Origin of the sequence: Spiribacter aquaticus, assembly GCF_007625215.1 — a bacterium.
Classification (GTDB): domain Bacteria; phylum Pseudomonadota; class Gammaproteobacteria; order Nitrococcales; family Nitrococcaceae; genus Spiribacter; species Spiribacter roseus.
Genome location: NZ_VMKP01000004.1, coordinates 1 through 212,568, shown reverse-complemented (window position 1 = coordinate 212,568; position 212,568 = coordinate 1). Strand labels below are relative to the sequence as shown.

209 protein-coding genes, 2 tRNA genes, 1 other RNA gene, 1 pseudogene and 1 riboswitch are annotated in these 212,568 nt (G+C 65.6%); of the genes and pseudogenes, 119 read left to right on the top strand and 94 right to left on the bottom strand.

The annotated features are described in order from the left end of the window. Positions 1-62: 62 nt before the first annotated feature. Entirely contained in the window at positions 63-1,277 is a 1,215-nt protein-coding gene (locus tag FPL11_RS09870; RefSeq protein ID WP_235013454.1) for an MFS transporter, read from the bottom strand. A 156-nt stretch (positions 1,278-1,433) separates the two neighbouring features. On the opposite strand from FPL11_RS09870, the gene FPL11_RS09865 reads away from it, so the two are divergent. Next, positions 1,434-2,318: an EamA family transporter gene (locus FPL11_RS09865; RefSeq protein ID WP_144348447.1), complete on the top strand. Its 885-nt coding sequence runs from the start codon at positions 1,434-1,436 to the stop codon at positions 2,316-2,318. Here FPL11_RS09865 and FPL11_RS09860 read toward each other — a convergent pair. The 4 genes from FPL11_RS09860 to FPL11_RS09845 all read right to left on the bottom strand — a co-directional run bounded on the left by FPL11_RS09860 (position 2,297) and on the right by FPL11_RS09845 (position 4,603). Further along, positions 2,297-3,007, bottom strand: coding sequence for a hypothetical protein (locus tag FPL11_RS09860; RefSeq protein ID WP_144348446.1), 711 nt, complete (start codon positions 3,005-3,007; stop codon positions 2,297-2,299). The genes FPL11_RS09865 and FPL11_RS09860 overlap by 22 nt on opposite strands. 65 nt (positions 3,008-3,072) lie before the next feature. After that, the gene (fsa, locus tag FPL11_RS09855) at positions 3,073-3,723 is read right to left on the bottom strand and encodes a fructose-6-phosphate aldolase (RefSeq protein ID WP_069134001.1); all 651 of its coding nucleotides are present in this window, start codon (positions 3,721-3,723) and stop codon (positions 3,073-3,075) included. Between the two features lie 3 nt (positions 3,724-3,726). After that, positions 3,727-4,083 carry a histidine triad nucleotide-binding protein gene (locus FPL11_RS09850; RefSeq protein ID WP_144348445.1) on the bottom strand — a complete coding sequence of 119 codons (357 nt, stop codon included), beginning with the start codon at positions 4,081-4,083 and terminating at the stop codon, positions 3,727-3,729. A 49-nt stretch (positions 4,084-4,132) separates the two neighbouring features. Further along, on the bottom strand, positions 4,133-4,603 hold the full coding sequence (locus FPL11_RS09845) for a hypothetical protein (RefSeq protein WP_144348444.1): 471 nt from the start codon (positions 4,601-4,603) through the stop codon (positions 4,133-4,135). Between the two features lie 107 nt (positions 4,604-4,710). Between FPL11_RS09845 and FPL11_RS09840 the strand changes: the two genes are divergently transcribed. The 10 genes from FPL11_RS09840 (at position 4,711) to FPL11_RS09795 (ending at position 14,347) form a co-directional block, all read left to right on the top strand. Further along, on the top strand, positions 4,711-5,373 hold the full coding sequence (locus tag FPL11_RS09840; protein WP_069134004.1) for a peroxiredoxin: 663 nt from the start codon (positions 4,711-4,713) through the stop codon (positions 5,371-5,373). 120 nt (positions 5,374-5,493) lie between these two features. After that, positions 5,494-5,826: a DUF1820 family protein gene (locus FPL11_RS09835; protein ID WP_069134005.1), complete on the top strand. Its 333-nt coding sequence runs from the start codon at positions 5,494-5,496 to the stop codon at positions 5,824-5,826. A 37-nt stretch (positions 5,827-5,863) separates the two neighbouring features. Then, a tRNA-Ser gene (locus tag FPL11_RS09830) sits at positions 5,864-5,954 on the top strand. 328 nt (positions 5,955-6,282) lie between these two features. Beyond that, the gene (gene katG / locus FPL11_RS09825) at positions 6,283-8,460 is read left to right on the top strand and encodes a catalase/peroxidase HPI (RefSeq protein ID WP_144348443.1); all 2,178 of its coding nucleotides are present in this window, start codon (positions 6,283-6,285) and stop codon (positions 8,458-8,460) included. A gap of 145 nt (positions 8,461-8,605) precedes the next feature. After that, positions 8,606-9,298, top strand: coding sequence for a YrhK family protein (locus FPL11_RS09820; protein ID WP_069134007.1), 693 nt, complete (start codon positions 8,606-8,608; stop codon positions 9,296-9,298). Beyond that, positions 9,295-9,492 (top strand): DUF1656 domain-containing protein, encoded by a 198-nt coding sequence (locus tag FPL11_RS09815; protein ID WP_069134008.1) that lies wholly within the window; start codon positions 9,295-9,297, stop codon positions 9,490-9,492. Before FPL11_RS09820 ends, FPL11_RS09815 begins: the two co-directional genes overlap by 4 nt. Before the next feature lie 30 nt (positions 9,493-9,522). Beyond that, entirely contained in the window at positions 9,523-10,644 is a 1,122-nt protein-coding gene (locus FPL11_RS09810; RefSeq protein WP_144348442.1) for an HlyD family efflux transporter periplasmic adaptor subunit, read from the top strand. Beyond that, a complete protein-coding gene (locus tag FPL11_RS09805; RefSeq protein ID WP_144348441.1) occupies positions 10,641-12,590 on the top strand; it encodes an FUSC family protein in 1,950 nt (649 codons plus the stop codon). Before FPL11_RS09810 ends, FPL11_RS09805 begins: the two co-directional genes overlap by 4 nt. A gap of 23 nt (positions 12,591-12,613) precedes the next feature. Then, a complete protein-coding gene (locus tag FPL11_RS09800) occupies positions 12,614-13,981 on the top strand; it encodes a TolC family protein (RefSeq protein ID WP_159300085.1) in 1,368 nt (455 codons plus the stop codon). Positions 13,982-13,999: 18 nt separating this feature from the next. After that, positions 14,000-14,347 (top strand): carboxymuconolactone decarboxylase family protein, encoded by a 348-nt coding sequence (locus FPL11_RS09795; protein WP_144348439.1) that lies wholly within the window; start codon positions 14,000-14,002, stop codon positions 14,345-14,347. A gap of 73 nt (positions 14,348-14,420) precedes the next feature. On the opposite strand, the gene FPL11_RS09790 is transcribed toward FPL11_RS09795, so the two are convergent. The 6 genes from FPL11_RS09790 to rsgA form a co-directional block, all read right to left on the bottom strand. Next, complete coding sequence (locus FPL11_RS09790) at positions 14,421-15,482, bottom strand: ATP-binding cassette domain-containing protein (RefSeq protein WP_144348438.1); 1,062 nt, start codon at positions 15,480-15,482, stop codon at positions 14,421-14,423. 18 nt (positions 15,483-15,500) lie between these two features. Further along, positions 15,501-16,520 carry an ABC transporter permease gene (locus FPL11_RS09785; protein WP_069134013.1) on the bottom strand — a complete coding sequence of 340 codons (1,020 nt, stop codon included), beginning with the start codon at positions 16,518-16,520 and terminating at the stop codon, positions 15,501-15,503. An 80-nt stretch (positions 16,521-16,600) separates the two neighbouring features. Next, positions 16,601-17,563 carry an ABC transporter substrate-binding protein gene (locus FPL11_RS09780; protein ID WP_144348437.1) on the bottom strand — a complete coding sequence of 321 codons (963 nt, stop codon included), beginning with the start codon at positions 17,561-17,563 and terminating at the stop codon, positions 16,601-16,603. Positions 17,564-17,797: 234 nt separating this feature from the next. Next, the gene (locus tag FPL11_RS09775; RefSeq protein WP_144348436.1) at positions 17,798-18,286 is read right to left on the bottom strand and encodes a hypothetical protein; all 489 of its coding nucleotides are present in this window, start codon (positions 18,284-18,286) and stop codon (positions 17,798-17,800) included. Then, positions 18,287-18,781: a hypothetical protein gene (locus FPL11_RS09770; RefSeq protein WP_069134015.1), complete on the bottom strand. Its 495-nt coding sequence runs from the start codon at positions 18,779-18,781 to the stop codon at positions 18,287-18,289. After that, positions 18,778-19,665 (bottom strand): ribosome small subunit-dependent GTPase A, encoded by an 888-nt coding sequence (rsgA, locus tag FPL11_RS09765; protein ID WP_144348435.1) that lies wholly within the window; start codon positions 19,663-19,665, stop codon positions 18,778-18,780. Before rsgA ends, FPL11_RS09770 begins: the two co-directional genes overlap by 4 nt. A gap of 73 nt (positions 19,666-19,738) precedes the next feature. Here rsgA and orn point away from each other — a divergent pair, with 73 nt between their 5' ends. Continuing rightward, a complete protein-coding gene (gene orn, locus FPL11_RS09760) occupies positions 19,739-20,299 on the top strand; it encodes an oligoribonuclease (RefSeq protein ID WP_144348434.1) in 561 nt (186 codons plus the stop codon). A gap of 12 nt (positions 20,300-20,311) precedes the next feature. Here the strand turns inward: orn and FPL11_RS09755 are convergent, their stop codons facing one another. Next, positions 20,312-21,136 (bottom strand): sulfurtransferase, encoded by an 825-nt coding sequence (locus tag FPL11_RS09755; RefSeq protein WP_235013453.1) that lies wholly within the window; start codon positions 21,134-21,136, stop codon positions 20,312-20,314. Between the two features lie 8 nt (positions 21,137-21,144). Then, on the bottom strand, positions 21,145-23,520 hold the full coding sequence (gene ppsA, locus FPL11_RS09750; protein WP_144348432.1) for a phosphoenolpyruvate synthase: 2,376 nt from the start codon (positions 23,518-23,520) through the stop codon (positions 21,145-21,147). Between the two features lie 77 nt (positions 23,521-23,597). On the opposite strand from ppsA, the gene ppsR reads away from it, so the two are divergent. The 3 genes from ppsR (at position 23,598) to FPL11_RS09735 (ending at position 25,390) form a co-directional block, all read left to right on the top strand. Further along, positions 23,598-24,419: a posphoenolpyruvate synthetase regulatory kinase/phosphorylase PpsR gene (gene ppsR, locus FPL11_RS09745; RefSeq protein WP_069134020.1), complete on the top strand. Its 822-nt coding sequence runs from the start codon at positions 23,598-23,600 to the stop codon at positions 24,417-24,419. Between the two features lie 63 nt (positions 24,420-24,482). Then, positions 24,483-24,956, top strand: coding sequence for a DUF1249 domain-containing protein (locus FPL11_RS09740; RefSeq protein ID WP_144348431.1), 474 nt, complete (start codon positions 24,483-24,485; stop codon positions 24,954-24,956). Positions 24,957-24,967: 11 nt separating this feature from the next. After that, on the top strand, positions 24,968-25,390 hold the full coding sequence (locus FPL11_RS09735) for an Rrf2 family transcriptional regulator (protein WP_144348430.1): 423 nt from the start codon (positions 24,968-24,970) through the stop codon (positions 25,388-25,390). On the opposite strand, the gene FPL11_RS09730 is transcribed toward FPL11_RS09735, so the two are convergent. From FPL11_RS09730 to FPL11_RS09710, 5 genes are all read right to left on the bottom strand, one after another. Further along, entirely contained in the window at positions 25,391-26,065 is a 675-nt protein-coding gene (locus FPL11_RS09730; protein ID WP_069134023.1) for a response regulator, read from the bottom strand. Between the two features lie 15 nt (positions 26,066-26,080). Continuing rightward, positions 26,081-26,884 (bottom strand): amino acid ABC transporter ATP-binding protein, encoded by an 804-nt coding sequence (locus tag FPL11_RS09725; protein WP_069134024.1) that lies wholly within the window; start codon positions 26,882-26,884, stop codon positions 26,081-26,083. A gap of 15 nt (positions 26,885-26,899) precedes the next feature. Then, positions 26,900-28,000 (bottom strand): amino acid ABC transporter permease, encoded by a 1,101-nt coding sequence (locus FPL11_RS09720; RefSeq protein ID WP_144348429.1) that lies wholly within the window; start codon positions 27,998-28,000, stop codon positions 26,900-26,902. 4 nt (positions 28,001-28,004) lie between these two features. Then, positions 28,005-29,192: an amino acid ABC transporter permease gene (locus FPL11_RS09715; RefSeq protein WP_144348428.1), complete on the bottom strand. Its 1,188-nt coding sequence runs from the start codon at positions 29,190-29,192 to the stop codon at positions 28,005-28,007. A gap of 90 nt (positions 29,193-29,282) precedes the next feature. Beyond that, positions 29,283-30,302, bottom strand: coding sequence for an amino acid ABC transporter substrate-binding protein (locus FPL11_RS09710; RefSeq protein WP_069134027.1), 1,020 nt, complete (start codon positions 30,300-30,302; stop codon positions 29,283-29,285). A 252-nt stretch (positions 30,303-30,554) separates the two neighbouring features. On the opposite strand from FPL11_RS09710, the gene FPL11_RS09705 reads away from it, so the two are divergent. Genes FPL11_RS09705 through FPL11_RS09695 form a run of 3 tightly spaced genes read left to right on the top strand, consistent with a single transcriptional unit; the run spans position 30,555 to position 33,603 of the window. Further along, entirely contained in the window at positions 30,555-31,697 is a 1,143-nt protein-coding gene (locus tag FPL11_RS09705) for an iron-containing alcohol dehydrogenase (protein ID WP_144348427.1), read from the top strand. Further along, positions 31,694-32,236: a TRAP transporter small permease subunit gene (locus FPL11_RS09700; RefSeq protein ID WP_235011820.1), complete on the top strand. Its 543-nt coding sequence runs from the start codon at positions 31,694-31,696 to the stop codon at positions 32,234-32,236. The genes FPL11_RS09705 and FPL11_RS09700 overlap by 4 nt, the downstream gene beginning before the upstream one ends. Next, positions 32,233-33,603 (top strand): TRAP transporter large permease, encoded by a 1,371-nt coding sequence (locus tag FPL11_RS09695; RefSeq protein WP_069134030.1) that lies wholly within the window; start codon positions 32,233-32,235, stop codon positions 33,601-33,603. The genes FPL11_RS09700 and FPL11_RS09695 overlap by 4 nt, the downstream gene beginning before the upstream one ends. Before the next feature lies 1 nt (position 33,604). On the opposite strand, the gene FPL11_RS09690 is transcribed toward FPL11_RS09695, so the two are convergent. Beyond that, a complete protein-coding gene (locus tag FPL11_RS09690) occupies positions 33,605-34,687 on the bottom strand; it encodes a TRAP transporter substrate-binding protein (RefSeq protein ID WP_144348426.1) in 1,083 nt (360 codons plus the stop codon). A 117-nt stretch (positions 34,688-34,804) separates the two neighbouring features. Here FPL11_RS09690 and FPL11_RS09685 point away from each other — a divergent pair, with 117 nt between their 5' ends. Both FPL11_RS09685 and FPL11_RS09680 read left to right on the top strand, forming a co-directional pair. Beyond that, complete coding sequence (locus FPL11_RS09685; RefSeq protein ID WP_144348425.1) at positions 34,805-35,365, top strand: biotin transporter BioY; 561 nt, start codon at positions 34,805-34,807, stop codon at positions 35,363-35,365. Positions 35,366-35,378: 13 nt separating this feature from the next. Further along, positions 35,379-36,335 (top strand): MBL fold metallo-hydrolase, encoded by a 957-nt coding sequence (locus FPL11_RS09680; RefSeq protein WP_144348424.1) that lies wholly within the window; start codon positions 35,379-35,381, stop codon positions 36,333-36,335. Here FPL11_RS09680 and FPL11_RS09675 read toward each other — a convergent pair. The 4 genes from FPL11_RS09675 to FPL11_RS09660 are packed head-to-tail and all read right to left on the bottom strand — an operon-like array spanning position 36,332 to position 40,167. After that, positions 36,332-37,117, bottom strand: a complete 786-nt coding sequence (locus FPL11_RS09675; protein ID WP_235013452.1) for a hypothetical protein — start codon at positions 37,115-37,117, stop codon at positions 36,332-36,334. The two genes, FPL11_RS09680 and FPL11_RS09675, sit on opposite strands and share 4 nt — an antisense overlap. Before the next feature lie 5 nt (positions 37,118-37,122). Continuing rightward, the gene (locus tag FPL11_RS09670) at positions 37,123-38,202 is read right to left on the bottom strand and encodes a flavin monoamine oxidase family protein (protein WP_144348422.1); all 1,080 of its coding nucleotides are present in this window, start codon (positions 38,200-38,202) and stop codon (positions 37,123-37,125) included. A 12-nt stretch (positions 38,203-38,214) separates the two neighbouring features. Then, on the bottom strand, positions 38,215-39,765 hold the full coding sequence (locus FPL11_RS09665; RefSeq protein WP_144348421.1) for a BCCT family transporter: 1,551 nt from the start codon (positions 39,763-39,765) through the stop codon (positions 38,215-38,217). A 15-nt stretch (positions 39,766-39,780) separates the two neighbouring features. Further along, positions 39,781-40,167 (bottom strand): DUF2237 family protein, encoded by a 387-nt coding sequence (locus FPL11_RS09660; protein WP_110882593.1) that lies wholly within the window; start codon positions 40,165-40,167, stop codon positions 39,781-39,783. 99 nt (positions 40,168-40,266) lie between these two features. On the opposite strand from FPL11_RS09660, the gene FPL11_RS09655 reads away from it, so the two are divergent. Beyond that, positions 40,267-40,629 (top strand): copper resistance CopC family protein, encoded by a 363-nt coding sequence (locus FPL11_RS09655; protein WP_144348420.1) that lies wholly within the window; start codon positions 40,267-40,269, stop codon positions 40,627-40,629. After that, positions 40,630-41,511 carry a copper resistance D family protein gene (locus FPL11_RS09650; protein WP_144348419.1) on the top strand — a complete coding sequence of 294 codons (882 nt, stop codon included), beginning with the start codon at positions 40,630-40,632 and terminating at the stop codon, positions 41,509-41,511. It abuts the gene before it with no gap. On the opposite strand, the gene FPL11_RS09645 is transcribed toward FPL11_RS09650, so the two are convergent. After that, on the bottom strand, positions 41,483-42,097 hold the full coding sequence (locus tag FPL11_RS09645) for a YqiA/YcfP family alpha/beta fold hydrolase (RefSeq protein WP_144348418.1): 615 nt from the start codon (positions 42,095-42,097) through the stop codon (positions 41,483-41,485). The two genes, FPL11_RS09650 and FPL11_RS09645, sit on opposite strands and share 29 nt — an antisense overlap. A gap of 29 nt (positions 42,098-42,126) precedes the next feature. After that, positions 42,127-42,217: riboswitch (glycine riboswitch) on the top strand. A gap of 154 nt (positions 42,218-42,371) precedes the next feature. Between FPL11_RS09645 and FPL11_RS09640 the strand changes: the two genes are divergently transcribed. After that, positions 42,372-43,628 carry a D-amino acid dehydrogenase gene (locus FPL11_RS09640; protein ID WP_144348417.1) on the top strand — a complete coding sequence of 419 codons (1,257 nt, stop codon included), beginning with the start codon at positions 42,372-42,374 and terminating at the stop codon, positions 43,626-43,628. Here FPL11_RS09640 and FPL11_RS09635 read toward each other — a convergent pair. Both FPL11_RS09635 and FPL11_RS09630 read right to left on the bottom strand, forming a co-directional pair. Further along, positions 43,600-44,313: a glycosyltransferase gene (locus FPL11_RS09635; RefSeq protein ID WP_144348416.1), complete on the bottom strand. Its 714-nt coding sequence runs from the start codon at positions 44,311-44,313 to the stop codon at positions 43,600-43,602. The genes FPL11_RS09640 and FPL11_RS09635 overlap by 29 nt on opposite strands. Further along, the gene (locus FPL11_RS09630) at positions 44,306-45,211 is read right to left on the bottom strand and encodes a LysR substrate-binding domain-containing protein (RefSeq protein WP_144348415.1); all 906 of its coding nucleotides are present in this window, start codon (positions 45,209-45,211) and stop codon (positions 44,306-44,308) included. Before FPL11_RS09630 ends, FPL11_RS09635 begins: the two co-directional genes overlap by 8 nt. A gap of 128 nt (positions 45,212-45,339) precedes the next feature. Here FPL11_RS09630 and FPL11_RS09625 point away from each other — a divergent pair, with 128 nt between their 5' ends. Genes FPL11_RS09625 through FPL11_RS09615 form a run of 3 tightly spaced genes read left to right on the top strand, consistent with a single transcriptional unit; the run spans position 45,340 to position 49,090 of the window. Then, positions 45,340-46,833, top strand: coding sequence for an aldehyde dehydrogenase family protein (locus FPL11_RS09625; RefSeq protein ID WP_144348414.1), 1,494 nt, complete (start codon positions 45,340-45,342; stop codon positions 46,831-46,833). After that, positions 46,830-47,981 carry an iron-containing alcohol dehydrogenase gene (locus FPL11_RS09620; protein WP_144348413.1) on the top strand — a complete coding sequence of 384 codons (1,152 nt, stop codon included), beginning with the start codon at positions 46,830-46,832 and terminating at the stop codon, positions 47,979-47,981. Before FPL11_RS09625 ends, FPL11_RS09620 begins: the two co-directional genes overlap by 4 nt. Continuing rightward, complete coding sequence (locus tag FPL11_RS09615; protein ID WP_144348412.1) at positions 47,978-49,090, top strand: mandelate racemase/muconate lactonizing enzyme family protein; 1,113 nt, start codon at positions 47,978-47,980, stop codon at positions 49,088-49,090. The genes FPL11_RS09620 and FPL11_RS09615 overlap by 4 nt, the downstream gene beginning before the upstream one ends. Here the strand turns inward: FPL11_RS09615 and FPL11_RS09610 are convergent. The 5 genes from FPL11_RS09610 to FPL11_RS09590 all read right to left on the bottom strand — a co-directional run bounded on the left by FPL11_RS09610 (position 49,087) and on the right by FPL11_RS09590 (position 59,224). Beyond that, positions 49,087-49,443 carry a thiol-disulfide oxidoreductase DCC family protein gene (locus FPL11_RS09610; protein WP_144348411.1) on the bottom strand — a complete coding sequence of 119 codons (357 nt, stop codon included), beginning with the start codon at positions 49,441-49,443 and terminating at the stop codon, positions 49,087-49,089. The genes FPL11_RS09615 and FPL11_RS09610 overlap by 4 nt on opposite strands. 4 nt (positions 49,444-49,447) lie before the next feature. Next, entirely contained in the window at positions 49,448-51,355 is a 1,908-nt protein-coding gene (gene recD / locus FPL11_RS09605; protein WP_159308481.1) for an exodeoxyribonuclease V subunit alpha, read from the bottom strand. Next, positions 51,348-55,058 carry an exodeoxyribonuclease V subunit beta gene (gene recB / locus FPL11_RS09600; RefSeq protein WP_159308480.1) on the bottom strand — a complete coding sequence of 1,237 codons (3,711 nt, stop codon included), beginning with the start codon at positions 55,056-55,058 and terminating at the stop codon, positions 51,348-51,350. The genes recD and recB overlap by 8 nt, the downstream gene beginning before the upstream one ends. Beyond that, a complete protein-coding gene (gene recC, locus FPL11_RS09595; protein ID WP_144348408.1) occupies positions 55,055-58,522 on the bottom strand; it encodes an exodeoxyribonuclease V subunit gamma in 3,468 nt (1,155 codons plus the stop codon). Before recC ends, recB begins: the two co-directional genes overlap by 4 nt. A 153-nt stretch (positions 58,523-58,675) precedes the next feature. Continuing rightward, complete coding sequence (locus FPL11_RS09590) at positions 58,676-59,224, bottom strand: porin family protein (protein ID WP_144348407.1); 549 nt, start codon at positions 59,222-59,224, stop codon at positions 58,676-58,678. Between the two features lie 116 nt (positions 59,225-59,340). Between FPL11_RS09590 and FPL11_RS09585 the strand changes: the two genes are divergently transcribed. After that, positions 59,341-59,919 (top strand): IMPACT family protein, encoded by a 579-nt coding sequence (locus tag FPL11_RS09585; RefSeq protein ID WP_246085269.1) that lies wholly within the window; start codon positions 59,341-59,343, stop codon positions 59,917-59,919. On the opposite strand, the gene FPL11_RS09580 is transcribed toward FPL11_RS09585, so the two are convergent. Beyond that, complete coding sequence (locus FPL11_RS09580; RefSeq protein ID WP_144348405.1) at positions 59,916-60,908, bottom strand: asparaginase; 993 nt, start codon at positions 60,906-60,908, stop codon at positions 59,916-59,918. The two genes, FPL11_RS09585 and FPL11_RS09580, sit on opposite strands and share 4 nt — an antisense overlap. Positions 60,909-61,087: 179 nt before the next feature. On the opposite strand from FPL11_RS09580, the gene FPL11_RS09575 reads away from it, so the two are divergent. From FPL11_RS09575 to FPL11_RS09510, 14 genes are all read left to right on the top strand, one after another. Continuing rightward, positions 61,088-61,393 (top strand): hypothetical protein, encoded by a 306-nt coding sequence (locus tag FPL11_RS09575; RefSeq protein ID WP_144348404.1) that lies wholly within the window; start codon positions 61,088-61,090, stop codon positions 61,391-61,393. Further along, a complete protein-coding gene (locus FPL11_RS09570) occupies positions 61,394-62,233 on the top strand; it encodes an urease accessory protein UreD (RefSeq protein ID WP_144348403.1) in 840 nt (279 codons plus the stop codon). A 9-nt stretch (positions 62,234-62,242) separates the two neighbouring features. Next, a complete protein-coding gene (locus tag FPL11_RS09565; protein WP_144348402.1) occupies positions 62,243-62,578 on the top strand; it encodes an urease subunit gamma in 336 nt (111 codons plus the stop codon). Further along, entirely contained in the window at positions 62,575-62,883 is a 309-nt protein-coding gene (locus FPL11_RS09560) for an urease subunit beta (protein ID WP_144348401.1), read from the top strand. The genes FPL11_RS09565 and FPL11_RS09560 overlap by 4 nt, the downstream gene beginning before the upstream one ends. Then, on the top strand, positions 62,880-64,583 hold the full coding sequence (gene ureC / locus FPL11_RS09555; RefSeq protein WP_144348400.1) for an urease subunit alpha: 1,704 nt from the start codon (positions 62,880-62,882) through the stop codon (positions 64,581-64,583). The genes FPL11_RS09560 and ureC overlap by 4 nt, the downstream gene beginning before the upstream one ends. A gap of 9 nt (positions 64,584-64,592) precedes the next feature. Continuing rightward, positions 64,593-65,045 (top strand): urease accessory protein UreE, encoded by a 453-nt coding sequence (gene ureE / locus FPL11_RS09550; protein WP_144348399.1) that lies wholly within the window; start codon positions 64,593-64,595, stop codon positions 65,043-65,045. Beyond that, a complete protein-coding gene (locus FPL11_RS09545; RefSeq protein ID WP_412549243.1) occupies positions 64,981-65,718 on the top strand; it encodes an urease accessory protein UreF in 738 nt (245 codons plus the stop codon). The genes ureE and FPL11_RS09545 overlap by 65 nt, the downstream gene beginning before the upstream one ends. A gap of 29 nt (positions 65,719-65,747) precedes the next feature. Next, positions 65,748-66,374, top strand: a complete 627-nt coding sequence (gene ureG, locus FPL11_RS09540; RefSeq protein WP_016353337.1) for an urease accessory protein UreG — start codon at positions 65,748-65,750, stop codon at positions 66,372-66,374. 163 nt (positions 66,375-66,537) lie between these two features. Beyond that, positions 66,538-67,854 carry an urea ABC transporter substrate-binding protein gene (gene urtA / locus FPL11_RS09535; RefSeq protein ID WP_186295119.1) on the top strand — a complete coding sequence of 439 codons (1,317 nt, stop codon included), beginning with the start codon at positions 66,538-66,540 and terminating at the stop codon, positions 67,852-67,854. A gap of 52 nt (positions 67,855-67,906) precedes the next feature. Beyond that, a complete protein-coding gene (gene urtB / locus FPL11_RS09530) occupies positions 67,907-69,523 on the top strand; it encodes an urea ABC transporter permease subunit UrtB (protein ID WP_144348397.1) in 1,617 nt (538 codons plus the stop codon). Between the two features lie 3 nt (positions 69,524-69,526). Then, a complete protein-coding gene (urtC, locus tag FPL11_RS09525; RefSeq protein ID WP_110882617.1) occupies positions 69,527-70,657 on the top strand; it encodes an urea ABC transporter permease subunit UrtC in 1,131 nt (376 codons plus the stop codon). Further along, the gene (gene urtD / locus FPL11_RS09520) at positions 70,654-71,490 is read left to right on the top strand and encodes an urea ABC transporter ATP-binding protein UrtD (RefSeq protein WP_110882618.1); all 837 of its coding nucleotides are present in this window, start codon (positions 70,654-70,656) and stop codon (positions 71,488-71,490) included. The genes urtC and urtD overlap by 4 nt, the downstream gene beginning before the upstream one ends. Before the next feature lie 3 nt (positions 71,491-71,493). Next, a complete protein-coding gene (gene urtE, locus FPL11_RS09515; RefSeq protein WP_144348396.1) occupies positions 71,494-72,183 on the top strand; it encodes an urea ABC transporter ATP-binding subunit UrtE in 690 nt (229 codons plus the stop codon). A 52-nt stretch (positions 72,184-72,235) separates the two neighbouring features. Next, the gene (locus FPL11_RS09510) at positions 72,236-73,234 is read left to right on the top strand and encodes a helix-turn-helix transcriptional regulator (protein WP_144348395.1); all 999 of its coding nucleotides are present in this window, start codon (positions 72,236-72,238) and stop codon (positions 73,232-73,234) included. Here FPL11_RS09510 and FPL11_RS09505 read toward each other — a convergent pair. The 5 genes from FPL11_RS09505 to FPL11_RS09485 are packed head-to-tail and all read right to left on the bottom strand — an operon-like array spanning position 73,215 to position 80,826. Continuing rightward, complete coding sequence (locus FPL11_RS09505) at positions 73,215-74,996, bottom strand: ATP-binding protein (protein WP_144348394.1); 1,782 nt, start codon at positions 74,994-74,996, stop codon at positions 73,215-73,217. The two genes, FPL11_RS09510 and FPL11_RS09505, sit on opposite strands and share 20 nt — an antisense overlap. A gap of 20 nt (positions 74,997-75,016) precedes the next feature. After that, positions 75,017-75,529, bottom strand: coding sequence for a putative pterin-binding protein (locus FPL11_RS09500; protein WP_144348393.1), 513 nt, complete (start codon positions 75,527-75,529; stop codon positions 75,017-75,019). Continuing rightward, complete coding sequence (locus FPL11_RS09495; protein WP_144348392.1) at positions 75,516-77,642, bottom strand: response regulator; 2,127 nt, start codon at positions 77,640-77,642, stop codon at positions 75,516-75,518. Before FPL11_RS09495 ends, FPL11_RS09500 begins: the two co-directional genes overlap by 14 nt. Then, the gene (locus FPL11_RS09490) at positions 77,639-78,763 is read right to left on the bottom strand and encodes an FIST signal transduction protein (RefSeq protein ID WP_144348391.1); all 1,125 of its coding nucleotides are present in this window, start codon (positions 78,761-78,763) and stop codon (positions 77,639-77,641) included. The genes FPL11_RS09495 and FPL11_RS09490 overlap by 4 nt, the downstream gene beginning before the upstream one ends. After that, complete coding sequence (locus FPL11_RS09485; RefSeq protein WP_144348390.1) at positions 78,763-80,826, bottom strand: putative bifunctional diguanylate cyclase/phosphodiesterase; 2,064 nt, start codon at positions 80,824-80,826, stop codon at positions 78,763-78,765. The genes FPL11_RS09490 and FPL11_RS09485 overlap by 1 nt, the downstream gene beginning before the upstream one ends. A 95-nt stretch (positions 80,827-80,921) precedes the next feature. Here FPL11_RS09485 and FPL11_RS09480 point away from each other — a divergent pair, with 95 nt between their 5' ends. Next, positions 80,922-81,260 (top strand): Hpt domain-containing protein, encoded by a 339-nt coding sequence (locus FPL11_RS09480; protein WP_110882626.1) that lies wholly within the window; start codon positions 80,922-80,924, stop codon positions 81,258-81,260. On the opposite strand, the gene FPL11_RS09475 is transcribed toward FPL11_RS09480, so the two are convergent. Beyond that, complete coding sequence (locus tag FPL11_RS09475; protein WP_144348389.1) at positions 81,235-82,113, bottom strand: YihY/virulence factor BrkB family protein; 879 nt, start codon at positions 82,111-82,113, stop codon at positions 81,235-81,237. The two genes, FPL11_RS09480 and FPL11_RS09475, sit on opposite strands and share 26 nt — an antisense overlap. A 44-nt stretch (positions 82,114-82,157) precedes the next feature. Between FPL11_RS09475 and FPL11_RS09470 the strand changes: the two genes are divergently transcribed. Together FPL11_RS09470 and FPL11_RS09465 are read left to right on the top strand one after the other, a co-directional pair. Beyond that, entirely contained in the window at positions 82,158-82,610 is a 453-nt protein-coding gene (locus FPL11_RS09470) for a DUF423 domain-containing protein (protein WP_144348388.1), read from the top strand. Between the two features lie 50 nt (positions 82,611-82,660). Further along, the gene (locus FPL11_RS09465; RefSeq protein ID WP_157809094.1) at positions 82,661-83,545 is read left to right on the top strand and encodes a hypothetical protein; all 885 of its coding nucleotides are present in this window, start codon (positions 82,661-82,663) and stop codon (positions 83,543-83,545) included. A 29-nt stretch (positions 83,546-83,574) separates the two neighbouring features. On the opposite strand, the gene FPL11_RS09460 is transcribed toward FPL11_RS09465, so the two are convergent. Both FPL11_RS09460 and ade read right to left on the bottom strand, forming a co-directional pair. Further along, the gene (locus FPL11_RS09460; RefSeq protein ID WP_110882635.1) at positions 83,575-84,045 is read right to left on the bottom strand and encodes a hypothetical protein; all 471 of its coding nucleotides are present in this window, start codon (positions 84,043-84,045) and stop codon (positions 83,575-83,577) included. 63 nt (positions 84,046-84,108) lie between these two features. Next, entirely contained in the window at positions 84,109-85,785 is a 1,677-nt protein-coding gene (gene ade, locus FPL11_RS09455) for an adenine deaminase (protein ID WP_144348386.1), read from the bottom strand. A gap of 110 nt (positions 85,786-85,895) precedes the next feature. On the opposite strand from ade, the gene fabI reads away from it, so the two are divergent. Both fabI and FPL11_RS09445 read left to right on the top strand, forming a co-directional pair. Then, positions 85,896-86,684, top strand: a complete 789-nt coding sequence (gene fabI, locus FPL11_RS09450; protein WP_144348385.1) for an enoyl-ACP reductase FabI — start codon at positions 85,896-85,898, stop codon at positions 86,682-86,684. Then, positions 86,671-88,098, top strand: coding sequence for a bifunctional enoyl-CoA hydratase/phosphate acetyltransferase (locus FPL11_RS09445; RefSeq protein WP_144348384.1), 1,428 nt, complete (start codon positions 86,671-86,673; stop codon positions 88,096-88,098). The genes fabI and FPL11_RS09445 overlap by 14 nt, the downstream gene beginning before the upstream one ends. Here FPL11_RS09445 and panD read toward each other — a convergent pair. Then, positions 88,095-88,454 carry an aspartate 1-decarboxylase gene (panD, locus tag FPL11_RS09440; protein ID WP_144348383.1) on the bottom strand — a complete coding sequence of 120 codons (360 nt, stop codon included), beginning with the start codon at positions 88,452-88,454 and terminating at the stop codon, positions 88,095-88,097. The two genes, FPL11_RS09445 and panD, sit on opposite strands and share 4 nt — an antisense overlap. A 93-nt stretch (positions 88,455-88,547) precedes the next feature. Here panD and FPL11_RS09435 point away from each other — a divergent pair, with 93 nt between their 5' ends. Continuing rightward, positions 88,548-90,293 carry an ABC transporter transmembrane domain-containing protein gene (locus tag FPL11_RS09435; protein ID WP_144348382.1) on the top strand — a complete coding sequence of 582 codons (1,746 nt, stop codon included), beginning with the start codon at positions 88,548-88,550 and terminating at the stop codon, positions 90,291-90,293. On the opposite strand, the gene FPL11_RS09430 is transcribed toward FPL11_RS09435, so the two are convergent. From FPL11_RS09430 to FPL11_RS09390, 10 genes and pseudogenes are all read right to left on the bottom strand, one after another. Further along, positions 90,278-91,414, bottom strand: a complete 1,137-nt coding sequence (locus FPL11_RS09430) for a lycopene cyclase family protein (RefSeq protein ID WP_144348381.1) — start codon at positions 91,412-91,414, stop codon at positions 90,278-90,280. The genes FPL11_RS09435 and FPL11_RS09430 overlap by 16 nt on opposite strands. Next, a complete protein-coding gene (locus tag FPL11_RS09425) occupies positions 91,411-92,244 on the bottom strand; it encodes a phytoene/squalene synthase family protein (protein WP_144348380.1) in 834 nt (277 codons plus the stop codon). The genes FPL11_RS09430 and FPL11_RS09425 overlap by 4 nt, the downstream gene beginning before the upstream one ends. Further along, positions 92,241-93,713, bottom strand: a complete 1,473-nt coding sequence (crtI, locus tag FPL11_RS09420) for a phytoene desaturase family protein (RefSeq protein ID WP_144348379.1) — start codon at positions 93,711-93,713, stop codon at positions 92,241-92,243. The genes FPL11_RS09425 and crtI overlap by 4 nt, the downstream gene beginning before the upstream one ends. 6 nt (positions 93,714-93,719) lie before the next feature. After that, complete coding sequence (locus tag FPL11_RS09415) at positions 93,720-94,697, bottom strand: polyprenyl synthetase family protein (RefSeq protein WP_144348378.1); 978 nt, start codon at positions 94,695-94,697, stop codon at positions 93,720-93,722. 100 nt (positions 94,698-94,797) lie between these two features. Continuing rightward, entirely contained in the window at positions 94,798-95,142 is a 345-nt protein-coding gene (locus tag FPL11_RS10250; protein ID WP_281283410.1) for a bacteriorhodopsin, read from the bottom strand. A 76-nt stretch (positions 95,143-95,218) separates the two neighbouring features. After that, positions 95,219-95,488, bottom strand: a pseudogene (locus tag FPL11_RS10295) (bacteriorhodopsin); the annotation flags it as partial. Between the two features lie 225 nt (positions 95,489-95,713). Then, complete coding sequence (locus FPL11_RS09405) at positions 95,714-96,445, bottom strand: energy transducer TonB family protein (RefSeq protein ID WP_144348377.1); 732 nt, start codon at positions 96,443-96,445, stop codon at positions 95,714-95,716. After that, positions 96,442-96,858, bottom strand: coding sequence for an ExbD/TolR family protein (locus FPL11_RS09400; RefSeq protein WP_144348376.1), 417 nt, complete (start codon positions 96,856-96,858; stop codon positions 96,442-96,444). Before FPL11_RS09400 ends, FPL11_RS09405 begins: the two co-directional genes overlap by 4 nt. Next, positions 96,855-97,268: an ExbD/TolR family protein gene (locus FPL11_RS09395; protein ID WP_144348375.1), complete on the bottom strand. Its 414-nt coding sequence runs from the start codon at positions 97,266-97,268 to the stop codon at positions 96,855-96,857. Before FPL11_RS09395 ends, FPL11_RS09400 begins: the two co-directional genes overlap by 4 nt. Beyond that, the gene (locus FPL11_RS09390; protein ID WP_144348374.1) at positions 97,268-97,918 is read right to left on the bottom strand and encodes a MotA/TolQ/ExbB proton channel family protein; all 651 of its coding nucleotides are present in this window, start codon (positions 97,916-97,918) and stop codon (positions 97,268-97,270) included. The genes FPL11_RS09395 and FPL11_RS09390 overlap by 1 nt, the downstream gene beginning before the upstream one ends. A gap of 76 nt (positions 97,919-97,994) precedes the next feature. Here FPL11_RS09390 and FPL11_RS09385 point away from each other — a divergent pair, with 76 nt between their 5' ends. Beyond that, the gene (locus FPL11_RS09385) at positions 97,995-99,887 is read left to right on the top strand and encodes an ATP-binding cassette domain-containing protein (RefSeq protein WP_144348373.1); all 1,893 of its coding nucleotides are present in this window, start codon (positions 97,995-97,997) and stop codon (positions 99,885-99,887) included. On the opposite strand, the gene FPL11_RS09380 is transcribed toward FPL11_RS09385, so the two are convergent. From FPL11_RS09380 to FPL11_RS09360, 5 genes are read right to left on the bottom strand one after another with little or no spacing between them, the layout of a single operon-like run. Further along, on the bottom strand, positions 99,884-100,540 hold the full coding sequence (locus FPL11_RS09380) for an ATP-binding cassette domain-containing protein (protein ID WP_144348372.1): 657 nt from the start codon (positions 100,538-100,540) through the stop codon (positions 99,884-99,886). The genes FPL11_RS09385 and FPL11_RS09380 overlap by 4 nt on opposite strands. Then, positions 100,524-102,221 (bottom strand): ABC transporter permease, encoded by a 1,698-nt coding sequence (locus tag FPL11_RS09375; RefSeq protein ID WP_144348371.1) that lies wholly within the window; start codon positions 102,219-102,221, stop codon positions 100,524-100,526. Before FPL11_RS09375 ends, FPL11_RS09380 begins: the two co-directional genes overlap by 17 nt. 6 nt (positions 102,222-102,227) lie before the next feature. Then, positions 102,228-103,460: an ABC transporter substrate-binding protein gene (locus FPL11_RS09370; protein WP_144348370.1), complete on the bottom strand. Its 1,233-nt coding sequence runs from the start codon at positions 103,458-103,460 to the stop codon at positions 102,228-102,230. Then, complete coding sequence (locus FPL11_RS09365; RefSeq protein ID WP_144348369.1) at positions 103,457-104,080, bottom strand: CDP-alcohol phosphatidyltransferase family protein; 624 nt, start codon at positions 104,078-104,080, stop codon at positions 103,457-103,459. The genes FPL11_RS09370 and FPL11_RS09365 overlap by 4 nt, the downstream gene beginning before the upstream one ends. A 3-nt stretch (positions 104,081-104,083) precedes the next feature. Further along, positions 104,084-104,947 (bottom strand): Brp/Blh family beta-carotene 15,15'-dioxygenase, encoded by an 864-nt coding sequence (locus tag FPL11_RS09360; protein ID WP_144348368.1) that lies wholly within the window; start codon positions 104,945-104,947, stop codon positions 104,084-104,086. A gap of 130 nt (positions 104,948-105,077) precedes the next feature. On the opposite strand from FPL11_RS09360, the gene FPL11_RS09355 reads away from it, so the two are divergent. Next, on the top strand, positions 105,078-106,085 hold the full coding sequence (locus FPL11_RS09355) for an Ldh family oxidoreductase (RefSeq protein WP_144348367.1): 1,008 nt from the start codon (positions 105,078-105,080) through the stop codon (positions 106,083-106,085). On the opposite strand, the gene FPL11_RS09350 is transcribed toward FPL11_RS09355, so the two are convergent. Further along, complete coding sequence (locus tag FPL11_RS09350; RefSeq protein WP_144348366.1) at positions 106,068-106,751, bottom strand: histidine phosphatase family protein; 684 nt, start codon at positions 106,749-106,751, stop codon at positions 106,068-106,070. The two genes, FPL11_RS09355 and FPL11_RS09350, sit on opposite strands and share 18 nt — an antisense overlap. Before the next feature lie 45 nt (positions 106,752-106,796). Here FPL11_RS09350 and FPL11_RS09345 point away from each other — a divergent pair, with 45 nt between their 5' ends. Continuing rightward, positions 106,797-107,546, top strand: coding sequence for an SDR family NAD(P)-dependent oxidoreductase (locus FPL11_RS09345; protein WP_159308479.1), 750 nt, complete (start codon positions 106,797-106,799; stop codon positions 107,544-107,546). A 16-nt stretch (positions 107,547-107,562) separates the two neighbouring features. Here the strand turns inward: FPL11_RS09345 and FPL11_RS09340 are convergent, their stop codons facing one another. Continuing rightward, on the bottom strand, positions 107,563-108,000 hold the full coding sequence (locus FPL11_RS09340) for a SufE family protein (protein ID WP_144348364.1): 438 nt from the start codon (positions 107,998-108,000) through the stop codon (positions 107,563-107,565). Positions 108,001-108,071: 71 nt separating this feature from the next. Beyond that, positions 108,072-108,782: an SDR family NAD(P)-dependent oxidoreductase gene (locus tag FPL11_RS09335; RefSeq protein ID WP_110882676.1), complete on the bottom strand. Its 711-nt coding sequence runs from the start codon at positions 108,780-108,782 to the stop codon at positions 108,072-108,074. 175 nt (positions 108,783-108,957) lie between these two features. Here FPL11_RS09335 and FPL11_RS09330 point away from each other — a divergent pair, with 175 nt between their 5' ends. Beyond that, positions 108,958-109,914: a sulfurtransferase gene (locus tag FPL11_RS09330; protein ID WP_144348363.1), complete on the top strand. Its 957-nt coding sequence runs from the start codon at positions 108,958-108,960 to the stop codon at positions 109,912-109,914. Between the two features lie 2 nt (positions 109,915-109,916). Further along, positions 109,917-111,146, top strand: a complete 1,230-nt coding sequence (locus tag FPL11_RS09325; protein ID WP_144348362.1) for a YeeE/YedE family protein — start codon at positions 109,917-109,919, stop codon at positions 111,144-111,146. Between the two features lie 239 nt (positions 111,147-111,385). Here the strand turns inward: FPL11_RS09325 and gloA are convergent, their stop codons facing one another. From gloA to FPL11_RS09305, 3 genes are read right to left on the bottom strand one after another with little or no spacing between them, the layout of a single operon-like run. Continuing rightward, positions 111,386-111,925 carry a lactoylglutathione lyase gene (gloA, locus tag FPL11_RS09315; RefSeq protein ID WP_144348360.1) on the bottom strand — a complete coding sequence of 180 codons (540 nt, stop codon included), beginning with the start codon at positions 111,923-111,925 and terminating at the stop codon, positions 111,386-111,388. 18 nt (positions 111,926-111,943) lie between these two features. Next, positions 111,944-113,530 (bottom strand): GMC family oxidoreductase, encoded by a 1,587-nt coding sequence (locus FPL11_RS09310; RefSeq protein WP_144348359.1) that lies wholly within the window; start codon positions 113,528-113,530, stop codon positions 111,944-111,946. Positions 113,531-113,542: 12 nt separating this feature from the next. Further along, the gene (locus FPL11_RS09305; RefSeq protein ID WP_198515268.1) at positions 113,543-114,094 is read right to left on the bottom strand and encodes a hypothetical protein; all 552 of its coding nucleotides are present in this window, start codon (positions 114,092-114,094) and stop codon (positions 113,543-113,545) included. Positions 114,095-114,275: 181 nt separating this feature from the next. Between FPL11_RS09305 and FPL11_RS09300 the strand changes: the two genes are divergently transcribed. Beyond that, a complete protein-coding gene (locus FPL11_RS09300; RefSeq protein ID WP_110882686.1) occupies positions 114,276-114,581 on the top strand; it encodes a ribbon-helix-helix domain-containing protein in 306 nt (101 codons plus the stop codon). On the opposite strand, the gene FPL11_RS09295 is transcribed toward FPL11_RS09300, so the two are convergent. The 4 genes from FPL11_RS09295 to FPL11_RS09280 are packed head-to-tail and all read right to left on the bottom strand — an operon-like array spanning position 114,582 to position 119,451. Then, positions 114,582-115,322: a sulfite exporter TauE/SafE family protein gene (locus tag FPL11_RS09295; RefSeq protein ID WP_186295118.1), complete on the bottom strand. Its 741-nt coding sequence runs from the start codon at positions 115,320-115,322 to the stop codon at positions 114,582-114,584. Positions 115,323-115,364: 42 nt separating this feature from the next. Continuing rightward, positions 115,365-115,688 carry a circadian clock KaiB family protein gene (locus tag FPL11_RS09290; RefSeq protein WP_144348356.1) on the bottom strand — a complete coding sequence of 108 codons (324 nt, stop codon included), beginning with the start codon at positions 115,686-115,688 and terminating at the stop codon, positions 115,365-115,367. Then, on the bottom strand, positions 115,678-117,360 hold the full coding sequence (locus tag FPL11_RS09285; RefSeq protein WP_235013451.1) for a DUF7125 family protein: 1,683 nt from the start codon (positions 117,358-117,360) through the stop codon (positions 115,678-115,680). Before FPL11_RS09285 ends, FPL11_RS09290 begins: the two co-directional genes overlap by 11 nt. A 3-nt stretch (positions 117,361-117,363) precedes the next feature. Further along, positions 117,364-119,451, bottom strand: a complete 2,088-nt coding sequence (locus FPL11_RS09280) for a putative bifunctional diguanylate cyclase/phosphodiesterase (RefSeq protein WP_235013450.1) — start codon at positions 119,449-119,451, stop codon at positions 117,364-117,366. Between the two features lie 257 nt (positions 119,452-119,708). On the opposite strand from FPL11_RS09280, the gene FPL11_RS09275 reads away from it, so the two are divergent. After that, positions 119,709-120,671 (top strand): glycine betaine ABC transporter substrate-binding protein, encoded by a 963-nt coding sequence (locus tag FPL11_RS09275; protein WP_144348354.1) that lies wholly within the window; start codon positions 119,709-119,711, stop codon positions 120,669-120,671. A 66-nt stretch (positions 120,672-120,737) separates the two neighbouring features. Here FPL11_RS09275 and FPL11_RS09270 read toward each other — a convergent pair whose 3' ends face one another. Continuing rightward, positions 120,738-121,799 carry an NAD(P)-dependent alcohol dehydrogenase gene (locus FPL11_RS09270; protein ID WP_144348353.1) on the bottom strand — a complete coding sequence of 354 codons (1,062 nt, stop codon included), beginning with the start codon at positions 121,797-121,799 and terminating at the stop codon, positions 120,738-120,740. A 66-nt stretch (positions 121,800-121,865) separates the two neighbouring features. Next, complete coding sequence (locus FPL11_RS09265) at positions 121,866-122,345, bottom strand: DUF411 domain-containing protein (RefSeq protein WP_144348352.1); 480 nt, start codon at positions 122,343-122,345, stop codon at positions 121,866-121,868. A 270-nt stretch (positions 122,346-122,615) separates the two neighbouring features. Between FPL11_RS09265 and FPL11_RS09260 the strand changes: the two genes are divergently transcribed. From FPL11_RS09260 to yihU, 4 genes are all read left to right on the top strand, one after another. Continuing rightward, a complete protein-coding gene (locus FPL11_RS09260; RefSeq protein ID WP_144348351.1) occupies positions 122,616-123,431 on the top strand; it encodes an ABC transporter permease in 816 nt (271 codons plus the stop codon). 10 nt (positions 123,432-123,441) lie between these two features. Next, the gene (locus FPL11_RS09255) at positions 123,442-124,266 is read left to right on the top strand and encodes an ABC transporter ATP-binding protein (RefSeq protein WP_144348350.1); all 825 of its coding nucleotides are present in this window, start codon (positions 123,442-123,444) and stop codon (positions 124,264-124,266) included. Positions 124,267-124,298: 32 nt separating this feature from the next. Next, positions 124,299-125,312, top strand: coding sequence for an ABC transporter substrate-binding protein (locus tag FPL11_RS09250; protein WP_144348349.1), 1,014 nt, complete (start codon positions 124,299-124,301; stop codon positions 125,310-125,312). Between the two features lie 68 nt (positions 125,313-125,380). Then, positions 125,381-126,271: a sulfolactaldehyde 3-reductase gene (gene yihU / locus FPL11_RS09245; protein WP_144348348.1), complete on the top strand. Its 891-nt coding sequence runs from the start codon at positions 125,381-125,383 to the stop codon at positions 126,269-126,271. Between the two features lie 37 nt (positions 126,272-126,308). Here the strand turns inward: yihU and FPL11_RS09240 are convergent, their stop codons facing one another. Beyond that, entirely contained in the window at positions 126,309-127,334 is a 1,026-nt protein-coding gene (locus FPL11_RS09240; RefSeq protein ID WP_144348347.1) for a LacI family DNA-binding transcriptional regulator, read from the bottom strand. Positions 127,335-127,423: 89 nt separating this feature from the next. Here FPL11_RS09240 and FPL11_RS09235 point away from each other — a divergent pair, with 89 nt between their 5' ends. The 5 genes from FPL11_RS09235 to FPL11_RS09215 all read left to right on the top strand — a co-directional run bounded on the left by FPL11_RS09235 (position 127,424) and on the right by FPL11_RS09215 (position 133,724). Beyond that, on the top strand, positions 127,424-128,872 hold the full coding sequence (locus FPL11_RS09235; protein ID WP_144348346.1) for an aldehyde dehydrogenase family protein: 1,449 nt from the start codon (positions 127,424-127,426) through the stop codon (positions 128,870-128,872). Next, positions 128,872-130,029 (top strand): mandelate racemase/muconate lactonizing enzyme family protein, encoded by a 1,158-nt coding sequence (locus FPL11_RS09230; RefSeq protein ID WP_198515266.1) that lies wholly within the window; start codon positions 128,872-128,874, stop codon positions 130,027-130,029. Before FPL11_RS09235 ends, FPL11_RS09230 begins: the two co-directional genes overlap by 1 nt. Then, positions 130,014-131,744, top strand: coding sequence for a SulP family inorganic anion transporter (locus FPL11_RS09225; protein WP_144348345.1), 1,731 nt, complete (start codon positions 130,014-130,016; stop codon positions 131,742-131,744). Before FPL11_RS09230 ends, FPL11_RS09225 begins: the two co-directional genes overlap by 16 nt. 98 nt (positions 131,745-131,842) lie before the next feature. Further along, on the top strand, positions 131,843-132,982 hold the full coding sequence (gene msrB / locus FPL11_RS10290) for a peptide-methionine (R)-S-oxide reductase MsrB (protein ID WP_144348344.1): 1,140 nt from the start codon (positions 131,843-131,845) through the stop codon (positions 132,980-132,982). A 10-nt stretch (positions 132,983-132,992) separates the two neighbouring features. Then, entirely contained in the window at positions 132,993-133,724 is a 732-nt protein-coding gene (locus tag FPL11_RS09215) for an SDR family NAD(P)-dependent oxidoreductase (protein ID WP_144348343.1), read from the top strand. A 32-nt stretch (positions 133,725-133,756) separates the two neighbouring features. Here FPL11_RS09215 and FPL11_RS09210 read toward each other — a convergent pair whose 3' ends face one another. After that, positions 133,757-133,966: a hypothetical protein gene (locus FPL11_RS09210; protein WP_198515265.1), complete on the bottom strand. Its 210-nt coding sequence runs from the start codon at positions 133,964-133,966 to the stop codon at positions 133,757-133,759. A 99-nt stretch (positions 133,967-134,065) separates the two neighbouring features. Between FPL11_RS09210 and FPL11_RS09205 the strand changes: the two genes are divergently transcribed. Next, positions 134,066-135,352 (top strand): glycerate kinase type-2 family protein, encoded by a 1,287-nt coding sequence (locus FPL11_RS09205; protein ID WP_144348342.1) that lies wholly within the window; start codon positions 134,066-134,068, stop codon positions 135,350-135,352. Here the strand turns inward: FPL11_RS09205 and FPL11_RS09200 are convergent. Then, positions 135,334-136,407, bottom strand: a complete 1,074-nt coding sequence (locus FPL11_RS09200) for a YeiH family protein (RefSeq protein ID WP_200833593.1) — start codon at positions 136,405-136,407, stop codon at positions 135,334-135,336. The two genes, FPL11_RS09205 and FPL11_RS09200, sit on opposite strands and share 19 nt — an antisense overlap. A 29-nt stretch (positions 136,408-136,436) precedes the next feature. Between FPL11_RS09200 and FPL11_RS09195 the strand changes: the two genes are divergently transcribed. Genes FPL11_RS09195 through FPL11_RS09180 form a run of 4 tightly spaced genes read left to right on the top strand, consistent with a single transcriptional unit; the run spans position 136,437 to position 138,950 of the window. Further along, the gene (locus tag FPL11_RS09195) at positions 136,437-137,069 is read left to right on the top strand and encodes a LysE family translocator (RefSeq protein ID WP_144348341.1); all 633 of its coding nucleotides are present in this window, start codon (positions 136,437-136,439) and stop codon (positions 137,067-137,069) included. 38 nt (positions 137,070-137,107) lie between these two features. After that, positions 137,108-137,572, top strand: coding sequence for a preQ(1) synthase (queF, locus tag FPL11_RS09190; RefSeq protein ID WP_144348340.1), 465 nt, complete (start codon positions 137,108-137,110; stop codon positions 137,570-137,572). A gap of 17 nt (positions 137,573-137,589) precedes the next feature. Next, positions 137,590-137,940: a YajD family HNH nuclease gene (locus FPL11_RS09185; protein WP_110882699.1), complete on the top strand. Its 351-nt coding sequence runs from the start codon at positions 137,590-137,592 to the stop codon at positions 137,938-137,940. Next, on the top strand, positions 137,937-138,950 hold the full coding sequence (locus FPL11_RS09180) for a 2-hydroxyacid dehydrogenase (RefSeq protein WP_200833592.1): 1,014 nt from the start codon (positions 137,937-137,939) through the stop codon (positions 138,948-138,950). Before FPL11_RS09185 ends, FPL11_RS09180 begins: the two co-directional genes overlap by 4 nt. A gap of 8 nt (positions 138,951-138,958) precedes the next feature. Here the strand turns inward: FPL11_RS09180 and cydB are convergent, their stop codons facing one another. From cydB to FPL11_RS10115, 4 genes are read right to left on the bottom strand one after another with little or no spacing between them, the layout of a single operon-like run. Continuing rightward, positions 138,959-139,966 (bottom strand): cytochrome d ubiquinol oxidase subunit II, encoded by a 1,008-nt coding sequence (cydB, locus tag FPL11_RS09175; protein WP_144348449.1) that lies wholly within the window; start codon positions 139,964-139,966, stop codon positions 138,959-138,961. Positions 139,967-139,983: 17 nt separating this feature from the next. Further along, positions 139,984-141,366, bottom strand: coding sequence for a cytochrome ubiquinol oxidase subunit I (locus FPL11_RS09170; RefSeq protein ID WP_144348339.1), 1,383 nt, complete (start codon positions 141,364-141,366; stop codon positions 139,984-139,986). 11 nt (positions 141,367-141,377) lie between these two features. After that, the gene (locus FPL11_RS09165; RefSeq protein WP_186295116.1) at positions 141,378-141,929 is read right to left on the bottom strand and encodes a disulfide bond formation protein B; all 552 of its coding nucleotides are present in this window, start codon (positions 141,927-141,929) and stop codon (positions 141,378-141,380) included. Positions 141,930-141,939: 10 nt separating this feature from the next. Continuing rightward, positions 141,940-142,095 carry a DUF5993 family protein gene (locus FPL11_RS10115; RefSeq protein WP_157809091.1) on the bottom strand — a complete coding sequence of 52 codons (156 nt, stop codon included), beginning with the start codon at positions 142,093-142,095 and terminating at the stop codon, positions 141,940-141,942. Between the two features lie 195 nt (positions 142,096-142,290). Here FPL11_RS10115 and FPL11_RS09160 point away from each other — a divergent pair, with 195 nt between their 5' ends. Continuing rightward, positions 142,291-143,610, top strand: a complete 1,320-nt coding sequence (locus tag FPL11_RS09160; RefSeq protein ID WP_144348337.1) for an acetamidase/formamidase family protein — start codon at positions 142,291-142,293, stop codon at positions 143,608-143,610. A 2-nt stretch (positions 143,611-143,612) separates the two neighbouring features. Continuing rightward, complete coding sequence (locus tag FPL11_RS09155) at positions 143,613-144,803, top strand: NAD(P)-binding protein (protein WP_144348336.1); 1,191 nt, start codon at positions 143,613-143,615, stop codon at positions 144,801-144,803. Here the strand turns inward: FPL11_RS09155 and FPL11_RS09150 are convergent. Continuing rightward, positions 144,800-146,293, bottom strand: a complete 1,494-nt coding sequence (locus FPL11_RS09150) for a SulP family inorganic anion transporter (RefSeq protein ID WP_144348335.1) — start codon at positions 146,291-146,293, stop codon at positions 144,800-144,802. The genes FPL11_RS09155 and FPL11_RS09150 overlap by 4 nt on opposite strands. Positions 146,294-146,454: 161 nt before the next feature. Here FPL11_RS09150 and FPL11_RS09145 point away from each other — a divergent pair, with 161 nt between their 5' ends. After that, the gene (locus tag FPL11_RS09145; protein WP_144348334.1) at positions 146,455-146,931 is read left to right on the top strand and encodes a universal stress protein; all 477 of its coding nucleotides are present in this window, start codon (positions 146,455-146,457) and stop codon (positions 146,929-146,931) included. A 16-nt stretch (positions 146,932-146,947) separates the two neighbouring features. Here FPL11_RS09145 and FPL11_RS09140 read toward each other — a convergent pair whose 3' ends face one another. Further along, positions 146,948-147,724 (bottom strand): SDR family NAD(P)-dependent oxidoreductase, encoded by a 777-nt coding sequence (locus FPL11_RS09140; protein ID WP_144348333.1) that lies wholly within the window; start codon positions 147,722-147,724, stop codon positions 146,948-146,950. A gap of 167 nt (positions 147,725-147,891) precedes the next feature. On the opposite strand from FPL11_RS09140, the gene FPL11_RS09135 reads away from it, so the two are divergent. Beyond that, on the top strand, positions 147,892-149,895 hold the full coding sequence (locus tag FPL11_RS09135) for a sensor domain-containing diguanylate cyclase (protein WP_159308478.1): 2,004 nt from the start codon (positions 147,892-147,894) through the stop codon (positions 149,893-149,895). 73 nt (positions 149,896-149,968) lie between these two features. Further along, positions 149,969-150,658 (top strand): type 1 glutamine amidotransferase domain-containing protein, encoded by a 690-nt coding sequence (locus FPL11_RS09130; protein ID WP_144348331.1) that lies wholly within the window; start codon positions 149,969-149,971, stop codon positions 150,656-150,658. Positions 150,659-150,985: 327 nt separating this feature from the next. Here FPL11_RS09130 and FPL11_RS09120 read toward each other — a convergent pair whose 3' ends face one another. The 4 genes from FPL11_RS09120 to smpB all read right to left on the bottom strand — a co-directional run bounded on the left by FPL11_RS09120 (position 150,986) and on the right by smpB (position 152,601). Further along, positions 150,986-151,327, bottom strand: coding sequence for a HepT-like ribonuclease domain-containing protein (locus tag FPL11_RS09120; RefSeq protein WP_144348329.1), 342 nt, complete (start codon positions 151,325-151,327; stop codon positions 150,986-150,988). Next, positions 151,320-151,610 carry a nucleotidyltransferase family protein gene (locus FPL11_RS09115; RefSeq protein WP_110882715.1) on the bottom strand — a complete coding sequence of 97 codons (291 nt, stop codon included), beginning with the start codon at positions 151,608-151,610 and terminating at the stop codon, positions 151,320-151,322. The genes FPL11_RS09120 and FPL11_RS09115 overlap by 8 nt, the downstream gene beginning before the upstream one ends. Positions 151,611-151,699: 89 nt before the next feature. Beyond that, positions 151,700-152,057, bottom strand: a transfer-messenger RNA (tmRNA) gene (gene ssrA, locus FPL11_RS09110). 55 nt (positions 152,058-152,112) lie between these two features. Continuing rightward, positions 152,113-152,601: an SsrA-binding protein SmpB gene (gene smpB / locus FPL11_RS09105; RefSeq protein WP_110882891.1), complete on the bottom strand. Its 489-nt coding sequence runs from the start codon at positions 152,599-152,601 to the stop codon at positions 152,113-152,115. A 117-nt stretch (positions 152,602-152,718) separates the two neighbouring features. Here smpB and FPL11_RS09100 point away from each other — a divergent pair, with 117 nt between their 5' ends. Together FPL11_RS09100 and FPL11_RS09095 are read left to right on the top strand one after the other, a co-directional pair. After that, a complete protein-coding gene (locus FPL11_RS09100; protein WP_144348328.1) occupies positions 152,719-153,153 on the top strand; it encodes a type II toxin-antitoxin system RatA family toxin in 435 nt (144 codons plus the stop codon). After that, positions 153,143-153,466 carry an RnfH family protein gene (locus tag FPL11_RS09095; RefSeq protein WP_144348327.1) on the top strand — a complete coding sequence of 108 codons (324 nt, stop codon included), beginning with the start codon at positions 153,143-153,145 and terminating at the stop codon, positions 153,464-153,466. The genes FPL11_RS09100 and FPL11_RS09095 overlap by 11 nt, the downstream gene beginning before the upstream one ends. Here FPL11_RS09095 and FPL11_RS09090 read toward each other — a convergent pair. After that, positions 153,463-153,801, bottom strand: coding sequence for an outer membrane protein assembly factor BamE (locus FPL11_RS09090; protein ID WP_159308477.1), 339 nt, complete (start codon positions 153,799-153,801; stop codon positions 153,463-153,465). The two genes, FPL11_RS09095 and FPL11_RS09090, sit on opposite strands and share 4 nt — an antisense overlap. Positions 153,802-153,881: 80 nt before the next feature. On the opposite strand from FPL11_RS09090, the gene fur reads away from it, so the two are divergent. Next, positions 153,882-154,367 (top strand): ferric iron uptake transcriptional regulator, encoded by a 486-nt coding sequence (gene fur / locus FPL11_RS09085; RefSeq protein ID WP_110882722.1) that lies wholly within the window; start codon positions 153,882-153,884, stop codon positions 154,365-154,367. Here fur and recN read toward each other — a convergent pair. Both recN and FPL11_RS09075 read right to left on the bottom strand, forming a co-directional pair. Further along, positions 154,355-156,025: a DNA repair protein RecN gene (recN, locus tag FPL11_RS09080; protein WP_144348326.1), complete on the bottom strand. Its 1,671-nt coding sequence runs from the start codon at positions 156,023-156,025 to the stop codon at positions 154,355-154,357. The genes fur and recN overlap by 13 nt on opposite strands. Then, positions 156,019-156,903, bottom strand: a complete 885-nt coding sequence (locus FPL11_RS09075; protein WP_144348325.1) for an NAD(+) kinase — start codon at positions 156,901-156,903, stop codon at positions 156,019-156,021. The genes recN and FPL11_RS09075 overlap by 7 nt, the downstream gene beginning before the upstream one ends. Before the next feature lie 121 nt (positions 156,904-157,024). Between FPL11_RS09075 and FPL11_RS09070 the strand changes: the two genes are divergently transcribed. From FPL11_RS09070 to FPL11_RS09045, 6 genes are all read left to right on the top strand, one after another. Further along, entirely contained in the window at positions 157,025-157,906 is an 882-nt protein-coding gene (locus FPL11_RS09070) for an HrcA family transcriptional regulator (protein ID WP_144348324.1), read from the top strand. Between the two features lie 44 nt (positions 157,907-157,950). After that, positions 157,951-158,535, top strand: a complete 585-nt coding sequence (gene grpE / locus FPL11_RS09065) for a nucleotide exchange factor GrpE (RefSeq protein WP_110882729.1) — start codon at positions 157,951-157,953, stop codon at positions 158,533-158,535. A gap of 67 nt (positions 158,536-158,602) precedes the next feature. Then, entirely contained in the window at positions 158,603-160,534 is a 1,932-nt protein-coding gene (dnaK, locus tag FPL11_RS09060; RefSeq protein WP_144348323.1) for a molecular chaperone DnaK, read from the top strand. Positions 160,535-160,673: 139 nt separating this feature from the next. Then, positions 160,674-161,813, top strand: a complete 1,140-nt coding sequence (dnaJ, locus tag FPL11_RS09055) for a molecular chaperone DnaJ (protein WP_110882733.1) — start codon at positions 160,674-160,676, stop codon at positions 161,811-161,813. 1 nt (position 161,814) lies between these two features. Continuing rightward, entirely contained in the window at positions 161,815-162,621 is an 807-nt protein-coding gene (gene dapB, locus FPL11_RS09050) for a 4-hydroxy-tetrahydrodipicolinate reductase (protein ID WP_144348322.1), read from the top strand. A gap of 26 nt (positions 162,622-162,647) precedes the next feature. Then, positions 162,648-163,643, top strand: a complete 996-nt coding sequence (locus tag FPL11_RS09045; protein ID WP_144348321.1) for an NAD(P)/FAD-dependent oxidoreductase — start codon at positions 162,648-162,650, stop codon at positions 163,641-163,643. Here FPL11_RS09045 and dapE read toward each other — a convergent pair. Genes dapE through map form a run of 5 tightly spaced genes read right to left on the bottom strand, consistent with a single transcriptional unit; the run spans position 163,603 to position 170,302 of the window. Next, positions 163,603-164,757 carry a succinyl-diaminopimelate desuccinylase gene (gene dapE, locus FPL11_RS09040; protein ID WP_144348320.1) on the bottom strand — a complete coding sequence of 385 codons (1,155 nt, stop codon included), beginning with the start codon at positions 164,755-164,757 and terminating at the stop codon, positions 163,603-163,605. The two genes, FPL11_RS09045 and dapE, sit on opposite strands and share 41 nt — an antisense overlap. A gap of 15 nt (positions 164,758-164,772) precedes the next feature. Continuing rightward, a complete protein-coding gene (dapD, locus tag FPL11_RS09035) occupies positions 164,773-165,591 on the bottom strand; it encodes a 2,3,4,5-tetrahydropyridine-2,6-dicarboxylate N-succinyltransferase (RefSeq protein WP_110882741.1) in 819 nt (272 codons plus the stop codon). Positions 165,592-165,608: 17 nt separating this feature from the next. After that, positions 165,609-166,835: a succinyldiaminopimelate transaminase gene (dapC, locus tag FPL11_RS09030; RefSeq protein ID WP_144348319.1), complete on the bottom strand. Its 1,227-nt coding sequence runs from the start codon at positions 166,833-166,835 to the stop codon at positions 165,609-165,611. Continuing rightward, a complete protein-coding gene (gene glnD / locus FPL11_RS09025; protein ID WP_144348318.1) occupies positions 166,825-169,542 on the bottom strand; it encodes a [protein-PII] uridylyltransferase in 2,718 nt (905 codons plus the stop codon). Before glnD ends, dapC begins: the two co-directional genes overlap by 11 nt. A 1-nt stretch (position 169,543) precedes the next feature. Then, positions 169,544-170,302: a type I methionyl aminopeptidase gene (gene map / locus FPL11_RS09020; RefSeq protein WP_110882747.1), complete on the bottom strand. Its 759-nt coding sequence runs from the start codon at positions 170,300-170,302 to the stop codon at positions 169,544-169,546. Between the two features lie 166 nt (positions 170,303-170,468). Between map and rpsB the strand changes: the two genes are divergently transcribed. From rpsB to truD, 25 genes are all read left to right on the top strand, one after another. Next, positions 170,469-171,266 (top strand): 30S ribosomal protein S2, encoded by a 798-nt coding sequence (gene rpsB, locus FPL11_RS09015; protein ID WP_144348317.1) that lies wholly within the window; start codon positions 170,469-170,471, stop codon positions 171,264-171,266. 26 nt (positions 171,267-171,292) lie between these two features. Then, positions 171,293-172,177, top strand: a complete 885-nt coding sequence (gene tsf, locus FPL11_RS09010; protein WP_144348316.1) for a translation elongation factor Ts — start codon at positions 171,293-171,295, stop codon at positions 172,175-172,177. An 11-nt stretch (positions 172,178-172,188) separates the two neighbouring features. Then, entirely contained in the window at positions 172,189-172,908 is a 720-nt protein-coding gene (gene pyrH / locus FPL11_RS09005) for a UMP kinase (RefSeq protein ID WP_110882752.1), read from the top strand. Positions 172,909-172,912: 4 nt separating this feature from the next. Beyond that, the gene (gene frr, locus FPL11_RS09000; protein ID WP_110882754.1) at positions 172,913-173,470 is read left to right on the top strand and encodes a ribosome recycling factor; all 558 of its coding nucleotides are present in this window, start codon (positions 172,913-172,915) and stop codon (positions 173,468-173,470) included. 13 nt (positions 173,471-173,483) lie between these two features. Continuing rightward, positions 173,484-174,245: a polyprenyl diphosphate synthase gene (gene uppS / locus FPL11_RS08995; protein WP_110882755.1), complete on the top strand. Its 762-nt coding sequence runs from the start codon at positions 173,484-173,486 to the stop codon at positions 174,243-174,245. Continuing rightward, complete coding sequence (locus FPL11_RS08990; RefSeq protein WP_159300480.1) at positions 174,238-175,059, top strand: phosphatidate cytidylyltransferase; 822 nt, start codon at positions 174,238-174,240, stop codon at positions 175,057-175,059. The genes uppS and FPL11_RS08990 overlap by 8 nt, the downstream gene beginning before the upstream one ends. Continuing rightward, positions 175,056-176,255 (top strand): 1-deoxy-D-xylulose-5-phosphate reductoisomerase, encoded by a 1,200-nt coding sequence (locus FPL11_RS08985; protein ID WP_235012776.1) that lies wholly within the window; start codon positions 175,056-175,058, stop codon positions 176,253-176,255. Before FPL11_RS08990 ends, FPL11_RS08985 begins: the two co-directional genes overlap by 4 nt. Next, positions 176,252-177,616, top strand: coding sequence for an RIP metalloprotease RseP (gene rseP, locus FPL11_RS08980; protein WP_144348313.1), 1,365 nt, complete (start codon positions 176,252-176,254; stop codon positions 177,614-177,616). The genes FPL11_RS08985 and rseP overlap by 4 nt, the downstream gene beginning before the upstream one ends. An 11-nt stretch (positions 177,617-177,627) precedes the next feature. Continuing rightward, positions 177,628-179,922, top strand: a complete 2,295-nt coding sequence (gene bamA, locus FPL11_RS08975; protein ID WP_144348312.1) for an outer membrane protein assembly factor BamA — start codon at positions 177,628-177,630, stop codon at positions 179,920-179,922. Further along, entirely contained in the window at positions 179,923-180,480 is a 558-nt protein-coding gene (locus tag FPL11_RS08970; RefSeq protein WP_110882763.1) for an OmpH/Skp family outer membrane protein, read from the top strand. 14 nt (positions 180,481-180,494) lie between these two features. Next, entirely contained in the window at positions 180,495-181,544 is a 1,050-nt protein-coding gene (gene lpxD, locus FPL11_RS08965) for a UDP-3-O-(3-hydroxymyristoyl)glucosamine N-acyltransferase (protein WP_235013446.1), read from the top strand. After that, positions 181,534-182,019, top strand: coding sequence for a 3-hydroxyacyl-ACP dehydratase FabZ (fabZ, locus tag FPL11_RS08960; RefSeq protein ID WP_235013356.1), 486 nt, complete (start codon positions 181,534-181,536; stop codon positions 182,017-182,019). Before lpxD ends, fabZ begins: the two co-directional genes overlap by 11 nt. Then, positions 182,016-182,792, top strand: a complete 777-nt coding sequence (gene lpxA, locus FPL11_RS08955; RefSeq protein WP_110882894.1) for an acyl-ACP--UDP-N-acetylglucosamine O-acyltransferase — start codon at positions 182,016-182,018, stop codon at positions 182,790-182,792. The genes fabZ and lpxA overlap by 4 nt, the downstream gene beginning before the upstream one ends. A gap of 13 nt (positions 182,793-182,805) precedes the next feature. Beyond that, the gene (gene lpxB, locus FPL11_RS08950; RefSeq protein WP_235013445.1) at positions 182,806-183,954 is read left to right on the top strand and encodes a lipid-A-disaccharide synthase; all 1,149 of its coding nucleotides are present in this window, start codon (positions 182,806-182,808) and stop codon (positions 183,952-183,954) included. Beyond that, positions 183,954-184,556 carry a ribonuclease HII gene (locus tag FPL11_RS08945; RefSeq protein ID WP_144348309.1) on the top strand — a complete coding sequence of 201 codons (603 nt, stop codon included), beginning with the start codon at positions 183,954-183,956 and terminating at the stop codon, positions 184,554-184,556. The genes lpxB and FPL11_RS08945 overlap by 1 nt, the downstream gene beginning before the upstream one ends. A gap of 35 nt (positions 184,557-184,591) precedes the next feature. Beyond that, positions 184,592-188,095 carry a DNA polymerase III subunit alpha gene (gene dnaE / locus FPL11_RS08940; protein ID WP_144348308.1) on the top strand — a complete coding sequence of 1,168 codons (3,504 nt, stop codon included), beginning with the start codon at positions 184,592-184,594 and terminating at the stop codon, positions 188,093-188,095. Positions 188,096-188,139: 44 nt separating this feature from the next. After that, a complete protein-coding gene (locus FPL11_RS08935) occupies positions 188,140-189,105 on the top strand; it encodes an acetyl-CoA carboxylase carboxyltransferase subunit alpha (RefSeq protein WP_144348307.1) in 966 nt (321 codons plus the stop codon). Between the two features lie 7 nt (positions 189,106-189,112). After that, entirely contained in the window at positions 189,113-190,441 is a 1,329-nt protein-coding gene (gene tilS / locus FPL11_RS08930) for a tRNA lysidine(34) synthetase TilS (RefSeq protein ID WP_144348306.1), read from the top strand. A gap of 61 nt (positions 190,442-190,502) precedes the next feature. Continuing rightward, positions 190,503-192,146: a CTP synthase gene (locus FPL11_RS08925; protein WP_144348305.1), complete on the top strand. Its 1,644-nt coding sequence runs from the start codon at positions 190,503-190,505 to the stop codon at positions 192,144-192,146. Continuing rightward, a complete protein-coding gene (gene kdsA / locus FPL11_RS08920; RefSeq protein ID WP_144348304.1) occupies positions 192,143-192,982 on the top strand; it encodes a 3-deoxy-8-phosphooctulonate synthase in 840 nt (279 codons plus the stop codon). The genes FPL11_RS08925 and kdsA overlap by 4 nt, the downstream gene beginning before the upstream one ends. Before the next feature lie 13 nt (positions 192,983-192,995). Then, positions 192,996-194,291: a phosphopyruvate hydratase gene (gene eno / locus FPL11_RS08915; RefSeq protein ID WP_144348303.1), complete on the top strand. Its 1,296-nt coding sequence runs from the start codon at positions 192,996-192,998 to the stop codon at positions 194,289-194,291. Positions 194,292-194,299: 8 nt separating this feature from the next. Further along, positions 194,300-194,581, top strand: a complete 282-nt coding sequence (locus FPL11_RS08910; protein WP_110882781.1) for a septum formation initiator family protein — start codon at positions 194,300-194,302, stop codon at positions 194,579-194,581. Then, entirely contained in the window at positions 194,574-195,275 is a 702-nt protein-coding gene (gene ispD, locus FPL11_RS08905) for a 2-C-methyl-D-erythritol 4-phosphate cytidylyltransferase (RefSeq protein ID WP_144348302.1), read from the top strand. The genes FPL11_RS08910 and ispD overlap by 8 nt, the downstream gene beginning before the upstream one ends. Next, a complete protein-coding gene (gene ispF, locus FPL11_RS08900) occupies positions 195,275-195,748 on the top strand; it encodes a 2-C-methyl-D-erythritol 2,4-cyclodiphosphate synthase (protein WP_281283411.1) in 474 nt (157 codons plus the stop codon). Before ispD ends, ispF begins: the two co-directional genes overlap by 1 nt. Beyond that, the gene (gene truD / locus FPL11_RS08895) at positions 195,745-196,797 is read left to right on the top strand and encodes a tRNA pseudouridine(13) synthase TruD (protein ID WP_159308476.1); all 1,053 of its coding nucleotides are present in this window, start codon (positions 195,745-195,747) and stop codon (positions 196,795-196,797) included. Before ispF ends, truD begins: the two co-directional genes overlap by 4 nt. Here the strand turns inward: truD and FPL11_RS08890 are convergent, their stop codons facing one another. Then, positions 196,798-197,334 carry a Smr/MutS family protein gene (locus tag FPL11_RS08890; protein ID WP_110882896.1) on the bottom strand — a complete coding sequence of 179 codons (537 nt, stop codon included), beginning with the start codon at positions 197,332-197,334 and terminating at the stop codon, positions 196,798-196,800. It lies immediately after the preceding gene. A gap of 70 nt (positions 197,335-197,404) precedes the next feature. Here FPL11_RS08890 and surE point away from each other — a divergent pair, with 70 nt between their 5' ends. The 4 genes from surE to FPL11_RS08870 are packed head-to-tail and all read left to right on the top strand — an operon-like array spanning position 197,405 to position 200,089. After that, positions 197,405-198,154, top strand: coding sequence for a 5'/3'-nucleotidase SurE (gene surE / locus FPL11_RS08885; RefSeq protein WP_144348299.1), 750 nt, complete (start codon positions 197,405-197,407; stop codon positions 198,152-198,154). Further along, complete coding sequence (locus tag FPL11_RS08880; protein ID WP_144348298.1) at positions 198,154-198,819, top strand: protein-L-isoaspartate(D-aspartate) O-methyltransferase; 666 nt, start codon at positions 198,154-198,156, stop codon at positions 198,817-198,819. The genes surE and FPL11_RS08880 overlap by 1 nt, the downstream gene beginning before the upstream one ends. After that, entirely contained in the window at positions 198,816-199,394 is a 579-nt protein-coding gene (locus FPL11_RS08875; protein ID WP_144348297.1) for a YqaA family protein, read from the top strand. Before FPL11_RS08880 ends, FPL11_RS08875 begins: the two co-directional genes overlap by 4 nt. Before the next feature lie 29 nt (positions 199,395-199,423). Then, positions 199,424-200,089: a peptidoglycan DD-metalloendopeptidase family protein gene (locus FPL11_RS08870; protein ID WP_144348296.1), complete on the top strand. Its 666-nt coding sequence runs from the start codon at positions 199,424-199,426 to the stop codon at positions 200,087-200,089. On the opposite strand, the gene FPL11_RS08865 is transcribed toward FPL11_RS08870, so the two are convergent. Continuing rightward, positions 200,077-200,457 carry an Mth938-like domain-containing protein gene (locus tag FPL11_RS08865; RefSeq protein ID WP_144348295.1) on the bottom strand — a complete coding sequence of 127 codons (381 nt, stop codon included), beginning with the start codon at positions 200,455-200,457 and terminating at the stop codon, positions 200,077-200,079. The two genes, FPL11_RS08870 and FPL11_RS08865, sit on opposite strands and share 13 nt — an antisense overlap. Before the next feature lie 147 nt (positions 200,458-200,604). Between FPL11_RS08865 and alaC the strand changes: the two genes are divergently transcribed. The 5 genes from alaC to recJ are packed head-to-tail and all read left to right on the top strand — an operon-like array spanning position 200,605 to position 207,023. Next, positions 200,605-201,795 carry an alanine transaminase gene (gene alaC / locus FPL11_RS08860; protein WP_110882795.1) on the top strand — a complete coding sequence of 397 codons (1,191 nt, stop codon included), beginning with the start codon at positions 200,605-200,607 and terminating at the stop codon, positions 201,793-201,795. A 19-nt stretch (positions 201,796-201,814) separates the two neighbouring features. Further along, a complete protein-coding gene (locus tag FPL11_RS08855; protein ID WP_144348294.1) occupies positions 201,815-203,125 on the top strand; it encodes a homoserine dehydrogenase in 1,311 nt (436 codons plus the stop codon). Then, the gene (gene thrC / locus FPL11_RS08850) at positions 203,125-204,261 is read left to right on the top strand and encodes a threonine synthase (RefSeq protein WP_144348448.1); all 1,137 of its coding nucleotides are present in this window, start codon (positions 203,125-203,127) and stop codon (positions 204,259-204,261) included. Before FPL11_RS08855 ends, thrC begins: the two co-directional genes overlap by 1 nt. Before the next feature lie 54 nt (positions 204,262-204,315). Next, on the top strand, positions 204,316-205,281 hold the full coding sequence (locus tag FPL11_RS08845) for a hypothetical protein (protein WP_144348293.1): 966 nt from the start codon (positions 204,316-204,318) through the stop codon (positions 205,279-205,281). Then, positions 205,278-207,023, top strand: coding sequence for a single-stranded-DNA-specific exonuclease RecJ (gene recJ / locus FPL11_RS08840; RefSeq protein ID WP_246085268.1), 1,746 nt, complete (start codon positions 205,278-205,280; stop codon positions 207,021-207,023). Before FPL11_RS08845 ends, recJ begins: the two co-directional genes overlap by 4 nt. A 6-nt stretch (positions 207,024-207,029) precedes the next feature. Here the strand turns inward: recJ and FPL11_RS08835 are convergent, their stop codons facing one another. Continuing rightward, positions 207,030-209,099, bottom strand: coding sequence for a carboxy terminal-processing peptidase (locus FPL11_RS08835; RefSeq protein WP_144348291.1), 2,070 nt, complete (start codon positions 209,097-209,099; stop codon positions 207,030-207,032). 107 nt (positions 209,100-209,206) lie between these two features. Here FPL11_RS08835 and FPL11_RS08830 point away from each other — a divergent pair, with 107 nt between their 5' ends. Continuing rightward, positions 209,207-210,058 (top strand): alpha/beta hydrolase, encoded by an 852-nt coding sequence (locus FPL11_RS08830; protein WP_144348290.1) that lies wholly within the window; start codon positions 209,207-209,209, stop codon positions 210,056-210,058. 4 nt (positions 210,059-210,062) lie between these two features. Here the strand turns inward: FPL11_RS08830 and FPL11_RS08825 are convergent, their stop codons facing one another. Next, entirely contained in the window at positions 210,063-210,545 is a 483-nt protein-coding gene (locus tag FPL11_RS08825; protein WP_144348289.1) for a DUF6231 family protein, read from the bottom strand. After that, positions 210,542-211,309, bottom strand: coding sequence for a ParA family protein (locus FPL11_RS08820; protein WP_144348288.1), 768 nt, complete (start codon positions 211,307-211,309; stop codon positions 210,542-210,544). The genes FPL11_RS08825 and FPL11_RS08820 overlap by 4 nt, the downstream gene beginning before the upstream one ends. Before the next feature lie 86 nt (positions 211,310-211,395). On the opposite strand from FPL11_RS08820, the gene FPL11_RS08815 reads away from it, so the two are divergent. Continuing rightward, positions 211,396-212,415: a quinone-dependent dihydroorotate dehydrogenase gene (locus FPL11_RS08815; RefSeq protein ID WP_412549242.1), complete on the top strand. Its 1,020-nt coding sequence runs from the start codon at positions 211,396-211,398 to the stop codon at positions 212,413-212,415. Positions 212,416-212,458: 43 nt separating this feature from the next. Next, positions 212,459-212,548, top strand: a tRNA-Ser gene (locus FPL11_RS08810). Positions 212,549-212,568 lie beyond the last annotated feature (20 nt).

Sequence of the window (212,568 nt, the reverse complement as noted above, 5' to 3'; positions counted from 1 at the left end):
AGCGCAGCGCGCGAGGGAACGAGGCCCGCAGGGCCGAGTTAATCCTCCCGGGCGCCTTCCGGTCAGGGTTCCTTCGCGGCCGCGGCGCGCACGCTGCGCGGGCTTAACTGCAGGGTCGCGGTCGCCAGCAGCGTCAGTGAGATGAAGGGGAGGACCGTCAGGTTGAGGCCTACCCAGCCAAGGTGATGCAGCAGCGCACCCGCCATCAATGAACCAGCGGCGACCAGCCCGAAGATCACCAGGTCGTTGATGCCCTGCACCTTGCCGCGTTCCTCAACCGTGTGGGTTTCGGTGACCAGGGTGCTGCCCCCGATAAACAGAAAATTCCAGCCAATGCCCAACGCCACCAATGCCGCCCAATACTGGGGGAGGGTCTGGCCGCTGAGGGCAATGGCAACACTCATCAGCATGATGACCCCACCCGCGAACAGGATATTGAGCACACCGAGGCGGGCGATGAGCGATCCGGTGACAAACGACGGGGCGAACATGCCGAGCACGTGCCATTGCATCACGAAAGCCGCATCGCCCATGGCAAAGCCGCTGTCGCGCATGGCGAGGGGCGTCGCGGTCATCACCAGAGTCATCACGGCATAGCCGATGGCAGCCGCCATCAGGGCCACCATGAATCGCGGCTGGCTGATGATCTGCGGCAGACGTCGCTGTGCGGCCGTATTGTCCGGCCGGCCCGACGCCGGCACATCGAGGAATACCATGAGTAGACTGACCACCAGCGCCAGGGCGGTCACGATCAGATAGGGACCCGACTCGGCGTGGGCTGTCCACAGGCTCTGGCCATAATTGGCGTTCCACGGCCCCAGAAAGGCGGCGGCGACCCCACCGGCCATTACCAGAGAGATGGCCCGGCTTCGGAAGCCCTCGCTGGCGCAATCGGCGGCCGCAAACCGGTAATACATGGCGAAGCCCTGATAGACGCCCAAAAGCAGATTGCCCACGTTGAACAGGACGAACGAGTCCTGGGCAATGCCGACAGCCGCCAGGGCGCCGCCGGCTGCACCGCCCGCGGTGGCGCCGAGGATGAACCCGGGGCGACGCCCCATCCGTTTCATGAGTAGGGACGCCGGGAAGGTGGCCAGCAGGGCACCGACCTGCATGAGAGCGACCGGCAGTGTCGCCAGCGCGGGGCTGGTCGTCAGCTGCTGACCCACCACGCCACTTAACGTCATCACAGTAATGGCCGCAATCAGGAATAACGCCTGGCTGACGGCAAGAATGGCGACATTGGTCTTCTCGTTCGCCGGCTTCGCTGTATCCAATTCCACTCCGCCCAAGGCCTGTCAGAAAAGTTGAACGCCACGCTCAGTAATCGTCGTGGCAGGGCTTATTGATGCTGGAACCCTCAATCGCCATATTGGTCGATTGATCGTCACCACAAATCATACCCTTTCAGTCGGTGACCGGGGACCATGCCGATGTTGCTTCCGATTGCGCTTGTCATGGCGGCCGCCTTTCAGTGGGGACTGGCAGGCGGGCTGGCGGGGCAGCTCATGACCTCGGGCTGGTCGCCGGAGCTGCTGACGTTCTGGCGGCTGCTTGTCGGGCTTCTGTGCATGCTGGCGTGGGTAGCGGTGATCCGGTTGCAGGGCTATTCCCTCAATCTCACCCGCCCGTTGGTCGCCTGGTCGGCGCTGGCCGGCCTCGGGGTCACCGGCAATCTGACCTTCTATTTCATCAGCATCAGTGAGGCCAGTGTCGCCGTGGCGGTGACCCTCATGTACAGCGCACCGGTCATGGTCTACTTCGTGTCGTTTGCGCGCGGTACGGAGCGCCCCACCACGCTCAAGCTGGGTGCGATTGCAGCGATCGTGGTGGGGGTGGTACTGCTGACCGGGCTATATCGGACAACCCCCGGTGCATTCAGTCTGTGGGGCGTGCTCGCGGGGCTGCTCTCGGGGATTTCGTATTCGGTGTTCATCTTTGCATTCAAATCGGCCGGCTCTCATGGCAGAACCCCGGTTTCGCTGACGGTCGCCTTCATGGCTGCCGTGCTCGCTCTGGCCTTTCTCGTTGACCCGGCTCAGGCGGTCAGTGTGCCGCTATCGCCCGACGCACCGTTGTTTTTGCTGTTCGGGTTGATCGGCGCGGGGCTGTCGTTTCTCTGCTATTTCATCGGCCTGCGCGGCGTGCTGCCCACGATGGCGGCCGTGGTGGCGATGATCGAACCGGTCACCGCAACGCTCTATGGAGTGATCGGTCTGGGCGAGGCGCTATCCCTTGCCGAGGTCCTGGGCATGATCATCATTCTGTCGTCGGTGACCGCGCTGACGGTCATGAGTCATCGCGAGTCCGTGCGCTGACCCCATGGGGCAGCGGCGGTCAGCAAGAAACCGAACAACCAGGCCAGCGCTGCGGCGGCGAGCCATCGCATGTCGTAGGGGGCGCCCAGCCGCAGCCCGGCAGCACCGGCGACCAGTAAGGCGGCCGGCGTGCCCAGCCACCGCGTCAGCACTCGATGATCGGTCAACAACAGGCTGAGGGCGGCGGGAAGGCTGGCGATCAAGCCAATCACCAGGCCCTGGTTGCGTCCGCCAGGATCATGCAGCGCCGAGCCCACGGCGTCGATGATGCCGGCAGCGGCGAGCCCGAGCAGGGACACCGCCAGAAGCGGGCGAACGAAGCGCGTGCCGGCTGGCGATGCCCGGCTCGGCGTCCGCATGATCACGACGAGCAACCAACCCATAAACACAAGGCGCAGGCCAATCGGCAGGACACCCGGGCCATCGGGAAGACGCAGCAGTTCAGCAATCACCCAGACCCAGAGAGTCTTTGTGACCGCCTGGGGCGCGATGCGAAGCCAGTAGACGCCGATAAGGCCGGGTAATGCGCCGTGAACCAGGGCGGCCAGATCGGCGTTCAGGTCAATGAATCCCGGCAGACACAGCGGCGTCATCCGGGTAAGCCAGGCGAGCACCGGAATGATGCCCGTGTACCCGAATACGATCACCCACCAGAGGCGCTGTTCATTGCTGAGGGATGTTGGCTGCATGGGAGCATCATCCCATGCGCCCACTCACGCCAGGTTGCCCGGCATCAAGTCAGGATGCGACGGACCTAGAGAGTCTGTCCTGTGGACTCCCAGTCGCTCAGGAACTGCTCTAGCCCCTTGTCCGTTAGGACGTGGTTGGCGAGCCCGCGAATGACACCGGGCGGGATCGTCGCCACATCGGCGCCCGCCAGCGCTGCGGTTTTGACGTGGTTGGCGTGCCGGATCGATGCGGCAAGGATCTTCGTGGGGAAGTCGTAGTTGTCATAGATGGCACGGATATCGCTGATCAGGGCCATTCCATCGATGTTGATGTCATCGAGTCGGCCAATGAACGGCGATACGTAAGTGGCGCCGGCCTTGGCCGCAAGCAGTGCCTGGTTGGCGGAAAAGCAGAGCGTCACATTGGTGGCGATGCCATCGCCGCTGAGTCGTCGACAGGCCTTGAGGCCATTCAGGGTCAGGGGTAGCTTGACGACAACATTGTCAGCGATTTCCGCCAGCGTCCTCGCCTCGCGGAGCATGCCCTCGTACTCGAGTGCGGCGACTTCGGCGGAGACCGGACCATCCACGATCTCGCAGATTTCGCCGACAACGGTCCGGAAATCGCGCCCCGACTTGGCGATCAGCGACGGATTGGTGGTAACCCCGTCAAGCAGGCCATAGCCATTGAGCTCGCGGATGTCGTCGGCCTGTGCGGTATCCACAAAAAACTGCATCGCTCAGTTCCCCGGCCAGGGCGGCCAGCCCATGCTGCGCCCACCCATTAGGTGGAGATGGATATGCCAGACGGTCTGCCCGGCATCACGGCCGCAGTTGAATATGCTGCGATACCCCGTGTCCGCGATTCCCAGCTCGTGGGCGAGCTTTTTGGCGGTCAGGTGCATGTGGCCGATCAGGAACGCGTCATCGGGCTGGATATCGACCATGCTCTCGATGTGCCTGCGTGGGATGATCAGCACATGCGTGGGCGCCTGAGGGTGAATGTCGTGAAAGGCCACCACCTGGTCATCCCGATGGATTACATCGGCATCCATCCGCCCGGCGACGATCTCACAGAAAATGCACGGTTTACTCATGGGGCGAGATTAAGGCCGACATCCCGCACGACGCAAGCGCTGCCCCATGTCAGTCGGCTTTGGCGTCCACCCGCGCCCGGAGTGCTTCGGCAAGGGTCCTCGCCTGGGTGTTGTCGGCGGCATCCACTGGCGTGAGTCCTTCGCGGGTCAGAAACGTGTCCGACCAGTGGTCACCGGCGGCCGCGAAGGTCGTGAAATCGCCCCACCACAGAATCTGGTAATGATCGGCCGTGATGCGGTTGTGGGCGAGGCGGCTGTCCTCCTCGAGGCCATACACATCGACCTGGGTGAGTATCGGCTCGAGTGCCGATTTGATCGCAATCAGCGCAGGCCCCCGCAGCGCCCAGCGCTGCGGCTCCATGCGTCGCAACCACTGAGAGATCTCGGGCATGTTGCGAAACCACTGCAGCACTACGGCCTCGCCGTTGCCGGTGGCACAGCCGACCTGGAACCGACGGGGGTCACGGCGTTGGGTGAGCAGGCTGACGTCGCTGAAGTTCTGTCCTTCCCATGCGTGCATTTATACGATCCGGTTATATAAAGATAAGAAATGATTCTTTTGGTTTGGGCCTGTCCCGTCCTACGGTGCCGGTATTGCTATCCAACACAAATCAATGGAGCGTTTTGATGGGACTGCGTATCGGAAGCCTCGCGCCGGATTTTACCGCCAAAACAACCGAAGGCGAGATCCGCTTTCATGACTGGATCGGTGACAACTGGGCGATTCTTTTCTCGCATCCGAAGGACTTCACGCCGGTCTGCACCACTGAGCTCGGCTACATGGCCCAGCTCAAGCCTGAGTTCGACAGGCGTGGCACCAAGGTGATCGGCCTGTCGGTGGATCCGGTCGAAAACCATGCTACCTGGGCGCAGGATATCGAGGAGACTCAGGGGACGGCGCCCAATTATCCGATGATCGGCGATACGGACCTGACCGTCGCCAAGCTCTACGACATGCTGCCGGAGGACGAGGGTGACAGCTGCGAGGGGCGCACGGCCATGGACAACGCCACCGTGCGTGCCGTCTACGTCGTGGGGCCGGACAAGCGCATCAAGGCGATGCTGGTTTACCCGATGACCACCGGGCGTGACTTCAACGAGATCCTGCGGTTGCTCGATTCCCTCCAGCTGAACGCCCGACACACGGTCGCGACGCCCGTGAACTGGCAGGACGGTGACGACATCATCATCCCGCCGGCGGTCAGTGACGAGCAGGCCCGGGATAAATTCCCCGAGGGCTGGGAAACGCTTAAGCCGTATCTGCGGGTGGCCAAGCAGCCGGCGGACTGAATCGGTTAAAGGCCGGGGCAGCAGGGGCTGGCCCGGTCCGCCCCTCCCGCCTCGAATGTGCCCGACGGCCTCGCGTGTTACGCTCATCGACTAATGTCAGCAATCACCGGCGGGACCCGCATGGCGTCTGCAGAGCATATCTATCGCGTGATCTTCCACAATCAGGGCAAGATATATGAAATCTATGCCCGTAATATTTCCGATGGCGGGCTGCTTGGGTTTGTGGAGATTGAGGAGCTCACCTTTGGCGAGCGCACCCAGGTGGTCGTGGATCCCGCCGAAGAGAAACTCAAGAGCGAGTTCGAAGGCGTCAAGCGCACCTATGTGCCCATGCACTCCATCGTCCGAGTCGACGAGGTCGAAAAGGAAGGCACCGCCAAGATCTCTGAGGCGGACGGCAATGTCACACCGTTCCCCAGCTCGGTCTACACCCCGGGGCACCGCACCGATTGATCGTGAGCCGGGTGTGAATTAACCTGCACGCTGTTCTGGAGAGGTGTCCGAGCGGTCGAAGGAGCGCGCCTGGAAAGCGCGTGTACGGTAACCCCGTACCGAGGGTTCGAATCCCTCCCTCTCCGCCAGACATAAAACAGGGGCCGCGGGCCCCTTTTTTATGTCTGGCAGTGCCGGGGGGGGCGGACCCTCGGTACAAGCAGATAGTGGGTTCGACCAATCGCGCAAGCGATTGGGACGCCGAGCGCCGCGAGGCGCCCGGAGGGTGAGGCCCGCAGGGCCGAATCAATCCCTCCCTCTCCGCCAGACCCACCTATTGATTGCAGCTAACAGAAAGCCTCGCTCGATTGCTCCCAGCTATTACCCCCATTGGCAGCAACAACTTCCATCCTCAGCTGTGTTTGTTATAACTGCAGCCTGAAGAGCAACCATTGGCACGAGCGGAGTATACGAGCTATGGCAGCAGCCGATATCGATAAAGCGGGCAAATGCCCGGTCATGCATGGCGGGGCGACCAGCCAGAGCAGCGACAATATGGAGTGGTGGCCCAACGCGCTGAATCTGGAAATCCTCCACCAGCACGACACCAAGACCAACCCGATGGGCGAGCATTTTGACTACCGCGAGGAAGTCAAGAAGCTCGACTACGAAGCGCTGTGGAATGACATGCGGGCGTTCATGAAGGACAGCCAGTCCTGGTGGCCGGCCGACTGGGGCCATTATGGCGGCCTCATGATCCGTATGGCCTGGCATGCTGCTGGCTCCTATCGCACATCCGACGGCCGGGGCGGTGGGGGCACCGGCAACCAGCGCTTCGCGCCGCTGAACTCCTGGCCGGATAACACCAACCTGGACAAGGCACGCCGCCTCCTGTGGCCGCTCAAGCAGAAGTACGGCAATCAGGTGAGCTGGGCGGACCTGATCATCCTTGCCGGCACGGTGGCGTATGAGTCCATGGGCCTCAAGGTGTTCGGCTTTGGTTATGGCCGTGAAGACATCTGGCATCCCGAGAAGGACATTTACTGGGGCTCGGAGAAGGAATTTCTTGCGCCCAGTGACGAGCGCTACGAGGATGTTGAGAACCCCGAGACGATGGAAAACCCGCTGGCCGCCGTCCAGATGGGGCTGATCTACGTGAACCCCGAGGGTGTCAACGGCAACCCGGATCCGCTGGCTACGGCCGAACAGGTGCGGGTGACCTTCGATCGCATGGCGATGAACGACGAGGAAACCGTCGCGCTGACCGCTGGCGGTCACACCGTGGGCAAGTGCCACGGCAATGGCGATGCCGAGCTGCTCGGGCCCGATCCGGAAGCGGCCGATGTCGAAGAGCAGGGCCTTGGCTGGAACAACCACACGACGCGCGGCGTCGGGCGTGACACGGTCACCAGTGGTATTGAGGGCGCCTGGACCACGAAGCCGATCGAGTGGGACAACGGCTACTTCTATCTGCTGCTCAATTACGAGTGGGAGCTCAAGAAGAGCCCGGCCGGCGCCTGGCAGTGGGAGCCGGTGGACATCAAGGAAGAGGACAAGCCGGTTGATGTCGAGGATCCCTCCATCCGACTCAATCCGATCATGACCGATGCCGACATGGCCATGAAGATGGATCCGGCCTATCGGGAGATCTCGGAGCGGTTCTACAACGACCCGGCCTATTTCGACGACGTGTTCGCCCGCGCCTGGTTCAAGCTCACGCACCGTGACATGGGTCCCAAGGACCGCTACATCGGCCCGCATGTCCCGGATGAGGACTTGATCTGGCAGGATCCGGTGCCCGCGGGCAACCGCGATTACGATGTGGATGCACTCAAGGCGGCGATCGCCGGGAGTGGCCTGTCGATCGATGAAATGGTCGCGACCGCCTGGGACAGCGCCCGCACGTTCCGCAACTCGGACCTGCGCGGCGGTGCCAACGGCGCCCGCATCCGCCTGGCGCCCCAGAAGGACTGGGCCGGTAACGAGCCTGATCGGCTGCAGAAGGTACTCGGTGTGCTCGAGCCGCTGGCCCGCGATGCCGGGGCGAGCCTGGCCGACACCATCGTTCTGGCCGGCAACGTCGGCATCGAGCAGGCGGCCAAGGCGGCCGGTTACGATGTCACGGTGCCGTTCCTGACCGGACGGGGTGATGCGAGCGAAGAGCAGACTGATGCCGCGTCCTTCGATGTCCTGGAGCCCGAGGCCGATGGCTTCCGCAACTGGATGAAGAAGGATTACGTCGTCAGCGCCGAAGAGCTCATGCTCGACCGCGCCCAGCTGCTGGGTCTGACCGGGCCGGAAATGACCGTGCTTGTCGGCGGCATGCGGGTGCTCGGCACCAATCACGGCGGCACGCAGGAGGGTGTGTTCACCGACCGGACCGGCGAGTTGACCAACGACTTCTTCGTCAACCTGTGCGACATGGGCAACACCTGGAAGCCGGTGGACACCAACCGCTACGAGGTGCGTGACCGGCAGACCGACGAGGTCAAATGGACGGCCACCCGGGCCGACCTGGTGTTCGGCTCCAACTCGATCCTACGCTCCTATGCCGAGGTCTATGCCCAGGACGACAACCAGGAGAAGTTCGTCAACGACTTCATCAGCGCCTGGACCAAGGTGATGGACAACGATCGGTTCGATCGCGTCGCCTGAGCCCTTCACCCCGTGAAGCGAAGCCCCGCCGCGGCCACTGCGCCCCGGCGGGGCTTTTTGTGTCGGATCCCCCGGAGACTCGGCGCGGCGGCCTTTTCGTGGCAATATCTAGCGCTGATCCATTGATGACAGGTTTCAGGACCCCATGCCACATCTTTTCGTCAACCGCAGCCGGGCCTATGACCTGCTGGAGTCCTCCGAGAAGGCGGGACGCACGTTTGTCTGGGAGAGCGTCAACGCCATTCTCTACGTCTTTGGCGGCGTTGCGTTCATCTTTGGCAGCCTGTTCTTTTTTCCTGCGCTGGAGGCCGAACTCAACTGGGGTGTCTGGGGCTTTTTCATTGGCTCCATCCTCTATCTGCTGGTCACGGCGCATGATGTGCTGGAGGTGCTGCGCTACCGGCGCGAGCCGCACCGGGGGCGTTCGCTCGAACTGGTTGCGGCCAGCGGCTATCTGATCGGCACGATCCTGTTCCTTGTCGGCAGCGTCCTGTTCTTCACCTTCGTGGACCTGACCGTCGCGGGCGCCTGGTGCTTCATCATCGGCAGCCTGCTGTTCACCGCCTCGCCATTCGTCAATGTGCTCCAGGTCCACCATCTCAGTGCGCGCGCCCTGCGCCTGTACACCCTGACCGGCATCAGCTTTGTGGCCGGCGCGGTGCTCTTCACCACCGCCTCCATCCCCTATCTGTGGAACATCGGGGACTCTCGGCTTGCGATCGAGCTGTCGGATTTTCTGGGGGCGCAGTATCTGGTCGGCAGTGTCCTTTTCCTGGCCGGCGGGTTTTTCAACTATCTGCGCGCCTGGGTCCGGGTGCGGGAGTATCGCTCGCAATGATCCCGCTGTTTGGCACCCTTTTCCCCGGTTGGATTCTGGTGGTGGCGGCGGCGGCGCTGATCACCGTCGGGCTGACGCTGATCCTGCGCTGGGTGGGTCTGGGGGCTGCGATTCCCGCCAGGCCAGTGTTCAATCTGGCGCTTTTCCTGCTGGTGACGTTCATTCTCTGGGAGGTCCTCTATGCCAGTCACTGATCGCCACGCCGTCAGAAGGCAGGGACAGCGATGAGCGCCCGGGAGGCGATGCGCCAGCGCATCACCGACCGCCATGGTGCCGGCTCGGGATCGCCGGGGCGCTGGCGCCGGATAATCGGGGTCGGCCTGCTGATTGGCGTGCTGTTGGGTGCCGGCATCATGGGCGAGCGGGTGGTGAGCACGCTCGATACGCGCCCGCGGACCAGTGATGCGCAGATCGCGGCGGATACGACGCTGTTGGGCGCCCCGTTGCCGGGCCGTGTTGTCGAGATCGCCGTTCGCGAAAATCAGCCGGTGAAAGCCGGAGCGGTCCTGTTCACGATCGACCCGGCCCCCTACGCCATGGCGCTCAGTCAGGCTGAAGCGACGCTCGACGCCGCCACGGCCGAACTGGCGAACGCCCGCCGGCGGATTGAGGCCGAGGCTGCCAACGCCGATGGCGCGCGTGACGAGATTGAGCGCGCGGAAGACGACCTGGCGCTGGCGGAGCGCACTGTGGAGCGCCTGACCCCATTGGCAGAGGCGGGCATCGTCTCGCAGCAGACCTATGATGAAGCCGTCACCGCCCGTGCCAATGCGCAGACGGCGCTGCGTCAGGCACAACAGGCGGCCGTTGCAAGCGTCGATCTCATCGAGACCGCTGAGGCGCTGGAGGCTGAGCGCGATGCGGCCCGGGCGGCGGCACAGCTCGCCCGCTGGGAGCTTGAGCAGACCACTGTCAGGGCGCCGTTCGATGGCGTTGTCGTGGGTCTTTCCGCGGCCAGGGGGCAGTACCTGGTCCCGGGCGAATCGATCCTCACCCTCATTGATGACCAGTCCTGGCACGCGGTGGCACTCGTGCGGGAAACCGACCTCGCCGGAATACGCCCCGGGAGCGACGCGGAAGTGAGTGTCGCGATTGACACCAGCACGGCCGTCAAGGGCCGGGTCGAGAGCATTGGGCGGGGCATCCAGCTGTCGGATGACGTCGATCTGGCCGGCCGACTGCCCTACGTTCAGGCAACGCTTGACTGGGTACAGGTGGCGCGGCGCTTCCCGGTGCGCGTCAAACTCGACAACCCACCGGATCACCTGCGGCGGCTGGGGGCGTCGGCCCGGGTCGTGTTCACGCCCGATGCGAGCGCGGCCCCTGAGTCCGGAGGGGGGCGGTGAGCATTCTCGCGGATCTCGCCCCGCGACCGGGGCGTTTTCGTGACGCCGTCTCCATCGGAGGGCTCTGTACCGCCATCGTCGTGGTGTCCATGACGCTTCGTATTCCCGAAGCGGGTCTGGCCGCCTATCTGGTTTTCTTCGCCTATCGGCCCGATGCCAATGGCACCATCGCCGTGGCGGTGGTTTTCGCCGCGCTCTCGATCCTGGTGGTGGGTCTGTCCATCCCGATGCTCGCCGCGGTGGTGGATAACCCACCGGCGCGCATGGCGTTGGTCGCGGTGATCACGTTTGTCGGAATGTGGCTGGCGAGCGCTACGCCACTCGGACCCATCGCCAGTACGCTGGCGATGCTGTTGACGTTTCTGGTGATCCTGCCGGATGTGGTCAATCTGCCCATCCCCAACGAGATCGAACTGCTCACTCGCGGTATCGCCTGGGTGGGGCCGATTGTCATCGTGGCGATGATCACCATCGGGGTGCTGGCGTATCTGTTCGGGCGTAATGCGGTGGGCGTGGTCGAAGATCGTCTGGCGGAACGGCTTGCGGCGGTGGAGGAGCGGCTCGCCGGGCGGATCGATGCCCGGGCCTTTGCCGAACGGGCCACGGCGGCGCCGGCACGGGTCGAGGATCTGAATAAGTTTGCGGGCCTCTCGACTTCCCGGGCGGACTGGCAGCGGCTGCAGGCGCTTGATCGTGAGCTGCTCGAGCTGATGCTGGCGGTGGCGGCCCTGGACGCCAGCGGCGCCGATCAGCGCACGCGGTCCGGCCTGGCGGCGGCCCTGACCGACACTGCGGCGATGGTCCATGCGAGCGCCCCCGAGTCCACCGCCGACAGGCCACTGGTCGCGGCCACCGCCGAGGACGTGGCGGCGCAGCTGCGTCGGGTGGGCGGTATTCTCAAAGGCGACCCGCTGCCAGCGGCGCCCGCCCGCGCCAACGAGTCAGTCGGGTTTCGGGCGTTGTTGGCCGAACCCCGCCACTGGCAGTTCGCCACCAAGGTCACGCTGGCGGCGATGGCTTGCATCGTGCTTTTTACCGGACTTGAGTGGGTGAGCGTCCACACCTGCCTGATTACCTGCTATTACGTCTCAGAGGCCACTCTGGGCGAGTCGGTTCACAAGATGACGCTGCGGATGATCGGGTGTCTGATCGGGGCGGCGATCGCGGCGTTGAGTCTGATCTATCTCGTCCCACTGATGAATGATGTCGGCCAGCTCGCGCTGCTGGTGTTCGTTGTCGCATCCATTGGCGGTTGGATCGGGGTCGGCTCCGAGCGGATTGCCTACGCGGGCTTTCAGATTGTCCTCGCGTTCTTTCTCGTGGTGCTCGAGGCCTTCGGGACTTTTGGGGTGAATTTCGGCCCGAGCTATGATTTCGAGCCGGCCACCGGGCGCATCATCGGTATCCTGCTCGGCTCGCTGGCCTGCGCATTCGCCTTTGTCGCGCTCTGGCCGCTGCCCATGCGGGTGGATGTCGCTGATGGGATTCAGCGGGCCTACCGGTCCGTGGCGGCCGGACTCCGGGGGAGTCCGCTGCCCGAGCGCGCGGGTGTGCTCGCGGGCCTGGGGCGCGCGCGGGACCTGCAGGATTACACCGCCTTCGAGCGGGCCGTCGAAATCGATTCCATCACCCCCGCCTGGGGCGCCGCCGTCGATGAGGCGTTCACCACCCTCGCCGTGGCATCGACGCTCGAGCGTCGCCGGGCGCGGGCCTCCGGTGCCCCGTTGATCAACACGCAAGCGTTTGCCGAGGCATTCGAGCAGGATGCCGAGACCTTCGCCATGGGCCGCCTGGCGCCGCCATGGACACGAACCGCCGACCCGTCGCTGGGTGCCACCGGCGCGGACGCGAAGGACCAGGCCCTCGTCAATTACCTCCAGGAGATCGCAGGATGCCGTACCGCTCCCTGCGCGGCCGAGTCGCCGCAGCCAGCGCTCTCGTCATAGTCCTCTGCGGATGTTCCCCGCGCATGGATTCGCTGGCGCCGGCAAGCTCAGTGACTGAGTGGGATGTGCCCGTGACGCTGACCGATCAGGCCCAGCAGGCACTGGGGGCGACGGATCGCCCGATGCCAGCCGTGCATCGGGACGCGCCGCACGATCTGCCGGCGCTTATTGATCTCGCTCAGCGCCTCAACCCCGAGACGCGGGTCGCTTGGGAGCAGGCACGGGTTGCCGCCCATGCCGTGGATGCGGCCAGCGCCGAGTATTTCCCGCAGATCGGCGCGGGACTGGTCATGGGGCGCGGGCGCTCCGACATTACCTACGACCTGCCCGGACTTGGCAGTACCACGGTCGACAATACCGCCACGGCCACCGTGCCCACGGTCTATGCGGAGTGGCTCCTTTACGATTCCGGCGGTCGCGATGCCGCTGTCAGACTCGCGCGCCGACTCGCGCTCTCGGAGAACATCGGGTTCAACCTGGCCCACCAGGAAACGGTGCTTGATGTGACCCGCGAGTACCACGAGCTGCGATCGGCGCGCACCCAGGCGGAGGCGGCGGCAGAGGCGCTTGCCAATAGCCGGCGGATTCTGGCGGCCGCTCGGGCCCGGCGGGACCAGGGCCTGGGCGATGTTGTCGAGGTCGCCCAGGCCGAGCAGGCGCTGGCGCAGGCCCAGCTTGATGATCTACGCGCCCGGGGCGAGGCCCGGAGCGCGCGCGCCGCCCTGCTGGCAAGCGTGGGTGTCGCGCCGGATGATGATCTGGCGATCGCCACGGGGCCCATGCCTTTGCCGGTGGAGATGACCCAGCGGCTGGATGGTCTTGTCCGCGACGCCCTGGTGCACCGGCCCGACATTCTCCAGGCCGTGCTCAATCTCCAGGCGCAGCGCGCTGCACAGGCCGGTGCCGAGGCCGAATTCCGGCCCAAAGTCGGTGTGGTGGCGTCGCTGGCTCGTAACGAGGGTGGGCTGGCGATCAATGGTAATCGATTTGATCTACCCGCGACGGACAGCCTTGCGCTGTTGACGCTCGAGGTGCCCATCTTCAATGGTGGGCTTCGGGAGAGTCGACGCAGCGCCGCGGCAGCCGAAGTGGCGGGCGCCGAAGCGGCCCTCGCTGCCGTGCGTAATGAGGCCGAGGCGGCCATCATCACGGCTTATGAGGGCATGCGGACCGCGGTCGAGGCGGTGCGCAGTGCCGAATCCCTGGTGGCGGCCTCGCGCCGGACGGCCGAGGCGACGCTCTCGGCCTATCGCGAGGGGGTCGGCAATCTGCCCGATGTGCTGGCCGCACAGAACGGGCTTCTCGATGCCGAACAGCTCGCCTCGCAGGCGCGGGCCGACGCGCATGTCTCGGTGGCAGTGCTTGCCTTCGAGACGGGTAACTTTCAGTAAGACGTCAAGGAGTCATCGATGTACAAGGATTGGGCGAACACAACCGACGAGCTGACCAAGCTCATGCAGTCCTTCGGCAAGGGGCATCCCGAAGTCGCCAAGGGCTTTGCCCAGCTCTCGAAGGCGGCGGAAAAGGACGGCGCGCTCAGTGCCAAGGACAAGGAGCTGATGGCGCTGTCCATTGGTGTGGCGATTCGCTGCGAGGGCTGCATCGCCTTTCATGCCAAGGCGGCGGCCGAGTACGGTGCGACGCGCGCCGAGGTGCTGGAGACCATCGGGGTCTGCCTCTACATGGGCGGCGGCCCGGCATTCGTCTATGGCGCTCAGGCGCTGGAGGCATTCGACGCCTTTGCCGAAGACCGCTGACCCCCTCGTCTGAGCACAAAAAAAGGGCCGACGCCGATGGCGTGGCCCCTTTTTCTACCCGCAGGCAGTCGGCTCAGTAATTGCCGCGCACGCCATCCACCGCCGCGCTGGTGGGCACAAGGGCCTTGACCAGGGTCTGCATGTCGATCATGCCCACCTGCTCTCCGTCCTTGGTCACCCGATAGACCAACCCGGTGTCACCATCCGAGGCGGCAATCACCGACTCGAGGTTGGAATCCTCGTCGATCTCTCCCGCAACGGGGCCTTCAATGGGCTCGCGGGTGTGCTGCATCACCGAGCGGACCCGCAGCACGCGGGCGCGGTTGATGTCGCTGATGAAGTCGATGATGTAGGGGTCATTGGGTCGCAGGAGGATGTCCTGCGGCTCGCCCTGCTGCACCGTATAGCCGTCCTTGAGAATCACCAGATGGTCGGCGAGCTTCAGCGCCTCGTCCAGGTCATGGGTGATGAACACGATGGTCTTGTGCAGTTCCTGCTGCAGCTCGAGCAGCAGGTCCTGCATGTCGGTGCGGATCAACGGATCGAGTGCCGAGAAGGCCTCGTCCATCAGCATGATGTCGGAGTTGGACGTCAGCGCCCGTGCGATACCGACCCGCTGCTGCATGCCACCGGAGAGCTGATGCGGGTGCTGGTTGTCATTACCCTGAAGCCCGACCCGCTTGAGCCATTTGCTGGCCTCCGCCAGGGCGGCCTGCTTGTCTTCACCGCGCACGATCAACGGCATTGCCGCATTCTCGGCGATGGTGCGATGGGGCAGCAGGCCGAACTTCTGGAACACCATGGACATGTGCTCACGCCGCAGCTGGCGCAGCGCCGTCTCGTCATAGGCGATGACATTCTCGCCATTGACCGTGACGTCACCGGAGGTGGGCTCGATCAAGCGGTTGAGGTGCCGGATCAGCGTCGATTTGCCCGAGCCGGACAGCCCCATGATGACGGTGATCTGACCATCCGCCATGTCCACGTTGATGTCCTGGAGCCCCAGGACATGTCCGTACTGCTCGAGCAGATCGGTTTTGTTGACACCGGCCTTGACGTGTTCCAGCGCTGCGGCCGGGTCGTCACCGAAGATCTTGTACAGATGCTGGATCGAGATCTTTATCTGATCGCTCATTGAATCGACCTCCTGTGATTACTGCTGCGACGTGTTGACGCGGGCCAGCGCGGCCTTGGTCACACGATCGAGGATGACGGCGAGGAGGACGATGCCGAGCCCGGAGACCAGTCCCACACCCAGCTCGAGGTTGCGGATGCCGCGCAGCACCAGCACGCCCAGACCCGGCGCGGACACCAGCGAGGCGATCACGACCATGGCCAGGCTCATCATGATGGTCTGGTTGACACCCGCCATGATGTTGGGAAGCGCGAGCGGGATCTGCACGCCATAGAGCTTCTGCCGATCGGTCATGCCGTAGGCATCCGCGGCCTCGATCACATCCTTGTCGACCAGCCGGATCCCCAGGTTGGTCAGTCGGATCACCGGAACGATGGCGTAGAGGATGATCGCGATGCCGTAGAGCTTGGGCTCGGTAATCGAGAACAGGAAGATCAGCGGGATCAGATACACAAACGGCGGCAGGGTCTGGAGCATGTCCAGCACCGGCGTGATACCGCGTTGCAGGTTGTCGCTGCGGGACATGGCGATGCCGATGGGCACCCCCAGCAATACGCAGATCAGCGAGCAGACGAAGATGATCGCCAGCGTCTGCATGGCGTAGTCGTAGTGGTCGATGAAGGCGAGGAACAGGATCATGGCGGCCACCATGCCCACCAGCCGGACCGACTTGGAGGCGACGAACACCACGGCCAGCATGATCGGCACCATGATGAACCAGGGCACGGTCTGGAACATGTTGAGGGCGCCGTTCAAAAACCAGCTCAATGGCTGGGTGATCGGGTCAAGCACGAACTTGAGGCTGTCCTTGATGGCAAGGAAGCCACTCTCCAGACCGCTGGTCAGATCTCGCGTCTGGGCAATGGCCGGGCAGGCCTCGTTGAGGTTGTCGAGGGACGGGAACGGGAGTTCCCATAGGGAGGGTGAACCGGTGTTCTGGCTGGCCAGGAGGTCATCCATACTCATGGATCCACCGCCCTTCTCGCCGCACCACTGGCGCAGTCCCAGGCTGTTGAAAATAAAATCGTAGGTCGCCATCGGCGGATTCCTTTCGTGGGATGAGAAAAGGCGCCGGGGCGGAAGCCCCGACGCCTGTGGTCATGTCAGGGCGCGTGCCCTTAGAACATGCCCTGCAGGTTGGAACGGGCATCCTCGCTCAGCCAGCTCATCCACTCTTCCTGATTGTTCTGCAGGAAGTAGACGACCGCCTCGTCAACGGTTGCCTCGTTATCGGTATGCCAGGCCAGCAGACCGTTCATGACGTCGTTGTCGAACGTGACGTTCTGCATGAGCTCGAAGGCTTCCGGCTCGCGCTCGGCCAGATCCGCGGTCACGACGTTGAACACGCTGGCGGACGGGAACGACGAGACGCCGACCTCGTTGCACTCGGTGTTCTGGTTGCAGTCGTGGACTTCCTCGTTGTACGGACCCAGATCAACGCTCACGAAGTCGTACTTGCCGAGCGGTGCGGTGGGACCCCAGTAGTAGCCGAAGTAGGGCTCTCCGGCCTCATAGGCCGATGCCATGGCGGCCTGAAGGGTCTCGCCGGAACCGTGGTTGAACACCTCGATGCCATTGCCTTCCAGATCAAACGCCTCTTTCAGCGAGTCGTTGACGATCCGGCAGCCCCAGCCGTCAGGGCAGTTGTGGAAACGGGCGCCGACGAGATCAGGGTTGTTCAGGATCCCTTCAATGGTGCCGAGCTCGGGGTTTTCCTCGACGAGGTAGCTCGGCACGAGCCAGTGCTCGGTACCGCCTTCGCTGAAGGCGTCGGAGGCCTTCACGACCTTGCCTTCTTCGGCAAGCTCGAAGTATAGCGGGGCGGAGTTGACCCACAGCTCAGGCACGATGTCAGGCTCGTTGTTCTCGGCCAGCGAGGTGATCGCGGTGGTGGTCGCCGACGGCACAACCGTGACATCGCAGCCATAGCCCTGCTCGAGCAGGAACTCGGTGACACCGGTCATGATGCCGCCCGAGGTCCAGTTCATCTCGGCGACGGACACTTCGCCGCACTCGGCGTTCGCCGCCATGGGTGCCATCGCACCGGAGAGGACGAGGGCGTATAGAGGACGCTTACTCATGGTTTTCTCCATTATCTTGGATTAATTGAAGGATTGGCCATCAGCCGGGGCGGCCCGAGTACCCGCTGATAACGGGGTCGCGCCTGCACCGGTGCGATGGAAAGGGGAGAGTCTGCTGCACAGCGCATGCAGTCTGAATTTTGCGCGGTCGATCGGGTATCGGATTGCCCGGTCTCCGTGTCCAAGTTGAGTTAACTATAGATCAACTTTTCTGATCAGCGCAAACGGCCGGACTCATCCGAGCCAGGAAAGGGCCAGGGCGCCCGCCAGCGGGCCCAGCACCATGCTGACCAGCCAGCGGCGCCAGACGAACGCCCAGCCGAGGGTCGGCAGTTCATAGGCAAGCACACGATGGAGGGCAAAACACGACCATCCGGTCAGCAGCGCGATGAGCTGCGGGGTGCCCACGCCGGCGCGCTCGAGCACCAGGATCAGTGGGAATGTGACGGTCGGCCCGCCCGGCAGGATGCCGCCGAGCGCCGAGGCGATGACAACGCCGGTGAGCCCCGAGCGGGCACCGAGCCACTCGCCGAACAGCGCCTGGGGGATCAATTCACCGACAAGGCTTGCGGCAATCAGTGCGATGGGCAGTCGGATCAGCAGCGGAGCGAGCTGTCGCCATGCCCCACGGATGACGCTGGCATGGCTGACCCCGCTATGGCGATGGCCCATCATGCCAAGGGTCAGCGCCATGCCGAGGATGCTCAGATAGGCATAGACCATTCAGCGCCGCACCGGCTCGCCCAGCCATTGGGCGGTGACGCCCGCGATCAGCGGCAGGGGCAGTGACACGAGAAGGCGCAGCACAACAAAGTCGACGCCAAAGAAGGGTAATTCCCAGATCAGGATGCGCTGGATTCCGAGCACCGACCAGGCGGTCAGGTAGGTGATGCAGATCGGCAGCGAGGCACCCACGGCACGCAGTCCGACAACCAGCGGAAACGCCATGAACGGTCCGCCCGGGGTGACCGCGCCGGCGGCAATGGCGATGAAAAGCCCGCGCCAGCCGGCATCACGGCCGAGCCATCGTTCAACGATCTCCCGGGGTAGCAGGGCCTGGGCATAGGCCGCCATGACAATGGCGATGACCACCAGTGGAATGACCAGGGCGATCAGCTCGCCGGCTGACAGAAGCGCACCGGTCACGGCCTCCACGCCCTGACGCTGGGCGAGGAGGGTACCGGCGGCTGCGGCCAGCACCATGAAAAACACCGTCATCCGCCGGTTTCCTCACGAAGGCGTTGCCAGCGTTGCCATTGCCCGGCGTCTATTTCACCGCTCTCCAGCCCCTGCCGAATGGCGCAGGCGGGCTCATGGCCGTGACGGCAGTCATTGAAACGACAGCGGCGGGTGGCCGCCGCAATCTCCGGGTACGCGGCATCCACGTCACTCGCGGACAGATGGTCGAGCCGCAATGTGCGGACCCCGGGCGAGTCGACCACGGCGCCGCCATCGGGGCGCTCGAACCAGGTGGTCGCGCTGGTGGTATGCCGACCCTGGCCGCTGGTCGCGGATATTTCCCCGATACGCCGCGATGCCGTGGGGATGAGGGCCTGGGTGATGGACGATTTGCCGACCCCGGACTGCCCCACCAGGATCAGGGCTTCATGGCGGGTCGCGGTCCGCAGGTGGGCGAGCCCGTCGTCGGATAGGAGGCTGCCCGTCATCAGGACGATCCCCTGGCGCTCGCAGCGCGTCCGTAAGGCGTGCATCGCCCCCGTCGGCGTCGACGGGGCCAGGTCCTGCTTGTGACACCAGATGAGCAGCGGAATGCGCAGTGCCTCGCCGAGGACGATATAGCGGTCGATCAGCAGGGCGTCGGGGGCGGGCTGTGGGGCGATCACCACGACGATGCGGTCGATATTGGCGGCCAGTCCCCGGGGTCGACCGCGAAAGTCACCGCGTTCGATGAGATTGGTGCGCGGCCGGATCGCATCGATCCAGCCCGCGGTGGCGTCGGCGGACCAGTCCACCCGGTCGCCACAGACCGGGCGGGGCGCGCGCCGACTGCGGGGGTGGCAGCGATGCAGCGCGCCGGACGAGTCGGCCACAAGGCAGTGATTGCCGCTGCTCACGATCACGCGGCTGCCGGTCTCATCCATGGCGTGGGTGTCTCGGTCGGGGAGTGGCTTTGGTAGACTGCCGGCTCAATGCAGGCAAGGGGAATGCAGACCAATGCTTTACTCGGCGACGAATCTGATCTGGATCGATCTTGAAATGACCGGGCTCGACGTCGATCGCGACCAGGTCATCGAGATTGCCACGATCGTCACTGACGCCGATCTGAATGTGCTCGCCGAGGGGCCGGTGCTGGCCATCCATCAGCCTGAGTCGGTACTGGCCGGCATGGACGAGTGGAATCAGACCCAGCACGGTGGCTCGGGCCTGCTCGAGCGGGTGCGTCAGAGCGTGGTGGATGAGCGTGAGGCCGAGCGTCAGACCCTGCGATTCCTCGAGCAATGGGTGCCGGCGGGGGTGTCGCCCATGTGCGGCAACAGCATCTGTCAGGATCGTCGCTTCCTCCATCGGGTGATGCCCGAGCTCCTGGGGTACTTCCACTACCGGCACATCGACGTGAGCACGCTCAAGGAGCTGGCGCGGCGCTGGCTGCCTTCCGTGGCCGAGACCACCGGTAAGACCAGCTCGCACCTGGCGCTTGACGATATCCGCGACTCCATCGCCGAGCTGCGCCACTACCGCGCCAGTTTTCTGTGCGAGGCGGCAAAGGGCGGTTGATGTCGGGCGTGCTCAGGCGTTGCTCCCGGCACTGACGGGGCGCCGCGGGTCGTTACCCCATTCCGACCAGGATCCATCGTATCCGCGGACCCGCTCGAAACCGAGCCAGCGCAGCACGACATAGCTCAGCGATGAGCGGTGATGCGTCTGGCAGTGCGTGATCACCTCGCGCTCGGGCGTTACGCCGAGTGCGGCATAGGCCTCGCGCAGGCTCTCCGCTGGCCGCAGGCGGCCGTCACCGGCTGCGTCGACGTTATCGGTCCAGTCCAGGTTGACGGCGCCGGGAATATGCCCGGCGCGTGCCGCGCGAACGTCGTCGCCGCGATACTCGCCCGGCGAGCGGGCATCGAGGATGACCACATCCGGGTCGTCGAGGTGTGATTCGATGTAGTCGGCGTCCGCCCGCGCGCGGCTGGCGGCCGTGTCGACGGGGTAGGGCGGCGCCCCGGCCCGGGCGGCGTGGGTGTCGGCCACCAGTGGCAGTCCTTCCGCCCGCCACGCCGGCAGTCCGCCGTCGAGCAGCGACCAGTCGTCGTGACCCACGCAGTCCAGGGTCCAGAGCAGTCGCGAGGCGGCGCCACCGCCGCTTGCGTCATACGCAACGACATGCCGCGTCGGGATGATGCCCGCTTCGGCCAGCACCCTCGCGAGGGTGGCCGAATCCGGCAGCAGCCCGCTGGCCGGGGGCCGGGCGGCTACCAGATCCGCATAGCGCAGGCAGGTCGCCCCCTCGATGTGGCCCTGAGCGTGAACGGTCTCATCGCCCACAAACACCACCTGGATCCCGGGGTCGCCCAGGCGCTGCGCCAGATGATGCGCCGCGATCACTCGTGGCATGGCCGCCATCAGTGGGTCTCGCCGCCCAGGTACAGCCAGGTCTCGACCACGCTGTCAGGGTTGAGTGAGACACTATCAATGCCCTCATCCATCAGCCAGCGCGCCAGGTCGGGGTGATCCGAGGGGCCCTGGCCGCATATCCCGACATATTTGCCCGCCTTGTTGGCGGCCTGGATCGCCATGTGCAGCAGCGCCTTGACGGCCGGGTCCCGCTCCTCGAACAGGTGCGCGACCAGTCCTGAATCGCGGTCCAGCCCCAGGGTGAGCTGGGTGAGATCGTTGGAGCCGATGGAGTAGCCATCGAAGATCTCGAGGAACTCGTCGGCCAGCACGGCATTCGACGGCAGCTCGCACATCATGATGACCTTAAGCCCGTCACGACCCTTTTCGAGTCCGTTGCGGGCAAGCAGATCCACCACCTGACGGCCCTCATCGGGGGTGCGCACGAACGGGATCATGATCCAGACATTGGTCAGCCCCATTTCCTCGCGCACCTTGCGCAGGGCCCGGCATTCGAGCTCAAAGCAGGGCCGGAAGTCCTCCGAGATGTAGCGCGACGCCCCACGGAAGCCGATCATCGGGTTCTCTTCCTCGGGCTCGTAGGCGGCCCCGCCGATGAGGTTGGCGTACTCGTTGGACTTGAAGTCGGACATGCGCACGATCACCGGCTGATCGGCAAAGCTCGCCGCCAGTGTACTGATGCCCTCGGCGAGTTTATCGACGTAGAAACTGACCGGATCATCATAACCGGCGATCTGATTGTCGATGACCGATTTAAGGTCATCCGGCTGCTGGTCATACTCCAGCAGTGCCCGGGGATGGATGCCGATCATGCGGTTGATGATGAACTCGAGCCGGGCCAGCCCTACGCCGGCATTGGGCAGCTGGGCAAAATCGAAGGCGCGGTCCGGGTTGCCCACGTTCATCATGATCTTGAATGGCAGCTCGGGCATGTTGCCCAGCTCGATGTTGCGGATCTCGAAGTCCTGGATGCCCCGGTAGATGTAGCCGGTATCCCCCTCGGCACAGGACACCGTCACCTCGAGGCCATCATGCAGGCGGTCGGTGCCATTGCCGGTGCCGACCACCGCGGGGATGCCCAGTTCGCGGGCGATGATGGCGGCGTGGCAGGTCCGCCCACCGCGGTTGGTGACGATCGCCGAGGCACGCTTCATGATCGGCTCCCAGTCGGGATCGGTCATGTCGGTGACCAGGACGTCGCCGGCCTCGACGGTGTGCATGTCCTCGAGATCATCCACCACACGGGCGCGGCCGGCGCCGATACGCTGACCGATGGCGCGGCCTTCAACCAGCACCTGACCACGTTCGTGGAGCTGGTAGCGCTGTAGACTCTGGCCGCCGTCGCGGCTTTTCACCGTCTCTGGCCGGGCCTGGAGGATGTACAGGCGCCCGGTCTCGCCATCCTTACCCCACTCGATGTCCATGGGGCGGCCATAGTGGGCCTCAATGGTCGTGGCCTGACGCCCCAGCGACTCGACATCCGCATCGCTGAGGCAGAAACCGGCCCGTTCCGCCTGTGATGTCTCAACGACCCGCACCGTCTCGTCGCTGTCCGGGTCGTCCTCATAGACCATCTTGATGGCCTTCTCACCCATCGTCCGGCGCAGGACGGCGGGCCGCCCGGCGGCCAGCGTCGCCTTGTGAACATAAAACTCGTCGGGGTTGACCGAGCCCTGCACCACGGTCTCGCCAAGACCATGGGAGGCGGTCACGAACACCACGTCACGGAAGCCGGATTCGGTGTCCATGGTGAACATCACGCCCGAGGCACCGACATCGGTGCGCGCCATTTCCTGGATGCCCGCCGAGAGCGCGACCTTGTCGTGCGCAAAGTCATGGTGCACGCGGTAGGAGATCGCGCGGTCGTTGAACAGCGAGGCGAAGACGTCCCGGATCGTGCGGCGGACGTTGTCAAGCCCGCGGACGTTGAGAAAGGTCTCCTGCTGGCCGGCGAAGGAGGCGTCGGGCAGGTCCTCGGCGGTCGCTGAGGACCGCACCGCCACCGACAGATCGGCTTTCTGCGAACGCTCGACGAGCTGCGACCAGGCCTTCGCGATCGCCTCGTCGAGTTCCGCCGGGAAGGGGGTTTCGATGATCATCGAGCGGATCTGTGCGCCAACCCGTGCCAGCGCCTGGACATCGTCGATGTCGAGGCCGTCGAGGGCGGCCTCGATCCGCGGCCGCAGCCCGCTTTCATCCAGAAAGTCCCAATACGCCTGCGCGGTGGTGGCGAAGCCCCCGGGGACCTGCACGCCCGCACCGGAAAGGTTGCTGATCATCTCACCGAGCGAGGCATTCTTGCCGCCTACCCGCTCGACATCGTCCATGCCCAGCGACTCGAACCAGACTACATATTCGCTCACTACCGCTCTCCCGTTAAAAGTATGTGCCGCATCGGTATACTGATGCGTGATTATCGTTGATCAAGTCGAGTCCCGCCATGTCTGAATCGCGCAGTGTCTTTTTCATATCGGATCGCACCGGGATCACCGCCGAGACGCTTGGCCACAGCCTACTCACCCAGTTCGCGCTCGAGGCCTCGCCGGTGAGCATGCCTTTTACCGACAGCCCGGACGCGGTGGATGCCGCCATCGAGCAGATCGAATCGGCGGGACGCGCCAGCGGCGTGCGCCCCATCGTTTTCAGCACCATCATCGATGCGGGCCTGCGCAACCGGCTGCGGCGGGTCAACGCCGTGGTGCTTGATTTTTTTGACACCTTCATCGGCCCGCTCGAAAGCGAGCTCGGCATGGAGTCGAGCCACACCATCGGCCGCAGCCATGGCATTGCCGATCCCGGGGCGTACAAGCTGCGTATCGATGCCATGAACTACGCGCTATCCGCCGACGATGGCGCCGCGGTGCGTCACTACGAGCAGGCCGACGTGGTCCTTGTCGGCGTGTCGCGCTCGGGCAAGACACCGACCTGCATCTACATGGCGCTTCAGTACGGGATCTACGCAGCGAACTATCCGCTGACTGATGATGATCTGCTCAGTGGCCGGCTGCCGGAAGTGCTGCGGCCGTTCCGCCAGCGGATCTACGCGCTCACGATCCGTCCCGAACGGCTCGCCCAGATCCGTGCCGAGCGGCGCGCGAACACCCGTTATGCGTCGCTGCGCCAGTGTCAGTATGAAACGGCTCGCGCCGAGGGGCTTTTTCACCAGGAGAAACTGCCTTTCTCGAACACCACCACCATGTCCATTGAGGAGATCGCGGCGATGATCATCCAGTCGCGTCATCTTCCGCGGCGACTCTATTAAAATCCCGGCTTTGATGCCAGTCAGGGGGCGTCCCACGCCGCGTGGCTGTGCTAGCATCCGCGCATGATCAAGCAGCCTGGCCAACTCGTTGCAGAGCGCCCGCCGCAGGGCAGTTTCGCCGCGCTCATGGAGCTCTACGAGAGCAACTACATCTTCCTGCGCCGCCTGGTGCCGCAGCTTGACGGACGGCGTGACGCGCAGGTCTCGAGCGTTGACCGCGGCCCCGATCTGCATCTTGAAGTCATTGAACGTTGCCCCTACACCACCACGCTGATGCTCACCCACCGGTTTGCCCGTCGTGATGGTGATGAGTCGCTGCCGGATCTGCAGGTGCGTATCTATCATGATGCCCGGGTGGCCGAGGTGCTGGCCACTGAGACCGAGACCGCGGGGCAGGCGCCGCTGGCCTGGCGCTGGGGGGCCAACCGGTTCCTCTATCGCTGGCTGCGCTACTGCCTGGGCGAGGGACACGGTTTTCCGAGTGCCAGCGGCGAAGCGGTCGTGCTGAGGCCTTCCGCAAGACGCTGGGCCGTCTAGGAGGGGGTTGCATGCGCCTTTCAACGAAGGGCCGCTACGCCCTGACCACCATCATGGACCTGACGCTGCATCAGGACGGTGGGCCGGTCACGCTGGCGGATATCTCCCAGCGTCAGTCGCTCTCCCTGTCCTATCTTGAGCAGCTGTTCGCCGATCTGCGCCGCGACGGACTGGTCCATGGCATGCGCGGACCGGGCGGCGGCTATCGCCTGGCCCGGGCGGCCGACACGATCAGCGTGGCGGCGGTCATCATGGCGGTGGATCCGCCGGCTGCCGCCATGGTGGATGACGGGGGTGGGCATGATGACGCGGGCAATCACTGCATCACCCATGACCTGTGGTCGGATCTGTCCGATCAAATCCGGGATTTTCTGGCCGGTATCACGCTGGCCGACCTTGCCGCGGATCCCGCGCTGGTGTCGCTGGACGGGTGACTACGGTTCGAGGTCGACGAGGCCGAGTTTGACCGCCGCCAGGGTCGCCTCGGCACGGGTCGATACATTGAGTTTGAGATAGATCGACTTGATGTGGCCGGCCACGGTGGACGGCCGGATCACCAGTGCCTCGCCCACCCGATGCCGATCGAGCCCCTGGGAGAGCAGGGCAAGGACCTCGATCTCGCGCTGGGTCAGTCCGGCCGCTTCGCTATCGGCGGGTTCAGAGCCCGTGCCGGACCCCGGCTCAGTCAGTGGCGCTTCAAACTGCCGCAGCGCGAGGCGCGTGATTTCGGGCGAGAGCCCGGGGTCTCCCTTGCCGATGGCGGCGAATAGCGCCTGGATCCCGTCGTTGCCCTGGTCCTTGAGGATATAGCCGTCAATGCCCTGGCGCAGGGCCGCCCGCAGATGGGCCTCGTCATCATGCCGGGTCAGCAGCACGCGCGGCGAATCGGGGTAGAGCATGCGCATCTGCTCGATCAGCTCAAGCCCCGAGCCGTCGGGCAGATAGAAGTCGGTGATGAGCAGTCCCGGCATCGAGCGGCCAAGCTGCCCATGGGCCGACTTGATGTCGGAGACAGCGATCAGGTCAATTTCGGGCCAGAGCCTGCAGAGGATGTTCTGGACCCGCTGCTGTTCGTCGCCATCCGGGTCGATGACCAGAGCGCGCTTCATCCAATCATCCGTTCCTCAGTGCTGCAGGATCTGTTCGAGAAACTCGCGGGTCCGCGGTTGCTCGGGGCGGGTGAAAAAGTCCCGGGGTGGCGCGGCCTCGACGATCTGGCCGTCATCCATGAAGATCACCCGGTCCGCCACGGTCTTGGCAAAGCCCATTTCATGGGTGACACACAGCATGGTCATGCCGCTGCTCGCCAGCTCGACCATGACATCCAGGACCTCCTTGATCATCTCCGGGTCGAGCGCCGAGGTCGGCTCATCGAACAGCATGATCTTGGGCTGCATGCACAGGGCCCGGGCGATGGCCACCCGCTGCTGCTGTCCGCCTGAGAGCTGGCCCGGGTATTTGTCCGCCTGTTCCGGGATGCGCACCCGTTCGAGATAGTGCATGGCCATCTCGATGGCCTCGCGCCGGGGCGTCTTACGGACCCAGATGGGCGCCAGCAGGCAGTTCTCGAGCACGCTCAGGTGCGGGAACAGGTTGAACTGCTGGAACACCATGCCGACCTCGCGCCGGATGGCCTCGATGTTCTTGACGTCTTCATTCAGCTCGACGCCGTCGATGATGATCTGGCCGCGTTGATGGGCCTCGAGGTGGTTGAGGCAGCGGATCAGCGTGGACTTGCCCGACCCGGACGGGCCGCAGATCACGATGCGCTCGCCCTTCTGGACATCGAGGTTGATCGAGTTGAGCACATGGAAGTCGCCGAACCACTTGTTGAGGTCGTTGACCTGAATGATGCTCTCATCACTGGCGGCCGATTCAACCGGGGTGGTCAGGGTCTCGGCCTCGAAGCCCGTGCCGTTGTTTTCCATGCCGGGTGTCCTTTACTACTGCCGATGGTCGGTATCGAGCTGCTTTTCAACGCGGTGGCTGTACCGCGACATCCCAAAGCAGAATACCCAGAAACAGAAGGCGACGAATAGATATCCTTCGGCCATGACGTTGTTCCAGGCCGGGTCGCTGAGCGTTGACTTGACCGCACCGAGCAGGTCAAACAGACCGATGATCAATACGAGCGTGGTGTCCTTGAACAGCGAGATCACGGTATTGGCGATCCCGGGGACGACGATCTTCAGTGCCTGCGGCAGGATGATCAGCCGCATGCGGCGCCAGTATCCCAGCCCCAGCGCCTCGGCCGCCTCATACTGTCCCTTCGGGATTGCCTGGAGTCCACCGCGCACCACCTCGGCCATATACGCGGCCTGGAACAGTGTGATGCCGATCAGTGCCCGCAGCAGTTTGTCGAAGGTCACCCCATCCGGCAGGAACAGCGGCAGCATGACCGAGGCCATGAAAAGGATGGTGATCAGCGGCACCGCCCGCCAGAATTCGATGAATATCACGCAGATGCCGCGGATGACCGGCATTTCGGAGCGTCGCCCCAGCGCCAGGGCGACGCCGATGGGCAGGGCGGCGATGATGCCCACATAGGCCAGTATCAGGGTGAGCATCAGCCCGCCCCACTGGGAGGTATCCACCGACTCGAGGCCGAACACACCGCCGGCGATCAGGATATACCCACCCACCGGTAACCCGGTGAGACCGAAAATGGCGACGCCGCGCCGCAGCCTGGCTGGCAGTGGCAGAAACGGCGGGACAACGGCGAGGGCGAACAGCACGAACGCCAGGGTGGGCCGCCAGCGCAGGGCCTCGGGATAGAAGCCATACATGAAAAAGCCGAAGCGCTCCTCGACGAATATCCAGCAGGCCTTGCCGGGCCGACAGGCGTCGACGCCATCGCCGGTAAAGACCGCGCCGATGAACGCCCAGTCGATCAGCGGAATGAGCGTGCTCAGCAGGTAGTAGCCCACCACCAGAGTGACCAGACCATTGATCCAGCTCGAGAAAAGGTTGGCGCGCAGCCAGCGGATGACGCCACGCTGCGTCACCGGCGGGGGCTGATTGGGCAGGGGCTGATGCGGGACCATGTCGCTACCGCTCCTTCAGCGCCACGGCGCGATTGTAGATGTTCATGAGAAGCGAAATGCTCAGGCTGATCGCCAGGTAGACCGCCATGGTCATGGCGACGATCTCCACGGCCTGACCGGTCTGGTTGAGGGACGTGCCCATGAATACGTTGACCAGGTCGGGATAGCCGATGGCCACTGCCAGGGATGAGTTCTTGGTCAGGTTAAGATACTGACTGGTCAGTGGCGGGATGATCACGCGCAACGCCTGGGGGATGACCACCAGTCGCAATACGCGTCGCGGCGGCAGTCCCAGTGCCAGAGCGGCTTCAGTCTGGCCGCTGCTGACCGAGACGATGCCCGAGCGGACGATTTCGGCGATGAAAGTCGCGGTATAGATCGTCAGCGCCAGAAGCAGGGCACCCAGCTCGGGAATGGCGGTGATGCCGCCTGAGAAGTTGAATCCGCCCATGGCCGGAATATCCCACCCCACCGGCCGCCCCATGACGAAGTAGGCGAGCGCCGGAAGGCCGAGGATCAGCGCGGACGCCAGGGGAAACGCCGGAAAGATCCGGCCGGTCGCGGCCTGACGGCGGCGCGCCCAGGTGACCATCACGGCCGAGGCGATCAGCGCGATGATCAACGCAATGCCGATCCATCCCGCGCCGGCCTCGAACACGGGCCGGGGGATGATGATTCCGCGGTTGCTCAGAAAGGCGACGCCGCCGACATCGAGGGCCTGCCGCGGGCCGGGCAGGGTGCCGAGCACCGCGAAGTACCAGAAGAAGATCTGCAGCAGCAGCGGGACGTTACGAAAGATCTCGATGTACGCGAGCGCGAGCTTTGCCACGAGCCAGTTGGTGGAAAGCCGCGCGATGCCGACGATGAATCCGACGATCGTCGCAAAAAGAATGCCCAGCCCTGAGACCAGCAGGGTATTGGTCAGCCCGACCAGAAAGGTCCGGGCATAGGTCATGGTTTCGTTGTAATCGATCAGGCTCATGATGATGCCGAAGCCGGCGGTTTCATTCAGAAACCCGAACCCGGTGCGGATGCCCCGGCTTTCCATGTTGCTGATCGTATTCTGAAAAAGGCTGTATCCGATCCAGGCCACGGCGGCGATTGCGATGAGCTGGAAGGCCACCGAGCGGACGCGCGGATCATTCCAGGGTTTGGGGTTGCCCGGCTTAAGCGGTGTCGGGTCGCTGCTCATGACTGCCGGCCTGTGCCGTGGGTGAGTGGGTTGTCAGCACCCGGGCATCGGCATCCGACGCCCGGGCGGTTTCATTGCGCCGTAGTGCGCTTACCGGAACGGCGGTGCGTAGAGGATGCCACCGTCGGTCCACAGGGCATTATTGCCCCGGTTGAGGCCAAGCGGCGTGTCCGGGCCCACGTTACGCTCGAACATCTCGCCGTAGTTCCCGACCTGGCTGATCACATCGACCATGAAGTCGTCGTCGAGGCCAAGGATCTCGCCCATGTTGCCGGAGGTGCCGACGATACGCTGCACGCTCGGGTTGTCCGAGGACTCCATCTCTTCGACGTTCTCCGAGGTGATGCCGTACTCTTCGGCATTGATCTGCCCGAACAGCACCCATTTGACGACGTTGAACCATTCGTCATCGCCCTGCCGGACCACGGGGCCCAGCGGTTCCTTGGAGATGATCTCCGGCAGGATCTCGGCGGAATCCGGATCCGTCAGCTGGGTCTTCAGCGCCGCGAGCTGCGAGGTGTCCGAGGTCAGGACGTCACAACGGTTGTTGTCAAAGCCCTGGGCACTCGCCTCGGAGGTGTCGAACACCACCGCTTCATACTCCATGTCGTTGGCCCGGAAAAAGTCGGCCAGGTTGAGCTCGGTGGTGGTGCCGGCCTGGGTGCAGACCGCGGCCCCGTCGAGGTCATAGGCGCTGTCGACGCCGAGCGCGGTCTTGATGAGAAAGCCCTGCCCGTCGTAGTAGTTGGTGCCGGTGAAGTTCAGGCCCAGCGACGCATCACGGGTGGTCGTCCACGTGGTGTTGCGCGACAGCACATCGATCTCGCCCGACTGCAGGGCGGTGAAACGCTCCGCGGCGGTCAGGGGGATGAATTCCACGGCATCGGCGTCACCGAGTACCGCGGCCGCGACGGCCCGGCAGGTGTCCACATCGATGCCCGCCCAGTTGCCGCTGCTGTCGGGTTGTGAAAACCCGGGCAGCCCGTTGCTGACGCCGCAGCGCAGTTCCCCTGCATCCTGCACGTCCTGAAGGGTGGCCGCCTGTGTGGTGCCGGCAAACGCCAGCAGCCCGGTCGCGGCAAGGCCCATTGAGATGATTGTCTTATTCATTCCCGCGTTCCTCTTTTGTCTCGAGGGTGTGCAAAGCCAGTTCGGCACCCCTGTCTCAAGCAAACTACGTGCCAATCGGGTGGACTCTCCTCCTCGACCCGCGGCCGTCAACGGTGCCGGGATCCGTTATGTCACGGATGCACCAGTCTGGACAAGTCCGGGCGATCTGCACATAAACAGTGCATCTGATGGCATGGACGACCCGGCATCCGCCTGCGACGATAGGCGGCTTGAAAAATCCCGGAGAAGCGCATGTCCACCGCCTTTGATCTGCACCTGCCCCGTCATGTCCGGTTTGGTCGGGATACGGCCGTCGAGGCGGTCAGTACCGTGTTCGCCCATGGCCGCCGGGCACTGGTCGTTCATGGTGCCAACGCCGCTCGGGCGCAGTGGCTGGTCGACGGACTGACGGAAATGGGCACCGGGTGCGCGTGCCTGGCCTGCCCCCACGAGCCCGATGTGGGTCTCATCGAGACCGGCGTGGCGCTGGGGCGTCAGGCCGACGTCGACGTGGTCGTGGGGTTGGGCGGCGGGTCCGTGATCGATACCGCCAAGGCGGTGGCGGCGCTCATCCCGGCCGCGGGGGATGTGCTGGACTATCTCGAGGTGGTGGGTGGCGGTGCCGCGTTGGATGCCACGCCGCTGCCGTTCATTGCCCTCCCCACGACGGCCGGCACTGGCACCGAGGCGACCCGCAACGCGGTGATTGACGTGCCCGAGGCCCGCCGCAAGGTGTCACTGCGTGATCCGCGTCTGCTCCCGGCAGTGGCCCTCGTCGATCCTGCCCTGACCGATCACTCACCGGCCGCGGTCACCCTGGCAAGCGGTCTCGACGCCGTGACGCAGGTGATTGAGCCGTATCTCAGCGGTCAGGCCAATCGGTTTACCGATGCACTCTGCCGCGATGCGATTCCTCTGGGACTGACGGCGCTCCGGCGATTGATGGCGGGCGAGGATCCGGCCGCGCGTGACGACATGGCCTGGGTCAGTCTGACCGGGGGCCTGGCCCTCGCCAATGCCCGGCTGGGTGCCGTGCATGGCCTTGCCGGGCCGCTTGGCGGCATGACCGACCTGCCCCATGGCGCCATTGCCGGCGCATTGCTGCCAGCGGCCCTGCGGGCCAATCGCGCCGCCACCCATGGTGCAACCGCCGCGCGGATCGGCGCGGTGGAGGGGTGGATCGCCGACGCCCTGGGTTGCGAGGCCGACACGGCCATTGATCACCTCGCGCAGTGGTCCCGTACGCAGGGGCTGCCCGGTCTGGGCTCGGCGGGGCTCGTGCGCAGTGATCTGCCAGCGATTGCCGCGGCCGCCGAGCGGTCCTCATCGATGAAGGGCAACCCGGTGGTGCTGCCCGCCGAAACCCTGGTGGCGATGATGGAGTCGGCCTGGTGAGTGGCCGTGTGATGCGCGGACTGCTGACGCTCTCAGGAATGATTGATGCGCTCAGCGACCGGGTGGGCCGGGCGCTGCGATGGGTGGCGATGCTGATGATCGCCCTCGGGGTGATCAACGTGATTGGCCGTTATCTGGGCGCGGAGCTCGGCATGCAGCTGTCCTCGAACGCCCTGCTCGAGGGCCAGATCCAGGCTTTCGCGGTGATCTTCCTGCTGGGTAGCGCCTATCTGCTCCGCCACGATGGGCACATCCGCGTCGACATTCTCCAGTCCCGATTCAGCGCCCGCACGCGGGCGTGGGTGGATCTGTTGGGTGCGCTGCTCGCGCTGGTGCCATTCTGTGGGGTCATGCTCCTCAATGGCGTCGACTATGTCGCCCTGGCCTGGGCGCGGGGCGAAGTCAGCCCTAACCCCGGGGGGTTGCCGCTCTACCCGATCAAGACCGTCATCCTGATCGGTTTCGCGCTGTTGCTGGCCCAGGGGATCAGTCAGGCGATCAAGGCCGCCGCCACGCTGACCGGGCGGGAGGCGCAATGATTTACGAGCTTCTGCCCCTGGCCATGTTCGCCGTGCTGCTGGTGTTCCTGCTCAGCGGCTATCCGGTCGCCTTCGCCCTGGCGGGGACGGGGTTGCTGTTCACGCTCATCGCCAGCGACTGGCTGCCCGGTCTGGGCATCGCCCTGCCGTGGGAGCCGCTGTTCCGTGTCGCCCGGCTCAGCATCCTGCCGCAGCGGGTGTATGGCTCGATCATGGACAATTACACCCTGGTTGCCGTGCCGTTTTTCATCTTCATGGGCAGCATGCTCGAGCGCTCGGGCCTTGCCGAGGACCTGCTGCAGACCATGGGCCGGCTGTTCGGACGGCTGCGCGGCGGGCTGGCGGTCTCGGTGGTGCTGGTGGGCATGCTGCTTGCCGCCGCCACCGGTGTGGTGGGCGCCTCGGTGGTCACGATGGGCGTGCTGGCACTGCCGGTCATGCTCAAATACGGCTACGACCAGCGCCTCGCCACCGGCACCATCGCCGCCAGCGGCACGCTGGGCCAGATCATCCCACCGTCCATTGTCCTGATCATTCTTGGCGATCAGATGGGCGTGAACGTGGGGGACCTGTTTGTCGGTGCGCTGATCCCCGGCCTGTTACTGGGCATCGCCTACGTGGCATGGATCGCGCTGGTTGCCTGGCGCCGGCCCCTGGCTGCTCCGGCGCTGCCGGAGGGTGCCGACGACCGCGGCCCGGCTGGCCCCCTGTGGCTGGCGGTGCTGCGCTGCCTGGTCCCACCGCTGGCGCTGGTGGGCGCGGTGCTGGGGACGATTTTCGTGGGCTTGGCCACCCCCACCGAAGCGGGCGCCATGGGGGCGTTCGGGGCGCTGCTGCTGGCGCTCGCCTATGGCAAACTCTCGCGCGGCAGTCTGCTGTCCGTGTCCGACACCACGGTCCGGCTGACCGCGATGGTGTTCACCATTCTGGTGGGCGCCACGGTATTCGCCACCGTGTTCAGTGCCATGGGCGGTCAATGGCTGGTGGAAGACTTTCTGCTGGCGCTGCCCGGTGGCGAGACGAGCTTCATCCTGTTCGTCATGCTGACGATCTTCATCCTCGGGTTCTTTCTCGACTTCATCGAGATCACGTTCATCGTGGTCCCGCTGGTGACGCCGATCGCCGAGAGCTTCGGGCTGAGTCCCCTGTGGTTTGCGGTGCTGATCGCGATGAACCTGCAGGCCTCGTTCCTGACGCCGCCGTTCGGGTTCTCACTGTTCTATCTGCGCGGTGTCACGCCCGATGCGGTGCCCACCCGCGCCATTTACGCCGGGATCCTGCCCTACATCGGGATACAGCTGCTGATGCTTGTGCTGATCGTGGCCTTCCCTGGCCTGGTCACCTGGCTGCCGGGACTCGCCGGCTGATTCAGTCGGCGTCGCGGTAGATGAATTCGCGGTACCGGTAGCTGTTCACCTGATCCCAGCCGCGCAGCCGGTCGCGGAAGGCCGACCAGTTGGGGTAGATGCGGGCGTAGTCCTCGTTGTCCATGTCCTCTTCGTGCACGGCCGCGGCGCCATTGCGGAAAGCGGCCAGGACGCTGTCGGGAAAGTCGAGGACCTCGACCCCCTGCGATTTCAGGGACTCGAGTGCGACCGGATTCTTGGCCAGGTACTGAGCCGCCATCCAGTTGTTCGCCTCGGCGCAGCAGGCACGGATCTGCGCCTGGATATCGGCCGGGAACCCGCTCCAGACGTCGAGGTTGAAGTAAAAGCCAAGCATGGCACTGGGCTCGGCCCAGCTCGGCAGGTAGTAGTACTGGGCGACGTCTTGCATGCCCAGGATCTGGTCGTCGTAGGGGCCGACCCATTCGGCGGCGTCCAGCGCGCCACGCTCCATCGCGGTGAATACCTCGCCGCCGGGAAGCTGCTGGATGTTCACGCCGGCTTTGGCCATGGCACGCCCGCCGTGCCCCGGGAAGCGCATGCGCAGCCCCTGGAGGTCGGCCGGCGAGTTGATCCGGACATTGAACCAGCCACCGCACTGGGCACTGGTGTTGCCGCCCGGAAAGGCGATCAGATTGTCCTGGGCGTTGAGCTCGTCCCAGAGCGTCTGGCCGTCGCCCGCGGTCATCCAGGCATTCTGCTGCTCCAGGGTCATGCCGAAGGGCAGCGAGGTGAAAAAGCCGTGCGCCGGATTCTTGCCGATGAAGTAGTAGGGCGCGGTGTGGCAGGCCTCGAAGGCGCCGCTGGACACGGCATCGTAGACCTCCACTGGTCCGACTTCGGCGCCGCCCGGCGAGGTGCGGACCCGGACGTCCCCATCGGTGAGGACCTCGATGCGTTCGGCAAAGTACTCGGCCGTGCCGTAGAGGTTGTCCAGCGAAGCCGGCCATGACGTCAGCATATTCAGCCGAAAGCGCCGCGGCTGCGCGATCACTGCCGGCGCGTTGATGCTGCCGGCGGCCACCAGCCCGGTGCCGGCGCCCTTGATGAACCCTCGACGATCCATTGCGTTTTCTCCGAACCTAAAACGGCAAGCTTAATGCCGGCTGTGGACCCGCCGCAATGGCTGACGGGCGATGGCGGTTTTGCTACTGTCAGTGACCAACAAGATAAGGGGGCAGTAATGACGACCTACACACCCACCCGGGTATCCGACTGGGCCAATGGCAACCGCATCCGGCAGGCGCTCTGCGTGCTGGTGGGCACGGGATTACTGGCGCTTTCCGCGCGGGTCGAGATCCCGTTCTGGCCGGTGCCGTTCAGCATGCAGACCTTTGTCGTGCTGGCCCTCGGCATGGTCTATGGCCCCGTACTGGGGGCGGCGACGGTGCTGACCTATCTGGCCCAGGGGCTGATGGGGCTGCCGGTGTTTGTCGGCGGCGGTGGGCCGGCCTATCTGGCGGGTCCCACAGGGGGTTATCTGCTGGGCATGGTGGCGGCGGCATGGGTCGCTGGCTGGCTGGCGTTTCACGGCTGGGCCCGGCATCCGCTGACCGCGATTGCCGCGGCGGGCATCGGTAACCTGCCGGTCTATCTGCTGGGACTGCCGTGGCTTGCGGTGTGGGTCGGCAGTGCCGAGCAGGCGGTGGTTGCCGGCCTGGTGCCGTTCATCCCCGGTGCGATTCTCAAGGTCATCGGCGCCGGTCTCGTCGCCTGGGGCATGATGCGGATCGCGCGGCGCTAGGCGGCCGGCGGCGATGTCGCGGAATACAACGCCAACCGCCGCCGCCACGGAGATCGCGCCGGGCCTGATACGGATCGACACCGGCTATCTGCGGCCGGCGCATACGGCCTGCTACCTGGTCATCGATCAGGGCCGGGCAGCCCTCGTCGACACCGGCGTCGTCCACAGCGTCGCGGTCATCCTCGAAGCGCTTGCCGCGTCCGGACTCGACCGCTCGGCGGTGGACTGGGTCATCCCCACCCACGTGCATCTGGACCACGCGGGGGGCGCCGGCCCGCTCATGCAGGCCCTGCCGGCGGCGCGGCTCGGGGTGCATCCCTCGGGCGTAGACCATCTGGTGGATCCCGGGCGGCTGGAGGCGGGCGTCCGGGCGCTCTACGGCGACGCCTTCTTTGATCGTGAATATGCACCGCTCGTCCCGGTGGACCCGACGCGCATCGTGGCGCTGGAGGACGGCGCCATGGTGGCGACGGGCGCAAGGCAGCTCCAGGTCATCCACACGCCGGGGCATGCCTGGCATCACCTGAGCCTGCTGGACGCTGACCGGTCCGTATTCATCGCCGGCGACGCCTTCGGCGCGGGTTATCCCGGCTATGCCGAAGGCGCCGCGCCGTTTCTGGTGCCCGTCGTGCCACCGCCCCAGTTCGACCCGGACGCCTATCGCCAGACCCTCGAGCGCATCCGTGACATCGATCCGCGCTACGTGGCACCGGCCCATTTCCCTTTGATCGAGGCACCGCGCGCCGCCGCGGACCGGCTCCAGACCCTGCTGGATGCGGCCGTTGACTGGACGCTTGAGTGCGACTCCCTGGACGATCTTCAGCGGCGCCTCGTCAGCGGCTGGGCCGAGGCATTGCCGGCCGGCGCGGATCGGGCCGCCTTTGAGCGTGATTTTGGCCTGGATCTGTGGCTGACCGTGGAAGGCCTCTGGCACTGGCGCCGGAAAAAGGCGCGCCGCGCTTCGGGCTAGACGCCCGTCACCCCCAGGATCCACCCTTCGTAAGCTGCGGCCGCCGCGGTGGTGGCATCCAGCGTCGGCTCCAAACAGGCGTCAAGCTGATGATTCTGATCGGCGGCCTGCAGCGCCCGGGCAACGCTGTAGGCGTCCTGTTGATCGGCCGTCCGGCCGTCGCGGGGATAGTCGGCGGCCCATAAAGACGGGTAGATCTCGGCGATCGCCGAGCGGTCCGCGGGTATGGACCAGCCATCAAAGGGCCAGGCATGCAGCCGCGGCCCGAGGCGATGGCGTAGACGATTGATCCATGGCAGCCCGGCGTGGGTTGATTTGGCTACCGATCCCGGCACGTCGAAATGAAATACCGACTTCGCGCCCACCGGATGCTCCGTATGACGGCGCCAGCGTGCGTTGCCGAGGCGGGCCAGGCCATCGCCGCATTCGCCCCGACGGATGGATTCGACGGGGGTGTCGGGCTGGTCGGTCGGCCAATGACGACAGAAGTCGTCGAGAAAAACATCCCAGTCGCGCGCCACGCCATGGGCATCAAACCACGCGCCGGGGAAGGCGAACCCATGGTCGATGCCGACGAGGACGCGGTCATCGGTGAGCAGACGCGTCTCGAGCCATGCCGCCAGCGCCCGACGACTCCAGTGCTGGCGGCCGCTCGGAGTGGGCCGGATCTCGGTGATGGGACCGCCGGCAGTGGCCTCGTAGACACGCAGTCCAGTGAGTCCGCGCTCGGCGGTGGCCGCGCCCGAGTAGTCAATCCCGATACAGGCGTCGAAGCGCGGCATGGGATTCATGCCACCTGAGGGCGTTGCTCCAGGGCGCCTCGGGCGGCGGCTTCGCCGGCCAGCAGCGCGCCCTCCAGCAGGCCCGTGCTCTGGTCGGCCGTTTCCGCTGCGCAGAACCACAACCGTCCGCCCAGGTGCGGGGCCCGCAGTGTCGCAGGCCCCACTGAGGGGTGGGCCGGTGGCTCGCGGCGATCGGCCTCGGAACAGACCGTGTCATCCATGGCCCAGTCGCGGATCACCACGGCATCAGGCTGCGCGGCCTGCGGCCCGAGGCAGCGCGTGAGCTGATCGATGATCGGCTGCTCCAGCGATCGCTCCCGGCGCTCGGAAAGCGGGGTCGAGATAAATCCGAACAGCGCGGCATCGCCCTCGGCACTGGTGTGGTCATGGGCCTCGAAAAGCGGCCCGACGCGGCTGGCGATACGGCCCGAAAGTCCCGCATCACGCCAGAATGGGTGTGCATACTGGATGATCGCCTTGGCCTGAGCTGCCATCCAGGTCGATTGCCCGGCAAGGGCCCGGTGGAGTCCCGGATCGATCGAAGCAGGCAGGGTGATGCGCTCGGCAACCCGCCGGGGCGGCGCCGCCACCAGAACCTGCCCGGCAATCACCGGCGGACCGGACTGCCGGTGGACTTCGAGGCGGCCGTCATCACGCTGGCGGATCGACTCGACCGGTGAGCCATAGTGGAAACAACCCGCGTCCAGCGGCGCTGCCATCGCCTCGACCAGTCGGCTGGGGCCGCCGACGATGCGCGCCATGCCGAACTGCCCGGGCAGTTGATGGCGCATGGGGGTGGGCGCGAATCCATCGAGGACCGCGTCGCCGTGCTCGTACTGATCGAAGACTGGCAGATCAAGGCGGTCCAGCCAGCGCTGGATGCCCGGCTGAAAGGCCGGCCACACCCATGAAGGGCCGAGATCGCCAACCACGCGTCCATCGGCGTCGGGCAGGCCCTCGATGCGCCCGCCGATGCGATGCCCCGCCTCGAGGATGAGCGGCCGGGTGCCGGCGTCAAACGCCGTCCGCGCAGCCGTCATGCCGGCAAGGCCTGCGCCGACGATCGCCAGCTCGGTCTCGATCATGCGTCACCTTTTCTATTTTCTCGCAATGGGCTGAATATCCGATTCCGTCGATTCGTAGCGCAGGGCGCGCATCAGGCTGAAGCAGCAGACCACCAGGATGACCGCCACTGGCAGGCCTGCGGTCAGGGCACCGGTCTGGAGCCCCTGCAGCGCGGTTTCACCGCCAATCAACAGCAGCGTCGCGGCGACCGCTCCCTCGGTAATGCCCCAGATCACCCGCTGGCGGCGCGGCGAGTGCGTCGCGCCGCGCGAGATCAGCGAGTCGACAACGAACGTCCCCGAATCGGACGAAGTGACGAAATATGTGGCAATCAGCAGTGTCGCCAGCGCCGACGTGAGGGTCGACCACGGGAGGGCGTCGAGGGTTCGGTAGAGGGCCACCGTGGTGTCCTCGCTGACCGCCGCGGCAATGCCGGCGTTGCCGCCAAAGACTTCCAGATGCAGGGCCGTGCCGCCGAAGACGGTCAGCCAGGCGAACACGAACAGCGTCGGCAGCGCGAGCACGCCGACAATGAATTCGCGAATGGTGCGGCCACGGGAAATCCGGGCGATGAAAAGCCCGACGAAGGGCGACCAGGCGATCCACCAGCCCCAGTAGAACATGGTCCAGTCCTCGTGCCACTGAGTGCCCTGCATGGCCCCGGTGGACAGACTCAGGCCCACCAGTTGCTGGAAATAGCCGCCCACTGATTCGAGCAGAAAACGGATCAGGAACAGCGACGGGCCGGCCATGAAGATGAACGCGAGCAGCAGCAGCGCCAGGCTGAGGTTGAAGACGCTCAGCCATTTCAGGCCCCGGTCAAGCCCCGAGATCACCGAGACCACGGCAAACCCGGTGATCGTGGCGATGATGCCCACCTGCCAGACAGGCCCCACCGGCATCCCCAGTAACTCGTTGAGTCCGGTGTTGAGCTGCATTGCCCCAAAGCCGAGCGAGGTCGCGAGCCCGAACAGCGTGCCGAACACGGCCAGCGTATCAATGGCGTGACCGATGGGCCCGTGGATCCGATCGCCGATCAGCGGGTAGAAGATCGAGCGGATGGTCAGCGGCAGCTGATGGCGGAAGCTGAAGTATGCCACTGACAGGCCCAGCACCACGTAGACGGCCCAGGCGTGCAGTCCCCAGTGGAAAAAGCTGTAGATCATCGCCTGACCGGCGGCCTCGCGCGTGCCCCCGGGGCCGGTCGGTGGGTTCTGGTAATGCAGGATCGGTTCGGCGACGCTCCAGAACACCAGTCCGATGCCCATCCCGGCGCTGAACAGCATCGCGAACCAGGCCGAGAAGCGAAAATGCGGCCGGTCCCCGGGCTGACCCAGGCGGATGCGCCCGTAGCGACTCAGCCCCAGCCAGATCAGAAAGCCGACAAAGAACGTCACCACCACCAGATAGCTCCAGCCCAGATAGGCGGTGATGAGATCGTGAACGGCTTCGAACAACGCCGTGGCCTGAGCGGGCAGCAGGATGCCAAACGCCAGAAACCCGCCGACGATCAGTGCCGAGGCGGTGAACACCGTCGGGTTGACGGTGGCGAAGAACCGCTCGTCGCGCGGCTTGTCGCGCATCAGCGCCGCCCCGGTCTAGTCGTGATCATCGCCCGCGACGGCATGGGCGGCGAGCGTTTCAAAGCCGATCACGGCGAGGGTTTCTTCGTGGGTGGCCGCAAGGTCGACCAGCGGCGCGACACCGGCGCGATGGGCCTCGAGCCAGCGCCCGGCACACAGGCACCAGCGATCGCCGGGCTTGAGCCCCGGGAAGTCGGCGAATGGTACGGGTGCAGTCAGGTCATTGCCGCGGCTGCGTGAAAACGACAGGAACGCCTCGGTGACGATGGCGCAGACCGTATGCATGCCACCGTCGGCGTGGCCGGTGTTGCAGCAGCCATCCCGGTAAAACCCGGTCACCGGGTCCTGCCCGCAGGGCTGGAGTGCGCTGCCGAATACGTTGGTGCTCTTGAACTGATCCATGTTCCCAGTCTACCCCTGCAGGATGCGGGTTGCCTACGCAGGGTCGAGTGCCTACAATTGGTTGCAAGAATAGCGTCGTGGATCGTATCAGGAGTACTCATGAGGTCACTCGTTCTGCCGTTGGCAACCCTTGCCCTTTTGCTGTCGCTGGCAGCGGGATCCGTCAACGCCCACTCGATGGTGACATCGAGTACACCGGCTGATGGGGCAACCGTCGGCGAGTCGCCGGAACGCATCGCCGTGGCGCTGAGCGCACCCATGCGCATTGTGAGTGTCACGCTGCGTGCCGAGGACGGCACCGACTACGCGGTGAGCGCCATGGCCGGTCGCTCGGCGAGTGACCGCCTTGTCGTCGAGCCGCCGAATCTGCCGGCTGGCGACTACACCCTCGAATGGCGCGGCCTGTCCGGCGACGCACACACCCTGTCGGCGGCGCTCAGCTTTACGGTGAGTGAGCGCTGAGTGCTCGAAGTCATCGCCGACGCGACCGCTTTCGATGGCGTTGTCATCAGCCTCAAGGCGATCACTTATGGCGCTCTGCTGGTGGCGGCGGGGTCCATTCTGGTCGGCCTGACCATCGACGGCGTGCCGTTGAAGGAGCGCCGGTTTCTGCGTCGGCTTGCGGCCGCTCTGGTACCGGTCATCCTGTTTGCACTGATGGCCCAGCTGATGCTGGAGGCAGTCTTTCTCGCCGGCAATGACTGGACGGCCGCGGTCGATGTTCAGCTACTGGGCCTGCTGGCCACGGGCTCGCTGGGAAAGGCACTGGGCCTGGAGGGCCTCGGTGCCGTGTTGCTGGTCGGTGGGTTGATGCGTGGCGCGAGCGGAGCCGCCGTATCGTTGGCAGGTGTTGCGCTGATCGTTGGAGCGTTTGCCGTCGGTGGTCATGTCAGCAACACGCCCGGCGCATTGGATAATCTCCTGCTGGCCATTCACATGCTCTGCCTGGCGTTCTGGGTGGGTATCTTCCTGCCGCTCGAGCGCCTGAGCCATCAGCCCGGCAATGCTGCCGCGCGGGTTGCCGAGGATTTTGGTGACAAGGCACCGGTGGCTGTCGGGCTGTTGCTGGTGGCCGGTGCGCTGACCCTTGACCAGCTCACCGGAGGCATCGTCGCTGCCCTGCAGACACCCTATGGCCAGCTCTTTGCGCTCAAGCTGGCCGCGTTTGCCGGGGTGCTATGGTTGGCGGCCTTGAACAAACGCCGGTACACACCGGCACTGGTTGCCGGGCATCCCGGCGCGCGGCGGCGACTGCGCCGGTCGTTGCACGTCGAAGCGGTAGCGATTGGATTCATCCTGGTGGTGAGCGCGACTTTCACGACGCTGACCGGGCCGAGCGGCTGAGATAGGCCTCAATGCCGTCGAGGGCCTCGGGCATGTGCTCGAAGCGGTGGGATCCTCCCTCGAACACCAGTGCCGCACCCAGCGACGCGTACCGTTTGTGGGTGGCCCGGGCGTCCAGCAGTTCATCGCCGGTATCCAGCACGAGTAGGGGCGGAACCGGGTAATCCGCCGGGTCAGTGGACAGGGCGGTGTCCCGGTAGGAGTCGACGACCGCCGAGGTCAGCGTCTGCGGTGGCTGATCGGGCAGTTTGTAATTCTCAAGGGTCATGCCGCGGTAATGCGCCAGCGCCCAGTGCGGGTCGCAGCTTGGGTTGACCAGGATCGCGGGGCACGCCAGACGCTGACCCATGACGGCCGCAAAGTAGCCGCCCAGCGAGGTGCCGATGAACGCGGTGGTGTCGCCTTCGACGGACTGCGCGGCAATCGACTCGATGATGCTGGCGCGGGGGGCGAAACTGTCGTAGTTGATGCGATGAACGCCGAAGCGGGTGGCGAGTTCGCCGACTTTGGTATCGGTCTCGAGGGCTGCGGAGTTGAAGCCGTGCAGGTAGTTGAGCGTGATCATTGAGTCTCTCGGTGATTGCATTCGGGATTCAAAGACGGGAGACTTTGATTCTAGCGCAGGTGGGAGAGCCCGGCATTCGATGCCGGCGCCGAAGGAGCAACCGCCCCGGAATCTCTCAGGCAACCGGACCGTCTGCGTGCTGATCATTCCGAAAAGCAGTCGGCCGTAGGGTTCGACTCGCCGAAGGAGCAAGCGAAGCGCCGGGTCGCTTCGTCAATCTCTCAGGCACCAGGACGGAAGGGGCACGGATCGCCACAAGGCGATGGGTGCACACAACCTGACTGGGAGTACGACGATGAACCACATTGCAGTCATCGGCGGCGGAATCACCGGCATCACCACGGCCTATGCGCTCACCAACCGCGGCTTCGACGTCACGGTGTTTGAGCGTAACCGCTACGCGGGCATGGAAACCTCCTTCGCCAATGGCGGGCAGCTCTCGGCGTCCAATGCCGAGGTCTGGAATCACTGGCCGACCATCGTCAAGGGCCTGCGCTGGATGCTGCGCTCGGACGCGCCTCTGCTGGTCAACCCCAAACCCTCCTGGCACAAACTCAGCTGGTTCGCCGAGTTTGTCGCCGCGACCCGGCGCTACGCCCACAACACCACGGAAACCGCCCGGCTCGCCATCGAGGCGCGGGACTATCTGTTCGACTGGGGTCGCCGCGAGGGCATTGATTTTGATCTTGAGCGCCGCGGCATCCTGCATATCTACCGCCAGCAGGCCGACTTTGACCACGCCGCGCAGGTCACCCGCCTCCTCGCCGCCGGCGGGCTCGAGCGACGCGCCGTATCACCTGAGGAAATGCGCCAGCTTGAACCCAACCTCGCCGGCGACTATTACGCCGGCTTCTATACCGAAAGCGATTCCACCGGCGACATCCACAAGTTTACCCACGGACTGGCCCAGGTGCTCGAGGCCCGCGGGGTGTCGATGCGGTATGAGTGTGCCATCGAGGATCTCGGCACGGCCGGCTCCGGGGCCTGGGTGCAGACTGACGGCGGGCGCGAATCCTTCGACGGCGTGGTGGTCTGTGCGGGTGTCGCCAGTCGCCGGCTCGCGACCCGCCTGGGTGATCGCGTCAACGTCTACCCGGTCAAGGGCTATTCGATCACGGTCAATCTGGAGGATGCCGCGTCGCGGGAAGCGGCGCCGTGGATGAGCCTGCTCGACGACGAGACCAAGCTCGTCTCAAGCCGGCTGGGTGCCGACCGCTTCCGCGTTGCCGGCACGGCCGAGTTCAATGGTTATAACCGCAACATCCGCCAGGACCGGATCGAGCCGCTGCTGAAGTGGGTTGAGACCTGTTTTCCGGGGGTGAGTACCCGCCAGGCGGTGCCCTGGGCCGGCCTGCGGCCAATGATGCCGGACATGATGCCGCGGGTGGGTGCGGGCCGGCGCCCTGGTGTGTTCTACAACACCGGCCATGGCCATCTGGGCTGGACGTTATCCGCCATCACCGCCGAGCAGGTCGCCGAGACCGTCGAGGCGGCCGCGGCGCCGTCGGTCCCGGTATCCGGGGTCAGGGCCGCCGGTACCAGAACCAGCTGAGCCGCTTGAACCGTCCCGCCCATGGGAACAGGACAAAGGTGGCAAGCACCAGTGCATGCTGCCACGGCCGGAACCAGTCCATCTTGCGGGCCGAGCTGATCACGGGCGGGCAGTCGAGGATCATGAAACGCCGGCCGCGCGGGCGGCCGAGGCGGTCGAGCCGGCGCGAATAACCAATCTCGTCGCCGGCGTAGAGCTGCTCGCTGAATCCGCCGATGGCGGCGTGTGCCGCTGCGCGGGCAAAGACGAAGCAGCCGGCCGCGAGACGCAGGCGTCGCGACAGCCCGTTCCAGGCGGCCAGACCCAGCCGCTGGGGGGCGGACTCCAGGCGATCAAAGCCGATCGGCGCGCCGCCGCCCACGCAGCCCTCATCCATGGCCGCCCGCATTGCCTGCAGCGCCGCCGGCGTGACGCGTGTGTCGGCATCCACGAACAGTAACCAGTCGCTGGCGGCGGCCTCGGCACCGGCGTTCCGCACCCGGGCGATCCGGTGTTCGGGTTCATGCACCACCCGGGCACCCGCCCCGGCGGCGATCGCGGCCGTCGCGTCGGTGGAGGCATTGTCCACCACGATGATGTCCGCCTCGAGCCGGCACGCGCACAGGGAGTCCTGCAGGGTCTGCAGGGTGTCGGGCAGGTAGGCGGCCTCATTCCAGGCCGGGATGATGACCGACAGCTCAGGCATGGTGGGTCTCCAGCGTTGCGCGAAGCCAGCGCTCGAATGTCTCGAGCGCGCCGGTGGGGGAGGCCTCGGGCGGGCGTACCCACCAGTACGACCGGGTACCGGGCACGCGGGTTTCAAACAGCTGCACGAGACGCCCGGCGGCGAGGTCATCGGCCACCATGTGCCAGTCGGCGATGGCCGCCCCCAGGCCTGCGATGGCCGCCTCGATGGCGAGGTCGAGGGTATCGAACTCGAACCCCTTGCCGGCATCCACGCCGTCGATGCCGGCGGCATCCAGCCAGTGCTGCCAGGACAGGTACCGTCCCTCGCGCTTGAGGACATGCAGTAACGTCGCTTCGCCAAGCACGACCGTGCCGTCACGTCGGGTCAGCGCCTGCTGGACCCCCGGCGCTGCCACCGCCACATGCTCCTCCGAGAACAGGTGGCTGCTGTGCAGGTTGGGCCAGTCGCCGGTGCCAAAGCGGATGGCGGCATCCAGCTCATCGCGCTGGGACAGTCGATCCTTGGTCTCGGTGCGGATCGACAGGACCAGCGCGGGGTCCTGCGCCCGCAGGCGATGCAGCCGGGGCATCACCCAGCGGCTGGCGAGGGTGCTGGGGATGTTGAGCGCAAGCCGTCGGCGGTGACGGCCCGCCCGCAGATCGCTCACGGTCTGGCGCATCTGCTCGAGCGACGCCGCCACGGTTTCCATCAACCGCTCGCCGCTGGGTGTCAGGCCTGTCTGCCGCGGCCCGCGAATCACCAGTGTCTCGCCGAGTTCACGCTCGAGCTGCTTGAGCTGGCGCGATACGGCACCGGGCGTGACATGCAGCACGGCGGCCGCCCGGGTGATCGAGCGGCAGCGGGCCACCACCTCGAACGCCTTCAATGCATTCAGTGACGGCAGGTCAGTCGGCATGGATGGCCTTGTCGGATCGGACTTGAGTAAAACGCAATTTGAACCTGCAATTTTATCGATTGAGTCGGCATCAGACGCGCTGATACTACTGGCCGCGTTTACTTCAGCGCAAAGGATGGGCCGATATCATGACCGCTCCTGAAACCCCGACCGACTGGCGGGCCGCCGCCGCGGCCGTTGAGCTCCCCACCCAGGCGTTTGTGGACGGCCGCTACCGGGCGTCGCGTCACGGTGCGACGTTCAATGCCGAGAACCCCGCCACCGGTCAGGTCCTGACGCCGGTGGACGAGTGGACGGCGGCGGATGTCGATGATGCCGTGGATATTGCGGCCGCGCGCTTTGAGGCCGGCGTCTGGGCGGATCGCGATCCGGCCGAGCGCAAGGCGGTCATGCTGCGGTTTGCCGAGGGCATCCGCGCCAATGCCGAGCGCCTGGCGTTGCTCGAGACCCTCGAGACCGGCAAACCCATCAGCCAGACGCAGGCCGTCGATGTGCCGGCCTGCGCCGGGACCATCCAGTGGTACGGCGAGTGCCTCGACAAGCTGTATGACGAAATGGCGCCCGGCGGTAACGACGCGGTCATCGCCATCCGGCGTGAGCCCGTGGGCACAGTGGCCGCCATCGTGCCGTGGAACTATCCGCTGATCATCGCCAGCTGGAAGATCGGGCCAGCGCTCGCCGCGGGCAACAGCGTCATCCTCAAACCGGCCGAGGAGTCCACCCTGGCCAGTCTGCTGCTGGGCGAGATCGCGGCCGAGGCCGGGATTCCGGCAGGGGTGTTCCAGGTCCTGCCGGGCCGGGGACATGTCACCGGCGACGCGCTGGCCGGACACAACCAGGTCCAGGCCATCGCGTTTACCGGGTCGACCGAGATCGGCAAGCGGCTGCTGGTCCGCAGCGGCGAGTCGAACATGAAAAAGGTCGGGCTCGAGTGTGGTGGCAAGTCGGCGCAGATCGTCACCCGCGAGTGCGAGCAGCTGGATGCGGCCGCCGAGGCCATTGCCTGGAGCATCTGGTACAACCAGGGCGAAACCTGCCATGCCGGTTCGCGACTGATTGTTGACCGGCGGGTGGCCGATGCGTTGCTCGAGCGGGTTGAGGCCTTGATGGGGCAGTTTGAACCGGGCGATCCGCTGGATGATGCCACCGTCATGGGGGCGATGATTTCGACCGATCATCTGCACCGGGTACAGGGCTATCTCGACGCCGTGCGCCGTGGGGGAGGTCGTGTGATCGGCGGCGAGGTCATCGAGCGGATCGAGGGGGGTGCCTTCATGCGCCCGGCCATCCTCCGTGACATCGATCGGACCGGGCAGGCGGCGCGCGAGGAGATCTTCGGCCCGGTACTGGCCGTGATGGAGTGCGACGGTCTGGACGAGGCGGTGCGTATCGCCAACGATTCGGAGTATGGCCTGGCGGCGGCGGTCTGGACCGACCGCCTGAGCGATGCCCACCGGGCCGCCCGGCGGCTGCAGGCGGGCACCGTGTGGGTCAACTGCTATGACATGGCGTCGGTGGCGACACCGTTCGGCGGTTACAAGCAGTCGGGGATCGGTCGGGACCGTTCGCTGCATGCCTTCGATAAGTACACCGAGCTCAAGACCACCTGGGTGGCGGTATGAGTGGCCTCGAACTGCACGTGGATCGTCCGGCCACGCCGCGGATCGTTGCCGGGGCTGATGCCCTGCAGCGCCTGGGTGAGGTCCTGCCGGCGACCCCCGCGCCGATCCTGCTGATCGTTGATGCAGGGCTGGTCGCGGCGGGAATGGCGGAACGCCTCGAAGTCGCGCTGCCGCCGGGACGTCCGGTGACCCGGTGGATCTGCCCGGCGGGCGAGCCGACGCTTGCCAGCGTCAACGACGCCGTGGCCAGTGCCCGCCGCCTTGATCATGCGGTGATCGTGGGCCTGGGTGGGGGTAGCGCCCTTGATAGCGCCAAGCTGGTGGCAAGCCTCGCGGCCAGTGCATTGCCGGCGGAGGATTTTGTGCTGGGCCGTAACGTCCCGCCCGCGCGATGGCCTGCGGTGATGATTCCGACAACCTCCGGGACCGGCTCCGAGGTGACGCACACGGCGATCGTGAGTGATCAGGCCGGCCAGAAGCTCTGGGCATGGGCGCCGGATATGGCGCCCGATAGCGTGATCCTCGATCCGACGCTGACCACCAGTGTGCCCCCGGATATGATCGTTGGCACCGGGCTTGATGCGTTTGTGCACGCCCTTGAGGCCATGACCGGGCAGAGCCGGCAGGCCTTCACCGAGGCGTATGGTCTGGAGGCAACACGCCGGGCGCGCGGCGCGCTCGCCAGTTATCGGCACGATCCTCATGACCTGCACGCCGCCGCCGACATGCAGCTGGCTGCGACGCTGGCGGGGCTGGCCATTGATGGCGGCGGCACCGGCATGGCGCATGCCATCGGTCATGCCCTGGGCAGCCTCTACCACGTCCCCCACGGCATTGCCGTCACGCTGGGTCTGCGGGCCAGCCTTGCCTGGAGCATTGAGGCCGATCCCGGTCGCTACCAGCCCGCCGCAGCGGCATTCGGTCTACCCGGCGGGACGGCGGCCGATCTGGCCGAGGCCTTCGATGGCTGGCTCTCGGAACTGGCGTTCGACGCGGTGGCGGCGCGCTCACTGCCCGCGTCGATGAGCGCCGGGGCATTGCATGCCGAACTGGCCGCCGAGCCCAACCGGCCCATGATCCAGAATAACGCGCGGCCTGCCGCGGATGCGGACCTCGCCTGGCTGGCCCGACAGGTGGTGGCGGCATGAGTATCCGGGATATCCGCATCAGTCACCATGTGCTGCCGCTGGATCCGCCGTTCCCCGCCGCCTGGGATACCCGCCCGCGCCGTCGGTTCGGCGCTACCATCGTGCGCGTCGAGGACGACCAGGGCCGCGTCGGCATCGGATCAGGCGATCCGATGCACGGCCTGTCGGAGATGCTGGATCTGTTCATCGGCCAGGATCCATGCGCGCTCGAGCGGCATGCCGAGGTGCTGAGCAATATCGGTTTTCATGCCGGGCGGCCCTGGCCGCTGGATGTCGCGCTGTGGGATCTGGTCGGCCAGATCGAGGGCCGGTCCGCCTGGCGCATGGCCGGTGGTCGGGGTGGGACGATCGCCTGTTATGCCTCAAGCGGCGTGCATCGCACGCCCGACGCCATGGCCGACCAGGCGCGCCGGATGCTTGCCGAGGGTTTCCCGGCAATGAAAATCCGCTTTGGCCGATCCACGCTGGAGGCGGATTTCGCGGTGCTCGAAGCCGTACATCGCGCGGTGGGCGACGGGCTCACCCTGATGGTGGACTGCAACCAGGGCTGGCGTATGCCTTGGGACACCCAGCCGCCGTGGACGTATGCCCAGGCCCTGGAGGTGGCTCGGGAGCTGGAGCGCTACGGCGTGCACTGGATGGAAGAGCCGCTGCATCGCGGCGATTACGCCGGCATGACCCGCCTGCGCCGGGAGACGCGGCTGCTGATCGCCGGCGGCGAAATGACCCGCGAGTGGCACGAGTTCCAGACCCTGCTCGAGCGCGATTGTCTGGACGTCTATCAGCCCGATGCCGTGTGCTCGCTGGGGATGACGCATCTGCGCGCATTGGCCGAACAGGTCGCGGCCGCCGGATGCGTGTTCACCCCCCACACCTGGGGGAATGGGATCGGGCTGCTCGCCAATGCGCATCTGACGGCCGGCAGTGTTGGCACGGCGTTTATCGAGCTGCCCTACGACCCGCCCGAGTGGACACCCGAGCGCCGTGATTTTCCCCTGCTGACCCCGGTGCGGCCGGATGAGCAGGGCAGGCTCGATCTGGGTGACGCTCCGGGCCTGGGGATCACGCTGGACGAGGAGCGGCTGGCGCAGACACGGGTGGCGCCCTAGCGCGGTGGCTCGCAGCGCAGGCGGCGCAGGCGCCATGCCGCCCAGCGGTTATAGGCCCAATCGCCGCACTGGAAAAGCCCCGGCAGGGTGAGCACCCGAGCCAGCCAGCGGAAGCCCCCGCCGGCCACGCGCCAGTAGCCCAGCGAGGCGCGCAGGCCCACCTGCATGCGTCGGCCGTCATGAAAGTGCAGCTGAGCCATCATGTCCGCAAGTTGATAGCCGGCGGGTGGCTGGAATCCGCTCTGACTGATATCCACCAGGTCGATCCGGTGCCTCAGCCGCGGTCGCAGATGGTCGATCTCGCGGCGGCACATGCCGCAGCTGCCGTCGAAGTAGAGCGTGGGCCGTGTCATCCGCCTAGTGTGCCTGCGGATGGGCAATAACGGCACCCTTGCGGGCGCGGGTGACGGCTGTGTAGAGCAGTTCCGGGCGCGTTCGCCCGGGCCCACCCTCGGGCAGCACCACCAGCACGTGGTCAAATTCCGAGCCCTGAGATTTGTGCACCGTCATCGCGAATACGCTCTCGATGGCGTCAAGCCGGCTGGGCAGGACCAGGCGGATGGGGCCGTCGGGCCATTCAAAGACCACACGCAGCCGTGGGGTCTGTTCGCCGGGCAGACGGGTCATCAGGCAGATGCCGATATCGCCGTTCATCAGGCCCAGTTCGTAATCGTTGCGGGTGATCATCACGGGGCGGCCTTCAAACCAGCCGCTGGCCCGATCGATCAGTCCGTTCTGTTGCAGTGTCGCGGCAATGCGGGCATTGAGGCCCGTGACCCCGAGGGGGCCATGGCGGACCGTGGTCAGCACCTGGAAACGGCTGAAAGCCGCCAGCACCGTGCGGGCCCACTCCTCGGTGGCCTCGCGGTCATCACTGACGGGGCGCGTGGCCTGCAGCTCGGTGAGATAGGCCTGGTAGCCCTGGCAGGCCGCTGTCGCAATGCCCGCATCATCGCCATCGGTCAGCTTCAGACGCTGAATGTCGGCGGCATCGCTGTCGAGCAGGGCCTCTGCGTGGGCTGAATCGCCGCGTCGAACGGCCTCGGCCAGCGCCCCGATCCCGCTATCCACCCCGAATCGGCGGCTGTCGCGCAGGCGGACGATCTGCTGTTGCAGCGCGCTGCCCCCGGCCTGCCAGGTGGCGATGTCGTCGCCACTGTTGGCCTTCACCCAGGCCACGGTCCCGGCGGTGTAGTGGGGCTGCTCGATGCCGGCGCAGAGCTCGCCGAGCACCGCGCCGGCCTCCACGGATGCCAGTTGATCCTTGTCGCCGAGCAGTACCAGCCGCGTTTCGGGGCGCAGGGCATCGAGCAGTCGGGCGGTCAGTTCCTGGTCGATCATCGACGCCTCGTCCACCACCACCAGGTCGGCATGCAGGGGATTATCGCGATCATGCCGGAACCGTCGGCTGCCGGGGCGCGGGCCGAGGAGTCGATGCAGCGTGCTGACCGATCGCGGGATGGCGTCGCGCACGGCGGCTGGAAGCGGCAGGGCATCAACCTCGCCACTGATCGATTCGCCAAGCCGTGCGGCCGCCTTGCCGGTAGGCGCCGCCAGCCGGATGCGCAGCGGAGCTTCCGGGTGGGTGTCCATGCGCTCGGCCTGCAAAAGCCCCAGAAGCCGCAGCACCGTCCGGGTCTTGCCGGTGCCGGGGCCGCCGGTGATCAGGGTAAAGCGCGAACGCGTGGCGAGGGCGCAGGCAATGCGTTGCCAGTCCGGCTCGCGCCCGGTGCGCGGGAAAAGCCCGTCAAGGCGGTCCGTGAGTCCTGAAGGCGCCGGCAGTGATTCTGCAAGCCGGCTCGCAAGGGCGGTTTGGATGAGACGTTCGTTGGCCCAGTAACGGCGCAGGTACAGGGTGTTGCCCTGCAGTACCAGCGGCGTGGTGCCGTTCCGGGCGACGGCTGCATCGTCGGCGGTGACCGACTCGACGCTTCGCGCGTCGGTTAGATGCGCGCGCAGGGTGTCGAGTGCCAGTCCTCCGAGCCATTCGACGGGTGTCGGTGTATGGCCGTCGGTCGCGGGGGGTTCGGGCCAGAGCATTGCCGGTGTCTGCATGAGCGTGTCGAGGGGCAGGCGGATATGCCCCGCACCCACCGTGTAACTGACCAGCGTGGCCAGTCCCAGGACGACCTCGTCGGTCTCCCCGCCGTTCTCGGCAAGCAGGGCGGCCAGCGCCAGATCGGTGGAACGGATCCAGCCACCATCGAGCCACTGATGGAGCCGCGCCGGCAGCTGCGGCGCTCGGAGGGTCGCGATCTCAGACATGCTCGGGGGCCTCGTTGAAAAGCGCATCCAGGGATTCCACAAGCGCCCGGTCAGGGCGTTCGGCATGTATCCCGCGGCTGCCCTGGTTGATGCCGCGCAGGAAAAAACATATCGCTCCGCCGACGTGGGTGTCGTAGTCGTAGCTGGAGCCGAGCCGCGCCCGCAGCAACCGATGGAGCGCCAGCAGGTAGAGCGCATACTGCGCGTCGTAGCGTTTCTCGCGAACGATCTGCTCGAGCGCCCCGGAAGGATGGGCGTCGCTGTTCGCCGGCAGGCGGTTGGACTTGTAGTCCATGACCCAGTATCGCCCCTCATGGCAGAAGACCAGATCGATATAGCCCTTGATCATGCCGTTCAGTTCATTTTCGCCCAGGGCGGGGCGGCCGACGCCGGCCAGGGTATGACGGCGGATGATCGCGTCGATCTGACTCGCCCGGGCCCGTCCCACCGCCATCAGGAACTCGAGCTCGGCCACCAGCGCCCCGGCATCGAGAGTGCTGAGGCGGACCGGTGCCGCGCCCGGCAGGGGCAGGTCGGTGTCGGTCACGGCGGCCAGCCAGTCCCGAATGGCCGGTGCCCAGGGCTGCCAGCGCTGTCCGCGCAGACCACGCTCGACAATGGTACTGAAGGCGGGATCATCCGCGCCGGGAAACCGCCGACTGGCGAGTGCCTCGAGCTGCGCGTGGATGAGGGTGCCCGTGGCCGGTCCAGCCGGGATCATCGCGACGGAATCGGCCGCCGTCTGCGTCGGTGCGGCGGGCGTCGGCGCTGCATCGCGGCTTTCCTCGGCCAGGATGTCCGCCTGCGCTGTGCCGGGGATGGCGGCGCGCGGCCCGTCCTCGACCAGTGCGCTGTAGCTTGCGATCCACCATCGCGCCCGGCCCGGCGCCGGGCCGGTGTAGTGGCGCGCCACCGCCATGGCCGGCGGCGGGGCCGGCGCGGTCGTCGCCACCGGTGCGCCTGGCTGCGTCGGCTGGATACGCTCGCGGGTCAATGCCGGGCTCTGGCCGGCCAGTGCCTCGAGGCAGGGGCCCAGATCCATCGGGCGCATGTCATCGGAACAGCCAAGCAGGCGGCCGATGGCCGAGCGCTGCAGATGCACCGTCGCCGATCCCGTCTGGGCACTCCCGCGCACGGGGGCCATTCCCAGCCAGCAGGCGTGGATGGCCCGGGTGACAGCGACGTAGAGCAGGCGCATGTCTTCGGCCTGCTGGCGATCCCGGGCGGCATCCGTGTCGTCGCGCCCCGCGTCAAAGGCGATTTCGGGACCCGTCTCGGTGGTCCGCACCAAGGGTGGCTCGGCCCGGGCGCTGCGGTAGCTGCAGATGAATGGCAGGAACACCAGTGGGTATTCGAGGCCCTTGGATTTATGGATGGTCACCACTTTGATCAGGGCCGCGTCGCTTTCCAGACGCAGGATGCGGTCGTCGGCGGGCGTTTCGCCGCGATGCTGCATGGCTTCATCAAGCCAGCGGATCAGACCGCCCGCGCCATCGAGCGTGGCGGCCGTTTCCTGGAGTAGCTCGCTGATCTGTAACAGGTTGGTCAATGTCCGCTCGCCACCGCTCCGCGTCGCCAGGCGCGACGCCAGTGCGTGGTCGTGGATGAGCTGGCGCAGCGCGGGCAGGACGCCCTGACGCTGCCAGCGCTCGGCATAGTCCTGGAATTGCTCCAGCGCAGCCTCCCAGCGCGCGTCGTCGCTGAACAGTCCTTCCAGCGTTGCCCAGTCATAACCCATGCTGGCGGTCCCCAGGGCGGTGCGTACCCGGCGCTCGGATTCCGGCGTGGCCATTGCCTGCAGCCAGCGCAGCACATCTCCCGCCTCGGGGGTCTTGAGGACATTGTCACGATCCGACAGATAGACCGATGCCAGCCCCCGACGCCGCAGGGCCTCGCGGATCAAACCGGCCTCCTGGCCGCTGCGGACCAGAATGGCGATATCCGCCGGCCGGACGGCGCGGGATGTTTCCGCGTTTTCGAACCGGGCCTCGCCGGACGCGGCCCGGTCGAGGAGCTGGCGGATCTGCTCGGCACCGGCTTCAGCCATCTGCTGGCGGTAGACCGGCAGGGGGATGCTCTCGTCAGGCGCGTCCTGCGGCTCGAGCTGCCAGAGCGTCATGGCGGTCGCGGGCTGCTCGCCGATCCACAGCGCCTCGTTGCGGCCATTGGCCTCGACCCGGGCAAAATCGATGGCATCCGGATGGAAGGGCCCGGGCTGCATCGGAGACTGGCCGAACAGCGTATTGACCGCCTCCACCATGCCGGTGCTCGAGCGATAGTTGCGATCCAGCGTGTAGCGCTGGCCCGCGGGGATCCGTGCGGCTGCGCTCAGGTAGGTCGCCAGGTCCGCGCCGCGGAAGCCGTAGATGGCCTGCTTGGGGTCGCCGATCAGGATCAGGCTGGCGGATTCGTCCGCCGGGTAGATGGCCTGCAGGATCCGGTACTGCACCGGGTCGGTGTCCTGGAATTCGTCCACCAGCGCGACCGGAAACTGCCGGCGGATGGTTGCCGCCAGGCGCGTATCGGCGCCGGGTTGATCAAGCGCATCGCGCAGGCGGGTCAGCATGTCATTGAACCCGATGACGCCGCGTTGGTGCTGTGTGGCCTCGACCCGTCGGGCCACCCATCCCACGGCATGGGCATAGAACGGCGCCGCCGCGCCGGCGAGCGCCGTCCGGGCGGCCTGCAGGGCGTCGGCGGCGATTGCGATCGGGTGCTCGGCGAGCGCTTCCGGCAGCGTGCAGTCCTTGGCGGTGCCGGCATTCAGGGTGCTCAGACTGATCTGATCGAGCTCGATGCCCGGGTGTGGCTGAGCGGGGTTGGCCGCCCACTCCGCCAGGGCCGGTTTGAGGGTGTTCGCCCAGGTCCCGGCAGTGGGCCTGCGGTTGCCGCGCAGGCGGCGGCTGGCGCGGGCGTCGGCGAGGGCCTGCTCAAAGCCCTCGAGATCGCTCTTCACCGCCTGCCGAAGCGCGTCCGTCGCCTCCGCAGCGCGCCGGGCACTGGCTGCGATCGCCGCCATCGGGTCGTCGCCGGACGGCTCCGGCAGGGAATCGCGCCGCTTCAGCAGCGCTTTGAGGTTGGTCGCGAAGCGCTCCACTGAGGGTCGCGGGTCGTTCGATTGACCGCTGAGCACAAAGCCCAGGGCGCCCAGCTGGACCTCATCGAGGGGGTAGACCGTTTCGCGCCAGTAGTCCTCGATGGCCTCGCGGGTGATCAGGTCGGTGTCCTCACTCAACTCCAGGGCAAAAGCAGTCCCGGCTTCGAAGGCATGCTGCTGGAGCATTCGATGGCAGAAACTGTGGATGGTGTAGATGGCTGCCTCGTCCATCCAGTCAGCCGCCGCGCGCAGGTGATCGGCATGCCGCTGACGGGCATCGGGGTCGGGGTAGGCGGTGAGCAGCGCGGCGAGAATCGTGTCGTCGGGCTGCGGATCGGCGGCGCCGGCAAAGCATCGGGCGGCGGTGGCCAGCCGCGCGCGGATCCGGTCGCGCAGCTCCTTGGTCGCGTCGCGGGTGAAGGTCATCACCAGTATCTCGGGCGGCAGCATGGGCCGGCGCTGCGGGTTGGCCGGATCGTGTCCCAGCACCAGACGCAGATAGATCGCCGTCAGGGTGAACGTCTTGCCGGTGCCCGCGCTTGCCTCGATCAGGTGCTGCCCGTCGAGGGGCGCGGTGAGGACGTCGAGTGTCTGTGCTTCGGTCACGACCCATCCTCCCGGATCAGTGCATCGATAAGGGGTTGGTAGAGCCGGGTGGCCCAGGCAACCAAAAGGGGGCTGGCGTCGGTGGACGGCTCGAACAGAGCGTCGGCATCGGGAAAACACCGGCGCAATGCGCCGTTACCCGCGAATGTCATCTCGCCGGGGTGACGAGTCGTGCCTTCGTAATGCGGCCGTGCCGTCCCGGCATTGATGGGCTTGTCGGGGGCCTGTCCAAGCAGGGCAAAGACGGTACGTACCGGCAGCGGCAGGGGGCGTTCAAGCCCGGCTCGCCAGCCGCGCAGGATGTCATCGAGAGGCCCTGCGGCCGATCCGCAGGGCATTGCCGGCAGGGAATGGGTGGCATCGTGGGCGATGATGACGCTGCGGGCGTTGAATCCGGCGGCATTGAGCGCCAGGTGCTGCACCCAGTCGCTGAGCAGGCGCGGGTAGTGCGGGTGGCCAGCCTTGAGGGTGTCGCCGGCCTTGAGCACCAGACGCAGCCGCTCACCGTCGGCGAGTCGATACAGATCGGCGCTCCAGTCCTCGATGACAAAGGGCTGATCGTCGACATCGCGGCTCAGTCGCAGCTCCTGAGGCGGCTCCGGCGCCGGCCCCCTGGCTCGCCAGACCTGCCAGCGCCGGGCGGCCCGCAGCGCCTGGGCGATGGACTGATCAAGGGCGATCCGGCCCATGCCGGCCACCGGCAATTCACCGCTGCGCTGCAGCCGCGCCCCGGCGGCGGCGATGGCCGGGTCGGGGTCATCGGGCGGGTCTTGCCGCCGCAGGGGGGCCAGCAGGGCATCCTGAACGCTGTAACGGGCGAGACCGGCCAGCTCGAACGGCTCGCTATCAGGCGTGGCATCGCGGGTCTCGTCAAAGCGCAGCTTGAGCCGATCTCCGGCAAAATGCCCGGCGCTGTCGCTGAGGAACTTCGCCAGATCACGTAAGCCGAGGGCCTGTGGTGACGCCAGTAACGGCGGGCCGAGTGCCGGCGATTCGTCCATCGGCCGGGCGTCGTGCCGCCATTCGCTGGCGTAGGTGAAATATTCGCCCTGGCCGTCATAACGGGGGCTGAACGGCTGCAGGGGATGGTCGACGGTGAGATGCGGCGTCACCGCCGTGCTGTCGGTGTCAGGCTCATCGAGCCGCCACCCGCGGTCCAGGTGGTCACGCAGCTGGCTGACCAGTACCGAGGGGGGGAGCTCGCTGTCGTCGCGCGGATTGCGTCCGATCCAGCTGACATGCAGGTGGTCACGGGCGGCCAGCAGCGCCTCCAGAAACAGGTAGCGATCATCATCGCGTCCCGATCGATCGCCCGGCCGGTACTGACCACCGGCGGCCATCAGGTCAAAGTCCACGGGCGGCCGGGTGCGCGGGTATTCACCGTCATTCATGCCCAGCAGGCAGACCAGCCGGAACGGAATGCTGCGCATCGGCATCATGGTGCAGATATTGACGCGGCCGGCGAGAAACCGCTGGCTGGGGCCTTCGTCCTCGAGCACGGCAAGCCATGCATCGCGGGCGACCGTGAGGGGGATGGGATCATTGAAGGCCGCCTCGTCACAGGCATTCAGCCACTCGGTCATGGCATCAGCGAGCCGCGACTCCAGTGCCAGTTCTTCGCTGCCCTGCAGGCTCAGGCAGTCGTCGATCAGCGCGCTCAACCGGTCCGCCCAGTCGCGGGGACGGCCGGGTTCACGGAACGCCGCCGCGTGATGCTCAAGGGTGTCGAGCAGCGCGCGCAGAGGTCCCAGCAGTGCAGCATCCAGGCTGCCCACTTCCGGGTAGGGCTCGATGTCCTGCCAGGCGTCGCCGGCTCCCACGGCATATCCGAGCAGCATGCGCCGAAGCCCGAATCGCCAGCTGTTCTGCTCGAAACCCCGGGCGATGTCGAGGGACTCGCGGCGCTCGGCATCCAGTCCCCAGCGCACGCCGGCGTCGCGGCACCATTCGCGCAGGATGATCAGATCCTCCTCGCCGAGCCCGAAGCGCTGGCGGAACGCCGGTACCTCGAGCAGATCGAGAACCTCGCCAAGGGTGAGCCGCGCATTGGGCAGATCGGTGAGCCGTTCGATGGCCGTGGCCACGGGCGCTTCGCTGCGCGCGCGACGATCGCCGATGGTATAGGGGATATAGCGGTGGTCGTGGCGGTCGAGCCGTCCGAACACCGCCTCGACGGCCGGGGCGTAGGTGTCGATGTCGGGCACCATGACGATGATGTCCCGCGGCCGCAGCGGTCGTTCCGTCCGCGCGGCCTGCTCGAAGGCGTCGAGCAGCCGGTCATGGAGGACCTCCACCTCGCGCTGCCGGCTGTGGGCACGATGAAAGCGGATGGACGCGTCCCGGACGAGGGGGCGCTCCTCCCCGGGTGAGGGCAGGGGCGTCAGGTCGAAGATATCCTGCTGGATCTGCTCGAGCAGCGGATAGTCGGTGATCGACGCCGTCGCGGGGATCGGTGGCTCGAACGCGTCAATGGTCTGGAACCAGTCACGGTATCGCTCCGGCTGGTCGATTTCATTGAGCAGCGCGATGAAGTCGCGGCCCTGCTTGCCCCATGCCGCCAGCAGCGGCTGTCCCGGCGTACCGAAGTGGCGTTGATGGCGGCGCTGGTCCAGCTTGAGCAGGTCGCGGTCCTCGACCAGGTCGGCCCAGAAGTAGCCCGAGGGGTTCTGGACCAGCTGCAGGATCTGGCAATGCCGCGACAGGGCATGCAGGGCATCCAGGACCGGCCGCGGCATCGAGGTGACGCCGAATACCGTCAGACGCCGTGGCAGCGCGGGCCATTCGCCCGGTTCGGCCGCGTCCAGCGCGGCGATCAGCTGCGCCTGGATGGCGGGCCGCGAGAGGGCTTCGGCGCCGGCGCCGATATCGGCATGGAGGGCCCGCCAGAGCTGCGCCTGCCATTGCAGGCCGGCATCCAGGGGTGTGGTCTGGCCGTGCCCGTCGCGCAGGATGTCGTCGCCGGCCAGCCAGTCGGCCAGCCAGTCCGGGCGATAGACCTGGTACTGGTCGTACAGATCGGCGAGGCGCCGGGCGAGCTGATGGCGCTTGCGCGGGTCGGGGTCATCGCCCAGGTAGTGATCCAGGGCGGCGAACGTCTGCGGGTGGGCCTCAAGCTGTTCGGGGATGAGCCGATAGATCCGCCACTGCAGGCGGGTCTTGTCAAACGGCGATGTCTCCGGGATCCGGCTGGCGCCGAGGACCAGGCGGCAGGCCTGCCAGAGGAACGACTGCGGCAGCACGAACCGCTGGGCCGCGGCGATGCCCGCGCCGCCCCCGGCACCGTCGTTGGTGGCCGCGAAGGCATGACGCAGCCACTGCGCCATGCCATTGGACTGCACCAGAAAGGTCTCCGACTCAAGGGGTGCGGGCGGATGGGCCTGCAGGTGGCTGACGATCAGGTCGCGCAGCGTTTCGAGTCGGTTGGCATGAATGGCCGCCAACCCCGGCGTGAATGTCTCTGTCATGCAAACGCGTTCCCGACCGACTCGATGAAGGTCTCCAGTCTGCCGCCGGGCGGCGACATTGAGTGACGCAGGTATCGATCCATGGCGTGGCCGCTCCTTTCAGTCCCACCTCCCAGAGTGCCACGCCTGGACCATCATGCTCACCTGGCGGTGCTAGAAACCATAGGTGGCGCCGGCGGTGATCGTAGTGGCCGTGTAGGCATCCTGATCGAGGTAGCTCGCCCACTCGACATACCCCGAAATCCGGTCGGTCAGGGCCGCCTCGCTGCCGATGCCCCAGGACAGTCCGGTGTCGTTGGCCGTGTCACTGAAACCCCCCGCGCTGCCGGTGAACTCGGCCCGGCCATAGGTGAAGCCGGCCAGACCGTAGACCGATGCTCCCCGGGTGATCGGGAGATGACCGACGGCATAGGCGCCGGCGAGCTGTTTGAGCGCGATTTCGACGTTGCCGCCGCTGTCGATAGCGGTGTCGTCGCTCGAGAGGCCCACACCCAGGCGAGCCTCAATGGCGATGTGATCGGTGACATGGTAGCCCAGCCGGCCGACGATGGCGGTGGGGTTGAGAGTCACGTCGGCATTTGTGTCATAGCTGACCCGGCCAAGGCCACCGCCGGCATAGGTGTCGCCGGCGTCGGCACCGAGCGCGGGTGTGGCGGATGCGGCGAGAAGCAGGGCGAGGGGAAGGGTTTTTGCGTGGGGCATGGGTCTTACTCCGCTGTTGTCGAGTCGCGGAGAGCCTAGCGACGCGGCGGACGCCGTATCGCGCAATGGTCCGCACAACGAAGAAGTCGGTATTGTCTGAAGGGATTATGGATCGAGTGCCCACAACCACCCGCGACGCTGAAATCACCGTCAAGCGCAGTCGCTTCATCGCCACCGCCGCGCCGGCGGCTGATCGCGGGGCGGCGTTGGCGGTGGTGGAAGCGGCCCGGGCAACGCACCCTGATGCCCGTCATCACTGCTGGGCCTGGCAGGGCCGGAGCAGTGCCGGTTCCAGCGATGACGGCGAACCGGCCGGCACCGCTGGCCGGCCGATCCTGGGGGTTATCGGGCACAAGGGGCTGATCGATGCAGTGGTGGTGATCAGCCGCTACTTTGGTGGCATCAAGTTGGGTGCGGGAGGCCTTGTGCGGGCCTATGCGGGGGCCGCGGAAGCGGTTCTGGCGGATCTCCCCAGTGCGGCCCTGCAGGCAATGATCGAGCAGAGCGTGAATATGCGTTTTGCCGATGAACAGCCCCTGCGCCACTGGCTGGCCGGCCAGCCCGATGTCTCCCTGATCTCGATCGAGTATGGCGTGGGAGTAACCGCGCGGGTGCGGCTACCGGTGTCGTTGCACGCCGATTTTGCGGACTGGTGCGCCGCTCGGGGGGTTCGGGGGCAGAACGACGGAGACTAGACGGTCGACCAGCCCGCCGCGGTCGCAAAGCGGGCGCGCCAGTCGGCGGCGCCCTCGGGCGTGGACAGCACCAGCATCAGCAAAAGGCGCGCCTGCCGGGCGCTGAGGGCGTCGGCGCCGACCGCACCGGCGGCGATGACCCGCTCCAGGCTGCCGGGATATTCGTAGACTTCGGCCACCGGCCCGGATCCGGTGCTCGAAGTGATCGCCACCGGGCAGCCCGCCGCATGGGCGCGCGCGATGGTCGGGACCCAGTCGGGCGGCACCTGGCCGCGGCCGAGGGCGTCGATAATCAATCCCTGCGCGCCATCACCCCGCAGTGCATCAATGGGACAGGCACTGCCGGCGGCGGCCGGCACGATATCCACCCGCGGCAGCGTCGGCCCGCGTGGGATCGGCGTCGGGATCCGGGCATTCAGGGGATACCGGAGGATCGTGCCGTCGATGTGACCGACCGGGCCATAACCCGGCGAACCGAATCCCGTCAGGCGATAGCTGCTGATCTTTCGCACCAGCGATGCGCTGTGGATCGCCTCGTCGAATACCACCAGCACGCCCTGGCCCCGCGAACCCGTCGCCGCGGCGACACGCAGGGCGTCGACGAGATTGCGCGGTGCGTCCGAGCCGCGCTCATGCAGGGCGCGCTGCGAGCCGGTCACCACCACCGGTCGCGGGCAGTCCCCCAGCACCTGCTGGAGGAACCACGCGGTGTCCTCGAGCGTATCGGTGCCGTGGGTGATGACAATGCCGTCGGTGGAGGGATCCGCGAGCCGTGTCTCGCAACGCTCGGCGATCCGGCACAGGTCCTCGCCATTGATGGCGTTGCTGGGCTTTTGCAGCAGCGACTCGGTGTGCACGGCGGGGCCGGCATCAAGGCCGGCATCGATGGCGTCAAGCAGCGCCTCGGCGGGCAGCGCGCCGGCGACATTACGGCCACTGGTGCCGGGCGTGCTGGCGATGGTGCCGCCGGTGGTCAACAGATGGATCATGGGGCAGGCCGCTCCTTGAGTCAGTCGATTTGCATCAATTTGGTGCCAAATGAGCCGGTTTGGTGCAAAAAACTGCACCGGTGGTGATTCCTGTGCGAGTTTCTGCCCCGATCTGATGCTTGGCAAGCGAATTGCATAGTGCGAGGCGTTACTCAATCACCACGATCAGGGAGCCAAGCATGCATCGGAATCCACTCGTCGTCTGCCTTGCCGGGCTGCTCGCCAGCCCGGCGACGTGGGCCCACAGCGCTGAGCAGACCGGCCACGGCCTGATGTTCTTCCACTGGCACATCGCCGACACCGGCCACGTGCTGGGCATGTCCCCGGCCATGCTCGGAGTGGGCGCGTTGCTGCTGGCCATCGTCGCAGTGGTGGGCAGTGTCCGGTTCCGGCACGCCCGTCGTGCGCCGGCGGCGTTGTCGCTGGCCGGTACCGCGGCCGCGTTCGCCTTGATTGGCACCGGGCTGATCGCAGGCGCCGTTTAAATGGCGGCGGTGGCACCGGCAGCCCCCGATCCAGGATGGCGGGCGCGACTCGATCTCGCCTTCGTGCCCACCCCCGCACGCACCGTGCTGGCGCGGCGGCGCCATGAGGGGCCGTTGCGGGTGCAGCGAAGCTTTCACCCCGAGGGCGCCCCCTGCCATAGCTATGTCCTGCATCCCCCCGGTGGTGTGGTGGGGGGTGATCGGATCAGCCTCGACGCCGATGTCCGGGAGGGGGCATGGGCCCTGTTGACGACGCCCGGTGCCACCAAGTTCTACCGCAGTCTGGGCCGCACGGCGACGCTGCGCCAGAACCTGCGCGTCGCCCCCGGGGCGACACTGGAGTGGCTGCCCCAGGAGCAGATCGTGTTCTCGGGGGCGATCGTCGAGGCATTGACCCGTATTGATCTGGGTGCTGACAGCCGCTGCTTTGCCTGGGAGCTGAACTGCCTGGGCCGTCCGGCCGGCGGGCTGCCGTTCGAGTCGGGATCGCTCCGCCAGCGTCTCGAGGTCTGGCGCGAGGGACGGCCGGTGCTGCTGGAACATGCCCGTATCGAGGGCGGTAGCCGCGCGGTGGACGCGCCCTGGGGCCTCAACGGCCAGCCGGCCTTCGCCACCCTGGTGGCTGGCCCGGCGGATGCCGATGCACTGACGGCGGCGCGCGGGGTGTTGGCCGCAATGCCGGGCGAGGCCTCGGCGACCCGACTGGAGGATCTGCTGGTCGTGCGCTGGCGGGGGGCGGGCGCGCTTGAGGGATATGCCCTGCGCGAGCGCCTCTGGGCGGCGTTGCGCCCCTTGTTGATGGGGCGGCCGATGTGTCGGCCCCGAATCTGGAATACCTGAGGAGGACGCATGCAACTCACGCCGAGAGAAAAGGACAAGCTGATGCTCGCCACCGCCGCGATGGTCGCCGAGCGGCGTCTGCATCGGGGGGTTCGACTGAACTACCCGGAATCGATGGCCTACATCGCCAACGCCATCGTCGAGGGCGCGCGCGATGGCCGCAGCGTGGCGGAACTGATGAGCGAGGGGACGCAGCTGCTGAGCCGCGAGCAGGTCATGCCCGGCATCCCGGAAATGCTCAGCGAGGTCCAGGTCGAGGCGACTTTCCCCGACGGGACCAAGCTGGTGACGATTCACGACCCCATTGCTGAAGCGGCCGATGACGGCCAGGCGGTGTCATCATGATTCCCGGCGAGGTGATCACGGCGGCCGGCGAGATCGCCCTCAACGCGGGGCGGGAGACACTGACCGTCCGAGTGGCGAACGCCGGTGACCGGCCGATCCAGGTCGGATCCCACTACCATTTCCACGAAGTCAATCCCGCGCTGGAGTTTGATCGCGACGCCGCGCTCGGCTACCGGCTCAACATCCCGGCCGGCACCGCCGTGCGGTTTGAGCCGGGGCAGTCCCGCGAGGTCGAGCTGGTGGCCTACGCCGGTGATCGCGCGATCTATGGCTTTCGCGCCGCAGTCATGGGGGAGTTGGAATGACCTCGATTGAGCGATCGGCCTATGCCGAGATGTATGGCCCGACCACCGGCGATCGCGTCCGGCTGGGGGATACCGAGCTGTTCGTCGAAGTCGAGCGGGATCTGACCTGCTACGGCGATGAAGTGAAGTTCGGGGGCGGCAAGGTCATCCGCGACGGCATGGGCCAGAGTCAGCGTGATAATGAAACCGCCGTCGATCTGATCATCACCAACGCCCTGATCATTGACTACACCGGTGTCTATAAAGCTGACATCGGGGTCCGTGACGGCCGGATCGCGGGCATCGGCAAGGCCGGCAATCCCGATACCCAGCCCCACGTCGATATCGTGATCGGCCCCGGCACTGAGGTGCTCGCCGCCGAGGGCAGCATCGTGACGGCCGGGGGCATTGATGCGCATATCCACTTCGTCTGCCCACAGCAGATTGAAGAGGCGCTGATGTCAGGCGTGACCACCATGCTGGGCGGCGGCACCGGTCCGGCGACCGGTACCAACGCCACCACCTGTACGCCGGGCGCGTGGAATATCCACCGGATGCTGCAGGCCGCCGAGGCCTTCCCGATGAATCTCGGTTTCATGGGCAAGGGCAACGCGAGCCTGCCCGACTCGTTGCATGAGCAGATGCAGGCCGGGGCGATGGGGCTCAAGCTGCATGAGGACTGGGGGACGACGCCGGCGGCGATCGATAACGCGCTCGACATCGCTGAGGAGTACGACGTCCAGGTGGCCATTCATACCGATACCCTGAACGAGTCCGGGTTCGTCGAGGACACCCTCGCCGCGTTCAGGGGACGGACCATTCACACCTATCACACCGAAGGCGCGGGCGGCGGCCACGCCCCCGACATCATCCGCGCCTGCGGGCAGTCCAACGTTCTGCCGTCGTCCACCAATCCGACGCGCCCGTACACCCGCAACACCATCGATGAGCATCTGGACATGCTCATGGTCTGCCATCATCTCGACCCGGCCATCCCCGAGGATGTCGCCTTTGCGGAATCGCGGATCCGGCGCGAGACCATCGCCGCCGAGGACATCTTCCACGACCGCGGTGCGTTCTCGATGATCGCGTCCGACTCGCAGGCCATGGGTCGGGTCGGCGAGGTGATCACCCGCACCTGGCAGACCGCCCACAAGATGAAGGTGCAGTTCGGGCCACTTGCCGAGGACAACGATCGGCATGACAACCTGCGGGCCCGGCGTTACGTCGCCAAATACACCATCAACCCGGCGATCGCACACGGGATCGCCCACGAGGTGGGATCGCTGGAGGTGGGCAAGCTGGCCGATCTGGTGCTCTGGAAGCCCGCTTTCTTCGGCGCCAAGCCGGGCACGATCGTCAAGGGCGGCATGATCGCCGCCGCACCGATGGGTGATCCCAACGGGTCGATCCCCACGCCGCAGCCGGTGCATTACCGGGGCATGTTCGGCGCCCATGGCGGGGCGGTGGCCGAGACCGCGGTGACTTTCTGTTCCCAGGCCGCGATCGAAGCGGGCATCGGCGGGCGACTGGACCTGAACAAGCGCCTGGTGGCGGTCAAGGACTGCCGCGACGTGGGGAAGGCCGATATGAAGCTCAATGACTGGCAGCCCGAGGTCAGTGTCGACCCGCAGACCTACGAGGTCCGCGCCGATGGCGAGCTGCTGACCTGCGAAGCGGCGGTGGAGCTGCCGCTTGCACAGCGCTATTTCCTTTTCTGAGGGGCTGTCATGGAGACACTGACACAACGGCTCGGGGCCCTCGCGGCGGATCAGGATGTGGTCGGCACGCTGGTCCTGACCATCGAGCAACGTGAGCGCTCGCGGTTTCGGGCCATGCTGGGTAACGGCGAGGTCATCGGCGTGATCCTCGAGCGCGGGGGCGCGGCCCTGCGCGCGGGTGATGGACTGGCTGACGACAGCGGCCGGGTCTACCGCGTCGAGGCCGCGCCCGAGCCGGTGAGCACGGTGCGCTCGGACGATCCGCTGGTGCTGCTGCGGGCCGCCTATCATCTGGGCAATCGGCATACGCCATTGGAAGTGGCCAAGGGCTACCTGCGCTACCGCCATGACCATGTGCTCGATGAGATGGTGCGCGGGCTGGGCGCTGAGCCCACTCATGAAACCGCCCCTTTCCAACCCGAGTCCGGTGCCTACGCCGGCGGTGGTCACCATCATGGTTGATGGCACCGATGCCCGAACGCTGCGGCTGTGGCAGCTGCTGAGCCCGACGCTGCCGGTAGGCGCCTACGCCTACTCGGCCGGTCTGGAGACCGCCATTGAGCAGGGCTGGGTGGGCGACGAGGCGTCTCTGGTCGATTGGGTTGGCGGTCAGTTGCAGAGCGGGATCGGGGCGCTTGATCTGCCGGTACTGGCGCGTCTGCAGGCCGCCTGGCAGCGCGATGACCGCCCGGCGGTCGAGGTCTGGACCAGTCGTCTGCTCGCGGCCCGGGAAACCGCTGAGCTGCGCGCCGAGGATATTCACATCGGTCGGGCACTGATGCGGCTGCTCGGTGAGTTCGGCATCAGCGAGGCGCTCACTTTCGACCGCGACCGCGATGTCACCTGGGCCACCGCCTTCGCCCTGGCCACCGCGCGCTGGGCCATCGGCATGGATCAGGCCGCCCTCGGCTATGCCTGGGCCTGGTCCGAGAATCAGGTGGCCGCGGCGGTCAAGCTCGTTCCCCTGGGGCAGAGCGCCGGTCAGCGTGCGCTGCTTCGTATCGCGGACGCCATCCCCGGGGCCGTCGACAACGCCGCTGCCCTCGATGATGAATCCATTGGTGCCACCACCCCGGGCGTCAGCCTGGCCAGCGGCTGGCACGAGGTCCAGTACTCACGGCTGTTTCGCAGCTGAACGATCACAATTCCGGAGGATGCCCCGTCATGACAGATAACCCCACTCCGCTGCGCGTCGGTATCGGTGGACCGGTCGGATCCGGCAAGACCGCCCTCACGCTGGCGCTGTGCCGGGCGCTTCGCGAGCGCCTGTCGCTTGCCGTGGTGACCAATGATATCTACACCCGCGAGGATGCCGAGTTTCTCTCGCGCCACGAGGCACTGCCCAGCGGGCGCATCGTCGGCGTTGAAACGGGTGGGTGTCCGCATACCGCCATCCGCGAGGATGCCTCGATGAATCTCACCGCGGTCGCCGATCTGCAGGCGCGCTTCGGTGATCTCGATGTGGTGTTCATTGAAAGTGGTGGCGACAACCTCTCGGCCACATTCTCGCCGGAACTCTCCGATCTGACCCTGTACGTCATCGATGTCTCGGCCGGCGACAAGATCCCGCGCAAGGGCGGCCCCGGCATCACACGCTCTGACCTGCTGGTCATCAACAAGACCGACCTCGCGCCGCAGGTGGGGGCGTCGCTCGACGTGATGGCCCGTGACAGCCGCATGATGCGCGGCGAGGCCCCGTTCCAGCTTGCGAGCATCGCCGCCGGAGAAGGCGTTGAGGGCATCATTGAATTCATCCTGCGGGAGGGCATGCTGGCGCGCTCGGTGGCCTAGCGTGCACTACGAGCGTGAATCGCCGGTCGCGCCCGCACCAGTGTGGCGCATGCGACACCGGTTGACGCCTGCCGGGCGGTAGCCCGAACAGCTGGCACGTTAATTGCTATCCAGTGAACAGGCCGATGGTCGGCCTGGTGATTCACTTCAAAGGAGTTCACGCATGTACGCAAAGAAGCGACTGCATAACGGCATGGCAAGTACGCTTGCCGCTGGCGTTCTGGCGCTTGGCCTGGGAGGCAACAGCGCACTGGCCCAGGAGGAGGATCCGATCAAGGTCGGCATCCTGCATTCACTGTCCGGCACGATGGCGATCAGTGAGACGGCCCTCAAGGAAACCGTCGAGATGCTCATCGAGCAGCAGAACGAGAACGGCGGCCTGCTTGGCCGCGAAATCGAACCGGTGGTCGTGGACCCGGCCTCGGACTGGCCGCGATTCGCCGAGCAGGCAAGGCAGCTGCTGGCGGACGACGAGGTTGACGTGGTGTTCGGCACCTGGACATCGGTCTCGCGAAAGTCCGTCCTGCCGGTGTTCGAAGAGCTCAACGGGCTGCTCTTCTACCCGGTGCAGTATGAGGGCGAGGAATCCTCCGAGAATGTGTTCTATCTGGGGGCCTCACCCAACCAGCAGGCCATTCCGGCGGTTGATTACCTGATGGATGAACTGGACGTGGAGCGCTTCGCGCTGCTGGGGACCGACTATGTCTATCCCCGCACGACCAACAAGATCCTCGAGCAGTACCTCATGGATAACGGGGTGGCCGAGGAAGACATCATGATCAACTACACGCCGTTCGGGCATTCCGACTGGCAGAGCATCGTCTCGGATGTGCGCGACTTCGGGGGCCAGGGTGAGAAGACCGCCATCGTCTCGACCATCAACGGTGACGCCAACGTCCCGTTCTACACCGAGCTGGCCAACCAGGGCGTTTCCGCCTCGGATATTCCGGTGGTGGCCTTTTCGGTGGGTGAGCAGGAGCTTGCCGGGATCGACACCGAACCGCTGGTCGGTCACATGTCCGCCTGGAACTACTTCATGAGCGCGCCGACCACGGAGAACGTCGAGTTCATCCAGGCGTGGCACGAGTTCAAGGATGATACCTCGGCGGTCACCAACGATCCGATGGAGGCCCATTACATCGGCTTCAACATGTGGGTCGAGGCCGTGCGCCGGGCCGGTACAACCGACGTTGAAGCGGTGCAGGACGCGATCATCGGCGTGACCGTCCCCAATCTCACCGGCGGCTACGCCACCATGATGCCCAACCACCACATCACCAAGCCGGTGATGATCGGTGAGATCCAGCCTGATGGGCAGTTCTCGGTGGTATGGGAAACCAACGGCGAAGTGGCCGGTGATGCCTGGTCGGACTATCTCCCCGAGAGCAGCGACATCATCGCCAGCTGGCGGGCACCGTTGGTCTGCGGCAATTACAACGTCGAGACCGGCGTGTGTTCAGGTCAGGACTACGGCGACTGACCATGGCGACGCTGCCCCGCCGCCGGTGGGGCAGCGCCTTGAGGGATCATTCATGAAACGCTTTGCCCGATGCATGCTGGTCAGTCTGCTCATGGCCCTGGGTCTGACGGCGTCGCCCGCCGGAGCGGCGGATGACGAGGCGCTGGTCTCGAGTCTGCGCCAGCTCAATGAGGGAAGTTTTGATGACAAGGCAGCGGCGGTCCGCACGATTGCCGAGAGTGGCCACCCGCGGGCAGTGCCCGTGCTGCAGGCCCTTCTCGACAGCCGGCTGTACTTTCGGATCGGGGGTGGCGAGATCGTCATCGCCGACAGCCTTGATTCGGGATTCGCGGTGACCGATCCGCTCAGTGGCGAGCGGGTCGGCGAAGCCTCGCAGTACGAAATCCGCCGGGTGAGCATCAACAACGCAGTTCGCACCGAAGCGCGCAAGATGCTGGCGCTGGCGGGACTCTCCAGCCCCGATCGCCAGGCGCGTAGCGAAGCGGTCGAGCGCCTGCTGGAATCCCCCGATCCGGCGATTGCCGAGCGCATGGAGGGCCTCGTGGCGGAAGAGCCCGTCGATGCGATTCGCCGGGATATGTCGTTGGTCATCGGCCTGGCGCGCCTTGATGCCCCCAAGGCGGCGATCCGGCTGGAAGCGCTGGAAACACTGGATGGCTCGCTGCGCAATCGGGTGCGCAATGAGGTGCGGCGGTTGGCGGAAAACGACCCCGATCCGGCCGTCCAGGCCCGTGCCGCTGAGATCCTCACCGGCATCGAGGAGCGGCGGGATCTCTGGGGACTGGGCGAGCAGATATTCTTTGGTCTGTCGGCGGGATCGGTCCTCATGCTCGCCGCTTTCGGGTTGGCCATCACCTTCGGGGTGATGGGCGTCATCAACATGGCGCACGGCGAACTGATCATGCTCGGCGCCTACACCACCTATGTGGTCCAGCTGTTGATGCCCAATGCAATTGATTATTCGCTGTTCGTCGCGATTCCGGCGGCCTTCCTGGTCACCGGGGCGTTTGGCGTGGCCATCGAACGCGGAGTCATCCGGTTTCTGTACGGGCGGCCGCTCGAGACGCTGCTCGCCACCTTCGGTATCAGCCTGATCCTCCAGCAGCTGGTGCGGACGGTGTTCTCGCCACTCAACCGCCAGGTGAGTACGCCGGATTGGATGAGCGGCGCCATCGAGGTCAATGCGGCCCTCAGCCTGACGCTCAACCGGCTCTATGTGATTGCGTTCGCGTTTCTGGTGTTCGGGTTGCTGCTGTTGCTGTTCAAGCGCACCACGCTGGGCCTCAAGGTGCGGGCGGTGTCACAGAACCGCGCCATGGCGCGGGCCGTAGGGGTCAGTTCATCGCGCATTGATGCACTGACCTTTGGCCTGGGGGCGGGTGTCGCCGGCCTTGCCGGTGTCGCGCTGTCGCAGATCACCAATGTCGGCCCCAATATGGGTCAGGCCTACATCATCGACTCATTCCTGGTGGTGGTGTTCGGGGGCGCCGGCAGTCTCTGGGGCACGCTGGTCGGTGGGCTGTCGCTGGGCGTACTCAATAAATTCCTCGAGCCCGAAACCGGCGCCGTTCTCGCCAAGGTGCTGGTCCTGGTGTTCGTGATCCTGTTCATCCAACGCCGCCCGCAGGGACTGTTCCCCCAGCGTGGTCGCGCGGCATCGGAGGGCTGAGGCATGGCGACCCCGCAATCCTCGGCCACCCGGCTGATTCCCGAGCGCCCCTGGCGGCGGCTGCTGCATGGCGACATGGGTGGCCGGATACTGCTGGGTGCGCTCGCGGTACTGATTGTCGTGATACCGATCCTCAACCAGGGGGTATCGCCGTCGTCGCCGTTTCATGTGAGCGACTACACCGTCAATCTGCTCGGCCGCTATCTGTGCTTCGCCCTGCTGGCGCTGGCCCTCGATCTGGTGTGGGGCTATGCGGGCATTCTCAGCCTGGGGCATGGTGCGTTCTTTGCCCTGGGTGGGTATGCCATGGGCATGTACCTGATGCGCCAGATCGGCGACCGCGGGGTCTATGGCGATCCGGTGCTGCCGGATTTCATGGTCTTTCTGGGTTGGGAGCAGTTGCCGTGGTTCTGGTACGGCTTCGACCAGTTCTGGTTTGCCGCGCTGATGGTCCTGCTGGTGCCCGGCGTGTTCGGCTTCATCTTTGGCTGGCTCGCGTTCCGTTCGCGCGTCACCGGGGTGTATCTGTCCATCATCAGCCAGGCGATGACCTATGCCCTCATGCTGGCGTTTTTCCGCAATGAGATGGGCTTCGGCGGCAACAACGGCCTGACCGACTTCAAGGATATCCTGGGGTTCAGCCTCTCCGATCCCCAGACACGCCTGGCGCTGTTCGTGGCCTCAGCGCTCGCGCTTGGACTGGCCTATCTGCTCTGTCGCAGGGTGGTCCGCTCGCGGGCCGGCCGTGTCGTCCGTGCCGTGCGCGATGCCGAGCCACGCACACGCTCGCTGGGCTATCGCACCGATCACTACAAACTCTGGATCTGGACGCTCTCGGCGATGCTGGCCGGACTGGCCGGGGCGCTTTATGTCCCCCAGGTGGGGATCATCAATCCGAGCGAATTCTCGCCGCTCAACTCGATTGAGATCGTGGTTTGGGTGGCGGTGGGCGGCCGCGGCACGCTGTACGGCGCGGCACTGGGGGGCGCGCTGGTCAATTACGCCCAGACGCTGTTGACGGCGATGATCGCCGAGCTCTGGCTGTTCGCCCTGGGCGGGCTGTTCGTCGCGGTCACCCTGTTTTTCCCGCGTGGACTGGTGGGCCTTTTCAGGCGCCGGGAGGACCGCTCATGAGCCTGCTGGACAGACCGCGCGAGGTCATGCGCCGGGATCGGGTGTTCGACTTCATGATGCCGGACCCCCTCGAGGCGGGGCGCGTCGATACCCGCCACGGCCCGATCCTCTATCTCGAGGACGTCACCGTCAGCTTCGACGGGTTCAGGGCGCTGGATGCCCTGACCCTGTACATCGATGTCGGCGAGCTGCGCTGCATCATCGGGCCCAATGGCGCCGGCAAGAGCACCATGATGGACGTCATCACCGGCCGCATCCGGCCCGATCAGGGGCAGGCGTGGCTGGGCCAGCGCCTGGATCTGCTGCGCATGCAGGAGACCGACATCAGTCGTGCCGGGATCGGCCGGAAATTCCAGAAACCGACGGTATTCCCCGAGCATCGGGTGGTCGAGAACCTGGAACTGGCCATGGCCGGCCCGCGCGGTGTCTGGTCGACACTGCGCCAGCATCTCGACGGCGAGTCGCGGGATCGTATCGATTCAGTGCTCACCGAGATCGGGCTGCAGTCGGCCGGGCATTCGCGTGCCGGGCAGCTCTCCCACGGCCAGAAGCAATGGCTGGAGATCGGCATGCTGCTCATGCAGAACCCCCAGGTGCTGCTGGTCGATGAGCCGGTCGCCGGCATGACGCATCAGGAAATGGACCGCACCGGCGAGCTGCTGCAGCGTCTTGCGGGTCGCCACTCGGTGGTGGTGGTCGAGCATGACATGGACTTTGTGCGCTCCATTGCCCGTACGGTCACCGTCCTGCACCAGGGCTCGGTCCTTGCCGAGGGGTCCATGGATGCCGTCCAGGCCGACCCCCGCGTGGTCGAGGTGTATCTCGGAGAGTAGGGCATGCTGTCGATACGCAAGCTGAATCAGTACTACGGCGAGAGCCATACCCTCTGGGATGTGGACTGCGAGGTCCCGGCCCAGGGCTGTACCTGCCTGATGGGCCGGAACGGCGTCGGCAAGACCACGGTGCTCAAGACGGTGATGGGCCTGCTGCCGGCAGCATCCGGAGAGATCGAGTTCGATGGTCGCCGCATCGAGTCGCGACCCGCCGAGCAGCGCGCCCGTGGGGGCATCGGTTATGTCCCCCAGGGCCGCGAGATCTTCCCCCTGCTCAGCGTGGAAGAGAACCTGCGGGTCGCCCGGACCTCGGTGGGCCGCCGTGACATCCCGACGCTCGTCCACGAGCTGTTTCCGGTGCTCCATGATATGCGCCACCGCCGGGGTGGTGATCTTTCCGGCGGGCAACAGCAGCAGCTGGCAATTGGGCGGGCATTGTGTCTGGAGCCCCGGCTGCTGATCCTCGATGAGCCCACTGAGGGCATTCAGCCCAATATCGTCCGCGAGATCGGTGACGTGATTCAGCGGTTGAACCGCGATCAGGCGATGACCGTGCTGTTGGTCGAGCAGAAGCTGCCCTTCGCCCGTCGCACCGCGGATCACTTCGTCATCCTCGATCGTGGCCGTTCGGTGGCGGACGGCCGTATGGACGAGCTGGAGGACGATCTTGTCCAGCGCTACCTGACGGTGTAGCCGATTGGCGTTAGGGTAGGTAGGCAGAAACCGATTCACGGACGGAATCGCGATGACCGACACCCTGTTACGTCAATGGCTCATGCTTCGGCACATACCGCGCTATCCGCGCAAGATCACCGCGCAGGCGCTGCGTGATCGCCTGGCCGATCAGGGCTACCCCACCACCGAGCGCACCGTGCAGCGGGATCTGCTGCGACTCTCGGGCGAGCTGTTCGGCCTGTCGCTGGACGACCGCTCGCGGCCCCATGGCTGGTCCTGGGATCGCGACGCCATCCAGCTCGACATCCCCGGTATGGAGCCGCAGACGGCGCTCGCCTTCAAACTCGCCGAGCATTTCTCGGGTCAGCTCATGGCGCCGGCGACCCTGAATGCGCTCGAGCCCTATCTGCAGCGTGCCGCCGATGTCCTGGCCGATACCGCCAGCCCGGTGCGCACCTGGCCGGACAAGATTCATGTGGTGCCGCGGGGGCAGACCCTGATTGCGCCGAACATCGATCCAGACATTCTCGAGACGGTGTACGCCGCCCTGTTCAATGACCGGCAACTGGACGCCCGCTACCAGCGCCGCTACGACGGGGCGGTCCGCGATTATCGTCTGCATCCGCTGGGGATCGTTTTTCGGGATGGCGTGGTGTATCTGATCTGCACGCGCACCGGCCGCGATGGGGTGGTGCAGATGGCGCTGCACCGCATGCAATCGGCAAGTGCCTGCGCGGAGGCGGTCGAGCGACCGGCGGATTTTGATCTGATGGCGTATGTGCGCGCCGGTGCCCTGGATTTTCAGCTGAGCGCCGAGCCCCTGGCCCTGGAACTGTTGCTGGAGCCTGCCACGGCGGTCCATCTGGAAGAGACACCGCTCAGCGAGACCCAGCAGCTGGAGGACACCGATGACGGGCGCATCCGCCTGACCGCTCGAGTTGCTGATACCGCCCAGCTGCGCTGGTGGTTACTGGGGTTGGGGGATCAGGTCGAAGTCAACGGCCCGCCGGCGCTTCGCGGTGACATCGCCGACCGGCTTGCCCGCGCGCTCAGCCGCTATCCGGGCTGACCGGCAGATGGCGCTGGAGCGTGGCGCTCAGTTCGCCGACATTGACCGGCTTTTTGACCACCGCCTGCATGCCCGCATCCAGACAGCGCTGCTCGTCCTCACCCAGGGCATTCGCGGTCATGGCGATGATCGGCAGTGTCGCACCCTGCGCCCGCAGCCGGCGTGTGGCCTCAAGCCCATCCATGACCGGCATCTGCATGTCCATGATCATCAGATCAAAGGTCTCGGCTGCGAATTGATCGAGCGCCTCGCGACCATTTTCAACCACGACGACGGAATGCCCCAGGTTCGAGAGCATCTCGCGCGCCACCAGCTGATTGACCGGGTTGTCCTCCACCACCAGGATCCGGCCGGTTCGGGTCGCTTCCGCACCGGGGACGAGCGGGTCAGCCGGCGAGGCCTGCGGTGTCGATGAAACGACGATCGGCAGTCGCAGGTGCACCGCAAAGTGGCTGCCCTGGTTCAGCTCACTGTCAATGTGGATCGCACCGCCCATCTGCTCGATCAGCTCGCGACTGATCACCAGTCCCAGCCCTGAGCCCTCATGGGCCCGGGTCAGCGATGTGTCGACCTGGGAGAAGGGCTGAAAAAGCGTTGCCTGATCCTCGGGACGGATCCCGCAGCCGGTGTCGGTCACATGAAAGCGCAGATCAACGTGATCGGTGGCTGGCTCGGCCTCGACGGTCAGCGCGACATGACCGCGTTCGGTGAACTTGAAGGCGTTGTTGAGCAGGTTCATCAGTACCTGGCGCAGCCGATCGGGATCGCCGCGGACGTCACCCAGCGCTTCGGGATAATCGCAGCGGAAAGCCACTGGAGCGCTCTGGGCCTGGATCCGGTAGCCCCGGCAGAGGGTCTCGAGGAAGTCATCCAGACAGAATGGCCGGGGCGTCAGGGCGAGTTTGCCCGCGCGAATGCGCGAGTAATCGAGGATGTCGTTGACCACCGTGAAAACGGCATCCGCACTGGCCCGCAGCGTCTGCAGATAGCGATAGGCGCGGGACTGCGGAGTGAGCTCCTGCTGGATCATGTCGGTCAGGCCGAAAATGCCGTTCAGCGGCGTGCGCACCTCATGACTGATAACCGCCAGGAACTCCGTCTTGGCCTGGCTCGCCTGCTCGGCCTCGGCCCGAGCCGCCTCCAGCTCGCGGTTGGAGGCCTCCAGCGAGGTGCGCTGACGGCGCAGCTGTCGGACCAGAAGCAGACCGGCCAGCATTGCCAATGCGGCAAGAACCAGCACCGTCTGAATCATCCGGATCTGCCCTTCACGGCTTTTCTGGCGCTCGCCGGCAAAATGCCGATTGGTTGAGAGGATGAGATCCCGCGTACCGGTCTGGATCTGCCGCAGCGTTGCCAGAAGCGGTTCCCGGCGCTCGCCGAGATTCTCTGCGCTCAACGCACTGATCCGCTCGTCAAGTGACTTGATGCGCTCGAGCAGGGCGTTGATGTTGCTCTCGCGAACCTCGACCGACTGAATCAGGTCGGCCACCTGACCGCGCTCGAGGACATTGATGCGGCTGTAGAGGATGTCGTAGTTGAGCTTGACGTCGGCAATCGTCGCGGGCGTCGCACTCAGCAGCGAAATCCGCAGACTCTTCAGTTCGCGGTCGAGCTGGAACGTGGCCCAGACCGCATCCTCGAGGAGCACGTCGTCGATCGCCCGCTGTTTCTGCAGCATCATCACCCCGACCGCCATCAGGGCAAAGAACAGCACGCCCAGCGCGATCAGGGTCGAGAAGCGTTTATGGAACGTCAGGCCCACATGAGCACCCTGCCCGGCGTCTATTCGACGCGAAGCCGATTGACCTGCCAGACCGAACGTCCGTAGATGGTCTCCCGGTGGAGTTCCGGGTGGCGATCGAACGGGTAGATGACAAAGATCGGCCCGCGCTCGCGCACACTCATGCGCTCGCCGTCCTTGTGGGTGGCGAGGATGACGTCATAGTCGCGGAAGTTGCTGACCGGGATTTCGGCGCTGTAGTCGTTAAGGGCGATTGCGGTGACCTGTTCACCGCCAGCGTCCACCGCCTCCAGCACCGCCCGGGCGAGCGGGCCGCTGAAGGTTCTGACGCCCTCATGCCAGGGCGTTTCGGTTTCCAGTGTCCGACCCTCGAGTTCGGCGAGCATCGCGGCGTCGAATACCGCCTGATCGCCCTGGTTGGTGGTGCCGATATCCCCACTCACCGTGAGGATGGCCCGGCCTTCCGGCGCCTCCAGGGCGCTGGCGGGGGCGCTCCAGAGGCCCAGCAGCGCCAGGATGCCGATCAGTGCGGCGGTGGATCTAGATCGGGTCATTGGAAGTCTCCTCCTCGGTTGGGCGACCGGCTGCCGCCTGACAGACCCGGTCGATCTCGGCCTTGAGCCGGTCGGCATTGAGCGGCTTGGTGACATAGCCCTCCATCCCCGCCGCAGCGTAATGCGCCTGATCGCCCTGCATGGCATTGGCGGTCACGGCCACGATGGGGGTGTGCGGGCGTTGCGCCTGCCGCTCCAGGTCCCGGATATGACGCGCTGCCTCAACGCCATCCATGCCGGGCATCATGATGTCCATGAGAATGACGTCAAACCGCGCTTCCTGAAAGCGCGCCACGGTCTCCTCACCATTGGTGGCGGTCTCGAACGACAGGGCATTTTTCTCGAGCAGCTTCTCGGCCAGCAACCGGTTGACCGAGTTGTCTTCGGCCAGCAGGACATGCAGGCCGGCGAGGCGCTGATCGCGACTTTCAGCTGACCCGGGGGATTGCGCCGGGCCCGGGGCGGATGCCCGCAGTAGCGTCCGGAGCGTCTGCAGTGACAGCGGCTTGGTCAGCGGTTGTGGCACCCCCAACCGGTCCGCCTGTCGGGCCGCCTCCGCATCCAGCGTGCCGGTGACCAGCCGTAGGGGCGTGCCGGCGGTCTGCAGGGCGCGGATCGGTCCGAGGGCGTTGTCGGCATCGGCCATCGCACTCAGCCGGACATCCATGAGGACCAGATCGAATGCTGAGCGGGCGGCAGCGGCCGCCCCGCCGATGTCGCGGGCTTCCACCGCCTCGACCCCGAGGGTTTCGAGCAGGGTCCGCGCCAGAGCGCGGTCTCGGGGGTCATCATCGATGATCAGAACGAGCCGTCCCTTCGGCTCGCTGGCGCCGCCGGCCTCTTCCTGTGGTGCATCCGCCGGGCGGAGGGGCAGGTCGACGCGCATGACCGTCCCTCGACCTTCCTCACTGGTCATCGTGATCTGGCCGCCCATCAACTGAGTCAGTTGCCGGGTAATGGCGAGCCCCAGCCCGGTGCCTTCGAACGGGCGGTCATTGGCATTGCTGGCCTGTTCAAACGCATCGAACACATGGCGCTGGCGATGGGGCGAAATGCCGACCCCGGTATCCGAGACCGTTAACGCGACCGGCAGCACGCCATCCGTACCCGGGCCGCGCGCCGTCGCCATCCCGACGCTCAGTTCGACATGGCCCTCATCGGTGAACTTCAACGCATTACTGAGCAGGTTGTCGATGATCTGCTGCAGACGCATCGGGTCCAGCATCAGCCATCGGGGCAGTTGCGGGTCGAGGGTGCAGTACAGGCGGACCCCACGGGTCAGGGCCCGGGGGGTATGCGCCTGGACGATCTGACCGATCAGGGTCGGGAGATCGCAGTTCTGCGGGCGGAGTTCGAGCTTGTCGGCCTCGACTTTCGACAGATCAAGGACCAGGTTGACGATTTCAAGCAGGTGATCGGCGCTGTTGCGGGCCAGATCGATGTACTGGCGCTGGTCGGTCTGCAGTGGCGTCTCCGCCAGCAGATCGAGCATCCCGAGCACGCCATTCATGGGGGTCCGGATTTCGTGGCTCATATTCGCCAGGAATTGGCTCTTCGCGCGGCTCGCCGCCTGCGCCTGGTCGATCTGGTACTGCAGTTCGCTTTCGTACAGGCAGGCCCGGGCGGCAGTGGCGAGTTTTTCCATCAGCCCTGCCAGCGACATCAGCAGGCTGTGCGTAAAACCGCTACCGCGCCGCCGCAGCAGCAGGATCCCGAAATTCGGCAGATCCAGGACATAGTCCTCGCCGTCGCCGGCGCGATTGGGGAGACGGGCGGGCAGACGCTCAGTCAGGCGGGGCAGCGCAGTGTCCCGATCGGGGAGTTCCAGCCAGTCGATGAGCTGCTGGAAATCGGACTGTCGGGTCAGCGTGCGCGGCAATGCCAGTGAATAGCGCCACTCCAGCATGGATGAACCAGGATCGTCCGCGGCGGCTGACGGCGTGTACTGCAGCACGCAGCCGCTCACGCAGTTGAGGATGCGCAGCATCTTCCGCAGGCTCTCGGTGAGCATCTCGTCGAGCTTGAGACTCTGACCGATGGAGATCGAGATCTCGTAGAGCAGATCCGATTCGGGGATGCCGTGGGTGTGGGATGAGCGCATCCGGTCGTTCATCGATCGAGGATCGCGTAGACGATGCTTTTATTGAGGAAGTCAAGATAGTCGCGCCCGCTGTTGGCGATCTCGCCCAGGGTGAACGCGCCGTGGACCGGCGCACCGCCCCCCACGGCATCCAGTTCCCGGCTCAGGTCGGCATCCAGAAACAGCACCCGTGAGATGCAGTCAAAGAGCAGGGCAGTGTCGATGGAGCGCTGCGGGTGCGCCGTGGTGGCCTCGCTCCGCGCATCACCGGCCGCGGTGAGCAGGGTATCCATGTCGCCATTGAGCAGCCGGATGCGACAGCCGGCGGGCACTTCACCCACACAGACGATCTCGCCCGCGTCATTCATCATCAGCGGGTCGCGGACCACCACCTCCGCGCCGTAGCGCGCGATGCCCAGCGGATAGGATTTGGCGATCGAGAAGAAGTTATCCGCGTCAATCCGCTCGCCCCCGTGGGCGAAGACCTCGCGGGCATAGAGTTCGGCCGCCGGCTGCCAGTCGATGGTCCTGACCCGATTGCCCTCACTTTCGGTGACGGTCATGGTCTCGCTGATGGGCTGCCAGCCATGACTGACGCCAATGGCACTGGGCAGCGCCAGCCGGGCTATGAGGGCACTGTCGGCATGCAGCCCTTCAGGGGTGATGATGCAGGGCGACTGTTGCAGGCTCAGTGAGCCGGCGCCCCCGCCGATAAAGTTGTGCTCGAGGCCAAGACTGAAGAAAAGCGCCTCGATCAGGTCGCTGGTGCGGGCGGCCAGGCCATCGACCACCACCAGGTAGGTGGCGTCGTGGGGCTCGTCGGGCCAGGTGTCCGCGAAGGCTGAGATGGCCGGCTCGAACGCCGTGTCGGGCGCGCTCAGGGTGTCGATGACACCGTAGTCCGGAAGGTGATCAAGGCCCACCACCAGGGTACCCTGTTCGTGGCTTTTGCTGGCATAGGCAATGGCCGGGAAAATCCCCCCCAGCAAGGGCAGCGGCGAAGCGCTGATGGCGTCGTTCATCGCCCCGGCCGGCAGGTCGTTGCCATCCGCGGCAAACACCAGCGCGGCGCGCACGGTCGGGTCGGTGTGGAGCCGATTGATGGCCTCGCCAAGGCCCGTCACCGTGCCGGTGGGATCAAATTCGACGTGCATCAGTCCTCCTCCTCTGACAGGGCGGCCAGTAGACCGGCACAGGCGTCTGCTTCCATGGGCCGATGGATCAGGAACCCCTGGATGGCATCGATTTCAAGGGCATGCAGGTAGTCGCGCTGGCGCTGGGTCTCGACCCCCTCAGCAACGGTCTTCAGCCCGAGCCCATCGGCCAGCAGCGTCATCGAACGGATCACCGAGCGGTTACGCGGATCATCGGCCACCGCCTCAATAAAGCTGCGGTCGATCTTGAGCGTATCCATCGGAAACCGCAGTAGCGATTCATACGACGAGTGACCCGTCCCGAAATCATCGATGGCAAGCCGGAATCCCGCCGCACGGAGTTTCTCGAGGGTGCGTTGGCTGGCATCCGGGTCCTGCATGGCCATGCTTTCGGTGATCTCGAGCTCGAGCGTCCGTGGATCGATGTGGTGGCGACGGGCGATGCGGGTGATGCGCTCGGCAAGGTCCCCGCGCTCGAACTGCTGAGCCGAAATATTCACGCCCATCACCAGTCCTGTGTCTGATTCATGCCAGATCGCCAGCTGCCGACAGGCCTCATCGAGCACCCACTCGCCGACCTCCGCGATCAGCCCGTTTTCCTCAAGCAGGGGGATGAAGCGGGCCGGCGGGATCACCCCATGGACGGGGTGACGCCAGCGCAGCAGCGCCTCCACCCCGTTGAAACGCGCACCGCTGAGAGGTTGCTGGAGCTGGTAGACGAGAAAGAACTGGGCCTGGCCCAGGGCTTTGCGGATATCGCTCTCAAGGCTCAGCACGCCGGTTTCATCCATCGCGCCAATGTCCCGATAGAACACCACGCGGGGTTGGCCGCGACGGCTGCGACTGAACTGTTGGGCCTGCTGCGCGTGACTGATGAGCGTGTCAGCGTCGCTGGCATCATCCGGGTGGAGGCTGGTGCCGGCGGAGAAGTCCACAAACACCTCTTCGCCGGCCACGGACAGCGAACGGGCCAGCGGCGCCAGCCATTGTTCATGGGTGTCGGCCGGCCCATCGACGGCCGCGACCGGCGCGGCGACCACGAAGGTGTCGATCTCCAGCCGTCCCACCAGCGCATTGCGGGGAAGGATCTCCTTGAGACGCTGGGCGAAAGTGGCAACGACCTGATCCCCCGCGTTGATGCCCAACAGCGTATTGACCCGACTCAGTCCGGTGAGGCCGATGGCCGTGATCGACCAGCGTTGCCGGCCGTGCTGACGGATGCGGTCGCCGAGCAGTCGGTTGAACAGGCGTCGCCGTGGAAGGTCGGTGAGTTCGTCGTATTCGGCGAGGTAGCGCGCCCGATCCTCGAAAGCGCGCAGCGCGGTCACATCCTGAAAGGCGCCAATCAGCCACGACGGGCCGGCGCCGCCCTCACTCTGCAGTCGCAGGATGGTCGGCTGGTCGTCGCGCAGCCACAGGGTGAACTCGACGTCGACGCCGCGGCCGCCAGCGATGGCCGAGTCAAGGGCCGCCTCCAACCGGTAACGGTCGTTGTCGGCCGTCCTTTCAATCAGCGCCTCGCGGCTGGCCGGCAATCCCTCGCATTCGAGCAGATCGGCCGCCTCGGCCGACCACTGCAGATGCCCCGTCGCCGGGTCGTAGCGCCAGAAGCCGAGCCGTGCCATCCGGCAGGCGGTGGCCTGCTCGATCTGGGCGTCGGCCAGCGCCTGGGCCCGTTCCGCGGCCGCAAGGGCGTATTTGACCCGTTCGATGAGCAGCGCCAGGTTGACCGGCTTAGTGATGAAATCGGTCGCGCCGACGGTGAATGCCCGGTGTATGGACGGCGTGTCATCCAGGGCGGTCAGGATCAGGATCGGTACATCGCGGTTGGCCGGGCCGGCCTGCCCGAGGCGGACCGTTTCGATGAACGCGAACCCGTCGCGGCCCGGCAGGTTGACGCTCGCCAGCACCAGATCCGGCGCATCCGTCTGCATCGAGGCGAGCGCCTGATCGGCATTGTCGGCCTGCTGGATGATATAGCCATTCTTGGTCAGACCGGCTGAGGTCATCAGCTGGATGGTGGGGTCATCATCCACGATCAGGATTGTCTGTGGGCGCAGCATCAAATTTTCCCGTCGGGCGCTAGTGATCTCGGGTAGTGTAAACTCGGCGAAGGACGTTGTAATACGCCGTGGACGCAGAAGGGTACGCCAAGCATATGTTTTCCGAAGATTTCGATCGCGAAGCGGGGCTGGCCTGTGTGGATGGCGACGCGGCGCTGTATGAATCGGTGCTGGCCGTATTCCATCAACAGCTCAGGGATGACTTTGCGGCGTTGCCCGATCACCTGCGCGGCGAGCCCGATGAGGCGGTCGCCCGGCAGGTGCACTCACTGAAGGGATCAGCGGGATCGGTGGGCGCGAAACGTCTCGAAGCCAGTGCGACCGCGGTGGACCGGCGCCTTAAATCGGGCGACGGCGAGCTCGATGAGGCGCTCATCGAGGAATTGGCCGCAGCGCTGCAATCCGCGATCAATTCGCTCGAGTCGCCGCGCTGAGGGGCGTCCACAGCTGCATGGCCCGCGTCAGCGTCGCACCAAACAGCAGGATCAGGGCCGAGCCATAGATCCACAACAGCAGAACCACCAGCGAGCCGGCGGCGCCATAGGCTGACCCCGGTGCCGTGAGCGTCAGATAGGTGGCCATCAGCTGCCGACCCGGCATGAACAGCACGGCGGTGATCAGCGCGCCGGGCAGGACGTCGCGCCACGCCATCCGGGTGTCGGGCAGAAACCGGAACATGGCGGCAAACAACAGCGTCATCAGCAATACCGTGAACGCCGCCTCCAGCGGGGCGATCAGGCTGATGTCAAACGCCAGCCAGTCGGACGCGAAATGCGCGATGGCCTTCAGCGCCACCGACGAGGCCAGCGAGATCAGGAAGCTCAGCCCGAACAGGGCCACGATGACCAGTGACACCAGCCGGTGACGGACCAGCACCAGCAGCTGCCGGCGGCGCGTGGCCTGCGGCGGCACTTCCCAGATGGCGTTCAGCGAGCGCTGCAGCTGGGCGAACACCGCGGTCGCGCCCGCCGCCATCGCCGCCAGCCCCGCCAGGGTGGGCAGCCAGCCGCCGCGCTGGATGCGCACCTGCGCCACCATTTCGCGGGCCGCCTGAGCGGCTTCGGGACCGATCAGCGCCTGCACCTGCGCGACGATACGCGTCTGCGCCGCCTCGGGTCCCAGCACCATACCGGCTCCGGCGATCATCAGGATCAGAATGGGGGCGAGCGAGAAGAGCGTGTAGAACGCGAGGGCACCGGCACTGCCGAGGGCGTTGTGCGACTGCCAGAGTCGGCCGGCCTCGAGGATGACCCGCAGGGCGTTCTTGCTGACGGTTTTAAGGGGCATGGTCGCGGATTCCGCCATCGATTGCCGGCTTCGGGAATTTTCGCATGGACGTCGGTATCATACCCGGCACGGACGACAAACCCACCATCCCGTTCAGGCGTCGAGGGGAATACTCAGTGCGTGTCTTTCTTTTACTGGCTGGTCTTATCGGGCTTGTGTCGGTGGCTTTCGGGGCCATCGCCGAACATACCATCCGCCCGGCGGTGGACGCGGAATACTTCCGTTATCTGATGACCGGGGTGCGCTACAACCAGGTCCATGCGGTGGCTCTGCTGGCGCTCGCCTTCGGCCTGGGCCTGCCGCTTGCCGACGCCACCCGCGGGCGTGTGCAGATTGCCGCGTGGCTGATGGTGGTGGGCACGGTGCTTTTCAGCGGCAGTATCTACCTGGCGGTCTCCCTCGACGTCATGGCCATCACGTATCTCACACCGGTGGGGGGTACGCTGCTGATGGGCGCCTGGCTTGCCCTGATCTGGGCGGGCTGGAAGGCCCGGTAAACCGGCGATGAGAACCGTCAGCCTGCCTGTCGCTCATGGTTGATTCCGGCTTGGCACTGCTTGAAGAACTGGCCGAACTGCTGGAGCGCGAGCCCGACACCCGCGTTGCGATGAACGACCGCATGCTCCAGGTCCAGCGCGAGCAGACCAGCAGTGACATCAGACTGCGGCGGGTTCACGGCGTGGGCGTGGATGCCGGCGTCCGCTATCCGGCCGTTGACGTCAGCACCACGCTCAACGGCAATATTACCGCGCCCTCCAATCCGCGTATGCGCGCCTATCGGCTCAACCCCCAGTGCGCGATCGGTGCCGTGCAGTCACGCGCGCCCGGCGGCGTTGAAGCGGTGGTTCTCGGCAGTCGCATCTGCATTGACAGTGAGGTGCCATGGTCGGCCACCGGGCGCCACCTGGTGCGCCTTGCGGTCACGGACGCCGGGGGGCACCTGTTCGTCGACTGCGTTGCCGGCGAACGCACCCTGGCGCGTGCCGGCATGGGCGTCTGGCGCAATAGCATCCAGGGCATCCGCCCCACCGAGACCGACGGCTGGCGCGTGCTACGACGCACGGCCGACAGCCTGTGGGCGCAGCCCCTGGGATGGCCTGGCGTTCGCGGGGCAAGAATCGGAATCGCCGTGCAGGGCAACAATGCCCGCGTTGGCCGCGGGCTTGAGTATCGCCTTGAAATGCCCGCCACCGATACCGATGCGGAGGCGCTGGCCGCCTACTGCGATGCGCTCAACCAACAGGAGTGGGAGACCGCCACCGGTGCCCCGCATATCGGTGCCTGGTCGGTGACCGAGGCGGGGCAGTGCTGCTACCGGGCCAGTGTTCCGGCAAGGCTCGGCCGGCGGATGCCCGATCTACCCCGCCAGCTGCTGGCCACCTCGGGGGCACGGGCCAACGCCGCGATGGCGGTGCAGGCAATGCGGGACTAGCCGCGTCCATCCACCACCGGGCGGTGGCTTCAGGCCGCTGCGGTATAGCGATCCAGCTGCCGGATATCCTCATCGCTCAGGTGCATCCAGAAGGCCGTTACCATCGCATTGCGGCGCGCCCGCCCGGCCTCGGCCTCCAGTGGGATGGGCCACTCCAGTGACTCACCCGGTTGAATGGCGGCGCGCTCGAGCAGGGCCCCGGTGAGGCGGGGGGTGAGCGTGACCGCCTGCAGGATCGTACACTCGACGGGCCACTGGTAGTGGGCCGGCGCGCGCGTCTGGGTGGCGAGGGCAAGCGGATCCCGTTCGCCGCTTTGAAAACGCCGCCAGCCCCGGAGGACGGTTGGTTCGGTCAGGCGGCGCTTGCGTGCCGAGTGCTGGACTGCATCCAGGGCCAGCAGCAGATCGGCCTTGCGCGGATTGATCAACAATTGCCGACCGCCGGCCAGTTCCTGGTAGAGACGCTCGGATATCTCGGGGCGGATATAGTCACGGGCCATCGGGTGCGCTCCTGCCGGGGATGTTGGCCGAAGCGTGTCAGGATCCGCCGGGGGCGACTGTGATCAGCTGCTCAGGGGTGGCGTCAGCAGCGACAGGAACTCAAAGCGCTCGCCGTCAAAAAGGCCCTGGTCACTCAGCTTGAGCGCCGGGATGACCAGCAGGGCCATGAATGACAGGGTCATGAAGGGTGCGCTCAGCGGGCTGCCCATGGCATGGGCCAGTGACACCATGGCGTGATGCCGCGCGGCCATGGTGTCGCCATCGGCGGTGCTCATCAGCCCCGCCACGGGCAGTGGCAATCGGTCGCGACCGGCACCGCCCACCGCCGCGATCCCGCCCTGCATGTCGATCACTTCGTTGACGGCCTCGCTAACCCACTGGATATGACTGCCGACCGCGATCACGTTGTGCGAGTCATGCGCAATCGACCCGGCGATGGCGCCATCGGTCAGCCCGAAGCCGCGGATGAACGCCACGGCCGGCGGGGCGGGGTGATAGCGGTTGACCACGGTCAGCAAAAGCAGGTCGCGATCCGGGTCGGGGACGGGGTGATCGCCCTGCCAGCTGGGAGGCAGATGGCACTCCCGGGTATCAAGTGCTCCATCGCGGCATTCGATGACCCGCAACTGCCGGGACGCGTCGTCCGGATCGCCCGTGGGCAGCGCCTCGGTCAGTGTGCGCGCCGATATCGGTGCGGCATTGAACCGATTGCTGGGTGTCGCCGGGCGATGCGCGGTGAGGCTGCGGCCTTGCTGCGCAACGCGTGTCCCCGCCACCCAGGTGGTGACCACATTGAGTTGATCCGGGTCCGTCACCGTAATCGCATCCATGCGATCGCCCACCCGCAGCTGGCCGACGTCCATCCGGTAGTGCGCCACCGGATTGCTGCAGGCGGCGCGCAGGACATCGAAGCGGTCATGACCGGCCTGGATGGCCCGTGCGGCGATGCGGTCGATGTGGCCGGTGACCAGGTCATCGGGGTGCAGATCGTCGGTGCAGAACATGATCTGACCGGGGAACCGGTCGATCAGCGGGTGGAGCGCGTCAAAGTTCTTCGCCGCGGAGCCCTCGCGGATGACCAGATGCATACCGGCGGCCAACTTGGCCTCGGCCTCTTCGCGGGTGGCGCACTCATGATCGTTGTGGATGCCAGCATCGGCGTAGTCGCGTGCCGCTGCACCGGTCAGCCCCGGTGCATGGCCATCGATGGTGCGGCCCCAACGCCGGGCGACCTCGATTTTGGCCATCAGGCCGGGCTCGCGGGCCAGCACCCCCGGAAAGTCCATGACCTCGGCGAGATGCCCGGCGCTGCCCTCGTGCAGGAGGGTCTCGATGGCCTCGGCGGACAGTTCCGCGCCGGATGTTTCGTAGCGGGTGGCCGGCACGCAGGCGGGGGCGCCGAAATGGATCGGGATGGGACTGCGGCGGGCGTCCTCGGCCATGTAACGAACACCGTCCGCGCCCAGGACATTGGCGATTTCATGGGGGTCCGTGACCGCCGCCACGGTACCATGACGGCTGGCAATGCGGCCGAACTCGGCCGGTGTCAGCATCGTGCTCTCGACGTGCACGTGGGCATCGACAAACCCGGGCAGGAGGTAATCCAGGGCGGGATCCGGGGCACCGAGGACGGCGATCGCCACAATATGCCCGTCTTCCCAGTGCACGCTGGCGGCATAGATGCGGCGATGATCGATGTCGACGAGGTTGGCGCGAATGTTCTGGGTGCGGCGTTGCATGGAGTCAGTATAGGCCGCGAGGTCGACGGCCAGATACCCCGTCCATGATTGCGGATGATTAGCACATGTTGTTAAGTGTGCACTGCAACATGAGCGTTAGGGAGTGACTGATGACTGATTCAACCGGCGCCGGGGCCTTTTCGCTGAACGGTCGTGTCGGCATCGTGACCGGCCTGGCCAATGAGAACAGCATCGCCTATGGCTGTGCTCGGGCATTGGCCGCGCAGGGCGCGGAGTGCATCGTGACCTATGCCAGTGAAAAGGCCGAGCGCTTTGTCATGCCGCTGGCCGAGGGAATGGGCGATCCCGAATACCAGCTTGTCGATGTGCAGGATGATGATTCGCTCCAGGCGCTCTTTGATCGGGCACGGGCTCGCTGGGGCCGTCTGGACTTTGTCATTCATTCGATCGCCTTCGCCCCGCTCGCGGAATTGCAGGGCCGTCTCACCGACACCTCCAGCGAGGGATTCGCGCTGGCCATGGATGTGTCCTGTCACTCCTTCGTGCGCATGGCGCGACTGGCCGAGCCCCTGATGGACAACGGCGGGAGCCTGATCTGCATGAGCTATCACGGCGCTCACCAGGCGGTGGAAAATTACAACCTGATGGGCCCGGTCAAAGCGGCGCTGGAGGCATCCACGCGCTACCTGGCCACCGAGCTCGGGCCCCGCGGTATCCGCGTCAACGCCATTTCTCCCGGGCCGATCCGCACCCGTGCCGCCTCCGGGCTGAAGGACTTTGAAGCGCTGGCGGCGGACGGCGAGGCCCACGCGCCGCTGCGTCGGCTGGTCACCACCGACGAGGTGGGTCAGACGGCCGCTTACCTCATCTCCGATGCCGGGGCAGGTGTGACCGGTGGCACTCACTACGTTGATGGGGGACACCATGTCCAGTTCTGAGGCGCTGATCGAGAACCGCACCTTCAATGAGATCGAGATCGGCGAGTCGGCCAGCCTTGAAAAGCGCCTGACCATGGATGACATCAAGCTGTTCGCGGTGATGTCGGGGGACGTCAATCCCGCCCATGTGGACGAGGCGTTTGCCCGCAGCAGCCGCTTCCATGAATTGATAGCCCACGGCATGTGGGGCGGGGCGCTGATCTCGACGGTCCTGGGGACGAAACTGCCGGGGCCGGGGACGATCTATCTGGGTCAGACGCTACGCTTTCGGGCACCGGTAATGCTGGGTGACCGGATCCGCGTGCGGGTGACCGTCCGCGAGAAGGATGAGCAAAAGGGCCAGGTGGTATTCGCCTGCGAGTGCCGCAACCAGGAAGACGCCCTGGTGCTCGACGGCGAGGCACGCGTGCTGGCGCCCACCGAAAAGGTCAGCCGGCCCCGGGCCGTGATGCCCTCGATCCGCCTGGCGGAACAGGGCAAGCTTGCGGAAACGCTCGCTGAGACCGGCGATGCGACGCCCGTCACCGCGGCGGTGGTGCATCCGGTGGATATCGAGAGCATGCAGGCGCTGGATGCGGCCGTCCGTCAGGGGCTGATCCGGCCGGTGCTGGTGGGGCCAGGCGGGCGCATGCAGGCCGCCGCCGATGATGCGGGTGTCGATATCAGCGGTTATGAGCAGATCGCCACCCGGCACAGCCACGGTGCGGCGCAGACGGCGGTGGGCATGGCGGCCGCCGGCGATGTGGCGACGCTCATCAAGGGCGGGCTCGCCACCGAGGAGCTGCTGGGCAAGCTGATTGATCCAGCTGGCGGCCTGCGCACCGAGCGGACACCCAGCCAGGTCATGGCCTATGACGTGCCGACCTATCCGCGCCCGCTGTTGATCGCCGATCCGTTGGTCAACATCCACCCCGGTCTTTTCGAGAAGCGCGACATCGTCCGCAATGCCACCGGGCTCGCCCACGCGCTCGGCATCCATGAACCCCGCGTGGCCATGCTCTCATCGTCCGAGGCCATCGACCCCAAGCTCAGCTCGACGCTGGATGCGGCGGCCATCTGCAAGATGGCGGATCGCGGCCAGGTGCAGCATGCGATCATTGACGGCCCCATGGCCTTTGACGCGGCCATTTCGGCGGCCACGGCCCGGGCACGGGGGCTGGAGTCGCCGGTTGCCGGGCGCGCCGATGTGCTGATCGCGCCCGATCTGGAGGCCGCCAGCATGCTCGTCAAGCAGCTGAGCCACCTCGCCGACGCCCGCGGTGCCGGCCTTTTACTGGGTCTGAGACTGCCGGTGGTGATGAGCGCCCGGGACGATGATGTCGCGAGCCGGGTTGCTGGCATCGCCCTGATGCATCGCTACCTCGACCATCGGGCCCGTTCCGGGCAGAGCGCCATGGCGGCGGCGATGGGCTAATCGCCCAGCGCTTTGGGCCGGTTGTCGTCGTCGACGAAAACCCGCGTCGGTACCCAGCTCGGGGCGGCGTCGGCATCGATCTGGGCGTAGGCGGCGATGATCACCCGGTCACCGTGACCGGCCAGATGGGCGGCGGCGCCATTGATGGTGATGGCGCCGCTGTCGCGCTCGCCCTGGATGATGTAGGTCTCGAATCGATGACCATTGGTGATGTTGTAGACATGCACCTGCTGATGGGCAAGCAACCCTGAGGCCTCGAGCAGGGTCGAATCGATGGTGATGCTGCCCTCGTACTCGAGGTTGGCATCCGTCACCGTCGCCGCGTGGATTTTGGCTTGTAGGACCGAAATCATCATTGCTTTACTCGTGGCCTTGTCGTCTCTCATTACAGGATCAATGGTAATGCACAGTTTGTTCGCTGACGAGATCATCCCACCCGGAGCGCCCGGATGAGGCGCTTTGGTGGACTGCTGCGGTTGTCCGGGTATCTGCGCCCGTACTGGCGCCAGGCCCTGGTGGCCGGCACAGCGCTGATCGTGGCCGCCGCGAGCGTACTGGCCATCGGCCAGGGCCTGCGACTGGTGATTGACCAGGGGTTTGCCAATGGCACGGGCGCTGCCCTTGATCGCGCCCTGATGATCACCGCCGGCGTGGTGCTGGTGCTGGCGGTGGCGTCGGCCATGCGCTTTTACTGGGTGATGTGGATTGGCGAGCGGGTCGCGGCGGATCTGCGCCGGGACGTCTTCGAGCGCCTGCTGGATCTTGACCCCGGTTTCTATCTGCGTAACGGCGTCGGCGAAATCCAGTCGCGCATGACCACCGACACCGCGCTGTTGCAGAGCGTACTCGGCTCAACGTTTTCCATGGCACTGCGCAATGCGCTGCTGCTGATCGGCACGCTGATCATGCTGGTGGTCACCCAGCCCACGCTGAGTGCCATGGTCATCATCGGGATCCCGGTGGTGGTGGCGCCGATGCTCATCTATGGCAGGCGCGTGCGCCGCCTCTCGCGCCTCAGCCAGGACCGGATCGCCGAGGTGGGGAGCTACGCCGGCGAGACGTTGGGTGGCATCGAGACGGTTCAGGCCTTCGTCCATGAGGCCGAGGACCGTCGGGTCTTTCGTGACCGGGTGGAGGATGCCTTTAGCATTGCGATCCAGCGCATCCGCCAGCGCGCCGGGTTGAATGCAGTGGCGCTGCTGCTGGCCTTTGCGGGCGTCGCTTTCGTGCTGTGGCGCGGCGGCAATGCCGTGATCGCCGGCACGATGAGCGCCGGCGAGCTCTCCGCGTTCGTTTTCTATGCGGTGCTGGCCGCGGGGGCCGTCGGGGTGCTCTCGGAGGTGGCGGGCGAGCTTTTCCGAGCCTCCGGCGCCGCGGAACGGCTGTTTGAACTGCTTGACGCGGTGCCCGCCATCCGACCGCCGGCCGATCCGGTGGCATTGCCGGTGCCCGGCCGGGGTGAGGTGGTCATCGAGGCGGTGGAGTACCGCTATCCCACCCGGCCCGACCCGCCGGCGCTTGCGGGCGTCGATCTTGAGATCCGCGCGGGGGAGACCGTGGCACTGGTCGGGCCTTCGGGGGCGGGCAAGAGCACGCTGATCAGCCTGCTGCTGCGTTTTCACGATCCCTCCGCGGGACGCCTGCGACTCGATGGCGTGGATCTGCGCGACGCCGATCCGGCGGCGCTACGCCGGCGCATGGCGCTGGTGGCGCAGGAGCCGGTGCTGTTCACCGGCACGATTGCCGGGAATATCCGCTTCGGCGATCCCGCCGCGGCGCGCGAGAAAATCCTCGAGGCGGGCAGGGCGGCGAACTGCGAGGGCTTTGTCGAGGCGCTTCCTGACGGTTATGACACGCACATTGGACCCGGCGGCGTGCAGCTCTCGGGCGGGCAGCGACAGCGCATCGCCATTGCCCGGGCCATCCTCCGCGATCCGGCGTTGCTGCTGCTCGATGAGGCCACCAGCAGCCTCGACGCCGAGAGCGAGCGCCAGGTGCAGACCGCGCTCACGCGCCTGATGGCCAAGCGCACCAGCGTGGTCATCGCCCATCGGCTGGCGACCGTGCGTAACGCCGATCGCATTGCGGTGCTCGAGGCGGGGCAGGTGCGCGCGGTGGGCACCCACGATCAGTTGCTTGCGGGCGACGGCCTTTACGCGCATCTGGCGGCGTTGCAGTTTCAGTCCATCGCCTGACGGGAATGGGCGAGTGCCGCCCGCAGCATCGGAGCGGGCGGCAGGGCCCTCAGAATCTTATAAATATCCGCAAGTTGTGGCCGACTCATTAGAAAGCGGACCATTGATTCAGCGGGTGTGCGCTCGAATAACTGGACGAAAGGCGTACCCGCCGTGCCGGCCGGGCGATGCCGCCAGAGCGACTCAAGGAACACGCCATCCAGCCAGTCCATGCCCCGGCGTCGTGCCGGGGCGACCGGTGATCGGCCGGCCATGAGGGCATCGGCGCAATCATCCGCCCAGCGCTGGATGCCGTGAAAGGCGTAACCGGTGGCCGGCCGCATACTGCCACCGGCGGTACCGACGCGCATCCAGCCGTCTTGATTGTAGGGCGGCACGGGCGTCATCGGCAGATGACTCGACTCCTCACGGGCGATGGTGTGATCAGCCAGGCCCCGATCGGCAAGGAGGCCGTCCAGTCGTGCGCCAAGGGCGGACAGCGACGGGCGCTGCGGGGCAAATCGCGTCAGTTCAATCAGCCGTCGGCCCGGTGCGATGGGCAGCTCGTAGACAAACGTCAGTAACGGCGTCGGGTCATCCAGAAAGTCCATGAGCCGCACGGGACTGTCATCGGGAAGATCGGGGCCCACCAGTTCGCGACCGACGAAACTCTGCCACACCCAGGGTCGCGTGAGTGTCAGTGCCGGTGGGCGCGAGTCCAGCACCCGATCGGCGATGATCGAGCCGCCATCATCCAGCTGCAGCATCCACCGCGTGTCATCCATGTCGGCCGATATCAGGGATCGCCCGGCATACAGGGCCCAGTCGGGTCGCGTCGCGATGGCATCCAGCGCCTGGCGCTGGACCGTTGACGCCCGCAGCATCTCGTAGGGTGTCCGGGTGCTGCCCCTGATCACGGACTGTCCGCCATCACTGACCGCCCATGTCGACCAGGTGCGAGTGGCGTGGGCGCTGAAAGGATGCTCTGCGAGCCGCCAGCCACACCAGGTCCGGTCATCACAGGGTTGCTCACGCGGCTCAATGATGGCGATCGATCCCGGGTAGCCCCGCAGCACGAGGCGGACGGCCAGACTCATGGTCGCCGCCCCCAGGCCGATCAGGGCAATGTCGAAGCGTTTCATGGCGCGATGCAGGGGCGGTCGGTGGCGGGCCGTACCAGGGCCTTCAGCGCCAGCCGCCGGCGGGCGGCGTGGGTGAGCGAAATACGGCCCTCCCAATAGCGACAGCCATTCGCCCGCACCTGCAACCCGATGGCGCGATAGAGCCGTGCGGCCACCCGGATCGCCAGGCGATTACGCCATGGGATCAGGCTGAAACCGGTCTCGGCGTGGGCGTATTCACGTTCGGCACGCTCGATCACCCGACCAATCGCGGCCTGGATCGGCGCCCGGTCAGCCCCGGCGGCGTTGGCAATGACCGCGGGGCTGCGCTCGCCCACCCAGGCCGCCGGCAGATAGCGCCGCCCGCGCTGGGCGTCCTCAAGCACATCCCGGGCGATGTTGGTCAGTTGCATGCCGATACCAAGGGCCACCGCGGCATCCCGGCCGCGCACCGGATCGGCGCCCAGCAGGGGGCACATGAGTTCGCCCACGGTGCCGGCGACCCCATAACAATAATCAATCAGCTCGGTTTCGGTCTCGATCAACCGGCCGTCGCGTGCCTCCTGCGCGGCGGTGCGCGCCAGGACCACCAACGGCGCGAGCGCCATCTGCCGGCGACGGACAAGGGCCGCGAACCCATCAACGGGGACGGCCTCAGGCCGGTCGTCGGTGAGCGCCTCGACGAATTGATCAATTTGCCCCGCGCCATTGGCGGACTCATCGGCGATATCGTCGATCAGCCGACAGACGGCATACAGCGTGGCGACATCATCGGCGTCCTGCCGGCGCAGGAGCCGGCTCGCCATGTGGAAGCTGCTGCCGTGGCGGGCGAGGACCTCACGCGGCTTCACGCCGCCTCCACGCCCTCAGGGAACAGTCGCTCGAGGACCTTGGCGCTCGACAGCACGCCGGGCATGCCGGCGCCCGGGTGGGTGCCAGCGCCCACAAGATAAAGATTATCCAGCCCCTCGGCCTGGTTGTGGAACCGGAACCAGGCCGACTGGCGGAACAGCGGGGAGAGGGTGAATCCGCTGCCGTGGACGCTCTGGTAGTTCTCGCGGAAGTCATCAGGCGTCATGTAGAACGCGGCGCGCAGATGCGTGCTCAGGCCGGGCATCAGCGTGGCCTCGAGCGCCTCGACAATGCGGGCCTGCAGGCGCGGGCCTTCGCTGGCCCAGTCGATATCGCCCAGCTGATTGGGCACCGGGGCCAGCACATAGAAGCTGTCATGGCCGGGCGGCGCAAAGCTGGGGTCGGTGGCAGTCGGCCGGTGCAGGTACAGCGAGAAGTCCTCGGAGAGGATCTTGCGGTCGAAGATGTCCCGCAGCAGTTCACGGTAGCGGTCACCCAGCCAGATCGTGTGATGGGCTACGTCGGGATAGGTGCAGTCGGTACCGAAGTACAGGACGAACAGGCCCATCGATGTCTGTGCCAGCCGGTGCTTGACCCGGGCGGCCAGTGGCGCCGGATCCATCAGTTCCCCGTACAGATGCATGGGGTCGAGATTGGAGACGAAGTGATCGGCCTTCAGCGTGCGGCCGTCATCGACACTGGCGCCCGTGATGCGGCGGCCTTCGCGGTGCACGGCGGTGATGCTGCGGCCGTTTTCGACGCGCACGCCCTGGCGCTCGAGCAGACCGGCGAGCTCACCGACCAGCGCCCCGGTGCCACCCATGGCGAAATGCACGCCCCATTCCCGCTCGAGATAGTGGATCAGCCCGTAGATGCAGGTGGTATCAAACGGGTTGCCGCCGACCAGCAACGGTTGCAGCGATAGTGCCCGCCGCAGGTAGGGATGCTTGATGTGGCGGGCCACCATCGTCCAGACACTGCGGTCAAATCGCAGCCGCAACAGCCGCGGGATCTGGCGGGCCATGAACGAAAGCCGATGGAAGGGCTGATAGCCCAGCTCGCGGAAACCGATCTCGAACAGTTCACGGGATTCCGCGAGCAGCCCGTGATAGCCGGCGACATCGGCCGGATTGAAACGCGCGATCTCCGATTCCATGCGCTCGATGCCCGGTCCATAGTCGAACGACGAATCGTCCGGGAAGCGAAATCGATACCAGGGATCGAGTGGGCGCAGCTCAAGGTGATCGTGCAGTGACTCACCAAACAGTTCGAACAGCTCGGCGAACAGAAAAGGCGCCGTGATCACGGTGGGACCGGCATCGTGGCGGTATCCGTGGCGCTCGAACACCTGGGCGCGTCCGCCCAGTCGGGGGCAGCGATCAATCAGCGTCACTTCGTGACCACGGGCGCGGAGACGCAGAGCGGCCGCGATGCCGCCGAATCCGCCGCCCATCACCAGGGAATGCATAGGGCTCTACCCCTTGTGTTGTGTCAGTGCGCGCCGGGAGACGACCCGGGACTGGTCGGCGAGTCGCTGCAGCAGTTCTCGGACATCGTGGGCGAGTGGGGCCGGCAGATGCCCGGTCAGTCGTTCCGCGCGGTCAAGGGCGGCACGGACATGCCGGAGACAGCGCGCCAGCGTTGACTCGCGGGTGTCGCCACTCTGCCTGCGGGGCGGCTGATGATGGCGCCAGGCATGTAGCGGGTGGAGTCGATCCGGGTTGTCGGTCGTCTGCAGATCGTCGAGATCATCGAGGATCTGATAAGCCAGACCGATCGCTGCGGCCAGCTGACGCCCGCGCTCGAGCGGCGCGGTGGCGCCCGCATCGGTCTGGACCCCGACATTCAGTGCCAGCTCGATGAGCGGCGCGGTCTTCTCGCGTGTCGCGGCCAGATAGTCGCGGCGGCTCACCGGCCGGCGCCTTTCGCGCCCGGCCAGTTCAACGCTCTGCCCGCCGATCACGCGTGCGGTGCAGTCGGCCATGGCGGCCATGAGCCGCCGCGACGTGTCGGCGTCGCGCATACCGGCTGCAATCTGATAAGCGGTGGTTAACAACAGGTCGCCCGCACACAGGGCAACGTCGTCACCATAGAGGGACCGGACGGACGCCTGTCCGCGCCGGTAGAGATCGTGATCACTGATGTCGTCATGAATCAGTGATGCGTTGTGAAGCAGTTCACAGGCGGCGGCAGCCGCTGTGCTGTCGTGCGTGTCCAGTCGGCCGGCACTGCTGGCGAGCGCCAGTCTTGCCCGCATCCGATGGCCACCGGTGTTGAGGTGATAGATCGCCGCATCCCGGGCCGGCGTCGGCCGCAGATGAGCGAGGGCATCGATCATGCACTGATCGACGGTGGACAGGGGCGCAGGAGTGGGCGCGTGCGTCAGACCGTTCGACAGGGCGGATGCCTCTGCGTCGGTGCTTTGCTGTTGGCTGACGTCGACTGCGGCCACGGAGTTGATCCTCACGCTTTGTCCGGGGAAGTGGATGCCGGACAGCGTCCGGCATCCACAGGCTCAGCATTGGCAATGCCGGCCGATCGGGTGATCCCGATCAGGCGCTGGCTTTGCCCTCGGCTTCCGACTTGCGCATGGCAATCATCAGAATGAGGATGCCGAACACGGCCTTGGCCACGATATCCGCAACCGTGTAGCCCACTTCCACGGCCGTGATGGCGGCGCCACCGGTCAGGCCGATCAGCGGGAACAGGAACACGATCGGGTAGAACAGCCAGGACACGACCACCAGTGTGGCAGCGCCGTTGATCAGCCCGCGGACGTTTTCCGGCTGCTTGCTGATCGAGCCCTTCAGGCCAACCACCAGCTGGTAGACGATGTAGATGAACGGAATCATCGACAGGACCCAGAACAGGAAGCGCGTTGCGCCACCTTCGGCCACTTCGCCCGGATACCCGAGTGATGATCATCAGAGCGGCGGCACCACCCAGCGTCACGCTCTTGGACACCGTCTCGCTCCGCGACAGGCGCATGACGAGAATCAGCTCGACAAGCAGCAGCGGCACGGTCAGCAGCCAGTCGACGTAGCGATACGCCTGGTTGAAGGCATAGCCCGTGGTTTCGATGGTGCCGTTGGTCACGGAGAAGGCCGCATCCCACGACAGCATGATCTGCAGATAGTGATAGCCGGCGATGGCGGTCACGAGACCGGAGATCGTCACGGCCATCTTGTACGCGGGAGCTACCTGACTGCGGGAGAACCACAGGAAAAGGGTCGCGGCCGCCATCACTGCAAAGCCAAACGAGAAGGCATTTGCAATGAAGTCGTACTGACCCACGCTGAGAGTTGAAAGATCCATGGTTGATTTCCTCCTTTTGGAATCAAGACGAAACATACGCCCGGCTGTGATGCAGGTCAATCGGGCATTTGCACTGTTTTGGTGCGGCGATTCACCCCATCAGCCCAGTGACAATAAAACCGCCTGTGTGTTCTGAATCAAGCTTGATCTGGATCAAAAATCGCCGCCGTCATCGCGCAGTGAAAAACGGACCGGAACGTCGATGGTCCGGCCGGCGACATCGGCGTCATCGGGTGGGGCGGGAAGCGGTTGTGCACGCCTGAGCATCGCGGCCAGTGCTTCGTCCAGGGACCGGTGCCCGGTAGCCTCCGCAACGTTGGCGCTCGCGAGGGTGGCGTCGCCGTCGAAACGCAGGCGAACAACCGCGTCGCCTTCGAGCCCCCGCAGGCGCGCCCGCCGCGGATAGCGCTGATGCTTCGACAGCCAGGTCCGCAATGTCTGCAGGTAATCACGCCGCGCCGCCGCACTGCCCTTGCCAGGGACCGGCTCGCCCGCGTCGGACGGAGCCGGGGGAGGCGACGGCGCAGGCGCAGACGTCTGGGTCTGGGGGCTTGTCTTAGGTTCAGGCTCAGGTTCAAGTGCCGGGGCGGGGGAGGGCTCTGCTTCAGGCTCAGGCTCAGGCTCAGGCTCAGGCTGGGGCTCTGGCTGAGGATCGGGCTGGGGCTCTGGTTTGGGCGCGGGCTCTGGCGCCTCCGCAATGGCCTTTTGCGTCTCGGCGATGGATCGAGAGGGTGCCGCGCCAAGCTCGATCCGCAGCCGATCGTCGGCAGCGCCCGGCGCCCGCGATTCCGGCGGACTGAGGGGTGGAGTAAGCCCCAGCAGCCCGGCATGGGCCAGGCCCGCCAGCAGAAAAGCCACGATCCAGATCCCGCCGCCGCGGTTCATGGCGCTCGGGTGACCAGGTCCACCGTCTCGACACCCTCATCGCGCAGCCGGCCGAGGATTGCCACAACCTGGGCGGCGTCAGCCCGCGCATCGGCGACGAGGCGGATCGTCGCGACGCCCCGGGCGCCCTGACGGTCCATGGCGGCAATGGACCGGGAGAGGGCGTCGGCATCGACCCTCTCGCCGTCGATCGCCACCGAGCCGTCCCGCGCGATGTGGATGACAGTGTCCGCCGAGGTTTCGAGGGCGGCACCGTCGTGTTCCGGGGGCGTGACGGCAAACGGTGCCGATGGGCTCAGGTGACCGGCAATCAGATAGAACGCCAGCAACAGGAACACGACATTGATCAGTGGCAGCAGACCGGCCTCGCGGTCGGCGGATCGCCGCCGAGGGGGAGTCTGCAGTCCGATCATGCGTCCTCCCCGTTTTTCAGTAGCGAGACCTCGATATCAAGGCGCTGCATTTCACCGAGCGCTTCAAGTGTGGTCTGTAACGAGACACCCGCCCGCGGCTGGAGGTGGATGCCGCGGACATCGCGCGTATTCACGGCCGCCTCAACGGCATCCATCATTCCTGCAGCGGGCACGCGCCGCCCCTCAATGATCGCGGCATCGGGCTCGAGGCTGACCCGCAGGATGTCAGAGGCGGTCGTGCCGGCCCCGGCGGGCGGGGCGATACCGACGGCTACCTGCTCGCGCGATTCGAGCGTCGAGGCGAGCATGAAAAATATCAGCAGGATAAAAATGACATCGATCAGTGGCGTCAGGCGGATCAGTGTGTGACGCGGTGGGGTATCGAGGGCAATTCGGGGGCCAGCGCCCATTACGAGGCCCGTTGATCGAGCCGCGCTGGACGCCGGGTGAAGAGCTCGGTGACCAGGCTGTCCATTTCCTCGCCCAGGTGCTGGACGCGTGCTTCCAGCCAGGTCGCGGCGGCCACCGCCGGGATCGCGACCGCCAGCCCCACGGCGGTGGTGGACAGGGCCTGCCAGATGCCGGCTGAGAGCACTGCCGGGTCGCTGCCAGTCCCGGTCTGCTCAAGCGCCTGGAACGCATCGATCATGCCGAGCACGGTGCCGAGCAGTCCCAGTAGCGGGGCGAGGCTCGCGATCAGTTCAAGTGGCCGCAGCCCGCCGCGCAGGCGTCGCAGCTGGGCCTGACCCAGTCGGGCAAGATCCTCGCGGAGTCGGGCCTCATCGGTATCGGCCTTCTGCAGTCCCTGGATGGCCCGGGCGACCAGCTGCCCGGCGGGGCTGCGCGCGGCACTGACGCAATCGGTGGCTTGATCGATGTCACCGGCGGTAAAGGCATGGACGGCGGCCCGCGCCTCGCCGAGTCGATGGCTGCGTGTGAGCACGGATTGCGCGATCTTGGCAAGCACGATGGCGAGCGCGGTGACGGACATCGCGAGCAGCAGGCCGATCACCGGTCCGCCGGTTTGGTAGAGGGCGACGAGACGATCGATTGCGGTCATGCGCCAAGCATACGTCAGCGCGGCGATGCGGCGAAATTGCCTCTGTTAGACTGGCGGCTTGTCCAGAGGAGTATCCATGAGTCTGATCCGCGTTGATGAAATCGAGTTTTCCGTCGGTGGTCCGCCGCTGCTCAAGGATGCATCGCTGACCATTGAGGATCGCGAACGCGTGTGCCTGGTCGGCCGCAATGGTGTCGGTAAATCGACGTTGCTGCGCATCATCGAGGGCGCGATCGAGCCGGATGCCGGACGGGTGCAGCGTGGTGAGGCGGCGAAGGTCTCACGCCTCGAGCAGGCCGTCCCCGATCATCTCGACGGTCGGGTGTTCGATGTGGTGACCGAAGGCCTGGGATCGCTGGGGGAGCTGCTCGCCCGCCACCATGATCTGGCCATGGCGATCGGCGCCGGTGAGGGCGACATCGACGAGCTCACCGATCTGCAGTCCCGCATCGAGGCGGCGGGCGGCTGGCAGATCGAGCAGCGCGTCGATGCCGTGCTGACCCGCTTCGGGCTGCCGGCGGACAGCCTTTTCTCGGGGCTTTCCGGTGGTCTCAAGCGGCGTGTCCTGCTGGCACGCGCGGTGGTACCGGGCCCCGACGTGCTGTTGCTCGACGAGCCCACCAACCACCTGGATATCGAGGCAATCCGTTGGCTCGAAAATTTCATGCGCGAATTCGATGGCGCGGTGGTGTTCGTCACCCATGACCGGGCCTTTCTGCAGGCCGTCGCCACCCGCATCGTCGAGATCGATCGGGGTCAGCTCACCAGTTGGCCAGGCGATTATGCGAACTACCTGCGACGGCGCGAGGAGCGCGATCATGCCGAGGCCGAGGAGCAGGCGCGTTTCGATAAAAAGCTCAAACAGGAGGAGGCCTGGATCCGTCAGGGCATCAAGGCTCGGCGAACCCGCAACGAGGGCCGGGTGCGGGCCCTCAAGGCCATGCGCAAGGCGCGCGCCGAACGCCGTGAGCGGCCCGGCGAAGCGCGGCTGACAATGGCTGAGGGCGAGCGCTCCGGCAAGCGGGTCATCGAGGCCGAGCATCTGAGCTATGCCATCGACGGCAAGCCGCTGGTGACCGATTTCAGCACCCGCATCATTCGTGGTGACCGGATCGGCATCCTTGGCCCCAACGGGGTGGGCAAGACCACCCTGATCCGGCTGCTGGTCGGCGAGCTGGCGCCGGACAGCGGGTCGATCAAACTGGGGACAGGGCTTCAGGTGGCCTACTTCGATCAGCACCGTGCGTCGCTGGACGACCGCCGCACGGCGCGCGAGAACGTGGCCGGCGGCGAGGACTTCATCGATCTGGGGGATGGCAAACGGCGTCATGTAATGGGTTATCTGCAGGACTTCCTGTTCTCACCCGAGCGCGCCAATGCCCCGATCAGCCGGCTGTCGGGGGGCGAGCGCAATCGCCTGCTGCTCGCGCAGCTGTTTGCGCGTCCCTCGAATCTGCTGATCCTCGACGAGCCCACCAATGACCTGGATGTCGAGACCCTCGAGCTGCTCGAAGAGCGGTTGGTGGACTACACCGGCACGCTGCTGCTGGTCTCGCACGACCGGGCGTTTCTCGACAATGTCGTCACCAGTGTTTTCGTTCCCGAGGCCGGTGGCCATATCGGGGAATACGTCGGCGGTTACGAGGACTGGCGGCGGCAGAGTCAGGCAGACGCCGCGCCCAGGGAGCCGGCGAAGCGTCGCGCCAGTAAGCCGGCATCGTCGCCGAAAAAGCCGCGTAAGCTGAGTTATGGCGAGGCCCTGGAGCTCGATGAACTGCCTGCGCGCATCGAAACGCTGGAGGCTGCCGCCGAAGCCGCGCGTGAGAAGGCCAATGATCCCACCCTCTACCAATCGGACGCAGCCACCGTTCAGGCTACCCTGGATGCCCTCGAGCAGGCGGAGGCCGAGCTCGCCGCGGCCTATGACCGCTGGGAGGCCCTGGAGGCGCAGCGCGCCCGTCTGGGCTAGGTGTTGACCACGCCCGCCGGGTCCAGCGGGATCATCGGGCCGCCGGCGGCCTGCGCATCGGCCGGATCATGGGTGACCAGCAGGGCGGGGATCGACCGGGCCCGGATGTGGTCGAGCACAAACCCGCGAATCCCGTTGCGCAGCGCCTGATCGAGCCGCGAGAAGGGCTCGTCCAGCAGGATTGCCTCGGGCTCGGCCAGCAGGCTCTGCATCAGCGCGGCGCGGGCCCGCTGGCCGCCGGACAGCGTCGCCGGGTCCCGGTCGCCCATGCCCTCGAGGCCCGCCGTGGACAGGGCTTCGTCGACCACCCGTGCACGCGCCCGTCGTCCCCGCACCGTCGCCCGCAGACCGAACGCCAGGTTGTCACCGACGCTCAGATGCGGAAAAAGCCCGGCGTCCTGAAACATCATGCCGATGCGCCGCTGTTCGGCGGGGAGGCCATTGAGGGGGCGGCCATTCAGCGCGAGGTGACCGGTCAGCGCGAAGCCGGCGGGCAGATGCCCGGCAATCCCCTGCAACAGCGTCGTCTTTCCCACACCCGAGGGGCCCATCACGGTGGTCACGCTGCCCGCTTCGACCTGGATGGTGAGCGGCGCAAACAATGGCTCGCCACTTGGAGCCCGGATGGCGAGTGAGTCAATCGCCAGCGGCATAAGGCGACTCCCTGAGAAAACGACGGCGCCGTCCGCGCAGCGGCGGCGTCATGATGGCGATGGCGTAGGCGGCGATCGGGATCAGCATCTGGAGCATGGCATAGACCGCGGTGATGCGGCGATCCGCGCCGCTCGCAAGACTGACCGCCTCGGTGGTGAGGGTGTTGATGCGCCCGCCGCCCATGATCAGCGTGGGCAGATACTGGGCGATGGAGACCGCCACGCCGATGGCGGCGGCCGCCAGCACCGGTCCCAACAGGACCGGCAGCTTGACCCGCAAAAGGCGTCGCAGCGGCCCGGCCCCCAGGCTCGCGGCCTGACGGCTGAGAAGCGGGTCATACCCCCGCCACGGACCGACCAGAACCAGAAGCACATAGGGGAAGACGAACAGCAGGTGAGCCCAGCCCACGGCCAGCAGCCCGGGGCCGATTCCCAACTGAAGGAAGCCGAACTGCAGCCCGGGCAGAAACCCGATCTGAGGCAGCAGCAACGGCAGGTAAAGGATTCCGGCCAGCAGCGTCGCCCCGCGGCGGTGCTCGCTCTCAAGCCAGGCGATGGCAAGGGCCAATGCCAGTGCGGTCGTTACCCCCGCGAACAGCAGGCTATGGCCCAGTGGCCCGATCCAGCTATCGCCCGGCTGCCGCCAGGCGGCCATCGAAAGCTGATCGGGGAGGCGGCTGGGCCACGGCCAGCGCCAGGTCACCGACCAGACCATCAATGCCAGGATGGCCGCACTCGCCAGGCTCAGCAGGACCGGATTGAGCGCCCTGGCGAGCCCCAGGCCAAAGCCCGCCAGCCGTCCCCGGCGCCCGCGACGCAGCGCCACACGGCCAATGAGGGCGGTCATGCGCTCGATCGTCCAGACGCCGGCGAAGGTGACGAGGACCACCATCGCCTGCAGAAGGGCTCCGGCCCCTGCGGTCAACAAGCTCGAGAGTTCGGGCGCGGTATAGGCCCGCAACACCGTGACGGCGAGCACCGGCGGGTTGGCGGGCCCCAGAATCAGCGCCATGTCGACGTTCGAGAGCGCATAGCTGAGCACGATCAGCGTCGGCAGCCGGATCTGGGGCCACATCAGGGGTAGAACCACGCGGATCCAGGCGGCGGATCGGGAGTATCCCAGTGATCCTGCCTGGATCAGCCAGCGCTGGACCGGCAGGTGGCTGACGGAGGCACTCATGATCAACGCCAGAAACGGCACCTCTTTGACCAGTAAGCCCAGGATCAGGCCGATGCCCATGGGATCGCCCACCAGCGCCCAGTCGGGGGGCCGGGTCAGATCGAGGGGCCCCGCCACGAGCCGCAGTAACCAACCGGAGGGCGCAAGGATGAACGCAAGGCCGATGGCGATGGCGGCGTGGGGCGCGGCGAGAAAGGGGGCCAGCCAGGGCATGAGGGAGCGGCCAATGGATCGGCCGTGAACGCTGGCGACCAGCGCAAAGGCGAGGGCAAAGCCGAAGCCGGTGGCGCTCAGCCCGGTCCACAGGGTGAGCTGGATCGAGGTTGCGAGTCCCGGCTGGTCAAGCAGCGTCCGCCAGGGGGCGAGTCCGATACTGCGCTCGCCAAGCGCGGGCAACCAGCCGAACGCCGCGCCGAGGGTCTGCGCCAACCCGAGCAGCACCGGACCGATGAGTACCGCAATGATCAGGATCCGCAGCCCGGTGCGCAGGACAGCCGCCACCGAGCGTTAGCGGGTGTAGCGCTGCGCCCAGGTCTCGATGAGCCGTGTCATCCAGCTGGGATGCGGTTCAGGCAGCGTCCTGCCCAACGCCTCGCGGCTGGGCAGTGCGGGCGCGTCGGGCAGGGCTTCAAAGCGGGCGCGCTGCTCGGCGCTCAGCCGATCGAAGTCGAGCACCGAAAACGCACCCAGCACTTCGATGTTCTGCATGTGCGCCTGGGCCCGTGGTGAGAGGAGGAAGTTGGCGACAACTCTGGCGCCGGCGGTATGCCGGGCGTTGTAGGGGATCGCCACGAAACTGACATTGCCGATGCTGCCCGCCTCCGGAATCAGTACCCGCGCTGTCGGCGGCAGCAATCCCTGCTTGATGGCGGCGGCCGTGGAGGCCGGGTCAAATGACAGCCCGATATCAACGGCCCCGTCGTTGAGCAGCCGCTGCTGCTCGGATTCGTTGGCCGGATAGGTCTCGCCGCCGCGCCATAAGTGCGGCTGTATGGCGTCATACCAGCCCCACAGTGGGGCGGTTGCTGTGGCGAAGTCGGCCTCCTCAACCGGCGCCTGAAGGACCGCCGGGTCGGGCGTCAGCTCGATCAGCGCCTGTTTGAGGAATGTCGCGCCCATGAAGTTATCCGGATGCGGGTGCGTAAAGCGGCCCGGGTTGGCCTGCGCCCACTCCAGCAGGGCCGGCATGGTCCGCGGTGGATTCTCGACCCGGGCGGCGTCGTAATTGAAGACAAAGCGTGCCAGTCGCCACGGGCTCTCGAGTCCCTCGGTCGGGACCGTGAAGTCGGTGGTATTGGCTGACCCGCGACTGAGGTCGAGATAGCGGCTATTGGGCAGATCCCGCACGAACGGCCCGTGCAGCAGGTCCTGTTCCTTCATCGCCAGAAAGTTGGGGCCGTTGATCCAGAGTAGATCCACTGATCCCTGCTCGTCGCGGCCGGCCGCCTTTTCGGTCACGACCCGCGTTACCGCCTCAGCGGTGTCGGAGAGCTTGACATGGCGGACCGCCACATCGAACCGCGCCTCGGTCTGCTCGCCGACCCACTGGATGAAGGCATTGGTGCGCTGATCGCCGGCCCAGGCATTCCAGTACACCGTCTGACCCTCGGCTTCCCGCAGCGTCTTTGCCCAGTCCGAGCCGGTATCCTCACCGGTCTGGGCAGTGGCCGGCGTCACCAGAGCGATGGCCAGGAGCAGTATCCGTGAGCCCGCACGGACTCGGCGAAGGTGGTTGTTCATGAGGCTGACTCCTGCTCGCGGAAAGTCTGGATACCCTGGACCCATCGGGTGAACGTGGTGATCAGACAGGCCAGTGCGAACCCGACGGCGATTTCGCCGAAGTAGCCGGGGAATAAGCAGATTGCGACAAAGAATGCGATGGTCTCGGTGCCTTCGGTGAGTCCGCTCAGATAGTGGATCCCCTTGCCGGTGAACGCCGAGGCGGGCAGGCCACGCTGGGCCGCGATCACCGCGAAGGCAAGAAACGATGACCCGGTCCCGACGAATGCGGTGATGACCACGGCGGCGGGCAGGGCATTGGCGGCCGGGTCGGCCACCGCAAAGCTGAGCGGGACGGTGGCGTAGAAAAAGAAATCAAGGGCGATGTCCAGAAACGCACCCCGGTCGGTGGGCCGGGTCAGCCGGGCGATGGCCCCGTCCAGTCCGTCAAGGAGCCGGTTGAGCAGGATGAATGACAGCCCTGCCAGATAGGCCCCATTGGCGATGAAAAGCAGCGCGATGATGCCCATCGCGAAGCCGGTCAGAGTGGCCGTGTCCGCACCGATCCCGCGTGCCACCATGAATCGGGCGATGGGCGTCAGGGCCCGGCGCTGCAGGGGTTGAAGGGCGGCGTCGAGCACCGCCTATTCCACGCGATTGGGGCTGGCGATCAGTTCCAGGATCATGTGCGGCACCGTCAGGGCGGCCAGACCGATAAAGATGACCTGCATGAGAATCGCATCGCTCGGCATGTCCATGAGAAAGGGCACGGCCGCTGCCGCCAGTGCGTAGGTGGCGAGCGTTGTCGGCGCCACCGCCCGCAGCCGCGCTCCCCAGCTGTCGAGGTTGAGATCGCGCGCCGCGATGGTCAGATGCCGCGGGCTGTGCAGAAAGCACCAGTAGGCGATGAAGTAGGCCAGCGGATGCAGCACCGCCGCGCCCACGGCGAGCAGCAGCGGGTCGCGCCAGTCACTCATTGCCCGTTCCGGATGGAGGATCAGTGCGGCCAGCAGGATCCCGCCACCGAGTGCCAGCGCCCAGGGCGCGACTGCGATGATCAGTCCGGTCTGATCAGCGCCGAGCATGGCGAACAGCGGCTCGACGACTGCGGGGTGGAAAGTGACCGGCAGACCGAGGATCCACAGCCCGTAGCCGGTTCCGCCGATGCGCCCGAGGCGATGCGCGACATCGTCACCGAAATGCACGGCGGAGTAGAGCAGAAAGACGGCGAGCGCGATGTTGGGCACCTGCAGCCAGATCGCGATCACCGCCGCGCTCAGCGCCATGTATCCGCCCAGAAACCCGAGCATGCGCGGCGCGTTATCCAGGTGCAGATAGCGTTTCGCCACCGCCGTGTCGAGACTGCCGTGGGGTAGACCCAGCACCGCGGTGCTGAGCGCGAGCACTGCATAAAGCGGCCACTGACCCGGAAGTAGCGAGATCCCCAGCGAGATCAGCAGTCCGGCAGGGAAAAGCCAGTAGGCAGGCGGCCGGTGTGTTGTATCCATGAGTGCCTCCGCAGAGCGAATCGGTGATGACCGACCAATAGATTACCAAGGTCGAAGGGTAGCGGATACGGCGTCAGATCAAGGATAGCGCTTGCGCGGCTGCCTGACGACGGACAGGATGCAGTTGATCATGGAACGCTCGATCCCTCAGCTTGAATCCCTTGCCCGTGCGGCGCTCGAGCGCAGCGGCACCCACGCTGACAATGCACGCTCGGTGGTCCAAGCGTTGATTGCCGCCGAGCTTGATGATCTGCCCTCTCACGGGCTATCGCGGGTGGCGTATTACGCCGATCAGGCCGCCGTCGGCAAGGTTGATGGCCAGGCCACTCCGGTGCTCAGCCAGTCGAGGTCGGTGGTGGGAGTGGATGCGTCGACGGGATTCGCCTATCCCGCCATCGAGGCGGGTATTCCCGCGGCGGTGTCGGCCGCCCGGCGGCAGGGGATCGCCGCGCTGGGTATTCACCGCTCCCATCACTTTGGCGTCGCGGGTCACCATGTCGAGGCGATGGCGCGGCAGGGTGTCGTCGCCCTTGGTTTTGGCAATGCACCGGCGGCCATCGCGCCCTGGGGCGGAAAACGCCCGTTATTCGGCACCGACCCGATCGCCTTTGCCGCGCCCCGGTCCACCCCGGACCCCCTGGTGATCGATTTGTCAGTCAGCCGCGTCGCCCGGGGCAAAGTGATGATGGCTCAGCGCAAGGGCGAGGCGATTCCGCCGGACTGGGCACTGGACCGTGAGGGTCAGCCCACCACCGATGCCGGCGCGGCGATGGCGGGCAGTGTCCGGCCGATGGGGGATGCCAAAGGCGCGGCCCTTGCGCTGATGGTCGAGCTGCTGGCCGCCGGACTTACCGGGGCATCATTCGCCTACGAGGCCTCGTCGCTTTTCGATGCCGAGGGCGGGCCTCCGCGCCTGGGGCAGCTGTTTGTGCTGCTGGATCCCGGGTTTTTTGCGGGTGGGGACGACTTTTTGAGGCGTGTTGAGGCGATGCTCTCGACAATGGCCGAGGAACCGGGGGTTCGGCTGCCCGGGGAACGGCGGCTGGCGGCCCGTCATGGGCACGACCAGACCATCGATCTGGATGCCGCCATTCTTGCCGATCTGGAGCAGCGCGCCCGCTCAGCGCCGGCTGACTGAGTTGAGATGCACGCAGTCGTTGAATCGGTTGATGCGGCAGCGATAGGTGCTGAGGCCGCCCAGCGAGCCGGAGTCCTCCCGTTGTGCCGCCGCCGACAGGGTGAATTCAAAGCGTGCGGTGTTCTCGGGCCGAAACCCCCAGATGCGGCGAGTACCCAGCAGCGCGGCCACCAGGTACTGCATGAACCCACCGTGGGTGACAGCAATGACGGTCTGCCCGTCGGCATGATCCGCCAGCAGTTGATTGATGACCGCCTCAGCGCGTTGCGCCCGCGCCGCGACCGGCTCCGCCTGGGGCACATCGTCCCAATGACCGTCCCGTCGAAATCGCTCGATGATCTGCGGGTAGTCACGATCCAGGTCGGTGGCCGTGCAGCCTGAGAAAACCCCCACGTCATACTCACGCAGGGCATCGCGGGAGGCGATGGGCACAGACAGTGCCTGCCCGATCGGGCGTGCGGTGGCGAGAGCCCGCCCCAGCGATGAGCTGTAGAGGACCGGGTCTATCCACTCGCCGGGTTGCCGGGCCTCCTCATGGGCCAGGGCATCGGCCAGCGCCTGGGCCTGGGCCTGTCCGGCGGGGGTCAGCGGATAGTCGCTGTGACCCTGCCAGCGCCCTTCGTCGTTGGCGACGGTCTGGGCGTGACGGATGAGGATTAAACGCATGGCGAAAGTATCGCACGAGGGACGAGGATGAATGTAGCTTCTGACGTGGCCGTCATCACGGGGGCAGGCTCGGGTATTGGCGCGGCGCTCGCCGTCGAACTCGCCGACCGGGGGCTCTCGGTGGCATTGATCGGTCGGCGCCGCGATGCACTCGAGCGCACATGCGCGTCACTGCCGGAGGGCGCGACGGGGTTTGTCCTGCCCGGCGACATCGCCATCAGGGATGATCGCCAGCGTCTGATCACAAAGCTCGGCGAGCGCCTTGAGCCGACCGGGGCGCGGCTGCGTTATCTGGTGCACAACGCTGGGGTGGGGGAACCGGCGACCGGCATTGAGGGCATTGATCCCGACGACCTGGCCCAGGCGCTGGCAGTCAATGTCACGGCACCGCTCGCCCTCACCCAGGGGCTTCTGCCGCTGCTGCGGGCGGCGTATCCGTCACGGGTGCTCATGGTGGGTGCCGGGATAGCCGATCGCCCCCAGCCGGGCACTGGCAGTTACGGCATCAGCAAAAAGGCGCTGGCGCGCTTATTCGAGCAGCTGACGATGGAGTTCGCCCGGTCGGCGGTGACGGAGCCCGACGTCGCACTGTTTCAGCCGGGACTGGTGGATACCCCGGGCATCCGCACCCATCTTGAGGCAGCGCGTCGTTGCGGTCTGCCGCATGTTGACTACCTCGATCAGGCGCTTGCCGCTGGCCAATCCCGCTCGGCCGAGGCAGTTGCCGGGGCAATGGCCGAGGCCCTGATCGACATGTCGACCGAGCACTTCGCCGGCGCTGTCCTGCGGCCTTGAGCCGGCGGACGGACTCCTAACCCGGCGCGCCCGCGGTCTCGTCAGCCTGGACGGCCTGGGCGCGGTTGCGAACCTGTTTGACCATCGCAACAAAGCCGTCGCGGCGATTGGCGGTCAGCTGCTGCGAGAGCCCCAGGTCATCAAAGAGCGACTCGATGTCGGTGTTGAGGATTTCCTGAGGCGTTTTCCCCGAGTAGGCCTTGAGCAGGATGGCGACCAGTCCCTTGACGATGAAGGCGTCGCTATCGGCAGTGAAGAACATCCGCGGCGGGTGCTCGTCACTTATCGTCGTCTCGAGCCAGACATTACTGGTGCAGCCATCGACGCGGTTGCCTTCGGTGCGTGCCTCGTCGGGCAGTTCCGGTAACTCGCGACCCATGTCGATCAACAGGCGATAACGATCTTCCCAGTTGTCGAGGAAGTTGAACGTATCGATGAGGCGCTGCAGATCCATGGCTGATTCCTCCAATCATTGATAGGTATACGATAACATCCATGAATCGCGTCCATGAACGCTGCCATCGCCTACCAGGACTCGCCGAAGGGCCGGGCTTCCACCTCGAATGACCATGCCGAGCGCGGTTGCTGGACGAGCCAGTATGCCGTTTCCGCGACATCATCCGGATCAAGGAAAAACGTATCGGGCTTGTCGGGCAGGCGTTCCCGGGTGCGCGGCAGATCCACGATACCGTCGATCATGATGGTGGAGACGTGGATACCGTCGGGCCAAAGCTGCTTGGCCAGTGACTCAGTGAGATTGCGCTGGGCCCCTTTTGCGCTCGCGAACGCGGCGGTCTTTGCCGCACCCCGGCGTGATGCGGTGGCGCCGGTGACGACGATGCTGCCGTGACCGGCACGGCGCATGTCCGGTGCGACAGCGCGCGCGGCCGCCACCAGACCGAGTGTATTGACCCGCCAGGATTGCTCGAACGCCGAGAGTTCGAGTGACTCGAAGTCACCCCAGATGCCGGCACCGGCGTTGTGCAGCAGTACCTCTACCGGGCCGAGTGCTTCGCGGATCCGCGCAAAGGTCTCGCTGACCCCGGTGGGATCGCCGATATCGCATTGATAGGCGTGCGCGCTGTCGCCGATCTCCGCGGCCAGCGAGTCACAGAAATCCGCCGACCGGGCGATCAGCGCGACACGGTAGCCGGCCGCAGCGAAACGGCGGGCGAATGCCGCGCCGTTACCCGGTCCGACCCCGTTGATCACGCAGACAGGCTGGACGTTATTCATGGGATGCTCCAGATGCCAATACAATCCGATAGCGTATCAGTGAGGAATGCCGGGGGGTTGCCATAGAACCTATCTGACTCGCGGTATAACAAATAAATATTAAAAGGCAATTGTAAATATCAGATCAACATACTCTAATGGCGCGGGTTCGAAATCCATCGAAGGAGTACAGACAATGTTGACTCGTCTATCTGTTCCGGGTGTCGCCCTTGGCGCTCTGATAACCGCGGCGCCCGCGCTCGCCAGCGTGCCATCGCTGGTGGATCCTGCGTGGCTCGCGGACAGGCTCGACCAGGATGATGTCGCAATTCTCGATGTGCGCAGTCCCATCGATGACGGTAACCGTGTGGCGTTCAGCGAAGGGCATATCCCCGGCGCCGTGGATGCGGGTTATACACGACATCCCTGGCGCGCGGAGCAGGAGGGTGTAACCGGCCAGCTGCCGCCCGTGGAACAGCTCGAGGGCTTGATTGAAGGATTTGGAGTCGACAACGCGGACACCGTGGTGATCGTTCCGGCCGGTACCGGCGCGACTGACTTCGGCAGTGCGGCAAGGGTTTACTGGACCTTCAAGGCGCTTGGTCATGAGCAGGTGACCATACTCAATGGCGGTTACCAGGGATGGCTCGAAGCAGGTCATGGGACCGCCGATGGAACTGTTTCGGTCGCTCCGGGAGAATTCAACGCCGACCTGCAGACTGACATGATCGTCACCACGGCCGATGTCGAACAAGCTGATGATCGAGGTCTGCAGCTGATCGATGCCCGCCCTGCGGAATTCTTCGAGGGCGATCGTCAGCATCCCGGTGCGCGCGTTGCTGGCACCATTCCCGGGGCCATCAATCTGCCCCACAAAGATTTCATCCGTGAGGAGGAGGTCTGGCGCTTCGACCCGGCAAGCGTCAACAGCGCTATCGATGCGGACACCCTCACAGAAGGCCGCCGCCCCGTGTCGTTCTGCAACACCGGTCATTGGGCAACGACGACCTGGTTTGCCCTGTCGGAAGTCCGCGGCATCGACGATGTGGGCCTTTACGACGGCTCCATGGTCGCCTGGACCGCAAGTGAATCCCGCCCGGTCGACGTTGCCAAGCGCGGTCTCGCGCGGATCCTCGAATTCTTCGGAGGCTGATGATGGGGAATGCCGCTGTGGCCGCCGCGGCCCCCGCGACCGCCCGGCCGATCGATCGGTTCATCGTCACGACGGCGCTCACGGGGCTTGCCGTGATGGCAGGTCTGATCGCCCTGGAGGCGCCCGCTGACCGTGTGTGGTTACTGCTCATCGGGGCGGGTCTGGGCATCGCCCTGTATCACGCCGCATTCGGGTTCACGGCCGGCTGGCGGAATATGGTCACCCGCCGGCGTAGCGGTGGATTGCGGGCCCAGCTGCTTTTACTGGCCATCGCGACGGTGCTGTTCGTTCCAGTGCTCGGCTGGGCGGAGGGTCTTGGGTTGACCGGCATCAGTGGAACACTCGCGCCGGTCGGCGTTTCGCTGGTGGTAGGATCGCTGTTATTCGGCTTCGGAATGCAGCTCGGGGGCGGCTGCGGCTCAGGGACGTTATTTACGGTCGGAGCCGGCAATCTGCGCATGATGATCACACTGCTGATGTTCGTAGTCGGATCGGTGATCGGGACCATGCACCTTCCCTGGTGGCTGGAGCGACCGGGTATTGACCCCGTCAATCTAACGGAACGGCTGGGGGTTTTCGCGACCATCGGGATGCAGCTCGCGGTGATTGGAATACTCGCCTCGGCAGTGCTCTGGCTTGAGCGGCGTCGTCATGGGTCGGTAGACCGTGCCCTGATGGCGCCTCGGGATGCCGGTGCCGTCACGACTCTGTTCAAGGGTGGCTGGCCGTTGCTTTGGGGCGCAATCGCCCTGGCAGTGCTGAATCTCGCAACGCTTCTGGTCGCCGGCTATCCATGGGGGGTGACCTTTGCCTTCGGTCTCTGGGGCGCGAAGATCCTTCAGGCTACCGGTGTCGACATGGCGCAGTGGTCATTCTGGACATGGGACTACCCAGCCCTCGCGCTACGGGACAGCCTGCTCGTTAATGTGGTCTCGGTCATGAACTTCGGGCTGCTCCTGGGGGCCATGCTGGCGGCCGGGTTGGCGGGACGCTTCAATCGGGCGAGTCAGAAGCCGCTCAGTGGCCGCTCAATGCTGGCGGCGGTCGTCGGTGGTCTGTCCATGGGTTATGGGGCCCGGCTGGGATTCGGCTGCAACATCGGCGCGATGTTCAGTGGCATTGCCTCAGCCAGCCTTCATGGCTGGATCTGGTTTGCCTGTGCTTTTGCGGGCTCAATCCTGGGGATTCGTCTGCGCCCATGGTTCGGTCTGGACCAGCCGGAGGGACGATGAGCGGAAACCGGGACTATACGCGGGGACGAGTGATCCTTGTCCTCGTCGGTCTGCTTATCGTGATCCTCGCGGATCATTTCCATTCGGCGACGTTTGCCCGCAATAGTGGGCAGGCTGGAGTGACCACGAGCTATTCCCAGCTCGACAGTGGTGCGTGCGCACCCTGTGGAGCGCCGTGCCGATCAGATGAGTGAGCCCCCGGCTCCAAAAGAACACGGGGGCGTAAAGGGGGCCTGGCGTCAGCGCCCCAGATCGCTCAGGCGGGCCGGTTCGACGATCTCGATCCAGTACCCGTCCGGGTCACGGATGAAGGCCACATCCGTCAGCTTGCCCTGATCGGGTCGCTTGATGAACTCGACCCCGTTGTCATCGAACCACCGTTCGGCGGCGTCCAAATCGGGCACCGAGACGCAGATATGCCCAAAGCCCTGCGGCTCGGAGTTGCCGTCGTGGAACTGCAGGTCGGGATCATCCTCGCTGCCCCAGTTGTGGGTGAGCTCGAGCAGACCGCGCTGTGAAAAGGTCCATACGGTCCGCTCGCCGACATCGGACGGCGGCGTGGACTGCCCCTCAGTGGGGCAGTCGAGGAAATACAACGAGAAGTTGAGTTCCTCGAAGTCCAGCCGCCTGAGCACGCGCATCCCGAGCACGCCGGTGTAGAACGCCAGTGAGCGCTCGGGATCCTTGATGCGCATCATGCTGTGATTGAGCGCGAACCCCCGGGTCGCTTCGGGGCGTGACTCGACCACGCCGGGGTACTGCTCGCTGGTAAAGGGCATTGCGGTCACTCCTTGTTGCTAGATCGCACGATCCGCCATCTGCCGGGCAATGTAATCGGCCTGCCGGATCGCCAGGCTGACAATGGTCAGCGTCGGGTTTTCGGCGGCACTGGTCGTGAACTGACTGCCGTCGGAGATGAACAGGTTATCGATATCGTGGGTCTGGCCATACCCGTTGCAGACGCCGTCACGGGCATGGGTGCTCATGCGGCAGGTGCCCAGGTTGTGGGTCGACGGGTAGGGCGGCGTGCGATACGCCTTATTGGCGCCCGCTGCTTCGTAGATCGCGGTCCCCTGCTGGAAGGCATGCTGGCGCATGGCGACGTCGTTGGGATGGTCATCGTAATGCACGTTGGGTACCGGCAGTCCGTAGGCGTCCTTAACGTCGGTATTCAGGGTGACCCGATTGCGCTGTTGCGGCATATCCTCACCAACCAGCCACATCCCGGCCATATGGGCATACTGATCCATGGCCTCGGTGAAATCCCGGCCCCAGGCGCCCGGGTCGAAGAACGCCGCCATGAAGGGCAGACCGAGTGAGACGGTCTCGATCTCGTAGCCCCCGGCAAAGCCCCGCGACGGATCATGGTGGGCCTCGTCCTGGACAATGCCAGCCATGGTGGTGCCGCGGTACATGTGCACCGGTTCGTCAAAGCTTGCATAGACCGAGCCGGTCATATGCCGCATGTAGTTGCGGCCCACCTGACCGGAGGAGTTCGCGAGCCCGTCGGGGAACTGACTGGATGCCGAGTTGAGCAGCATGCGCGGGGTCTCGATGGAATTGCCGGCCACGGCGACCGCCCGAGCGCGTTGGCGCTGTTCGCGGCCCTCGGCGTCAAAGTACACCACGGCGTTCACACGCCCGCGGTCGTCATGCTCAATGGCCGCCACCTGGGATTCGGGTCGCAGCTCGACATGACCCGTCGCCAGTGCCCGCGGGATTTCGGTGTACAGGGTCGACCACTTCGCGCCAGTCGTGCAGCCCTGGAAGCAGAACCCGCGCTGAACGCAGCTCGCCCGGCCATCCCGCGGCTCGCTGTTGATGGCCATATTGCCGGTATGACAATTCTTGTAGCCGATGGCGGTGGCCCCGGCGTGCATGACCTTGAAATTGTTGTTGCCGGGCAGACCCGGAATGCCGTTGGTGCGGGTGACGCCCATCTTGTCCTCGGCCCGGTCGTAATAGGGGGCCAGATCGTCGTAGTCGATGGGCCAGTCCAGCAGGTTGGCGCCCGGGATGTCGCCATACTCGCTGGCCGCACGAAACTCATGGGGCTGAAAGCGCAGGCTTGCGCCGGCCCAGTGGACGGTACTGCCGCCGACCGCCTTGACGATCCAGGAGGGCAGGTTGGGAAAGTCGCGGGCGACGCGCCATGTGCCGCTGGTGGTGCGGTTATCGAGCCAGGCGAGCTGCCCGAACGAGGCCCACTCATCGGCAATGAATTCGCCGCGGGTATGCAGTTTCCCGGCCTCGAGGACAACGGCGTCAATGCCTTTCTGGGCGAGTTCGTTGGCGAGTGTGCCGCCACCGGCACCCGATCCGATGATCACCACGACGTTGTCGTCATCGTGGGCGAAGGTGGTCTGGTTATCGTAATTTTCCATCGTTCAATCTCCTCAGCCGTTCATCCCGGGGACGGGGCCGCTCGCGCTGGCTGGCAGGTCGGGCAGCCATGTCAGGTCATTGAAGCCACGTGACAGGTATCCGGCATCGCCGCGCTCGCCGCCATAGCCAAAGTGGCGGAACGCCATTTCGTTGTTGTAGAGCGATACGACGGCGGTGGACTGGACCTTGCGGAACAGGTCGGACCCGGCAATGGCACGGACATGCATGCCCTGCTGCTCGTCATCCAGGGCCAGCCAGTCGCCACCGGCGCGGTTGTCCAGTGCCGCGATGCCCGAGCGCATGGTGTCGGCCGTGCTGGGGTTGGCGGCCGCTTCGGCGTCCAGGTCTTTGACCACAAGGGCGTAGACCGCATCCTCGAGCGTTGGGTGAGGAAAGATGTGACGGGTGAGCGTGAGTAGTACCTCGCCCTGGTGGGCGTCGAGCTGCTGGAGCTCGAGGGCCCAGGACCGGGACGGGGCAAGGATGGCGATGGGCATGCTGGTCATCGCCAGCGTGCCCATCAGCGTCGAGCCACTCCCCTTGAGAAAGCGGCGACGATTCATGGACTGATCCAACATGGTTGGCTTCTCCTCCTGAATGAGCATGGCGCACGGGGCATCTGCCCCGTGACTGGCGCCTTTCTGTGAAGCGCTTGAGGCGATTGTGTGATGCGCGATTGCTCATGGGGTAGTAGCGTGCTACTACAAACTAAAAAAATACTGGATAGCCAGCGAGGAGAGAGTGATGTGTGAGGTGTACGCGTCGACGCCACACGAGCGGTACGACTCCAGTACCCGCTCGGTTCGGCTCAGTGGGTTTGTCACCAGTATTCGGCTTGAGAACGAGTTCTGGTGGATCCTGGAAAAGCTCAGTGCCGAGCAGCACCTGAGTGTGCCGCAGTTCATCACCGAGATTCATGATGAGGTGCTGGCCCGCCAGGGCGAGGTAAGAAACCTCGCTTCGTTGCTGCGGGTCTGCTGCGCCCGCTATCTGGAGCGCCAGATCCCCGAAGACGCCGCATCGATGGGTGCGGTGGTCGGGAGCCGGTGATCAGTCCACAAAGAACACCACGGTGGTAAGCGCGCCCACGGCGACAATCCCGGCCCGCAGGACCGCCGGGGGCAGCCGGCGTCCGATTTTTGCCCCGGCCATCCCGCCGATGCTCGCGGCGATGGCCATAGGCAGGACCTCGCCCCAGGCGATGGCGCCACCGATGGCATAGACGGTCACCGCGATCACCGTCAGGACTGCGGATAGCAGGTTTTTAAGGGCGTTGGCGAGGTTCAGGTCGTCCACCCCCAGCAGACGGAAGGCAGCCAGCATCACGATCCCCATGCCACCGGCAAAGTAACCGCCATAAATGCTCACGGCCAGCACGCTGAGGCGCCCCGGCAGGCTGTGGCGGTGGCTGAAACGAGTCGACAGGGCGCGATGGATGCGCGGGCCCAGCGCGAAAAGGCCGGTGGCGAATAAAAGCAGCCACGGCACGATGGCACTGAAGGCATCATTGGAGGTCAGCAGCAGAAGGCTTGCCCCCAGGCTCCCGCCCAGAGCGCCCAGGGCAATCACGGCGAGTAGTGTCATGCCATGGGGCGCGCGGATCAGGTCGCAGGAGCCCCAGACACTGGCCAGGTATCCGGGCAGCAGCGTCGTGGTACCGGTTGCATTGGCCATGACCGGCGGGACGCCGGTGAACACCAGCGCGGGCAGGGTAAGGAAGCTGCCGCCACCCGCCAGGGCGTTGATGACGCCGCCGCACAGGGCGGCTGCCACCACGATGAGCAGGTCCATCAGCGCAGCCGCCCGGGCGGCTGGAGCCGCGGCGTCGCCGCGCTAGCCCGGTTCAGCTTCGTGCACCAGCAGATCGGCCAGAAACCGCTCAAGCCGATCGGAATCCGACAGATCACCGTAGAGTAGCGCGCCATCGCGCCCAGGTTCGCGCTTCAGCAGCGAAGGCGTCGCAAAGACGGCGTAGCTGAGGCCCGCCTGCGGTTGATCCAGAAGATCGATTTCCTGGGGCGACAGATCACTTCGACCCAGTCGCTCGAGCATGCTCGCGAGGTTTGCCCGCGCCCGGCGGCTCCGTGGCGCGTCGCCGGTCACGAACAGGATCAGCACTGGCGTCGACGCATGCTGCGTGCTTGTCTCAGTTGTCATCGAAACCATCCCTGTGTTCCGGATCCCGGGTCGCCGGATCGCGTCGATGGCGGATCCGGTTGCGCCATTGTTCATCAAGCCGTGTGACCTCATTGTACTCTTCGGCTTCCAGTTCAAGTGTCTGGGCAAGGCGCTCACGCTCCTTTTCGGCCTGAGCGATGCGCCGCTCGAGGTCGTTGCGACGCTGCTTCCACTCCAGCTGCGCGCGCCGGGCGCGCGCCTCGTCTTGCTGAGCCCTTTCGACTCGGGCAGTACCCATCAGCACCTCGCCGCCGTCTTCGTAGACGTCGGCGAGATCAATACCCTCGCTGCTCAGCAGCAGCTCGCGCTGTTGGTTGGAATGTCCTGACCCGCGGGATTTGACGATCGACAGCGACCGATTCCGCTCACCGCCGCGGACGTTGTAGTCGAGCACGATCCAGCTGTCGGCGAGTGTCGAGATCTGCCCCTGTGTGGCTTCCCCTTCCGGATCGCGCACCCCGGTCAGCGAGGTGAGAAGGGTCGTGATGCCGCGGCGTCGGACCATGTCGATCAGCCGTTCGGTGGCCATTTCGGCGCCCTCCGTGGCACTCGCCTTGAGCAGCGCGGAGATGGGGTCGATCACCAGGCAATCCGGTTCGAAGTCATCCAGCAGGCGCCGGATCACGAGGAAATGCTCGGTCACTCGCGCCGCATACGCCGATAAGGTCTGAAAGCGCACCTGCCCGGCTTCAATCGGATCGCGCAGGTTGATCCCCACCGATCGGAGGTTGCGGACATAGGGGCCTTCGAGCTCATCAAAGCTGATATAGAGCGTTTTCTGGCCGCGCGCGACGGCGGTCTCGGCGAACCTGGCGGCGAGGGTGCTTTTGGCGGTCCCCGGCCGTCCCGAGATGAGCAGGCTCGAGCCGCGGTAGATGCCGCCACCGAGCAGTGCATCGAGCCGGTCAACGCCCAGGCTCAGCCGCTCGTTACTCGCTTCGATGTTGTCGTTCTCATTGCCGTAGTGATACGGCAAGGCAATCCCGTCATCGTCGATGAGCATCGGCAGCTCGTCGGTGACATGGGCGGACCCGCGGAATTTGGCGATGCGCAATGAGCGGTTGAGCTGCTGGTCGACGATGCGGGCGGAGAGCATGACCGTCGCGGAGAGCAGAAACTCGATTCCCTCGAGATGGAACGGCTCGGTCCCGTCGTGCTGGGTTTTTCCGGTCAGCAGCAGCGTCCAGCCATTTTCGGCGCAGGCCTCGTCGACGCGTCGGATCTGATTGATGGCGGCGTTATGCCCGACCTGGTGGCGGAGCAGCTGGTCGATGCCATCGAACACGATCCAGGCGGCGCCTTTCTGGCGACTTGTCGCCGTCACGATCGACAGCAGCCCCTCGAGATCAAACTCGCCGGCCGTCTCCGCGCTCAGGCGCGGGCGGGCATCGATTACTACCAGCGAGTCGGCCTCAATCAGGCTCTCGCCCCAATTGAAGGAAGCGGCATCCTGCCGGATCTGGGCGGGGGATTCCTCGAACGAGACGAACACCCCGGCGCCACCTTGCTCAATGGCCCGGGCAAGGACCTGTAGGGCCAGCACGGTCTTGCCGGCAGCGGCCTCACCCAGCACCAGCGTTGTCTGCCCGGCGGGCAGTCCGCCCTGGGTCACCCGATCGAGATCGATGATCCCCGTGGTGCGTTTTTCCACGATCTACTCCGTTCGTCCGCGTGTCAGAGGGAGGTGACTGCGACGCTCGAGCAACCAGCGGAAGTCCTCAGCCTCCAGCGGCATACTGTAATAAAAGCCCTGGCCAAACTGAATGCCCATCGCCAATAGCTCATCGCGGACGTCAGCGGCCTCAATGCCTTCGGCGATGATTTCGGCATCAAGGGCCTGGGCAAGGCGCCTGACGGCATCGATCAGGTTGCGGTTGAAATTCCTCTGCATCAGGTCGGCGACAAACCCCTGGTCAATCTTGATCTCGTCGAAAGGGTAGTGCTGCAGATAGAGCAGGGATGAATAGCCGGTGCCGAAGTCATCCAGTGACAAGCGCACATTCATTGCCCGCAGGGCGCGTAACTGCTCCAGAAGCAGGGTGGATTCGCTGGCGAATACGCTCTCCGTGATCTCGAGTGAAAGCTGTTGTGGTTCAATTCCCGACTCATCGAGGATGCGCCGGACCTGGTCGGGAAAGTGGCCTGAGCGAAACTGAATCAAAGAGACGTTGACCGCGACGCGCACCAGATCCAGTCCGGCGTCGCTCCAGGCCTTCAGATGCTGGCAGGCGCGTCGCAGTGTCCATTCACCGATCGGTCCGATGAGCTGACTCTGCTCGGCGATGGGGATGAACACGCCGGGCGAGACCAGCCCGCGGGTCGGGTGGTTCCAGCGAAGCAGTGCTTCGGCGGCGATGACACGCCCGGTGGCCATGTCGACCTTGGGCTGGAAATGGACTTCGAACTCATCGTTCTCAAGCGCGCGTCGCAGGGCCTGTGTCAGGCCGACCCGCGCCTGCGTTTCGGCCTCCAGCGCCTCGCTGTAGGCGACCCACGGCAGCGTCGATTCGGCACGATGGCGGAACAGTGCCCGCTCCGCTTCCTGGAGCAGGGTCTCGGCAGGGCGGGGAGTTTGGCCGAGATGACTGTAGCCAAGACGAATGGCAAGCCGAATGGCGACGCCATTCAGATCGAAAGGTTGGGAGAGCGCCTCGACGAGCTGCTCGAGCTGACTCACCGTTGATCTATCCGGCGCCAGCGGCAGATACAGCGTGCACTCATCACCGCCGATGCGTCCGCTGAGACCGTGCTCACCGGCAAGCGAGCGCAGCCGCTGGCTGAACTGGATCAACAACCGGTCACCGCCTTCGTAGCCATAGGCATCGTTGATGTCTCGAAGGCTGATGATGTCGACCATGGCGATGACGCCATTATCCGGCCAGCCCTGCCCATCAAGCTGCTCCTGCAGCGCTTCACTGAAGCCGGTGCGGGTGGGCAGCCCTGTCAATGGATCTTCCAGCGCTGCGCGCTCAAGGCGCTTCTCGGTGGCTCGCAGGGCCGTCGTGTCCTGTTTGATGGCGATGTAATTGGCGATTGCCCGATCCTCGTTTTCGAGGGGCGCGATCAGTGTGTACTCCCGGTAAGGCTCGCCATCCTTGCGTCGGCTCTCGAGCTCGCCGGTCCATATCCCGCCCGCTTCGACGGTTTCCCAGATCTCGCGATTGACCGCGTCGGGGGTATTGCCGCTTTTGATGCAGGTCAGGGTGTCGCCGAGGAGCTCATCGCGACGATAGCCGGAGTTGTGTTCAAACGCCGGATTGACATATTCGATGCCGCCTTGAGCGTCGGTGATCGCGATGGGGGCCGGGTTGAGATGGGCCACCTGCATGAGTTTGTGGATTTCGTGGTCGTTCTGCCGACTCTGGGTGATATCCGCAATGACCACGCCCACCTGAGAGACCACCGCCGCCGGGGCATTCAGCGGGTGATGGCGGACTTCCAGGGTGCGCCAGCCGAGTGCCGGGCTATGCCGCTCGGTGCGATAGCACTGTGGCTCGCCCGCCAGGCACCGATCCAGTCGCCAGCGATCCACGCGCTCGAACGCCCCGCCGAGCACATCCTGAACGCACCGCCCCGATAGATCACTGGGCGCGCCCAGGTGCAGCCGCTGATAGGCGGTGTTGGCCCAGACATACCGGTAATGCCGATCAATGATGGCGCAGGCGTTATCGCTCGCGTTCAATAGCGCGTCGAGGCTTTGTTCATCGGGCATGGTGTCGCCGCGACCATCGATGTCGGTCATTGGCTGCTTCAATCGTCCCTGTCGCTGGATTGCCCCGGCAGGATGCCTTGCCGGGCGTTGGCTCGCAAAGTTGTCGGTTCGGCGGGTTGTACGGATCAAAAAAATTGGTCTATGGTTAAACAAGGCTGGACGCCTGATCGGGCGAATTTCCTCCCGCTAGACCGCATGTACTCCGTCCCTTCTGCTGCGCAGGCGCCAGTCCATGAGTTGAACCCCGGAGACGGAATGGTCAAACGCAAGGAAAAAGGAGCATATGTATGAATAAGCGTTCCCTATACGCTTTGGCACTGACCGGCGCGCTGGCCCCCATGGCCGCGAACGCCGAATGCGGCGAGATCTCGGTGGCCGAGATGAACTGGACCTCGGGCGGCATCATCACCGGTGTCACCGAGTTTCTGCTGACCCAGGGTTATGGCTGTGATGTGACGGTCGTGCCATCGGCCACCACCACGGCCATCACATCGCTGGCCGAGAACAACGAGCCGGACATCGTGCCGGAGTTCTGGCCGAACGGCGCCCCGGCATACTACGACCTGGCCGAGCAGGGCAAAGTCGTCAAGGCATCGGATGCCTTCAGCGAAGGTGCTACCGAGCACTGGCTGGTGCCGGGCTTTCTGGTTGAGGAGCACCCGGAGCTCGCCACCATTGAGGGTATTCTGAATAACCCGGAGCTGGTTGGTGCCCGATTCCATAACTGCCCGGATGGCTGGGGCTGCCGGATCGCGAATGACTCGCTGGTCCAAGCCTTTGAGCTCGAGGACCATGGCATCGAGGTCTTCAACCACGGCTCGGGCGAGACCCTGCAGGCGGCACTGGTGTCGGCGGCTGAAAACGAAGAACCGTACTTCGGCTACTACTGGGGACCGACCGCGCCGCTGGGTCAGTACGACATGGTCAGTGTCGATATGGGCCCGGTGAACCAGGAGGCCTACGAGTGCAACCAGGACACCGAGTGCAACGAAGTCGGCAAGACAGGCTGGCCGGCCGCACCGGTGTTCAACGTGGTGACCACCGATCTTGCCGAGAGCGAGCCGGAGGCTTTCGAACTCATGCAGAACATGACGTTCGAGAACGACACCATGAACGGCCTGCTGGCGTGGCATGCGAACAACGATGCCACTGTCGATGAAGCGGTCGTGCAGTTCCTGCAGAACAACACCGACGTGTGGATGGACTGGCTCAGCGACGATGCCCGCGCCAACGTGCAGGACATGTTCTAACGCCTGAGCCGCTCAGGATCTGAAGTTAAAAGGCGCCGGGGCGATGACGTCCCGGCGCCTTTTTTATCAATCCGCCGTGTTGCGCAGCGTCTCCATGTCGATGACGAAGCGGTACTTGACGTCGCCCTTTTTCACCCGCTCGTAGGCTTCATTGATGTTGCGGATGTCAAGCATCTCAACATCGCAGGCAATGTCGTGATCCGCGCAGAAGTCGAGGACTTCCTGAGTCTCCGGCATCCCGCCGATCAGCGATCCCGCCAGTACCCGCCGGCCGAAGATCAGGCTGCCGCCGTGGACCGGTGGCTCGATGGGCTCGATCAGCCCGACCAGAATATGCGTGCCGTCATACTTCAACGCCGAGAGATAGGGGTTGAGGTCGTGCTGGACGGGCACGGTATCGAGCATGTAATCGAAATAACCCGCCGCGGCCTGCATCTGCTCCTCGTCCGAGGAGACGACCACGTGATGGGCCCCCTGGGCCCGTGCCTCGCTGACCTTGGCCTCGCTGCGGGTGAAGACCGTCACCTCAGCGCCGATGGCGCGGGCAAACTTGATGCCCATGTGGCCAAGGCCGCCCATGCCAATCACACCGACCTTGTGACCCGCCTGGACGCCGTAGTGACGCAGGGGCGAGTAGGTGGTGATTCCCGCGCAGAGCAACGGCGCCGCGGCCGCCGGATCCAGCGCCTCAGGCACACGCACGACGAACCGGTCGCTGACCACCACCGACTCTGAATAACCGCCAAAGGTAATGGACCCGTCACGCCGATCCTGGCCGTTGTAGGTCAGCGTCGGTCCTTCGAGGCAGTACTGCTCCAGGCCATGCTGGCAGGGCTCACACTCGCGGCAGGCATCCACCATGCAGCCGACACCCACGACATCGCCGGGACGGAACCCGGTGACCTGGTCACCGACAGCGGAGACCCGACCGACGATCTCGTGGCCCGGGACCAGCGGATACTGCGTCATTCCCCAGTCGTTCTGAACGAAATGAATGTCGGTGTGGCAAACGCCACAGTAGTCGATCTGAATGGCGACGTCGTCGGGCCGAAGCTCACGACGTTCGATATTGAGCGGTGCGAGTCCGGATTGATCCGATTGAGCGCCGTAGGCTTTCGCTGGCGTCATACTGAGCCCCCTGATGGTATGGTGAATAAGTCTCCATCTGGACGCCCTCGTCCCGGAATCGTTCCATCACTCGGAGCGCTCGGGGGGTGTCGCATGTTGTCGATAGGTTCGGGTACTGCCGTCATCTTCAACGAGCAGTGTTGAATACTCGTCCTGGTGCTCGCCCATTTCCATTCCCGGCGATCCCACTGGCATGCCCGGGACGGTCAGTCCGTTCGCCTCTGGCTGACTCGCCAGCAGAGAACGGATCTCACGGGCGTGGACATGGCCCTCGATGAAATAGCCATCAACCATGGCGGTATGGCATGAGGCTTGCGCCGGAGTGATGTCCAGGTCGACCTTGATGGCGTTTAACTGGCGATGGCTGACGTCGTGGACGGTTACCTCGAACCCGTTGGCTTCAAGATGCTCGATCCAGGCCGAGCAGCAGCCGCAGGTTGGTGTCTTGGCGACCTTGATGATGGAGTCGGTGGCCATGGCGACGGGGCTGAGCGCGACGACCCCAAGGGCAACAGCCAGATGAGAGAGCGATCGGGAACTGAACATCGAATGGCCTCCATTGCTTTACGCCTCCGAGTATAACCAATGTGGGTTCATCGCGCATTACCGGGATTGGCGTATTGACAGGGTGTGATCACTGCTGCCATGTTTGCGCTAACATCAGGTCCGAGAGCCTGAGGTCGCAGCATCACGGCAACGCACCGTGATCGTGGACAATGCGTAATGCGCCGGTCCGGATCGGACGGTTGTTAGCGCTAACATTGCGACCTGATAAAAAAATGCAAAAAGCATGAAAGACAAATGGAGGAGATCACTATGGGCGCTGAATCGTCCACGCCCCGCCCGTCCCGACGGCCATTCGGCCGCCTTGGAGCGACTGCACGTCGCATCGCCCATTTTCTGGGGCCCTGGGCGCTGATTCTCGCGCTCTGGTATGGCGTTCGCTACTCCGGCTTTTTCGAGGCCTCACTGATTCCGACGCCGGTGCAGGTCGCCACGCGGCTCTGGGACATGCTGATCGGGGGCGATCTGGCACTGGACATGTACATGTCGACCCAGCGCGTTTTTCTTGGAGTGATGCTTGGCACCGCCTGTGCCGTGCCTGTCGGTTTCCTGCTGGGCTGGTACAAGGGCCTGCGGTCGTTCATGGACCCGTTGATCAATTTTTTCCGTGCCCTCCCACCGATCGCGCTGATCCCTCTGGTCATCGTTTACTTCGGGATCGGTGAATCCGCCAAAGTGATCATCCTGTTCTACGCGGCGTTCTTTGCCAGCGTCATCGTGATGTACGAGGGGATCAGTCAGATTTCACCGCTGTATATCCGGGTCGCCCAGACCCTCGGGGCGAGTGATTTCGAAATATTCCGCAAGGTGATTATTCCCCTGGCCGTGCCGCATGCCCTGACAGCACTCCGCGTGGCGCTGGGTGTGGCGTGGGCAACCCTGGTGGCCGCCGAGCTGGTCGCCGCTCAGCAGGGACTTGGTGCGGTGATCCAGGATGCGTCCGCGTATTTCCAGCTCGACACCATCTACATGGGGATCATCTGCATCGGGTTTATCGCGCTGGCCATGGACGTCGCCCTGCGGCGACTCACCCGCCGTGCGCTTGTCTGGCAGGAACGCAATGACTGAGGGGGCCGGAATGAGTCAGTACAACGAAAGAATCCGTTTCGAGAACGTCGGCAAGGTATTCGACACCGACAATGGCTCGATCCAGGTTGCCGAGGATGTCTCCTTTGGTGTCGGGGATGGCGAGTTCGTCTCGCTGGTCGGACCATCAGGCTGCGGGAAAACCACCATGCTCAACATGGTAGCGGGGTTCATGCAGCCAACCACCGGCTCGGTTCTGCTGGACGGTCAGCCCATTCAGGGGCCCGGTTCGGAACGCGGCATGATGTTCCAGGACTATGGCGTTTTTCCATGGCTGAGTGTCGAGGACAACATTGCCTTCGGTCTGCGCCTTCGCGCCAATCGCGTCACCGATGCCCGGCGCAGGGAGATCGTCGACCATTTCATTGAGCTCATGGGGCTCAGCGAATTCCGCCGGGCCTATCCGAAGACACTTTCCGGGGGGATGCGTCAGCGACTTGCCCTGGCGCGTTCCTATGCGGTCAACCCAGAGTTCCTTTTGATGGATGAGCCGTTCGGCGCGCTCGATGCCCAGACCCGGACCGCAATGCAGGACCTGCTGCTGAATGTGATGGGCGAGGTCCGCAAGACCGTGATGCTCATCACCCATTCGGTGGAGGAGGCGCTGTATCTGTCCTCCCGGATCCTTGTCATCAGCGCACGCCCGTCGCGCATCCGCCGCATCATCGAGGTGCCGTTCGGGTTTCCACGCACGGCCGAGCTGCGCGACTCCGCCGCCTTTGCTGATCTGCGAAGCGAGGTCCGCGAACTGGTGATGCAGGAGTACGCCGCGCAGGAAAGTCAGGCGCGGCAGAAACAAACAACAGGACAGGCGTAGAAAACGCCTCATTACCGCAAGAGGAGAGAGAAATGAGCTATTCCAGCAGTCGCAGAAACTTCATGAAGGGGATCGGCGCGGGTGCCGGTCTGTATGCCATGGGCGGCGTACCCAGCCTGTTTGCCCAGAGCGGGCAGACGGTACGGGTTGGCTACCTGCATACCCTGGCGGTGGACGGCCATATCTGGCTCGCCGACCACATGGGAACGTGGGCCGAACAGGGCCTGAACATGGAGTACATCCAGTTCACCACGGGGCTCGAACTGTTCCAGGCGCTGGTCGGTGGGAGCCTTGATGTGCTCGCGACCGGTGCAGTGATCTCAAACTTCCCAGCGCGCGGTCAGGGCGAGGCATTTCTGATCAACAACGTCGAGGAGGGGACCGCCCAGCTGTGGGCCGATCCCGAGTCGGGCATCAATGAGATCGCTGACCTCAAGGGCAAGCAGATCTCCACCACCACGGGTACCACCGCGCATGTGTTCCTGCATCGTGCCCTGGTTGAGGCGGGACTCGATCCCGACCGGGACGTTGAGCTGGTCAATCAGCGCATGAGCGACGCGGTCACCTCGTTCATCTCCGGCGCCGTGCCGGCGGTGGCGCTCTGGGTGCCCTTTAACGTGCAGGTGGCCGAGCAGCGGCCGTCGGCAAAAATGCTGGTGGACGCCTCGGCGTACTACCCCGAAGCCGCCATCGTGGGTGGCTGGGCCGCACGCGGTGACTTCTATCAGGAGAATCCCGAGGTCATCGACAAGATCATCCGCGGCTGGCTGCCGGCCAACGAGATGCTGGTCAATAACCCCGAAGAGGCACTCAGTATTCTCCAGGCCAACTACTACCCGAATGTCAGCCTCGACCAGTTGCAGGCCCAGTATCAGGCCCAGCGGGTGTTCTCACGCGACCAGTGGCTCACGCGGTATGAAGACGGCACCGTCACTGAATGGCTTGACCAGGTGACCGACTTCTTCGTCGAGCAGGGAGGCATCAGCAATCCCCGCCGCGCCAGCGAGTACTTCCATCCGCAGCACTACATCAACATCGCGGGTTGAGCACGCCCCGCCACCTCTCATCGGCAGGGGTGGCGGGTTCAATTTCGCGGTTTTTCAAGGAGAAAAAAATGGGCGCGAGCGTCAGTTTTATTGGTGTCGGAACCATGGGTGGGCCCATGGCCCGCAATCTTCTGCGGGCCGGCCATCGGGTCCGCGTATTCGATCTAGACTCGCGACTGGTTGCGGGTCTTGAAAAGGACGGCGCCGAAGTGGCTGCCAATGCGGCCGCTGCGGCCTCGGAGGCCGACTGTGTGATCACCATGCTGCCCCGGGGTGAGCATGTGGAGTCGGCACTTTTCGGTGACCAGGGTGCGGCGACCGCGATGCGGGAGGGTACTCTCTACATCGACATGAGCACCATTCTGCCGAGTCATTGCGAGCGGTTCGCACACCGGCTCCGGGCCGCTGGTGTCTGCGTTGTTGACGCTCCGGTTGGAAGGTCGTCGCAGCATGCCATCGACGGCAAACTGTTGATCATGGTCGGTGGCGAGGCAGGCGACGTCGACCGGGCCAGGGCGTTCCTCGAGCCTCTTGGCGACACCATTGTCCACTGCGGTCCGACAGGGGCCGGCCAGAAGATGAAGCTAGTCAACAACTACATGTCCATCGCCCTCAATGCGCTGACCGCCGAAGCTCTGGTCATGGCGGAAAGTGCGGGTCTCGATCCGGAACAGGCGCGCAGCGTAATGCTTGGCACGGTTGCCGGTCAGGGGCACATGGGAACGACCTATCCCGCCAAAGTCCTCAAGGGCGATCTGACGCCCGGTTTCATGGTTGATCTGGCGCACAAGGACATGGGCCTGGCACTGGCCATGGCCGGTGAGCTGGACGCACCCGCGTGGCTCGGTGCAGTCGCCCATCAGACCTACGGACTGGCGCGCCGGCACGGGCGCGGAGCCGAGGACTGGACGGCGGTGTATGCAGCGCTGCGCGAAACGGCGATGGGTGATGAGCGCTAGAAGCTTCCCTCATCACGGTAACGACGCGTGGGGCCGGTCAGTCAGCGCCTCCATCGGGCGTGGTCTCGCGCTCGATGATCTCGAACCCCAGATCGCTCAGGGCGGGTGGCGTCGTATCGCCCTGCAACCTCTCGAGGATCTTGTGTGCGGCCTGGCGGCCGATTTCATAGCGGTGAATGCGCACGGTGGTCAGCGCCGGGGCGACACTGGCGGCCAGCTCCACATCGTCAAAGCCCGCGATCGCCAGATCCGCCGGCACGCGGATGCCCTGACGCTGACACTCGAAAAGCGCGCCCAGGGCGAGGATATCGTTGCCGAAGAACACCGCATCGACATCCGGCCGGCTGGCCAGCAGGTCGCGAAGCCGACCCGCCCCGGCGGCAAACGAGAACTTACCTTCGTAGATCAGCGAGTCCGAGGCTTCCAGTCCCAGTGCCGTCACCGCCGCCCGGTAACCGGCAACGCGCTGGGCGGCACGGTCGTTGGCGAGCGTCGGGGCACCGACATAACCGATGCATCGTGCCCCTCGCGCCACGAGACGCTCGACCATCGCGTGACAGGCGTTGAAGTTGGAAAACCCGACAGCCATGTCAATCGGCCGACCGTCGACGTTCCAGGTCTCGACCACCGGGATCCGAGCCGCGCGGAGCAGGGTTTCTGCGGCCGGTTCGTGCTGCAGGCCGGTGACGACAATGCCGGCGGGGCGCTGAGCCAGGATGGCATTGATCAGCCGGGTCTCTTCGCCGAGGGAATAACCGGTTGCGCCCAGCAACAGCTGGTAGCCCTGGGCGCCAAGTTCGTCGGTCAACCCGTCGATGGTGTCGGCAAAGATCGAGTTGGTCACGGTGGGTACGAGGGCGCCGATGATACGGGTCTGGTTGGATGCCAGGCTGCCGGCGACCCGATTGGGCACATAGCCCGTGGTCTCGATTGCCGCGAGGACCCGCTCGCGGGTGGTGTCGGCGACTTTGTCGGGATGGTGAATGACCCGCGAGACGGTGATGGCCGATACGCCGGCCACCCGGGCGACATCCTCCATGCGAACGGGCGAGTGTTGGTCCATGACGCGGCGCTTCCCTGACAGCCCTTTTTTTGCCAGCGCGATGTTAGCGCTTTCAACCCTATACTTGGAAATCAACAGGAGTCCAGCTGATGTATACCTTTGGATCGTTCATTAACGGCGAGTGGCAGCCCGGCACCGGCGAGGTGTTTGAAACGGTTGACCCAAGTGCGCCCGGGACCTGCGTGGGTCGCTATTCTCCGACTTCTACCGCCGGGCTGCGCACCGCCATGGATGCCGCCCGCCGCGGGCAGGCCGAGTGGGCGGCGTTGCCGCCGGCCGAGCGGAGCCGTCGTGTCGTCGCACTGCTGGATGCCGTTGAGGCACGCACCGAGGACATTGCCCGTGCGGTCACGCTCGAGCAGGGAAAACCCATTGCCGAATCCCGTGGTGAAACCGGCAAGTCGCTGCGCGAGGCGCGGTTCATGGCCGGCGAGGCGATCCGCGGCCATAGCGCGGTCATGCCCGCGCAGAAGCCCGATTGCCGCAACATGGTGCTGCGTCGGCCGCGCGGCGTCATCGCCGCCATCACCCCCTGGAACTTCCCGATCCTCACGCCCATGCGCAAGATCGCGCCGGCGCTTGCCCACGGCAATGCCATTATTCTCAAGCCCTCTGAGCTGACGCCCGCACCGGCCTGTCTGATCGCCGAGGCGGCGGAGGAATTTCTGCCCGCCGGGGCGCTGCAGATCGTCCATGGCGGCGGCGAGGTAGGCGCGGCGCTGGTCAGCGATGCCGCGGTGGATGGCGTGACGTTTACCGGATCCGTGGAAACCGGCCGCAGGATCTATGCCGCAGCCGCGCAGAATCTTGCCGAACTGTCGCTCGAGCTGGGCGGCAAAAACGCGGTCGTCATCAATGACACTGACGATCTCGAGCGCTGCCTCGACCAGGTTTTTGGCGCGGCTTGCCAATGCGCCGGGCAGCGCTGCACTGCCATCAGTCGTGTGATCGTCGCCGACGCCCTGCATGACGCGGTGATCGATGGCCTCAGGGCGCGCGCGAAGGCCCAGGTGGTCGGTGCGGGGATCGATCCGGCGACGACGCTGGGCCCGCTCATCAATCAGGATCAGTTCCAACGGGTCAGCGGCTTTGTCGAGCGCGCCGTCGAGGCGGGTGCCCACGTAGTGGCCGGTGGCAGGGCGATCCAGGTTGACAGTGCCCCCGATGGTTTTTTCTACCCGGCGACCGTCCTGCGCGACGTGGAACCGTCCATGGAGATCGCCCGCGAAGAAGTCTTCGGCCCGGTCATCAGCGTCATGCGTTATACGGAATTCGATACGGCCATGCGCTTGCTCAATGATGTCGACTTCGGGCTGACCTCGTCGCTTTTCTCCAACGATTCGGCGCTGATCCAGCGGTTTCTCGACGAAAGCCAGAACGGCATGCTGCACGTCAATCACGGCACGATCCCTGATGATCACATGCCGTTTGGCGGCATTCGCCACTCAGGCGTGGGCGCTTACTCGGTGGGTCCGTCGGCGGTCAACTTCTACACCACCGAGCATTCGGCGTACCTGCAGTCGCCCGGCGGCATCTGATGGGCATGCAGGCGCTGACCACAGGGCGGATCGAGCAGGTGGCCCTGCATGTCCTGCGGGCGCCCATTGAAGAACCCGTGCGGACCTCATTCGGGACCATGACCGATCGGCCTAGTGTACTGGTTGGGGTGACCGATCACGAGGGGGCCTCCGGCTGGGGCGAAATCTGGTGCAACTACCCGGTCTGCGGGGCCGAGCACCGGGCCCGTCTGGCCGCCGAAGTGGTCGCGCCGCAGCTGGTCGGCCGATCCTTCGATGATCCGTCCGCCGCACAGCGGTTTCTGGTGCAGGCGACCCGTGTACTCGCGCTGCAAACGCGTGAGTTCGGGCCGCTTGATCAGGTCCTGGCCGGTGTTGATATCGCGCTCTGGGATCTGGCCGCTCGCCGTCAGGGCCGCCCGCTTGGCGAGGTCCTCGCCGGTGGACCGGTCGCCTCCCGGATACCGGTCTATGCCAGCGGCATCAATCCGCACGGCGCGGTCACCACCCTGCAGCGGGCCCGGGCGTCGGGCTTTGATGCCTTCAAGGTCAAGATCGGGTTTGAGGCCGGTCAGGACCGACGCACGATCGCGGCGCTGCTCGCCGAGCGCGGCGATCAGGAACATCTGATGGCCGATGCCAATCAGGCCTGGTCACTTCCGGAAGCCCGGGCGATGGTGGCCGATCTGCGGGGCAGCGGTCTTGAATGGCTTGAGGAGCCCATGCCGGTGGACACGCCGGTGGCTGACTGGCGGGCGCTGGCCGCGTGCTCCGCCATCCCGCTGGCCGGTGGCGAAAATCTGGCCTCGGTCGCGGGGTTCGACGCGGCGGCGGAAGCCGGATTGCTATCGGTGATCCAACCGGATCTGGCCAAGTGGGGCGGGTTCAGTGCGTGCTTGCCCATCGCCCGGCGGGTGCTTGAGGCCGGACGGCGTTACTGCCCGCACTATCTGGGCGGTGGCATTGGCCTGATCGCATCGGCGCATGCCCTGGCAGCCGTGGGCGGAGACGGCCGGCTTGAGGTTGATTGCAACCCCAACCCGCTGCGCGAGCAGCTGGCGACACCCTTCCCGGGTATTGCCAACGGCGCCATGGAACTGCCATCGGGCCCCGGTCTTGGAGTGGTGCCCGATGGGGCGGCGTTGCGTGACTGGGAGACGCTATGCCTGACCGCCTGATCCGACTGCTGCCCTTCATCGGCGCCTGGCCCGGCCTCGGACGCCGACAGATGCTTGCCGACCTGCGCGCCGGGCTGACCGGTGCGATCATTGTCCTGCCCCAGGGGGTGGCGTATGCCCTCATCGCCGGCCTTCCAGCCCAGTACGGGCTTTATACCGCGATCATCCCGCCGGTCATTGCCGGGCTGTTCGGCTCATCGCATCACCTCGTGTCAGGGCCGACTGCGGCGATCTCCATTGTGGTGTTCAGCGTGGTCAGTGGCATCGTCCCGCCCGAGCATCCGGCGTTTCTCTCATACGTGCTGACGTTGACCTTCATGGTCGGTGTGATCCAGCTGATGCTGGGGATCGCCCGGGTGGGAACGCTGGTCAACTTCATCCCGCACACGGTGGTGGTGGGGTTTACCGCCGGAGCGGCCGTGGTGATTGCGGTCAGTCAGGTCCATCACTTTCTGGGCATCCGCCTGGAGGCTGGCTATGGACTGGTCGATCGCCTGCGGGCGATCAGTGGCGCGCTGCCGGCGACCGAGCCGCAGGCCGTGATCATCGGTGGTGTCACGCTTGCCACGGCGCTGCTGGTTCGCGCCTATCGCCCGCGCTGGCCGGTCCTGCTCAGCGCCATGGCGGTGGGTACGGGGGTCGGTGCGCTCTCAGGCGGCGCCGCCGCGGGCGTGCAGATGGTTGGTGCGACCCCCGGGGCGCTGCCACCCCCGTCGTTCGATCTCATCGCCTTCGAGCGCATGCCTGAGCTGGCATCCGGCGCGTTGGCCGTCGCCATGATTGCACTGATCGAGGCGGTGGCGATTGCCAAGGCCGTGGGTATGCGGTCGCACCAGCGCATCGACGGGAGTCAGGAGTTCATCGGCCAGGGCCTCTCCAATCTCCTCGGCAGTCTGTTCTCGTGCTATGCGGCTTCGGGGTCGTTCACTCGTACCGGCGCCAACTACGACGCCGGCGCGAGAACACCGATTGCCGGTATTTTTGCAGCCGGGTTCGTGCTGGCGGTGATTGTCTGGTTCCCGGATGTCACCGGGTATCTGCCCATGCCGGCGATGGCCGCGGTGGTGTTCGTGATTGCGTGGAACCTGATCGACTGGCATCGCCTGCGCGACATCGTCCGGGCGAGCCGCGAGGAGACCACGATTCTTGCGGTGACGGTGCTCGCCACATTGTTCCTGGGACTCGAGTTTGCCATTTACGTGGGCGTTTTCCTGTCTCTGCTCCTGTTTCTCAAGCACAGCGCCCGACCCCGCCTGGTCAGCGTCGTGCCCATGACCGATCGGCCCGGGCGACCGCTGCGGAACGCCCACAAACGCGGACTGGCGGAGTGCCCGCAAGTGCTGATCCTGCGGGTTGATGGTCCGCTGTTCTTCGGATCGCTGGACCACGTGCGCGAGGGCCTGTGGGCGGCCTGCGACCGCGGCTATTCTCATGTCATCATTGAAGGCAGCGCGATCGAGCGGGTCGATCTGGCCGCCGCCGAAATGCTGGCCCAGGAAACCGAGCGCATGCGCGATCGCGGGGGTGGGCTATGGCTTTGCGGGTTCAAGGACGACGCCCTCCGGTTGTTACGCCATCCGGTGCTGAGCAGCCGGATTGGCGAGCAGAACCTGTTCAGTCGGGCCGGAGATGCCATTGCCGCGGTATTTGAGACTGCGCCGCTGTGTGATGCCTGCCAGCGCGAGGGCGCCGACGTCTGCCGGCTGCTGCGCTGACGCCCATCCGGCGGGCCGCGGCGTGAATTCATCGGCTTCCGCGATGTCGTATGGGATACTCAGCCATTGCCTTCACCGGCGGGACGACAAGGGAAGCCATGAAAGCCTTTTCACTGAGCATTGCTACTTCTATCGGTCTGGGGCTGGCGGCAGTGGCCAGTGCCCAGACCAGTGACTCGGGCTTTGCCCCGGATGATCCGGATCTGGCCGTCGCGACATTCGCGGGCGGGTGCTTCTGGTGCGTTGAGGCGTACTACGAGAAGAACGTGCCCGGCGTGGTCGAGGCCGTTTCCGGCTACAGCGGCGGCGAGGTGCAGGATCCCACCTACGAGGAAGTCTCCGGCGGCCGTACGGATCACACCGAGGCGGTGCAGGTTTACTACGACCCCACCAGAATCACCTACGAAGGTCTGCTCGAAGGCCTGTGGCGGACGGCGGACCCGACCGACATCAATGGCCAGTACGTTGATCGTGGCAAGCAGTATCGCCCGGCGATCTTTTACCATGATGAGGCCCAGAAACGCGCCGCCGAGGCGTCAATTGAGGCGCTCGAGGCCTCCGGCCGCTATGACGAGCCGGTCAGAATCGAAGTAGTCCCGTTTGACGCGTTCTACGAGGCCGAGGCCCGTCATCAGGACTACTACAAGGAAAAGCCGGTGCGCTACCGGCTCTATACATTCAATTCCGGGCGTTATCAGTTCATCGAAGAGATCTGGGGCGATGATCAGTCAGTGGATTTCTCCGAGTATGAGCCGCAGCGCCAGTCAGGTTCTCCATCGGTGGAAGCGTTCGATCCGGCGACCTTCGAAAAGCCCCCTGAAGCGCTCCTGCAGTCGCGTCTGACCGATGAGCAGTATTACGTGACCCAGGAAGACGGCACTGAGCCCGCCTATGACAATCCGTATTACGACGAGAAGCGCCCCGGCATCTATGTGGATGTGGTCTCGGGCGAGCCGCTTTTCTCGTCGCGTGACAAGTACCGCTCTGACACCGGCTGGCCGAGCTTTACGCAACCCATCCGCGAGGACGCGGTGGTTGAACGCGAGGACAACAGCCTGTTCATGACAAGGACTGAGATCCGCAGTCAGCATGCCGATTCGCATCTGGGCCATGTCTTTACCGACGGCCCGGAACCAACGGGTCTGCGCTACTGCATGAACTCCGCCGCGCTTGAGTTCATCCCGCTGGAGGAGATGGAAGCGGCGGGCTATGGCTCACTGATCAGCGAAGTTGAATAGGACGTAATCAATGACCGCACCGACGCTTATAATGGGTGCCCGCGGCGGGATCGGCGAAGCACTCGCCCGCCGCCTGGCCGCCGCGGGTCAGCCGCTCGTGCTCTCGGCGCGTGATCCGCAGACCATCCTGCCGCTGGCGCAGGCCCTCGGGGCCGACGTGGTCGCCTGCGATGTGCTGGATACCGATTCGATCAAGGCGGCGGTCCAAAGCGCGCAGTCCGATGAAGGGCTTGCCGGACTGGCTTACTGTGTCGGCAATATCGTCCTCAAGCCCCTCAAGAACCTGACCGAGAAAGACCTGCTTGACTGCTACCGGCTGAACACCGTGGGAGCGGCAATCGCGGTGCAGGCCGCCGCACCGGCACTGCAGAAGGCGCGGGGCAGCGTCGTGATGTTCTCGACGGTGGCGGCCGGACAGGGCTTTGGCAACCATGCCGTGATTGCCGCGGCTAAAGGCGGCGTCGAGGCCCTGGCCCGGTCGCTGGCGGCCGATCTGGCGCCCTCGGTCCGGGTGAACTGCATTGCGCCCAGCATCAGCCAGACTGAAATCGCCGATTCGCTGCTGTCCAACGAGAAGATGGCCGAGGCGCTCGCGGCCAGTCATCCGCTCAAACGCGTCGGCGTCGCCGACGACTCCGCCGCGATGGCGGCATTCCTGCTGGGCACCGACGCCAGCTGGATCACCGGTCAGGTGTTCCCGGTCGATGGCGGTCGGGGCGCGTTGCGTGCCAGGGGGCAGTAGCATCATGCGCATCGGCCCCGGCGGCGATCCGATTACTGACGCAGGTATTTGATAAGCGCGAGGATCAAAAGCACCAGAACGACGATGATCAGAAGACTGATGACGATGGGGATGATCATCATTCCCGTCATCATTCCCGGTCCAGGGCCATGCATGACGCCCGACCCGTAACTGGACTGTGCAAGCGCGCTGCCGCTCCAGCTACCCAATAACATCATGAAAATGATGATCCATTGCTTCATTGCGGTTTACTCCTGAGACCGGTGACCTTGTAGGATTCACTCGAGCCAAGCATGAGAGCGTAGACCCGGATGATCAATGGGCCTGAGATCAGCCATCCGATGGATGCGCTCCGTCGTCTATTTGATGCGGGTGTGGCTGCCGCGCATCCAGCCCGCGTGGTTGCGCCGCATTTTCCGCCGATCAGTAAAGACGGGCGGACCCGGGTCATCGGTGCGGGGAAGGCCGCCGCGGCAATGGCGCAGGCGCTGGAGAAGGCGTGGCCACCGGACGTGCCGGCGCCGCAAGGACTGGTTGTCACCCGTTATGGCCATGGGGCGATGCTCGAGAGCATCGAGTGCATCGAGGCATCCCATCCGCTACCGGATGCAGCCGGCCGTGAGGCCGCTCAACGGATGGTCGACATCGCCCATGAATTGGGGGAGGGGGATCAGCTGCTGTGTCTGCTCTCCGGCGGCGGCTCTGCGCTGCTCACCTTGCCGGCCGACGGTCTGACAATGGCGGATCAGCAGGCAGTATCGTCAGCGCTCCTCAGGTCGGGTGCTGACATCGCCGATATCAACTGCGTCAGGAAGCATCTGTCGGCCGTCAAAGGCGGGCAACTCGCCGTCGCGGCCTGGCCCGCCCGCGTGACCACCCTGATGATCTCGGATGTCGCCGGCGATGATCCGGCGACGATTGCCTCGGGTCCGACGGTCGCAGATCCGACCACTTTCGGCGATGCACGAGCGATTCTGGATCGATTTGGCATCGATCCACCCACGGCCGTGCGCCATCACCTTGAGTCATCCGGGCAGGAAACGCCCAAACCCGGTGATCCGCGGCTCGATGCTGTGGAGAACATCATTGTGGCCCGCTCGCAGACATCACTGGAGGCCATGGCGGAATACGCTCGCTCGCAGGGCATCAGGCCCATCATTCTGGGCGATGCCATCGAAGGCGAGGCGCGTGAGGTGGGTCGCGTCATGGCCGGCATTGCCCGACAGGTCGCCCGTCATCATCAACCCGCCGCGCCGCCCTGTGTGCTGCTGTCCGGCGGCGAGACCTCGGTGACCGTGCGGGGTGAAGGGCGGGGCGGCCGCAATCTCGAGTTCCTGCTCGGGCTTGCCATTGCCCTTGAGGGAGCCGAAACGGTCCATGCCCTGGCCGGCGACAGTGACGGCATTGATGGCAGCGAGGACAATGCCGGGGCGATGGTCACCCCGGATACGCTCGCCCGCGCGCGTCGGATGGGCGTCAACCCCCGGGATCGGCTCGCCAACAATGATGCCTACGGCTTTTTTGCCGCCCTGGGCGATCTGGTGATGACCGGTCCCACCCTCACCAATGTCAATGATCTGCGCGCTATTCTTATTGCTGAGCCTCGTGCTCAGGCGGGGAGCCAATAGCCGACCAGCATCGCGCCCATTGCCCCCATGAACAGGGTCTGCAGCACGATCACCGTGATCGGGCGCCAGCCAAGCTTGAGCATTTCGCCGATCTGGCTCTGGATGCCGAGCGCCGCCACGGCGGTAATGAGGCAGGCGGTGGAAGTGGTCGCCAGCACCGCCATCAAGGGCGCTGGCAGCCAACCCAGACTATTGATGCCCACGAGGGCGAGGAACCCCAGCAGAAACCCGGGAATCGGTGGGGCGGGGCGCTTGTGCGGCTGCCCGGGAAGATGACGGTTACCGCGCTCGCGCAACACCAGCGCCAGTCCCAGCACCAGCGGCAGCAGCAGCGCCACTCTCAGCAGCTTGATGATGGTCGCCGTCTCGCCCGAGGTCTCAGAGACACTGAAACCCGCACCGACAACTTGGGCCACATCATGGATCGTGGCCCCTAGAAACACGCCCGCCTGGGCGTCGTCCATGCCCAGTTGCGCCGCGAGGATGGGATAGATCACCAGCGCGACGGTACTCAGGGTGCTGACGCTGACCACCACCAGAACCGTGTCGAGGTGCAGTCGCTCATCCCGCGGCAGGGTCGAGGCGATCGCGAGGGCCGCCGAGGCCCCACAGATACTCACGGCTCCGGCGGATAGCACAGCGAAACGCCCGCCCATTCCCAGTGCGCGCGCCACCCCAAAACCGACAAGCAGGGTGGCGGCGACCGTCGCCAGCGTGATCAGCACCGGGGTCAGACCCAGTGCAGTGAGATCGGTTAGCGTCAGGCGGGCGCCGAGCAGCGCCACGCCCACCCGCAGAATCGTTCGGGTGCTCAGGCGGATGCCAGGCGCCACACGCTCGCGCTCGCGCAGAAACCCCAGCGCCATCCCCAGCAGCAGGGCAAACAACATCACCGGCGCGCCGTAGTGGCTGGCGAGGAACAGCGCCACCATGGCCACCGCCAGACTGATCCCGACACCGGGCGCGGCACGGCGACCCACTGCGAGGCGATGGCGGGCGGCTTCGGCAAGCCCCGTCATAGTGGGTGTCGGGTGACGTTCATGGGGGCGCAGCATAGCGGAGTCGGTGTGTATCATCGACCGGCATGACGATCGGGATCGCGGATCTCACCCTCTACGCCGGGGCGCTGCTGGTGTTGTTTCTGACACCGGGGCCGGTGTGGCTGGCGCTACTGGCGCGTACGCTCTCGGGCGGATTCGCGGCTGCGCTGCCATTGGCCCTTGGCGTGGTGGTGGGGGATCTGCTTTGGCCGTTGGCGGCCATCCATGGCCTGAGTTGGGTTGTGTCGGCCCATGATGAAACGCTGGTGATACTGCGCTGGGTCGCGGCGCTTTTATTCGCCGCGATGGGCATGCAGCTGATCCGGCACGCGGACCGGGCCATTCAGGCCGATGGCCGACTGACGCGTCCGGGTTTCTGGCCAGGCTTCAGTGCGGGGCTGGCGGCGATCCTGGGGAACCCCAAGGCGGTGCTGTTCTATCTGGGGCTGCTGCCGGGTTTTTTCGATCTTGGCACGGTAACGGCACTGGACATCAGTGTGATCGTGGTCACATCGATGGTGATTCCGTTTCTCGGCAACATGATCTTCGCGGTCGGCATCGACCGGTTGCGACGCCTGATCCAGTCGCCCGCGGCGTTGAGGCGGGTCAACCAGGTGGCGGGGCTTTTGTTGATTGCGGTGGGACTGGTCATCGGGCTGCCTTCGCTGTATGAATGACGATTCCCCTCACACAACCCAGCGGAGCAGAGACCAGCATGAGCGAGGATCCCACCGCCGGCCTTTCACAGCTTGGCAGTCAGTCGCCCATTCCAACGAACCCCGAGGAGGCGGTACTCGAGCGGGTGCCGAACCCGCAGTCCGACGTGCACTACCTGGCGCGGTTCACCGCCCCGGAGTTCACGTCGTTGTGCCCAATGACGGGGCAACCGGATTTCGCGCACCTGGTGATCGACTATGTCCCCGGGCAATGGTTAATCGAGAGCAAATCCCTCAAGCTGTTTCTTTTTGCCTTTCGTAACCACGGCGCCTTCCACGAAGACTGCACGGTCACCATTGCCCGGCGGCTCGCGGATCTTCTCGAACCGGTCTGGCTGCGGATTGGTGGTTATTGGTACCCGCGGGGCGGTATGCCGATCGATGTGTTCTATCAGACCGGGCAACCGCCGGTTGATGTCTGGATCCCCGAGCAGGGTGTCGCAGGCTACCGCGGTCGTGGTTAGCAGGGAGGTTCCGAGCGATGGATCATGAAAAGCTCGATCGCATCGTCGGCGATGCCAACCGGGCGGCCGATGCGCGCAGGCGGGGGTATCGGGAAAAGGCTCTCAAGCTCTTCCCGTGGGTGTGCGGCCGCTGCACGCGCGAGTTTACGCGGGCCAATGTCCACGAGCTCACGGTCCATCACCGCGATCATGACCATCACAACAACCCGGATGACGGCAGCAACTGGGAGCTGTTGTGCATCTACTGCCACGACAATGAGCATCAGCGTGCCCTCGAGGCGCATCACGCGCCGGGCGAGTCGGATCAGGGTTCGCCCCCGGGCACCCATTCGCCATTCGCCGATCTGAGGTCAATGTTGGATAAATGATGGATTCAACGCCGCGTATCTACTTCTACAGCGCCCAGAAATATGATCAGGCCTTTTTCGAGGCGGCCAACACCGCCCACGGCTTTGATCTGGCCTTTACCGACGCACCGCTGAATGCCGACACGGCAAGGCTCGCCGACGGCGCCGAGGTGATCTGTGCCTTCGTCAATGACACGCTGGATGCGGCCTGTCTGCGGGCGCTCGCCGACGCCGGCGTGCGCACGGTGGCGCTGCGCTGTGCGGGTTTCAATCACGTCGATCTGCCCGAGGCCAAGCGCCTGGGGCTCGCGGTGGTCTCGGTGCCGGCCTACTCCCCGGAGGCGGTCGCTGAGCATACCCTTGCGCTGATCCTCACGCTCAACCGGAACACGCATCGGGCCTATGCCCGGGTGCGCGAGGGCGACTTCAACCTCAAGGGGCTGCTGGGTTTTAACCTCAACGGCCGCACCGTCGGGCTGATTGGCACGGGCCGCATCGGCGTGGCCACCGCTCGCGTGCTGTCGGGTCTGGGGGTGGCGCTGTTGGGTTACGATGTCTATGAAAACCCGGCGTTCAAGGCGCTGGGTGGACAGTATGTGGCGCTGGACGACCTGTATGCCCGGGCCGACATCATCAGCCTCCACTGTCCGCTGACCGAGTCCAACCACTACATGATCAACGCCGAATCAATCGCGCGCATGCGCGATGGTGTGATGCTGGTGAATACCAGCCGCGGCGGGCTGGTCGATACCGAGGCGGTCATCGCCGCGCTCAAGTCAAAGAAGGTCGGCCACCTGGCCCTGGATGTCTACGAGCAGGAAAGTGACGTCTTCTTTCGCGATCTGTCTGACGAGATCCTCGCCGACGACACGCTCTCGCGCCTGCTGACGTTCCCCAATGTGCTCATCACCGGCCATCAGGGGTTCTTCACCCAAGAGGCGATGACCCAGATCGCCGAGGTGACGCTCCAGAACGTCGCCGCCGTCTCCCGCGACGAGGCCTGCGACAACGAACTGACCCGACGCTTGTGAGCGGCGTTTTATGGGTCAATGGGTCGCGATTTACCCCGAAAGATCCAGTACACGCCGACGGTGTAGATCAGCACCACGGGTAATACCACCAGCCCGGCGCCGTAGAAAAGGAACTGCAGGGAGGCCGGCGGCGCAGCCGCCTGATCGAAGCGCAGGTCCCCGGGCAGGATCCACGGCCAGAAACTGAAAATGAATGCGCAGAAGGCGGCGATGAAGATCAGTGCGGCCATGGGGTAGGCGAGTCGGTCGCGGCGCTGACGCACACTCAAGGCGATGCCGCCCGCACCCAACACGACCAGCACCAGCGGCACCATCACCCACTCCGGTGAGTCGGCCCAGCGATGGCTGATGTCCATCGATCCCATCAGGGTCCAGATGAAGCTTGCCAGTACGCAGGCAACGGTGAGGACCATGAGTCGCGGCAGCCACCGATAACTCCATTCGCGCACCCCGCCGCGGGTCTTCAGGACGAGCCAACCGGCGCCCAACAGCGCATAGCCCGCCACAAGCCCGAACCCGCCGAGCAGCGCGAAGGGCGACAGCCAATCCCAGGCGCCGCCGGCGTACTCGCCGTTGCTGATGTCGATACCCTCGACCAGGGCGCCGATCGCCGTCCCCTGCACAAAGGTGGCAACCAGCGAGCCGCCACTGAAACAGCCGCTCCAGAGTCCCCGCAGACGCCCGCTGCGGCCACGGAATTCCATGGACACGCCCCTGAGTATGAGCGCGCCCAGCAGGATGACGACGGGCAGGTAGAACGCCGAGAGGAAGATCGCATACGCCGCGGGGAAGGCCGCAAAAAGGACCGTTCCCACCACCACGAGCCAGGTCTCGTTGCCGTCCCAGACCGGCTCAATGGTCTGCATCATCTGATCACGCTGGACTGGATCGGCATTGAACCCAAAGAGAATACCCACCCCCAGATCAAAGCCATCCAGCAGCCCGTAGATGAGGATGGCGAACGCCAGTACCAGCGCCCAGAAGTGGACGAGATTGAATGCCTCCAGCGTCTGCATCAGATCCAACGGCACCCTTATACCCGCGCCGGCTCGACGACGAGACCGCGGTCAACCGGATCGCCCGTGATCTTTTCCGCCCCCGGGCCGGCCCTTAGCGCCCGCCAGATGTAGTAAGTCCCGGCCGGGAAGATCAACGAGTACAGCGCCACATAGACAAGCAGGGAGGTGAGGGCCGCACTGGTGGTCAGCGACGGCGTCACGGCGTCGGCGGTGCGCAGCGCGCCGAACACCACCCAGGGCTGGCGCCCGATTTCGGCGGTGAACCAGCCGGCGACGATCGCGATGAAACCACTCGGAAAGCTGATCGCCGTCGCCCATAAGAACCACCGGGGCGGTGCGCGCCCTTTGTCCATGCGGGCCCGCCGCGTCAGCCAGACGCCTGACCAGGACACGAACAGCATCACCAGCCCCATTCCGACCATGATCCGGAATCCATAGAAGGGGACGAGAAACGGCGGACGCTCATTGACGGGCACCGTGACAATGCCGGGCTCGCGCGAGTCAAAGGTCAGGCTGTCGAAAAAACTCCCCATGACCGGCACACCGATCTCGAAGGCATTGCGCTCAGCGGCCTCATCCGGCCAGGCAAGGAGCAGCAGCCGTGCGGGTTGTTCAGTCTGCCAACGGCCTTCGATGGCCGTGAACTTGCTCGGCTGATGGGCCTCGACATATTCACCGTTCAGATGCCCGATCACCAGCTGCAGGGGGATCAGTACCGCGGCCAACCCCAGCCCCATCCGCAGCATGACGCGTGCCCCCTCGGCGTGTCGGTGGCGCAGGGTGTACCAGGCACCGGTCGCCGCCACGCAGAACGCGGTGGTCAGATAGGCGGCCAGAATCATGTGCGGGAAGCGGACCCACAGGACTTCGCTGGAAAATATGGCGCCCCAGTCGGTGGGCACGAACTGGTTGCCCTGCATGGCGTAGCCGACCGGTACCTGCATCCACGTGTTGTTGGCGAGTATCCAGAACGAGGACACGGTGGTGCCGATCGCCACCATCAGACACGAGAAAAAGTACACGCCACGCGAGACACGCTGACGGCCGAAGACCATGACACCGAAGAACGTCGCCTCGAGCAGGAACGCGGTAAACGATTCGTACGCCAGCAGGGGGCCCTGAATGGGACCGGTGCGCGCGGACAGGGCACTCCAGTTGGTGCCGAACTGGAACGCCATGACGATGCCGGAGACGACCCCCATGACGAAGGCGATCACAAAGATCCTGAGCCAGAAATCGAACAGTTCACGATAGATCGGCCGCGACGTGGCGAGCGACAGCCCCTCCAGCGTCGCGAGCCACGCCGCCAACCCGATCGTGAAAGACGGGAAGATGATGTGGAACGTCATCGTGAACGCAAACTGGATCCGGGACAGGATCAGTGGATCGAGTTCCATACGCGGGTGCCCTAGTTCTCCAGCAGCTCGTACTGGGTTGGATTATCGGCGCACAGGCCCAGCTCGCACTCGGCGAAGGTCGATGCGGCATTGGCGACGACGATAAGGCTGAACAGGCCGAATGCCAGCAATGCAAGCCCGGTCGGGTGGGTGCTGCGCCGCTCGCTGGTGGTTCGGAATCCGCCATCGATGAGCAGCATCACCGCCGAGCCCAGCACGATCAGGCCGAACAGCAGCGCCGCCCAGGTGTAGAAGTGCAGGCCGATGAACGCATCACCGTAGCTGCCGGTACCGGGAGCGATGTGCAGAAAGATCTGGCGGACGGCGACGGCGAATCCGGCGAGTGCGCCCAGGATCACGAGGCCATAGTGCCGCGCCCGCTGCCCGTGAAACAGGTTGAGGACCAGGCCGAATCCCGCGAGGGCGAACCCGGCGCGCTGCAGCAGGCACAGCGGACAGGGCAGATCATCGTTGATTAGCTGATCGGTGAATGCGAACCCCAGCACGATGGTGATCGCGATCAATCCCAGGGCATTGAGGTTTTTTGAGAGTGACTCTGTCATTGCGCGACCCCTAGAAGTTGAGATTGAGCTTGTCGGTTGCATGGACGTTCAGCAGGTAGAGCGTCCAGAGCAGGCCGACCCCCCAGGTCGCGTGTGCCAGCGCGGGCCTGTCGAAAAAGACCAGCGCGAGCGCGATGGCAACGAGTAGAAAAGGCAGGACCATCATGAATGCGATTCCCCTTTTTTATGGTCGATACGGCGCAGATTAGTAATACCCGTTTGCACCGATCGAAGCCAGAAAAATACGGTGAAATTTACTGACAAATCCTGACGGCGGTCGCCGCCCGTCAGCACTCGCGACAGCCACGATGGGCGGTGGTAGTCTCAGAACCGATTCCCTTCCAAACCAATAGAGGTCGCCATGCTCGACAAGGTCAAAGCGTCCGGACACCGCAGTGTCGTCGTGAACGAGTACACCAACAGCGTCATCGATCCCGAGGCCCGCATGCTCGGTCCGGTCGAGGACGGTGGCACCATCATCGCCAATACGGCGCCCGGCTGCTGGGGCCCGATGATCACGCCAAGCCTGCGGGGCGGGCACGAGGTCACCCGTCCCGTCGAGGTTGTCGGTGCCCGAGTGGGAGACGGGCTTGTGGTGCGCATCCGCGACATCACCGTCACCTCGCTGGCAACCGCGTCGGGCCACGACAGTTCGCCCGAGGGGTTCTGCCTGGGTGATCCCTACGTCGCCGCCCGCTGTCCGCAGTGCGACACCCTCTGGCCGGCGACGCATATCGAGGGGATCGGACAGGACTCGGTGCGCTGTGATGCCTGCAATCAGCCGGTAAAACCCTTCGAGATCGTCCATGGCTATACCGTCGCCTTTGATGACAGCCGCCATGTGGGCGTGACCCTGCCCCCGGCCGCCGCCGAAACGGTGGGTCACGATGCGGATCATTATGCGGCGCTACCGGATGGCAGCCATCAGCACTCCGTGCTCCATTACGCCCCGGCCGACATGCCGGCGACGCTCATCCGTTTGCGTCCATTCCTCGGCCAGCTTGGGAGCTGCCCCTCCCGGGCGCTGCCAGACAGTCACAACGCCGGCGATTTCGGCGCCTTTCTGGTGGGCGCGCCCCATGATTACTCGATCACCCAGGCGGAGCTGGTCGAGCACAAGACCGACGGCCACCTCGACATTGATGCGGTGCGGGCCGGCGCGATCCTGGTGGCGCCGGTGAAGGTCAACGGGGGCGGGCTCTATCTGGGGGACATGCATGCCGGACAGGGCGATGGCGAAATCGCCGGTCACACCATGGACGTGGCGGGAAGCGTCACGCTGCAGGTGGAGGTGCTGAAAGACTACCCCATCGATGGCCCGGTCCTCTTTCCGCTGGTTGAAGACCTGCCGCCCATGGCCCGGCCATTCAGCGACGAGGAAAAGGCGAGGGGAGAGCGGCTGGCCAACCGCTGGGGCACTGGGCCCATTGAACCGACCGCACCCATCTCGGTGATTGGCACGGCCGCCAACCTCAACGACGCCATTGATAACGGGCTGGAACGCGCGGCCCGGCTGCTCGGGTTGTCCGTGCCCGAGGTGCGCAACCGCGCCACCGTCAACGGCGCCATCGAGATCGGTCGGGCGCCCGGGGTGATTCAGGTGACCTTTCTGGCGCCGCTGGCGCGACTGGATGCGGTGGGTCTGGGTGACTATGCCCGCGAGCAGTATGGTCTGGTGTGAACATGTCGAGTGTCGCCATTATCGGTAACGGCATCGCCGGCGCGTCGGTGGCGCGCCGGCTGGCCCTCACCAGGCCCGATGCCTTCAGCCCGATCAGCCTGTATGAAATCGGTCGCGGCCCCGGTGGCCGGGCCGCCACCCGTCGAACGCGGTCGATTCCCGAGCTGCGCATCAACCACGGGGCCCCTTATGCGGATATCTCAACCCGCACGGGACGGGAGCTGCTGGCATCACTGGGCGATGCCACGACGGCCTATACGGGGCCACGATGCACCCTGGATGGAGCGACCGGCGCTGTTGCGCCGCGCCGGCAGGAGCCTGGCACGGCTCTGATCACGGGCCGGGATAGCGAGATGGCGAACATCGCCGGCGATCTGCTGCGTGATGACGAAAACCGTCTGCTCTCACCCGTCACGACGCATTACTCGAGCATGGTCAGGGGCCTCAGTCGTGGTCGGGCATCTGACGATCCGTGGGTGCTGTCGGATAAAAACGGCGAGGAGATCGGACGGGCCGACTGGCTGATCGCGGCCGGCAGTGGCATCGCCCATCCGCGCTGGTCGGCGACGTTCGGCGGCGAGCCGCCGCTGGTCGGGGCTGCCTCCGACCTGGGGGATGCGCGGCTGAACGACGCCCTCGAGGTGGTGGCCCAGCAGACGGCGGCGCCGGTGCTGACGGTCCTGCTGTACTGCACGGGCGACCTCGCCGCCCAATGGCAGAGCCTGGCGTTCAGGGACGCAGTGGTCGCCGATCACGCGGTGCTCTCGAAAATCTCCATCCAGCCCTGTGGTGAGGCGCGCTGTGCGGTGGTGCTGCACTCCACCGGCGACTATGCCGCGGGCAACGCAGGCGTGCACGGGAGCTCGTCGAGTGCCGCGCGGGTGGGCGATGCGTCCTCGGATACTGCCCGGGAGGCCGCGATCATCGAGGAAATGCTCGTCGCGCTTGATGGCATTCCCGGTCTGCCGGCCGCCAGCAACGCCGACTACGCCTTCGGCCCGCTGCTGCATCGCTGGGGGAATGCCTTTCCGCAGGGCGAGCCACTGCCGCAGGCCCTGGCGGTGTGCCCCGACGCCCGTGTGGCGTTCTGTGGGGATTACGTCCGCACCGCCGCGCGAATGGGCAGCTGCGAGTCGGCGTTGGTGTCCGGTGTCGAAGTCGCCGATGCGATGGTCGGCACTTGCTCGCGCTAGTGCTGCGAGGCGCCTGCCTTGGGGTCGTCGTACGCGGCCATGGCGTCCATGAGAAGGGCGCCCTGGCCCTCGGGGTGACGGACCGCGACCTCGGCGCCGTTGCGACGGAGCTTGCCGACCACACGATCCACCGCCCCGACCGCGGAACTGTCCCAGAGGGTCGTGTGGGTGAGGTCGATGGTGACCTGCGGTACGTCGGCGGCAAAATCGAACCCTGAGAGGAAGTTGTCCACCGCCACAAAAAACAGCACACCGTTGACGTGATAGACACGGTGTTGGCCATCGTCGCTGTCCGTACAGGTGACGGTGATCTGTCGGGCCAGCTTACGCACAAAGAACACCGCGCTCAGCAGGACACCGGCCAGCACGCCCTTGGCGAGGTCATGGGTGAGGACAACGGTGGCGACGGTGACGATCAGCACAAAGGCGTCGGTCCGTGGCATTCTGCGGAGCATGCCAAAGGTACTCCAGTCGAAGGTGCCGATGGACACCATGATCATCACTGAGACCAACGCCGGCATCGGGATCATCGAGACCAGGTCCCCGAAGAAAACGATGAAACAGAGCAGATACACCCCGGCAGCGAGACTGGAGAGCCGTCCGCGCCCGCCGGACTTAACGTTGATGATCGACTGACCGATCATTGCACAGGCCGCCATGCCGCCGAACAGCCCGGTGACGCAGTTGCCGATGCCCTGGCCGATGCACTCGCGGTTTTTCTTGCTTGGTGTGTCGGTGAGATCGTCGACGATCGAGGCGGTGAGCAGTGACTCGAGCAGCCCGACGATGGTGAGGGTCAGCGCGGTCGGCAGGATGATCTGAAGGGTCTCGAGGTTCATCGGCACCATGGGGATCCCGAATACCGGTAACCCGCTCGGCAGTTCACCCATATCGCCGACGGTATTCAGGGGCATGTCCAGGAAGTACGCCACGCCGGTGAGCGTGACGATGGTGACAAGCGCCGGGGGAACGGTCCGGTTGATGTACGGGAACAGATACAGAATGGCGAGTCCGCCGATCACCATCAGATAGGTGGGTGTACCGTGGCCGACGAAATGCGGCACCTGGGCCATGAAGATCAGGATGGCCAGTGCGTTGACGAACCCCTGCATGACCGTGCGCGGGATGAACATCATGTACCGCGCGAGCCTCAGCCGACCGAAGACCACCTGCAGCACGCCCGTGAGTATTGTCGCGGCAAACAGGTATTCGACACCGTGCTCGGCGACCAGGTTGATCATGACCAGTGCCATGGCCCCGGTGGCGGCCGATATCATGCCGGGTCGTCCACCGGTGAACGCGATGACCACGGCCATTGAGAACGAGGCGTAAAGCCCGACGGCAGGATCGACGCCGGCGATGATCGAAAAGGCGATCGCCTCCGGAATCAGTGCGAGGGCCACGACGATGCCGGCGACAAGGTCGCCGCGCACGTTCGAAAACCAGCTGCGGCGAAGCGTCGCCCAATAGTTCGTCGCTCGATCAACCAAGTCGCTCGTTCCTTAATACTGCCGGTGAGGCCATCCGCGGGCGGGAGGCTGCGTAAGCTACGGCAGTTGCTGCACCGCGGCAAGTGGCGATGGGCGATGATGCCTGGTGCATCGATATTTCCGTTACCATGCAGCTTTATCGATCAACAGGCTGAGGAGCCATGCAGCAGCGCATTCTGGTACCGGTCAACTTCACAACCGCTTCGGCGCGGGCGCTTGCGGTCACGCGGGCCTATCACCCCGGCGCGGTCATCCGCCTGCTCTACGTGGTCAATCCGAGTGATATCGCCTCGGCGACGGCCAATCCCGTCATTAATCCGACCCACGCGCGGGATGAGCGCAGCAAGGCCGAGGATGAGGCCAGTCGCAGGCTCGCGACCTGGCAGCGCGATGATGAGGAGCAGGCCGTTGCGGTGGGCAACCCGGCGGAGACCATCAGTGATCAGGCCAAACAGTGGAAGGCTGATCTGATTGCCATGGGCACGCGCAGCCGGACCGGGTTTCAGCAATTCCTGCACGGCTCGGCGACGGAATGGCTCGTCCGGCATGCCGATCAGCCGATTCTGGTCGTGCACGATGTGGATCTGGCCGAGGAGCAGAAACGCCATCTGCCCCCGGTGGGAGACAACCCCGCCTGAGGCGGGGCTGCGGCTTTTATAGCGAAAAGCCGCCGTCGACGGCCATCGCCTGCCCTGTGACATGCTGAGCGGTCGCCAGATACACGGCGAGCTGGCCCATGTCCTCAGGGGTCTGGGCCTCACCCTGCGGGAGCAATGTCTTCTGGTGGCGCTCCCAGGATTCGGCCTCGGTTTCGCCTTCGTGGCGCCAGCGGCCGGCAAGGCCGTCCTCGCCGCGCCACATGCCGGTCCCGACAATGCCCGGGCACAGAGCATTCACCGTCACCCCCTCGGCGGCGACCTCCTTGGCGATCGCGTTGGTGAAGCCGATGACGGCGAACTTCGACGCGGTGTAGTGGGACAGGTCCGGGAAGCCGACCTTGCCGGCGATCGAGGCCACATTGATGATGCGACCGTAGCGCCGCGGCCGCATGACGGCCAGCTCCGCCTGCGAGCAGAGGAATACGCCCTTCGCATTGACCTTCATGATCCAGTCCCAGTCATCAATGGAGAGTTCGTCGACCGAACCAATGCTGAGAACCCCGGCGTTGTTGACGGCGATATCCAGCTGTCCCGCCTGCGCGACCACGCTGTCAATCAGCTCATTGACCGATTCCGGGTCGGACACGTCGACCTGGAAAGCGCCGCTGCGCCGGCCTGTCTCCTCCACCCGAGTGGCGGTTTCCCGGGCAATCTCGACATCGAGGTCCGCGATCATCACGTCGGCGCCGGCTTTTGCCAGTGCGATGGCGATTCCTTCGCCGATTCCGCGCCCACCGCCGGTGACCAGTGCCGTCTTTCCTTTCAGTTCCATGGGTCTTCTCCTCTATTGAGGTGAAATAAACCGTAATGTATGCAGGCGAAAAGGCGGGTCCGCGGTGGATCAACACCGTTATCCAACTGCATTGTTAAATCCGGGCAATCAATCCATTGTGTGGCGACACGGATGGCCTTTAGCAGAAATTTTCAAGGAAGATGGGTATGACAGGTACAGAAATGGCTGATTCATTGAGTCGCTGTATCGCGCAGTCGGAATATCCCGTGTGTACCATCCACGCCGTGCCGGAACCGCCCGGGCCGATGGTCTGCGATGTCAATGAGGCGTTCGCGCGTCTGATCGGCTGCCCGTCTGAGCAGCTGATCGCGACCCGCGCCGGTATGCCACCGGCGCCGCTGGGCGAGCGGGGGATGATCGACAACCTCAGGGCCAATTTATCCGCCGATAGCTGTCGTGTTGCGGTCGTCTGGGGCCTGCGTCGCGACGGCATCGCCTATCAGGTGGACTGTAGCGTCCTGCCAACCCGCGCACCTGGCGGCGAGGGTGACTACCTTGTCTGTATTTATAGCGACGTCAATTCATCTCTCGCGGCGCGGCAATCGTTGCTGGATGAAACGGAAAAACTCCAGGCCCTGATTGCATCCGTATGGGTGTCCCAATCCTTGGAGCCGTGCGATGCAGCGCCAGGGCCGCAACAGGCCACCGCGGCAACGCGCCATACGCTCGAGCGAGAGGCCGGGCGCCCTCGGGGAGGCGTCGCCTTTATCGATCATCAGCGGCGCATTCAGCGGATCGACGCCGCCTTCGAGACCATCCAGGGGCAATCGGCTGACGAGATCATCGGCCATGACATCGAGCGCTTCTACGTCGATCATGCGAGCTTTGAGCGCATGGGCGCCCAGGCTTACGGCCGGCGTAGGTGCGACGCGGATCCATCCATCTATTGCGCGGTGTTTGAGGCCTCCCGCGATGCGGTCATGCTGATGGCCGCGGAAGGGTATTTTACGGCCGTCAACTCCGCCGCGCTGGCACTCTTCGAAGTCCATGACTCCGGGCAGTTCCTTCGTGGCTATGCGACGCCTGCTGCCCTATCGCCCACGACCCAGCCTGATGGCGAACCCTCCGCCGACGCCACGCAGCGTTGGACTCAACATGCCCTTGACTGCGGCCAGTCGCTGTTCGAGTGGTATCACGAAACGGCGACGGGCCGTGTGTTCCCGGCGGAAGTCCAGTTGAGCCGGATCGATCTGGGTGATGATGTGATTGTTCAAATGATGGTGCGTGATATTTCTGAGAAAAAGGCTGCCATTAAGGCGCTTCAGCAGGCACGCGATCAGACCGAGGCTTACTTCCAAACGGCGCCGGTCATGATCCTTTTCATGGATATCACCGGAGCGATCACCGAGATCAATGAATACGGTTGTGAGCTGATCGGCCTCCCGCGTGAAGCGATCGTTGGCACACGATGGTTTGATGCCTTTCTGCCGCCGGAAGAAAAATCTCGCCTCGAGGGGGTCTTCGCGGCGTTGCGGCGAGGAGATACCCAACAAACGGAATACCATGAAAATCACATTGTGACGGCGAAAGGCGAAAAACGAACCATTGCATTTCGCAATGTCCCGTTCAGGGATGCCGCCGGTCAGGTTACCGGCATACTCGCCTCAGGCGTCGATATCACGCGGCAGCGCGAAGCGGAGGCTCACCTTGAATACCGGGCGGCTCATGATGAATTGACCGGGATCTGGAACCGGTGGCGGATGATAGAGCTTCTGAACGCCGAGATGCAGCGCGTTCAACGGCATGGCGGGGTGTTCAGCCTGATTCTGTTCGACGTGGATCATTTCAAGCGGGTTAATGATCGGTACGGTCATGATGCCGGGGATACTGTACTGAAGACGCTGGCGGCGCTCGCCAACCAGCGGCTTCGCCGGGTTGATGCCCTTGCGCGCTGGGGTGGGGAGGAGTTTCTCGTTCTGCTGCCCGCCACGGATGAGGCCAGTGGATACCAGGTAGCAGAAGCCCTGCGATGCGGCGTTGAAGGCGCTGACCTCGGTGTGCCAACACCAGTGACCATCAGCTTGGGGGTCGTTGGCTGTTACGGTCACGAGACGCTACGAGCACTCCTAAAACGCGTGGATGACTGTATGTACGCCGGCAAACGGGCGGGCCGTAACCGGACGGTGCAACAGGGGGCACGACCGGATTAACGCCGCGGCTGTATGAAAAGCCCCTGGGCAGGTGTAGCGTCATGGCGATCTGACCAAAGACAACGGAGTATCGATGTCTGAAAACGTGTTAATCGTCCTTACCTCGCACGATCAGCTGGGGGACACCGGGAAAAAAACCGGTTTCTGGCTCGAGGAACTGGCCGCGCCTTACTATGTGCTCAAGGATGCGGGCGTCTCCCTGACGCTGGCCTCGCCCATGGGCGGTCAGCCGCCGGTGGATCCGTCCAGCGACGCCGAGGAGAGTCATACCGAGGCCACGCGGCGTTTCGAATCCGACGCTGAGGCTCAGGCGGCACTGGCCAGCACGCATCGCCTCAGTGAGATGACTGCCGATGACTTTGACGCCGTGTTCTACCCCGGGGGCCACGGCCCGCTGTGGGACCTGGCTGAAGATGCCGACTCGATCCGTCTGATCGAGACCTTCATCACCCAGGGTAAGCCGGTGGCGAGCGTCTGCCACGCACCGATCGTGCTGGTTGGCGCCCGGACCGAGGCGGGTGAGCCGCTCGTAAAGGGGCGCGAGGTGACGGGCTTCACCAATGGCGAGGAAGCTGCGGTGGGCCTGACCGACGTCGTGCCTCATCGGGTGGAGGACGCACTGCAGGCCTGCGGAGCCGACTACGCCAAGGCGGATGACTTCGCGCCCTACGTGCGTGTGGATGGACAACTGATCACTGGTCAGAACCCGCCGTCCTCCGCACCGACCGCACAGGCGCTGCTGGAGTGGCTCGGGAAGCGGTAGGCGGCATGAAGGCGCGATGAGGGATGCCCATGCGTCGACGAACGAAAACCTGCGCCGAGTGTGACCGCCCCGGGGATGTCCTCTACCGGTGTCGCTACGGCGCAGGCTCCGACTGGGTTTTTGTCTGCGGGGCCTGTCTGAAAACGATCAAGCCGATGCATCCCGACTCGTATCAGTATGGCGGAACCTGGAAGAGCCGAAAGCGGTGAAAAGGCCCTCGGATAGTCACCTAAGCTTTCCTTCATAACAAAACAGTCAAGATAGACAGCTCAGGACTCGATCCAGGCGGCCGTTGACATAACGCGACCAAGGAGCCTGTTTGAGTCCCTACTTCGCATCCTTCAAGACTCGCACGAGCTCGGGAATGTCATCTTGAATGATGCTCCAGAGGGTGTCTTGATCTATACCCAGATAGCCATGTATCAGGCGGTTACGAGTGGCAATGATCATTCGCCACGGGATTTGCGGGCGATCGGTGCGAATTTCATGAGGTACATGCCTGGCGGCTTCCCCAATCAATTCGAGATTCCTTAATGTTGCGTCATAGGTTATACCGCTGGCTACAAAACTTTCTTGGTCCAGGCCATCGGTGTACGCGAGTACTTTCTCGGCGAACTCAGTCATGTCGTCCAGATAAAAACGCCATTGACGTTGCCCGCCTTCAGACATTGACTCGCTCGTGCTCAATAAATGGACGGAGCTCTGGGCGAAGTGCCTTTTCTGTCACTAAGTCGACTGGGCAGTCGAGGAGGTCCTCCAGGTAGAACTGCACGCCAAAGTAGCGTTTAGAGGTAGCCGGACCATCGAAGGCAACCAGTACGTCTACATCGCTGCCAACGTTCGTGGCGTCTCGGGCGGTTGATCCGAAAAGCGCGAGCCGAGTGACACCGAAACGAGCTTCGAGCTCAGGCTTGCTCTGTTTCAATAGCTCGAGTGCGCGGTGTTTGTTCATTGTTCTTCCTTAGACGGTGTCTTGATACCGCAAACTAACACTCTCTCAGCCGCCAATAAAAAACCCCGCCGCAGCGGGGTTTCAGGTGTTGGTGGAGACGGCGGGAATCGAACCCGCGTCCGAAGGACCTCCACTACAGGGTCTACATGCTTAGCGCCGTCTTTAGTTTTAGCAGCCACCGACCCAACGGCCAGGGTCTGGTTGCCGCGATCCCGTCAGGTTTCGCCGCGCGGGTCCGGGCTCCCCGCGGGGCTAGCCTGTGTAATATGCCTGTCCGACACCCAACCACAGGCGACCAAGTGTGGACAGCTCACGGGTGTTTAGGCCGCGAGAGCGAAGTTGTCGTCGTTGGCAACTATCTTTTTTGTCACGTTTTTAACGAGGTTGAGTGACATCCCCGGCATGCACCTGGAGCTTTGCGACCTTCGTCGAAGCCATGTCGTCCCCAGATATCAGAGTGGACAGGGTAGCGGTTGCGGAGTTCCGGGGGAAGGGCCGGCGGCTACACGCGGTGCTTGAGCAGGCGTTCCTTCTCGCGCTGCCAGTCGCGTTCCTTTTTATCGGCGCGCTTGTCGTGCTGTTTTTTGCCCTTCGCAAGGCCGATGGTCAGCTTTGCGCGGCCACGCGACCAGTGCATATCCAACGGCACCACCGTGTATCCGCGCTGCTCGGTCGCGCCGACAAGCTTCGCCAGCTCCTTTTGGTGCAGCAACAGCTTGCGCGTCCGGGTGGGGTCGGGGTGGATATGCGTGGACGCGGTTGGCAGCGGCGGCAGGTTGCAGCCGATCAGATAGGCCTCGCCATTGCGGATGAAGACATACGCCTCGGTCAGATTGGCGCGTCCGGCCCGCAGGCTCTTGACCTCCCAGCCTTCGAGCACGAGCCCTGCCTCGAAGCGCTCTTCGATGAAAAACTCGAACCGCGCCCTTCGATTGACGACGATGGACGAGCCGCCGTCACCGGGTTTCTTTTTGCCTGATTTCTTACTCACCCCCACAGTCTAACGGCGCCGGGCAGTGGCATCCAAGGCGCCGGGCCGGCGGTGAGCCGCCGCGCGGAGTCTGATATCCTCTGGCGCTTATTGACCGGCAACTCTCGAGCACAGCGCATGACCACCGTTTCCCGCTCCGCCATCGTCCGGCATTCCGCCGAGCAGATGTTCGATCTGGTCGATGACGTAGCCCATTACGAGGACTATCTCCCGTGGGTAAAGCGCAGCCGCGAGCGCGAGCGCACCGATGACCGGGTGGTCGGTGAGCTGCTTTTCTCGAAGGCGGGATTCGAGAAGTCCTTCGTCACCCGCAACCATCGTCAGCCCGGCAAGATGATCGAGATCCGCCTCATCGAGGGGCCGTTTCGCCACCTCGAGGGGTTCTGGCGTTTCGAGCCCATGGGCGAGGGGGCCTGCAAGGTTTCGGTGGATCTTGAGTTCGAGTTCTCCAGCCGGCTGCTGGCCATGGCCTTCGGGAAGGTATTCACTCAGGTCGCCGGGACGTTGGTGGATTCGTTCGTCAACCGGGCTGACGAGCGCTATGGCCGCTGACCACCGCCACGGGCCCGACGACTGGATCGATGTCGAGGTCGCCTATGCGCGACCGGATCGTCAATGGCTCATTGCCCTGCGCGTACAGGCTGGCACCACGGCACGGGCGGCGGTTGAGCAATCGGGCCTGCTCGACGACATCCCGGAACTGGATATTGACGCGGCCGGCGTCGGGATATTTGCAGAGCCGGTCAGCGCCGAAACCCCTCTGGCGCCGGGCGATCGCGTCGAGGTCTATCGCCCCCTGCAGATCGATCCCAAGGCCCAGCGGCGTCATCGCGCCCGGGCGCAGCGCCAGGCCCAGAAGCGCTAGCGCGCCGTTCCCGCCAGTGGGTGGTCGGCGTCAACGAAATCGCCGCGGGCCGTGGCCAGACCGTTGGCGTCGAAGGTCAGCGTCAGTCGGCGCGAGACGGCCTCGACATCGGCGCTGCGTGGCTCCACCTCATAGACATAATCCCAGCGGTCATCGGTAAACGGGTCATCAATGGTGGGTGGGCCCAGGACAAAGCGCACCTGGCGGCGGGTCATCCCCGCCCGCAACTCGTCCACGTCGGCCTCGTCAAAGAGCGTGCCCTGCCGGATCTCCGGTTTATAGAGAATGGGCAGCTCCTCGACGGTGCTGGCACACCCCGCAAGCGCCGCTGACACGAGCAGGGCTGCGACGATCCGTTTGCCGGTGTATACTGAAATCATTATAAAGAAAGCGTCGTCCTGAGTGGTTTTGCGACATGGTAACCCAAGCCCGTCCCGCCTCACACATTCCCTGGGAAATCAGTCACGAGTCGGACGAGCTCCGGCGCGCCGGGCTCAAGGCCACCGCACCGCGACTCAAGATCCTGCGCATTCTTGCCGGCCGCGAGCGCGCCCACCTTGCCGCCGAAGAGGTCTATCAGCGCCTCCACGACGACGGTGAGGACATCGGCCTGGCGACGGTCTACCGCGTGCTCACCCAGTTTGCCGAGGCGGGCATCGTGATCCGTCACAACTTCGACAGCGATCGCGCGGTGTTCGAACTCAACTCGGGGATCCATCACGACCATCTGGTCTGCGTCGACTGCGGCAAGGTCGAGGAATTCAAGGATCGGGTCATTGAGCGTCGTCAGGTGGATGTCGCCGCGGTCTCGGGCTACGAGCTCCACAGCCACTCGCTCATCCTCTACGGGCGCTGTCCGGATTGTGCCCGGGTGGCACGGCGCGGGGATCAGTCGGCCTGATCGAGCATTTCGCGGGCGTGGTTGAGGGTGTTCTCGGTGATCTCGAGACCGCCGAGCATACGGGCGATTTCGTGGACACGCTGATCTCCGACGAGTGGCCGGACATCAGTGACGGTGCGGCCTGACTCATTCTGGCGCTTGTCCACCTGGAGTTGATGCATGCCCTGAGCGGCCACCTGAGGCAGATGGGTGATGCAGATCACCTGATGATGCGCCGACAGGGCCCGCAGCTGGCGGCCGACCACTTCGGCGACGGCGCCGCCAATGCCGGTGTCCGCCTCGTCAAAGATCAGCGATGGCAGCTCGGCGGTATCCGCGGTGGCCACCTCCAGCGCCAGCCCGATGCGCGAGAGCTCGCCGCCGGATGCCACTTTCTGTAGCGGGGCGGGCCGCTGATCCGGGTTGGTGCGTACATCAAAGCGCACCCGGTCGATCCCGTGTTCGGACGGGGTCGCCTGATCGTCGGGATCCACTGCGATGATCAGTGCCGCACCCGCCATCCCCAGCTCGCCGAGTAGGCTATCGACCCGTTCGCTTAGCGCGGCGGCCGCGGCCTGTCGGGACTCAGAGAGGGTCTGGGCGGCCTCGCGGTAGTCACTGAAAAGCTTTTCCTTTTCGGCGTTGAGCGTGACAAGGCGCTCGTCCGCCGAGGTCAGGCGATCCAGCTCTGCGCGCAGCGCCTCGGCATGCTCGGCAAGGCCCTCGGGCTCGATCTGGTGCTTGCGGGCCAGATCGTGCAGCCGGCTGAGTCGTGTTTCCACCGCCTCGAGCCGCTCGGGGTCCATTTCGAGCTGGTCGGCGAACTGGCGCAGGGCCTGACAGGCCTCGTCGATCTGGACCTGGCCGGTGGTCAGCAGCTGCTGGACCTCGTCGATGCGGGCGTCGACATCGCCGTGTGCCGAGAGCTCGCGCTCGGCCGTGGCGATCAGCGACTGGGCACTGGTCTCGCCGTCATAGAGGGCCTCGAGGCTTTGCTGACAGGCCGTGATGATCTCGCCAGCCCCCGCCAGCCGGCGTTGCTCGCGTTCGAGCTCGGCCATCTCCTCGGCGCTCGGTGCGGCGTCGTCGAGTTCGTCGAGCTGGTAGCGAAGGAGCTCGATCCGGTCGTGATGATCGGCGCTGCCACCGCTCAGGGACTCGATTTCTGCACTCACCCGGCGCCAGCGTCGGGCCAGCTCCGCCACCGCCTCAAGACGCTGGGGGTGAGCGGCGAACCCATCCAGGGTGCGCCGCTGGGTGTCCGGCCGCATCAGTGCCTGATGGGCATGCTGGCCATGGATGCCCATGAGCAGCGCGCCCAGCTGCTCAAGCTGATGGCGGGTGACCGGGCGGCCGTTGATCCACGCCTGGGAGCGACCGTTGCTCTGCACGACCCGACGGATCAGGCATTCATCGTCCTCATCCAGCGCTTCCTCGGTCAGCCATGCCCGGGCGCGCGGGGTATCGGCCACATCGAACAGGCCATGCACCTCGCTCTTCCCCGCCTCGGCCGGGACCATGGAGCGATCGGTGCGGTCACCCAGGCAGAGACCCAGGGCGTCGAGCAGGATGGATTTGCCGGCGCCGGTCTCGCCGGTGAGGGTGGTCAGGCCAGGGCCCAGATCCAGACCGAGTTGATCAATGATGGCGAAGTCACGGATTTCGATACGTTTCAGCATGGTGGCGCGCCGTCTCCCCAGTGCAGTTTCGCCCGCAGGATATCGAAATAGCGATGCCCGGGAGGATGCACCAGTCGCAGTGCATGCGGGTAGGCGACGATGTCGAGGCGACCGTCGGCGGTCAGGGACAGGTTGGTCTGGCTGTCGCAGCTGACATGCACCTGTTCGATGGACTGGGGCTGGACGCGCACCTCGATATGGCTGCCGGCGCTGATCACCAGGGGGCGATTGCTGAGGGTGTGGGGCGAAATCGGCACCAGCGCCACGGCATCGATCCCCGGGTGCATGATGGGGCCGCCGCCCGAGAGTGCATAGGCGGTGGAGCCGGTGGGCGTGCAGATGATCAGGCCGTCGGAGCGGTGCCGGTTGCAGGGCTCGCCGTCGATCCAGGTCTCGAACTCGATCATTCGCGCGGTGTTCCAGCGCTGCAGGACCACTTCATTGATGGCGGGGGCGTGGGCGACGATGCCGTCGTCATGGACGACTCGTGCCTCGAGCACAAGCCGCTCCTCAACACGACAGTCGCCATCGATCACGCGGATGATCTCGTCGAAGCGGTCCGGCGATACATCGACCAGAAATCCCAGCCGCCCACGGTTGATGCCCAGCACCGGGACCTGGTGGGCGGCGACCTGCTTACCGGCGTGCAGGAGCGTGCCATCACCGCCGACGACGATCAGCAGGTCGATGCGCGGGGCGAGGCTGTCGAGGCTGGCGACGGGGTGGGTGGCGGAGGCACCCGTCGCATCGCCGATGGCCTCGTCAAGGGAGACGGTGAGACCGCGTCCGTCGAGCTCGTGGATGAGCTTGCGAATCGTATCGATGACCGCCTGGTCGCCCGGCTTGCCCGTGATCGCGATACGTTGGAACGGTTGCATGCAATTCCCTCGACAGTTCGCCGACAACCTAGCACGGTGGCCGCAAATTGACAGCCATGGGGGGTGTTGATAGCTTGCCTTGGCACTCGTCTGTCACGAGTGCCAATCCCTGGAGGACGGTATGGTTCAGCGACATCGCGACGGGCCGTCCGGGGCTCGTGCGCAGCACCTGCTCCGGGCCCTTGTGCATCGATATATCCGTGACGGTCAGCCGGTGGGGTCGCGGGCCCTGACGCGCGAGGCCGGCATGGATCTGAGTGCGGCCTCGATCCGCAATGTCATGGCCGATCTGGAGGAGGCGGGCTACATCCACTCGCCGCATACCTCCGCGGGACGGATTCCGACCGATCGGGGCTACCGGTTTTTTGTCGACACCCTGCTGAGCGCCCGTCCGGACAGCGGGCTTGACGCGGATAATCTGCGGATTCGGCTGGACGGCGAGGGCAGTACCGACTCACTGGTGGATTCGGCGTCCAACATCCTCTCGGGGCTGACGCATCTGGCCGGCGTGGTGACGCTGCCGAAACGTGACTTCGGCTCGATCCGCCAGATCGAATTCCTGCCGCTCGCCCAGCGCCGCATCCTGGCGATCAACGAGCTGATGACCTCGGCGATCGCCGTGGCGCAGACACTGTTCGCCGGTGATGGCGAGTCCAGCGATGATTTCGTGATGGCCGGTGAGACCAATCTGATGACCTTCGCCGAGCTCTCGAGTGTGGAAAAGTTAAAGGAGCTGTTCGAGGCATTCGGGCGCAAGCGCGACATCCTGCATCTGCTCGATCGCTGTCTGTCGGCGGATGGCGTGCAGATCTTCATCGGCCAGGAGTCGGGCTATCAGGCCTTTGATGGCGTGAGCCTGGTCACGTCCACCTATCAGAGTGATGACAATGTGCTGGGGGTGCTGGGGGTGATCGGCCCCACGCGCATGGAGTACGACCGGGTGATCCCGATCGTCGATGTCACGGCCCGGTTGCTCGGGCATGCCTTGAAACCGACGCATTGATCCCCACCTCTGCGCACAGGTGCATTTCAAAAGCGGAGCGACGCATGACAGACGAAGACGACAAGCCGGCCGGGAACGGTCCGCAGGAGCAGGACGCGGCGGATAACGGCGCCGCGGAGGAAAGCCAGGAGAAGACCGCCGAAACGCTCAGCGCCGAACTTGAGGCGGCCGAGGCGCGTGCCCAGGAGAACTGGAGTGAGTTTCTGCGCGCCCGGGCCGAGATGGAAAACCTGCGCCGGCGCGCCGAAAAGGACGTGGCGGCGGCCCGCCAGCAGTCGCTGGAAAAGCTCGCCGGCGAGCTGCTCGCGGTCAAGGACAGTCTCGAGATGGGCCTGCAGGCGGCGCGGGATGAAAACGCCGATGCCGCGCGGCTGGCCGAGGGCTCGGAACTGACGCTGCGGATGTTTGACCAGGCCCTCGAGAAATTCAACATCGAGGCCATCAACCCCCAGGGCGAGCGCTTTGATCCCGAGCGGCATGAGGCCATGACCGCGCAGGAAACCGACGAGCAGGCACCCAACACCGTGGTCAGCGTGATCCAGAAGGGCTATCGCCTTGGCGACCGCCTGCTTCGCCCCGCGCGGGTGATCGTGGCCAAAGCCCCGGCGGATTCAGGCGACGAGGCTTGAAAAACCCGGTGCCGGGCACCAGATCACCTGACGACACGAATTCCAGGACATTGAGGAGCAATCACTGATGGGTAAGATCATAGGCATCGACTTGGGAACCACCAATTCCTGCGTCGCCGTGATGGAGAGCGGGACGTCCCGCGTCATTGAAAACGCGGAAGGCGATCGCACCACGCCCTCCACCGTGGCCTTCACTGAAGACGGCGAGGTGCTCGTCGGCGCCGCGGCCAAGCGGCAGGCGGTGACCAACCCCGAGAACACGCTGCATGCGATCAAGCGACTGATCGGGCGCAAATTCGAAGAGGATGTCGTCCAGCGCGACGTCCGCGAGATGCCCTACAGCATCGTCAAGGCGGACAACGCCGATGCGTGGGTGGAAGTGCGTGGCAAGAAGATGGCGCCGCCGGAAGTTTCTGCGCGGGTGCTGCAGAAGATGAAGAGCACCGCCGAGGATTATCTGGGCGAGGAAGTGACCGAGGCGGTGATCACCGTGCCGGCCTACTTCAATGACTCCCAGCGTCAGGCCACCAAGGACGCCGGTCGCATCGCCGGGCTCGAGGTCAAGCGCATCATTAACGAGCCCACCGCGGCGGCGCTCGCCTACGGACTCGACAAGCAGGGTGGCGATCGCAAGATCGCAGTCTATGACCTGGGCGGCGGCACCTTCGACGTGTCGATCATTGAGATCGCCGAAGTCGAAGGCGAGCACCAGTTCGAAGTGCTGTCCACCAACGGTGACACGTTCCTGGGCGGCGAGGACTTTGACCGCGCGGTCATTGACTACCTGATCGCGGAGTTCAAGAAGGACCAGGGTATCGACCTGTCCGGCGACCGTCTGGCGCTGCAGCGGCTCAAGGAGGCCGGTGAGAAGGCCAAGATCGAGCTGTCCTCCGCCCAGCAGACCGAGGTGAACCTGCCGTACATCACCGCGGACAACACCGGGCCGAAGCACCTCAACCTCAAGCTCACGCGGGCCAAGCTCGAGAGCCTGATCGAGGATCTGGTCAAGCGCACCATCAAGCCCTGCGAGGTGGCCCTCAAGGATGCCGGCCTCAAGGCGAGCGACGTCGATGATGTGATCCTGGTCGGCGGCCAGACGCGGACGCCCAAGGTGCAGGAGGCGGTCAAGTCGTTCTTCGACCAGGATCCGCGCCGGGACGTGAACCCCGATGAAGCCGTCGCAGTGGGTGCCGCGATCCAGGGCGGTGTGCTCGGTGGCGACGTCAAGGACGTCCTGCTGCTTGACGTGACGCCGCTGTCCCTCGGCATCGAGACGCTGGGCGGCGTGATGACCAAGCTCATCGAGAAGAACACCACGATCCCGACCAAGGCCAATCAGGTGTTCTCCACCGCCGAGGACAACCAGGGCGCCGTGACCGTGCACGTCCTGCAGGGCGAGCGCGAGATGGCCAGCGATAACAAGTCGCTCGGCAAGTTCGATCTCTCCGACATTCCGCCGGCACCGCGCGGCGTGCCGCAGATCGAGGTGACCTTCGATATCGATGCCAACGGCATCCTGCACGTCACCGCCAAGGACAAGGGCACCGGCAAGGAGCAGTCCATCCAGATCCGTGCCTCCGGCGGGCTCTCGGACGAGGACATCGAGCGCATGGTCGAGGACGCCGAGACCAATGCCGAGGAAGATCGCAAGGCCCGCGAGCTGGTCGAGGCCCGCAACCAGGCCGACGGCCTGATCCACGGGGCGCGCAAGAGCCTGGAAGAGGCGGGTGACAAGGTCTCGGACGAAGAGAAGCAGTCCGTTGAAGAGGCGATCAGCAATCTCGAAGAGGCCATGAAGGGCAGTGACAAGGCGGCTATCGACTCGGCCACTGAAGCGCTGGCGACCGCCTCGGGCAAGATTGCCGAGAAGCTCTACTCCGACGCGGGCGGCGCTGACGGCGGCGAGCAGCCGGGCGGTGCCGAGAACGCCGAGTCGGATCAGGAGGACGTCGTCGACGCCGACTTCGAGGAAGTCAAGGACGACGACAAGAAGAAGTAAAGCCGCATCGCGGCCTTTCCGCTTCTTCGGCAGGGCGCAGCCCACCGATTGCCTGGCCCCGGCCGGCACTCGGTGCCTGCGCCTTTGCTGTTAGCGCGGCGGCCGTTACTCTGCAACGACAACGGTTAGAACGGGCACCATGGCAAAACGCGATTATTACGAAATCCTCGAGGTCTCGAAGAATGCCTCGGAAAGCGACCTCAAAAAGGCCTATCGCCGGCTGGCGATGAAGTATCACCCCGACCGCAATCCGGATGATGGTGATGCCGAGGTGCGCTTCAAGGAGGTCAAGGAGGCCTACGAGGTCCTCAGCGACCCGCAGAAGCGCTCGGCCTACGACCAGTTCGGTCACGCCGGCGTCGACCCGAGTGCCGGCGGCGGCCCCGGCGCGGGCGGATTCGGTCGTGGCGGGGCCGATTTCTCCGACATTTTCTCGGATGTCTTCGGTGATATCTTCGGCGGCGGTCGCGGCGGCGGGCGTGCCTTCCGCGGGGCGGATCTGCGCTATCGCATGGAGATATCGCTCGAAGAGGCGGTCCAAGGGGTGGATCGGGATATCCAGATTCCCACCCAGGTGCGCTGCGATGAGTGCGACGGCAGTGGTGCGGCCCCCGGCAGTGAGCCGGTCACCTGCCAGACCTGCAATGGCCATGGCGATGTCCGGGTACAGCAGGGATTTTTCTCGATTCAGCAGACCTGCCCGCGCTGTGATGGCACGGGCCAGGTGATCAGTGATCCGTGCCGCAAGTGCCGGGGTAAGGGCACGGTGCCCGACCAGAAGACCCTGAGCGTGCAGGTGCCCCCGGGTGTGGATACCGGCGATCGCATCCGCCTCAGTGGTGAGGGTGAACCCGGCGAGCAGGGTGGTCCGCCCGGTGATCTGTACGTCGAGATGGTGGTCAAGCCGCATCCGATCTTCACCCGCGAAGGGGCGGATCTGCGCTGCGACATTCCGCTCAGCGTGACCACCGCAGCGCTCGGTGGCGAAATCGAGGTCCCCACGCTGGCGGGCCGGGTGACCCTGCGCATTCCCGCCGGCACCCAGTCGGGCAAGGTCTTCCGGGTGCGTGGCAAGGGCGTCAAGCCGGTCCGCGGCGGCACCCACGGCGATCTGCTCTGCCGGGTCATGGTCGAGACGCCGGTCAACCTGACCGCGCGGCAGAAGGCCCTGCTTGAGGAGCTCTCCGAGACCCTTGAGCAGGATGGCGAGCACCATAATCCGCGGGGCAGCTCATGGCTGGATACGGTGAAGTCGTTTTTTGATCGGATGAAGCTCTGACATGACGAAAGTGGCGATCCTCGGGGCATCCGGCCGGATGGGCCGAACATTGATCGGGCTGGTTGCCGCCGCCGACGACCTGCAGCTGGTCGGGGCCACCACCCGCGCGGACAGTCCCTCCGTGGGCAGCGATGCCGGTCTGCTCGCGGGTTGCGGGGCGCTCGATGTCACCCTGACCGCCTCCGCGGAAGCGGCCCTGGCCGATGCCGATGTCGCGATCGATTTCACCCTGCCGGCGGCATTGGCCGACAATCTGACCGCCGCCCGCTCGCGGGGTTGCGCGCTCGTGATCGGCACCACGGGGGTGGATGCGGACGGGATCCAGGCCATTGATGCCACCGCCCGGCGTCTGCCGGTGGTGTTCGCCGCCAATTACAGCAGCGGGGTCACGCTCCTGCAGCGCCTGGTGCGGACCGCGGCGGCCGCACTCGGCAGTGACTACGATGTCGAGATCGTCGAGGCGCACCATCGCGGCAAGCGCGATGCGCCCTCCGGGACGGCCCGGGCGCTGGGCCAGTCGGTGGCCGATGGGCGCGGGGTGGATCTGGAGGAGAACGCGGTGTACGCCCGCGAGGGGATGACCGGGGAGCGTCCCGTGGGCGCCATCGGTTTTCAGGCGCTGCGGGGTGGCGATATCGTAGGCGAACACACGGTCATGCTGGCGGGTGAGGGTGAGCGGCTCGAACTCACGCATCGAGCCGCGAGCCGCGAGACCTTTGCCCGCGGCGCCCTGCGAGCGGCCCGCTGGGTAATCAGCCAGCCTCCCGGCCGATTCGACATGGACGATGTACTCGGTCTCAGCGACTGAGTCGTCGCCAAACGCCGGAGTCAGTCATGCGCATTGCCATCGTGGGGGCAGGGCTCGCGGGTCTGAGCGCGGCCCGCGTCCTGAGTGACGCAGGCCTCGAGCCCGTGGTGTTCGATAAGGCCCGGGGGCCCGGGGGACGCATCGTCAGCAAACGCACGCCCTACGCTGGCGTTGATCTGGGCACTCAGTATTTCACCGCCCGCGACGGAGAGTTTCGGGCGGCAGTGGACGACTGGCGCGAGGCCGGGGTGTTGGCATCCTGGCCGGTGACGCCGCGGGTTCTCCCCGAGGGACAGCCGGCGCGGGCGCAGGCCCGTCTGGTGGCGGTGCCGCGCATGTCCGCGCTGGCCCGGCACATGGCCGAGGGGCTTGATGTGCGCTGCGGGGTGCAGGTGCGCGAGATCACCCGCGAGGCATCCGCCTGGTCCATTCAGGATCGCCACGGTGATTCGCTGGGAACATTCGACGGCGTGTTGCTGACCGCGCCCGCGCCCCAGGCCCAGTCACTGCTGGCCGAGCCCAGTCCGCGCCTCGCGGCGCGTGCGGTGGAAGCGCCCATGAAACCCTGCTGGGCGGCGGGACTGGTGCTGGATGAGCCCCTCAATCTGGCGTTTGACGCCGGCTTTCCGAGCAGTGGTCCGCTGGGCTGGGTGGCGCGGCTGGGCGCCCGTCCCCAGCGCCCGCAGACCCCGGAGATCTGGACGCTGCACGCCACCGATGCCTGGAGCGAGGCGAATATCGAATGGTCCGAAGACGCCGTCGGCGAATACCTGACGCAGGCGTTCGCCGAACTGACGCGACGCCGGCCATCGGTGAGCGACCGGTTCGTTCATCGCTGGCGGTTTGCCCGCTCGCGCCGGGCCCTGGCCGAGCCGGCGGGTTATCTCGAGCACGATCAGCTGTTGTGTGCCGGCGACTGGGTGGTTGACGGCCGCGTCGAGGGGGCGTGGCGCAGCGGCCGAGCAGCCGCCCGACGGCTGATCAGTCTCGCGGCCGGCCGGGCTGATCCAGACGCTGAATGATGGCTGCGTAGTCCTCGGCAAGCTGGCCGATGGCCTCCAGCGCGACCCGTTCATCGATCTGGTGAATGCTCTGGTTGACCGGACCAAACTCCACGACCTCGGCGCCCAGCGGCGCAATGAACCGGCCGTCGGAGGTGCCGCCGGCCGTGTCCGCCCCCGGGGGCGTGCCGCTGCGATCGGTGATCACCGCCTCGATGGCCCGTCGCAGGGCGCCCGGTTCACTTGAAAAGGGCGCTGCGGAATGTTTCCAGTCAACGGTGGCACCGGGAGCATGGGCATCGGCCATTGAATGGATCCGCTGCTGCAGGCCCTCGGCCGTGCTGGCGGGCGAGTAGCGCAGGTTGAAGCGGGCCGATGCCTGCCCCGGGATGACGTTGATGGCATCGGTGGCGGCGCCGACACCGGTGATCTGCAATCCGGTGGGCGGGAACTCACGGGTGCCGTCATCCCAGCGCGTCGCAGCGAGCTCGGCCATGAGCGGCATCAGTCGGTGCAGTGGGTTGTCCGCCTGAGCGGGGTAAGCCACATGCCCCTGGTGGCCGGTGACGGTGATCTCGCCACTCAGTGAGCCCCGGCGCCCCACCCGTACCGTGTCACCAAGGCGGGTCTGGCTGCTCGGCTCGCCGACAAGGCACCAGTCGATGCCGCTCAGCCGTTCATGGATCAGTGGGGCGATGGCGCGGATGCCGTCCTGCGCCGGGCCTTCCTCGTCGCTGGTCAGGGCAACGGCGATGCGCATGTGTGTGGTGGCGGCCACCGCCTCACAGGCCGTGACAAAGGCCGCCACACTGGCCTTCATGTCGGTGCTGCCGCGTCCGTAGAGGTGACCGTCGCGCCGGGTCGGCTCGAAGGGGGGTGATGTCCAGGCATCCGCCGGCCCGGCGGGGACGACATCGGTGTGGCCGAGAAACAGCAGCACCGGTCCTTCGTCCCCCCGGATGGCCAGCAGGTTGCTGACCGGCCCCCGCGGCAGCCATTCGATGGCAAACCCCGCAGCGGCCAGATGTTCAGCCACCAGTGTCTGGCAGCCGGCATCCTCCGGTGTCACCGAGGCGCGCGCGACCAGTGCCTCGGTCAGGGCAATGGCCTGTTGTGTCGAAACCTCGCTGGCCATTGTCGGAGTGCCGCCTCAGGGGCGCAGCAGCTCGTTGATGCCGACCTTGGCCCGGGTCTTCGCATCAACCTGCTTGATGATGACCGCGCAATAGAGGCTGTGACTGCCGTCCGCGGCGGGCAGGTTGCCGGGGACCACCACAGCGCCGGCCGGGACACGGCCGTACAGGATCTCGCCGGTCTCGCGGTTGTAGATGCGGGTGCTCTGGCCGATGAAAACGCCCATCGAGATCACCGCGCCCTGTTCGACCCGAACGCCCTCGACAATCTCCGAGCGGGCGCCGATGAAGCAGTCATCCTCGATGATGGTCGGATTGGCCTGCAGCGGCTCGAGGACCCCGCCGATGCCCGCGCCGCCAGACAGGTGCACGTTCCGGCCGATCTGCGCGCAGGAGCCGACAGTGGCCCAGGTGTCCACCATCGTCCCACGGTCGACGTAGGCGCCGATGTTGACGTAGGAGGGCATCAGCACCACGCCGTCAGCGATGTAGGCGCCGCGGCGCGCCGCGGCCGGCGGCACGACCCGCACGCCATCGGCCTCGAAGTCGGCGCTGCTGTAATCGGCGTACTTCATGGCGACCTTGTCGAAGTAATCGGTTTCACCGCCGCGGATGCGCTGATTGGGGGTGAGGCGGAACGACAGCAGGACCGCCTTTTTGAGCCATTCATTGACCTGCCAGTCACCGTCGACCGGCTCGGCCACCCGCGCCTCGCCGCGGTCGAGTCGCCCGAGGGCGTCCCGCACGGCGGCATGCAGCTCAGCGGGCGCGTCGGCGGGGTTGAGGGTATCGCGCCGCTCAAAGGCGGTTTCAATGATTTCCTGGATGGATTCCATGCAGTCGGCTCCGTGGGTCAGTACGAGTGTTCAATAAAATGGCGGATGCGATGTAGCGCATCCTCGCAGACCGGGGTCTCGGCCACCAGCGCCAGGCGCGCATGACCCCGCCCGGGGTCGCCCGCGGGCGTGGGCCGTGACAGGTAGCGTCCCGGCAGCACGGTCACGCCGGTGTCGCGGTAGAGCCCGCGGGTGAAGGCCTCGTCATCGCCGTCGGGGACCGGTAACCAGATATAAAAGCCCGCTTCAGGGTCTTGATAGGGACAGATATCGCCGATGATCGAGCGGGCGCGCTCGAACTTGTCGCGATAGGCGGCGCGATTCGCGGCCACGTGGGCCTCATCCTGCCAGGCCGCGCGGCTGGCCTGCTGCACATGCAGCGGCAGGGCGCAGCCCTGATAGGTGCGGTAGGCGCGAAAAGACGCGATCAGTCGGGCGTCACCAGCGATGAAGCCGGAGCGTAGTCCCGGAACATTGGAGCGCTTCGACAGGCTGTGGAAGACGAGACAGCCGGCGAAGTCCGTGCGGCCGGCCGCCTGGCAGGCCTGCAACAGGCCCAGCGGCGGATTGGATTCATCGCGGTAGAGTTCGCTGTAACACTCGTCGGCCGCGATCACGAAACCGTGGCGGTCCTGTTGCTCGAAGAGCTTCTCCCAGAACGTCTGCGGAATGACCCGGCCCGTGGGGTTGCCCGGGCTGCATAGATAGATGAGTCCGCAGCGTGCCCAGTCGGCCGCCTGCCAGTCGTCCAGTGATGGCAGTCCGCCCGCCGGGTCCGTGTTGAGCAGTCTCGGGACGCCGCCGGCCAGCAGCGCCGCGCCCTCGTAGATCTGATAAAACGGGTTGGGCATGGCCACATCGGGCCGTTCAGCGGGGTTGAGCAGTGCCTGGGTCACGGCAAACAGGGCTTCCCGGGTACCGGCGGCCGGGAGGATGTGGCGATCGGGATCAATGGCGCCGTCGGTCAGTTGAAAGCGTCGGCGGATCCAGCCTGCGATGGTCTCGCGCAGCGCCGGCTGACCCGCACTGGCGGGGTACCGCCCCAGGCTGTCATGCAGCGCGTCGGCGGCGGCCCGGGTGATCCAGTCCGGCACCGGATGGCGGGGCTCGCCAATGGACAGCGCCACCGGCTCGCGATCCGCCGGCGGAGTGATGTCCGCAAGCAGGGCACGGAGGCGCTCGAACGGGTACGGCTGAAGGTGGCTGAGACCCGCCTGGCCCGGCCGTTGCTGATCAGACGCCATCGCCCCTCCGCATGATGTCGCCGTCTTCCTCAAATGCGCTCAGCAGCTCGGCCCGCAACTGCTGGCGCGTCGCGCTGGTGAGTGGCGCATTGGCGTCGTCGGTGATGAAGAACACATCCTCGGCACGTTCACCCAGGGTGGCGATCTTGGCGTTCTGCACCCGCAGCCCGTGGCGGGCCAGGGTATAGCCCACCTGAGCCAGCAGTCCCGGCTGGTCGCCGGCGATCAGTTCCATGACCGTGCGGTGATTGCGTGTGTCGTCGCTGAAGTCGATCTGGGTGTCGGTGTTGAAGTGGCGCAGGCGACGCGGCGTTTCGCCGGTGGCGGGTTCGGGCAGTGTCTGTGGATCGTGCAGGTGATCGCGCAGCGTCACGCGCAGTGTCTCCACCAGCCCGGCCCGATCCGCGCCGCCGCCCTGCGGCATCTGCACCAGGAAACTGTCCAGGGTGTAGCCGTTATCGGTGGTGATGATCCGCGCATCGAGAATATCCAGGCTCAGGCGGTCCAGTGCCGAGACCGCCAGGGCGAAGATGTTGTCGCGGTCGCGGGTGTAGATGAATACCTCGATCCCCCCGCGCTGGGCGTCCGGCTCGATCAGTACGAGGGGCTCGTGCGCGGCATTGCCGGCGGCGTGGATGGCCTCGGTATGCCAGGCCACTTCGGCCGCCGAGTAGCGCAGGAAATAGTCCGGGGTGAAATGCCGCCAGATCGAGCGCACGGTCATATGGTGCAGGCCCTTGCGCCGTAGCAGCTCGCGCGCCCGATGCTGGGCCTCGGCGACCAGCTCGTCCTCGTCGATGGGCTGGCCGAGCCCACGTCGCAGGGCCCGTGCGGTGCGCCGATACAGCTCATGGAGCAGGGACTTGCGCCAGGTGTTCCAGAGCTTGGCATCGGTGGCGCGGATGTCCGCCACGGTCAGCAGGTACAGATATTCGAGGTGCTTGAGGTCGCCCACTTCGCCGGCGAATTCGTTGATGACGCCGGGGTCACTGATATCGCGCCGCTGCGCGGTCATCGACATCAGCAGGTGCTTGCGCACCAGCCAGGCGACAAAGCGGCAGTCATAGCGCGACAGCCCGTGCTGCAGGCAGAAGGCATAGGCGTCCTCGGCGCCCAGCTCGGAGTGATCGCCGCCGCGGCCCTTGGCGATGTCATGGAACAGGGCGGCCAGATACAGCAGCTCGGGCTTGGGCAGTCGCGAGTGGATTTCGCTGAGTTGCGGGAATTCGTCGCGATGCTCGGGCACGCTCAGCCGGCGCAGGTTGCTGACCACCATGAGCGTGTGGGTGTCGACGGTGTAGACGTGGAACAGGTCATACTGCATGCGCCCGGTGATCGCGGCGAACGCCGGGATATAGCGCCCCAGAATGCCGTGGCTGTGCATGCGCCGCAGCGCGTGGGTGATCCCCACGGGCTGTCGGAAGATTTCCATGAACAGACTCCGTGCCCGCAGATCCCGACGGAACGCCGGACTGATGCGGTCGCGGTGGGCACGCAGCTGGCGGATCGTGGCCGCGCGGATGCCGCGGATTTCCGGGTGCTGCTGCATCAGCAGGAACAGCTCCAGCATGGCGAACGGATAGCGCTGAAAGACCTGCCGATGGGTGATTTCAATGAAGCCGCGCTTGACCTGAAAGCGCTTGTTGAGCAGCTGCGGCTTTTCGTCGACGTCGGTGTAGAGAATGGTCTCTTCGTAGAGCTGCAGCAACATCTCATTAAGACGCGATAGACGCTTGATCATGCGATAGTAACGCTGCATGAACTGCTCGACGGCCAGGGTGTGCGTGGCATCCTTGTAGCCGAACTGGCGGGCCAGATCGGCCTGGTAGTCGAACAGCAGCCGGTCTTCGCGACGCCCGGCGAGGCCATGCAGGGCGAAGCGGATGTCCCAGAGAAAATGCTGGCCCTGGATGAGCTCCTCGTACTCGCTTTCGCTGAGGAATCCCAGGTCGACCAGATCACTCAGCGCACCGGCATTGAAGTGCCGCTTCGCCACCCAGCCGATCATGTGGATGTCGCGCAGCCCGCCGGGGCCCTCCTTGAGGTTGGGCTCCAGGTTGTAGGCCGTGTCGTCGTAGCGCTCGTGGCGGCGCTGTTGTTCGGCCCGCTTGGCTTCAAAAAAAGCCGGTCCCGACCAGATGTGGTAGGGGCTGGTGGCGGCTTCCATCGCCGCGAACAGCGACCGGTCGCCGGCAAGCGGCCGGGCCTCCATCAGATTGGTGGCCACGGTGATATCCGCTTCGGCCTGGGTCACACAGTCTTCCACGCTGCGCACGCTGTGGCCGACCTCGAGGCCGATGTCCCAGAGCCGGGTGACCAGGTCGCTCAATCGCGCCTCGAGCGGGCCGGGCAGCGGCGTGGGGATGATGATCATCAGATCCGTGTCCGAACCGGGATGCAGTTCTCCGCGGCCGTAACCCCCCACGGCCACCAGACAGGCCGCACCGGCCAGATCCCCCAGGCACAGCGCCCATGCCCGCGTGACCACCGCATCCATCACCGCAGCGCGCAGGGGAACCAGCTTGAGCGCCGGCTCGCCGTCCAGGAACCGGGCGCTGAGGGTTTCGTCGGCGTCACGCAGCGCGCCCTGCAGGATCGGTGTGATGTCGTCGCCGCGGGCCAGTGCCCGATCAAGGGCGTCAAGGTCGAGCAGCTGCCGGTCAACCACCGGCGCAGGACCGGCATCGGTCGCGGTCACGGCGACCATGTCAGTGATTGCCGCTGAGGGTCAGGATATCGACGCCCCCATCCGTGACGGCGACGGTGTGCTCCCATTGGGCGGAAAGGCTGTGGTCCTTGGTGACCACCGTCCACTGATCGCCGAGCAGGCGTGTTTCGGCGCGCCCGGCATTGATCATCGGCTCGATGGTGAAGGTCATGCCCGGCTTGAGGACCTCGCCGGTGCCGGGCTGGCCGTGATGCAGCACCTGCGGGTCTTCGTGAAAGCCGCGCCCGATGCCGTGACCACAGTACTCGCGGACCACCGAGCAGCCTTCAGCCTCGGCGAGGGTCTGGATGGCGTGGCCGATGTCCCCCAGCCGCGCGCCCGGCCGGACCTGATCGATGCCGGCATGGAGCGCATCGAAGGCCACCCGGCTGACGCGGCGGGCCTGGACCCCCGGATCACCGGCAAAGTACATCCGGCTGGTATCGCCGTGCCAGCCGTCGTGGATCACCGTGATGTCGATGTTGAGGATGTCGCCGCGCTTGAGCTTTTTGCTGCCGGGAATGCCATGGCAGATCACGTGATTGACCGAGATGCAGGTGGCTTTCGGAAAACCACGGTAGTTGAGCGGCGCCGGGATGTCGCCCATGGCGTCGATTTTCTCGTGGCAGAGCCGATCGAGTTCGGCGGTGGTCACGCCGGGCCGCACATGCTCGGCGATCATGTCGAGCACCGCGGCGGCGCGGGCACCGGCCTCGCGCATCTTCTCGATCTCGGCGGCAGACTTGGTGGTGATGGTCATGAGGGCTTTCAAATTGTCGCTGTGAGCCGCCTATGGTATAAATGCCGCGCCATTTGGGCAATTCAATCCAGAAACCACACATGTACCGACACGACTGGCTGGGTGCCCTCGAGGTTGTCAGTTGCGGGTGCATGGAGGCTCAACCCACCACAAGGAGTTTACAGACATGGCGAAAGTGACCATGCGCCAGATGCTGGAGGCCGGCGTGCATTTCGGCCACCAGACGCGGTACTGGGATCCGAAGATGGCTCCCTATATCTTCGGCCACCGCAACAAGATTCATATCGTCAACCTCGAAAAGAGCCTGCCGCTCTACGAGGATGCCGTGAACTATGCCGGCAAGCTCGCCGCCAACGGCGGGCGCATCCTGTTCGTGGGCACCAAGCGTGCCGCGCAGGACGCGGTCCGCGAAGAGGCCGAGCGCTGCGGCATGCCCTACGTCAACCACCGCTGGCTGGGCGGCATGCTGACCAACTTCCGCACGGTCAAGCGCTCGATCCGCCGGTTCAAGGAGCTGCAGCAGCAGAAGACCGATGGCACCTTCGAGAAGCTTGGCAAGCGCGAGGTCCTCTCCCTGCAGCGCGAGATGGACAAGCTCGAGCGCTCGTTCGGCGGCATCGTCAACATGGAGTCACTGCCGGACGCGCTGTTCGTGATTGACGTCGGTTACGAGAAGATCGCCATCCAGGAAGCGCGCAAGCTCGGCATTCCGGTGGTGGCTGTCGTGGACACCAACAACAGCCCGCGTGAGGTCGACTACGTCGTGCCCGGCAACGACGACGCCATCCGTGCCATTCGTCTGTACCTGCGGGGGATCTCGGACGCCATCCTTGATGCGCGCATGAGCACTGCCCAGGCGCCGGCCGGCGACGACGAGTTCGTCGAGCTGCCGGGGGAGCCGGCGGCGGCCGAGGCGCCGGCCAATGACGAAACCGACACCAGCGGCGAGCAGACCGCCGGTTAATCTGACACGGACAGAGGAAGCATCGAATGGCAATTAGCGCACAACAGGTCAAGGATCTGCGTGAGCGTACCGGCGCCGGCATGATGGAGTGCAAGAAAGCGCTGGTGGAGACCGACGGCGACATGGAGGCCGCGGTCGAGCACATGCGTAAGCGCGGCCTGGCCAAGGCCGATAAGAAAGCCGACCGTGTGGCCGCTGACGGAGCGGTCGTCGCAAAGATCGCCGACGACGGCCACAGCGGCGCCATCGTCGAGATCAACAGCGAGACCGATTTCGTCGCCAACGGCGACGACTTCAAGGCCTTCGCCGCGCAGGTGGTCGAGCGGATTCTGGCCGATGACCCGGCCGACCTTGAAGCGTTGATGGCGCTGCCGTTCAACGCCGGGGGCGAGTCCGTCGAGCTGGCGCAGAAAGAGCTGGTGGCCCGGATCGGCGAGAACATCCAGGTCCGACGGTTCCAGCGCTACGCGAATGACTCGGCGCAGGTCCATCACTACCTGCATGGCAGCCGCATCGGCGTGCTCATCGAGATCGAAGGCGGTGACGAGGCACTCGGGCGGGATCTGTGCATGCACATCGCCGCCAGCCGGCCGGTCTGCGTCAGTGTCGACGATGTCCCCGAGGAGCGGGCCGCCAGTGAGCGCGAGGTGCTCGTCGCGCAGGCCGAGGCATCGGGCAAGCCGCCGGAGATTATCGATAAAATGGTCGAGGGCCGTCTGCGCAAGTGGCTGGCGGAGATCACGCTGCTGGGTCAGCCCTTCGTGAAGGATCCGGATCAGACCGTCGAGGCCCTGCTCGAGGCCAAAGGGGCCCGAGTGATCAACTTCACCCGCCTCGAGGTGGGAGAGGGCATCGAGAAAAAGCAGGAGAACTTCGCCGAAGAGGTGGCCGCGACGATTCAGGGCACCTGAGGAGTCGTTCGATGGCAGATCCCGTCTATAAACGCATCCTGCTCAAGCTCAGTGGCGAGGCACTGCTCGGCAATGCCGAGTACGGCATCGACCCGGTGGTGCTGCGCCGTCTCGCCGCCGAGGTCCATGCCCTGATCGATCGTGGCGTCGAGGTGGCGCTGGTGATCGGCGGGGGCAACATCTTTCGTGGGGCGGGTCTCGCCGCCTCGGGTATGGACCGGGTGAGCGCCGATCACATGGGCATGCTCGCCACCGTCATGAACGGACTCGCCATGCAGGACGCCCTCGAACATGAGGGCGTTTTTACGCGGGTGATGTCGGCGGTCAAGATCAATCAGGTCTGCGAGGACTACATCCGCCGCCGGGCCATCCGCCATCTCGAAAAAGGCCGGGTGGTCATCCTGGCCGCGGGCACCGGGAATCCGTTTTTCACCACTGATTCGGCGGCGAGCCTCCGGGCGGTGGAGATCGGGGCCGACCTGATGCTCAAGGCCACCAAGGTGGACGGGGTCTACTCCTCGGATCCGATGACCGACGAGTCAGCCTTCCGCTACGAGCGTCTCACCTACGACCGCGTGCTCGACGAACGTCTGTCCGTGATGGATGCGACCGCGATCGTGATGTGCCGTGACCAGAACATGCCTATCATCGTATTCGACATTAACCGGCCCGGCGCACTGGCAAGCATCGTTGAAGGCGAAGCGGTCGGCACGCGGGTCGAGCGAGGGTAATCGAATGATCGAGGACATCGAAAAAGACGCCGGCCAGCGCATGGATAAAAGCGTCGAGAGCCTGCGCAACGATCTCCAGAAAATCCGCACCGGACGGGCGAACACCAGCCTGCTCGACCAGGTCACGGTGAGCTACTACGGCACTGAAGTCCCGCTCAATCAGGCGGCCTCGGTGGCGGTGGGCGACGCGCGGACGCTGACGGTGACGCCGTTCGAGAAAAGCATGGTGGGGCCCATCGAAAAGGCCATCATGGAGTCCAACCTCGGGCTCATGCCCAACTCCGCGGGATTGACCATCCGCATACCGCTGCCGCCGCTGACCGAGGAACGGCGCAAGGATCTGGTCAAGGTGGTGCGCGGCGAGGGCGAACAGGCCAAGGTCGCCATCCGCAACATCCGTCGTGATGCCAACGGCGATCTCAAGCAGCTTCTCAAGGACAAGGACATTACCGAGGACGAGGAGAAGCAGGCCGAGGATCGCATCCAGAAGCTCACCGATCGGCATGTCAAGACCATTGACGAGATGCTTTCGGCCAAGGAAGAAGAGCTGATGGCCGTCTAGGGTCATTGGGCCTATGACGACCGAGCAAACGCCGCCTCACGATGTCGTCCCGCGACATGTCGCAGTCATCATGGACGGCAATGGGCGCTGGGCCGCCGAGCGCGGCGAGCCCCGCCACCATGGCCACCGCGCCGGTGCCGAGGCGGTCCGCCGCACGGTAGAGTACTGTGCCCGGGCCGGCGTTGAAGCACTGACCCTGTTCGCCTTCAGCAGCGAGAACTGGCAGCGCCCGGCCGCCGAGGTGAGCATGCTCATGTCGCTGTTCATGCGGGTGCTGGATCGTGAGGCCCAGCGCCTGCAGCGCAATGGCATCCGCCTGAACGTGGTGGGCGATCGTGACCGTCTGTCGCGGGCGCTTCAGGCGCGCTGTGAAGCCGCCGAGGCACTGACGGCCGACGAAACCCGTATGCAGCTCAATATCGCCGCCAGCTATGGCGGACGCTGGGACATTGCCCGGGCGGCACGCCGCCTCGCTGAGGAAGTGGCCGCCGGAGAGCGCACGCCCGAGTCCATTGATGCCGATGCCCTGAGCGGGCAGACCTGCCTGAACGCGCTGCCAGCGCCGGATCTTTTCATTCGCACCGGCGGCGAGCAGCGCATCAGCAATTTCCTGCTCTGGCAGATGGCCTACACCGAGCTCTACTTCACCCCGGTGCTCTGGCCGGACTTTGACGATGACGCCCTGGGCGCTGCGTTCGACTGGTTCGCTCGCCGGGAGCGCCGGTTTGGTCGGGTCAGTGCGCCCGCCGGCGACGGGGGCACTGGCGATGCTTAAGCAGCGCGTGCTGACGGCGGTCCCTCTGGCGCTGGTGGTATTGGCCATTGTCTGGTGGGCACCGGGTATCTGGACCCAGGGCGTGATGGCCGCCGCCATGGTGATGGCGGCCTGGGAGTGGGCGGATCTGGCCGGTCTGCGGGCCGGTGCCGCGCGCCTTGGCTACGCGGGGTCCGTCGCCGGACTGATCGCGGTAGCAGCCCTGCTTGACGTCCCGGCACGCGCCGGTTGGCAGGTCCCCGGGCTAATCTGGTGGCTCGGGATCGCGGTCTGGCTGCTGTCCGTGTCGCGTCGATCGGCGATCCCCCCGCTCCCCGGTTGGCTGCGGGGTGCGGCGGGGCTCATCACCCTGACCCTGGCCTGGCTGAGTGTGTCGGCCATCCACGCCCGCAGTGGCCTCGGCCCGTTGTGGCTGACGCTGTTGATGGGACTGGTCTGGGGCGCGGACATCGGCGGCTATTTTGCCGGACGGCGCTTTGGTCGGCGCAGACTCGCCGCCACCATCAGCCCGGGGAAGACCTGGGAAGGGGTGGTCGGCGGGCTGTTGCTGGCCCTGCTAGTGGCGCTCGGGGTGGAGCGGATCAGTGCCGGGGCGGCCGGCGACATGCCTGGTCTGGCCTGGCTGCTGCCGGTCACGGTCATGGTGGTAGTTTTCTCGGTGGTGGGGGACCTGGCCGAAAGCCTGCTTAAGCGGCAGGCCGGTCGCAAGGACAGTGGCCGCCTGCTACCCGGGCATGGCGGACTGCTCGATCGCATTGATGCACTGCTTGCCGCGGCACCGGTCATGGCCGCGGCGCTGGTCAGCGTCTCATGATGGACGCGGCAGAGCCCACTGGCATCGCCCTACTCGGCGCCACCGGGTCGATCGGCGCGAGCAGCCTCGACGTCATCGCCCGCCACATGGATCGCTACCGGGTCGTGGCGTTATCCGCGCATCGGGATGTGGCCGCCATGGAGCGCCTGTGCCGACGGTTTCGCCCGGCGCTGGTGGCCATGGCGGATCCCCACGCGGCCGCCGCATTGCGCCGGCAGATCAGTGATCTGAGCGATACAGCCGTGGCTGAAGGCGCCGCTGGGCAGACGGCGGTCGCCACCCACGCGGAGGCGCAGACCGTCATCGCCGGCATCGTCGGGGCGGCTGGGCTCGCGCCGTGTCTGGCGGCCGTAGAGGCCGGTCGGCGGGTGTTGATCGCCAACAAGGAGGCCCTCGTCGTCGCCGGCTCCTTGATCATGAACGCCGCCCGCCGCAGCGGGGCCGTGCTGCTACCCATCGACAGCGAGCACAACGGACTCTTTCAGTGCCTGCCCGCACGCCCCGGTCAGCCGTTGTCGCTGGCCGGGGTCGAGCGCCTGGTCCTGACCGCCTCGGGCGGGCCGTTCCGCGATCGCGACCCGGCCACACTGAGTGAGGTCACGGTGGCCGAGGCCTGTGCCCATCCCAACTGGTCGATGGGTCGCAAGATTTCCGTGGACTCGGCCACGATGATGAACAAGGGCCTCGAGGTGATCGAGGCCTGCCGGTTTTTCGGCCTGCCCGCCGATCAGGTGGAGGTCGTGGTGCATCCACAGAGTTATGTCCACGCCCTGGTCCAGTATCGGGATGGATCCACGCTTGCTCAGATGGGCAATCCGGACATGCGCACCCCGATCGCCAATGCCCTGGCCTGGCCCGAACGGGTGGCGGCGGGCGTGGCGCCGCTGGATCTGGTTGGCGCCGGTCGGCTTGATTTTGCCGCGCCGGATGATCAGCGGTTTCCGTGTCTGGCCCTTGCCCGGGCGGCGCTGAAGGCGGGGCGTGGGGCCACTGCAGCGCTCAACGGCGCCAATGAGGTGGCCGTCGCGGAGTTCCTGCGGGGCGGTCTGCGATATGATCGGATCGCCGGGGTGATCGAGGAGACGCTCGCCGCCCGGCCGGCGGAACCGGATGACACCCTCGAGGCGCTGATTGGCCACGAGCAATGGGCGCGACGGCAGACCACCGAATCGCTCCAACGCGGGAGGCACCGTTGAGCTTGCTGATCAATATACTGGGGTTTGTGCTGGTCATCGGCGTGCTTGTCGCCGTCCACGAGTTCGGTCACTTCTGGGTGGCCCGTCGGGTGGGCGTGCGCGTGCTGCGTTTTTCCATCGGGTTCGGCCGCCCGCTGCTGCAGCGGACCGGTGCGGATGGTACCGAGTATGTGCTCGCCGCCATCCCGCTGGGTGGCTATGTGAAAATGCTCGACGAGCGCGAGGCACCGGTGGACGAGGCCGAGCAGCATCGCGCCTTCAACCGCAAACCGCTCTGGGCGCGCAACGCGGTGATCTGCGCCGGACCGGCGTTCAATTTCGCGCTGGCGATCGTGGCGTATTGGCTGGTGTTCGTGATCGGCGCCACGGAGGTACGGCCGGTGATCGGGCCGGTGGCACCGGAGTCACCCGCCGCCACCGCCGGGCTTGCCAGCGGTGACGAGTTCCTGCGTGTGGACGGCAATCGGGTCCAGGCGTGGGATGAAACGGTCATGACCCTGATCGGTGCGGCGGACGATGGGCCGTTCCCGATCGAGGTGGAACGCGCCGGTGGGGCGCGGGCCAGCCTTGATCTGGACCTGACCGGGGTGCAGCTGCTCGAGGAGCAGGGCGAGGTGCTCGAGCGTATCGGCCTGCAGCCGATGCAGCCGCGGATCGACCCGGTGATCAACGAGGTCGTGGAAGGCAGCAGTGCCGCGCGCGCCGGTCTGCAACCGGGGGACCGGATCCGCGCGCTCGACGGTGAGCCGATGGACACCTGGCGGGCGCTGGTCATGGCCATCCGCGATCGCCCCGAGCAGACCGTGTCGCTGGCTTTTGAGCGGCAGGGCGACACCCTGACGCGGACCTTCACACTGGACAGCCGCGGGTCGGGAGGCGATCGCACCGGCGTGCTGGGTGTGACCCCGCAGGTACCCGAGGGGACGTTCTCGAACCTGCGTCACGAGGTCCGCTACGGGCCGGTCGCCGCGGTGGGCGAGGCCGTGGGATCAAGCTGGCGCGCCGCCACCCTGACCGTCGATGTGCTGGTGAAAATGGTGATCGGCGAGGCATCGGTGAAAAACCTGAGCGGCCCGATCAATATCGCCCAGTACGCCGGCGACTCGGTATCGCTGGGGCTGATCCCGTTTCTCAAGTTTCTTGCGATCGTCAGCATCAGTCTTGGTATCCTTAATCTGATGCCCGTACCGGTACTGGATGGTGGGCATTTGCTGTACAACACGATCGAATGGGTGCGGGGGCGTCCGCTTTCCGAAGCCGCGCAGGGTATGGGCCAGCAGATCGGCATGGTGCTGCTGTTCATGCTCATGGCCCTGGCGTTCTACAACGATCTCAACCGGATATTCGGCGCCGGGGGCTGAGTAAAGAGCGAATGATGCGATTAAGACTGGCCGCGTTTCTGCTGCTGCTGGCCGGGTTCAGCGGCGCACAGGCATTCACGATTGAAGACATCCGCATCCGCGGACTGGATCGTATCGCCGAGGGCACGGTACTCAACTACCTGCCGCTGGAGGCGGGCGACGAGCTGACCCCGGCCCGCACCTCGGATGCCGTGGAGGCCCTTTTCGATACGGGCTTTTTCGATGATGTCAGTCTGCTGCGCGACGGCGATACGCTGATCGTTGAGGTGGACGAGCGGCCGGCCATCGCCCGGATCGAGTTCATCGGCAATAGCCAGATTGACAGCGAGCGCCTGCGGGAGGGGCTCAGTGGCGCCGGCCTCGGTGAGGGTCAGAGCTTTGACCGGCCGCTGCTCGCGCGCATCGAGCGCGAGCTCGAGCAGCAGTACTTCGCGCTTGGCTACTATGATGTCGACATCGAGAGCACGGTCTCGCCGCTGCCACGCAATCGCGTCAGCCTGCGGGTGGACGTGGAGGAGGGCGAACCGGCTTCGGTCCAGGGCATCCGCTTTATCGGCAATCGGGCCTTTGATGTTGATCGCCTGCGGGGTGTCTTCGAGATGGGGCCCAAGGCCTGGTGGGCGGTGCTCTCGCAGCGCGACAAGTACTCCCGCGAGCGTCTGTCCGGTGATCTGCAGCGGCTGCGCGCGTTCTACCGCGACCGTGGCTATGCCGATTTCAGTATTGAGTCGACCCAGGTCACCATCAGCACCGACCGCGAGCGCATCAACATCACCGTCAACCTCGATGAGGGACAGCAGTATACCGTCGGCGACATCGAGCTCGCCGGTGATCTGATCTATCCCCGCGAGACGCTGCGTGATCTGATCGCCATCGACAGTGGCGCGATCTACAACCAGCGCAACATCACCCGCAGTGTCGAGGCCATACAGGAAAAGCTCGGCGAGCGGGGTTACGCCTTCGCCCGGGTGAATCCCGTCCCGGAGCTGCGTGAAGCCGATCGGGTGGTCGATCTGACGCTGTTCGTCGACCCGGCCGAGCGCGTCTACGTCCGGCGGATCCGCATCAGCGGCAATGAATCGACCCGCGATGATGTGATCCGCGGCGAGCTGACCCAGTACGAGGGGACCTGGCTGTCGACCCGCGACCTCCGTAACTCCGAGTCGCGACTGGGTCGGCTGGGCTTTTTCAGTGATGTCAGCATCAGCACGCCGCGGGTGCCGGGTACCACCGACCAGGTGGATGTCGAGGTGGATGCCACCGAGCGTCTCTCGGGCAGCCTGCGCGCCGGTGTCGGGTTCGGGAGTGACCAGGGGCTGCTGCTCAACCTCGGGGTGCAGCAGGACAACCTGTTCGGCACGGGTGACCGGGTCGAGTTCGTCGCCAACAGTGATGACGCCGACACCGTCTATCGCCTGTCGTACCTTGAGCGTAACCACACCATGAGCGGCATCGACCGGCGGTATGCGCTGTCATTCCGGGACCGCGACGCGGACGAGGCCGATCTGGCGGATTACGGGGTCAAAACCACCCGCGCGTCCTACGGCTACCGGATCCCGGTCAGTGGTAGCGACCGGCTGGGTGCCGACGTGACCTTCGAGGACGTGGCCCTTGAATTTTCCGATCCGACCGAGTTCCAGGAGGATTTCCAGGCGCGCAACGGCAAGTCGAACCGGGCGATCCTGACCGATCTGTCCTGGACCCGGGATACCCGCAATACAGCGATCTTCCCATCCAGCGGAGCGCGTCAGCGTCTGGGTCTGGCAGTGGCCCTGCCGCAGGTCTCCGACATCGAATACTATCGGTTCAGCTACGAGCAGTCCCGCTACCTCGCGCTCAACGAGCAGTTCACGCTGGTGCTGGATGGCACGCTGTCCTACGGCAACGCCTATGGCGAGGGCGAGCGTCTGCCGTTCTACGAGAACTTCTTCGCCGGCGGTATCCGCACGGTCCGCGGCTATGAGGCCAACTCACTGGGTCCCCGGGACGAAAACAACGACCCCACCGGCGGCAATCTGCGCGCCCTGGGTCGCGCCGAGATCCGCTTCCCGCTGGCCCAGGACGAGGATGGCAACAACCTGCGCTTTGCCACCTTCATCGACGCCGGGCAGGTCTGGGACCGCGAACGCGACAATCTGCGCGACAAGTCCGATATTTCCTTTTCCGGCCTGCGCTACTCCGCGGGCCTGGGACTGGTCTACTATTCACCCATCGGACCGTTCACGGTCAGTATTGCCGAGCCAATCAATGACAAGGGCAATGATGACACCCAGCGCTTTCAGTTCACGATTGGAGCCAGTTTCTGAATGTCTGTTTCCAGGACCGTGACGCTGCGCCTGCGCCATGCCGTGTGTGCCCTTGTCCTGCTGGGCACGGCGACGGCGGCGCCGGCGCAGCCGGATAGCGACCTGTCGATCGGCTACGTCAACCCGGGGCGGGTCTCGGATGAGGCGCCACAGGCCGACGCCGCCCGCCAGCGGCTGCAGGAAGAGTTCGCCCCGCGGGATGAGGAGATCATCGCCCTGCAGGAGTCGCTGCGCGATCTCGAAGATCGGCTCGCCAACCAGCGCATGAACCTCGACAGCGAGGCCGAGGAAGCGTTGCGCCGCCGCATCGTCAATCAGCGCCGACAGATCCAGCGCCAGCAGGAGATTTTCCGGGAGGACTTCAACCTGCGCCGCAACGAAGCGCTGGGCGATCTGCAGCAGCGCATCCTGCGGGTGGTCGAGCGGTTCGCGGCCGAGCAGGGTTATGACCTGGTGGTCAGTGACGGCGTCGTCTTTGCCAGCGATGCGGTGAACATCACCGATCGCATCATCGAGCGGCTCGAGCGGCAGTACGAACAGCGCAATAACAATGAATGAAAGGGGAGTCACCGGTGGCCGATTCGCGGTATACGCTCGATGAGCTGGCGGCGCTGACCGGGAGCGTCTGCGAAGGGGCGGGGCAGGTGGCCATTCACGCGGTGGCGCCGCTGGAAACCGCGGGCCCGGACGAGATCAGCTTTCTGGCGAACCGTCGATATCGTGCGCAACTGGCCGACACGCGCGCCGCAGCGGTCATCCTGCCGCGTGAGGAATCGGTGCAGGGCGCCCGGTTCGCGGTGTTGCGCGCGGACAATCCCTATCTGGTCTTCGCCCGTATCGCGTGGCTGCTCAACCCGCCGCCAGCGCCCACGGCAGGCGTTGATGAGACGGCCGTGGTCGCGCCGGGTGCCCGGGTCGACGCGTCCGCAAGCGTGGCGGCGCAGGCGGTGATCGAGGCCGACGCGTGGATCGGACCGGGCTGCTCGATCGGCCCGGGCAGTGTCATCGGGACCGGGGTGTCGCTGGGAGCGGGCTGCCAGATCGGCGCCAACGCGTCGGTGCTGGCGGGCAGCCGGCTCGGCGAGCGCGTCGAGGTTCTGCCCGGCGCCGTCATCGGCAGCGCCGGGTTCGGTTTTGCGGACGCCGGCGATCACTGGGAGTCGGTCCCCCAGCTTGGGCGTGTGCTGATTGGCGACGATGTCTCGATCGGTGCGAACACTACGGTGGACCGCGGCTCGCAGGGTGATACCCGAATCGGCGATGGCTGCAAGATCGACAATCTGGTGCAGATCGCGCATAACGTGCAGATTGGTGAACACACGGTGGTGGCGGCCAATGCCGGCATCTCCGGCAGCACGCGCATCGGGCGATACTGTAGGATCGCAGGCGGTGTCGGCTTTGTCGGGCATCTGGAGATCGCCGACGGCGCCACTTTTACCGGCATGAGCATGATCACCGGTAATATTCACGACGCCGGGGTGTATTCCTCGGGCGTGCCATTGATGCCCACCCGCGAGTGGCGGCGCAGTGCGGTGCGGTTCCGGCAGCTTGATGACATGGCCCGCCGCCTCGAAAAACTGGAGCGATTGATGGAAACCACAAAGGATCGTGATGGGCGCTGATCAAACCGACGCCGTGGACTGCTGGATGGGGCCCGAGGCGATACGCGAGCGGCTGCCGCATCGGTACCCGTTTCTGATGGTCGACCAGGTCGTCGATTACACCCCGGGCGAGTCCATCAGCGCGCTCCGCAACGTCAGCGCCAGCGAGCCCTGGGTGCCGGGGCATTTTCCCGAAAAGACCATCATGCCCGGCGTGCTGCTGGTCGAATCGATGGCCCAGGCCTGCGGACTGCTCGCGTACGTCACCCGCGAGGCCGAGCCCGACGTCGAGATGCCGGCGACGCCGCCCCTTTTCTATCTGGTGGGTGTGGATGAGGCGCGCTTCAAGCAGCCGGCCTGCCCCGGGGATCAGCTTGCGATCAGCGCCCGGCTTGACCGGGTGGTCCGAGGTATCTGGCTTTTCAAGGCCCGCATCGAGGTCAACGGCCGGTTGGTCACAAGCGCGGGGATCCGTTGCACGATGGGGGCGTCGTGAGCGACATCCATCCCACCGCCATCGTCGACCCGAGTGCCGAGATTGCCGCGGGCAGCGGGATCGGGCCCTATGCCGTGATCGGCCCCCAGGTGGTGATCGAGGCCGATTGCCAGATCGGCTCACACGCGGTCGTCAACGGCCCGACCCGGATCGGCAGCGGCACCCGCATCTTCCAGTTCGCCTCGGTGGGTGAGCAGCCCCAGGATAAGAAGTTCGAGGGCGAGACCAGCCGCCTGGAGATCGGGCGCAACAATACGATCCGCGAGTTCGTCACCATCAACCGTGGCACTCAGGACGGCGGTGGCGTGACCAGCATCGGCGATGGCAACTGGATCATGGCCTATGTGCATATCGCCCATGACTGTCAGGTGGGACAGGGGGTGGTCTTCGCCAACGGCGCCTCTCTGGCCGGTCACGTCAGCGTGGGGGACCGGGCGACCCTGGGTGGGTTTACCCTGGTGCATCAATTCTGTCGCCTCGGCGAGGGATGTTTCACCTCCATGGGCAGCTGTGTACGGCGCGACGTGCCGCCCTGGGTGATGGTGGCCGGCGACCCCGCGACGCCGCATGGCACCAACAGCGAGGGGATGCGGCGGCGCGGTTTTGACAGCGATGGGCAACGCCGGCTGCGATCGGCCTATCGCACCCTCTACAAGCGCGGCCTGCGGCTGCAGGAGGCCATCGAGGCGATCGAGGCGGACGCCACCGATGACCCGGCGCTGCAACGGTTCGTGGCATTCCTGCAGGCCTCGCCCCGCGGCATCGTGCGCTGAGCGGAGCGCGATCGTGCGAATCGCGCTGGTTGCCGGCGAGCCGTCTGGCGATTTCCTGGGCGCCGGACTGATCCGCGCCCTGGCGCGCCGTTATCCCGATGCCCGGTTTGAAGGTGTTGGCGGTCCTGACATGCAGGCGGCCGGCCTTGTCAGCCACCACCCCCTCGAGGCGCTTTCGGTGATGGGCATCGTCGAGGTGCTGGGGCATCTGCCACGACTCCTCGCCATCCGTCGTGACCTGCGGCGGCGCTGGCGGGCCGATCCACCGGATCTTTTCATCGGCATTGACGCCCCCGATTTCAATCTGGGCCTGGAGCGCTCGCTGCGCCGGGCCGGGGTCCCGACGGTCCACTACGTCAGTCCCACGGTCTGGGCCTGGCGCAGTGGCCGGCTGCGCGCGATCCGTCGGGCCGTGGATCGCATGCTCTGCATCTTCCCCTTCGAGGCCGATTATCTGCAGGCGCAGGGCGTGGACGCCCGGTTCGTCGGCCATCCCCTGGCGGACGCCATCGATCCGGCCGGCACGGCGGACGCCGCACGCGAATCACTGGGCGTGGCTGCCGACGAGACCCTGATTGCGCTGCTGCCGGGCAGCCGCGGCAGCGAGATCAAGGCGCTGTTACCGGTGTTCCTCGATGTGGCGGCGCGGCTTGCCGAGGCAGCACCGCAGCGGCGCTTTGTGATCCCGGCCGCCACGCCCGCGCTGCAGGCCCGCATTGAAGCGGCGCTTGACGGCATCACGCCGCCAATGCCCATCGAGGTGGTGGCCGGTCAGGCGCGCACGGTGCTGGCCGCGGCCGATGCCGGTCTGATCGCCTCGGGGACGGCAACCCTCGAAGCCATGTTGCTGCACTGCCCGGCGGTCATGGCGTATCGGGTCAACTGGCTGACCGCCGTGCTGATCCGGCGCAGTCTGCGCATCAGCCACTTTGCCATGCCCAACCTGATGGCCGGCGAGGCGTTGATGCCGGAGTTTGTCCAGGACCAGGCCACGGCCGAGAATCTGGCCACGGCGCTTACCCGCCTGCTCGACTCCCCCGTGCAACGCGAAGCGATGGCCCGCCGGTTCGCCGCCCTGCATCGCGAACTGCGCCAGGATGCCGGCGAGCGCGCCGCCGATGCGGTGGGCGAGCTCCTGGACGGGTCGCCGGGGCCGGTCTGATGGAGTCGGTGGAAGCCGGCATTGCCGGGGTCGATGAAGTCGGGCGCGGGCCGCTGGCGGGTCCGGTGGTGGCCGCGGCGGTCATCCTCGACCCTGCCGACGACTGGACGGATCTGCGCGACTCGAAACGCCTCTCGGCGCGGCGGCGTGAGGGTCTGGATGCGCGTATCCGCGCCTCGGCAGTGGCCTGGGAGATTGCCGTCGCCAGCGCGGGCGAGATCGATGCGCTGAACATCCGCGGCGCAAGCCTGCTTGCCATGCAACGCGCGGTCGAGGCGTTGACACCGACACCGGTGGCGGTGCGGGTGGACGGGCGCGACTGCCCGAGCGTCGCGCCCCCGGTGACCGCCCTTGTGGGCGGTGACGATCGGGTGCCGGCCATTGCCGCGGCGTCGATCATCGCCAAGGTCCATCGTGACCGCCTCGCGTTGGATCTGCATGCCCGCTATCCCGACTATGGATTCGACCGGCATCGCGGTTATCCGACCGCGCTGCACCGCGAGCGGCTCGCCCGCCATGGGCCCTGTGCCGAGCATCGCCGCAGCTTCAGACCGGTCCGCGCGGCATTGGCCCGCTATCTTCCGCCAGCCTCCGGGCGGTAATATAACCCCCTCAAGTTGGCGATCCGGTTGACCTCATGCCCCCAGGCTTTGTCCATCTCCACCTGCACACGGAATTCTCCCTGATCGACGGGACCGTGCGCGTGAAACCGCTGGTGGAAGCAGCGGCGCGACAAGGCATGCCCGCCGTCGCCATCACCGATCAGGGCAACCTGTTCGGCATGGTCAAGTTCTACAGCGCCGCGGTGGCCGCCGGCGTCAAGCCGCTGATTGGCGCGGATCTGCGCATCGCCGCCGGTGACCGCGACGATCACCACACGCTGACATTTCTGTGCATGAACGACGCCGGCTACGCCAACCTGACCCGGTTGATCACCGCTAGCTATCTGCAGGGACAGGGTCAGGGGCTGCCGCTGGTCGACCGCCAGTGGCTGGATGACTGGAACGAGGGGCTGATCGTGCTCTCCGGGGCGGCCCGCGGTGATGTCGGCGAGGCCCTGGTGGCCGGCAACGGCGACCTGGCCCGGCGCCGGCTCGCGTTCTGGCAGGAGCGGTTCGGCGATCGTTACTACCTTGAACTGCAGCGTACCGGGCGTCCGGGGGACGATGCCCACGTCCATGCGGCGGTCGCTCTGGCCGGCGAGTGCGCGGTGCCGGTGGTGGCCACCAATGACGTGCGCTTTCTCGAGCCCTCCGACTTCGAAGCCCACGAGGCCCGGGTCTGCATCCATGAAGGCCGGGTGCTGCATGATGACAACCGGCCGCGGCGCTACAGCGAATCACAGCACCTGCGCAGTCCTGAGGAAATGGCCGAACGCTTCGCCGACCTGCCCGAGGCGCTGGAGAACACCCTGGCGATCGCGCGGCGCTGCAACCTCTCGCTGACGCTGGACCAGAACGTGCTACCGGATTTCCCGGTGCCCACCGACCAGACCATTGATGATTACCTCCGGGCCGAGGCGCGCGCGGGGCTGGATCAGCGCATCCAGCGGCTGGGCACGCCGGGGGGCAGCGAGGCCGAGTACCGTGAGCGGCTCGAGCACGAGCTTGGCGTGATCATTAAGATGGGGTTCCCCGGGTATTTCCTGATCGTCGCCGACTTCATCCGCTGGGCGAAATCGCAGTCCATTCCGGTGGGGCCGGGACGGGGTTCCGGCGCCGGCTCGCTGGTCGCCTACGCGCTGGATATCACCGACCTGGATCCGCTGCGCTATGACCTGCTGTTCGAGCGCTTTCTCAACCCCGAGCGGGTGTCCATGCCCGATTTTGATGTCGACTTCTGCATGGAAAAGCGCGACCGGGTCATTGATTACGTGGCCGAGCGGTACGGCCGCGAGAAGGTCTCGCAGATCGCCACCCACGGCACCATGGCCGCACGGGCCGTGGTCCGTGACGTCGGCCGGGTGCTGGGGCATGCCTATGGCTATGTCGATCGCATCGCCAAGCTGATCCCGTTTGAAGTGGGGATGACGCTGGACAAGGCGATGGCCCAGGAAGCGGATCTGCGTGAGCTGGGCGAACAGGACGAGGACGTCCGCTTTCTGCTTGATCTGGCCCAGCGCCTCGAGGGCCTGTCACGCAATGTCGGCAAGCACGCCGGCGGGGTGGTGATCGCGCCCAGCGATCTGACCGATTTCTCGCCGCTGTTCTGTGAGCCGGGGGGTGGCGGGCTCGCCACCCAGCTCGACAAGGATGACGTCGAGGCGGTGGGCCTGGTGAAGTTCGACTTCCTGGGCCTGCGCACGCTCACCATCATCGACTGGACGGTACGCGCGGTGAACGCGCTGCGCGCCGATCAGGGCGAGACGCCACTGGATATCGAGACCATCCCGCTGGATGACGGCCCCACCTTCGAGCGGCTCAAGGACTGCCAGACCACCGCGGTGTTCCAGCTCGAGTCGCGGGGCATGAAGGATCTGATCCGCCGCCTGCGCCCGGACAGTTTCGAAGACATCATCGCGCTGGTGGCGCTGTTCAGGCCGGGGCCGCTGCAATCGGGCATGGTCGAGGACTTCATCGACCGCAAGCACGGTCGCAAGCCGGTCGCCTATCCCACGCCCGAACTGCATCACGCCGCGCTGAAACCGATCCTCGAGCCCACCTACGGGGTGATCCTCTATCAGGAGCAGGTCATGCAGATCGCCCAGGCCGTGGGCGGTTACAGCCTGGGTCAGGCCGATCTGCTGCGGCGCGCGATGGGCAAGAAAAAACCCGCCGAAATGGCGAAACAGCGGACCCTCTTTCTGGCCGGTGCGAAGGAGCAGGGCCTGCCCGACGCACAGGCCGAGGGCCTGTTCGATCTGATGGAGAAGTTCGCCGGCTACGGCTTCAATAAGTCCCACTCGGCGGCGTATGCGCTCCTGTCGTATCAGACGGCGTGGCTGAAGGCGCATTACCCGGCCGCGTTCATGGCGGCGGTGCTGTCATCCGACATGGATAACACCGACAAGGTCGTGACCCTGATCGACGAATGTCGGGCGATGTCGCTGGAGGTGGCACCGCCGGACATCAACCGCTCGGACTGGATGTTCCAGGCCCCGGATCACGGTGGCATCGTCTACGGCCTGGGCGCCGTCAAGGGCGTCGGGCAAGCCGCTGTCGAGGCGATCATCGAGGCCCGCCGGGACGGTGGCGCCTTCGCCGATCTGCACGACCTGTGCCGGCGCATTGACCTGCGCCGCGTCAACCGCCGGGTGCTCGAGGCCCTGATCCGCTCCGGCAGCCTGGATACCCTCAGTCCGAACCGCGCCTCGGCGATGGCGACGCTGCCGGCGGCACTGCAGGCGGCGGAGCAGCAGAGCCGTAATGCCGAGCTGGGACAGGATGATCTGTTTGGTCTGGGCGCGCCGGCCGAATCCGCGGCCGGGCCGCACCACGAGGCCAGCGCCGTACATTGTGCCGAATGGGCCGAGCGCGAGCGGCTGGCGGCGGAGAAGGAGACCCTGGGCCTGTATCTGACCGGTCACCCCATCGAAGAGCACGAGGCCGAGCTCTCGGGATTCATCAGTTGCCGGCTCAACCAGGCCTCGACGGGGCTCGATCGCAACAGCGCCCGCGGCAAGGGCGAGGCCCGGGTAGTGGTCGCCGGTCTGGTGGTCGCGGCGCGCAGCCGGGTCACCCAGAGTGGCCGGCGGCTGGGCTTTGTCACCCTCGATGACCGGACCGCGCGGCTCGAGGTGATCCTGTTTGGCGATGTTTATCAGCGCCACCGGCATCTGCTGGAAAAGGACCAGCTCATCGTGGTCGAGGGTGATCTGGGCTATGACGAATTCAGTGATGGGTATCGCGTGTCGGCCGAGCGGGTCTACGACCTCGCCGGCGCACGGCTTCAGTTCGCCCGTCGGCTGGTGCTGCGCGTGGCCGCGGGTGAGGCGGGCAACGGCTTTGTACCGGCCCTCGCCGAAGCACTCACGCCTTACCAGTCAGGCGGCTGTCCGGTGTGCATCGACTACGAGGGCGAGGGCGCCCTGGCCCGACTGCGGCTGGGTGATGAATGGCGGGTGCGGCCCGAGCCCGAGCTGATCACCCGGCTGACACGCCTGCTGGCGGCGGACCGGGTGGCCGTCGACTACCGCCGCTAGGGGCATGATAGACTTCGCGGCACCACAGGTAGGGGAGTGCAGCATTGGGGTCGAGTAATCTGAATTTCCTGGAGTTCGAGCGGCCCATCGCCGAACTTGAGGCCAAGATTGAAGAGCTGCACTACGTCAACGACGACGCCGAGATCAATATCAGCGACGAGCTCACGCGCCTGCGGGCCAAGAGCCGGCAGCTGACCGAGCAGATCTTCCGCAACCTCAGCGCCTGGCAGGTCTCACAGCTGGCGCGGCATCCCTACCGCCCCTACGCACTGGATTACATCGAGGCCATTTTCACCGACTTTGAAGAGCTCCACGGGGATCGGGCCTTTGCCGACGACGCGGCGATCGTGGGTGGCCTGGCGCGCCTTGATGGGGAGCCGGTGATGGTGATCGGCGAGCAGAAGGGCCGCGACACCCGCGAGAAGATCGCCCGCAATTTCGGCATGCCACGCCCCGAGGGCTATCGCAAGGCGAAGCGACTGATGGAGATGGCCGAGCGCTTTTCACTGCCGGTTTTCACGTTCATCGATACGCCCGGGGCCTATCCCGGCGTCGATGCCGAAAAACGCGGTCAGAGCGAGGCCATCGCCCATAACCTGTTCGTGATGTCGGGGCTGCGTACGCCGGTGATCTGTACGGTCATCGGCGAGGGCGGCTCCGGTGGCGCTCTGGCGATTGGGGTCGGTGACCGGCTGCTGATGCTGCAATACAGCACCTATTCGGTGATTTCGCCGGAGGGCTGCGCATCGATCCTCTGGAAAAGCGCCGAGAAGTCGGCTGATGCCGCCGAGGCGATGGGGATCACGGCGACGCGCCTCGCCGAGCTGGGCCTCAACGACGAGGTCATCGAAGAGCCCCTGGGCGGTGCCCACCGCGACTGGCAGGAGACCTCGCGGCGGCTGGGGGATGCCCTGCGCCGGCACTGGGCGGCCCTGTCGAGGCTGGATATCGATCAGCTGTGTGCGGCGCGCTATGACCGTCTGATGGCGCTGGGTGAGTTCAAGCAGTAACCGCACAATGTCGGCGGCGGTCGACGTCGCGCGGCTCGAGACGGCGCTGCCGGCCCGCTGCCCGGCGCTGGTGGTGGCCTTCAGCGGCGGGCTCGATTCCACCGTTCTGCTGCACCTTGCCGCCCAGGGCCAACGACCCGTGCGTGCCGTGCATGTCCACCATGGCCTGCAGCCGGCCGCCGACGATTGGGCGGCGCATTGCCGCGCGACCGCCCTGGGCCTGGGTGTGGGGTTCGAGCAGCTCAATGTCCGCCCTGATCACCGTGATGAGGGCCAGGAGGGCGGCGCGCGCGATGCCCGTTACCGCGCACTGGCGGCCGGGCTTGATCACCACGAAGCGGTACTCACGGCCCACAATGCCGATGACCAGCTCGAGACGCTGCTCTACCGGTTCCTGCGCGGCACCGGGCCGGATGGCCTGGCGGGGATCGCGCCGCTGCGACCGTTGGGGCGGGGCTGGCTGGTCCGCCCGCTGCTCGACGTCTCCCGTGATCAGCTCGCCGCCTATGCAGCCCGGCATGCCCTGGATTGGGTGGAGGATCCCAGCAATGCCTCGCTGGATATCGATCGCAATTACCTGCGCCACCGCGTGATCCCGGTGATGAAGGCGCGCTGGCCGGGGGCTGCGGCGGCGGCCGGCCGCCTGGCGGATCATGCCCGCGGGCAGCGCGGGGTCATCGCCGAGTGGCTGGGCGAGGGGCGTGGGCCGCTGTGTCTGGCGGACTGGCGGGCCCGGACCGGTCCGGCCCGGCGTCTGATGCTGCGCGAGTGGATCCGCGCCGGTGGCCAGCCACTCCCCGGGCAGAAACGCCTGGAGGCCGGGATCCATGCGCTTGCCGATGCCGCTGCCGACCGCGGACCGGTGCTGGCATGGCCCGGGGGGCAGGTCCGGCGTCACGGCGGGTGGTTGTATCGATTGCCCGCCGCACTGCCGGCCATTCCGCCGTCACAGCGCCTGCCGGCCGGGGCCCGTGGAGCCGGCTGGGGCGGCCTGGGTGTGGCGGCGGGGCTGCCCGCGGCCGGGCCTCTGTGGCTGCGCGGACTCTACCCCGGCGAGCGGCTGGCGCTGGCCGGGCGGCCCACCAAGCCCGCCCGCGAGGTGCTCCGCGAACACGGCGTGGTGCCCTGGTGGCGGGATCGACTGCCGGTGCTCGTGGATGAGCACGACACCTGTCTGGCGGTGGCGGGTCTCGGGCCGACCCGCGAGGGCCAGGCGCGCTGGCCGGCGGGCGGGGTCCAGAGCTTTTGCTGGCGGCCTCATGACGCGGCGGCCGGGGCTGACTGGGCATGGCTGACGGCCACCGGTCAGATTGTGCCAGACGGGTCGTTCTGCTAAGTTCCTTAGCCATTCCGGGGGGCAGCCGGCTCACCCATTCCGCCACCAGACCGACGGTATAATGACGCGATTCATCTTTATCACCGGCGGTGTCGTGTCCTCATTGGGCAAGGGCATCGCCGCCGCCTCCCTGGGCAGCATCCTGCAGGCACGCGGCCTCAGCGTGACCATGGTCAAGCTTGACCCCTACATCAACGTCGATCCGGGCACCATGAGCCCGTTCCAGCACGGCGAGGTCTTCGTCACCGACGACGGCGCCGAGACGGACCTGGATCTGGGCCACTACGAGCGGTTCGTGCGCATGCGCGCCGCGCAGGCCAACAATCACACCACCGGGCGGATCTACGAGAGCGTGATCCGTAAGGAGCGCCGCGGCGACTATCTGGGCGGCACCGTCCAGGTCATCCCGCATATCACCGACGAGATCAAACGCTGCATTGAAGACGGCGCCGGTGAGTCGGACATCGCCCTGATCGAGATCGGCGGGACGGTGGGCGATATCGAATCGCTGCCGTTTCTCGAGGCGATCCGGCAGATGGGCACCGAGCTTGGCCGTGAGCGCTGCCTGTTCATTCACCTCACGCTGCTGCCCTGGATCGGGGCGGCGGGCGAGATGAAGACCAAGCCGACCCAGCACTCGGTCAAGGAACTGCGCAGTATCGGGATCCAGCCCGACATCCTCGTGTGTCGCGCGTCCATGCCGATACCCGCCGAAGAGCGCCACAAGATTGCGCTGTTCACCAATGTCGAGCCGCGTGCGGTGATCTCGGCACTGGATGTCGACAACATCTACAAAGTCCCGGCGATGCTCCACGAGCAGCATCTCGATGGCATCGTCGCGGAAAAACTCGGCCTTACACTGCCGCCGGCCACGCTTAACGACTGGGCGCATGTGGTCGAGGCCATGGAGTCGCCGGTCGGCGAGGTGACCGTGGCCATGGTCGGCAAATACGTGGATCTGGCGGATGCGTATATGTCGCTGAATGAGGCGCTGCGTCACGCCGGTATCCAGCAGCGCCAGAAAGTGCATATCCGCTACGTCGACTCGGAGGCCATCGAGCGTGAAGGCACGTCGCTGCTCAATGACGTGGATGCGATCCTCGTGCCCGGCGGCTTCGGCGAGCGCGGCATTGAGGGCAAGATCGCCGCGGCGGGTTATGCCCGCGAGGCGGAGGTGCCGTTTCTGGGCATCTGTCTGGGGCTGCAGGTGGCCGTGATCGAATTCGCCCGCCATGTGGCCGGGCTTGAAGGGGCGCACAGCACCGAGTTCGTCACCCACCCACGACACCCGGTGATCGCGCTGATCACCGAGTGGATGAATGCCGAAGGCCTGCGCGAGTACCGCGACAGCGACTCGGATCTGGGCGGGACCATGCGGCTTGGGGCTCAGGCCTCGACGCTGGTCCGCGGGACGCGGTTCCACCGGGTCTATGGCAAGGATGTGATCCGCGAGCGGCATCGCCACCGGTATGAGTTCAACAACGGCTATGCCGAGCGCCTGACGGACGCGGGGCTGGTGATCGCCGGCTGGTCGGGGGATGGCCACCTGGTCGAGGCGGTGGAGCTGCCGGATCATCCCTGGTTCCTGGCCTGCCAGTTCCATCCGGAGTTCACCTCGACGCCGCGCGATGGCCACCCGCTGTTCGCCGATTTCATTGACGCCGCCACCGCCCAGCGCGATGCGCGCGCGGATCGGGCCTCGTGACCCTCCGGGTGCAGGGCCAGCCACTGGGGCTTGACCACCCGCTCTGCCTGATTGCGGGCCCCTGCGTGGTTGAATCGCGGGCACAGACGCTCGCCATTGCCGAGCAGCTCGTGGCGATGACCGCCGAGCGCGGCATCCCGCTGATCTTCAAGGCCTCGTACGACAAGGCCAACCGTTCGTCGGCGTCCAGTTACCGCGGGCCCGGGCGCGCCGCCGGGCTGGAGACCCTCGCCGCCGTGCGCGAGCGCTTCAATGTGCCGGTCCTCACCGATGTGCACGAGGCCACGCCGCTGGATGAGGTGGCCTCGGTGGTGGACTGGCTGCAGACCCCCGCCTTTCTCTGCCGCCAGACCGACTTCATTCAGTCGGTGGCGGCCTGTGGACTGCCGGTCAATCTCAAAAAGGGTCAGTTCCTGGCGCCCTGGGATATGGCCAATGTGGTCGACAAGGCCCGCGAGACCGGCAACACACAGATCACGGTGTGCGAGCGCGGCGTGAGCTTTGGCTACAACAATCTGGTCGCGGATATGCGCTCGCTGGCGGTCATGCGGGCCACCGGCGCCCCGGTGATTTTCGATGCCACCCACTCGGTGCAATTGCCGGGCGGCCAGGGCAGTGCCTCCGGTGGGCAGCGTGAGCATGTCCCGGTGCTCGCCCGTGCCGCCGTGGCGGCTGGCGTCAGCGGTCTTTTCATAGAAACCCACCCCGATCCGGCCAATGCCCTGTCGGATGGCCCCAACAGCTGGCCATTGCAACGGCTGCCGGCACTCCTCGATGCGCTCACAGCGCTGGATGCCGTCACCCGACAGCACGGATTTGCCGAAAACGAACTGTAAAAGGAGCCGATTCATGCCCACCATCACCCGCATCCACGCCCGCGAGATCCTCGACTCGCGCGGCAATCCAACCCTCGAGGCCGAGGCCACCCTCAGCGATGGCAGCCTGGGCCGCGCAGCGGTGCCGTCCGGCGCCTCCACCGGGGCGCGTGAGGCCGTGGAGCTGCGCGATGGGGACAAGACGCGTTATCTGGGTAAGGGCGTGACCCGGGCCGTGGCCAACGTCAACGGCGAGATCAACGACGCCCTGAATGGCATGACCGCCGAGGATCAGCGCGGCATTGACGAGCGCCTCATTGCCCTCGACGGCACCGACAACAAGGGCCGGTTAGGCGCCAATGCGCTGCTCGGCGCCTCGCTTGCGGTGGCTCAGGCGGCGGCGCGGTCGGCGGGCCAGTCGCTGTTCGCCTATCTGGCCCCGGCCAAGGAATACACCCTGCCCGTGCCCATGATGAATATCCTCAACGGCGGCGCGCATGCCAGTAACAGCGTCGACATCCAGGAATTCATGGTGATGCCGATCGGCTTTGATCGCTTCAGTGACGCGCTGCGCTGCGGCACCGAGATTTTCCACGCCCTCAAGAAAGTGCTCGCCGGGCGGGGACTGTCAACGGCGGTGGGCGATGAGGGCGGCTTCGCCCCGGACCTGCCTTCGAACGAAGCGGCCATCGAAGTCATCCTCGAGGCGGTGAAAGCCGCCGGCTATACCCCGGGCGAGCAGGTCTGGCTGGCGCTGGACGCCGCCAGCTCCGAGTTCTGTGAGAACGGCGAATACTATCTGGCCTCCGAAGACCGGCGCTTTGATGCCGATGGCTTCGCCGCCGTGCTCGCCGACTGGGTGGCGCGCTATCCGATCATCTCGATCGAGGACGGTATGGGCGAGGATGACTGGGACGGCTGGGCCACCCTCACGCGCCAGATCAGCGAGGGCGTCCAGTTGGTGGGCGACGATCTGTTCGTGACCAATACGCGCATCTTCCAGAGTGGCATTGATCAGGGCATCGCCAACTCGATCCTCATCAAGTTCAATCAGATCGGTACGCTGACTGAGACGCTGGATGCGATCAGTATGGCCGATGGCGCCGGGTACTCGGCGGTGGTTTCCCATCGCTCGGGCGAGACCGAGGATACGATCATCGCCGATCTGGCCGTCGCCAGCACCGCCACGCAGATCAAGACCGGCTCCCTGTGCCGCTCGGACCGCGTTGCCAAATACAATCAGCTGCTGCGGATTGAAGAGGCGCTGGGCGAGCGGGCCCGTTACGCGGGTCGCTCGGCATTCCCCAACCTGCGTCGCATGGGCGCCTGAGTCCGACGATGCGCTGGATGGCGGCGGCGCTGGTGGTGTTGATCGTGGTGCTGCAGTCGCGGCTCTGGCTGGGTGAGGGCAGCGTCCCCGCCATGCAGCGACTGCAGGCCGCGGTCGCCGAGCAGCGTGGCGAAAACGCCCGCCTCGACGAGCGCAACCGGGCGCTGGCAGCGGATGTCGCCGACCTGCGCAGTGGACTGCGCAGTGTCGAGGAACGGGCGCGCCGTGACATGGGCATGATCGGCGCTGATGAACACTTCTATCGGGTGATCGGACCGCGGGATGGCTAAACGCCTCTGGGGGCTAATCGCGGCGGCCGGCAGTGGCCAGCGCCTGCGCGCCGGGACGCCCAAGCAGTACCACCATCTGGCCGGTCGACCGATTCTGGCCTGGTCGCTCGATGCACTCTGTCAGGTACCTGACATTGCCGGCGTGATGATCGTGCGGGCCGCCGATGATGCGCTGTTCGATCGGGCCTCGCTGCGGCGCGATGACCGGGTACGTGACTGCCCGGGCGGCGCGGAGCGCCAGGACTCGATCCGTGCCGGGCTGGCGGCGCTGCGGGACTGGGGCGCCGCGGAAGGCGACGGGGTTCTGGTCCACGACGCGGCCCGGCCGGCGGTCCCGGCGACCGATATCACCCGACTGATCGAGGCCGTCGCCGATGATCCGGATGGCGGGCTGCTGGCCGCGCCGGTGCGTGACACCCTGAAGCGCGCCGATGCGGCGGGTCGGGTGGCCGATACACCGTCCCGGGAAGGACTCTGGCAGGCGATGACCCCGCAGTTGTTCCCGCTGGGGCGGCTGCAGACGGCGCTTGCCCGTGATACCCGGGTGACTGACGAATCTCAGGCCATGGAAGGGCTCGGTGCCCGCCCACGGCTGGTCGCGGGTGATCCGGGCAACATCAAGTACACCTATCCCGAAGACATCCACTGGCTGGCCAATGCCATTGAGCGCAACCGACGGAGGGCGCCGGAATGATGCGGATCGGTCAGGGCATCGATGCCCATCGGCTGGTCGCCGACCGACGTCTGGTGCTGGGCGGCGTCGAGATGGCCTTTGAATACGGACTGGCCGCGCACTCGGATGGGGATGTGCTGCTGCATGCGTTATGCGATGCGCTGCTGGGCGCCGTCGGTCAGGGTGACATCGGCCAGCATTTCCCGGACACCGATGCGGCCTACGCGCAGATCGACAGCCGCGTGCTGCTGCGCCGTGTGGGTGCCCTCGTCGCGGGGCAGGGCGGCGTGATCGGCAACCTCGACGCCACCGTGATCGCCCAGCGGCCGCGCCTGGCGCCGCACCTGCCCGCCATGCGCGCCCGCATTGCGGCAGACCTTGACCTGTCGGAGGGACAGATCAATCTGAAAGCGACAACGCTTGAGTGGATGGGGTTTACCGGGCGCGGTGAGGGGATCGCCGCCAGCGCCGTGGCGCTGGTTGATTGTCCGTGAGTGGGACAGGCGACTGGCCGCTCGCCTGGGGCACGCCGGTGGGCACGGCGCGTATTGCGGTCAGTCCCGAGGATTTCCAAGTCGACGAGCGCCTGGGCTTTGCCCCGACCGGGGACGGCCCGCATCTGCTGGTGCGGATCCGCAAACGCGGACTGACCACCCAGCAGGCCGTCCAGCAGCTGGCCGGGCAATGGCAGGTGGAGCGCCGGGCCATGGGCTATGCCGGGCGTAAGGACCGTCAGGCGGTCACGACGCAATGGTTATCCGTGCCCTGGCCAGTCAATGCGCCACTCGCCCCGCTGGGTCGCCTGGTTGACCAGGACGGGCAGGCGCTGGATGTGATCGATGTCCAGCGCCATCGCCGCAAGCTGCCGGTGGGGGCGCTGACCGGCAACCGCTTCACCCTCACGCTGCGTGATGTCGACGCCGCGCCCCGGGATATCGCCGCGCGGCTCGTGACCATTGCCCGCCACGGGGTGCCCAATTATTTTGGTGGCCAGCGTTTTGGCCGTCACGGACAGAATCTGGACCGGGCCCTTAATTGGCTCGCGGGCGGCGAGCGCCCGCGCTCGCGCAATGACCGCAGCATGCTGATCTCGGCGGCACGCTCGGCCATGTTCAATGCGGTGCTGGCGCGGCGCATTGACGCCGGTGACTGGTCCCAGCCGCGCCCCGGCGATCTGCTGGTGCTCGATGGACGTGGCAGCCTCTTTGCTGCCGAGGCGGCCGAAACGGCCTTCAACCGCCGCCGCGCGGCCGGCCTGCGGATCCACCCCACGGGGCCTCTGCCCGGCGCCACCAATCGGCGCCAGCCGCAGACGGCGGCATTGATCGAGCGCGAGTCGGCGGTATTGCAGGACTGGGCGGCGGTCATTCAGGCGCTGGCGGACCAGCGTGTCACCGCCGATCGACGGGCGCTGCGTCTGAGCGTCGGCGCGCTCGCTGGCTGGCGGATGGCGCCGGGGACCTGGCGCCTGCGCTTTGAGCTGACCCGGGGCGCCTACGCCACGATGGTGATCCGCGAGCTGGTCGAGGCGGTCAATGACTGATCAGCGTCGCAGCAGCACATACAGCGCCCCCGTGCCGCCGTCCACCGGCCGCGCGGAACAGAAGGCGAGGATGTCGTCGCGCTGGCGCAGCCAGCGGTCCACCTGTCCCTTGAGGACCGGTCCGGCGTTTGACGAGCGCCGGCCCTTGCCGTGGATCACCCGCACGCAGCCCATGTGTCGGCGGTGGCATTCGTTGAGAAAGTCGGTCAGCAGGCGGCGCGCCGAATCGACGGTGTGGCCGTGCAGGTCGAGCTCGGCCATTACACTGAAATCGCCCCGACGCAGCCGACGCAGGGTTTTGCGATGGAGACCGGCACGCGACCATGCAAGGGCCTCGCCCAGTTCCGCGCCCAGCTCGGCGCCGTCCTGTTCGCCCTCCGCGAGTTCCCGCAGCACTGCCCGGTCGTCGGCACGACGCTGGCCGGGGATCGGTGGCGGACGGCGACGCCGCAGATCGGGCGTGTCCGGGTGCTCAAGCGGACTGACATCCTCCATGGCCGCCCGGAAAAGGGCGGTCTCCGGGTCCTGATCTTCCATGGCTGTCTCCCGCAGCGTCTCGGGATCGGTATAGTACACGGGCAAAAGCGCAAGGAGAAAAGGGCCTTCCATGAGAATTCTCGTCAGCAACGACGACGGCTATGAATCCACGGGCATCGGCGAACTCGCCGCCACGCTCGCCGAGCAGGCCAGCGTCACGGTGGTGGCACCGGTGCGCGACCGCAGTGGCGCGAGCAACTCGCTGACACTGGACCGCCCGTTACGCGTTGATGAAATCCGCAGCGGTGTCTTCCGGGTGGATGGCACCCCCACGGATTGCGTGCACCTGGCCACCACGGGCCTGCTTGAAGCGCTGCCGGACATGGTGGTCTCGGGGATCAATGCCGGTGGCAACCTGGGCGATGATGTGCTCTACAGCGGGACCGTGGCCGCCGCCATGGAGGGCCGGACGCTGGGTCTGCCGGCGATCGCGATTTCCCTGGTGGGCGATGCGCCCACGCATTACGCCACGGCGGCGGCTATGGCGCGGCAATTGATCAACCGGCTGCACCATGATCCGTTGCCGGCCGACACCATCCTCAACGTCAATGTCCCGGATCGGCCCTGGGCCGAGGTCACCGGCATCGAGGCGACCCGGCTCGGCAGTCGTCATCGCGCCGAAGCGGCGATCCGCGATCATGACCCCAAGGGACGGCCCATCTACTGGATCGGGCCGCCCGGGGCACGCCAGGATGCGGGCCCCGGAAGCGATTTTGACGCCATTGAGCGTGGGGCGATCTCCATTACGCCCATGCAGGTTGATCTGACCCGTTATTCAGCACTCGACTCAGTGGCCGGCTGGATCGAGGGACTGCGCTGATGGACGATCACCGCCGTCAGGGCATCGGCATGACATCGCGGCGTACCCGTGAGCGGCTGGCCGGCCGGCTGGGCGACGCCGGGATCCGTGATGCCCGGGTGCTCAACGTGATGCGCCAGATCCCCCGACACCTGTTTGTTGACGAGGCGCTGGCATCGCGGGCCTACGAGGACACCGCGCTGCCGATCGGTCACGGGCAGACGATTTCGCAGCCGTTCGTGGTGGCCCGCATGACCGAGATCCTCATCCGGGACCGGATCCCCTCGCGGGTGCTTGAGGTGGGGACGGGTTCGGGCTATCAGGCCGCGGTGCTCGCGGCGCTGGTCGATGAGGTCTGCACCATCGAGCGCATTCGTGCCCTCTACGAGCGCAGCTGTGCGCTGTTCCGCCAGCTCGACATCGGCAATATCCGGCAGCGCCTTGGCGACGGTTTCGAGGGCTGGCCATCGGCCGCGCCGTTTGATGCCATCATACTGACCGCGGCCCCTGAGACGGTGCCGCCCGCGCTGTTCGAGCAGCTCGCCGACGATGGCCAGTTGATGGCACCGGTGGGTGGCGGGGGCACCCAGGAACTGCGGGTCTGGCACCGACGGGCGGGCGCGTTCAACGAGCAGACCGTGGAAGCCGTCAGCTTTGTCCCCATGCGCGGCGGCATCGAGGGATGAAGGTCTTTACCGCGCTCTACGATCGGGTCCTGCGCTGGGCCGGGCATCCCCGGGCGTCGTGGATGCTGGCGGGGTTGAGTTTTGCCGAGTCCTCATTCTTCCCCGTGCCGCCCGATGTCATGCTCGCGCCCATGTGCATGGCCCGGCCGCGGCGGGCCATGCGACTGGCAACGCTCACCACCCTGGCCTCAGTGGCGGGCGGTGTGCTCGGGTATCTGATCGGTCTTCTGGGCCTCGAGCTGGTCCTGCCCCTGATTGAGGAAGCCGGCTATGCACCGGCCTATGAGACGGCGCGTGGCTGGTTCGTGGACTGGGGCTTCTGGGTGGTACTGGTGGCCGGTTTTTCGCCGATCCCCTATAAGATCTTCACCATCGCGGCCGGCGCCATGGCCATTGCCTGGCTGCCCTTCCTGCTGGCGTCGCTGCTGGGCCGGGGGGCGCGGTTCTATCTGGTGGCCGCGGTGCTGGGGTGGGGCGGCCCGCGCATGGAACCGTGGCTGCGTCGTTATATGGAGCGGATCGGGTGGTTCAGTGTGATCGTGCTGCTCGCCCTTGTCGTGTACCTGTCGCGGTAGGGCGGCCTCTGGCGGCATGCGCGGCGGCAATGCTCGTGCTGGGCGGCTGTTCCGAGTTTGACTATCCCGCCGACCGGACCGTGCGCGAGTCGGCCATCCCCACTGGAAGGGCTGCCCCCACCGGGACGGCCGACACCTATACCGTGCGCGAGGGCGATACGCTCTATCAGATCGCCTTTGGCGCCGGGCTCGACTTTCGTGACATCGCGCAGTGGAACGACATTGAGCCCCCTTATGTGATCTATCCCGGTCAATCCCTGCGGCTGCGTCCGCCGCAGGGTCGGCAGTCTCAGACCGCGGCGACGCCGGCGCCGGTGCAGCGCCCGGACCCGTCGACCTGGCAATGGCCACTGGAGGGCGAGATCGTGCGCGACTACAACCCCGGGTCACCCGGCAAGCGGGGCATCGGGATCGCGGCCGATCCGGGCAGTCCGGTGCTTGCCGCCGCCGCCGGCGAAGTGGTCTACAGTGGGGATGGACTGCCCGGCTACGGCAATCTGGTGATCATCCAACACAATGCGCGCTACCTGACCGCCTATGGCTACAATCGCGCCCTGCTGGTGGACGAGGGCGCCACGGTCGCCCAGGGGGAGACGATCGCCCGGGTGGGCGCCAGTGACGCGCGGCCCGGCGAATTGCATTTCGAGCTCAGGCAGCGGGGCGAGCCCGTGGATCCGGGTGACTATCTGCCCTGATCGATGATCAGCGCGGCCACCACCCGCCGGCCCTCGGACATGAGGACGTTGTAAGTCCGGCAGGCCGAGGCGGTATCCATGACCTCCAGCCCCACGCCGGTCTCCATCACGCTCAGCATGAGCTCACGGCTGGGGAAGGTCTGGCGGACGCCGGTGCCCAGCAGTACTACCTCGGGGTCGAGTTCATGGAAGGCGGCGAAGTCGCTCGTGCGGGCGGCCTCCACCGACGCCGGCCCCCACTCGGTGACCAGGGTATCGGGGGTCACCAGCAGGCTCCGGTTGTAGCGCACATCGTTGATGCGAATCTCGCCGTCGGCGTAGCCCTGGATGCGGTAGGTGCCCTCGGCACCGTCAAGACTCATCTTCATGGCGCAACAATAGCGACTGGGACGGGCCCCGGGCAACTGCCCCGATTTGACAGGTCCGGGAGGCAATTTTAGCGTTCAGGGTTTATCATTGTGCCTTTCGGGAAATGATCCCGAGTTCGATCAAACGACCGCCCCGAGGGGACCGCCTTGAACGAAGAATTCCAGCGCATCAAGCGCCTGCCGCCGTATGTGTTCAACATCGTCAATGAACTCAAGGCAGCAGCCCGCGCCCGTGGCGAGGACATTGTCGACTTTGGCATGGGCAACCCCGATCAGCCCACGCCGCGGCATATCGTCGACAAGCTGGCGGAGGCGGCCCAGCGGCCGGACACCCATCGCTATTCGGTCTCCCGTGGGATCCCCCGGCTGCGCCGGGCCATCACCCGCTGGTACGAGGATCGCTATAACGTATCGCTCGACCCCGAGAGCGAGGCCATCGTGACCATCGGCTCCAAGGAGGGGCTGGCGCATCTGGCGCTGGCCACCCTCGGGCCGGGCGACGCGGTGCTGGTCCCGAACCCGGCCTATCCGATCCATCCCTACGGCGTGGTGATCGCGGGCGCCGACATCCGTCATGTGCCGCTGGTTGAGGACGGTGACTTTTTCACCGAGCTTGAGAAGGCCATCAAGGACACCTGGCCGAAGCCGAAGATGCTGATCCTCAACTTTCCCGCCAACCCCACGGCGCAGTGCGTCGATCTGGCGTTCTTTGAACGGGTGGTGGAGATCTGCCGCGAGCACCGGATCTGGATCGTCCACGATCTGGCCTATGCCGACCTGGTCTACGACGGCTATCAGGCGCCATCGATCCTGCAGGTGCCGGGGGCCCGCGAGGTGGCGGTGGAGTCGTTTTCGCTGTCGAAAAGCTACAACATGCCCGGCTGGCGGGTCGGATTCATGTGCGGAAGCGAGAAACTGATCGCTGCACTGGCGCGGATGAAGTCCTATCTCGACTACGGCATGTTCACGCCCATCCAGGTGGCCGCCATCCACGCGCTGGAAGGGCCGCAGGACTGCGTCACGGAAATCCGCGACACCTACCAGGGGCGTCGTGACGTGCTCTGCGATGGGCTGGAGGCCGCGGGCTGGCCCATCAAGCGCCCCCAGGCGACGATGTTCGCCTGGGCGCGCATCCCCGAGCCCTATCAGTCCATGGGCTCGCTGGAGTTCGCGAAAAAGCTGATCAGCGATGCCGGCGTGGCGGTTTCACCCGGGGTCGGGTTTGGTGAATACGGCGACACGCATGTGCGCTTCGGGCTGATCGAGAATCAACACAGAACACGCCAGGCGGTACGGGGCATCAAGCAGATGTTCCGACGCGATGGGCTTGGGCAGTAACAGGAAGGGAGAAACGAACTTGGATCCGGTAAAGGTCGGGGTACTCGGGCTGGGCACGGTGGGCGGCGGAACCGTCAACCTGCTGGAGCGCAATCGTGACGAGATCACGCGACGGGCGGGGCGCCCCGTGGATGTCGTCCGGGCCGCGGCGAGGCATCCCGATCGCCCGCGGACCTGCAGCACCGAGCATATCCAGCTCGACTATGATGCGCATGCCGTCGTCGACGATCCCGAAATCGAGATCATCGTCGAGTTGATCGGTGGCGAGACACTGTCCAAGTCGCTGATCCTCCGGGCCCTGGATAACGGCAAACATGTCGTCACCGCCAATAAGGCGCTGATCGCGCTGCATGGTAACGAGATCTTTGCCCGGGCCCGGGCCAATGGCGTGACGGTGGGTTTTGAGGCCGCCGTCGCGGGAGGGATCCCCATCATCAAGGCGGTCCGCGAGGGCCTGGTCGGCAACCGCATCGAGTGGCTCGCCGGGATCATCAACGGAACCGGCAACTTCATCCTCACCGAGATGTGCTACGCCGGCCGTGAATTCGGCGACGTCCTCGCCGAAGCCCAGCGCCTGGGGTATGCCGAGGCTGATCCCACGTTTGATGTCGACGGTATCGACGCCGCCCACAAGCTGACCATTCTGGCCTCGATCGCCTTTGGCATCCCGCTGCAGTTTGACAAGGTCTACACCGAGGGCATCGGCCAAGTCAGCACCGACGATGTCAACTACGCCGCCGAGCTGGGTTTTCGCATCAAGCACCTGGGCATCTGCCGCCGAGAGGGCGACGGCATTGCGCTGCGCGTGCACCCCACGCTGCTGCCCGAGCGCCAGCTGCTGGCCAATGTCGATGGGGTCATGAACGCGGTCATGGTCAATGCCGATCCGCTGGGGCCAACGCTCTACTACGGGGCCGGTGCCGGCGCCGAGCCGACGGCATCGGCGGTGGTGGCCGATCTGGTGGATGTGGTGCGCGAGTTCACGCTCGAGCCCGAAAACCGGGTGCCCTACCTCGCGTTCCAGGCCCACTCGCTGTCCGACGAGCCGGTGCTCGGCATGCAGTCCGTGGAAACGGCCTATTACCTGCGCGTTGAAGCCCAGGATCAGCCCGGCGTGCTGGCCGATCTGACCGGCATTCTCAGTAACGCCGGCATCAGCATTGAGGCGGTCATCCAGAAACAACCCGCCCCCGGGGCCGAGACCGTGCCGGTCATCCTGTTGACGCATCGGGTGCAGGAGTTCCGCATGGATGAAGCCTGCAGCCGTATTGAGGCGATGGAGGCCATTCACGGCAAGGTGACCCGCATTCGCGTGGAGGCGCTACTGTGATGCAAGGCAATCGCTATACCGGATTGATCGGTGCCTACGGGGATCGCCTGCCGCTGACACCGGGCGCCCGGCCGATCAGCCTGGGCGAGGGGAATACGCCGCTGATCCGGCTCGAAAACCTGCCGGTCGCGCGCGACCGCGACATCGAGCTCTACGTCAAGTATGAAGGGCTCAACCCCACGGCCTCGTTCAAGGACCGCGGCATGACCGTGGCGGTCACCCAGGCCGTGGCGGAGGGCAGTGAAGCGATCATCTGTGCCTCCACCGGCAACACCTCGGCGTCGGCGGCGGCCTATGCCGCGCGTGCCGGGATCAAGGCGTTCGTGCTCATTCCCGATGGCAAGATCGCCATGGGCAAGCTCGCCCAGGCCATCATGCACGGTGCCGAGGTGCTGCAGATCCGCGGCAATTTCGACGATGGCATGCGCATCGTCAAGGAAATGGCCGAACAGGCACCGGTGAGCCTGGTCAACTCGGTCAACCCCTACCGTCTGCAGGGGCAGAAGACCGCCGCGTTCGAGATCTGCGAGGCATTGGGTGCGGCCCCGGATTATCACTGTCTGCCGGTGGGCAACGCCGGCAACATTACTGCCTACTGGATGGGTTACAGCGAGATGGTGCTGAGCCCCGGGCAGGCAGGCACCCAGGCCTGCGGATTCTGTGGCGGCGACTGCCAGTTCCATCAGGGAGTCGGTGGCAAGCGCCCTGTCATGCTGGGCTATCAGGCGAGTGGCTCGGCGCCGTTTCTGCGCGGCGGACCGGTCAGCCACCCGGAGACCCTCGCCACGGCCATCCGCATCGGTGCGCCCCAGAGCTGGGATTATGCGCGCACCGCCTCACGCGAGTCGGGCGGCTGGTTTGACGAGTTCAGCGACGAGGCCATCCTTGATGCCCAGTGGCAGCTTGCCAGTCACGAGGGGATTTTCTGCGAGCCGGCCTCGGTGGTCTCGGTGGCGGGGGCGCTGCGCGACATCGACAACGGCCAGATCCCGGCCGGCAGTCGCGTGGTCTGTACCCTCACTGGCCACGGTCTGAAAGATCCGGATGTGGCCCAGCGCCATGCCGAGTCCGCCGTCAGCACGGTGGATGCCAGCGGGGCCGCCGTCCGCGAGGCCATCCTCGGTAAGATGGGTTAGGGCGTGTCAACGACGCCCAGGATCCGTTGTCTTGCGCCGGCCTTACTCGGCCCGGTGCCGGCGACGCTGGCCGACGCGACCGCCTCAGCGGGGCCGTTTCCCGCATTGGAGTATCTGCTGGGCAAGGCCCGGCGGCGTCGCGACGGGGCGGCGGACGGCGAAGCGCTGATTCGGGGGCTCGTCACGCCGTCGCCGGCGCCCGGGGCGTTGCTGGCCCGGGCGTTCGCGGCGCCGGCAGGGCGTCGGGGCTACCGGGCGGCGCCCGTTCATCTGCGCCCCGATCGAGATCGCCTGCTGCTCTTTGCCGGCGATGCGCTGCGCCTGAGCGATGACGAGTCGTCGTCGATCTGTACCGACTTCAACCGCCTGTTCGGCGTCGATGGACTGGCGCTTGAGAGTCGGGACGGTGAATGGCTGCTGACTGCCGAACAGCCCCCCGGGCCCGAGCTGCCGGCATTGCGGGCGGTCGCTGGGCAGTATCTTGATACCGTCATCCCGGACGACGCCGCCAGCCGACCGTGGCGGCAACTGCTCAACGAAGTGCAGATGTTCCTGTTCGATCATCCCGTCAATAGTGCCCGCGAGGCGCGGGGTGACCTGTCAGTCAATGGTCTGTGGTTCTGGGGCGGTGGCGCCGGCGATGCGGCCGCGGCGGATGCCGATATGGACTGGATCGTCACGGATGATCCGTTCGCCCGCGCGGTGGGGACGGCGCTGGGCCTCCCCGTCAGCCCCTGCGATGCGGTCACGCGTGCGGATCTCGCGGCCGCGGGGAATGTCGTCATTGTCTGGACCGATGCCGAGCGGGCGTTGCTGGGCGGCGATGTCGAGGGCTGGTTGGCGGCGTTGCAGCGTTTCGAGGCAGGCTGGGCGCCCTGTCTGCGGGATCTCGCCCTCAGCGACGGGCGCCGGGTCGCGCTTCGCACCGGGGGCAGCGGCGAGTTTGGCCTCGATCCGGGGGCGCGGCGCCGGTTCTGGCGCCGTCTACGACCACTCGGTGAATGGGTGGCACGCGAGTGACGCGGCCGCCGGGCGCGCAGATCCGCCACCGTCAGCCGGCGCCGGGTGTCGGAGCGCTACCGGATGACTGGCCCGCGCTGCTGCGAAGGCTCTATGCGGCCCGCGGTGTCACCACCGCCGAAGCGCTGGATTACCGCCTTGCGGCTCTGCCACCGCCAGCCGGCCTCGCCGGCCTCGAGCCGGCGGCGCAGGCCCTCGCCGAGGCCGTCGTCAGCAACGCCCGGGTGCTGGTCGTGGGCGATTTTGACGCCGATGGCGCGACCAGCACTGCGGTGGCGGTCAGCGCGTTACGGGCCATGGGCGCGGGTTCAGTCGACTATCTGGTGCCCAATCGGTTCGACTTTGGCTATGGCCTGTCGCCGGCGCTGGTCGAGGTGGCCCAGGAGTACACACCCGACCTGATACTGACGGTGGACAATGGCATCAGTGCCAATGACGGTGTCGAGGCCGCCAACGCCGCCGGCATCGAGGTGGTGGTCACGGATCATCACCTGCCCGGGTCCGCGCTGCCGCCCGCCCGGGCCATCGTCAACCCGCAGGTCGACTCGCCGGCGTTCGGCGCACCGCATCTGGCCGGCGTGGGGGTCTGTTTCTATGCGATGCTCGCCACGCGGGCGGCGCTCCGCGAGCGGGACTGGTTTGGCGACACGCGTCCGGAGCCGGCGCTGGTGGATCAGCTCGACCGCGTAGCACTGGGGACCATTGCCGATGTGGTCCCCCTGGATCACGTCAATCGCCTGCTGGTGGATCAGGGCCTGCGGCGTATCCGCGGCGGTCGGGCCAACCCGGGCACGCTGGCGCTGCTGGAGGCCGCGGGCCGTGATCCGGCCGTCACCACGGCCACCGATCTCGGGTTCGGCGCCGCACCGCGACTCAACGCCGCGGGCCGGCTGGACGACATGAGCATCGGCATCGAGACACTGCTGGCCGCGGATGCCGCCGCGGCGCAGCGTCACGCCGGCCGGCTCGAGGGGCTCAATCGCGAACGTCGGTCCCTCGAGCAGCAGATGCGGGACACGGCGGTCGCCGATATCGAAGCCGAGGCGGCCGCGGCGGAGGGCGACATGGCGCCGATCCTGTGCTTGTTCAACCCCGACTGGCACCAGGGCGTCGTCGGGATCGTGGCCTCGCGTCTGCTGGCCCGATTTCGCCGACCGGTCATCGCCTTCGCCCCGGGAGACGCCGATACCCTGAAAGGCTCGGCGCGATCGGTGCCCGGTCTGCACATGCGCGACCTGCTCGATGCCGTGAACACCCGCAGCGACGGCCAGCTGGTGGACCGGTTTGGTGGCCATGCGATGGCGGCCGGGCTCACGCTGGCGCGTCGACATTTCGAGCCGTTCAAGGCACTCCTGATCGAGCAGGTGCGCCTGCGGTTGGGCGATGAGCCGGTGAGCGAAGTGATCTGGACCGACGGTGCGCTGCCGGCGGACGCCTATACCCTTGAAACCGCGGCAATGCTGCGCGATGCCGGCCCCTGGGGTGCCGAGTTCCCGGAGCCGCGGTTTAACGATGTCTTTCGGGTGCTCGATCAGCGTGTGGTGGGTGATTATCACCTGAAGCTGGCGCTGAGCCCTGAGATCGCGCCGTCAGTGCGCATTGACGCCATTGCCTTCAATGCCGCACCGGATATTGCCGTAGCCCCCGGCGATCGCGTTGAGGCGGTGTTCCGGCTGGAGGTCAATCGCTTTCGTGGCGTTGATCGCCCCCAGCTGGTGGTGGATCACCTGATTGAAAACTGACCACGGTCAGTTACCGGCAATCCGTGCCCCCTCATTGGCCCGCAATTCGGCCAGATCGGCGATGATCTCGGCGCTTTCATCGAGCAGTACGTCCGGCACGGCCTCCGGGTCAAGCTCAGAGAGATCGCCCAGCGGCTCCTGGCCGTAGGCCTTGCGCTGGGTGTTGATCGCCGTGAGGCGCGCTTCGGCCTGCCGGTCCATGGCAGCCTGTCGCTCCGCTTCATTGAGCGAGACCCGAGTCTCTTCGCGGGCGGTGCGCATCCGCTGCGCCTCGTCCGAGACGGCCCGTAAGGCGGGCGCTTCGCGCAGGCGACGTTCATGGCGCCGCTGCAGTTCACCGAGCATCCCGTTGAGTCGGTTCATGCGCCGGTAATCGGCGGTCTGGATGGTGTCCCAGGGCAGGGCATTGTCGGCCGCGCGCTCGCTCATGGCATCGTTGCCATGCGGGTAGGGCATTTCGAGATCCGGCGTGACACCCTGCATCTGCGTGCTGTTGCCGTTGATGCGGTAGAACTTGGCGATCGTCAGCTTCAGCCGACCACTGCGGGTGTCCTCATTCCCGACACCGAACCGGTCGAGATTGATGAGGGTCTGCACCGTGCCCTTGCCAAAGGTCTGATCCCCCATGATCACGCCGCGGCCGTAATCCTGCATGGCGGCGGCGAAAATCTCCGAAGCCGACGCACTGCGACCATCCACCAGCACGCCGAGTGGGCCGTCGTAAGCCGGCGCATTGCCCGTTTCATCGTCAAGCACCCGTCGTTCGCCATTGCGCCGATGCACCTGCACGATCGGACCGTCATCGATGAACAGTCCACTCAGGCGCACTGCCTCGTCCAGTGATCCCCCGGCGTTGCCGCGCAGATCGATGATCAGCCCGTCGATGCCCTCGAGCTGCTCGCTGTCGATGAGGTTGCGGACATCACGGGTCGTGCTGCGGTAGTCGTCATCCCCGGCGTTGGCCGCGGCGATGTCGGCATAGAAGGTCGGGATCTCGATAACGCCGATGCGGCGGGTGCCGGCGTCACGCTCAACGGTGCGCACCTCGGCCTGAGCCGCCTGTTCCTCGAGCTCAATGGTGCTCCGGGTCAGGGTGATCGTGTCCTGTGTGCTGCCGGCGGCCTCGGATGGCGGAAGGATCTGCAGATGGACCCGGGAATCCTTCGGCCCGCGGATCATGTCCACGACTTCGCCGAGGCGCAGGCCGACCACGTCCTCGATGTCGTCAGCGCTCTGACCCACACCGACGATGCGGTCGCCGGCGCTCAACTCACCGCTACGGGCGGCGGGTCCGCCGGGGATGAGCTCGACGATCTCGACAAAGTCCCCTTCGCTGCCGAGCAGCGCCCCGATGCCCTCGAGGGAGAGGCGCATGTTGATGTCAAAGTTCTCGGAGCGGCGTGGCGACATGTAGCTGCTGTGCGGGTCGTACTCACCGGCCCAGGCGCTCATGAAGGTCTGGAAGACGTCCTCGGCTTCGTACTGGTTCAGGGTGCGCGCCACCCGTTCGTACCGACCGCGCAGCGACTCTTTGATCGCGTCCATGTCGCGGCCACTGAGTTTCTGTTTGAGCGCGTCGTGGGTCACACGGCGTTTCCAGAGACGGTCGAGGCCCTGTTCCGAGGTCGCCCAGTCCGTTTCGGAGCGGTCGGTCTGGAAGGTGGCATCGCCCTCAAAGTCAAGCCCCTGATCGAGCAGCTGCAGTGCATAGTCGCTGCGCGCCTGGACACGTTCGCGGTAGCGCTCGAAGATCGCGTAGGCCGTTTCGAGGCGGCCGGTACTGACCTCGTCGTCGAGGCGGGTGCGGCGATCCGCAAAGGCGTCGATGTCCTCGCGGGTAAAGTAATAGCGCTGTGGGTCGAGGGCATCGAAGTACGCCTCGTAGGCAGCCCGGGACAGGTCATCACCGCTGGCGCGGTCGTTATAGTGGTAACGGGAAAGCAGCTGATTGACGACCTGGGCGGACTCCTGCTGGATCGCGCCCGGCTCGATTGGCTCAGCCGCCAGTAGTCCGGCGGGGGCGGCGGACAGGATCAGTCCGGCGAACAGGCCTGTCAGTCGATTGGCATATCTCAATGGTTCACCTTGATCGGGTCGATGACGATGATTATCTGACAGGTGAGCCTGCACGAAAATTCAACGGTTTCTGGTAGCGTATCGACTCCGTGACAAAGGGGGAACCGATGTACGCCGATTTTCGCTGGCCCAACTGGGCCCAGACCGCCGAACTGCAGCTCGAAGTCCTCAGCCAGCGGCCGCCCGCCGGCGTCGCTGCGCGGAGAACGCCCATCGTGTTCGCCCATGGCGCGTTCATGGGCGCCTGGTCCTGGCAGGCGCATTTCCTCGATTATTTTGCCCGTCACGGCTTTCATGCGGTCGCTCCGAGCTTTCGTGGACACGGCGGGAGTGAGGGATTCGAGCGCCTCGACAGCGCTGGTATCAATGATTACGTCAATGACCTCAGTACGGTGATTGATGGACTGGATGGCCCGCCACCCATCCTGGTCGGCCATTCCATGGGGGCCCTGGTGGCACAGCGGTACATGGAGCGTGCGCCGGTCGCGGCGGCCGTGCTGATGGCACCGGTCCCGCCCCACGGCCTGATGCCCTCGACGCTGCGCATGCTGGTGAGTGATCCGATGCTGTATCTGCAGTTCGGCATGATGCAGTTTTTCGGCCCTGACAGCATGGACACCGAGGTGGCCCAGCGCGCCGTGTTCTCCAAATCCGCCGCAGAGCAGGATCTGAGCGGCTATGCCGAGCGGGTACAGCGCGAGTCCCAGCGCGCCCTGTGGGACATGAACGTCCACGCCCGCGGTCGGCCGACGCTGTGTCGGGCGGACTGCCCGATGCATGTCATCGCCGGCGGGGAGGATGCACTGTTCAGTGAGTCTGAAACCCGCGCCGTGGCCCATGTCTGGAACGCCAGCTGGGAAACCGTCCCGGGCCTTGCCCACGCCTTGATGATCGAGCCGGGCTGGCAGCGGGCGGCGGATGCCGTCATCGGCTGGCTGGATCGTCAGGCGCTGGCTTAGGCGGTTACCAGCGGTACCGGTCCCACAGCTCCGGATTGGCCCAGTGTCGGGCATTGAGCCAGTCCGGCGTGACCTTGTAATCGGCCAGGCTGAACTCGTACCAGCGTCGCCGTTCGTCGCCCTCGCCGGTGGTGGCCCAGCGCCGGAACCCCAGACCGATCAGCTGCTGGCGGCCCATCAGCGTGGGTGACTGCCGTGGGCCGATGACGAGCACCTGCACGGCCTGCACGTCACGCAGTCGGCTGATCAGCTGGACGGCACTGGCCTCGTCGGCGAAGCCCGCCTCGGCATCGACCAGCGCCAGGTCCACCTGTGGCAGGTGATCCCGGCGCTCGTCCGCGTGGCGCGCGCTCAGGACAAGCATGTCGGTGCCGGTGGCGAGCGATGCCATTGCGTCATCGTCAGTGATCACCAGTGCGCCATTGGAGAAACCGCCGTCCAACGTTGAGCGGACCTGCTCGAGGGTGGCGTCGAGGGGAGCGTTCACTGCGCCTCCAGTTGGTCGTGGAGTTCGGCGAATGCCATCGTCAGCTTATGGCGTGGCGCCAGATCCGTCAGTGGGCGCCGGGCCTGATGGGATTCGCGCACCTTGACCGAGGCGGGCAGGAAGGGCTCGACCACTGGATAACCCTGCGCGCGTAGCTCGTCCACCAGTTCCCTCGGCAGTCGGGCCCGCGCCTGAAACTGGTTGATGATGATCGCCTCGATCGTCAGCTCGGGATTGTGGTCCATCCTCAGCTCATCCACCGTTGCCGAGAGTTCATCCAGGGCCTGCCGGGCAAACGCATCGCAGTCGAATGGCACCAGGCACCGGTCGGCGGCGATCAGCGCCGAGCGTGTATAGAAATTGAGTGCCGGCGGGGTGTCGATGTAGATGCGGTCGTAATCCGCCAATGCCGCCAGCGACTCCCGCAGCTTGTAGATCTTGTAGCGGGACTCCAGCCGACCCTGCAGGGTCTCGAGGCTGGGATGGGCGGCCACCACGGCCAGATTCTTGTAGGGAGTAGGGTGGGAAACGCTTTCAATATCGCGGGGATAGATTCGAAAGCTCAACGTATCTTCGAAATAACCGGCAATGGTGTCGTCCGCCTCCGCGGGCTGTTCGCCCAGTAGATAGTGCGTGGCATTGGCCTGGGTATCCAGATCGATCACCAGTGTCCGCAACCCGCGGCGAGCGGCCATGGCGGCGAGATTGCAGGTAATGGTCGATTTCCCGACCCCGCCTTTCTGGTTGAAGATCACCCGACGCATGCAAGCACTCCTGCTATGATTGACGCTCCGTTGTGCCAGTCTAGGCACCTCCATCACCCGGGTCGAGGGCCATTATGTTCAGTGCCGTGAGACGTCTGCTTTTCATGCTACCCCCCGAACGGGCGCATGACCTGACTTTTGGCTCACTGGATCAGCTGTTTCGTCTGGGTGGCGGGCGACTGTTTCCGGCGCGTGTCGAGGCGCCGCAGTCGCTGATGGGGCTTGAATTCGCCAATGCCGTCGGACTGTCCGCCGGGTTGGACAAAAACGGCGATCATATCCGCAGCCTTGCGGGGCTCGGATTCGGCTTCATTGAACTGGGCACGGTGACACCGGTGGCGCAGCCCGGCAATCCGGCGCCCCGGGTGTTCCGTCTCCCGGCCCACCAGGCACTGATCAACCGGCTGGGGTTCAATAACGAGGGATTGGCCGCGCTGATCCGCCACCTCGAGGATGCGGCCCCCGAGGTCGATGTGCCGATCGGGGTAAACATCGGCAAAAACCGGGACACGCCCCTCGAGCGCGCGACCGATGACTACCTGGCCTGTCTGGAAGCGGTGCATGGCCTCGCCGACTACGTGGTCGTCAACCTGTCGTCACCCAATACGCCCGGGCTGCGATCGCTTCAGGCCGGCGAAAACCTGACCGGACTGGTTCAGATATTGCGCGAGCGCGCCGATGCCCTGAACGCCACCACTGGCCGTCGGGTGCCCCTGGTGGTCAAGATTGCCCCGGATCTGGACGACGATGCCCTGCGCTGGCTGGTTGATGCGCTGCTCGCTGCGGGGGTTGATGGCCTGACCGCGACCAACACCACCGTCGACCACAGCGCCGTTGCCGGCGCGCGGCATGCGGCGGAAACCGGTGGTCTGAGTGGCAGTCCGCTGCGGCAGCGCGCCACCGAGGTCATCGCCACCGTGCGCGCGCATGCCGGCCCGGAGCTGCCGATCATCGGAGTGGGCGGGATCATGACCGGTGAGGATGCGGTGGAGAAGATCCAGGCGGGTGCCAATCTCGTCCAGGTCTACACGGGGCTGATCTACAAGGGCCCCGCACTGATCCGGAACGCCGCCCGAGCAATCCGCGACGCGGAGCCAGGTGCTTAGGGGCTTGCCCTCGGTCGCTCGCCAATGGACAATCCGTGACGTTGGAGAGGTGGCAGAGTGGTCGATTGCGGCGGACTTGAAATCCGCTGAGTCCTAACGGGCTCCGGGGGTTCGAATCCCTCCCTCTCCGCCAGACATAAAACAGGGGCCATC

Excerpts from the sequence above, each read along its gene's own strand:
- FPL11_RS09865 (WP_144348447.1), top strand. The coding sequence starts at position 1,434 with ATGTTGCTTCCGATTGCGCTTGTCATGGCGGCCGCCTTTCAGTGGGGA.
- FPL11_RS09860 (WP_144348446.1), bottom strand. The coding sequence starts at position 3,007 with ATGCAGCCAACATCCCTCAGCAATGAACAGCGCCTCTGGTGGGTGATC.
- fsa (WP_069134001.1), bottom strand. The coding sequence starts at position 3,723 with ATGCAGTTTTTTGTGGATACCGCACAGGCCGACGACATCCGCGAGCTC.
- FPL11_RS09850 (WP_144348445.1), bottom strand. The coding sequence starts at position 4,083 with ATGAGTAAACCGTGCATTTTCTGTGAGATCGTCGCCGGGCGGATGGAT.
- FPL11_RS09845 (WP_144348444.1), bottom strand. The coding sequence starts at position 4,603 with ATGCACGCATGGGAAGGACAGAACTTCAGCGACGTCAGCCTGCTCACC.
- FPL11_RS09840 (WP_069134004.1), top strand. The coding sequence starts at position 4,711 with ATGGGACTGCGTATCGGAAGCCTCGCGCCGGATTTTACCGCCAAAACA.
- FPL11_RS09835 (WP_069134005.1), top strand. The coding sequence starts at position 5,494 with ATGGCGTCTGCAGAGCATATCTATCGCGTGATCTTCCACAATCAGGGC.
- katG (WP_144348443.1), top strand. The coding sequence starts at position 6,283 with ATGGCAGCAGCCGATATCGATAAAGCGGGCAAATGCCCGGTCATGCAT.
- FPL11_RS09820 (WP_069134007.1), top strand. The coding sequence starts at position 8,606 with ATGCCACATCTTTTCGTCAACCGCAGCCGGGCCTATGACCTGCTGGAG.
- FPL11_RS09815 (WP_069134008.1), top strand. The coding sequence starts at position 9,295 with ATGATCCCGCTGTTTGGCACCCTTTTCCCCGGTTGGATTCTGGTGGTG.
- FPL11_RS09810 (WP_144348442.1), top strand. The coding sequence starts at position 9,523 with ATGAGCGCCCGGGAGGCGATGCGCCAGCGCATCACCGACCGCCATGGT.
- FPL11_RS09800 (WP_159300085.1), top strand. The coding sequence starts at position 12,614 with ATGGATTCGCTGGCGCCGGCAAGCTCAGTGACTGAGTGGGATGTGCCC.
- FPL11_RS09795 (WP_144348439.1), top strand. The coding sequence starts at position 14,000 with ATGTACAAGGATTGGGCGAACACAACCGACGAGCTGACCAAGCTCATG.
- FPL11_RS09790 (WP_144348438.1), bottom strand. The coding sequence starts at position 15,482 with ATGAGCGATCAGATAAAGATCTCGATCCAGCATCTGTACAAGATCTTC.
- FPL11_RS09785 (WP_069134013.1), bottom strand. The coding sequence starts at position 16,520 with ATGGCGACCTACGATTTTATTTTCAACAGCCTGGGACTGCGCCAGTGG.
- FPL11_RS09780 (WP_144348437.1), bottom strand. The coding sequence starts at position 17,563 with ATGAGTAAGCGTCCTCTATACGCCCTCGTCCTCTCCGGTGCGATGGCA.
- FPL11_RS09775 (WP_144348436.1), bottom strand. The coding sequence starts at position 18,286 with ATGGTCTATGCCTATCTGAGCATCCTCGGCATGGCGCTGACCCTTGGC.
- FPL11_RS09770 (WP_069134015.1), bottom strand. The coding sequence starts at position 18,781 with ATGACGGTGTTTTTCATGGTGCTGGCCGCAGCCGCCGGTACCCTCCTC.
- rsgA (WP_144348435.1), bottom strand. The coding sequence starts at position 19,665 with ATGGATGAGACCGGCAGCCGCGTGATCGTGAGCAGCGGCAATCACTGC.
- orn (WP_144348434.1), top strand. The coding sequence starts at position 19,739 with ATGCTTTACTCGGCGACGAATCTGATCTGGATCGATCTTGAAATGACC.
- FPL11_RS09755 (WP_235013453.1), bottom strand. The coding sequence starts at position 21,136 with ATGCCACGAGTGATCGCGGCGCATCATCTGGCGCAGCGCCTGGGCGAC.
- ppsR (WP_069134020.1), top strand. The coding sequence starts at position 23,598 with ATGTCTGAATCGCGCAGTGTCTTTTTCATATCGGATCGCACCGGGATC.
- FPL11_RS09740 (WP_144348431.1), top strand. The coding sequence starts at position 24,483 with ATGATCAAGCAGCCTGGCCAACTCGTTGCAGAGCGCCCGCCGCAGGGC.
- FPL11_RS09735 (WP_144348430.1), top strand. The coding sequence starts at position 24,968 with ATGCGCCTTTCAACGAAGGGCCGCTACGCCCTGACCACCATCATGGAC.
- FPL11_RS09730 (WP_069134023.1), bottom strand. The coding sequence starts at position 26,065 with ATGAAGCGCGCTCTGGTCATCGACCCGGATGGCGACGAACAGCAGCGG.
- FPL11_RS09725 (WP_069134024.1), bottom strand. The coding sequence starts at position 26,884 with ATGGAAAACAACGGCACGGGCTTCGAGGCCGAGACCCTGACCACCCCG.
- FPL11_RS09720 (WP_144348429.1), bottom strand. The coding sequence starts at position 28,000 with ATGGTCCCGCATCAGCCCCTGCCCAATCAGCCCCCGCCGGTGACGCAG.
- FPL11_RS09715 (WP_144348428.1), bottom strand. The coding sequence starts at position 29,192 with ATGAGCAGCGACCCGACACCGCTTAAGCCGGGCAACCCCAAACCCTGG.
- FPL11_RS09710 (WP_069134027.1), bottom strand. The coding sequence starts at position 30,302 with ATGAATAAGACAATCATCTCAATGGGCCTTGCCGCGACCGGGCTGCTG.
- FPL11_RS09705 (WP_144348427.1), top strand. The coding sequence starts at position 30,555 with ATGTCCACCGCCTTTGATCTGCACCTGCCCCGTCATGTCCGGTTTGGT.
- FPL11_RS09695 (WP_069134030.1), top strand. The coding sequence starts at position 32,233 with ATGATTTACGAGCTTCTGCCCCTGGCCATGTTCGCCGTGCTGCTGGTG.
- FPL11_RS09690 (WP_144348426.1), bottom strand. The coding sequence starts at position 34,687 with ATGGATCGTCGAGGGTTCATCAAGGGCGCCGGCACCGGGCTGGTGGCC.
- FPL11_RS09685 (WP_144348425.1), top strand. The coding sequence starts at position 34,805 with ATGACGACCTACACACCCACCCGGGTATCCGACTGGGCCAATGGCAAC.
- FPL11_RS09680 (WP_144348424.1), top strand. The coding sequence starts at position 35,379 with ATGTCGCGGAATACAACGCCAACCGCCGCCGCCACGGAGATCGCGCCG.
- FPL11_RS09675 (WP_235013452.1), bottom strand. The coding sequence starts at position 37,117 with ATGCCGCGCTTCGACGCCTGTATCGGGATTGACTACTCGGGCGCGGCC.
- FPL11_RS09670 (WP_144348422.1), bottom strand. The coding sequence starts at position 38,202 with ATGATCGAGACCGAGCTGGCGATCGTCGGCGCAGGCCTTGCCGGCATG.
- FPL11_RS09665 (WP_144348421.1), bottom strand. The coding sequence starts at position 39,765 with ATGCGCGACAAGCCGCGCGACGAGCGGTTCTTCGCCACCGTCAACCCG.
- FPL11_RS09660 (WP_110882593.1), bottom strand. The coding sequence starts at position 40,167 with ATGGATCAGTTCAAGAGCACCAACGTATTCGGCAGCGCACTCCAGCCC.
- FPL11_RS09655 (WP_144348420.1), top strand. The coding sequence starts at position 40,267 with ATGAGGTCACTCGTTCTGCCGTTGGCAACCCTTGCCCTTTTGCTGTCG.
- FPL11_RS09645 (WP_144348418.1), bottom strand. The coding sequence starts at position 42,097 with ATGCAATCACCGAGAGACTCAATGATCACGCTCAACTACCTGCACGGC.
- FPL11_RS09640 (WP_144348417.1), top strand. The coding sequence starts at position 42,372 with ATGAACCACATTGCAGTCATCGGCGGCGGAATCACCGGCATCACCACG.
- FPL11_RS09635 (WP_144348416.1), bottom strand. The coding sequence starts at position 44,313 with ATGCCTGAGCTGTCGGTCATCATCCCGGCCTGGAATGAGGCCGCCTAC.
- FPL11_RS09630 (WP_144348415.1), bottom strand. The coding sequence starts at position 45,211 with ATGCCGACTGACCTGCCGTCACTGAATGCATTGAAGGCGTTCGAGGTG.
- FPL11_RS09625 (WP_144348414.1), top strand. The coding sequence starts at position 45,340 with ATGACCGCTCCTGAAACCCCGACCGACTGGCGGGCCGCCGCCGCGGCC.
- FPL11_RS09620 (WP_144348413.1), top strand. The coding sequence starts at position 46,830 with ATGAGTGGCCTCGAACTGCACGTGGATCGTCCGGCCACGCCGCGGATC.
- FPL11_RS09615 (WP_144348412.1), top strand. The coding sequence starts at position 47,978 with ATGAGTATCCGGGATATCCGCATCAGTCACCATGTGCTGCCGCTGGAT.
- FPL11_RS09610 (WP_144348411.1), bottom strand. The coding sequence starts at position 49,443 with ATGACACGGCCCACGCTCTACTTCGACGGCAGCTGCGGCATGTGCCGC.
- recD (WP_159308481.1), bottom strand. The coding sequence starts at position 51,355 with ATGTCTGAGATCGCGACCCTCCGAGCGCCGCAGCTGCCGGCGCGGCTC.
- recC (WP_144348408.1), bottom strand. The coding sequence starts at position 58,522 with ATGACAGAGACATTCACGCCGGGGTTGGCGGCCATTCATGCCAACCGA.
- FPL11_RS09590 (WP_144348407.1), bottom strand. The coding sequence starts at position 59,224 with ATGCCCCACGCAAAAACCCTTCCCCTCGCCCTGCTTCTCGCCGCATCC.
- FPL11_RS09580 (WP_144348405.1), bottom strand. The coding sequence starts at position 60,908 with ATGATCCATCTGTTGACCACCGGCGGCACCATCGCCAGCACGCCCGGC.
- FPL11_RS09575 (WP_144348404.1), top strand. The coding sequence starts at position 61,088 with ATGCATCGGAATCCACTCGTCGTCTGCCTTGCCGGGCTGCTCGCCAGC.
- FPL11_RS09570 (WP_144348403.1), top strand. The coding sequence starts at position 61,394 with ATGGCGGCGGTGGCACCGGCAGCCCCCGATCCAGGATGGCGGGCGCGA.
- FPL11_RS09565 (WP_144348402.1), top strand. The coding sequence starts at position 62,243 with ATGCAACTCACGCCGAGAGAAAAGGACAAGCTGATGCTCGCCACCGCC.
- FPL11_RS09560 (WP_144348401.1), top strand. The coding sequence starts at position 62,575 with ATGATTCCCGGCGAGGTGATCACGGCGGCCGGCGAGATCGCCCTCAAC.
- ureC (WP_144348400.1), top strand. The coding sequence starts at position 62,880 with ATGACCTCGATTGAGCGATCGGCCTATGCCGAGATGTATGGCCCGACC.
- ureE (WP_144348399.1), top strand. The coding sequence starts at position 64,593 with ATGGAGACACTGACACAACGGCTCGGGGCCCTCGCGGCGGATCAGGAT.
- FPL11_RS09545 (WP_412549243.1), top strand. The coding sequence starts at position 64,981 with ATGAAACCGCCCCTTTCCAACCCGAGTCCGGTGCCTACGCCGGCGGTG.
- ureG (WP_016353337.1), top strand. The coding sequence starts at position 65,748 with ATGACAGATAACCCCACTCCGCTGCGCGTCGGTATCGGTGGACCGGTC.
- urtA (WP_186295119.1), top strand. The coding sequence starts at position 66,538 with ATGTACGCAAAGAAGCGACTGCATAACGGCATGGCAAGTACGCTTGCC.
- urtB (WP_144348397.1), top strand. The coding sequence starts at position 67,907 with ATGAAACGCTTTGCCCGATGCATGCTGGTCAGTCTGCTCATGGCCCTG.
- urtC (WP_110882617.1), top strand. The coding sequence starts at position 69,527 with ATGGCGACCCCGCAATCCTCGGCCACCCGGCTGATTCCCGAGCGCCCC.
- urtD (WP_110882618.1), top strand. The coding sequence starts at position 70,654 with ATGAGCCTGCTGGACAGACCGCGCGAGGTCATGCGCCGGGATCGGGTG.
- urtE (WP_144348396.1), top strand. The coding sequence starts at position 71,494 with ATGCTGTCGATACGCAAGCTGAATCAGTACTACGGCGAGAGCCATACC.
- FPL11_RS09510 (WP_144348395.1), top strand. The coding sequence starts at position 72,236 with ATGACCGACACCCTGTTACGTCAATGGCTCATGCTTCGGCACATACCG.
- FPL11_RS09500 (WP_144348393.1), bottom strand. The coding sequence starts at position 75,529 with ATGACCCGATCTAGATCCACCGCCGCACTGATCGGCATCCTGGCGCTG.
- FPL11_RS09495 (WP_144348392.1), bottom strand. The coding sequence starts at position 77,642 with ATGAACGACCGGATGCGCTCATCCCACACCCACGGCATCCCCGAATCG.
- FPL11_RS09490 (WP_144348391.1), bottom strand. The coding sequence starts at position 78,763 with ATGCACGTCGAATTTGATCCCACCGGCACGGTGACGGGCCTTGGCGAG.
- FPL11_RS09485 (WP_144348390.1), bottom strand. The coding sequence starts at position 80,826 with ATGCTGCGCCCACAGACAATCCTGATCGTGGATGATGACCCCACCATC.
- FPL11_RS09480 (WP_110882626.1), top strand. The coding sequence starts at position 80,922 with ATGTTTTCCGAAGATTTCGATCGCGAAGCGGGGCTGGCCTGTGTGGAT.
- FPL11_RS09475 (WP_144348389.1), bottom strand. The coding sequence starts at position 82,113 with ATGCCCCTTAAAACCGTCAGCAAGAACGCCCTGCGGGTCATCCTCGAG.
- FPL11_RS09470 (WP_144348388.1), top strand. The coding sequence starts at position 82,158 with ATGGACGTCGGTATCATACCCGGCACGGACGACAAACCCACCATCCCG.
- FPL11_RS09460 (WP_110882635.1), bottom strand. The coding sequence starts at position 84,045 with ATGGCCCGTGACTATATCCGCCCCGAGATATCCGAGCGTCTCTACCAG.
- ade (WP_144348386.1), bottom strand. The coding sequence starts at position 85,785 with ATGCAACGCCGCACCCAGAACATTCGCGCCAACCTCGTCGACATCGAT.
- fabI (WP_144348385.1), top strand. The coding sequence starts at position 85,896 with ATGACTGATTCAACCGGCGCCGGGGCCTTTTCGCTGAACGGTCGTGTC.
- FPL11_RS09445 (WP_144348384.1), top strand. The coding sequence starts at position 86,671 with ATGTCCAGTTCTGAGGCGCTGATCGAGAACCGCACCTTCAATGAGATC.
- panD (WP_144348383.1), bottom strand. The coding sequence starts at position 88,454 with ATGATGATTTCGGTCCTACAAGCCAAAATCCACGCGGCGACGGTGACG.
- FPL11_RS09435 (WP_144348382.1), top strand. The coding sequence starts at position 88,548 with ATGAGGCGCTTTGGTGGACTGCTGCGGTTGTCCGGGTATCTGCGCCCG.
- FPL11_RS09430 (WP_144348381.1), bottom strand. The coding sequence starts at position 91,414 with ATGAAACGCTTCGACATTGCCCTGATCGGCCTGGGGGCGGCGACCATG.
- crtI (WP_144348379.1), bottom strand. The coding sequence starts at position 93,713 with ATGCATTCCCTGGTGATGGGCGGCGGATTCGGCGGCATCGCGGCCGCT.
- FPL11_RS09405 (WP_144348377.1), bottom strand. The coding sequence starts at position 96,445 with ATGAACCGCGGCGGCGGGATCTGGATCGTGGCTTTTCTGCTGGCGGGC.
- FPL11_RS09400 (WP_144348376.1), bottom strand. The coding sequence starts at position 96,858 with ATGATCGGACTGCAGACTCCCCCTCGGCGGCGATCCGCCGACCGCGAG.
- FPL11_RS09395 (WP_144348375.1), bottom strand. The coding sequence starts at position 97,268 with ATGGGCGCTGGCCCCCGAATTGCCCTCGATACCCCACCGCGTCACACA.
- FPL11_RS09390 (WP_144348374.1), bottom strand. The coding sequence starts at position 97,918 with ATGACCGCAATCGATCGTCTCGTCGCCCTCTACCAAACCGGCGGACCG.
- FPL11_RS09385 (WP_144348373.1), top strand. The coding sequence starts at position 97,995 with ATGAGTCTGATCCGCGTTGATGAAATCGAGTTTTCCGTCGGTGGTCCG.
- FPL11_RS09380 (WP_144348372.1), bottom strand. The coding sequence starts at position 100,540 with ATGCCGCTGGCGATTGACTCACTCGCCATCCGGGCTCCAAGTGGCGAG.
- FPL11_RS09370 (WP_144348370.1), bottom strand. The coding sequence starts at position 103,460 with ATGAACAACCACCTTCGCCGAGTCCGTGCGGGCTCACGGATACTGCTC.
- FPL11_RS09360 (WP_144348368.1), bottom strand. The coding sequence starts at position 104,947 with ATGGATACAACACACCGGCCGCCTGCCTACTGGCTTTTCCCTGCCGGA.
- FPL11_RS09355 (WP_144348367.1), top strand. The coding sequence starts at position 105,078 with ATGGAACGCTCGATCCCTCAGCTTGAATCCCTTGCCCGTGCGGCGCTC.
- FPL11_RS09350 (WP_144348366.1), bottom strand. The coding sequence starts at position 106,751 with ATGCGTTTAATCCTCATCCGTCACGCCCAGACCGTCGCCAACGACGAA.
- FPL11_RS09340 (WP_144348364.1), bottom strand. The coding sequence starts at position 108,000 with ATGGATCTGCAGCGCCTCATCGATACGTTCAACTTCCTCGACAACTGG.
- FPL11_RS09335 (WP_110882676.1), bottom strand. The coding sequence starts at position 108,782 with ATGAATAACGTCCAGCCTGTCTGCGTGATCAACGGGGTCGGACCGGGT.
- FPL11_RS09330 (WP_144348363.1), top strand. The coding sequence starts at position 108,958 with ATGTTGACTCGTCTATCTGTTCCGGGTGTCGCCCTTGGCGCTCTGATA.
- FPL11_RS09325 (WP_144348362.1), top strand. The coding sequence starts at position 109,917 with ATGGGGAATGCCGCTGTGGCCGCCGCGGCCCCCGCGACCGCCCGGCCG.
- gloA (WP_144348360.1), bottom strand. The coding sequence starts at position 111,925 with ATGCCCTTTACCAGCGAGCAGTACCCCGGCGTGGTCGAGTCACGCCCC.
- FPL11_RS09310 (WP_144348359.1), bottom strand. The coding sequence starts at position 113,530 with ATGGAAAATTACGATAACCAGACCACCTTCGCCCACGATGACGACAAC.
- FPL11_RS09305 (WP_198515268.1), bottom strand. The coding sequence starts at position 114,094 with ATGAATCGTCGCCGCTTTCTCAAGGGGAGTGGCTCGACGCTGATGGGC.
- FPL11_RS09300 (WP_110882686.1), top strand. The coding sequence starts at position 114,276 with ATGTGTGAGGTGTACGCGTCGACGCCACACGAGCGGTACGACTCCAGT.
- FPL11_RS09295 (WP_186295118.1), bottom strand. The coding sequence starts at position 115,322 with ATGGACCTGCTCATCGTGGTGGCAGCCGCCCTGTGCGGCGGCGTCATC.
- FPL11_RS09290 (WP_144348356.1), bottom strand. The coding sequence starts at position 115,688 with ATGACAACTGAGACAAGCACGCAGCATGCGTCGACGCCAGTGCTGATC.
- FPL11_RS09280 (WP_235013450.1), bottom strand. The coding sequence starts at position 119,451 with ATGACCGACATCGATGGTCGCGGCGACACCATGCCCGATGAACAAAGC.
- FPL11_RS09275 (WP_144348354.1), top strand. The coding sequence starts at position 119,709 with ATGAATAAGCGTTCCCTATACGCTTTGGCACTGACCGGCGCGCTGGCC.
- FPL11_RS09270 (WP_144348353.1), bottom strand. The coding sequence starts at position 121,799 with ATGACGCCAGCGAAAGCCTACGGCGCTCAATCGGATCAATCCGGACTC.
- FPL11_RS09265 (WP_144348352.1), bottom strand. The coding sequence starts at position 122,345 with ATGTTCAGTTCCCGATCGCTCTCTCATCTGGCTGTTGCCCTTGGGGTC.
- FPL11_RS09260 (WP_144348351.1), top strand. The coding sequence starts at position 122,616 with ATGGGCGCTGAATCGTCCACGCCCCGCCCGTCCCGACGGCCATTCGGC.
- FPL11_RS09255 (WP_144348350.1), top strand. The coding sequence starts at position 123,442 with ATGAGTCAGTACAACGAAAGAATCCGTTTCGAGAACGTCGGCAAGGTA.
- FPL11_RS09250 (WP_144348349.1), top strand. The coding sequence starts at position 124,299 with ATGAGCTATTCCAGCAGTCGCAGAAACTTCATGAAGGGGATCGGCGCG.
- yihU (WP_144348348.1), top strand. The coding sequence starts at position 125,381 with ATGGGCGCGAGCGTCAGTTTTATTGGTGTCGGAACCATGGGTGGGCCC.
- FPL11_RS09240 (WP_144348347.1), bottom strand. The coding sequence starts at position 127,334 with ATGGACCAACACTCGCCCGTTCGCATGGAGGATGTCGCCCGGGTGGCC.
- FPL11_RS09235 (WP_144348346.1), top strand. The coding sequence starts at position 127,424 with ATGTATACCTTTGGATCGTTCATTAACGGCGAGTGGCAGCCCGGCACC.
- FPL11_RS09230 (WP_198515266.1), top strand. The coding sequence starts at position 128,872 with ATGGGCATGCAGGCGCTGACCACAGGGCGGATCGAGCAGGTGGCCCTG.
- FPL11_RS09225 (WP_144348345.1), top strand. The coding sequence starts at position 130,014 with ATGCCTGACCGCCTGATCCGACTGCTGCCCTTCATCGGCGCCTGGCCC.
- msrB (WP_144348344.1), top strand. The coding sequence starts at position 131,843 with ATGAAAGCCTTTTCACTGAGCATTGCTACTTCTATCGGTCTGGGGCTG.
- FPL11_RS09215 (WP_144348343.1), top strand. The coding sequence starts at position 132,993 with ATGACCGCACCGACGCTTATAATGGGTGCCCGCGGCGGGATCGGCGAA.
- FPL11_RS09210 (WP_198515265.1), bottom strand. The coding sequence starts at position 133,966 with ATGAAGCAATGGATCATCATTTTCATGATGTTATTGGGTAGCTGGAGC.
- FPL11_RS09205 (WP_144348342.1), top strand. The coding sequence starts at position 134,066 with ATGGATGCGCTCCGTCGTCTATTTGATGCGGGTGTGGCTGCCGCGCAT.
- FPL11_RS09200 (WP_200833593.1), bottom strand. The coding sequence starts at position 136,407 with ATGCTGCGCCCCCATGAACGTCACCCGACACCCACTATGACGGGGCTT.
- FPL11_RS09195 (WP_144348341.1), top strand. The coding sequence starts at position 136,437 with ATGACGATCGGGATCGCGGATCTCACCCTCTACGCCGGGGCGCTGCTG.
- queF (WP_144348340.1), top strand. The coding sequence starts at position 137,108 with ATGAGCGAGGATCCCACCGCCGGCCTTTCACAGCTTGGCAGTCAGTCG.
- FPL11_RS09185 (WP_110882699.1), top strand. The coding sequence starts at position 137,590 with ATGGATCATGAAAAGCTCGATCGCATCGTCGGCGATGCCAACCGGGCG.
- FPL11_RS09180 (WP_200833592.1), top strand. The coding sequence starts at position 137,937 with ATGATGGATTCAACGCCGCGTATCTACTTCTACAGCGCCCAGAAATAT.
- cydB (WP_144348449.1), bottom strand. The coding sequence starts at position 139,966 with ATGCAGACGCTGGAGGCATTCAATCTCGTCCACTTCTGGGCGCTGGTA.
- FPL11_RS09170 (WP_144348339.1), bottom strand. The coding sequence starts at position 141,366 with ATGGAACTCGATCCACTGATCCTGTCCCGGATCCAGTTTGCGTTCACG.
- FPL11_RS09165 (WP_186295116.1), bottom strand. The coding sequence starts at position 141,929 with ATGACAGAGTCACTCTCAAAAAACCTCAATGCCCTGGGATTGATCGCG.
- FPL11_RS10115 (WP_157809091.1), bottom strand. The coding sequence starts at position 142,095 with ATGATGGTCCTGCCTTTTCTACTCGTTGCCATCGCGCTCGCGCTGGTC.
- FPL11_RS09160 (WP_144348337.1), top strand. The coding sequence starts at position 142,291 with ATGCTCGACAAGGTCAAAGCGTCCGGACACCGCAGTGTCGTCGTGAAC.
- FPL11_RS09155 (WP_144348336.1), top strand. The coding sequence starts at position 143,613 with ATGTCGAGTGTCGCCATTATCGGTAACGGCATCGCCGGCGCGTCGGTG.
- FPL11_RS09145 (WP_144348334.1), top strand. The coding sequence starts at position 146,455 with ATGCAGCAGCGCATTCTGGTACCGGTCAACTTCACAACCGCTTCGGCG.
- FPL11_RS09140 (WP_144348333.1), bottom strand. The coding sequence starts at position 147,724 with ATGGAACTGAAAGGAAAGACGGCACTGGTCACCGGCGGTGGGCGCGGA.
- FPL11_RS09135 (WP_159308478.1), top strand. The coding sequence starts at position 147,892 with ATGACAGGTACAGAAATGGCTGATTCATTGAGTCGCTGTATCGCGCAG.
- FPL11_RS09130 (WP_144348331.1), top strand. The coding sequence starts at position 149,969 with ATGTCTGAAAACGTGTTAATCGTCCTTACCTCGCACGATCAGCTGGGG.
- FPL11_RS09120 (WP_144348329.1), bottom strand. The coding sequence starts at position 151,327 with ATGTCTGAAGGCGGGCAACGTCAATGGCGTTTTTATCTGGACGACATG.
- FPL11_RS09115 (WP_110882715.1), bottom strand. The coding sequence starts at position 151,610 with ATGAACAAACACCGCGCACTCGAGCTATTGAAACAGAGCAAGCCTGAG.
- FPL11_RS09100 (WP_144348328.1), top strand. The coding sequence starts at position 152,719 with ATGACCACCGTTTCCCGCTCCGCCATCGTCCGGCATTCCGCCGAGCAG.
- FPL11_RS09095 (WP_144348327.1), top strand. The coding sequence starts at position 153,143 with ATGGCCGCTGACCACCGCCACGGGCCCGACGACTGGATCGATGTCGAG.
- fur (WP_110882722.1), top strand. The coding sequence starts at position 153,882 with ATGGTAACCCAAGCCCGTCCCGCCTCACACATTCCCTGGGAAATCAGT.
- recN (WP_144348326.1), bottom strand. The coding sequence starts at position 156,025 with ATGCTGAAACGTATCGAAATCCGTGACTTCGCCATCATTGATCAACTC.
- FPL11_RS09075 (WP_144348325.1), bottom strand. The coding sequence starts at position 156,903 with ATGCAACCGTTCCAACGTATCGCGATCACGGGCAAGCCGGGCGACCAG.
- FPL11_RS09070 (WP_144348324.1), top strand. The coding sequence starts at position 157,025 with ATGGTTCAGCGACATCGCGACGGGCCGTCCGGGGCTCGTGCGCAGCAC.
- grpE (WP_110882729.1), top strand. The coding sequence starts at position 157,951 with ATGACAGACGAAGACGACAAGCCGGCCGGGAACGGTCCGCAGGAGCAG.
- dnaK (WP_144348323.1), top strand. The coding sequence starts at position 158,603 with ATGGGTAAGATCATAGGCATCGACTTGGGAACCACCAATTCCTGCGTC.
- dnaJ (WP_110882733.1), top strand. The coding sequence starts at position 160,674 with ATGGCAAAACGCGATTATTACGAAATCCTCGAGGTCTCGAAGAATGCC.
- dapB (WP_144348322.1), top strand. The coding sequence starts at position 161,815 with ATGACGAAAGTGGCGATCCTCGGGGCATCCGGCCGGATGGGCCGAACA.
- FPL11_RS09045 (WP_144348321.1), top strand. The coding sequence starts at position 162,648 with ATGCGCATTGCCATCGTGGGGGCAGGGCTCGCGGGTCTGAGCGCGGCC.
- dapE (WP_144348320.1), bottom strand. The coding sequence starts at position 164,757 with ATGGCCAGCGAGGTTTCGACACAACAGGCCATTGCCCTGACCGAGGCA.
- dapD (WP_110882741.1), bottom strand. The coding sequence starts at position 165,591 with ATGGAATCCATCCAGGAAATCATTGAAACCGCCTTTGAGCGGCGCGAT.
- dapC (WP_144348319.1), bottom strand. The coding sequence starts at position 166,835 with ATGGCGTCTGATCAGCAACGGCCGGGCCAGGCGGGTCTCAGCCACCTT.
- glnD (WP_144348318.1), bottom strand. The coding sequence starts at position 169,542 with ATGGTCGCCGTGACCGCGACCGATGCCGGTCCTGCGCCGGTGGTTGAC.
- map (WP_110882747.1), bottom strand. The coding sequence starts at position 170,302 with ATGACCATCACCACCAAGTCTGCCGCCGAGATCGAGAAGATGCGCGAG.
- rpsB (WP_144348317.1), top strand. The coding sequence starts at position 170,469 with ATGGCGAAAGTGACCATGCGCCAGATGCTGGAGGCCGGCGTGCATTTC.
- tsf (WP_144348316.1), top strand. The coding sequence starts at position 171,293 with ATGGCAATTAGCGCACAACAGGTCAAGGATCTGCGTGAGCGTACCGGC.
- pyrH (WP_110882752.1), top strand. The coding sequence starts at position 172,189 with ATGGCAGATCCCGTCTATAAACGCATCCTGCTCAAGCTCAGTGGCGAG.
- frr (WP_110882754.1), top strand. The coding sequence starts at position 172,913 with ATGATCGAGGACATCGAAAAAGACGCCGGCCAGCGCATGGATAAAAGC.
- uppS (WP_110882755.1), top strand. The coding sequence starts at position 173,484 with ATGACGACCGAGCAAACGCCGCCTCACGATGTCGTCCCGCGACATGTC.
- FPL11_RS08990 (WP_159300480.1), top strand. The coding sequence starts at position 174,238 with ATGCTTAAGCAGCGCGTGCTGACGGCGGTCCCTCTGGCGCTGGTGGTA.
- FPL11_RS08985 (WP_235012776.1), top strand. The coding sequence starts at position 175,056 with ATGATGGACGCGGCAGAGCCCACTGGCATCGCCCTACTCGGCGCCACC.
- bamA (WP_144348312.1), top strand. The coding sequence starts at position 177,628 with ATGATGCGATTAAGACTGGCCGCGTTTCTGCTGCTGCTGGCCGGGTTC.
- FPL11_RS08970 (WP_110882763.1), top strand. The coding sequence starts at position 179,923 with ATGTCTGTTTCCAGGACCGTGACGCTGCGCCTGCGCCATGCCGTGTGT.
- fabZ (WP_235013356.1), top strand. The coding sequence starts at position 181,534 with ATGGGCGCTGATCAAACCGACGCCGTGGACTGCTGGATGGGGCCCGAG.
- FPL11_RS08945 (WP_144348309.1), top strand. The coding sequence starts at position 183,954 with ATGGAGTCGGTGGAAGCCGGCATTGCCGGGGTCGATGAAGTCGGGCGC.
- dnaE (WP_144348308.1), top strand. The coding sequence starts at position 184,592 with ATGCCCCCAGGCTTTGTCCATCTCCACCTGCACACGGAATTCTCCCTG.
- tilS (WP_144348306.1), top strand. The coding sequence starts at position 189,113 with ATGTCGGCGGCGGTCGACGTCGCGCGGCTCGAGACGGCGCTGCCGGCC.
- FPL11_RS08925 (WP_144348305.1), top strand. The coding sequence starts at position 190,503 with ATGACGCGATTCATCTTTATCACCGGCGGTGTCGTGTCCTCATTGGGC.
- eno (WP_144348303.1), top strand. The coding sequence starts at position 192,996 with ATGCCCACCATCACCCGCATCCACGCCCGCGAGATCCTCGACTCGCGC.
- FPL11_RS08910 (WP_110882781.1), top strand. The coding sequence starts at position 194,300 with ATGCGCTGGATGGCGGCGGCGCTGGTGGTGTTGATCGTGGTGCTGCAG.
- ispD (WP_144348302.1), top strand. The coding sequence starts at position 194,574 with ATGGCTAAACGCCTCTGGGGGCTAATCGCGGCGGCCGGCAGTGGCCAG.
- ispF (WP_281283411.1), top strand. The coding sequence starts at position 195,275 with ATGCGGATCGGTCAGGGCATCGATGCCCATCGGCTGGTCGCCGACCGA.
- FPL11_RS08890 (WP_110882896.1), bottom strand. The coding sequence starts at position 197,334 with ATGGAAGATCAGGACCCGGAGACCGCCCTTTTCCGGGCGGCCATGGAG.
- surE (WP_144348299.1), top strand. The coding sequence starts at position 197,405 with ATGAGAATTCTCGTCAGCAACGACGACGGCTATGAATCCACGGGCATC.
- FPL11_RS08880 (WP_144348298.1), top strand. The coding sequence starts at position 198,154 with ATGGACGATCACCGCCGTCAGGGCATCGGCATGACATCGCGGCGTACC.
- FPL11_RS08875 (WP_144348297.1), top strand. The coding sequence starts at position 198,816 with ATGAAGGTCTTTACCGCGCTCTACGATCGGGTCCTGCGCTGGGCCGGG.
- FPL11_RS08870 (WP_144348296.1), top strand. The coding sequence starts at position 199,424 with ATGCTCGTGCTGGGCGGCTGTTCCGAGTTTGACTATCCCGCCGACCGG.
- FPL11_RS08865 (WP_144348295.1), bottom strand. The coding sequence starts at position 200,457 with ATGAAGATGAGTCTTGACGGTGCCGAGGGCACCTACCGCATCCAGGGC.
- thrC (WP_144348448.1), top strand. The coding sequence starts at position 203,125 with ATGCAAGGCAATCGCTATACCGGATTGATCGGTGCCTACGGGGATCGC.
- FPL11_RS08830 (WP_144348290.1), top strand. The coding sequence starts at position 209,207 with ATGTACGCCGATTTTCGCTGGCCCAACTGGGCCCAGACCGCCGAACTG.
- FPL11_RS08820 (WP_144348288.1), bottom strand. The coding sequence starts at position 211,309 with ATGCGTCGGGTGATCTTCAACCAGAAAGGCGGGGTCGGGAAATCGACC.